The sequence below is a fragment of the Rhizobium sp. CB3090 genome (genome assembly GCF_029714285.1).
GTDB lineage: Bacteria > Pseudomonadota > Alphaproteobacteria > Rhizobiales > Rhizobiaceae > Rhizobium.
This window is the reverse complement of the sequence record NZ_CP121663.1, coordinates 1,202,986-1,431,311: the sequence shown is the minus strand read 5'-3', so window position 1 is coordinate 1,431,311 and position 228,326 is coordinate 1,202,986. Positions and strand designations below refer to the sequence as shown.

Genomic DNA, 228,326 nt, shown 5'->3' with positions numbered 1-228,326 from the left:
AGATATGTATGCTCGTAGACGTGATTGGGGCTGTATGTGAAATGTGCCCTGAGTCCTATCAGGTCGCGACTCTCATGCGGCACTGGCCCACTCGCCGCACCGCCATCAATGACGCCCGGCCGGAAGATTTGGGCAACCTGCGGCTCGCCGACGGCATCCTTGGCATCGCGGACGATGGAATAGATGGAAAGCGCACGACGCGTTTCGATATTGAGGATCAGCGTTTCGGCTTCCTTGGGACGACCGGCAAAGATGATCTCCACGAAATAGGTCTTCGGTGCGACTTCGATCACTTCCGCCTTGTCGGTGTCGCCGTCCTTGCCCTCAGACCATTTGACTTCACCGTTGGCGAAGGCAAGCTCAAGCGTGCGGCCGTCGTCGAAGCCGATCTTGCAAGATGCGCCGGCGAGGGCCTCGGTTGCTGGCAAGCGGTTCGTGTCTATGCCATAGGCGAATTCGTCGTAGGTTTTCCAATCCTTGGGATTTTGGTTCATCGGTATCTCCTCTTCTTGATCATTGCACAAAGGCGAGAGTGGGCAGATCGACCGTGCCGGCGCCGCCATCGACGGTCAGGATTGCGCCGTTGATCATCGACGCCTCCGCCGAGGCCAGGAAGCAGACGGCGTTGGCGACATCTTCGGCAGTGGCCGGACGGCCGAGTGGCACGTCCTTGGTGACGAGCGCATAGGCCTCCTCGATGCTGTTCAGCTTGTATTTCTCGACGATGAATTCCATCTGTTCGTCGGCCATCGCGGTCGATACCCAGCCGGGGCAGACGGAATTGGTGCGCACGCTCTTGCGGCCGTAGTCGCGCGCCAGCGATTTCGCAAGCCCGATGCAGCCGTGCTTCATGGTGACGTAACCCGCCGCATCCGGCCCGGCAAAGAGCCCGGCGATCGAGGCGAGGACAACGATATTGCCCTCGCTTTTGATGAGATGCGGCAGGGATTCGCGGGCGCTGACGAAGGCAGTGTTGAGGTTGAGCCGGACGGCAAGATCCCATGTTTCGTCCGACATGCTGACCGTCGGTCCGACACCGTGGCCGCCAGCATTGGCGATCAGGATGTCGAGGCCGCCAAAAGTGTCGACGACCTTCTCGACGGCAGCCTTCATAGCCGCGCTATCCGCCGCATCCGCCACAACGACAGTGGCACCGATTTCCTCGGCAACGCCGCGAAGCGGTTCGGGACGACGCCCCACGAGTGCGACGTTGCCACCCTCCTGCCGGATGCGGCGAGCGACTGCCGCACCAATGCCCGTACCGCCGCCGGTGATCAAGGCAGTCTTATTCTTGAAACGCATGTTTCCTCCTCTTGGCTTTGCGGATCATCATGGCGGATGCGTGCGGACGCGTCGCGTCCAGTTCTGCAGTCTCTTTTGACTGAGCGTGCACAACGCAGCCCGCCGGGGCGCGCAAAATCCGCGCGATCGACAGCAACCGGTCGTGCGGTATCCAGGGAAGTCAGCTTCGGGAATTCAGTAGACTTTTGCGTCTGCAGGCGGCTTGGCGGCGTCTGCCTTCTTGAAGTCGCCGAGAAGCTTGGTCGTGGCGTTGGCAAGCAAGGTGACGTCGTTGCCGATTGCGACGAAGGTCGCGCCAAGGTCGAGATAGCGTTTCGCAAGCGAGAGATCGCCGATCAGGATGCCGGCGGCCTTGCCGTGCGACTGGATTTTGGCGAGCGCCTTTTCGACCTCTGCCTGAACCTCCGGCGCACCCGGCTTGCCGAGATAGCCCATGTCGGCGGCGAGATCGGCAGGTCCGATGAAAACCCCGTCTACGCCCTCGGTCGAGGCGATGCCGTCGAGTGCTGCAAGCCCCGGGCGGCTTTCCACCTGCAGAAGCAGGCAGATCTCGTCATTGGCCGTCGGCAGATAATCGGGAATGCGGTTGAAAGCAGAGGCGCGGGCAAGGGCCGCACCAACGCCGCGAACGCCATGCGGCGGATATCGCACGGCCTTGACCATAGTCTCGGCCATCTCCTTGCTATCGACCATCGGGATCAGCAGCGTCTGCGCGCCGATATCGAGCATCTGCTTGATGATCCAGGTCTCGCCGATCGGAGGACGGATCACCGCATGGCTGGCCGTGCCCTTCATCGCCTGCAATTGCGAGACGAGCAGAGGCACATCATTCGGTGCATGCTCGGCGTCGAGCAGCAGCCAGTCGTAACCGGCGCCCGCGCAGATTTCGACCGTGTAGGCGTTGGCGAGCGCCTGCCAGAGGCCGATCTGCGCCCGCCCTTCCTTCAGGGCCTGCTTGAAGAGATTCCTGGGCGCCGACATGGTTCACTCCCTCATGCAAAAAACAGGCTGACCGACCCGTACGGGCCGAAATCGGCATTGATCGTGTCGCCGTGCCGCGCCTCGATCGGGCGGATGAACGAGCCGGCGAGTACGATCTGGCCGGCTTCGATGCCGTCGCCATACTGCGCCAAGCGATTGGCAAGCCAGGCGATGCCGCGTGCGGGCTGGTTGAGAACGCCGGCTCCGAGACCGGTCTCCTCGACCTCGGCATTGCGGCTGACGATCGCGCCCATCCAGCGCATGTCGATCAGGTCCGGTCGCACGGCGCGGCCGCCGGTGACGATGCCGGCATTGGCGGCGTTGTCTGAGATGGTGTCGACGATGGTGCGCGCCTTCTTCGTCTCCGGATCGACCCTGAGGATACGGGTATCGAGGATTTCGAGGGCCGGGGTCACGTAGTCGGTGGCGTTTAGCACATCGAAGATCGAGACGTTCGGTCCCTTGAGCGGCGCCTTCATCACGAAGGCAATCTCGGCCTCGATACGCGGTTGGATGAAGCGGTCGGCCGGCACGGTCGCGCCGTCCTCGAACACCATGTCGTCGAAGAGCACGCCGGAATCGGGAATGTTGATATTGAGCGCATATTGCATCGCCTTCGACGTCAGCCCGATTTTCCAGCCGATCGGCTTGCGTCCCGCAGCGATCTTCTTCTGCACCCAAGCGCTCTGGACGGCATAGGAATCGTCCATGGTCATTTCCGGGTGCTTGAGAGAGAGAAGCCTGGTCTGGACACGCGTCCGCTCGGCCTGGTCGAGGCTTTCGGCCGCAGCCTGGATTTCATCGTGGGACAGCATCACAGCACCTCGTCGGCGATCGTGTTTTTCAGGACGCCGATGCCATCGGCCTCGACTTCGACAACATCGCCGGGCTTCAGCCAGATCGGCGGATCGAAGCGGGCGCCGGCCCCCGTCGGCGTACCCGTGACGATGACGTCGCCGGGAACAAGCGTGGTGAAGGTGGAAATGTAGTTGATGATCTTGCGGAAGGAGAAGATCATCCGGCTGGTGCGGTCGCTCTGGCGAACTTCGCCATTGACGCGGGTCGTGAGTTCGATGTCTTCAAGCTGCGCAGCATCCGTGAAGGGGATCAGCCAGGGGCCGATCGCGCCCGTGCGATCGAAGTTCTTGCCCTGGGTGACGTTGAACTTCGCATGGCGCACCCAATCTCGGATCGTGCCTTCGTTGCAGAGCGACAGGGCGGCGATATGGGAGAAGGCATCGGCTTCCGCGATCCGGCGGCCACCCTTGCCGATAACAATGACTATCTCGCCTTCATAGTCGAGCTGCGGGCTTTCCGGCGGCCGGATCAGCGGCTGGTCGTGTCCGGTGAAGGAGCGCGGAAAGCGGATGAACAGCGAGGGATTGGAAGGTGCCGCCTGGCCATCCTTGTATTCCTCATTGCGGTCGGGGAAATTGACCCCGACGCAAATGATCTTTTCCGGCGACGGAATGGGAATTTCGAAGCGGATGTCGTCAAGCGCGAAATCCGGCTTCAAGTCCTTGGCTTCCTCGGCGAGTTGATCGAGACGACCGGCCTCGATCACTTCGCGCAGCGTCGGCCATGTCGCGCCATGGCGGGCAGAGAGGTCGACGACACCATCGGTCTTGACGAGACCATATTTCAGGGTGCCGCGGTGGGAAAAGCTGGCGAGGCGGGGCCGTTCGGTCAAAATGGTCTCCTATGTCAAGCTGCGGGCAATCTCGGTGATCACCGTGAAGGCCGTGTCGGCGTCATCGCGGGTCATCTCGAACTGGCCTGCCTGGAAGCGGATAGCGATACGCCCGTCGACGCGGGTTTGCGTGAGATAGATGCGGCCATCGTCGTTGATGGCGTTGACCAGTGCAATGTTGTGGCGGTCGACGTCCTCACCACCTTTATGGCGGAAGGAAAAGAGCGACAGCACCGGCTCGCTGACGAGTTCGAAATCCGGTTCGGCGGCAAGCCGTTTAGCCAGCTCTTGCGACCAGGCCACATGGTTGCGGATCATGGTACGCAGCCCTTCAAGCCCGTGATAGCGCATAAGAAACCAGAGTTTCAGCGCGCGAAACCGACGGCCGAGCGGCACGGACCATTCGGAATAGTTGATGATACCGTCATGGCCGTGCGTCTTCAGATATTCCGGCTGGATGGCGAGCGTGCGTACCTGGTCTTCCGGACTGCGGATGAACTGTACCGAGCAGTCGAAATTGGCACCGAGCCATTTGTGAGGGTTGAAGACGATGGAGTCCGCGGCCTCGACGCCGTCCCAAAGCTTGCGGAACTCGGGGCAGATCATCGCGGAACCGGCCCAGGCGGCGTCGACATGCAGGTAGAGCCCGTGCGCCTTCGCGACTTCAGCAACCGCGCGGATCGGGTCGCAGGCGCCGATCGAGGTGCCGCCGGTGCAGGCGATGATGCCGGCCGGGATATGGCCGGCGGCAAGGTCGGCCTTGATCGCGGCATCCAGCGCTTCGGGGTCCATGCCATTGAGCGGGCCTTTGGTGGGAATGCGTACCAGATTTGCCTCGCCGATGCCGGCTATCCAGATCGCCCGGTCAATGGAGGTGTGCACTTGTTTTGAGGCGTAGACGCGTACGGCCTTTTGCGCTGAAAGCCCCTCGCTGTTGCCCTTCCAGCCGAGGGCCTTTTCGCGCATCACCAGTACGGCGGCGAGCGTCGCAGTCGAGGCGGAATCCTGGATGAGGCCGGCAAAACCGTCCGGAAGTCCCATAGCTTGTCGCAGCCAGCCGACCACGCAAGTTTCAAGCTCAGTCGCCGCCGGCGAGGTCTGCCATAGCATGCACTGGGCGGCGATGGAGGTGACGAGATAGTCTGCGATCACCGAGACCGGCGCAGCATTCGCCGGGAAATAGGCGAAGAAGCGAGGATGCTGCCAGTGCGTTAGACCATCCGGGATGATGCGCTCGAAATCGGCGAAGATCGCTTCCATCTCCTCGCCCGCTTCCGGTGCTGAATCGGCGATTTGCCGGGCGATATCGCCAGGTTTCGTCTGTGCCCGTACCGGCCGCTCGCGCAGGCCCGCGCGATAATCGGTGCCCCAGTCGGCGACTTTTCGAGACCAATGACGGAATTCTTCGCTATCCATATATCGTCCCTATTTGGTACTGCGTTGTTTCGGCGCTGTGTCATCCCTTGCGCAATTCCCACGGCGAATAGCTGGCTGAGCATTTCAAATGCGGCCGCCTCGCCATGAGACTGAACCAGGGATGGGTTATGCTTTATCTCGGGCCTTCCCTTGACCTCAGACGACGCCGCCGAGGCAGACATATTTGATTTCAGTGAACTCCTCGATGCCGTAGCGCGAACCCTCGCGGCCAAGGCCGGAGAGCTTGACGCCGCCGAAGGGGGCTTCGGCCGTCGAGATCAGGCCGGTATTGACACCGACCATGCCATATTCCAGCGCTTCGGCGACCCTGAAGACGCGGGCGAGATCCTTGGCGTAGAAGTAGGAGGCAAGGCCGAATTCGGTGTCGTTGGCCTGAGCGATGACATCCGCCTCATCCTTGAAGCGGAAGAGGGGAGCCACCGGCCCGAAGGTCTCTTCTCTGGCGACAGCCATCGTCGGCGTGACATCGGCCAGCACGGTCGCTTCATAGAAACGTCCGCCGAGCTGATGGCGGTGACCGCCGGTAACGACGCGACCGCCTTTGGAAAGCGCATCGGCAATATGTTCCTCGACTTTAGCAAGGGCTGCCTCGTCGATCAGCGGGCCGAGATTGATGCCGTTGTCGAAGCCATTGCCGGTCTTGAGCGTGCCGACGGCCTTGGAGAGTTTTTCGGCAAAGGCATCGTAGACTCCGTCCTGCACATAGAGCCTGTTAGCGCAGACGCAGGTCTGGCCGTTGTTGCGGAACTTGGCGATCAGCGCCCCTTCGACGGCGGCATCGAGGTCAGCATCGTCAAATACGATAAAGGGCGCATTGCCGCCGAGCTCCAGCCCGAGTTTCTTGATGGTCGGCGCGCTCTGCTTATAGAGCTCGGCGCCCACCTCGGTCGAGCCGGTGAAGGTCAGCTTGCGCACGACCGGGCTTGCCGTCATCTCGCCGCCGATGGCGCGGGCTGAGCCGGTCAGTACACTGAAGAGGCCCTTGGGGAGGCCGGCGCGTTCGGCAAGCACCGCAATCGCGATCGCCGAGAACGGCGTCTGCGAGGCAGGCTTCAAGACCATGGCGCAGCCGGCGGCAAAGGCAGGGCCGGCCTTGCGGGTGATCATGGCGTTCGGGAAGTTCCAGGGGGTAATTGCCGCGACCACGCCGATCGGCTGCTTCAACACCAGAATACGCTTGTCCTTCTGGTGGCCGGGGATGATGTCGCCATAGACACGGCGGGCCTCTTCGGCGAACCATTCGACAAAGCTTGCGCCATAGGCGATTTCGCCCTTGGCCTCAGGAAGCGGCTTGCCCTGTTCGGTCGTCAGGATGCGTCCGAGGTCGTCCTGGTTTTCCATCATCAGCTCGAACCAGCGCCGCAGGATCCCGGAGCGCTCCTTGGCGGTGCGGGTTGCCCATTCTTTCTGTGCAAGTTCGGCTGCGGCAATCGCCTTCTTGGTTTCCGCAGCCCCCAGATTGGGAACAAGGCCGATGATCTCGCCCGTCGCCGGATTGTCGACCCTGATCGCATTGGATGGATCGGCTTCGATCCACTCGTCGCCGACCAATGCGGCTTGCCGGAACAATGTTGTGTCTTTCAATTTCATGACTGTTTCCTCGCCTCGCGAACGTTGATGAGAGCGGGCGTTTTCCTGCCCGCTCTCAAGGGTAACGCTTAAGGCGCGATAATCGGCTGTGCCTTCAAATCAGGCTCGGCCACTTCCGCACCGGCAAACAGGCTACCATGTTCGAACCAGGATTTGGGAGCGGGCGCGCCCCACAATGTCTGGCGCTGCGGATCCTTGAGGTCCCACTTGATCGGCTCCAGATCGGGATCGACGGTCTGATAATCCGAGCAATAGATCTCGATACGATGGCCGTCCGGATCGAGAATGTAGAGGAAAAAGGCGTTGGAGATGCCGTGACGGCCTGGACCGCGCTCGATATTGGCAACCCAGCCGGTGGTCGCCATCAAGTCGAGCAGGTCGATGATGTTGAGCGGCGTCGGCACCCAGAATGCGGTGTGGTGCAGGCGCGGACCGCGGCCGTTGGTAAAGGCGATGTCATGGACGCCGCCCTTGCGATGCGTCCAGGCGGCCCAGAGGCGGCCGGTTTCCTCGTCCTCGGTATATTCGGTCACGCGGAAGCCGAGTTCGTTGTAGAAGGCGACGCTTTCATCGACATTGGTCGAGAAGCAGTTGAAGTGGTCGATGCGCAGCGGCTTCACGCCCTTGTAGAGCGCGTATCTCTGGTGGATCGGCGGCAGGCGGTCCATCTTCGAATAGAATTCGAGGGGAATGCCATGCGGGTCGCGCGTTCGGAAGGTCCGCGCCTGGTAGGGGCGCTCGACCCACTCCACCGGCAGGTCCTTGCCCTTGAAGAAATGCGCAGCCTTGTCAAGATCCTCGTCGCCGAACACCTTGAAGCCGAGATCGCGGGCTTCGGCCTTGTCGGACTTTTTCAGCACGATGCAGTGATGGCCACGTTCCTCCATCGCCCGCAGGTAAATCGTGTCCGCGGTCTCGTCCGTCACCTGCAGGCCGAGCGTGTCGACATAGAAGGCGCGGGACTTGGCGAGATCGGTGACGCCGAATTCGACATGGCTGAGGCGCACGATGTTGAAGGGCGGATAGAGATTGGGTTTCGGCAGGGGCATTTGTTCCTCCTCTTTATACGCGCGGTCGGCTCAGCCGCCGAGTTTCTGAATGGCGTGCGGCTTGGTGGCGAAGGCGATGTTCTTGGTTTCCATGTAAAAATCGAAAGACCAGTCGCCGCCGTCGCGGCCGATGCCGGAGCTCTTGACCCCGCCGAAGGGGGTCGGCAGATGGCGGATGTTTTCCGAGTTCACCCAGATCATCCCGGCTTCGAGATGATCGGTGAAACGGAAGGCGCGGGTCACATCCGACGTCCACAGGTAGCCGGTCAGGCCGTATTGGACATCGTTGGCAAGGGCGAGCGCATCGGCCTCGTCTTTGAAGGCGATGGCGGTCAGCACCGGCCCGAAGATTTCTTCCTGGGCGATGCGCATCTGGTTGTTGGCACCGGTGAACAGGGTGGGGGAGACATAGCAACCGCCGCCCGGGCCGTTGACCTTCTCGCCGCCGGCGGCGAGCGTTGCGCCCTCCGATCGGCCGATCTCAATATATTCCAGTACCTTCTGTTCATGCACCGGATGCACGAGCGGGCCGATGACGGTTTCCGGATCCAGCGGATGACCGACCTTGATGCGCTTGGCCTTCTCGGCGACGAGGTTGGTGAACTTGTCGTAGACACTTTCCTCGACCAGCAGGCGCGAGGACGAGGTGCAGCGTTCGCCATTCAGCGAATAAATCATGAAGACGGCGGCGTCGGCCGCGTGCTCGAGATCGGCATCGGCAAAGACGATGACCGGGTTCTTGCCGCCGAGCTCGAAATGCACGCGCTTCAGCGTGTCTGCGCCCTGCTTCATGATCATCGAGCCGGTGCGGCTTTCGCCAACGAAGCCGATCGCCTTGATCAACGGATGTTCCGTCAGCGCGCGGCCGGCATCCTCGCCAAAGCCGTTGACAAGATTCCAGACACCCTTCGGCAGGCCGGCTTCCTCGGCAATTTCCACCAGCAGACGCGCGGTCAGCGGCGAGAATTCGGCCGGCTTGTGAACGATGGTGCATCCGGCGGCAAGCGCCGGCGCGATCTTCCAGGTCGACAGCATGAAGGGCGTATTCCAGGGCGTGATGATGCCGACGGGGCCGATCGGCACGCGCGTCGTCAGGTTCATCTGGCCTTCGGCGCGCAGCGCCTTGCCATCCCGGGCCTCCGGTGCGCGGTCGGCGAAGAAGCGGAAGTTCTCGGCCCCGCGCAGGGCTGCCTTGGCCATGAACTTCAGCGACTGTCCGGTATCCATGCATTCAACGAAGGCGATCTCTTCGGCGCGAGCGACGATCGCGTCGGCGATTTTGTGCAGGAGCTTCTTGCGCGCCTCGCCGGGCATGGCGGCCCATTCGGCAAAGGCGGCCTTTGCGGCTCTTGCCGCGCGGTCGATATCGGCCACCTTGCCGCGGGCGACGGTGGCGATCGGCTTCAGATCGACGGGCGAGATCGTCTCGAAGCTGGAACCATCGTCACCAGGCACATCCTCGCCATTGATGCGGTTCAGGACGCCGCGCTCCTTGAACCGGGCAAGATAGGTTTCCGCCTTTGCGATGTTTTCCTGCAGTTTGGACATCGTCTATTCCTTTGATGTTTTGTCGTCCCGCGAAGGGATTATTACTTGCCGCGCAGCCGCGGATGGATGGCGTTCTTCTTCCAGCTCAGTTCCGCATCGATCTCGCGGATTTCCAGCGAGAGGGCGAAATGCGGCGTCTCGAAGAGGGGGCCGAGAACGTCGACGGCCGCGGCAAAGATCGCTTCGCCGGCGCGCTTTTTCTCTTCGTCCGTGCGACCTTTCCCAATGCGGAAGTTCAGATCGACGAAGGCATTCTCGGGCAGCTTGTCGGCGATTGCGTAGTGATCGGCGCGAAAGGCGCGCACGCGCACGGCACCGACCTCGAAAAGGCCGGTCTCGAGGACCGTCTTCAACAGCCGATCGCAGAGCGCGCCGATGTCGGCACGACCCTGCAGATTGGCCGAATATTCGATGGCGAGATGTGGCATGAAGTCCTCCCGAACTCCCAATTACTTAACACGTTAACAATTATATGGAGGATGTCAAGCTGCCTTATTGAGCTTTCTTGCCATCTCCAAACTTTCAGCGACGTAATGGGACAGGCGCTCTGCCGCGCCAGGAATTTCCGCGCGTTCGGCAAGCCATCCGATATAGGTGAGGTTCCTCAGCACCATGAAGAGCGGCAGGCTCGCCAGTGCCGCGTCGGAAAACACACGTCGGCTGCGATAGCCTGATATCAGCGCTTTCTCGATTGCCGGATAGGCCGGCTCGTTGCGGTTTTTCAGCAGGGTCGTCGCGAGATCGAAGAGGCGGAAGCCATGCCCTGCATCGTCGAAATCGATGAAGGCAACTTTGCTTTCGTTTTCCGTCAGGAAGATATTTTCCCGCACGAGATCGGCATGGATCAATCCGTAGTCCAGGTCGCCTGGAGATATCGCCGTAAGCGCCTGGCGCAGCTCATCGCGCAATGTTGAAAGTACGGCAATGCTTTGGGGAGGAAGCCCCGGGCAATCCCAGAAGCGTCCCCAGAGCGGCTTTTCTCCGAGCAAGCCTTCGGCGTCCCATGCTGGACGGCGAAAGTGCTCTGGTGTCTCCCAGGCATCGGCAAGCTCGTGCATGATGGCCATGCCGTGGCCGATGCGGAAGAAGATATCCGCCTGCGTATTAGCCGATTGCGACAGCGGCATACCGCTTTGCCCAAGCGGAACGCCGTCGATCCAGCTCACCACGTCGGCATGCTGTTCGGGAAAAAGCTTGTTGGCCGGCAGGAGAATGAGGCTCTGCTCATTGCTCGTCGGAACCGGGCTCGGCACGTCGAGACCGCCGAGCTTGAGGGCGGCCATGAATTGCAGCTCCGAGCGCAGGCTTGTCTCGTCATGATAGCCCGGCCGATGCAGCCGCAGGGCCGCGAACTTTCCATCTTCGAGAGTAATGCGGAAGACGGCATTCTCCCGATATTTCATCAGGAGAGGTTCGTGGGCCTGCACCGGCCAATGGTCGAGTGCCTCCAGCGCACGCTTCTGCAAAGCATCGCGGATGGTCTGCGGCAACTGATCAGCCATATCAGCCTCACAGGCCGGATAACACGTCGTCGAAGATCGACAACATGAAGTCGGCATTGTCCTTGGAGAATGGCATCGGCGGGCGAATCTTTGTGGCGCATTGGTGAATGCCAATCTTGCCCATCAGCACGCCGCGCTCGCGCATGGCGTTGACGATCCGGGTCGCCTGAGCGGTGGCAGGCTCCTTCGTTTCTTTGTCGAGCACGAATTCGGTGCCCATGAAGAGGCCGCTGCCGCGCACATCGCCGATGATCGAATGTTTCTCGGCAAGCCTCTTGAAGGCGTCACGCGTGTATTCGCCGACATTGAGGGCATTCTCGACGAGGCTTTCATCCTCGATGACATCGAGCACGGCCATCGCCGCCGCACAGGAGACCGGATTGCCGCCGAAGGTGTTGAAGTAGCGGAATGCTTTGCGGAAGGCATTTATCGTATCGACATTGGCAATGACGCCGCCGACCGGATGGCCGTTGGCCATCGGCTTGCCGAGCGTGACAATATCGGGAACGATACCGGCGCGCTGATGGCCCCACATGTGCGAGCCTGTGCGGCCGAAGCCGGGCTGCACCTCGTCGGTGATCACCAGACCGCCGGCCTTGCGCACGGCTGCAACGGTCTTGTCGAGAAAGCCCGGCGGCAGATCCGGAAAGCCTTCATTGGCAAAGAATGGATCGATGATGATGGCCGAGAAGCCGTGCGGGCTATCCTGAAGCGAGGCGATCGCCTTTTCGACTTCGGCTGCAAATATCGCAGCAAAGGCGTCGCCGCCTTCACCGCCAAACGGACGGTAGCTGTCCGGCGCCGGTACATGCCGGACATGGCCGCCGAAGCCTCCGAGCGGCGGCATGCGGGTCGATAGCTGCGACACGGCGGTCGTATTGCCATGATAGGTGTGGTTCGTGGCGATGACGCCGGTCTTACCTGTCACTGCCTGCGCCATACGTAGCGCCACGTCGTTCGCTTCGCTGCCCGTGCAGGTCAGGATCGCGGCATTAAGGCTCTTGTCGAAAGTCGCCGTCAGCCGCTCGACATAGTCGAGAATGCCTTCATGCAGGTAGCGGGTATGCGTATTCAGCGTGGAGGCCTGCTGCGTGATCGCTTCCACCACGCGGGGATGACAATGGCCGACATGCGGCACATTGTTGTAGCAATCGAGATATTTGCGGCCATCGGCATCCCAGAGCCAAACGCCTTCGCCGCGTACCAGATGCACCGGATCATCATAGAAGAGCGACATGTTTCGGCCGAGAAGTCGTTCGCGGCGCGCGATGAGGGTTGCGTTATCGGACATGATCAGCCCCTCGCCGCGGCGAGACCTGCGTCGAGCGCGGTCAAGATAGTCTGAACATTCTCGGCGGTCACGATCAGCGGCGGCGACATGATGACGTTCACGCCCGAGGTGCGGATCAGAACGCCGGCGTCATAGGTCGCATCCTGAACCTTCTGCACGACATCCTTGGCAGCACCGCTCTTCTTCGCGCGGTGGCTGACAAGTTCGAGAGCGCACATCAAGCCCTTGCCACGCACGTCGCCTACCAGCTCATGCTTGTCCTGCAGCTTCTTCAGGCCGGCCAGCAGCTCTTCACCGCGCGCCGCCGCGTTGGCCGCGACGTTGAGCCGCTTGGTTTCCTTCAATGTGGCAAGGGCTGCGGCCGCACCGACCGGGTGGCCGGAATAGGTGTAGCCGTGACCAATGCTGCCGACCGCACTCTTGTTGCTCTCGAAAACCTGCGCCACCTTGTCTCCGATCATCACGGCTCCGAAGGGGAAATAACCGTTGGTGATCGCCTTTGCGGTCGACATCAGGTCCGGCTGGACGCCCCAGAGGCGCGATCCGGTCCAGGCACCGGTGCGGCCGAAGGCCGTGATCACTTCGTCGGCGATCAGCAGGATGCCGTGCCGATCACAGATATCGCGCATCAGCGGCAGGAAGGTCTCGTGCGGAACGATGACGCCGCCGGCGCCAAGCACCGGCTCGACGATTAGCGCGGCGATGGTATCGGCACCCTGGAAGGCGATTTCATCCTCGAAGAGCCTGCCGATGGCAGCCGCAATCTCCGCGCCGTCGGTCGTGTTGAACGGGTTGCGATAGGTAAAGGGAGCGGGCAGGTGGATGACGCCCGGCAGCAGCGGCTCGTAGTTGCGGCGAAAGTTCTGGTTGCCGTTGACGGAGGCGCCGCCGAAATGCGTGCCGTGATAGCCCTTCTTCAGCGCGACGAATTTGGTGCGCTCCGGCTGGCCATTGACCTTATGGTACTGACGCGCCAGCCGTAGGCAGGTTTCGACTGAATCCGAGCCGCCGGAGGTGAAGAAGGAACGGCTGAGGCCATCCGGCTTGAACCATTCGGCAAGCTCGTAGGAGAGTTCGATCAGCGGCGAGTTCGTCGTGCCGCGGAAGGTCGAATAATAGGGCAGCTCGTCGAGCTGGTCGCGGATCGCCTTCTTCACCGGCTCGCAGGAATAGCCGAGGTTGACGTTCCAGAGGCCGCCGACCGCGTCCAGCACCTTCCTGCCATGGATATCGACGATCTCAACGCCTTCGCCGGAATTGATGATGCGCGGCGGATTGGCCTGCATTTCCGCGGGATGAGCCATCGGATGCCACAGGTGACGGGCGTTGTTTTCGATGATGAAATTGGTTTCACGCATGTCGATTCCTCTTGGTTTAGAGCCCCAGCATGGCAAGTGCGCGGGCATAGCTTTCAGCGGGGCGGGTCACATCGAAATGCACGTGAGGCAGGTTCACGGCTTCGGCGCCCTCGATGTTTTTCTTCTGGTCGTCCACGAAGACGCAGGCCTCCCGCGGCAGGTCGAGCTCGGAAAGAACGAGCTCGTAGGAACGGGGATCGGGCTTGAGGATCTTCGTATATGTGGCATCGACGATGACGTCGAAGAGGTCGATCAACGGAAAACGCTGGCGGAACTCGACGCCGTAGAAGAGATCGAGTTCGTTCGACAGGATTGCCAGTTTCAGGCCGGCCTCCTTGGTGCGCAGGATGGCGTCGCGCGCTTCCGGACGAAGAACCAGTTCCGGTTCGGCGCCGCGCGCCCGGCGCACGAAGGTCTGCATGTCGGTCCAGGTCTCGCCGACCAGCTTGCCGACTTCGCTGGCGCGTGTGAGCCAATAGTCGCGCTCGGTGATCTCGCGGTTCTGCATCGCCACCCAGAGCGGGTCCGTCGTCGTGTCGAACGGGCCGAGCCAGGTCAGCGATCCCTTGGGAAGGCGGAGCGTGCGTTCGGTGATGTCATGCGTTTCGAACAGGGTGCGGGTGACGACGCCGCCGAAGTCGAGGATAAGAGCGCGGTCTGTTGTCACAGCCGTCCCTCCGGAATGACGCCCTCGGCCACCCATTGATCGAATATGGCGAGTGCGGCGGCCGAGAAGGCGGGCGCGTTGATATGGGAATCGACTTCCTGCAGCGTGACGGTGGGCGGAATGGCCCGGCGCATTTCGTCTATGAAAGCTTCGAGGCCTTCCGGATCATGCAGCGGCTCATCCGGTTTGTCCCATTCCTGCAGTCCTTCGGTCGGCAGCAGGAAAGCGACCTTCGCACCGGCGCGTTGCAGTTTCTGCCCGATCAACCGGGCGACCTCCCGTCGTCCCTCCGGCGATGTCGTCACCGATCCGATCAGCCGGTTATGGGCGTGATACGGGCGATCGACGAAAATCTCCGGCAGGGCCTGCCACGCCTGAAGATCGACCATGTCGACCGCGCCGGGTGCAACGATCTGCGGAATGCCGGCGCGTCCGGCATTTTCGAGCCTGTCCGGCCCGGACGTGACGACGCTGCCGTAATGATGATTGCTGACCTCCTGTATGCAGAAATCGAAGACGGCGGCAAAGTCACCCTTCGAAGCGATCGCTTCATAGGCGCGTCCGCCCATACCGGTGGAATGGAATACGGCGACGTCATAGCCGCGTTTTTCCAGTTCAGGGCGTATATACTTCATATATTTCAGGCAGGAGGAACCGAGCGATGTCATGCCGACAAGCGGGCGTTTGCGATCCGGCTTGGTGCCGTGCTTTGCAGCACCGACGACCGCACCGCAGGCCTGCGAGAGGACCGAGCGGCAGATGCTGTTGAGGCCATAGAGACCGCCGGCCCACAGGATCATCATCAGGTCAGGCGCGATGCGTTCGGGCGGAATGAGATGGGAGTAAGCGATGGTCGAAACTACAAATTTAGGAACGCCGAGCGGCAGGACGGCGGCGACATCGAGCGCCAGATCCGTGCCCATGGAGCCGCCGAGCACGATGACGCCGTCGACCAATCCGTCTTCATAGAGGCGGCGGGTCAGCGTCGCCGCACCCTTTGCCATGGCCGCCATGGCGCTGTTTTCATCGCCGCTTTCGGCGATTGCCTCGATCGAGGTTGCGGCAGCGTTCGCAACGTCGTGCTTGGAGTAATCCGGTCTATAGGGTGGATCGCCGAGAATGCTGACATCGACCATGGCCGGCTGGCCGCCGGCTTCCTGGATGATGGATGCCATGAATTGCAGTTCGTCGCATTTGGTGTCACCGGTTCCGATGACGAGTATCTTTGGCGGGGAAGCCTCGGGGCTCATCAATCTGTCCTCCTGACTTTGGACTGGTTCCCATGGGTCTTTCCGACCCGTAATATTTTTCTGAGATTGCATTGGCTGCAGTAACTGCCTGCGCACCGAATTCATGGATGGTTGCCTTTGTGGTGCGCGAAAGCGGGGCGGCGACGGCAACGCAGCCGATCGGATGGCCGTTGGGCGTGCGGATCGGCGCCGCCGTGCTGATGACGCCGGCTTCGAGACCTTGGTCGCTGATAGAAAAGCCGCGCGCTGCCGTCTCATCAAGCAGATTGCGCACGCGCTGAGGGTCGACAACGGTGTGATCGGTAAATTTCTCGAGCGTCTTTCCGAGCGCTTTGTCGATCTCTATCCGCGGGCAGAATGCCAGGAAAGCAAGGCCGGAGGCCGTGGCATGAAAGGGCAGGAGGCTGCCGACATCGATCATGATGCGGTGCGCGCGCGGCGAATCCTCCACATGGATGGTCGAGAGCTGCCCACCGGAGAATTCCGAAAGATGCACCGTTTCAGTCGACGATTCGGCGAGCGACTTGATGAACGGGATCGCGACCCGCAACAGCGGAAAGCGTGCTTCGCGAATGCGTGCGAGGCGAACCGGCGCCGAGCCGATGCGATAGCGGCGCGTATCCGGGTCCTGCTCGACGAAGCCGTGTTTTTCCAGTTCCACCAGAAAGCGGCGTGCGGTTGCCTTGTCCAGCGTGCACAAGCGGGCGATGTCGGTGAGGCCCGCCTCCTTGTCCAGCCGTGACAGGGTATCCAGCAATGAAAGCGCCTTTCCGATCGTGCTCATCGTTCCTCCTCTTGGGTTGGCCAGCTTCTGATTTCCTGCGTCCGGCCGAAGCTTTCCGTCCATCAGATCGCTGACCCTGCGCCGCGGCACGAGCAGCGACCCAAGATACTTAACATGCGAAATAACTTGACAGAGGCAGGGAATGTTTGCAAGTCTATATTTGAAGCTATGGTTCAAATAATGAACCTTAAGCGCTGACGGCGGCAAAATCAACAAAAGCATCAGCCCCGTTCGTCAGTCCGGTTTTTGGTGGAGGTCGCCTGCGCGCAATCGCAGCGATGATCGGATATTCTCAACAAGGGGAACGAACGCAGATGAACACACAAAATTCACAAGGGCCGGCTGAAAACCAGTTGCGCAAAAATAGCCTCGGCGTCGGTGCCGTTACCTTTCTGGTGGTCTCGGCCGCAGCGCCGCTCACCGCGGTTGCTGGCGGCGTGCCGCTTTCGATGATGCTTGGCAACGGGCCGGGCATCCCGCTGACCTTTCTGTTGGTCACGGGTATTCTATTGCTGTTTTCCGTCGGCTATGTCGCGATGGCGCGCCATATCCGCAACGCCGGCGCCTTCTACGCCTACACGGCCCAGGGTCTCGGCGGCCTCATGGGCGGCGCCGCCGCGCTGATCGCCATCCTCGCCTATAATGCCATGCAGGTTGGCGTTCTCGGGCTTTTCGGGGCGGCAACAAAGGGCTTTTTTGCCGAACAGCTCGGCCTTGACCTTCCCTGGTGGGTTTGGAGCTTTGTCGGCATCGTCTTCGTTGCCGTTTTTGGCTACCGACGCGTCGATCTATCGGCCAAGGTGCTGACGGTGCTCGTCATTCTCGAATATCTGGTCGTGCTCATCATCGACGCCGCTATTTTCGTCCAAGGTGGCGATGCCGGCCTCTCCGCAGCACCTTTCACCCCGGCGGCCTTCTGGAGCGGAACGCCGGCCATCGGTCTCCTGTTCTGCTTCGCCGCCTTTATCGGCTTCGAGGCAACGACCATCTACAGCGAAGAAGCTAGCGAACCGGAAAAGACCGTGCCGCGCGCAACCTATATTTCCGTTCTCATCATCGGCCTCTTCTATATGCTGACCTCCTGGCTGATGGTGAATGGTGCTGGCGTCGACAAGCTCGTTCCGGCACTGCAGGGCCTTGCCGATCCGACCACGTTCCTCTTCGGCCTTGCCGAGCGCTATGTCGGCCATTGGATTACGGTCGTGATGAGCGTTCTCTTCATCACCAGCCTCTTTGCCGGCGTCCTTGCGTTCCACAATGGTGTGGCACGTTATATGTATGTTGCGGGTCGCGAGGGCCTGTTGCCGAAATCGGTCGGCGTCACGCATCCGATCTTCCAGAGCCCGCATGTCGGCTCGATCATCCAGACCGTTATCGCCGTGCTTGTGGTCGCGCTCTTTGCAGCGACCGGTCAGGATCCGGTGCTGGCGCTCTTCTCCTGGCTCACCAATGTCGCCACGCTGGCAATCATTCTGCTGATGGCGTTCACCGCCTTCTCGATCGTCGTGTTCTTCACCCGCAATCCTGGACTGGAACGCAACGCATTGGCAGTCAAGGTCTTGCCGATCGTGACGGGGCTGATCCTTCTGGCGCTCGTCTATTATATCTCGGCGAACTTCGGGGCGATCGCCGGTGCCAATGGCGTGCTCGCGGTGTTGTTGCCGGGCCTCGTGCTGATCGCTGCAGTCATCGGGCTTATCGCAGCGGCCCGCCTGAAGTCTTCGGATGCGGCAGGCTTTGCGCGCCTCGGTGCCGGCCAGGAAGCCTGAAGCGGTTCCAATCGTGGTGGCGGGGAAGACCCGCCACCCTCTTTGTGAGAAAATGAGATGCAGGACAAGATCGACCAGCTCCGGGCACTACCCGTTTCCCCGCAGGCATTGTTTATCGGCGGCGCATGGCGCCAGTCTGTCAGCGGCGCCGTCATGGATGTCATCTCGCCGATCGACGGTACAAGGCTGACCACCATCGCCGATGCCGATAGGGAAGATGTCGATCTTGCGGTCAAGGCTGCCCGGCATGCCTTTGAAAAGGGCAGTTGGTCGAAAGCAGCGCCGGCGGAGCGCAAGAAGGTGCTACTGAAGATCGCCGAGCTGATCGAGAAGAATGCGCTCGAACTCGCGGTGCTCGGCGTCCGCGACAACGGCACGGAAATCTCGATGGCCCTGAGGGCCGAGCCCGGGAGTGCCGCAGGCACGTTCCGCTACTATGCCGAGGCAATCGACAAGGTCTATGGCGAGATTGCGCCGACGGCAGAGAATATTCTGGGCCTGGTCCACCGCGAGCCCATCGGCGTCGTAGCCGCCATCGTGCCGTGGAATTTCCCGATGATGATCGGCGCTTGGAAGATTGCCCCGGCGCTTGCCGCGGGCAATTCCGTCGTGCTGAAACCCGCCGAAGGCGCGTCGTTGACGCTTCTCAAGCTTGCCGAAATTTGCGCCGAGGCCGGCTTGCCTGATGGCGTGTTCAACGTGGTCACCGGGCGCGGCGCCATCTGCGGCGAGGCGCTGGGACTGCATATGGATGTCGACGTGCTCGCCTTCACCGGTTCCGGCCCGATCGGTCGGCGACTTCTGGAATATTCAGCATGCTCAAACCTGAAGCGCGTCTATCTGGAGCTTGGGGGCAAATCCCCGAACATCGTCTTTGCCGATGCGCCGGACCTCGATCAGGCGGCCAAGGTGTCGGCCTATGGTATCTTCCGCAATTCCGGGCAGGTCTGCGTCGCCGGTTCCCGGCTGCTGGTCGAAAAGTCGATTTATGCCGCCTTCTCGGAGAAGGTCGCGCGCATTGCCGAGAGCATGAAGGTCGGCGATCCCCTGCAGTTGACGACGGAAGCAGGCGCCATTTCCAGCGAGATCCAGTTGAAGAAGGACCTCGGCTATGTCGCGCAGGCGATGTCGGAGGGCGCATCGTTGCGCACCGGCGGCTCGCGCATTCTCGAGGAAACCGGGGGCTATTACATGCGACCGACCGTCTTCGATGTCACCCCGTCAATGACTTTGGCACGCGAGGAGGTGTTCGGGCCTATCCTGTCGGTCATTCCCTTCGAGACGGAAGCCGAAGCCCTGCAGATCGCCAATGCCACCGACTATGGTCTGGCTTCCGCCGTCTGGACGTCGAACCTGTCGCGCGCCCATCGGATAGTGCGGGGAATCCGCGCCGGCGTCGTCCATGTCAACACCTATGGCGGCGCTGATAACAGCGTGCCGCTTGGCGGCGTCAAGCAATCGGGTAACGGCCACGACAAGTCGCTGCATGCGTTTGACAAATACGTGGATCTGAAGACGGCGTGGATCCAGCTCTGACGACAGGATGCTTTTTTTATACAAACAGGGTGCCGCGCGATCGTCGGCACCCTGCTTTTGTTTCTCGTGATTACCTGCCATGCAGGTGAAGTCTATCCGCCGAAACTGCCTGACTGAGTCGGCACATGCACATAGTTACGGTCGAAATAAAGAAGGGCGTGCCCATCCTTGCGACTGCGAATATCCATCACTTCGCCGATGAAGATATGGTGCGTGCCGACGAGGCGCGCCTCCGTCAGGCGGCAATCGAAGGAGACGATCGCGTCGGAAAGCGCCTGGCTGCCGGAACGGAAGTCGATCCATTCCGCAGCGGCATAACGGTCGTCCATGTCTGTGCGCTGGCCGGCGAAATAGCCGGCCAGTTCCTTGTGCTCCTGCGTCAGGACGTTGACGCAAAAGCGGCGGTTTTCGAAAAAGAGGTCCGTCTGTGCCGAGCGGCTGTTCATGCAGACCAGTAAGGTCGGCGGCTCGTCAGTGACGCTGCACATGGCGGTCGCGGTGAAGCCGCCGCGGCCGGCAGGGCCGTTGGTGGTGATCACGTTGACCGGCGCGCAGACCCGCGCCATGGCGTTGCGGAATTCGGTTTTCGAGAGTTGCTCCTCCATGGCAAAGGCCTCACTCGGCGGCATTGCGGATGGGGGAGGCCTGCCCAAGCGGCGGGAGCCAGGTGTCTCCAGTCCAGCCGTTTTCGTCATAGTCGCTCATGCAACGATCGACGAGGGCTTCCATCTCCTTCAACCGGCCGCCGCGCTCTGCACCCTTGAGCACCTGCAGGCGGACTTCTTCCGGCGCTCCGGCATAGTTGAGCTCGTAAAGCGCATGCCGTCCGCCGAATTCGGTGCCGGTCGCATCCCACAGCAGTTTCATGATCTTGATGCGTTCGATGTGGCCCATGTCGTTGGAGCCGCGCACATATTGCGCGAGATAGCGGTCGATCTCCGGATTGCCGAAGTCCTTGACCGAGGAGGGCAGGTAGATGAGGCCCGAGGCGACGACCTTGCGCACCGTTTCGATGACACGCGGATAGGCCTCCGACATGAAGGTGCGGTAGGAAAGGGCGGCTTCCATGTTCGGCAGCACCGCGCCATTGGCCCAGGGCTGCGGATTGTAGGCCATCGCGTTGGAGAAAGACCAGAACATGTGGCGAAACGCGATGACTTCGCCAAGTGCGGCCTGATTACCCCGGAAGGCATCGCCGCCGGTCGCGCGCAGTGCCTTGGCGAGCAGCCCGGCGATGAAATCGAGTTTGACGGCGAAACGCGTGCAGCCCTGGAAGCAATAGCCATGCATAAATCCAGAGGCTGGGTGGAAGGACAGGATCTTGGCCGCATCGCGCAGGACCAGCACATCCTCCCAGGGCACGAAGACGTTGTCGAGCACGAGGATCGCGTCGTTTTCGTCGAAGCGTGACGAGAGCGGATAGTCGAAGGGATGTCCCACGGTATTGGCGGTCTGCTCATAGGAGACGCGGCAGAACATCTTGATGCCCGGCGCATTCATCGGAACGATGAACATGACCGATAGCGACGGGTCTTCCGTAACCGTCGCCGAGCTCTGGGCAAGGAAATTGTAGTGGGTGAGGGCCGAGGATGTCGCCACCACTTTGGCGCCGGAGACATAGATGCCGGCATCAGTTTCCTTGGTGATATGGACGAAGACGTCCTTGACGGCATCGGCCGGCTTGTGACGGTCGATCGGCGGATTGACGATCGCGTGGTTCATGAAGAGCACGGATTCCTGCGCGCGCTTATGCCAGGAGAGCGCATTGTCCTTGAACGGCCCGTACCAATCGGCATTGGCGCCGAGCGTGTTCATGAGGGCCGCTTTGTAGTCAGCCGTGCGGCCCATCCAGCCGTAGGACATGCGCGCCCAGTCGGCGATGGCGCCTTGCTGCGCGACAAGCTCGGCGGAAGATTTCGCTACCCGGAAGTATTTATGAGTATAGCCGCCGGATCCCGTATCGGTCGGCGAGGTCAGGCGTTCCCTGGACTTTTCGTCGTGCAGCGCATCATACATGCGTGCGATAGAGCGCGCGGAATTGCGCATTGTGGGATGCGCTGTCACATCCGCGACGCGTTCGCCATTGATGTAGACTTCGCGGCCGTCGCGCAAGCTTTCCAGATATTCGGCGCCGGTGAATGGACGGGTTTTATCGCTGCGATGATCTTCAGCTCGCATCATTGCTCCTCCCTTAATGTGTTAAGGAAAGTTACGCGCTTCCCAGCAGTCAAGCCATGGACAAAGGAGGCAATTCGCTGGTACTTTTTCCAGTATGACGATGCGAAACGAAGTCCCGAATTTCTTTGTCTATGGCGAGCCGAGCCGTTCGCTTGAGGTGGGATTTTTGCATGTCGAAACGGTGATGGAGCGAAAAACGCTGCATTTCGGCCATGTTGCGCCCCACCAACATCCGCTGATGGGGCAGATCACCTTTTGGTTTCAAGGCGGCGGAACCTATCGAATAGAAGATGAGACTTGGAATTTTTCTGCTCCGGCGATCAGCTTTGTCCCGAGTAACGTGGTGCATGGGTTTGATGTCGAGGACACATCGGACGCCATTGTGGTCTCGGTTTCGGACGACATGTTGAAGGCGCTTGCGCCACAGGTAGATCTCAGCCTCGACGTTCCGATTTTCCTGGCCGGTCAGCCATCGAATCCGGTATGGTCGAAGCTCGGTGCGCTTCTCGACATGATTGCTGAAGAATATCGAGAGCGGGGCACGGAAAGCGAGAAGGTTCTGGGCGGGCTAATCGGCGTCGTATTGTCCTTGATTGGCCGCATCGGCGGCCGCATGGCATTGCCGTCCACCTCGGCAACCGCTTCGCTCGGTCTGGCGCTGCGTCGCGAGGTCGATCTTCATTATAAGAAGGATTGGCCGGTCGGGACATATGTGGAGCTGCTCGCAACTACACCGCATCTCCTCGACAAGGCAGCCCGCGAAATCTTCGGGCGGTCAGTGAAGGAATTGATATTGGAACGGCGATTGCTGGAAGCCAAGCGGCTGCTATTATTCACCATTCGCTCTGTCGAGGATATCGGCCGCGAAGTAGGCTTTGACGACCCTGCGTATTTCTCACGTTTTTTCCGCAGGATGACCGACGAGCCGCCAGCCGCATGGCGCCGTCATCGGCTAGAACCAGCATGAGGAGAAATAGGTGATAGGCTTGGCAGAACCTTGCCGCGCCCAATTGCGGCAATGGATTGCGACTTCCGTCAAATTCAGACTTCAAGGTGCGACTGTCTGTGGATCAGGAGGGCAGGGTCTGGATAAGTGCCTCTGAGCCCGAGGAGATTGGCAAGGCTCTGCGTGCGCAAATAAAAACTGTGGCTGCAGAGAGGACGCTGAACGCGGCTATTCGTCCTAAATGAGCATCGACTCCATATATAGAAGACGTTCGTTGTCATCTTCCTTCCGGCGATGAACGATATGTTCTCGCCAAATTCTTGCTTTGATGGTAGGTGGGCGCTCGCCCATTTAGGATTTATAACCGCCCTCAAATTCATTGGGCCATGCAATCGACCGATACGTTGCGTATCAATGACCGGCTGGCCCAAAGCTCGGTTCTGATCATATGTCTGGCCTGTCAGCGCCTCGCGCACAGCCAATCCGACCGCTCGTGCCATAACGGGCGGAAAGGCCCTGGATTCGCTTTAACACGCCAATCGTAAGGCACGGTAAGTCATTGACGCTCGGTGGCGTTGGCGGCGGGCGATCATATCGGCGAACGGTTCGCAGCAGCGTATCATTGCTCACCGGCAATCCTAGACGATCCGCAAAGCGCGCCGCCGGGCGACCACCCAGTGCGAGAGCAAGATGCCGAACGAGGCAGTCCAGACGGGCTGTTCGGCGAGCCATGGGACGGATCACACCGTCACCGAAGCGCTCGGCAAAAATCTTTCGGCGGCAGTGGGCGGCACTACAAACGAAACGTCGGACGGTGAGGTGCAATGCGATCCTCCGGCCCGCGCACGGCAGATCGGCAATCATCCGAGGATAGCGACATCTTCAATCTCGGGACCGACGATATGCGGCGACGACGATTACGTCCGGGCCAGAATGTACCGCCGACACGTCCAACTCGGCAGGGATAAGATCGGAAAGTCGAAAATGAGCTCACATGGCCTGATTCTCCTTCAGAAATCAAGCCAGCAGAATCCCGAACATCATCGAAAGTGAGTCAGACCCCTTATTCCATGCCTATTCACACGAAAGCACTTCATCGAAATGATGCGCGGCACCAAGTCTCTCAACGATCAGAGAGAGCGTTCCTTGACGCCACACAGACGGCAGAGTGCGATGATAGCGGTTGCGCGAGAGGATGGCGTGTTCAATTTGGTTTTCGGACTTCGTTGATACTGCGAAGCAAGATTTTTAAAGGCGAAAGCGGTTGGTTGGCCATCGCCGCGAAGCCGTCTGCCAAAGTGCTTACAGTTCGCCCCTCTTAGCCAGCGAACGAATGCGATCTGCCGTGCGGCAGGCAATTGCTTGGATCGTGAGGGAGGGATTAACGCCGCCTACTGTTGGAAACACCGAGCCATCGCAGATCCAAAGATTGTCGATGTCCCAGCAGCGGCAATCGGCATCAACGACACTGGTTCGAGGATCGTCTCCCATACGGGCAGTGCCATGCATATGGCAGGTGTCGTCCAGTTCCTCCCAAATGTCACGCGCATCTGCCGCATACAAGGCTGCGCCCATGAAATTGAGCGCATGACGGATCAATCGCTTGTCGTTATCGCAATAGGAATAGGTTACGCGCGGGATCGGCAGACCATATTGGTCTCGTGCGTCGGTTAGCGTTATCTCGTTCCTCTCTTGTGGAAGGCACTCGCCTACCATCTTCAGGCCGACCTGATGGTTGTATTTCTCCATTTCGTCGGCAAGTGCCTGACCCCAGAGTCCCCTCTTTGCTGCAAGGGTGTTCGCCCAAACGATCGGAAGCGGTCCCTGACTCATGTAGCAATAGCCCCCGAAGAAGTCCTTTCCCTCCTCGGTGTAATTCCAGTGCTCCGTTATGGCGAGCGATGGTGGTCCCTTATACGAGCGGATTTCCTGCTCTTTTGTGCCCCATACGGCCTGGTTGGATTGGACCATCAAGTTCTTTCCCACTAGGCCCGAGCTATTTGCCAGCCCATGAGGGTATTTGGCGCTCTTGGAATTCAGCAACAGGCGCGGGGTCTCTATAGCGTAACCGGCAACGACCACATTACGCGCCTTTTGAAAGCGCCAGTTTCCATCGCGTTGATAAAGCACGCCTGTTACCCGGCCTCCCTGGTCGTGTTCGATCCTCCCGACCATCGCGAGATCGCGGATCTCCGCTCCGGCCGTAAGAGCTCTTGGAAGCCAGGTGACGAGGACACTGCGCTTGGCATTGGTCGAACAACCGATCACACACATTCCCCGATAGACACAGGGAGGCGCAGGTCCGCGCGGGGCAGACAATGTGGCTATTGGCGTGGGCGTCCATTTGATGCCCATGGCGTCAGCGCCTTGGGCCAGGACGAGAGCAGCAGCATTCAATTCATGCGGCCGGTAGGGATAGCGTGGACGGCTCGGTCCCCAAGGATAGTGAATGGGGCCGGATATGCCGAGCGCCAATTCGACTTCGCGGTAGTAAGACCACATTTCCCGCCAGTCGAGAGGCCAATCTGCTCCGTAGCCGAGGAGCGTTTTCGACTTGAACCATTCGGGACGAAAGCGCAGCGAGACCATCGCGAAGTGCACGGTCGATCCGCCGACCGCTTTGCCCGAATTATTGGCGCCGAGCTGTAGCGGATTTTCGCCGTCGACCAGCCGTTCGTCAGTCCAATAAAGCTTGGATTGGTGGGTTTCGTCAGATGCAAAGTCCTCAAGCGGACGAAAATAGGGACCGGCGTCGAAAGCAACGACGGAGAAGCCATATTCCGCCAGCTTGCACGCCAACGTGCCCCCGCCGGCGCCGGTGCCTACGATGGCGAAATCCACGGGCTCATCATCGCTATATTCCCGCATCGGGACCCAGCCGCCGTGCCGAAAGACATCCGGCGCTCTGCCTCCGATCGCGCGCGGCGTCTGCATCGGGTCATCGTATCCGGGCATTTTCGCGCCTTGCCTGCACTTCCTGACCGGGCTTTGCTTCCGAAGCCTCCCACGGGTCGCGACGGTCAAAGCCTAGCCGCACATATCCTCGTGGGCTAGCCGGCCCACCGAAGCCGATCTCGTTCCAGGCCGCCGGAAACGCGTAATAGGCCGAGACGATGTCGTGTAACAGGCGTTTCGAAAAGAAGACGTCGGCAGGAAGGCCGGACCAAAGCGGCGACCGAACATATCCGCGGGATATGTGGGTCAGCAATGCATCTTTTTCGGCATCGGAAATACCCGCGAACGACCGCCTCGAACGAAGTTTTGCTTCGTCTTCGATGGCCGCCAATCCCTGCTTCCAGGCAATGGACAGCGGCGGCAATCTCGCATCACGATAGCCTTCGGAGGCGCTCTCGGTAAGCTTGCTGTCGATCATGGCGGCAATTGGCACAGGAGTTTCGTGACGGACATTCTGAGGAATGATGCGGTCGCAGATGGCGACCAAAGTTCTCCACTCGATCGCGTCGAGATGTTCATGCGCGACGGGGTCAATGGCCGTTCGCTCTTCGATGACCGTGCGTGTCTTGTCGTTCCAGGACACACCGCCTCGCTTGCGCAGTACGTCATATCCGGGGTAGCGATCCTTCACGATTTTTCTCCACTTCCAGCAAGGAAAGAGCAGCAAGCCCGGCAATGGCAAGTCCGGTGAAGCTTGGAGGCGCGGGGATCGGCGGCCCATTCAAAACATTCTGAGACCAGTTGCGCCACCCGCCCATGTTGCGGGAAACTCCGTAGATATGGAATCCGGCTCCAGCCAAACCGAGCGCCGAGGTGATCTTCAAAGCAATACGAGCCAAATGCGATGCGCTCCGGCCTGTCGCAAAAAGACAGCGGCCGAGCAAGATTGCCGCTGTCGGTGGGATGGTTACGGGCAGATACATTGCCCGATTCTGGAACGCCCCTCGAAAGTGCAACAGCGCAGCTTCGCCAACGGTGCCGAGCAGTCCAAGACAGGCGGCGACAGTCAAGATCATGCCTGCGGGCAAGCCTATGATCGTTGGCAATTTGCCCATGGATGTGTCGCGAACTTTTTCTGCAGCCCTGCCAAAGCCGCCGGATAGCAGAAGCGCTATCGGCGCTCCGATGGGAGCAGAATAGAAAAGGTTCAGCCATGAAAGACCGCCGGGACGTTTGAGAATATTATAGGCGTGAAAACCGAGGCCGGCTAACCCAGTGATACCAGCGAATGCATAGATTGTGTCGCGCACCGGATGGCGCTTCGGTTGTCGGTCGGCGATGCCGGCCAGACTGGTAATGAGCGTTAGCGAAGAGACAGCAAGGGGCGCGTACATAACCTTATTTTGAAAGCTACCGCGATAGTGTTCCACAGCACTGTCAACCAGGACCGACAATGCCAGAATCGCTGCCGCACCATTGAGCTGTCTCCCCGTAATGACTGCAAGATCCTTTCCGCGGTCCGGCTCTTTTCGCCGCAATTGCAGAGCATCCGTTCGGCTTACAATCTCGGCAAGGCTGGCGAAGGCTGGCAACAATTCCGCGGGCTGCCGCGGCTTATTCAGAGATTGAACGAGTTGTCTCATCGGTGATCTCTCGTCAGATCTTGAATTTTTCGGCATCCTGAAACTTGAATTCAAGGCCGTTTCCCCGTTGAGATGGATCCGGCTTGATCATCCCGCCAGAGATTGCGGGGGCACCCTCGAAAAGCATCTGTTCAATTCGGACATGATCGTGAAACCATTCCAGATGTCGCAACCAAGCAGCACCACAAGCGACATGGAGATGCACCGAAGGAGCGCAGTGACCGGATAAATCGATGTGGAAGGCCTCACATAGGGCGCTGATTTTCAAAAAACCGCTGATCCCGCCGCATCGGGTGACATCGGCCTGCAGGACATCGATGGCCTTCGCTTCGATCAGATGACGGGCGTCATCGAGTGTGTAGATATATTCTCCTGCAGCAATCTCCATTGATGCTGGCGTTCGATGGCGGACAAAATTCAAACCTGCTTCGTCGTCGGAACTCACAGGCTCCTCGAACCAGCGCACTCCAGCCGCCTTGATGACAGATGCGAAACGCACTGCCGATTGGGGCGTGAAGGCACCGTTTGCGTCGATGAAAAGCTCGGCTTCGCCGATTGCGTCCCTTGCGACAGCAATGCGCCCAGGATCTCGTTTAGCGTCGGCGCCGATCTTCATTTTCACGGCATGGCAGCCATCTTCGCCGATCCAAGCGGAAAGTTGATCTCGTAGCCGCTTATCCGAATATGTCGTGAAGCCGCCGCTGCCGTAGACTGGAATTGATTTCCGGGCAGCGCCTAAAAGCATAAAGAGCGGTAGATCCAGACAGCGCGCCTTGAGATCCCACAATGCGACATCGATGGCTGAGATCGCACAAGCGGCAATACCAGATCGCTCGGAATTGCGGACCTTGCTTGCCAGGCGCTTGTGAATGGAGGGAATATCGAAACATTCCGATCCTATCACGGCGTCCTTTAGTGTTGCGACCAGGCCAGCGGCGGCCGCATCCGCGTAGGTATATCCAATACCGCGATGGCTGCCGGCCCAAATCTGTACCAATACCATCGTCGTCGAATCCCATTCGAAGGTGCCGTCTCCTTCGGGGGCATCGGTCGGTATTTTATATGTAGCGCATTCGAGGCGATCGATAGATGGCGAAGACGTCATTTATCCTCTCCGCCGGGCAAAAGCGCACGAAGGAGCTGTTTCGCGGTACCTTTGATAATGCCGGCTTCGTGCGGATCGCCCTTCATCAAAGCTTCGGTGATATGCTGCATCTGTTCGAAGGTGATGTGCGGCGGTAGAGGCGGCACTTCCGGATCGGTCTTCACCTCGAGAACGACAGGACGTTCTGCCGCCAGGGCTTCATCCCATGCCGGACCGACGTTATCCGCCCGGTCGACATATATTCCTTTCAGCCCGATGAGCTCGGCGAAACGATGATAGGGAACGTTCGGAATGTTCTGCGACGCGTCGAACTTCGGATCGCCTTCCATGACGCGCTGCTCCCATGTCACCTGATTGAGGTCTTCATTGTTGAAGACACAGATGATGAAACGCGGATCCGTCCAGTCCTGCCAGTATTTTGCCGCGGTGATCAATTCGGCCATGTTGTTCATCTGCATGGCCCCATCGCCGACCAGGCCGATGACGGGGCGATCGGGATGCGCAAATTTTGCAGCGATCGCATAGGGTACGGCTGCCCCCATCGATGCCAGTCCGCCCGACAGTGAAGCCATCATCCCGCGCTTCATCTTCAGATCGCGCGCGTACCAATTGGCGCAGGAGCCGGAGTCGCTGGTAAGAATGACCCGCTCCGGAAGGCGAGGCGAGAGTTCCCATGTTATGCGTTGAGGATTGACGGGATTTGCGTCGACAAGCGCGCGCTCTTTCAGCGTGTCCCACCAGTCCGAGATATTCTTTTTGATTTCCTTGCGCCACTTATCGTCTTTCTGATTGAGGAGCGGCAAAAGTGCTTTAAGGGTTTCGGCAGCATCACCGACAAGGTTGACGTCCATCGGATAGCGCAACGACAGCATGCTGGGAGCGATATCGATCTGAATGGCTTTCGCCTGACCTTCCTCAGGTAGGAATTCGGAGTAGGGGAAGCCCGATCCGATCATCAGGAGGGTATCGCAATCCCGCATCAGGTCCCAGGATGGCTTTGTGCCTAGCAGGCCGATCGACCCGGTGACCCAGGGAAGATCGTCCGGCAATGCGGCCTTTCCCAGGAGCGCCTTAGCTGCGCCGGCCCCAAGGCGGTCCGACACCTCGATTACCTCATCGGTCGCCTTCAGTGCGCCGGCGCCGACAAGGATGGCAATCTTTTTGCCACGGTTCAGAATATTGGCCGCAGCCTTGAGATCGTCTATGTGCGCAACGACGCGCGGCGGGTTGAAACCGATGCCCGAATGTATCGTTCCATGCTTGCGAGGTGGTTCCTCGTAGGGCGTTTCCTGAAGGTCACTGGGCAGGATGATAGCTGTTACGGTTCGATTGGCCAGGGCGATCCGTATTGCACGATCAACCAGATGCCGCACCTGCGCGGGCATCGTCGCCTGATGAACGAAATCGCCCGCGACGTCCTTGAACAACGCGGCAAGGTCGACTTCCTGTTGGTAGTGACCGCCTATTGCGCGGCGGGCTTGTTGGCCGACGATCGCCAGAACCGGTTGGTGGTCCAGTCTGGCATCATAAAGACCTGTCACCAGATGAGCGGCACCAGGACCGGACGTGGCGATACAGACGCCGAGCTCACCGGAGAACTTGGCATAGGCGGAAGCCATAAATGCGGCCATTTCCTCATGCCGGGCTTGCACGAATGAGATCTTGTCTTTTGCGCGGTTCAGAGCTCCAAACATACCGTTGATGCCGTCGCCGGGATAACCAAACATCCGACGCACACCCCACTCCAGCAGGCGCCCTACAATGAAATCGCCAACCGTCATCGCCATGTTGCGCTCCATAGAGAATTCAGATGTGCCTCGAACAGTCCGACCTTGAGAATGTTCCTGCTCGAAGACAAAAAGTCGCAGACTGTCCGCGAGCTACATTGCCGCTACCCGAAGCGCTGGCAGCGCTATGAATGGGAAACTGAGTCTTTGCCCTGATGTGGGGCTTCAAGCCCGTCTGCGGGAATACTTTTTTGGAGGCGAAGGCGCGGCGGAGAGCCGCCACTGTTGATGGTAAGAGCGGTATTGATCAAGGCGACATGCGACAAAGCCTGCGGGAAATTGCCAGCGGCGGACTTCTCGTCAGGCCGATATTGTTCGCTCAAAAGCCCCAGATCATTGCTTGCAGCGAGCATGGCTTCGAAGAGGCGATGCGCATCATCATGCCGGCCCTGCATTGAATATACGTCCGCCAGCCAGCAGCCAACCGCAAGAAACTTGCTTTCTTCACCGGCCGCGCCGTCATCGGTGTTGTCGGTCGAGTACCGGTAGACATATCCGTTGTGGCACAAATTCTCTTCGATTGCGGCAACGGTCTTGCGCATGCATTCATCATTGGCATCAATAAAGCCGACGATCGGAAGACGCAAAACAGCCGCATCCAAAGCTTTGTCGTCATAGGCGCGGGTAAAGGTTCCGCGCTGGGCATCGACGCCCTTTTCCATGAGCTCCGGGCGAATGCAGTCGGCAAGGCGGCGCCAGCGATCGGCGCGTCGTGCTTCGCCTGGTGTCTCCTCCATCAGCCGCGATGCACGGTCGAAGGCGACCCAGCACATTGCCTTCGAATAGACGTGTTGCCTTGGATGGCCACGGCTCTCCCATATGCCGGCGTCCGGTTCGGTCCAGATGTTTTCCAAGGTGTCGGCAAGCAGGCGCACAATATCCGCTCCGTCGTCGATCAGCCCATACCGGCGCGCGACACAGATCGCGTCGATGACTTCGCCGTAAAGATCGAGTTGCAGTTGACTGACGGCAGCATTGCCAAAGCGCACCGGCTGCGCGCCTTTGAAACCCGGCAACCAATCGGCCTGCCATTCGAGAAGATGACGCTCACCGTCGACGCGGTAGAAGGGTTGGATATCGATCGGTTCGCCGGCGAGCGCCCGCCGCAACCAGGCAATCCATTCTCGAGCCTCATCCTCGTGGCCCGTGTGCATGAAAGCCATGAGTGTGAAGGTCGCGTCGCGCAGCCAACAATAGCGATAGTCCCAGTTGCGTCCACCGCCCGGGCATTCCGGCAGCGATGCAGTGGCGGCTGCAATTATGCCGCCCGTGGAAGCGTGGATCAGACCCTTGAGTGTCAAAAGCGAGCGCTTGACCATTCGCTCGGCTTCGCCGCGATAGGTCGATTTTTTCGACCAGCCTCGCCAGTAGCGTAGGGCGTCGTCGAGCGCTTCTTGTGGCTTGAAGTGGTCCGGAACCGGATCGAAGCTTCTGAACCACGTCATCGTCAACGTCCGGCGTTCCCCCGTTTTGACCCAGAACCGACTTTCGAAAGCTCGATCATTGATTTTGATCGGTGCGTCGAAACGCAGGATGACCGCATTCGGTCCGGCAATCGCCAACATTTCTCTCTCGGACTGCGTCCGCATTAGCGGATGAATTCGACCGTTGTCAAAACGCAGCGCCAGTTCCGAGATCATTTCGACTGTGCCGCGGCGGCCCTCGACGATGCGCACGATATCCGGCGCCTGGCCGCGTTCGACGGGCATGAAATCGATGACCGCAACCTCTCCCTCATCTGTCTCGAATACCGTCTCGAGAACCAGCGTTTCATCTACATAGCGCCGACGCCGGCCCGTTACCGAAGCGACCGGATGCAGCCACCAACCACCGTTGTCGCAGGTGCCGAGGAGCGCGGCGAAACAGGCTGCGCTATCGAACCGAGGCATGCACAGCCAATCGATCGTGCCATCCTCGTAAACGAGAGCGGCAGCCTGTCCGTCGGAAAGCATGGCGTGCCCTTCGATGCTGTCGGGACGCCACGCTCTCATTGCAGCCCTCGGCCTCGGCGTGAGACAAGCGCACCAAGTCCTGCCGCCAAAACGCCGGCAACAAGCCAATTGCGCTTCATCGTTAAAAGGAGTTGCAGGCTGAAGCTTCGAGCCTCGGCATCGAAGCGACCATGTGCACCATGGTCTCCGGGCACCGGCTGCCACAGATTGTCCTGGCGGTTATAGGCTATCCGTTCCGCATCCTGCTGACCCTTGAACCCGGTGCGGCCGAGGTAACGATCCAGAAGCGACGAGGCTAGGCGATCTCCCCAAATGGCTTCCAGGGTCGACAGGCCAACCATGATTTGCTTACGCCTGTGAAAGGCTGCGAAATGGATAGCCTCCGCGGCGACCTCCGGCTGGTAAGGTGGGCTTGCGGGCTTCGGTTTCATGGGAAGATTGGTCTTGATCCAATCGAACTGAGGCGTGTTGACGCCTGGCAGTTGCACCATCGAAACGTGGACGCGGCTGCGCGCATGAAACAGCTCGGCCCGTAAGGCATCCTGAAAACCCTGGATCGCATGTTTAGCGCCGCAATAGGCCGACTGCAGGGGAATCCCTCTATAGGCAAGTGCCGAGCCGGTGAGCACGATTGAACCACGGTTGCGGGGCAGCATGCGCTTCAACGCAGCCCGGGTGCCATTGACCTGGCCATGATAGGTGACATCCGTTACGCGCCTGTAGTCTTCCGGCGCGATATCGATGAAACGGGAAAGGATGCCGGCGAAGGCGACGTTGATCCAGATGTCGATCGGGCCAAGGGTGTCTTCAACTGCCTCTGCAGCGTGTTCAACGGCGCCCGCATCCGCGACATCGCATGGCAACACGAGAGCGGTCCCACCAGCGTCTTCCACCTCGCGGGCGGTCGCATCAAGGCCATCGCGGCCGCGAGCGATCAGCGCTATCTTCGCTCCTTCGCCCGAAAACCGCCGTACAACAGCACGTCCCACACCAGCAGAAGCGCCGGTGATCACGACCACAGGATGATTGCGGCTAGACATTTCGTTCGGGCTCCCGGCCGGTCATTGTTTCACCAATATGCCTGCGCGAGGGCTGCCGCCAAAAATGCATCGCAAGCTTCGTCTACGGCCCCCTTGCTGCGGGAGGCCCTGATCAGGATCTTCTTGGCCGCCGCATGCATGCGATCGCATTTGTCTTTGGGCCATTCGCGAAGGAGGAACTCAAGTGCCTCTTCGGTGTCGTTGATGGTTACGTAGTGATCAAGCTGCTTGGTGGCGACTGTCACCGGGCGATTCCACAAATGTTTGGACATGTCGTATTTCCTCTGCCCTAAGAACGGGCACTTCCCGTCTTGGTTCCGGAACGACTGGATGATCGGAAGCAAACTTCGTTTGCAGCGAAGTGCGATATTCAGCGGCAAAAAAAGCGACGGCGGTGGCTCCTTGGGGATCTATCATCGAGGCGAGTGAAATAGTCGCTGCAATCGCGTTCCGCCGAAATCATTCTGTTTCATCGTTTCCGCCGCCGGCATGCTCCCAGTTTGAAACAAAACGGGCAGCATACGGTTTGGCACTGCGATCATGCTCATCGACATTGTTGTGGTTTGTCATGCCCACGCGGCACCACCGCAATCAATGAGGATAGGAAAATAGGAAAATGGACCGTCAGCCTCGCGCCTATCGGCGCATGATGATTTTCGTTGCCACGATCTTCTTAATCGCTTGCGCCATTGCTGCCTATTTGACCTTTGGTGTGCATCCTGGGCAGCCTAACGGACCGGCCAGCGCAACATCGTCGAAAATGCCATAGGCAAATCGGTTTGGCTCGGCGGCGATGCCGAGCCCTGGATCGCTCTTTGGTCAGTTGATTGACCGTATTGCTGGAGCAGTGGCGTTGATCTCAGCACAGCCACCGAACCGATTACCGGCAGATGGCGCACGAAACCTCACACGGCCAATGAAGAAGAACTCCATGAGCAGCAAGTCGCCACCGGTCCGGGACCGAAAACCGGAGCGCAGAGGACCTATGCTTTACGAATTCGCCTGTTCTTTCGTCCGTGTCGTCTGAGCCTCAGGGGCGCAGCTTCGGATATAGCTCGTCTGCGTGTGATCACCGATGGAATGCCGCTTCGTAATTTACCTCTAATTGCTCCGACGACGGAGTTTCAAATGCTCCGGATCTGTCAAATCTAGATCATGCCATGGAACAATGTGCACGTGATGCTCCCGCTCCAGTCCGAACGGTCGCAACAAAGCGTGCACAATCGCCGTCGCGGCGAGCCTCTCCAACAGTCCCAAGGCTCCGAGGTGATATTCTGTCACCAAGACGTCCGAATCTCGTTCCTCCACCTTGACCTCCTCGATCCGGCCGATCGGTTGACCGTTGAGGTCATAGACCTGCTTTCCCAGAAGAAGCTCGAGATGGACCTCCCTCATGACCGCCCTCCGGGGATGTAGCGCAGAATATGTTGTCTGAGCCACTTCTGCCATAGCTCAAGGGGCGTGCCCTGGTCGTCGATATCGACCTCGATGTCGACGACCACGTCCCGGACCTTGGACCATGTTATCCGATAGGGCGCCGGGCTTCGCTGCAAACTTGCCAGCACCCAGGTATGCAATCTATGGTTTAATCGACGCAGCAGCGTCAGGGCGCCCATCTCGATGAAAGCGACCTTCGGTGGCGCGTCATCGGCAACCGACAGGACAATTCCGTCGACTTTTCCTATTCGGGCTCCGTTTCGATCGATTACCTGCTTATCGAGGACGTCGCGAATGAGATGCATATCAACCTCCGAAAATCTGAAGCGGTATGGTTATGATCGAAAGGATGAACGCCATGGCGATGATAAGAACGACGGCGACGTTCGCGATCCATCCGTTGCGGTGCTCGCCTACGTAGGCCGGGTCGTTCATCAAGACCAGGAACGGGACGGCTCCGAAGGGCAGGCTGACAGCGGTGATGGCCATTGAAAAGATGGTCATCTGAAGCGGATCGATACCGGCAAGAATCGGTATGACCGCAATCATAAGCGATCCGGTGTAGACAAGACTGAAGGCCGGATTGTCCTGAGGCTTGGCATTTTCCGACCAGTTCCATCCGAAGCCTTGCGCGACGACGTAGGCCTGCGCGAGGCTTACTTCGAGCGCGGCGCCAAAACAGGTTATCAACAGGGAGACGGCAAACAGATAGAAACCCCATTTGCCAAAGGCAGGAAGAAGGATCATTGCGATTTGCTCATATCCTTCCACATTCTCTATACCTTTGGCCGGAAAGATCATCGCCGCCAGGATCAGGATTGCCATCGAAATGACCGCGCCGAAGCTCATGCCGAGCGTGGCGATGGCGCGATTGGGGGCAAAATAGCTCTTATCCCATGCCTCCTCGATTGCTCCGGAAGAATAGAAGAAAAACAGATAGGGCGAGATCACCGCGCCCAGGATACTTGTAGCAATGAAACCGTAATGCAGCGGATCGCGGATCGAAGACGTCGGCACCATCTGCGTTGTGACTTGGTACCATGGTGTATCCATGACGAACAGCGCGACGACAAAGCAGATCGCCAGAAGCCCCAGGAGCGACACGCCGTTTTCTATAAGGCCGAACGTGCCTCGCCAGAGCAGAAGCCAGACTGCCAAGGTCGCCGGCAGCGCCCACCATTGGCAGCCAAGCCCAGTCACGAACTGCAATGCGAGCGAAACGCCGCCAATTTCGGCGGTGAGCACCATCAGGTTGACCAGTATGCTAATTGCAAGCGTGAGGAGAAAGACATTGGAACCAAAACGGTGCCGAATGCCGTCCATGATCGTATAGTGGCTGGCGATGGCAAAACGGCCGGACATTTCCACCAGGAAAATTATGCATATTGTCCCCAGGATGAACGCCCAAAGCAGGCCATATCCATAGGCTGCCCCCGCCTGACTTGCCGTTGCGATGTTTCCGGTCTCGAGAAAGCCGCCGATACTTGTCACCACCCCGAGGGCAATCTGCAGCATCCTCTTCATTGAGCGGCTCCGGATCGGGCCTTCAGATTCTCCTCCATGCGCTGCAAATCGGCGATGTGCTTTGAAGCGTCATCACGGCGGCCGCTGTCGATGTCCTCCTCGGCAGCCTCGATTATCTTGTTCAGTCCAGCCGCTTGCGCGCTCAAATCCTGCTGGGAGGTTTGGGCCAGCTGTTGTGAAAGACTGTCGATTTCGCTTCGGCATCGAGCCAGTGAAAGTTTTGTGAAGCCTTCGGGGACCAGGGACTTCTGGCTTGCATCGATGATCATGCCGGCTGTCGCGCTCCAGGACAGAATCGTGCGCATCTTCCGTCTGCTTTGCTCCTGTTCATTCGAACAGGATGCGATGGCCACGAGCAAGAATGCAAACAACACGAATTTCACGATCGCACACCTGACCGCACTTGCATGCGCTTGGTTGATCCCGGCTTGAATGGGATAACGGCAAACCTCGCAAAAAGATGCTAATGGCAAAATGCGTTCGGGCCGGGCGTAACCGGCACGTCGATCCGAAGCGCGAGCGACAATATTGTGATCGCTGTCGGCTGGAACTCCTTCGGCGGCTGCCGTTGCCAGGCCTTGGCGCTCGCTGGCCGCGGCAGATCGTCAGGCGGGCGGAAGAAGACAGCACAAGTGAGCCATCCGCCTTCGTCTACCGCGTTGCTCCGAGTTGCACCTTCTTCCGCAACTCGGCAGCAGCATGATTGCCGGCCGTACGCAGGAAGACGCCGGGATGCTGCGACCTGCGGAGGGCTCCGAGTTACGATTTCGAGGCGTGTTCTGGCTTGCCCTTCCGTTTCGTCGAGGCCATGTCGCGGAGCTCCTTTTCGCTCATCGAATTGACCATGCTTTTTGAGGCGCCCTTCAATTCGCTCTTCTTCTTCTCGCCCCTTTTTGCTGAGAGTGCCGCGCCTGCGGCCATCTGCTGCGACTTCGACTTTGCTGGCATATCTGTTCTCCTAAGACAGCGATCCTCAAAAAAGAACGGCCGTCGTCACCCAATGTTCCGCGCGGCTGCGGGAAGCCCATCAACATCTAAAGAGCATTAGCCCGCATAGGCTGAGGGGATGCGATGTGTCCTGCTGCGGAACCGGGTTCGCCGGAACATTCACTTCCTATCCATGTTTGGAGACATAGGGCTCAGCCCTGCCGGGCAGGGGTGAGCGAGGCCTGAATCGAGCGGAATATTCCGATCTCGCCGAGTGGGCTGTCCGGCTGATGCAGCGCATGCCGAGATGGGCGTCGTCAGAGCTCAACCTTCGCGTTGTCGCCCATGTTCGGCTTCGAGCTGGAGATCGCCGCCGCGGCCATCTTTATGTAACTCATCACCGTTCCCGGGCTGTCCCAGTATTCTGCAAAGGACGGCGTGACTTTGAGCACGCGGATCGATGGGTCGTTAGAGCTGTCCCACCACGCCTTTGCCGGCGTTCCCCACAGTTCTTCAACGCGTTCGCGATCATTCATGATCTCGGCGATACCTGATACTGAGACATATTTTTGCCCCTTGATATCCGCGAACGTCAGGCAGACGTTTGGCCAGCGGACGATCTCTTCGTCCTTGTGGCTTGCGGCGTCGGTCAGGAAATAAATGGCATTTTCCATGCGCTCGGCATAGGCGGCCATCGGCCGCGCGCGTAGATCGCGCCCTGATTGCGTGGTCAGCATGCAGAAGCCGATCTTTTCGATGAGATCCCAAACATGGGCGGCATCGTCATATTCTGTCATATCAAACTCCTGCGGGGAGAGACCTCCAACGGCCGTCAATCTTGTTCGCGCGTGCCCGGCGCGGCTTCACGTTGATGTTCATCCTCAAGATCGCTATCGACCACGAAGGTGTCGCGGCGCTGGCGCGCCGCCTCCTTCATGATGTTGGTGAGGACCACGTTGTCAGGCGCAATCTCCTCAGCATGTTTCGACCGCGCGTCGATCTTACCCTCAGTTTGACCGGCCGCTTCACGGCCAATTTCAAGAGATCCGCCTTTCCGGCGTTTTCCGAATTTTCGCTTTTGCGTCGTTCATCCTTTGCATTCGCAATGAGAGAACCATTGTCCTTTTTGTGGAAGGATCGGGCGACTTCTCGGCGACAAAACAGCCTTGTGCGCCGGATGTTCCCAGATGAGCGGTCTTGGCGGACAAATATTCGTGGCGCTCAACCGTATTGTTCTCTAGCTAGACCTCTGATCCGCCTCGCTCTCGCTCCATAGCTATCAGACGCCCGGGGATCATGAGACCGGGAACAAGTAGTTCGCGAGGTTGTTTGATAAGGCTATATAGACAACTCTGGAAGATTAGCCATGACAGATCAAAGCCTTCGCGCGACGGTCAGGCTCGCCAAACACCCAATCCATCCAATGCTTGTTCCCTTCCCCATCGTTTGCTTTACGGGAGCGCTGGTGACCGACTTAGCGTATTGGCGAACTGCCGACATCATGTGGGCGGATTTTTCGGCCTGGCTGCTATTGGCAGGGCTTTTAATGGGCATTCTTGCAGCAATCGCGGGCCTCATCGATTTTCTGAGTAATCGTTTGATTCGCGACAAGAGCCATGCTTGGTTGCATCTCATCGGCAATGCTATTGTCCTGATCCTGTCATTCTTCAATGCGCTCATTCATAGCCGCGACGCCTGGACATCGGTCGTGCCTACCGGCCTCATTCTCTCCGCGGTGGTTGTGCTTCTCATGCTTTTCACTGGCTGGATGGGCTGGTCGCTCGTCTATCGCTACCGTGTGGGAGTGGCCGACTGATGTCTGACAATTCCCTCGGCTCTGCGATATCGAGGCCAAGCAGCGTTTTCCTCTGCATCACCTTGGCGATCCTTGCCGGCTGTGGCCGCGATGACCCGGACCCCAACGGCCAGGTGGGTGGCAACCCCGTCCTCCCGGCTTTAACCCAATATCTGATCCCTCCCTTGCATGTTGCCAGAGTCGTCGGATGGAAGGAAGGCGAAAAGCCTACGGTCGCGGCGGGACTGCAGGTGCAGGCGCTTGCAACGGGACTCGAGCATCCCCGTTCGCTGTATGTCCTGCCGAACGGGGACATGCTGGTCGTTGAATCGATCGCCCCGCCAGCGCCCTCCGTCAGACGGCCCAAGGACTTCGTCATGGATCTAATCGAGGCGATGGCGACCTCCGGCGGCGGTGGCAATCAAAACAGCAATCGCATTACTCTGCTGCGCGATGCAGATGGCGACGGCAAGGCGGAAGTGAGGGATGTCTTCATCGACCATCTCCATTCCCCCTTTGGCGTGGCGCTGGTCGGCAACGATCTTTACGTGGCCGATACCGATGCGATCATGCGCTATCCCTACAAGCCGGGAGAAACGAAGATCACCGAAGCGGGCACAAAGCTTGTGGATCTGCCCGGCGGTCCGATCGACCATCATTGGACGAAGAGCCTCCTTGCAAGCCCTGACGGGTCGCTGCTTTACGTGGGCGTCGGCTCCAACAGCAATATCACCGAAAACGGTATGGAAGCGGAGAAGAACCGCGCAGCAATACTGGTGGTCGACCGCGCAACCGGGCGTTCGCACCTGTTTGCGGAGGGCTTGAGAAACCCGAACGGACTGACCTGGGAGCCGCAGACGCATGCACTCTGGACAGTCGTCAACGAGCGCGACGAACTGGGCCCCAATCTGGTTCCGGACTATATGACCTCCGTCAAAGAAGGTGGCTTCTATGGTTGGCCGTACAGTTATTTCGGCAAGAACGTCGATCCCCGCGTGATGCCGCAACGACCCGATCTGGTCGCCAAGGCAATCGTTCCAGACTATGCACTTGGCTCGCATGTCGCCCCGCTGGGCATGGTGTTTTATACGGGCTCCAATTTGCCGGATGCCTATCGAGGCGGCGCGTTCGTCGGGGAACATGGCAGCTGGAACCGTTATGGTTTCAACGGATACAAGGTCGTCTTCATACCGTTCAAAGACGGACGTCCAAGCGGCATGCCACAAGACGTCGTGACCGGCTTTCTCAATGCCGATAACCAGGCCCGGGGTCGTCCGGTCGGGCTCGCCATCGACAAAGCCGGCGGACTGCTGGTCGCCGACGATGTCGGAAATACCGTTTGGCGCGTTATCGCGGCTCATCAGTGATAATTTGTGAATGGCGAGTGATTTTAGACCTTTGTCGGTGGGCAATCGTCCTGGATGCAGTCACGGGAACTACGCGTTCTCTCAAGGATTTCACGCTCCACTTCCGCGTGGAGCCAATGCTCCGCGTCTGGCATGCTGTCTGACGGATATGCCGTATTACATGAAAAGGCCGGCCTTCGATCATCAAATAAAGCCCTTTCGCGTACTCCTGCAGACCACGTAGAGCGCACATTGTTCCCGCGCCGGATGCGAGTATCAACCAAACCGGTGACTATCGCGTACTGATGCAGAGGTTAATTGGCGTGGCACAGGGCGAGGAGGTGACGCCAAATCGCGCGAATGGAAAGGGTCGATCCGTCGCCCTTGTCGCGGGGGACATCGCCCTTGCCGGGTGGGGCGTACGGGAAGTCGATCTCACCCCGTAAAAGAAGCTGCCCTTCCAGACAGAGATTGCGTCGCATGCTGGCGACGCGCCGCTCGGCATCTTGCATGTTGTAAGCCCAGAAACTGACGCTGAAAGGCCTGCCGTCGAATCTATAGTCGGCAAAAAAGCGCAACATCTGCCGTCCGTCATTGTCTGCCGTGAGGAACTCCGCAGTAGGCCCGCCGTCTTTTCCCTCGGTTTTGGGGAACACGATTACGGTCATCACTGACCTCCTGTTTCCTGGAGAGTTTAATGACCGAACTTATAAATAGGACCTTTGTTGCATCGGAAAATCTATCGATACGGGAAACCGTCTTAGCTGTGGATAGAAGCTGCAGCCGCAATGGACCCGATCAATTGCGAACCGATCATAATGTCAGCGGCGGCGGCGACAACACCGTTGTCGGAGATGTCGCCAACGACGCAACGCCCCAAGGCGGCGTCAATCCCCGGCAGCGTGGGCGCACCAACAAATGACGCCATCCCATCACGAAGCTGGCGAGCGAGCCGGTGGCCTCGATCCGGCGTGGTCTGTTGCCGGAGGGACAACTCTGGAAGGAGACGCATGTTCCGGTGATGGCATAAGTCGAATGCCTCGAGGTAATGAACGGCGCCGACAATTTAAGCATGCAGTAGAGCTGACATACCGAACGGCGATGCTGCGGGAACAATGAGATGTTCGAATGGTTCGGTTTCGAACAACGCGGATCCCCAACGCGGATCCAAAGCGATCCGTGTGGGCTCGAAATATTCTCAATCTCGAACGGGTCAGACTTCAGTCAGGCCCGTTACGATAGTCCGCACCCGCCGCGAGGCGACCGGCGCATCACTATGTATTCCGCCTTGCGATCCTGGATGCGCCGAGTCTGGCAATTCCCGAGGCGGCCGGAGTGAGCGCTATGTGGGCGGAGGCAAAGAAATATGTCCTAGCCGAAACCAGTATCGTCGGTACTTATCAGACGGCATGAGCCGCTTAGTTGGGACCAACTCGAAAGGAATGACAATGGCCCATGCAGGCAAGAAACATATCGGCCAAGGTGCTCAAGGAAAAGGCGATGCATCGGGTGCACGATCCACGCTCGACGATGATCGTGTTGAGGAAAATGCCGTTCTTTCCAACAGGGATAAGGCCCAGCATTCGAAACGTCGGGGGCTGGACGCCAAAAATGTCCAGACGGAACAATATCATGATCATGCCGCCAATCGGCGTGGCGATAAGTAACGCGAGCCTGCGCTTCAAAAAGCAGGTTTGAGGTATCCGATGTTACAGCATAAGCATCGACATGGTGACGGATGGTGAAGCAAATCCGTCATTGAAGGCTTTTGGCAGAGGCCGCGCTCACCGCAGGAAATCAGGATTTGATCACTTGCCGATGGGGCAGACCATGTCGGAAGCACTGCAACACAAGATACGCCTACGTGCCCACCAAATATCGGAGAAAGAGGGCAGGCCGACGGGTCGGCATCCGACACACTGGCGCCGTGCCGAACGCGAACTCGTAGCGGATGAACGATCCGTGGCTGGCAAACTCTTTGCCCCAGAACCCTCCGATTTGGAAAAACCGAAGGTGTGACGCAGGCCTTGCAGTCGGTCGAGAAGATGCCGATTGCCCTCCATACGCCCCGAAAAAACCCGAAATCTTAGTTGCCCATCGCGATTTTCTGCCGATCTTGTCTTGTCGGCGCTGAGAAGCCGATCGAACGCTGGCCCGAGCCGTCGCCAGTACCTTTTGCTTGCCGCATTGGTTGGTGACGCCGCCATGGATGATCGAAGGCAGGCGTGACTGAATTATCGTCGGGCATATGCTTTCATGGAACAACCCTTGGCCGTCGGTGTTGAGATTTTAGGGGCAGCCGCAAGGCAGTCGCGATAGAAATGGTACGACGGATATGAATGCTGATGAGACGGACAATGTGCCGATGACCGCAAAGGCTGTCCCCCAGCTTATCGATCCGAATACCGAGCTGTTCGTTGCCGAGGTGATCGACAAGCTCGTCGAATCTCAAATTCCTTTTCTCGTCGCCGGCACCCATGCCGTCTCCGCCTATACTGGAATCTCACGCGCGACGAAGGATTTCGATATTTTTTGCAAGGCCGGCGACTACCCCCGCATTCTCTCGTATTTCCAGAGCCGGGGTTATGCAGTCGAGGTTAAGGACGAGCGCTGGCTCGGCAAGATCTTCAAAGGCCCACATTTCTTCGACGTGATCTTCGCCTCGTCGAACGGAACAATGCCCGTCGGCGACGAATGGTTTGAAGCTTCACGGCAGATAACGATGTGCGGTCACCTGATACGCATCATCGGGCCGACCGAGCTGGTCTGGTCAAAATGCTTCGTGCAGCTTCGCCATCGGTATGACGGCGCCGACATAGCGCATGTGATCTTGAAGGCGCATGACGAGATCAACTGGCGCAACCTCCTTGGATATCTCGAGACGAATTGGGAGGTGCTGCTTATTCAGCTCTTGAATTTTCGTTGGATTTATCCCTCGGAGCGCGACAAGGTTCCCGATTGGCTGATGGACGAGCTCCTCGATCGGTTGAAAGCACAGCGCGACCTGCCATTGCCGCAGGTGAAGATATGCCGCGGGCGTATGTATTCAGATGTCGATTTCGAAATCGACGTAAAGGAATGGGGCTTTGCCGACGTCGGCGGCGACGGTGAATTGAGCAGCAAGGAGGAGAAGCCGGAATGAGCGATGAAAACGCGGCAAAACTGAAGATTGCCGCCGTGGCCGATCTTCATGTCAAGGAGCATGGCGAGCAATCGCACAAGGCGCTCTTTTCCGAAATCTCCTTGGCAGCCAATGTCCTGGTGATCGCGGGCGATCTCACCGATCTCGGCAAGCCCAAGGAGGCGGAATTGCTGGCTGCGGATCTGCGCAACTGCACCGTGCCCGTCATCGCCGTGCTTGGAAACCATGATTACGAAAGTGGATGTGTTGACGAGATTTCGGCCATTCTGGCCGATGCGGGCGTCAAGCTGCTGAATGGTAACACCGTCGAAATCGATGGGGTTGGTTTCGTCGGGGTGAAAGGCTTCGCCGGCGGCTTCGGGCGCCACATGCTTGGCTCGTTCGGCGAGCCGGCTATCAAAGCTATGGTCGCCGAAAGCGTCGAAGAGTCGATGCGGCTGGAAAATGCCATGCGACAGGTGCGGGCAGCGCGGTCGATGGTCGTCCTCCACTACGCACCGATACCCGAAACGGTCGAAGGCGAACCGCCGGAGATCTTTCCGTTTCTTGGATCGTCCCGCCTTGCCGAGACGATTGATCGTTTCAAAGTCGATGCCGTCGTTCATGGTCATGCGCATCGCGGAATCTATGAAGGCCATACACCGAGGGGTGCCCCCGTCTTTAATGTCGCCGCCGACGTCGAAAAGCCGACCGGAAAGCCCTATGCGCTGCTGGAAATTTAGCGATTGCGCGATGGTCAAAACTGCGGAAAGTCCGACGCAGGCACTATTTCTTCCCTCTTACGAGAGGAGTCATTCTGATTTTTCCATTCTCCCATGCCTAACCCGCAGATGACGATGACTACATTGTCCTTGAAACGCCGCATGCATTTCCTTTCGACCAACTGGGTTGTTTCGAACGTTGGCCGGCTCGAATGTTCTTGGACACCGCTGTTTGCGTCCGCCTATTTTGTCCGTTGCGGGAACCTAGCCGTTGCTTGCTGGTTGAGAAAGAAATCCAATTTAGAAGGAGCAAGCCATGGCTACCCATCCCAGCCCGCCATTTCCGTCACAACCTCAGCCGATGCCGGGTCGCACCCCCGAAATGAAACCGGTCCCGGATCACGGCGAACACTCCTACAGGGGCTCTGGTCGGCTTGAGGGCAGGAAAGCGATCATCACCGGCGGCGATAGCGGCATCGGCCGAGCCGTCGCAATCGCCTTCGCTCGGGAGGGAGCCGATCTTCTTATCGCTTATCTTGATGAGCACAAGGATGCTCAGGAGACACAGCGCTGGGTGGAGCAGGCAGGTCGCAAGGCCGTTCTTGTTGCCGGCGATATTCAGGATCCTCAACATTGCCGCTCTATCATCGACAGAGCGGTGGCCGAACTCGGCGGGCTCGATATTTTGGTCAACAATGCCGCCCACCAGGCGAGTTTCCACGACATTCCGGATATCAGCGATCAGGAATGGGAATTGACCTTCAAGGTCAATATTCATGCCATGTTCTATCTGACTAAGGCGGCTGTCGCACATATGAAACCAGGCAGCGCTATCATAAACACGGCTTCGATCAACTCCGACAATCCGAACCCAACCCTGCTCGCCTATGCGACCACCAAGGGCGCTATCCAGAACTTTACCGCGGGCCTTGCCCAGCTACTTGCGGAAAGAGGAATTCGCGTCAACGCCGTCGCACCCGGGCCTGTCTGGACGCCGCTCATTCCCTCCACCTTGCCTGCGGAAGCGGTCGAAAACTTTGGCAAGCAGGTGCCCATGAAGCGGCCTGCACAGCCGGCCGAGCTTGCAACGACCTACGTCATGCTTGCAGATCCATTGTCGAGTTACGTTTCCGGCGCAACGATCGCCGTCACCGGCGGCAAGCCGATCCTGTAGGACAATGCTCGTCTCTGCACGGGTGTAAGATTGAGTGACGATTCAGCAACCGCGACACGATGCTTAGCTGATTTGCCGAAACAGGCGTGATGACGCATATTGTTGCGCGACTGCAACGCCTGCTTTCTCTGCCGCCTGATTAATGCCGGCAAGCAGCTTCTGCCGGCATGCCCATGGTCGCATCCAGGGATGCCGGAGCGCGCCCAGAGATAATTCAGGAATTTCTGCAGATATGACGCGATATCGCGGTGATCGACACTCTCGCGATTTCAAGGCGGGCAAGACCCCTATGGACGGGGCCCGAGATGCCGTCGATGGGGTCCACCCTGGAGGAGGATCCAGGCAGGCCGGCAGTCACAAGCGACCTGCCGCCGCGCTCAAACTTATAGCGAAACATTTGTTCCCGGCTGCAAGGCAGCCAGATGTCGGCACGGCATATTCACGGCCGGAAGCTATTTTCTGTCCGGCTTCAGCTCTTTCGTCCCAGGATCAATCTCGCCGTCGACCAGTCGGTTTTTGGGATCGGCCACTACAGCCGCGCGCTTTTTCCGTTTTGAATCTTGCATTCCGTCATCCATCCCGCCGTGCCGGATTCCATTGACTGTTTGGGCATTTTTGCCTCCACCATATGGGACTTGCCGTTGATCGTGTGACACCTTCATCTCCTCATTTTAAGGAAAATACACCTGCTGCGATCATGCTCCGAGAGATGCTTCGCGTGGATCCTCGGCTATGACCGGAAGCTCACGCTGAGCGCCCATTGCGAGTACCGATCACGGTACTGCCCGATGTGTATGGTCTTCGGTGAGTTCCGATCGCTTCCGAGCGGGTGATTTCTGCGATCCGGCCGCTATTCCAAGCCGCTGGGTTAGCGCCTGTGCGTCCACCGGTGCGCGCACCTTTGCGTCGTTGTCGAAATACACATAGACATCACGGTCGTGTGGGGATCGCTTGAGCGGTGCAAGCACGCGGTTGGCATTTGCCGGTTCCCTGCCATGAGCCCAGGCGTCTATCCTTTGTGCCCACACGGCGAGGGCTTTCTCGTCATATCCACTGACATAAAGTTGCTCGGAGCCATGGAGGCGGCAGTACACGAAGTCAGAGGTGACATCCATCAGCAAAGGCCATTCGACCGTGTCGGCGCAGACCAGTGCGACGCGACTCTCGCGCAGCATCTCGATGAATTCAGGGCTTGCAAAGCTTTCATGTCGAATTTCGACCGCATGGCGGATCGGTCTTTTTCCTTCTGGCTCGATCCAATCGCGACCATTCAGCCGGTCATCATGCTTTGCCGCCAGCCTTGCCGCTGCGATGGTGTCTAGAGGTAGGAGCTTCAAAAAGGCGGCAAAGAGCGAAGGGTCGAACTTCAAATGCGGCGGAAACTGCCAGAGGATCGGCCCGAGCTTAGGGCCGAGGCGCAACAGCCCTGAGGCGAAGAAGTTGGCAAGCGGGGTTTCGACGTCGCGAAGCTTTTTCATATGGGTAATGTAGCGCGAACCTTTTACCGCAAAGACGAAATCGTCCGGGGTTTCTTCCCGCCAGCTTCCGAAAGAGGAAGGGCGCTGCAAGCCGTAAAAGGTGCCGTTGATTTCTATCGAGGCGAATTGCCGCGATGCGTAGGCGAGTTCCTGCCTCTGGGGGAGACCCTTAGGATAAAAGACGCCGCGCCAGGGCCTGTAGGTCCATCCCGAGATGCCGATCCTGATCGCACGAGTTTCCGTCATGCGATAGGAACTGTGGGGCAGAGGACTTGTTCCGCTGCAGCTTCAGGCTTTTGAGCGCTACAAGCGGCTGCGCGTTTTTCATCCGGTCATTCGCGATGGCAACGAGCATGCTGAACTGCTTGCACATTCGGAACTTCTGATTTCCGACGACAATCTGCTGCGTATCGGCTCGTCAAACCTCAACCATCGTTCGGAAGGTCTCGACACGGAATGCGATATTCTCTTTGAAGCAAGCCAGGCCGACCATCGGCTCGCAATCGCACAGCTGCGCAATCTGCTTATTGCCGAATATCTCGGTCGCCTGTGCAAGGGCTCACTCATAGCCGCGATCGACGAACTCAATGTCCAATCCGGATCTCTGCTATCCGTTGTCCCGACTGATAAAAAAGAGGGACCGATCTTCGGAACTGCTCTCTTCGACCCGGTTCGGTCGCTCGGACAATCGCTGCGCGTCCTCGTCAATCGCCTCATGGGTCGTTTTCCTTTCGCCGGCATGCCTGCGAAACACGATTTCGCTGATGATGAAAAGCATCGTACCGAGCACGAGCGGGAGAAGAAAATAGACACAGCGAAATGCAATTAAGGCGCCGATTGAGGCGGCATCGGGGGCGACGTAGGCAACCGCTGTTTCCAATACGCCGAGACCGCCGGGCACATGGGTGGCAAGAACGGCTGAATTGCCGAGTACGAAAGCTGTAACCGATCGCGAGAACGCGATGTCGGCGAAAGCCGAAAGCAACTGATGGAGACATGCCGACACCAAAAGGAAATTCAAGGCTCCCATACCCACCTGCAGAACTGCAAAGGAAACATCGGGCAGTTCAAAGGTCCAGCGCCAGAGATGGAACCGTCGCCGCAGAAAAGCGGCAAGCATGACATAGGCGATCGGAAGGGTGATGATGGCGCCGCCCGCTGCTCGAAACCATTCGGAATTCCATCGCAAGAGGCCTGCCGCATCCTGCGGATTTAAAAGCAAGGCGAAACCGGCAAGCGTGATCAGCCCAAGGCCGACCGTCGCGCCGGAAAACAGAACCAACTTCGCGACCTCCTCGGCTGTCAAACCCCAGCGTGAATAATAGCGGTAGCGAAACGCGCCGCTGCTCAATCCTGCGAAGCCGATATTATGGCCCATCGACAGACTGATGAAGGACGCGAGCGCAACCTTCCGATATGGGAGGGACTTGCCGAGCGACAGGATTGCAAGGAAGTCGAATCCGGTGAGGCAAAAATAGGAGGCGGCTGCACAGGTGAGCGCGAGGCAGAGATGAGAGAACGGGATGTAGTGAAGCGAAGCTGAGATGTCATGGATGCTATACCGATGCAGAATGCGGTACAGCAGGAAAGCGGCAAGGCATATCGCGGCGGCAAATAAGCTATTCCAGACCAGACTTTTCGAAGACATCGTCGATCTTTCCCCGCGAGCGGTACGGCGTCTCATGGAGGCGGAACGATTAGGCGCCTCCCGTGTTCACGCTATCCTTTGATGAGGCTCGACCATATTTTTGTGAGCGCCGATTTGCGGGTCGTCAATGCAGCGGTCATTCGCAACCGTCTGACGAGCCACGGATCATCTTCCGCTCGTTGCCCGACATCGATGTCCGCGCAACGTGAGGATCAGGATGGCCCGACGGCAGCAATCATCTTGCCGCAGGCAGGGGGGCGGCCTCACTGACGACGATTCTTATCGATCGCTTCCTTGTCGGCGCGTCCCGCCGGCACGGACGTCGTCGTCGATGAAACCGGGTCGGAAGCGGGGAACGTGTCTTCAAGGCCTTTGTCCAGCGCGTCCTTGTCTTTTGAGCTCTTCGCCTCGGCCGCCTTTGCCTTCTCCAGTGATTTAACCGCCGGGGACGTCCGCCGCCGCTCTTCATCTTGCTTCTTCTGCTTTGCAGTCGACATGGAAACCTCCTCTGTGCTGAACTGATCTAATCCGCGAAACGATCGGTGGTTCCCGCAGAGTTTGAATACCGGCGCACTGATGGCGATCTATGCCGGACGCCCGCAACACACAATTCTCCGTCTGCTCGATTCTCCTTTCCGCCGGCCGGCGCGCGGCTGTAGCGCGCCTCAGGAACAATTGTCCTCGCATCCGGTTCGATGTTGGTCCTGTGGATCGTGAGAACGGAAGATCGCAGCCGCTCGCTATCGACGGGTCTGTCCTGTTTACTTCCCGATTGTGAGCACGATGTCCGATCTCGTTCGCTTCTCGCCGACCAGCAATTCATCCGCGGACGCCATGAATACTATAGACGCAACGACAAATGGCCGCCGTGAGAACGTCGGCATCCTGACGTTTCACCGCTGCATTAACTATGGATCCTATTGGCAAACCCGTTGTTTGTTGGAAGGGCTGTCATCCATGGGTGTCGATGCGGTTCTACTCGATTACAGCTCGCCGTCGACAGATCGCGCAGAATGGCGTTGTGCGCTCAATCCATTGCTTCCTATGACGGCTCCGCGCACTGATTATGCCTTCAATAAGAGAAAAACGCGCAAATTCTTCGACGCTATCGGCCGATTGCCGCTCTCACATCCTTTTCCGCTCAATGATCCGGCCCAGGCTGGGCGGTTTGGGCTGGTAATCGTCGGCAGCGACGAAGTCTGGAACCTCAAGCATCCGTGGTATGGCGGATGCACGGTCTTCTATGGAGAAGGGCTGAATGCGGACCGTCTGATTTCCTATGCTGCGACATTCGGGAATTTTGCATCGCAGGAAAGGCTACAAGGTCTTTGGAGCGAACGATTGCGGAGGTTCTCCCGCATTTCCGTACGAGATCTCAATTCGGCGCGCCTCATACGTGAGGCGCTTGCCCTCGAACCCGAGCTTGTGCTCGACCCTTGCCTGCAATTCCCGCAGCCGCTTTTGGCGACCCGAACCGATGAGAACGGGCGTTATATCGCCGTCTATGGCCATGGTTTCCCCGAATGGTTCCAGAAGGCCGTTCGCGGCTGGGCTGATGCCAGAGGCTATTGCCTGATCAGCATCGGCTATCGCAACGACTGGGCTGATCGGCAGTGGATCGATGCAGGCCCGGACGAATTCGCACAGTTCATGGGGTCGGCCAAAGCCGTGGTGACCAATTTCTTTCACGGCTGCGTCTTCTCTCTCGTTTACGAGAAGCCGTTCGCCTGCGTGTTTTCCGACTATCGCGGCAACAAATTGCGCGATCTAGCCGAAATTGCGGGCGCACAAGCACATTTCATGTCGGAAGCTGGCGTGTTCGCGCAGCTCGATGCGGCACTTGAACACCCTCTAAATCCCACAATCGGGCGACGCATCGCTATCCTACGTCTTAATTCGAGCGCCTATTTGCACCATGTCGTTTGCTAACACCTCCAGGACGATCGGTTATCCGCCACCACTGAATCCCAGCGACATTGTTCGCTCCGGGCTTTGCATAGGATGTGGGGCTTGCATGATGTGGTCGCCAACATCGGCACCACAGATGCAATTCGATCGATACGGACAGCTAAAGCCAAAAGGCGCGAACCTTCGGCAGTCAGACCAGACGGCGTTTTCCCGCATTTGCCCGTTCTCGCCTGCTGCGGAAAACGAGGACGAGTTGGCGGCCCGGCACTTTGCGGACTCGCCCAATAATGATCCCTTGCTGGGGCGGTTCGAAAAAGCCTTTGTCGGCCATGTCGAAGAGGGAGACTTTCGCCGCAACGGCAGTTCCGGCGGTCTCGTCACATGGGTTGCGGCCGAGATGCTGCGGCGGGGACTGGTCGATGCCGTAGCGCATGTCATCGAAAGCCGAGGCAGCGACCGTCTGTTTCGCTACACGCTGTCGCGCAGCCTAGCCGACCTGAAGGCGGGCGCGAAATCGCGATATTATCCAGTCGATCTGGCCGAGGTGCTCGGGACGATCAGGACGACGCCCGGGCGATACGCCATTGTAGGCATACCTTGTTTTATCAAGGCCGTGAGATTGTCATGCGCCAATGACCCGATATTGAATGAGCGCATCGTTTTCACGCTCGGCCTTTTTTGCGGCCATATGAAAAGCGCGCGCATGGCTGAAAGCTTTGCTTGGCAGATGGGCCAGAGAATCGGCGATGTCGAACGCTTCGACTATCGGGCAAAATGCCCCGACCGGCCGGCGAACTGGTATCGCGCGCAAATGAAGCTCCGCAGCGGAGACGTCGTCGGACGCGATTGGTGGCATTTGGCAGACGGCGACTGGGGAGCCGGCTTCTTTCAAAATCCGGCATGCAATTTCTGCGACGACGTGGTTGCCGAGACGGCCGACATCGCTTTTGGCGATGCTTGGGCGCAGCCCTATACGGTAGATGGGCGAGGGACCAATGTCGTGATTGTTCGCTCTCCAGCGCTGCTGGATCTCGTCGCCGGCGGTATGGCATCGCGGCGTATTGCCTTGTCGCCGGTCGATACCGCGTTTGTCGTCGCTACGCAGGCGGCTGGTTTTCGACAGCGGCGCGAGGGTCTCGCGTTCCGGCTGACATGGCTGCGGCTGGGCCTGCGGCCTCGCAAAAGGGTCGTCGCCGGGAGCGGCGGTCTAACTTGGCGCCGCAGGATGATCTACCGCATGCGCTATGCCATTAGCCTTTGGAGCCACCGCGTTTTCTGGCTCGCACGCCTGCTTGGTCATCCGCAGCTTTACCTGGCATGGGCGAGAATGGTGCTGTCCTTCTATCATGGTTTTGCCTATTCCCGCGGCCCGATCGGACGTGTCATCAATGGAATTGCACGCTCAGGCGCCGAGGGCGATTGAGGCCTGCTCCAACCGCAAGGAGGCGGCAATCCGCTCGGTGCCCATGCGGCGCTGTCGTGGCGCGTAGCGGTTTATCATTTCGCTACAAAATTCCGCGAATTCCTCGGCAATCAGCGGGGCGCTGGTATGGTGCGGAGCAATGCCGCGGTGTTCCGGGGTGAAGCAGAACGTCACCGTGACATCGAAATCCTCAAGCGCACGCATCTGCCGGTCGAACCAGTCAAGTGCGTTGGGTCGAAAGCGGTCTGCCCAGGAAAGGCCCGTCCTGACGGATCTGACGCCGAGCCTTTTCATCCAGCCGACTGCCTCGTCAAGGCGAGGATCTTCGAAATGGAACCACTGCACCAGCCCAAGCGTGGGCGTATGATCGGCAAACTCCTTCAGTGCCAGCTTCGGGCTGCCGTCCTGGCGCAGGATTCCCATATAGTAATGGCGATAATAGGAGGAACCCTCGGCCTCGCGATGGCGGGTGGTTGCCTCCCACTCCCGGGGAAGATCATAGAGGCTGTACCAGTGGCACCGTTCGACCTTGCCCTTCAGCAGCTCCGCGGTTCGCTTCAGGCCCCAAAGCTGAACTTCCTCCGCGCCGAAGGTGGAGACGCCGACCTCGCTGACCCAGATCGGCAAATGGGTGACCGCCCGTATCTCCTCAATCTTTTCGGGCCATTCTTGGATCTGCCACAGGTTCCAGTCCAAAGGAAAACCGTGAACAGCTACGGCATCCATATGGTCCAACACGCCATAATCCTTCATGAGGGTCATGAAGGCAGGATCGATCGGTGAAATTCCACCCAGAACCTTTGTCAGATTTGAGTTGGCTGTGCCGATCGCGTCGGCGGCGAGCATGCTCATATGGGCAAAGCGACGCCATTCCGGATCGATCTCCGGATCCCAATGCGATTTATTGTTCGGCTCGTTCCAGATCATTGCAGCTTCAATCATCGACTTCTTCCGTTTGTCGCCTCAGGAGATCATTTCATTGAGCGTGATGATTTTTGCGCCCCAATTCCCCATGACGAGGATCGTTATAGAGCCCGGCGCCACCTCCATCCGAGCCCAGGCATCAAGTGACGCGCAAAGCACATGGCTGACTACTGTCTTGATGACGTCGCAGTGGGAGACCAGGACGATTCTCCTGTCGTCCTCGCTTCTTCCCGCGAGGCTGTGGATCAGGCCGAACATTCTCCGCTGAACGTCCAGCATGTTTTCGCCGCCCGGTGTTTGCGCCAGACCGCGCTGCATGTTCCAACGCTGCCACTGTTCATCGCGATTGAGAACATCGAAGCTTTTTCCGGTCCAAGAGCCGAAGTCTACTTCGTCCAAGGCGTCGTGAGTTTCCGGCGGATCGAGGCGGCACGCGGAGGCGATCGCTGTGGCGGTTTCGTACGCGCGCTCCCGCGGACTGGTGTAGATTTTATCGATCCTCTCGCGCGCAAGCCGCTGCGCGAGCCTCGCGGCTTGTTCCCGTCCGGCAGGTCCGAGCATGATCCTTGTCGCCCGCCCTGCGAGGTAACTGCTGAGATTGTCGTGAGCAGCATGGCGAACGAGAAAGAATGTAACCGTCATTCCGCCGCCCCACGCAGTTCATCCTCTACATTGTCGATGAATGCCTTGGCGCGGCGGCGCGCCTCATCGTCGGTGAATTGCTGCGGCGGAGATTTCATGAAATAGCTGGACGGACCGATCAGAGCGCCGCCAATGCCTCGGTCGAGCGCCAATTTCGCACAGCGTATAGCGTCGATAACCACCCCGGCGGAATTGGGAGAGTCCCACACCTCAAGCTTGAGCTCGGCATTAAGCGGCACGCCGCCGAATGTCGTGCCCTCCAGTCTGATGTACGCCCATTTTCTGTCCAAAAGCCAAGGAACATGGTCGCTCGGTCCGACATGGACATTGTCGGCAGACAGCGGAATATCCATCTGACTCATCACCGACTGCGTCTTTGAGATTTTCTTCGATTCCAGCCGCTCCCGTTCGAGCATATTCAGAAAATCGGTATTGCCGCCGAAATTGAGCTGATAGGTGCGATCAAGGTGCACGCCACGTTCACGGAACAGGTTCACCAGTATCCTGTGCAAGATGGTTGCGCCGATCTGACTCTTGATGTCGTCACCAATAATGGGGAGGCAGCGCTCCGCGAACCGGCGCTGCCACTCCGGCCGAGAGGCGATGAAAACGGGAATGCAGTTGATGAAGGCGCAGCCAGCTGTAAGCGCCTGTTCGGCATACCATTTCGTCGCCTCTTCCGAGCCGACCGGCAGGTAGGATACGACAATATCCGTCTGCGTCTGACGCAGGATTTCGGCGACATCCGCCACCGGCTGCGGCGACGGTTCTATTTCGTCGCGCAGATATCGGCCTATACCGTCGAGTGTCTTGCCACGTTGTACCGTTACGCCCGAAGCTGGAACATCGGCAAAGCGATGGGTATTATTTGGCGCAGCGTAGATTGCCTCGGCGACATCGCGCCCGACTTTCGAGGCTGATACGTCGAAAGCCGCCGATATTTCGATGTCGTGCACATGATAACCTCCAAGCTCAACGTGCATGAGCCCCGGAACGGGTTCGTTGCCTTGAGCGTCGCGGTAATAGGTTAATCCCTGAACCAGGGACGAGGCACAATTGCCGACCCCGATCAGGCCGACGCGGATCGGTTGAGACTGCATATCAAACTCCGGCATCTACAAAGCTTGGCCCAAACAAATGAACACGGCATCTGTTCCCGAAATTTTCGGCCGGCCAAGTGGCGCAGCGGGATCAATCACCCTCCTTGCACGTTCGATAAAGCCAGCGGGATAGGAAAACCACGAGATGTTGGTCTATGGTGATATCGAACGGATCGCTCGGCCGGCCGATGTTCTGCAGGGTATCGAAAAGGCGATGCTAGCCTGCAGACAAGCGCAGCCGGGACGCCTTCGCCACGAGCTGCTGGTTCAAACGTTCATAGAGACGGGAGAACTCGTTCAGGGCTTGGCCGATCGCGAATTCGAACGCCACGGCGCCGATAGCATCTCCGCCGTCCAGGATACCGGTGCCGAACTGTTGCTTGCGCAGGCAAGGGCCATCCTGGGATCATGGCAGGAACAGTTCGCGGGAGATCTGCCCCTTTCCACCGATGTCTCGGCGCTGCTTCGGCACCTCGATCATGTCGGGACGCTGCGCATGAAGCGGGCCGAGGGATATTCCTTCTACGCCGTTTATCCGGAGAGCTATCTCGAGGCGGCCTTACGATCGCATTTGCCGCCCGACACCGTTGTCATCGGTATTCGCAGCATCGGCTCAAGCCTTGCCGCACTGGTGGCCGCCGCATTGGGAGCTCGGCCGGCATTCTCGCTGCGGCCCATCGGCCATCCCTTTCACAGGCAGTTGAAAATCAACCCCGTTCTTACCAAACGGATCGTTGCCAGGCCCGATCTGACGTTTGCAGTCGTCGATGAGGGACCGGGGCTCTCCGGCAGCTCGTTTGCCAGCGTCGCAGAATGGCTGGAAGCCAATGGGGTGAACCGATCTCGCATTCATTTTTTCCCGAGCCACAAAGGCGGTCCAGGGGCACATGCCGATAATGCGCAGCGGGAGCGATGGCAAGCGCGGTCGAAGCACGTTGTTCAGGTTGAAGACCTGGTTATCAATACCGGATCTAATGCGCGCAACCTGAAGAGCTGGGTTGGCGAGCTGGTCGGCAGCCGCATCGAGGACTGGCGCGATATTTCCGGCGGGAATTGGCGCGCACTCCGCTACGACAACGCACAAGACTGGCCGCCGAGCCACAGGCAGATGGAGAAGCTGAAGTTCCTGGCGACTGCGGTCGATCATAGCTGGCACGTGAAGTTCGCCGGGCTGAGCAGGAATGATGCGCAGAAGGTTAGACGGGGATCATTACTGCATGAAGCAGGTTTTACGCCGCCTGTTACCGGCATGTGTCATGGCTTCCTTGTGGAAGAATGGATTGACGGCCGCCCCATCGAAACGGCAGGGATGCATAAGCACGAAATCCTCGCGAGGATCGGCAGTTATCTTGCATTTCGCGCCCGCCATCTTCCGGCGCCACATGGCGGCGCCTCCTTTGAAACACTTTGTCGGATGGCAGCGACGAATGTGGAGGAAGCGGCAGGTGTTGATGCTGCAGAGCGGCTTGCATGGATTATGCAACAGAAAAATCACCTTGTCCGGCACCTGCATCCCGTCGATACGGACAATCGTCTTCATCGCTGGGAATGGCTGGCCACCGACGACGGCCGGCTTTTGAAGACGGACGCGCTTGATCACAACGGAGCACATGATCTGATCGGCTGTCAACCCATTGCCTGGGATCTGGCAGGCGCCTGCGTCGAGTTCGATCTCTCGACGAGCGAGCGAGACCGGTTGGTCGAAATCGTCATAGCCGACACTGACGCAAACCTCGACGAGGGCATTCTTGCTGTTTTTGAAGCAGCGTATCTCGGTTTTCAGATTGGACTGTGGTCGATGGCTTCGGCAAGCGAAGGCAGCTCGGAGCGTGCACGCATCGAAAGAACGCTGTCGCACTATCTCCGTCGGCTCCGGCTTCTAGTCGCTCTTTGAAATGCCGTTCTTTTCCGGGCCGTCGCGCTCCTCGGCAGCCTTCGTCGCTGCTCTTATAAGCCTGACCGATTCGTGCCCAATGCCCTTGAGCGCAAGCAATTGCTGATCCGTCATAGTGGTCATTGTGCTCAGTCGGGTAATGCCATTGGCTGCGAGAGCTCGGACGACCCACGGGGGAAGAGCGCTTGCTGTCGCGAGATCCGTATCCTCGTCCTGAGGGCCTGCGGCACCATTTTCAGACGATTGCATCAACGCCAGCCTGTCATCTACGTTTGGAATAAAGCCAAACCACAGTGATGCGTTCAAGTTCCGGGATCATCGAAAATATGATCCACAAATATATGATGAAGTCGCGGCGCGGTCATTCTGGCGACTTTCGGTTGCAGCTCGTTTTTGATCCAACGTCTGCCGAAAGCCTCGATAGCTCACAACCTAGATGGCAATCGAATGATCGGGAGAGAGCTTTCGGCTGGTCCGCAAAATTTTGACGCTAACGAGGTGCGCCGACGACAAAAGAGGGCGCGGCTGCCTCGATTTGCGCTGCGCGGGACGGCTGACATTGCAGCGAGCCAAGCTCGTTCATGCCGGGTGCCGCTTTCGCCCGCTCGGACTTGGGAACCGAAGCGCCCGTTGAGGGTTCCTTTGTAGCTGACAAGGATTTTGACAATGGCTGAAAAGCTGCTGCCCATATGCGTGATCCGTTCCGACAATGCAGTCCGCCGTTGAGGCGCCTTCATGCACGCGGCCCATATCTCCTTGGAAACGTTCGGAAAAATCCTTTTGCGTGCCTTGCTGGCCACCTTGTTCTTGCTGGCTCTCGGCCTTTCAGTCTTGATCGGCGGTATGAGGGAGGCGCGACAGTATCGTACGGACCCTCCAGTTGCTTCCGCTCTTGAGATATTGCGCATGATGCCCGGTGGCTTCAACGGCACGCCGCCCGAAGTCTATTTCGCTCTCGGCAAGCCGTTCGCGCAGAATGCCTATGATCTCAGCCAGGGCAAACGGCTTTATTCCTGGTTCGGTTGCTCATCTTGCCATGGCGATGGACGCGGTGCGGCGGGACCTTCCTTTCTCGACGGCTGGTGGTTTTACGGCCCAGGCATCGCTTCGATCGCTGCCTCAATCCGGGATGGGCGGCCTCACGGCATGCCGGCATTTCGCGATAAAATGACCATTGATCAGATCTGGCAGCTTGCGGGCTATATCCAGACGATCGGCGCCTATTCGGCCAAGATGGGTGCGCCGAGCCGCAATGACGACAAGCAGACCCGTCCGGCTGAAAATCGGGCGCCGGCCTCGATCCTCTTCCATGAAGGACCGGTCGCCCCCAATCCGCAACAAGGACCTATGCCTTGAGGAGCGTCGCTTATGTGACTGCGCTATTTCTCGCAATGCCGCTGACGGGATGCAACGGCATGCAATCGGTCCTGAATGCACAGGCCGAACCTGCACTCCATCTCAAATATCTGATTGTCGGGACGGTGGTGCTCTGCGCGATTATCTGGATCATGGTCATGATCGTCCTCGCTTGGTCTCTGCTGCGCGCCTACCGGTCGCCGGGGGAAGCAGCGCCCGAGACGGAGCGCAGAATGGGAAGAGTGGTCCTGTCAGCCGCCGCCGCTACAGTGTTCGTCATAACCGGGCTGACCATCGCGAGCTTCTATGCGACAGGCAGCTTAGGCCGGCCGGAAAGCGCGCCTGTCACGATCAAGGTCCGCGCCCAGCAATGGTGGTGGCAATTCATCTATGATGAGCCCGATCCCGCCAAGGCATTTCAAACGGCCAACGAGCTGCATATTCCCGTCGGCACCGATATTCGCCTCGAGCTTGAGGCGGCGGATGTCATCCATTCCTTCTGGGTGCCCAGCCTGACCGGCAAGCGAGATCTCATTCCGGGCAGGCGGAACGTGTTGATCCTTCGGGCGGATCGGCCCGGCATCTACCGCGGCCAATGCGCGGAATTCTGCGGGCTCCAGCACAGCCACATGGCGTTGTTCGTGATCGCCGAAGACAACGCCAGCTTCGACCGCTGGGCGGCTGACCAGCGCAGTGAGGCACGGACGCCAAGTGACGGTGAGGCTGTCGCCGGCAAGGCCGTTTTCATGGCTAAGCCTTGCGCCGCATGCCACAGCATTCGTGGTACCGAGGCGTCGGGAACCACCGGTCCGGATTTGACCCATATTGCCAGCAGACAGACCATCGCAGCCGGGCTTCTCGACAATACACGCGGCGCTCTCGCCGCATGGATTGCCGATCCCCAAACGCTGAAGCCAGGCAACAACATGCCCATGGTTCCACTTTCCAGCAACGAGTTGCGGCAAATCACCGCTTACATGGACAGCCTCAGATGACTGGCGACGCGGGTTTGGCAGAACAGCGCATCTTCGATTTGGACGAGGGCGAGCTCGAACGCCGCCTTTCCGAGACCTGGGAGACCCCGCGCGGCATATGGGGTGCGCTTACAACTGTCGATCATAAGATCATCGGACGGCGCTATATCATTACGGCCTTCGTCTTTCTGATACTGGGCGGACTTCTTGCCCTTGCCATGCGCCTGCAGCTCGCGCAGCCGGAAGCCCGCTTCATCGGGCCTGATCGCTACAATCAGATCTTCACGATGCATGGATCGACGATGATGTTCCTCTTTGCCGTTCCGGTCATGGAGGCCATGGGCGTTTATCTCGTGCCGTTGATGGTCGGAACACGCAACATCGCGTTCCCGCGCCTGAACGCCTTTTCCTATTGGATATTTCTCGCCGGCGGCTTGCTGCTATGGATCGCCTTTGCACTCGACACAGCACCCGATGTCGGATGGTTTGCCTATGTGCCTCTTTCGGGTCCGCAATTCGGCGCAGGCAAACGGGCCGACATATGGGCTCAGATGATCACGTTCACGGAGCTCTCCGCTTTGGCAGTGGCGGTCGAGATCGTCGTGACGGTGTTCAAGCAGCGAGCGCCGGGCATGTCACTCGACCGCATTCCGCTCTTCGTCTGGGCAATGCTGGTGACCTCTTTCCTGATCATCATGGCCATGCCGGCGATCATGTTTGCAAGCTCGTCGCTGATCCTCGACCGTCTCGTTGGCACGCATTTCTTCAATCCGGCCGAAGGCGGCGACGTGCTGCTATGGCAGCATCTGTTCTGGTTCTTCGGTCATCCAGAGGTCTACATCATCTTTCTTCCGGCCGTCGGAATGGTGTCGTCGATCGTCTCCACCTTCGCGCGACGGCCTCTGTTCGGGTATCTTCCCCTGGTCATGGCGCTTATTTCCACCGCGGTATTGGCCTTCGGACTGTGGGTGCATCACATGTTCGTCGTCGGCCTGCCGCAGGTCGGCGAAAGCTTCTTCACCGCCTCGAGCATGACGATCGCCATTCCTGCCGGCGTCCAGATATTCTGCTGGCTCGCCACTCTTTGGGACGGTCGGCCGCAATTCAAGACACCGTTTTTGTTCGTTATCGGCTTTATCGTCACTTTCGTCATCGGAGGACTGACCGGCGTCATGGTCGCTTCGGTGCCATTCGACACGCAGGTTCACGACACATATTTCGTGGTGGCGCACTTTCACTACGTACTCATCGGCGGTGCCGTCTTTCCCCTGCTTGGCGCCATCTACTACTGGTTTCCCAAGATGACCGGGCACATGATGAGCGAAACCCTCGGACGCTTTGCATTCGCGCTCATCTTCATCGGCTTCAACATGACGTTCTTTCCGATGCATATATTGGGTCTGGAGGGCATGCCGCGGCGCATCTATACCTATCAACCCGAAATGCCGTGGGCAGGCATGAATCTTTTTGTCAGCGCAAGCGCGCTCGTTCTTGCCTCGGGTTTTTTCATTTTCTTCGTCGACGTGCTGCGCAGTGCCCGATCAGGGGCGCCCGCCGGAGCCAATCCCTGGGGAGCCTCAACGCTTGAATGGGCGACCTCGTCGCCGCCGGCCTGTTTCAATTTCGCCCGCATTCCAGTCGTTGCCGCGCGCGATCCCTTGTGGAGCGAACCTGACGAGCTGACGGTCGCCACCGGACTTCGGACGGATCGGCGCGAACTCATCGTCAGCAGCCTTGTCGAAGCACAGGCTGAGGCGCGCGAGTCATCACCCAGAAATTCGATATGGCCGCTCCTCTCTGCCATCGCCACCACAATCATGCTCATTTGGTCGATTTTCTCTCCTTGGGCAGTCGTTTGGGGATCGATCCCGATCGCCATTGCGCTGATCGGCTGGTTCTGGCCCAAGCAGGTGCCGGAGGACGAGTCTTGAAAGAGCGCGTTACCCTCGACGTTTCAAAGCTTCCGCTCCACGGCATGGGGACGGCGAGCCCAACATGGTGGGGAACCCTCGCATTCATGCTAATCGAAGGCTCCGGCTTCGGCCTGGCGATTGCCGTTTATTTTTATCTAATGAGCCTCGCCAAGACTTGGCCGATCGATGCCCCTGCACCCGGCCTTTGGCCTGGAACATGCCTGACCGTGCTGTTGTTGGCAAGCATAGTGCCAAATCTCGTCCTATCGCGGCGTGCACGCCAGCAGGATCTCAGACGCGTCCGCATCGGGCTCATCGTCATGTCGATTTTGGGAGTGCTGCCTCTGATATTCCGCGCCTTCGAGTTCACGGTTCTCGCGGTTCGCTGGGACGACAATGCCTATGGCTCCATCGTTTGGGTCATGCTTGGCCTTCACACCACGCACATCGTTACCGATCTGATCGATACGCTGGTTTTGACTTGCCTGATGTTTTCCCGTCATGCCGATAACCCACGCCGCTATGGCGATGTGCATGACAATGCCCTCTATTGGAACTTTGTCGTGGCCGCGTGGATTCCTTTGTATCTGTGCATTTATTGGGTGCCAAGGCTGTGATGACGACGGCGGCAAGATATGGCGGTCTGATCCTTGCTCCCCTGAGCTGGGCCATCAACACGCAGCTTGGACAGATTCTGCCTTATTCCGACTGCGGCAGCAAAATGCCGTCGACGGTACTTGCACCCGCGGCAGCAATCTTGCTGGCGATCGGCAGTGCCTCGGTCTCGCGTGTCAGCCGGGCGTCGACGAAGGTCCGCACGGCGCTTTTTCTCTCCGAGCTCAGCTTTCTCACGGGACTGATCTTTGCCTTTGCGCTCATTCTTCAGGGGGTCGGCTCGTGGCTTATCGAAGCATGCCAGCGCTAGAATGCGTCAGCGCCTCCCGGAGTCGCGGAACTGCTCCAACCGATAGTTTTCTGCGAGCCCCCGACGGAAAGCGGCTATGGAGCTTTTCCGGAAGTGTCCTATGGCTATCTCTCTTATCGACGATCGCACCGAAAGCGGCGTCGGCACATGAGATAGGCGAGCATGGTCTTCAGCCCGCATGGACCTTCGACCCATGGATTGCGATCCCGATCTGCGTTACCGGCCTGCTTTTTGCCTATGGGTCCTTTATTCTGAGGCGACGGGCGCGGCGCGGTCGGCCGGTTATGCTGCGGCGGGCAGCATGTTTTTGGTTCGGCTGGCTTGCCCTCGTGGGCGCGCTGATTTCACCATTGCATTGGCTCGGCGAGCATCTTTTCTTCGCACATATGATCGAGCACGAGATCCTCATGGCGGTTGCCGCACCGATGATCGTCCTGGCGCGGCCGGCAGGCGCGCTGCTTTGGGGTCTTCCGGCCCCGCTGAGGCACAGCGCGGGCCGATTTATGAAGACCAGTACTATTCGGATCGGCTGGAGATGGTCGACGGCCGGGCTCAATGCCACGCTGCTGCATGGTGCCGTCATCTGGGCCTGGCATGCGCCTGCGCTTTTCGACGCGGCCGTGACCAATATCACGCTGCATCGATTGCAGCATGTCTGCTTCTTTATCACCGCCATTCTGTTCTGGTGGTCAATATGCTGGCGATGCAATTACGGGGTCGCCGCTTGGCACCTCATCGTGACGATGCTCCACACCTCCGCTCTGGGCGCTCTGATGGCTCTTGCCCCGAGGGTCCTCTACATCGCCCAGACAAGCGTTGCGCAAGCGTGGAATTTGACACCCTTGGAAGATCAGCAACTGGCCGGAATAGTCATGTGGGTGCCGGCGGGAACCATCTATGCCGGCGCCGCATTGACGATGGCGGCACTGTGGATTTCCACTGCCGGCAGAAGGAGCGGGCATGTCCAGCCTCTCCGCCCTTGAGACATATCGCGGCGTCTGGCTGGCGGCGATGATTGTCGCATTGTCGGCGGCGTTTGCTACCGGCGTCATGATACAGGAGACGCGGCAGCGCCGTGAGGTGGCGCGCACACTCACGGGCGGCGATCCGTCGAAAGCTCCGCCCATCTTTCGCCGATATGGCTGCACCGGCTGCCATACTATCCCGGGGATTGCCGGTGCGGACGGCAAGGTCGCCGCACCCCTGACGAATATGAGGGAGCGCGTCTACATAGCGGGTGTTGTCGACAACAGTGGCGACAATCTGGTGCGCTGGATCGTCTCGCCTCAGGCTTTCACACCCAATACTGCAATGCCGACCACGGGAATTACCGAGCAGGAAGCGCGCGATCTAGCGGCCTACCTCTACGCGCGCTGATGTTCTTTACGGATGGGGCGTCGGCCGTGGCGGTAGAGATTTGACGTAGCGTGCGATCGCATCGCGATCGCTTTGCCGCAGCGTGGCTGTGTTGGTGACGACATCCGCCATTGACGACCCCACGCGTCCGTGATCCGGCGTGTTGCCGTTTTTCAGCATTTCGGCGATGTCTGCTTCGGACCAGTTCCCGAGGCGGCTTGGCGTAATGTTGGGAACGAAACCAATGCCTTCGGGATCGGGTCCGCCGGCAAAGCGCGTCGAGGGACGGATCGCGCCAAACATGTTGCGGGAGGAATGACATTCCGCGCAATGACCGACGGTTTCCACCAGATAGCCGCCACGATCCAGAACGACATCACCCGTCACGTGCGCCTGCGAATAGCCCTGGCGGAAAAACACTAATTTCCAGAGCCCAAGCAGGCGGCGGATGCGAAACAGAACGAACAGATCATGCGGAGGGGGGCGTCCGGAAACGGCGGGCAGTGTTTTGAGATAGGCCCAGAGGTCCGCTATGTCGGCAAGCCGCATTCCGGTAAAGCTGGTATAGGGAAAAACCGGGTAATAATGCTCTCCATGCGGCGAGACGCCGCCCAACATCGCATTGGCAAAATTCGCAGGGCTCCAGGCGCCGATGCCGTCGGCAGGGTCCGGCGATATGTTGGGCGCGCGGAAGGTGCCGAAAGGCGACGCCAGTGCAAGCCCGCCGCCCAGACGCAACCGATCGCCCTGACCGGGCGTGGCGTGGCACGAGGCACAGTCTCCGGCAGCAAAAATAAGCTTGCCCCTTGCGGGATCGTCTCCGCGCAGAAGGCGCGGATCATCTTCGGCAATCGGCGCGACAGGTTCGGTCACGATCCAGATCGCCGCAAGGGCAAATACCGCTACAACGGAAAGCCAAATCGATATGCGCGCAGCAGCACGCGCCGTTCCCATCTGTACCTCCTTTTAGCCATCGCCGGCAGTAGACCATGATATTGGAGCCGGAGTTTAAGTCGCCGAATTGGGAGTGTTTGGAAGGGATGGGTGGCCGGCAAAACCCAGATGCAATGCGGCGACGTGCACGGCGATTGATTATTCCCCTGTGAAGTCATGGCGAATGATCGGATGTGTTGCCATAAATCCTGTCGAGGAGAGCGCTTACCGCAATCAACTCTTCGCATTCGCTGTCATAGGTTCCGCCAGCCGCAAGGCGCCTGGCCCAATCGACAGCAGCACGGCCTCCCCATGCGTCCGGAGGCGAGCTCAACACTTCAGTCTGCGTCCCGCGATAATGCTCGGCAACGAAGTCGTAAAAAGATCCGTTGACATTGTGCAGGGCCGCCCCGCCTTTCGTCCCATAGAAATTGGCGCTGATGACAGCCTCGCGACCCGCGTGAAGGCGCCAAGAACAGATCAGACGGACAACAACCCCGGTCGTAAGCGTGATCGTCGCCGCGGCGAAATCCTCAACTTCGCCGCTCTCCGGAGAAACAGGTCTGCCTTCCCGAAAGAGCGTGCTTTCAACTGCATCAACTTGTGGATGGTCCAGCGTCCAAAGCGCAAGATCGGCCAAATGAATACCAAGGTCCATAACGCAGCCGCCGCCCGACAGCGCCTTGTCGTAAAACCACGCCTTGTCGGGCCCATAGGCATTGTGAAAGGTCAGGTCCGCGGCAAACACTCTGCCGATCGCTTCCGAACGGACGAGTTCGCGGACCAGGCGCATGCCCGCCGTATGGCGATAAGATAGGTCGATGCATAAGAGCCTGTCGGCCGCGCGGGCTGCATCAACCACCGCTTCCACTTCGCTTCTTGTCCGACCGAGCGGCTTTTGGCAAAAGACGGCAACTCCCCGTTGCGCCGCTTCGATCGCTTGCTGCGCATGCAGTGCGCTCGGCGTGGCGATGACGAGGCCATCTAGAGAAAGATCCAGCAACGCATCGAGCGACGGTACAATCAGGGCGTCCGGCGCGAGCTTCTGCGCCTCCATCGCCATCTCCGGCGAAGGATCGCAGATCGCCGTCGCCTCGACCATACCGCTCTCCAACATCGCTTGCATCCGGTGGCGGCCGATCCAGCCGACGCCGAGGAAGCCCACTCTCGGACGAGCCGAACGTCTTTGGATGCGATCTGCGGCAGCGGCAATTTCGGTCATGGGTAAACCACCAGCGCCTTGAGAAATCCGTCCGGACGATCCCGAGCCGTATTCAGCGCTTCGTCCAGCCGCTCCAAGGGGAAGCGGTGAGTCAACAGAGGCCAAGGATCCAGCGCGCCGGATCGAATGGCCGTAACAGCATCGCGAATGCCTTGGACGTAGATGGTCAGGTCCCGCTCGTGGGCATTGACGACATCGAGACCACGCCAGTTCCACAATTGCATGTTGACGGTACGCGGTCCATCCTGGTGGTAGCCTGCTATGACGAGCCGGCCACGCTCACGCGTCAGTTCCGCTGCCAGATCGAGCGGCCATTGCTTCCCGACGGCCTCAATGACGCGATCGCACAGATGGCTATCCGTGAGCTGCTTCACCTGTTCGATGATGTGCCAATGATCTTCCATCGGGATGATTTCGGAGGCGCCCGCTTGCCTTGCCCATTCGAGAGATGATCGCCGCCGGGAGATGGCGATGACGTGTGCGCCGGCCCTCGCGCAAAGCTGCACCAAGAGGGAACCCAGAAAGCCGATGCCGACGATTGCAACGGTCTGCCCTGCGACGATCTCGCTCCGTTTGAAAATGTTCATGGCACAACCCAGCGGTTCACCTGGAAAGGCCAACCCGTCAAAGGCGCCGGGAAGAGGGAAGACAGCGTGCTCGTCAGCGACATCGTACATTGCGTAGGCATGATGGCCCAACGAAGCCACGCGATCGCCGATGCGAAGATCGCGGACATCGTCACCGACGGCGTCAATCACGCCCCAGCCCTCATGCCCCAGACCGCCGGGCTCGGTGGGAAACTGCATCCATTCGGGTCCGGCCCATGGCACTAGATTGGAGGCGCAGACGCCGCAGCCTTCGAGTCGAATGCGAACCTGGTGGCGACGCGGTTGGGGGAGGGGAACTTCGTCGATCCGCAATCGACCAGGCCCGGTAACGACGGCAGCTTTCATCGCTTGCGCCCCAGGAGATGGAAATTGGCTCATCGTCTCCTCCTGCCAGCATTGAGCTCCACAGGCTGAAGGAACAATCCGGCGTGCGTCTAACGGCGACGAGCCGGTGTTGTTCCAGAAGAAGTCGTTGATGAAGAAGCTCGGCACTTCGACATGTCCGCCACGCCTTGGAACTCCGCAATCACGGGCCCGGCAGAGAAGTCATAGATAAAGTCAAGGAAGATAAAGATGTCATAGCTCAAGGAACATTCCTTGAGGTCTATGGTTGGGAGGCGGTCGAAACCCTAGAAAATCCACAGCTTCAGGTGAACTATGGCGCTTGTTCTTATCACTGGTGGCTGCGGCTTTATCGGCCGCCATGTCGCGGAAGAGCTTCTCTCCAATGGACATGAAGTCCGCATTTTCGATGCCCTGATCGATCAAGTGCATGCCGATGCCGACCTTGATTTGTCTGGTTCGCTCGAGATCATCCACGCCGATGTGCGGGATAAGGCGGCCATCCGGCGGGCGCTGAAGGATGTGGATGCCGTAATCCATCTTGCCGCCGAGGTCGGAGTTGGCCAGTCCATGTATGAAATCGCTCGTTATGTCGGCACGAATGATTTGGGGACCGCTGTTCTTCTCGATGCCATGATCGGCATGCCGGTCCGGCGCATCGTAGTCGCTTCCTCCATGAGCGTGTATGGCGAGGGTGCGTATGTCTCGCGCGCCGGCGAACGTTTTGGCCATATCCGCAGAAACGGCGGGCTGACCAAAGAAGGTCGATGGGATCCGCTCGGCCCGAACGGCGAAGCCCTGGTGCCGGTTCCGACGGACGAGGAAAAGCCGGTCGATCTCGCCTCCATCTATGCGCTGACAAAATTCGTCCAGGAACGCCAGGTGCTCATTTTTGCCGAGGCTTATGCCACCGAAGCAGTTGCGCTGCGCCTGTTCAATGTCTTTGGCGCCGGTCAGGCCCTATCCAATCCTTATACGGGAGTCCTTGCGAATTTTGCCTCCCGCCTGATTAACGGTCAGCCGCCGACCATTTTCGAGGATGGCAGGCAGCGACGCGATTTCGTGCATGTGCTGGATGTCGCCCGCGCGTTCCGGCTTGCATTGGAGCGGCCACAGGCGGCCGGCCATGTCATCAATGTCGGAAGCGGCAACGCCTACATGATCGCCGACGTCGCTACAATGCTGGCCGACGCCATGGGATTTCCGGACATCCAGCCGAATATCACAGGCAAAGCGCGGTCCGGCGATATTCGCAACTGCTTCGCCGATATTTCCAAGGCACGCGAATTGCTGGGCTTCGAGCCGCAGCATCGTCTGGAAAACTCACTGTCTCCATTCGTCGAATGGGTTCGTTCCGTCGGTGCGATCGACCGAAGCGCCGAAATGCAGCGACAACTCGAGGAACGGGGGCTCGTGTCATGACGATTGCTGAGCGGCATTTTGGCTTTGTCGAGTGGTTTCGCCGCAATGAGCATGAGCGTGCCGAAGCGGCGCTCTGCGACATGCTGGCTGCCGGTGCGCGCCATCTGCGCACAAACCTGTCATGGGCGGAATATGTCGCGCCGGGCGGCGAAGAGTGGTTCGACTGGCTGTTGCCGACATTGGGAAAGCGCATCGACCTATTGCCCTGCATTCACTATACGCCGCCATCGCTTTCGCGCACCGGTCGTTCGTCGGGCGCACCTCTCATTCTCAAGGACTATGCGGATTTCATAGATCACGTCCTGACCCGTTACGGGCAGTATTTTTCGCATGTCGAGCTCTGGAACGAACCGAACAATCTTCTCGATTGGGATTGGCGCAATGACCGCGATTATCTGCTTTTTTGTGAAATGGTGGGCGCGGCCGCCTATTGGGCCGATCGCCGCGGCTGGAAACCGGTGCTGGGAGGACCTTGCCCCTTCGATCCGCACTGGCTGAGGCTCATGGGCGAGCGCGGCGTGTTGAGCGTCGTTTCAGCCGTCGGTTTTCACGGCTTTCCCGGAACGTGGGACAGCGAGAGGAGCACCTGGGATGGTTGGGATACCCATTTGGCGCAAATGCGACACGTACTCGAAGAGTATAACGACAAAGCACAAGTCTGGATCACCGAAACCGGATATTCCACGTGGCGCAATGACGAGCTCGAGCAAGTCCGCCGATTCCTGGCCGCGGTGAGTGCGCCGGCCGATCGCGTCTATTGGTATGGCTGGCGCGACATGGCACCGGATATTCCGGTGCAGGAAGGCCTGTGGTTCGATCCGCGCCACTACCATCTCGGCCTGAATACCGCCAACGATCGACCAAAGCTGCTGTCGCGGCTGCTGACGTCGGGGGGCTTGGAACGAGCCGAGAAGCTGTGCGTACTGACTGCGCCGTCGGTAGGCCGGGGAAACGCCCCTATCGTCGTCGTCGGAGGAAGTGGTTTCATCGGCTGCAATCTCGCCAGCAGTTACCTGGCCGAAGGCGAAGATGTCATCATTCTCGATAATCTTAGCCGAGACGGAGTCGAAGAAAATCTCGATTGGCTCATCAAATCCCACGGCGACCGGGTGCACCCTGCTATTGCCGATGTTCGCGATCTGCGCAGCATAGAACCTGTCTTTTCGGACGCGCGCGCCGTCTTCCACTTTGCGGCTCAAACGGCGGTAACTACGAGCCTAAGTCAGCCGATCGATGATTTCGACACGAATGCAGGCGGCACGATCAACGTTCTTGAAGCTGTGCGCAAAACGGGTCGGGATATTCCTGTGGTGTTTGCCAGCACCAACAAGGTCTATGGCGGGCTGGAGCAGCTCGCGCTTGCAGAGCTCGACGACCGTTATGTGCCGGTTGACGAGGCGATCCGCAGATATGGCTTCAATGAAGCCCAGAAGCTGGACTTCTGCACGCCCTACGGCTGTTCGAAGGGCGCTGCCGACCAATATGTGCTGGACTATGCGAAATCATACGGAATCCCGAGCGCCGGCTTGCGCATGAGCTGCATTTATGGACCGCGCCAGTTCGGCACGGAAGATCAGGGATGGGTAGCGCATTTTCTCCTGTGCGCCCTGCGTGGTGATACGATCTCGATCTACGGGGACGGCAAGCAAGTCCGTGATATCCTGCATGTCAATGACGCCGTTGCTGCCTACCGGGCGATGATGGAGTCCATCGGCGGCGTAAAGGGTAAAGCCTTCAACCTCGGCGGGGGCGTGCAAAACGCCGTCAGCTTGCAAGTTATCCTTCGCGATATCGAACGGCTCATTGGCCAGCCTGTCAAAACGACCCATTTGTCGTGGCGCGCCGGCGATCAACTTTACTTCGTTTCCGACACGCGCGCGCTTCAATCTGCGGTGGGCTGGAAAGCCTCGATAGGCTGGCACGAAGGGGTGCGCGATCTTTGCGATTGGCTGACGCAGTACCGATTGCCCGAAGTCCATCATGCGAGGAGGGCGACGGCATGACGATCGCAGAGCGGCCGCGCCGCATTCTTATGACTATGGATGCCGTCGGCGGCGTGTGGCGGTACGCCATGGACCTTGCGAGAGGGCTGCGGCTTCTCGGGGTCGAGACGATCTTTGCCGGTTTCGGCCCGCTGCCGTCGCAAGCACAGTCGGCAGAGGCAGATAAGATCGGAACACTCGTTTGGCTCGAGGCTCCACTCGACTGGACAATCGACAGCGAGAACCAACTTGAGCCCATATCCGGCTTGCTTGCGGAATTGGCGCTCGCGCACTCGGCCGAGCTGCTCCATCTCAATCTTCCGTCACAGGCTGCAGGTCTCGCCGTCGCATTGCCGGTCGTAGTTGTCTCGCATTCTTGTGTGGTCACCTGGTTCGATGCCGTGCGCGATAGCGATGTTCCCCCTGACTGGCTTTGGCAGAAACATCGCAATCACATGGGTTTTCAGCGCGCGGAGGCGATCGTGGCCCCAAGCCGCAGCCATGCCGCGTCGCTCCGGCGTTGCTACGGTCGCCTGAACAACATCGAGGTCGTCTATAATTCAAGTCATTTCGCCCCCGCCCGTGTGCCGAAAGAGGATTTCGTTCTGGCGGCAGGCCGTTGGTGGGACGACGGGAAGAACGCGGCCGTCCTGGACGCGGCCGCTCCTCTTGTCCTATGGCCCGTTTTTATGGCTGGGCCGGTCCGCGGGCCGAATGGGCAATATTTTGCCATCGAACGTGCGACTAACCTCGGTGAACTCGGGCATGCCGAGTTGATGACTCTCATGGTCAAGGCCGGCATTTTCGTGTCTCCCTCGCTTTATGAGCCCTTCGGTCTCGCCGCCTTGGAAGCTGCGCGTGCCGGCGCCGCGCTGGTCCTTGCCGATATCGGGACCTATCGCGAGCTTTGGGATGGCGTCGCGCTCTTTTGCGATCCACGCGATCGCCGGTCTTTTGCCGATGCCATCAACCGGTTTGCCGGCGATGCCGGCCTGCGGGCGGAATATGCTGTGAAGGCGCGGGCGAGGGCGCGCAATTTTTCTGCCGAGGCTCAGTGCAAAGCCATGATCGATATCTATTCGCGAGTGGCGGTAGAGACCTGCAACTTTGCTGCCACGGGAGCGATATCATGAAGTTCATCTTTTACACGCATTCGCTCGTCTCGGACTGGAACCACGGCAATGCCCATTTTCTGCGGGGCGTGATGCGCGAGCTGATCAGGCGCGGCCATGACGCTGTTGCGCTCGAGCCAGACCTCTCGTGGAGCCGAGAAAACCTGCTCAGGGATAAGGGGCCGGAGGCGGTCGAGGCTTTCCACCGTACTTTTCCGGAGCTGCACTCCATCTATTATTCAAGCAAATTCGACCATAAAGCGGCCATCAGCGGCGCCGACGTCGTCATTGTCCATGAATGGACCGATCCGAGCCTCGTCGCGCAGCTTGGCAGAGCCAGGCGGCAAGGCGGCAAATTCACGCTCGTCTTTCACGATACCCACCACCGGGCTGTCTCGGCAGAAGAGGACATAGCAAACCTCGATCTGCAGGATTACGACCTTATTCTGGCATTCGGAGAGACGCTGCGGCAGCGTTATCTGCGGGCAGGATGGGGACGCAACGTTTTCGCCTGGCATGAAGGGGCCGACGATCTCCTTTTCCGACCGTTGCCCCACGTCGAGAAAACCGGCGATCTGATCTGGATCGGCAACTGGGGCGATGGCGAGCGCAGCGCTGAAATTATCTCTTTTCTGATCGAGCCGAGCCGCCGGCTTGGGTTGCAAACGACGGTGCGCGGCGTTCGCTATCCACCGCATGCGCTTGAGGCGCTCGATAAAGCGAACATCCATTATGGCGGTTGGATTGCCAATGCCGAGGTGCCTCGAGCATTCGCCCAGCACGGCGTCACCGTGCACATTCCGCGCCGGCCCTATGTCCAGGCGCTGCCGGGCATACCGACCATTCGCGTTTTTGAGGCGCTTGCCTGCGGGATTCCTCTTGTGTCGGCGCCGTGGGATGATGTCGAGGGATTATTCCGGCCGGGAAAGGATTTCCTCTTTGCCAAGGACGGCAACGAAATGGCCCGGCTGCTTCGCGATGTGCTTTCCGATCGATCCCTGGCGGCCGAACTCGTGGCCTCCGGACTTGAGACGATCCGTAGCCGACACACTTGCCGGCATCGCGTAGACGAGCTGCTCGCTATTCTCGCGCAGGGCAGCAGGGTGGCGGCAAAGGAGGCGGCACAATGAGACTGGCCTTCTATGGATCGAGCCTGCTTTCGGCTTACTGGAACGGTGCCGCCACCTACTACCGTGGCATGCTGCGCGCGCTGGCGGCAAAGGGCTATGACATCACCTTCTATGAGCCCGACGTTTACGGTCGGCAGGAACACCGCGATATCGAACCGCCGCCTTGGTGCAAGGTCGTCGTCTATGATGGCACGGTTGCAGCCCTCAAGGCAGCGGCGGCGCAAGCCGCGCTGGCGCAGATCGTGGTAAAGGCGAGCGGTGTCGGCTTTGAGGATGACCTCCTGCTGCAGGAGGTCATGAAAGCGGCTCGGCCGGGTGCATTGCGGATATTCTGGGATGTCGACGCACCTGCCACGCTTGCAGAACTCAAGGCGTCGCCTCTGCATCCGCTGCGGCGCGCGCTTGCCGACCTTGATATGGTACTGACCTATGGCGGCGGCGAGCCCGTCGTTGCAGCCTATCGTGCGATCGGCGCGGCCGACTGCGTGCCAATCTACAATGCGCTCGATCCGCAGACGCATCATCCGGTCGCTGCCGACGGTCGTTTCACCGCCGATCTGGCCTTCCTCGGCAATCGGCTTCCTGACCGCGAAGCGAGGGTCGAGGAGTTCTTTCTTCGTCCGGCGGCGACGTTGCCCGGTCTCAAATTCCTGTTGGGCGGCGCCGGTTGGCAGGATAAGACGATGACGGCAAATGTCGACTATATCGGGCACGTCTCCACGCGTGACCACAATGCTTTCAACGTGACGCCGAAAGCAATCCTTAACATTTCCCGCAGCAGCATGGCCTCGAACGGCTTTTCTCCGGCGACCCGCGTTTTTGAGGCCGCCGGAGCCGGCGCCTGCCTGATCACCGACGAGTGGCAGGGCATCGATCTCTTCTTGAAGCCGGGCGAAGAAATTCTGGTCGCCCGCGACGGGGGTGACGTTCGCGACATTCTGGCTAGCCTCACATCCGAAGAGGCGGCAAGAATTGGCAGGCAAGCTCGGGCGAGGATTATCAAGGAACACACTTATCAACACCGTGCGATCGAGCTGGACCGGCTGATCCGGTCTCGTTCCATTAAAGGGGAGGCTGCGGAGTGAAAAGATCTCTCGATCTCGTCATCTTAGGCCTCTCGCTTTCGTCTTCCTGGGGAAACGGACATGCCACGACGTATCGTGCCCTTTTGCGCGGCCTGCATGCGCGGGGACATAGCGTTCTTTTTCTTGAACGTGACGTCCCCTGGTATGCGGCGCAGCGCGATCTGCCGGACCCGGATTTTTGCGAGCTGTCATTCTACGAGGGAGTCGATGATCTGCTCGTGCGATTCAGCCGCCGTCTTCATGCGGCCGATGCGGTAATTATCGGCTCCTACATCCCCGAGGGCGTTGGGATCATTGATGCGATAGCGGGCCAGCACCCTCAGCTTCTGTGCTTTTACGATATCGATACGCCTGTAACGCTCGCGAAACTCGATCGAAATGACGAGGAATATCTTGCGGTCCGTCAGATGCCGCTGTTCGACATCTATTTTTCCTTCTCGGGCGACGAGGTCATAGACCAACTCGAACGCCGTTACGGCGCAACGTATGCCGAGCCTCTATATTGCTCGGTCGATGAGCGCGCATATCGGAATACAGGCGAGGCTATTCACTGGGATCTCGGCTATCTCGGCACCTATAGCCCCGATCGCCAGCCAATCCTGGAAAAATTGTTGATCGGGCCGGCGCGCCTGTTGCCGCAGATGCGCTTTGTCGTGGCCGGCCCGAATTATCCCTCCGACATCGAATGGCCGGCCAATGTCTCGCGTATCGAACATCTCGCGCCGGCCGATCATCCCTCGTTCTATAGCAGGCAGAAGTTTACGCTCAATATTACCCGTTCCGACATGGCGGCGGCCGGCTGGTCTCCGAGCGTACGACTATTTGAAGCCGCAGCCTGCGGCACGCCGATCATCAGCGATTATTGGCGGGGCCTGGAGGAGTTTTTTCCCGCCGGAAAGGCGATCATCATCGCCCACGGCCTGAACGAGGTCGTCGCGGCGCTGACAAATCTGTCATCCGAGAAAAGAACACATATCGCCGAAGCCGCTCGTCATATCGTGCTGGATCGGCATACAGGCATGAGGCGTGCCAGGCAATTCATTGCCGCGCTCAGCACCGGCCGCCAACGCAAAGATCAAGAGGTTCAACGTGTTTCAATATAACAGAGTAATAGGAGGCAATCGAATGCGGCATCGGACGAAAAAAAGCATTCTCGTTGCCGGTGGCGCAGGTTTTGTCGGCTCACATCTTTGCGATAGCCTGCTTGCCGCAGGCAACAGGGTCATTTGCGTCGACAGCTTGCTGACTGGCTCGCCGAACAACATTCTTCCCCTGCGGAACAATCCAGATTTCATCTTCATAGAGCACGACATCTGCAAAGAGCCCGAGATCGGCGAACCCGTTGATCAAGTTTACAACCTCGCCTGTCCGGCGTCCCCGCCCTTTTATCAAGCCGATCCGATACATACGATGATGACCAGCGTTGCTGGTACGGGCAATCTGCTAAGGCTTGCCGAACGCCATGGCGCCACGTTCCTACAGGCCTCCACGAGCGAAGTCTACGGCGATCCGGAGGAGCATCCTCAGCGGGAAGACTACTGGGGCCATGTCAATTGCACGGGACCGCGCGCTTGCTACGACGAAGGGAAGCGAGCTGCAGAAGCGCTTTGCTTTGATAGTTTTCGTGCCGGACATGTCGACGCTCGCGTCGTCCGCATCTTCAATACCTACGGCCCGCGCATGCAGCCGAATGACGGTCGCATCGTTTCCAATTTCGTCGTGCAGGCGCTCCGCGGCGAACCCCTGACGATCTATGGAAACGGGGAGCAAACGCGATCATTCTGCTATATCTCCGATCTGATCGATGGGTTGATCCGCCTTATGAATGTGCAGCGGAATGCCAGCCTTCCGGTCAATCTCGGCAATCCCGGCGAATTCACGGTACTTGAGCTTGCCGAAATGATCTTGACGATGATTCCGACGCGTTCGACGGTCATCCACAAGCCGCTGCCGACGGATGATCCCCAGCGCCGGCGCCCTGATATTTCCCGTGCCAAACAATTGCTTCGCTGGGAGCCGAAGGTGCCCCTGGTTGAAGGCTTGGCACACACGATCGCGTGGTTCAGCGCGACGCTAGCTGAAAAGTCACCCGCGCATAAGAAAGGCCGCCGACGCTTGCCATTGGATCATTCGGCCTGTCTGACCGCCGGAGCAAGATGATGAGCGAGGCGGGAGAGCAAGACGATCTACGCCGTCAGATCGAGACACTCGGTCCGTGGTTTCACAATCTGCGCATCGGCGGCGTGGAGACGGCGCCAGACCATTTTCTGGGCGATTATCCGAGCTTCAAATGGCAACGCTTCAAACAGGTCGTACCGGCCGATCTTAGTGGCATGAGTGTCCTTGACATTGGCTGCAATGCGGGCTTCTACGCAATCGAGATGAAGCGGCGCAATGCCAGGCGCGTTCTCGCCATCGATACCGATTCCCATTATCTCCGGCAGGCTGAATTTGCGGCATACCACATGGGCGTCGACATCGAATTTCGTCAAATGTCGGTCTACGATATCGGCGAACTCCATGAAAAATTCGACATCGTGCTTTTTATGGGCGTGCTCTATCACCTTCGCCATCCGCTGTTGGCGCTGGACCTCCTTCATGAGCACGTCGTCCGCGATCTCATGCTTTTCCAATGTATGCAGCGGGGGACTCAGGAGGTTTTTATACCTGAGGAAGATTACGCGTTTTCGGAAGAAAAGATATTCGAACGCGCAGACTATCCGAAGCTGTTCTTCATCGAGCATCGCTATGCCGGCGATCCCACCAACTGGTTCGTTCCAAACAAGGCGGCGACCGAAGCCATGCTGCGCAGCGCGGGCTTTGCGGTTCTGGAGAATCCGGAGCCCGAGGTCTATCTACTCGTACGGGACAAACCTTATTTCGCAGCCGAAAAGCCACCTGCAATAGCGCGGCGCGGCGAAACGAGACCTTGAATCGGTCACGGAGACCCGCTGCGCGCGTTTTAGGCAGCACCATGTTCTGAATGCCTTGTTCAATTCATCACGATCAATCGGCAGCGGGAAGTTGCGGTTGCTCCAGTTGAGAGTTGCGGTCGTTGAAGGTCATTGCGCCGACGGCCAACACGCAGCCGACGAGAACAATCATCAGGATGTAGACGATCAACGCGCCTGTTTCTGTATCATCGAAGATAGCCATCTTGCATACCTTCCTTTTCGGGTGACGAAAGCCGAACGTATCGGCCTCGGCAATGTTCCGCGGCCGCGAATAAGGGCGCTCAGGGTGCTGCAGGCCTTATCACATGAACCAGCTCGCAATGAGCGCCAGCGTCGCCGCGAAAATTGCGGCTGTCGTCACACAGGCCATGATATTCATTGCGCGGGAATTGACCTGATCCCCCATGATCTTCCGATTGTTGGTCATCAGGATGATCAGCAGCAACAGCGGTGGTGTGGAGAAGCCCTGAACTATGCCGGACCAGACGAGCGCCCTCATCGGATTAAAGCCGAGGAAATTCAAAGCAACGGCAACCGCCGTCACGACGCCGATGACGACGTAGAAGCCGGGAGCCTCTCGGGCGCGCGCATGAAGATTTCCTTTCCAGCCGAAGGATTGGGCAAGGTCGTAGGCTGCTCCGGTCGTCATGACCGGCACGGCGAGAAACCCGACGGAAACCACGCCGGCGGCAAAAAGATAACCGGCCGCTTCGCCGGCGATCGGCTTCAGGGCATGTGCGGCTTCTGCTGCCGTTTCGATGTCGGTCTGGCCGTTTGCATGAAGCGTTGCGCCAGTGCACAGAATGATGAAATACATGATCAGATTGGAAAAGGACATGCCAATCAGGATATCACGCCGCGATTGACGCAGTTCCCTGCTGCTTGCGCCTTTGCGCTGACTCAGCGAAGTCTGGCCATCGGCTATCTTTTCCTCGACTTCCTCATTGGACTGCCAAGTGTAGAGATAAGCCGACAGCGTTGTGCCAATGATGGCAACGAGAATGGACAGGAAGTCCTTGTTGAATTCCACCGACACTAGGAAGGTCCCGCGTAGGGCGGCGACGAGATCGGGTTTTGCCATGAGCGCGGCGCCGGCATAGGCGATGAGCGTAAGCGCAAGCCAACGAAAGATCCTGCTGATCAGCGTGTAAGAGCCGAAAATCTGCAAGGCGAATATTGTGGCTGCGACCCCCATGACCGTAAACCAAAAAGGCAGCGTCGTGAAAAGGCCGAGCGATGCGGCAATGCCCCCGAGATCGGCTGCCGCCTCTATCGTGTTTCCAAGGACGACACCGACGAGCACCAGCCATAAGAGCCAGCGAGGATAGAAATCATGAATCGCCTGAAACAGACCTCTGCCGGAGACCTGACCGAGCTTAGAAGACAGATAAACGACGGTAAACATCATCGGCAGCGTAAGCGGTGCGGTCCATAAAATGTCGAGGCCGAAACGCGCACCTGCGCTGGCATAAGTTCCGATGGCTGACGGATCGTCGTCGGCAGCGCCGGAAATGATGCCGCGGCCCAATGCGCTACCAATGCCTGAATTCTTGATAGGGCGCGGATGATCGGATGATCGCTCTTGCATCTGCCAATCACCGGATGGATGCGACGGATGACAGCGAGCCTGGATTTGCCCGAAGCAAGGAGGAGATTTTCTGAGAGATTGCTGCTTTCAAAAGCACTGCTCCAAGTTTTAGAGCCGAACTTCCGTAGTGATGGTTGGTTCCCGCTCATGCGCTTCAAACTGCCCGTAGACGAACGTTGATTGCGCCAGCTTATGTGAAGCCCTTTGTAAAACGGCAGAAGAATGATGCCGCCGATGCCGAAGCGATCTGCGAGGCCGCACAACGGCCGACGATGCGTTTCGTGGCGGTGAAGAGTGAGGAGAAGCAGGCCTCGGCGGTGATCTTCCGAACGCGCGACGTACTCATCGGCCAGCGCACTCAGCTCATCAATGCGATTCGCGGCCACCTGTCTGAGTTCGGCTTCATTGGGCCGCAGGGGCCTTCCCACATCCAGCAACTCATCGCGCAGGTCGAGGATCGCTCCTCAAGCATACCAGAAGCCGCTCGCTGTTGCCTTGCTCTCCTCGTCGAGGCCTTACACCGCCTCGAGGAGCAGGTCAGAGAATTGGATGCGGAGATTGCGGCGCGGGCCAAAGCGGACGCTACGGCCCATCGCCTAATGAGCATTCCTGGGATCGGTCCGCTAATAGCCACGCACTGGAAGCAATGGCTCCGCCAGCGGAAATTTTCCGCTCCGGACGTGACTTCGCCGCCTGGATTGGGCTGACGCCGCTTCAGCGCTCGACCGGCGGCAAGGAACGGCTTGGGCGAACGTCGCGGATGGGGGAACGAACGTTGCGACGACTGCTGATCATCGCATCCAGCGCCGTGGTACGCTGGGCCAAGCGAAAGGGCGTGCCATCTGGGTCGTGGCTCCGCCGAATGTTGGCACGCAAGCCACCGATGCTGGTCATCGCGGCGCTGGCCAACAAGGCCGCAAGTATTGCTTGGGCGCTGACGACGAAAGGTGGAATCTACCGAGCTCCGACCGTTGCCGCCCGATGATGGCGAACGGAAGCGAGGCCGTCGGAAGGACGTGAGAAGGTCGAAGGACAGGTATGGCGCAACGTCGGCGAGGCGGGATCAGGAGAACCAGGCGCATGGGGAGCGCTTCGAGCGCGTTCCAGTGATGTGGATCTGATCCTCGAACTCCCATACGGGCCCGCGGCCAGAACCGCCGACCGGCAGCGTTCGCCACATTGGGATCGCCCGCGTAATCGAGACATCTTCGTGGAGAGACCAGTCTCATCGATAAAAATAAGCTTGGCGAGATCGAGATCGAGTTGACCGTCAAACCAGGCCTGCCGCCGTTTCAACAGGTCGGAACGTTCTTGCTCCAATGCATGTGCGGCCTTTTTTTGAAAGTCCAGCCGCACTTGCGCAGCCAGACATCGAGAGCACTGCGGCCGATGGAGACGGTCTTCTCTTCGGCCAGCCGCAAAACCATTTCGTTCAGCGTGATGTCCTTTTCCTCTTCGATCATCCCAACGATAAAATCTTCATGGATATCCAGACGAGAGCCGCCGCGGCGACCCTGTTTCGCCGGCGTCATCTGGCCATGTCGTGCGTTGGCGATCCAGGCGATGGCCGTTGAGATTCCTATACCGAACCGGGCCGCCGCTGATCGTGCCGACATGCCATTACGCGACGCCGCCAGAACGCGGCTGCGAAGATCGTTGCTGAAAGCACGGGTCATATCGCCTCCGACCAAATCACCACTCGGGCGATCGAATCAGAAATCGACTAATAAGGGAATCTCGATTCCGATTCCCCGTTCAGTGGACGTGCTCTAGACGCCGATGTAAAACGCTTATCTGCCGGTGCCGGAGCGAGATAAGGATGGCACGGCCAAAGGAAAATAACAAAAATTCGGGCAATCTTCTAAGTAACAGGCGTGTTTGCTCTTGACGGGCGGCATTCGTAGATGGGGCGCGATAACCCCAAGAATTTGGACTTCAACAAACTCGGATCACGAATAGTTTTTTCATCGGTGTCGCTGCTCTTTCGGGGAGCTATTGCTGTTCCCGCCAAATGGAGCCGGACGAATTGGCAGGACATGAAAGCAGCAAGGGGTGACCCCGCGACATATCAGAGATCGCTAACCTTCGTGGAATCCCTGCCGAGCATACCAGGCATCGATATCGCGCCTTGCACGATCTCTCTCCAAACCATAACGCTCTTGTATCTTGCCTTCGAGTTGTTCGAGACGGCCATCGATCTGATCGAGGTCATCGTCCGTGAGTCTGCCCCATTGTTCCTTGACCTTTCCCTTCATCTGCTTCCAATTGCCTTCAACTCTATTCCAATCCATGACTTCCTCCTTGGTTGCCTTCGTCGGCTATGGAAAGGTAATGCGGCTTATTTCTATTTGTTCGGGCGGTGTCACACATACCGATTTTGAAACCATAGTGGAACGTGATCGCTTCCCTCCGGTTATTATCCTGGAAGGAGCCGAACATGGCGCAATGGGATCAACCCGTGACGGTCGTAACCGGTGTCATTGGCCAATTTGTCACGATCAGCAGCACAGAAGGCGCGGCGGAATATATGCTCAATGAATGGCCAAGGGGTAAGGCTGGAAAGAAATTTGCCGCCGCCAAGTTGGCGCTGATCGATGCTCATGATGGCAAGATTTCAGTCGACGTGGCGCGAGCTGCCTTCGTGGCTGCTCTGGAAGAAGCGGGGATCTTCTTCAGGTGATTTCGCGGTAGCTTCTGGCAGCGGTCGTTTCCGCCTATGCATCGCTCCCCGCTCTGAATTCGTTTGCGTTGACGCGGCAGTCTTGGATAGGCTTGGCTATATTCCTACTGGCGAGCGCACTGATCATCGCGACTGCGCATCTTATGCACCTGCTTATGCGCGCTTTGCGGAGCCGAAGAGCAATCAGAGCTGATCGCGAGGGAGATGAAACACCGCATCAGCAATCTGCTTCAGATGACCGACGCGCGGCTCGCAAGGATATTAGTGCTCAGGTCGTCCCGAGAGTTCAGGCAGCGCTTCAGGACGAGATACTCGCTCAAGCAAGGCATGTTCCTCGTCGAATGCGATTTCAGGGGCTCCGTGGCCATTTCTGCATGGGGCAACATACGCCTTTGCTAGGCGCATCAAAGTATTCAACAATCGAGACCTTCCAGTCCGCTTTGATCGTGTCGACAAGCTTGCGCTTGCGGGCAGGCCTCAAAGCTTTTTTGACAGCACGTCCTGCAGCATCGCTTTGTCCAGCGACAGGTCGGCGACGATCTGCTTCAGCTTGGCATTCTCCTCCTCAAGCTGCCGCAGACGCTTCATCTCCGAGGGCATCAGGCCGGCGTATTTTTGCGCCAGTTGTAAAAGGTCGCATCCGAAATGCCCGCCTTGCGGCACACCTCACCGACCGGTGTGCCGTCCGCCGCCTGCTTCAGCACGAACGCGATCTGCGCCTCCGAAAACTTCGATGCCTTCATGGAATTCTCCTCTTCTTCCCCGCGGGGATCATAAGTGGAAAATTCCAGGTCCGAATGGCTTAATTTAACGGGGGCACGTCAGTCTCAGTTATATTGCGGATGTCCCTCCAACTAAATTGCGAAGAATCAGCGGCAGGATGCCACCGGCCCGAAGGATCTCGACCTCCGCATTGGTTTCGATCGCTGCTGTCGCAACAAGCTTCGTCCGTTGCCCATCCTTACGCTTCACGGCGACCCCTATCTCGCAACGCGGATCGACGCGAGCCGGGTCCGCGACAATCTCGACAACGTCGCCCGACATAAGCGCAAGCTCGTCCGGACCAAAACCATCCGGTAGCCGCAGCGGCAGGACGCCCATGCCGATCAGGTTCCATCGGTGTATCCGCGCGAAGCTCAGGGCGAGAACCGCCCTTGTCCCGAGCAAGGCGACACCTTTCGCGGCCCAGTCGCGCGACGATCCCATGCCGTATGGCGCGACGGCGACGATGGCGACGGATCGATCCTCCTGCGAATAGCGTTGCGCCGCTTCTCATAGGGACATCGTCTCGCCCGAGGGAGCCAGCGAGCCGTTTGGAGCACGGAGGATTGCTTGCTGATCGCCTGTGCCCAAACCTTCTTCAGACAAGCGATGCGCGGGCCAACCTATCCGCTTGCGCATGTGAACCGAAACGATGCCGGACGACTTTTTCAGCGCGGAGAGTAGGAGCCGGATGACCGTCCCGGCTCCTTGCAGGTCTACGCTGCCAAAATGCCATTCTTCTTTGCCGTCCAGGTGGCGATATAATCCATCAGGCCAGGGGAGAGGCAGTCGTAAGGTGCAAGGTCGAGCTCGGTGAGACGCTCGCGGATTGCGTCCATCTTTGAGGAGTCATACCCTGCCTCGATGATTGAGGATACGAATGCAGCAAATCCGGGTTGCGCCCATCCTTCTTCCTCGAAACGCTCGGGATGGATGAAGGACAAGCCCTTGAACGGGTGATCCCGCTCCACCGGCCCATACATATGGACGCCGCACTCCTTGCAGGCATGTCGTTGGATCAGGGCATTTGCATCGACAACCGCGAGCTTATCGCCGTTCTCGACGACTTCCACGGCTTCTGTGGGTGCCACCGCAACGATGGAGAAATTTGCGCCCACCGGCTTCCAGCATTTGGTGCAGCCGCAGGCATGATTGTGGGCGATATCGCCCTTAATCTTCACCTTAACCGGGTTCGTCGTGCACTCGCAAACGAGCGTGCCTCCGGTGAACGAGGCACCGCTCTTCCTCAATCCCCCATCGACATGGGGGTGTATGCCGACATTTGCCATCGCTTCTTCCTCCTATTTAGCCGGACACCACGCCCGGCCTTCAGAACGGCAGACGACCGATTAGCGATTCAGTCGCTGCGCATGCCACCTCAAATCGGCGACCGAAGGGGCATCCCCGAGCCGCTCGACGGTGATCCGGTAGGTATGGGCCAATTGGAATTCCGTTACAGTTCGACGGCGTAGTAGGTGAATCCGCCTTCGTCCTTCCCGACGCCAGAAATGGCTTCGTTGATCTTTTCCAAAGGCCATACCATCGGCGACATGACCGACATATCGATGATCCCCGCTTCGACCATCGCCGCGATCTCCATGCCTTCTGCGGCCGTGAACCAAACGGAACCGATCAATTCCATCTGCTCGTCCATCCACCATTTGACGTCGACAGGCAAAGCCCCCGACGTGCCGCCGATGTTGACGATACGGCCTCCCCGTTTGACGCCACCCATGGCGTCCAGCATGGAGTCGAGCGGCGCCTTGGCGCCGAGTGTATCGAGCATCAAGTCCGCACCGCTCCCGTTCGTCTGCTCCTTGACGAAGGCTCCTGAAGATCCCGTCACGTTCGAGAAGGTGACGATGCGATCCGGCGCGATCGCTTTCAGCCGCTCAAGAAGCGTCTCGCCCCTGGCTACTGCGTAGATTTTGGCAACGCCCATTGCCAATGCGAACAGCGTCGCGCCCAAGCCCAGCGTTCCGGTGGCGCCGTTGATGATCAAAGTCTTGCCCATCAGCGGGCCGCATTTCTTGAGGGCTGCGTAAGAGGTGCCGAGATAGCCCATGCGGGAACCTTGGACGAAGGTCATGTTGTCGGGGATTTTGATGATCTGCGCCTGCGGGGCCAGCATGAATTCGCCGAAGCCCCCGTAAGGATAGCGGGCGAACATTTCCATGCTTTTCGGATTGTATCCAAAATATCCGCCCAGCGTCCAATATTCGCAGGCCTGCGGCTTACCCGAAGAACAATGATGGCATGCACCGCAGAAACGCCCGGGGTTCACATATACCCTGTCGCCCGGCTTGATGCTGACAACCTGGGGACCGACTTCGTGAACCACTCCACTCGGATCGAGACCGTGAATCGCAGGCCGAGACGGCAGCGGCATCTGCGGATACCAAGTCTGCCAGTTAGCCAGAACATTCGCCAGGTTCGGAACCATTCCACAGGCTCTCACGCGGACGATTACGTCGCTTCCGGTGGCCTTTGGACGTTCTACCTCGTCGATGCTCATCGGCTGACCAACGGCGTGGAGCCGCGCGGCACGCATCATTTCCATCGATATTCCTCCCAAACTCAAAGATTGCGTCGTATTGACATCCTATATGGATTGTGAATACCGTTTAGTATCTGAAAAGGCAAGCGAGGAAAGACAACTATCCTCGCCGACCCGGCAGAGTCCGGCGTCAAGGAGGAGAAATGGATTTCGTTTTGGTTGACTGGCTCCGCATTCTCTGCGGCGTCTGGTTCATTCCCCACCTGATCGGCAAAGGGCTGCACTATGAGAAAGCCGGGGGAACATTCGAAGCGGCAGGCTTCAAGCCAGGGAAGCTGTTCGTGGGACTCACGATGGTTGCGGAGGTCTGTGCGGCCGTAGGTTTGATCTTTTCTCTATACCCCAGGGTTGCAGCCGTGTTCGGTGCTTTGGTATTGCTCGGAGCCGGTTATGCGGTCGTGAAGATAAATGGGCTGAACTGGCGCTGGCAGAAGATGGGGCCGGAGTATCCAATCTTTTGGGCGCTCATTTGTCTGCTAACAGCACTTGTATGATCATTGCATTTTGAGGTACGCCTCGGTGTCTGAATACGCACGAACGGGAATTGCGAATGGCACGGCTGACACGTGAGCAAAGTCAGGCTCGAACGAAAGAGAAGCTTTTAGCGTCCGCTTATGAAGTCATGGCGCGGTACGGCTATGCTGGTGCTTCGATTGAGCGGATTGCCGAGGAGGCCGGCTATTCAAAGGGGGCGTTCTACTCGAACTTTGCCAATAAGGAAGACATCTTCCTCCAGCTCCTTGCCGGCAATGCCGGTGGAGACGTGGTTCAACTGACGGAACTTCTCGGCAAATGCGATGACCCGATGGAGCTCATCGACACTCTCGCGACCTGGGCGAACAACCGCGGAGATGACCGGCGGTGGGGAATGCTGGCGATCGAGCTGCTGCGCATGGCACAGCATGATCACACACTGGGCGATCGTCACATAGGGCTCTTCCGGAATCAGTGGGAGGGCGTCGGCAAGATCCTTATCGATAAGCTGGACCTCGTTATGCAGCCGCCTGCGAGCCCGTTCTATATCGGCGGTATCGTTCTCGAACTTACCTATGGCGGTATTTCGAGCTTCCTCAAGGAGGGAGCCCCTGGGGACATGGTCCGGGTCGTCTTGCGTGACATGTATCGGTCGTCGCGGGCAGCCAAATCCGGCGTCCCGGTAAAAGCCTGACAGAGATCATCTGTCATACGGCATAATAAACGCACGACTTTACCGTTAGTCGTCCCGCGCGCTCTTAACCTCAAAATCTGTCATTTTGCAAAGCGGATCATGCAGCGGAGAGGATGCCCGCTTTTGCGTCCGTAGCGCGCTTGACATCCCAAAATTCAGAGACTAACTTTCATTCAGAAACTATATGGTATGTGAAAACCACGCGGTATCCAAACCGAGAGTGGCAGCCGCTGTTGAGGAGCATGCGGTTATTGGGGGGACTATGAGCAAAAGTAGGATGACAGCGATCTGTCGGAGCAAGCCGTCCGGAAGCTAAGGCGCCGGCTGCTTTGGTGCCGGATGTCACGCGCTGGCGGACTGGGCACCGCAGAAAACATTTCGTAATTCGGAAAACATCGCATGCTTGGATTTGGCAACTCTCCGCAGGAGGTGCTGGCCGCGTCCCTGCTCGTCATGGTGCTCGTCGGCATTTTCGCGTCGGGCCTGATGCGCTGGCGCGGCTTCATGTGCCTCACCGACCTCCTAATGCCTGCTGCTTTGTTGGTAGCCTATTGGCTCGTCTACAACAAAGTGCCGCCTTTTCCGCCTGTCGGGGCAGTCAACAAGGTGTTCTACGTGATTGTTATCGGGACTGCAGTGGGGTTCGCGGTCGAGGTCGCCGCCCAACGCGCGGTTCGCGTTGTGTCCCTTTTTCAGCCGGTGGCGGCCGCATTCTATATTGGCCTACCCCGCTTGGGAGTGGCGACGTGGGAAGTGGTGGCTGCTGCGACGGCCGGCGTGGCTATAATGTGGCTCGTCTTGCGCGGGACGTCTGTTCGCGCAAAGGATGATGTGAAGCGGGGCAGCGTCGTTGCCGTGCTCGCGCTCGGCTTCGGGCCGATAGCCCTCCTGGGTGCGTCCTCCTCCTCGTTTCAGCTCTGTCTGATGCTTGCAGCGGGTTGCTTGGGAATTCTCCTGGTACACATCATCAATCCCGTTTTCCGTTTTGGCGGCGCTTCATCGATCGGCGCATTGGGTGGACTGATTGCCGTCGCTTACACTGTGGTGTTGATCACGCGCAAAGCCGATCCCATCGCCATTGCGATCCTCGGCCTCTGCGTCGTGCTGCCAGTGCTCTCAGAGGGTATCTGCTCGACGCTTGGCGCATCTCGGCAGTTTCCGCGCCTTCTCGTCCATGTAGCCCTGGCTGTGCTTCCGGCCGCGTTGGCGGTCGCTGTCGCGTTCCTGGACTATGGATCGAGTTTTCCAGCTTAACATGAGGAGGAGAATGAAAATGAAATATAGACTTGCAGCTTTGTTGCTTTCGATGACGTCGCTCGCCGGGGCAGTGTCGCCCGCTTGGGCCACCAAGTTCGACATCGATCCCGTTCATTCTGGAATCGCGTTTTACATCGACCACCTGGGCTTCTCGAAAGTGATTGGAGTCGCGCAGGAATTCTCAGGCGCTTTCCAATTCGATGCCTCGAAGCCCGAGGGAAGCAGCCTCGATGTCAAGGTCAGGGTTGGCTCGATCTCGACGAACAACAAGCAACGCGATGGCGACATCCAGGGTGCCGATTGGTTCAATGCAACGGAATTTCCGGAAATCACCTTCGTCGGTAAGGAGTTCAAGAAAACCTCCGCCACCACGGGACAAATTGTTGGCGACTTGACGATTACGGGCGTCACGAAATCCACTGCGCTGGATGTCAAGTTCAACAAGGAAGGTCAGAACCCCTGGGACAAGAGCCACGTCGTCGGCTTCAGCGCGACAACCAAGGTCAAACGGAGCGATTTCGGCATGAAAGCAGCACTTGGGATGATCGGGGACGATGTCGATCTCGTGATCCAGGTGGAAGGCCGCGAGCACCAAGGCTGATCGAGCGCAATCTCGACCGCAAGGTCACTTCGCGAGAGAGGTCCCGTCGCAACAGCACGACGGGACCTTTTCAGTATGGGCGCATCAGAAAACGCTTTGCCCAGAACAGATAGCCACTTCACTGGCCGCTTTGCAGCTTCCATACTCGACCCGGCCCGAGACGGGCGGTCGGGGGAAATTTCTAGCTATTTCGGATACTTTTTGGTATGCAAATTCTAATCAGTATGTTAACGAAGATCCACGCGGCTGGAGGGCGGAGATAAAACCGCAGGCGCGCATTGGGAGGATCTATACATGCTTCGGCCTGCAATCTCGCTCGTTTGCCGAACGCGAAACTCCAGTCGACGCACTCGCTATTCTTCCGCGATCTGACACTCGCGATCAAGGCCGCACTGCGCAAATTTGGCAATCATCGAAAGGAAATCTAATGGACGTACGCGCCGCCGTAGCCGTTGCCGCCGGTAAACCGTTGGAAATCATGACCGTTCAGCTCGATGGCCCGAGGGCCGGTGAGGTGCTGGTCGAGGTCAAGGCGACCGGCATCTGCCATACCGACGATTTCACGCTGTCGGGCGCCGATCCGGAAGGCCTGTTTCCGGCGATCCTCGGCCATGAAGGCGCCGGCATCGTCGTCGATGTCGGCCCCGGTGTGACCTCCGTCAAGAAGGGCGATCACGTCATTCCGCTTTATACGCCCGAATGCCGCGAATGCCCCTCCTGTCTCAGCCGCAAGACCAATCTCTGTACGGCGATCCGCTCCACCCAAGGCCAAGGCCTGATGCCGGATGGAACGTCGCGCTTCTCGATCGGCAAGGACAAGATCCATCACTATATGGGCTGCTCGACGTTTGCCAATTACACGGTGCTGCCGGAGATTGCCGTTGCCAAGGTCAACCCGGACGCCCCCTTCGACAAGATCTGCTATATCGGCTGCGGGGTGACCACCGGCATCGGCGCCGTCATCAACACCGCCAAGGTGGAGATGGGTTCAACCGCGGTCGTCTTCGGCCTCGGCGGCATCGGTCTCAACGTCATCCAGGGCCTGAAGCTGGCCGGTGCCGACATGATCATCGGTGTCGATCTCAACAACGACAAGAAAGCCTGGGGCGAACGCTTCGGCATGACGCATTTCGTCAATCCGAAGGAAATCGGCGACGACATCGTGCCCTATCTCGTCAACATGACGAAGCGCGGTGCCGACCAGATCGGCGGAGCGGACTACACCTTCGACTGCACCGGCAATACCAAGGTGATGCGCCAGGCGCTGGAAGCTTCGCATCGCGGCTGGGGCAAATCGGTGGTCATCGGGGTCGCTGGCGCCGGCCAGGAGATCTCGACGCGTCCGTTCCAGCTCGTCACCGGCCGCACCTGGATGGGCACGGCCTTCGGCGGCGCGCGCGGCCGCACCGATGTTCCGAAGATCGTCGACTGGTACATGGAAGGCAAGATTCAGATCGATCCGATGATCACCCACACCATGCCGCTCGAAGACATCAACAGGGGCTTCGAACTGATGCATTCGGGCGAGAGTGTCAGGGGTGTTGTCATCTATTGACGATCAGCAACTTTCTAAGAGGGGAATTACATGATCATTGGGTCACCACGAGAACGGCTTGAAGGGGAAGCACGCGTCGCGATGACGCCGGACAGCGCCACCCAGCTTCAGAAACTCGGATATCAATGTGCCATCGAAACCGGCGCCGGCAAACTTGCCGGCTTTTCTGATGACGCCTATCGCGCGGCCGGCGTCACGATCGTCGACAGCGTTGAAACACTTTTTGCAAGCGTGGACGTCATCGCCAAGGTGCGCCCGCCGGAGCCAAGCGAAATAGCGAGGCTTTCGAGCAACAAGACGCTGATCTCCTTCTTCTATCCCGCGCAGAACAAGGAGCTTCTTGAGCAAGCGAAGGCGACCGGCGCAAACGTGATTGCCATGGACATGGTACCGCGCATTTCGCGCGCCCAGAAGATGGACGCGCTGTCCTCCATGGCCAACATCGCAGGCTATCGCGCCGTGATCGAGGCCGGAAATAATTTCGGTCGCTTCTTCACCGGTCAGGTTACCGCAGCCGGCAAGATCCCGCCGGCCAAGGTTCTGGTCATAGGCGCTGGCGTCGCCGGTCTTGCCGCCGTCGGCACCAGTGTTTCGCTCGGAGCCATCACCTACGCATTCGACGTTCGCCCGGAGGTGGCCGAGCAGATCGAATCGATGGGTGCAGAATTCGTCTTCCTGAACTTCAAGGAACAGCAACAGGACGGCGCGGCAACGGGGGGCTATGCATCCCCGTCGAGCCCGGAATTCCGCGAAGCGCAACTGAAGAAGTTCCGCGAGATCGCGCCGGAGATCGACATTGTCGTCACCACCGCATTGATCCCGGGCCGCGACGCGCCGAAGCTCTGGCTTGCCGACATGGTCGCTGCGATGAAGCCGGGTTCCGTGGTGGTCGACCTTGCGGCCGAACGCGGTGGGAATTGCGACCTGACCGTTCCGGATCAGAAGATCGTTTCTGAGAACGGCGTCACCGTCATCGGCTACACCGATTTCCCGAGCCGCATGGCCGCGCAGGCATCGACCCTCTATTCGACGAACATTCGCCACATGATGACGGACCTGACCCCGAAGAAAGACGGCGTTCTCGTCCATAACATGGAAGACGATGTCATTCGCGGGGCCACTGTAGCCTTCCAGGGCGAGATCACCTATCCGCCGCCACCGCCGAAGATCCAGGCGATTGCAGCCCAGAAACGGCAGGAAAAGGCCAAGGAGCTGACACCGGAAGAACGGCGTGCCGCCGAAGCTTCGGCCTTCAAGTCGGCAACGCGCCAGCAGGTCGGCCTGCTCGTCGTCGGCGGCCTTCTCATGGCGCTTATCGGCGCCTATGCACCGTCGGCCTTCATGGGCCACTTCATCGTCTTCGCGCTTGCCTGCTTCGTCGGCTTTCAGGTCATCTGGGGCGTCAGCCATTCGCTGCATACGCCGTTGATGGCGGTGACCAATGCGATTTCCGGGATCATCATCATCGGTGCGCTGCTGCAGATCGCAGCGGGCGGCTGGCTGGTGACAGCCCTTGCCGCCGTTTCGGTGGCGATCGCCACCATCAACATCGTCGGCGGCTTCATGGTCACCCGGCGTATGTTGAACATGTTCCAAAAATCGTGACGCCGGCCGGGGGATCAGAATCATGTCTATCGGTATCCAGACCGCGGCCTACATCGCCGCATCCGTTCTCTTCATCCTTTCGCTCGGCGGCCTTTCCGGTCAGGAAAGCGCCAAACGCGCCGTATGGTATGGCATCGTCGGCATGGCGATAGCCGTGCTCGCGACCATCCTCGGGCCAGGCGTCGGACCTTCCGTCGTCCTGATCATCATGCTGTTCATTGGTGCTGTCGTCGGCACGTTGCTGGCGCAGCGTGTCGAAATGACCGGTATGCCGCAGCTCGTGGCAGCGCTGCACTCCTTCGTGGGCCTTGCTGCCGTGCTGATCGGCCTCAACTCCGACATGACGGCGCATGAGTTCGCCACCAATGCGGAAAAGATCATCCATGAAGTGGAAATCTTCCTCGGCGTCTTCATCGGTGCGGTGACCTTCACCGGCTCGATTATCGCCTATGGCAAGCTTTCCGGCCACATCGGCGGCAAGGCGCTCATCCTGTCCGGCCGGCACATGTTCAACATCCTGATGGTGCTCGTGTCGCTTGCGCTGATGATCATGTACATGAACGGCGCGGGTTCATGGTCGCTCTACCTGATGACGATGATCGCCTTTGTTATCGGCGCTCATCTCGTCATGGCGATCGGCGGCGCCGATATGCCGGTCGTCGTTTCGATGCTCAACTCCTATTCTGGCTGGGCGGCGGCGGCGACGGGCTTCCTGCTCGGCAACGATCTTTTGATCGTAACCGGAGCGCTGGTCGGCTCGTCGGGCGCGATTCTGTCCTACATCATGTGCAAGGCAATGAACCGCCAGTTCCTCTCGGTTATTCTCGGCGGCTTCGGCAATGCCGCAGGCCCGGCGATGGAAGTCGTGGGCGAGCAGGTTGCTATCGACGCCGAAGGCGTTGCCGCGGCGCTGAATGACGCCGACTCGGTCATTATCGTTCCGGGTTACGGCATGGCGGTCGCGCAGGCTCAAAGTGCGGTTTCGGAGCTCACCCGCAAGCTGCGCGCAGCCGGCAAGAATGTGCGCTTTGCGATCCATCCGGTCGCAGGTCGCCTGCCTGGCCACATGAACGTCCTGCTCGCAGAAGCCAAGGTGCCTTACGACATCGTGTTGGAAATGGACGAGATCAACGACGATTTCCACGAGACCGATGTCGTCATCGTCATCGGCTCGAACGACATCGTCAATCCGGCCGCACAGGAAGATCCGAATTCACCGATCGCAGGCATGCCGGTGCTGGAGGTCTGGAAGGCCAAGCAGGTTTTCGTCTCCAAGCGCGGCCAGGGTACCGGCTATTCCGGGATCGAGAACCCGCTATTCTACAAGGAAAACACCCGTATGTACTACGGCGACGCCAAAGAGTCGGTCAACGGCCTGCTTCCGAAGCTGGCCTGAGAGCTTGATGATGAGCGCCGCCACCAACTGAAGAAATGTTCTCAAAGAAACGCATTCCTCGGCAGCCATAAGACCTTCACCGGCAGGCTGCCGTTGCGCGCTCTGGAATGGTTCATTCGGAGGTCGCCCGACCGCGTCAACGCGCGGTAGCTTGTGGAGACATGCGGCTAAGGCCGCTCCAACGGTTTACGCCAGGTCGCGAGATCGCCTGCGTAACGCCCATGGCTATGAGTGCCATGGGCGCGGACGGGCCTTAATTGATGCTTTCTTCAGCTCGAAATTCAGCCATGAAAGATCTGACTGGCTGGAAGGCGCTAACCGTGATTTTGGATCGTCGCTCATCGTATGACCTGGAGATCCGCCCGTGATTAGAGCGGATCGATTGTCATTCTTCGGGGGCAATGCGAACGACGATTCCACTGAGAGTCTCGTCAAAGGGGATTTGACAGGAAAGCCGCGAGTTCTCTTGGCGGTAGTCGGAGCCCTCCAGCAATTCACTCTCGTCGATCGAAGGGGTCGCCAGGCTTGCGGTCCTTGGCAATTCCTCGACGTAGAGGTGGCAGGTGGCGCAGGAAAGGCATCCACCACACATTGCAAGCAGCTCATCAAAGCCCGCGCTTCGGATATTCTCCATCAGCGAAGTACCCACTCTTCCCTCGAAACTATGCAGCTCTCCGTCCCGCGTACGCACCGATATCATAGACATTTTTTCCTCCACTTTCATTCCGGGCCTCGAATGCCTCACAGCGCTTCGGGGCTAAGTTCCTTGAGTTGTTTCGATGTGTCTGCCAGAGCGTCGCGGTCGATTCTCGCCGAGCTATCGACAAGCTTTCGTCCTTGCACGTAGTCGCGGGATGCGTTGACGCAATCGAGGGCCAGCACCGCTCCGTCTTTGAGATAGACGACGCTGAAGCTCCGGCTGGCCGGGTTACCCCGTGTCACCACGCTGTCAAAGCCGTAGTTGAGACCAACTGTCTGCATCCTCAAATCGTATTGATTGGACCAGAACCAGGGCGTCGCATCGTAAGGCTTGAGGTCGCCGCAGATCGCTTTGGCGGCGGTCGTCGCCTGATCCGTCGCGTTCTGCACGGATTCAATGCGAATGCCAGGACCATGTCGCAGCCGAGCACAGTCTCCGATGCAGTAAATGTCCGGCAGGGATGTCCGGCAAAACTCGTCGACATCCACACCGTTCGAGCCTTCTGCGCCCGCCTCGATCAGCGGGCCGGCCGACGGGATAATGCCTATACCGACCACGACGATATCGGCTGAGATCTTCTCGCCGGTCGCGAGCACGACATTCCTGACGCGGCCGTTGGAACCCTCCAGAGAGCGGACACCGCAGTTGAGGCGAATGTCGACCCCATGTGCGCGATGCTCGGCTTCGTAGAACCTCGATACCGGCTCCCCGGCCACGCGCGCAAGCACGCGGTCGAGCGCCTCGACCAAAATGACGTCTTTGCCGATCTCTCGGAACACCGCTGCCGCTTCAAGACCGACATATCCACCGCCGACGATCACGATCCTTTCGGCGCCGGGAAGGACTTCGACGAGTGCGTCGCAATCCGCCTTGCTGCGGATATAGCAGATTCCGGCCAGCTCGCTCCCCGGGCAGGAAAGCCTCCGCGGTTCGCCACCGGCCGCCCAGACGAGCTTGCCGTAGGAGAAGCGTTCGCCGAGATCCGTGACGACGACATGGGCTGCAGCATCGACGGTGGTCACACGCCTGCCCAGCATCAGCTCCACCTGTCGGGAGGTCCAGAAATCCTCCGGCCTCAGATGCATTCTTTCGAAAGATTTCTTTCCCGCGAGATATTCCTTCGACAGCGAAGGGCGGTCGTAGGGGACTTCCGGCTCGGCGCCGATCAGCGCAATGCGTCCCGTGAACCCGGACTGCCTGAGCGCTGCCGCTGTCTGCGACCCGCCGTGTCCGCCGCCGACGATGACGCAGTCGAAGAAACGATTGTGGTTCTCCCGCGTCATTGTCACGACTCTCTTTCGGCGCCGATGAGGACGAAGCACATGGTCGCAGGCTTGTCGCTCTTGTTGCGCCAGGCGTGGCGCGTGCCGCATTGGACGACGACGTCGCCCTGCCTCAGTAGCGTTTCGGCGCCGTCATCGAGTTCGAGCCAGACCTCGCCATCGAGGACAATGTCGTAATCCACCGTGTCGGTGGTGTGCATACCGGGGGCGCCGGGCTCGAACGCCTGGATCAGGCCAGGGATGTGCACCGCCTGTTCCTCGAAGGCGGCCGCCGGATCGACGGTCGCAAATACCGAGTCCGGCGGGAAGACGACGATCATCAGCTTCGTCTGGCCCGGTTCGGGGGTGACCAGGATTTGCGGCGGCGCTTGCTCCGTATGAGGCTGCGGAAGGCAGGGTTTCGCCGAAGTTGCATAAAGGACCGAGGTAAGGTGGCCTGGCACAGACTCGTATATGTGAGCATTGGGCGCCGGGCCGTCGCTGATGAACACCGACTTGCCATTACTGATACCTGTGACGACCCGCCGGGGTATGCGCAGTGCTGTTGCCCTATTCATAGATCAGGCCTTTCGCCTCAAGCTGCGGACGCATGTTGTTAATGTCGAGGCTGAGTTGACCCCTCTCGTAGAGACCGCGCTTTTCGTCTTCCATTTTCTGGCGTTTGCGCGCTTTTTCGAGGACCATCGCGGCGTCGTCGCGCTTGATCACACAGACACCATCGTCGTCGGCGACGATGACATCGCCTGGCTCAATGTAGGCTCCGGCGCAGACCACGGGGACCTGGACGTTCGCCAACGTCTCCTTGACCGTGCCCTGAGCCGATATCGCCTTGGACCAGACTGGGAAGTTCATGGACCTGAGGTCGGCGACATCGCGTACGCCGGCATCGATCACCAGTCCCAGGATTCCGCGCGCCTTGCACGACGTCGCGAGAAGATCGCCGAAATATCCGTCCGTGCATGGCGAGGTCGGTGTGACGACCAGTATATCGCCGGGGTGCGCGACCTCGAGGGCGACATGGATCATCCAGTTGTCACCCGGAGGTACCTCGCATGTGAGCGCCGTGCCGCCGATGCGCGCGCCCTCGATCACGGGGCGCAGATGCGGAGCCAGCAATCCCTTGCGGCCCTGCGCTTCATGGACAGTGGCGACACCGAGCTTGCCCAGGGCTTCGCATATCTCGCGGTCCGTCCGCGATGTGTTGGTCATTACCTTCATTGGGAGCCTCCCGAGATGCAATCAAACGTATTTCAACCAGCCGACCGCGCCCTGGAGGAAGCTGCGCTCGAACACGCCTGCGGCGCTGGATCTGGCTGCTTCGTCAAGCAGGTTGGCGCGGATCATCAAGTCGACCGTGGCATTCATCGCAGCTTGCGGAAGGGAGAGATCGCCAGGCCACATGCCCATGTCGCGCATGTACTGAAGGCCGCGCGAGGCGAGTTCGGTGTCGTCTTTCGTGGTAATTCGCTGGAAAATCGGAAGCGTGATGTCGTCGCGGCTCGGATCGTTTGTTATCGCATAGGCCTCGAACAGCGCCTTGAGGAAACGGCCGACCACATCGCGGTTGCCGTCCAGCCAGCTTTTGCGACCGATGACAGCGGCGAAGACGATCTCGGGGATGACATCGTTGATTTCGCCGATCAGGTTGTAGCCTTCGCGTTCAGCTAGGAAATTCCATGGCGCGGGCTGTGGAGCGCAGTCAATTTCCCCCGCCTGCAGGGCTTCCCAGCGCTTAGTGTGGATGCCGGCAAGTTCGAATTCGTAGTCGCCGGGATACCGCAGGCCTTCCTTGGACAGCAGCATTTGAGTGTAGATCGCCGTACCTTCGGTGAGCGACGAGGTGCCGACTTTTTTGCCCTTGAGGTCCTTGATCGTCTTGACCGAAGGCTGAGCGACGAGCGACATCGGCAGGCGATTGGAATTCGAAGCGATGACCCTGAGCTCGCCGCCGTTGACGAAGTTCGAGACGGCACCTTCAGGTGGGGTTATCGCGAGATCGGCCTCGCCTTCGACAACGGCGGTGGTCGCCTTGTCGACGGTGCCCATCTTCTTGTACTCGATCACCAGCCCATGCTTGGCGAAAATTCCATGCTCTTCGGCCACGAAGACCGGGAGCCAGTTGAACCCTTGCGCCCCGCCTGCGAGGCTTAGATGTTGGCTGGAAGCCATATGATTTCTCCCTGATATTCGCTAGAGGGGTCAACGTTTCACGGAAACGCTTTCCCGCTCTATCTCTTTGTTTTGACGCGTTCCGGACGGAAAACCGCTGCGCACTTTTCCTGGAACTGCTCTGGGCTTCAAAGTCCGCGCCCACGCAATCTTTCGTCCAAAAGCGGATAGACCCGTCGCGCATTTCCTTCGAAGACCGCCTGTCTCTGACTGTCGTCGAGTGCAAGATGATCGATGTATCTCTTGGTGTCGTCGAACGGGTGCCCGGTCTCCGGATCGGTCGCCTTCACAGCGCCGAGCAGCTCGGAGCCAAACAGGATGTTCTTGGTGTCGACGACGCGGAAGAGCGTATCGATGCCCGCCTGGTGATAGACGCAGGTGTCGAAGAACAGATTGTTCATAAGATGCGTGTCGAGGCCGGGCTTTTCGAGCATGATTGACAGGCCGCGATAGCGACCCCAGTGGTAAGGGGCGGCCCCGCCGCCATGCGGTATGATGAGCTTGAGTTCCGGGTGGCGCTCGAACAAATCTCCCTGAATCAACTGCATGAACACCGCCGTGTCCGCGTTGATGTAGTGCGCGCCCGTCATATGGAGGCAGCGCTCGCAGGAGCTCGAAACATGGATCATCGCGGGGACCCTGAGGGCGACCATCGCCTCCCACATGGGGTCCCACCATGGATCGTAGATCGGCGGGGCACTCCAACGCCCGCCTGACGGGTCGGGGTTGAGATTGCAGCCCACAAAGCCGTTTCCGACGCAGCGCTCCAACTCTTCGATGACATCAGACAGGTCGCCATCGACTGTCTGGGGAAGCTGGCAGACGGCCGCGAAATTATCCGGGAACATGTCGACGATCCGGCCAACATTGTCGTTCGACAGGCGCGACCACTCCTTGGCGACCGATAGGCCCGGCACGTGATGCCCCATACCGGACGCGCGGGGGCTGAGCAGCGTCACGTGCGAGCCGCGCTCGCGCTGAATTTTAAGCTGGTTCGCCTCAATGATGTCGTGCAACTGCTTGTCGGGTATTCCCGGATAGACCGGGAGCTCGGAAGACTTTCCTTCCGCATAGGCGACTTGCGCCGCGCGGAAGGCGTGGTGCTCCGGCGGTTCGGTCGTGAAGTGGCCGTGGCAGTCGATGATCAGCGACATCACGCATTCCACTTCGCGGGGAGGTCGGATATGCCACGGAACCGCCAGCCCTTGCCCTTGACCTCTCGCATCGGATCGAGACGAAGATGGGGCAACTGCCGGAACACCTCGGTCAGCGCAATCTCGCCCATCGCACGGGACAGGAAGTGACCGGAACAGAAGTGCGGACGGAAGCCGAAGGACAGGTGCTGCTTCTTCTTGCGGAACATGTCGAAGCGGTCGGCGTCTTCGAAACGCGTCTCATCGCGGTTGGCCGACCCCATGACGATAGCGACGGATGATCCCTCAGGGATAACCGTACCGGCGACCTCGAAATCTTCTCTGGCGATGCGCGGCGTTACGCCGATCGGAGCGATCCAGCGCAGACCCTCGTCAAAGGCGCGCATCGCGTTTTCCTGCGGCTGCTCCGCCATAAGCTTCGCCTGGTCGGGATTTGAAAGAAGACCCGTGCAGGCGTTCGCCGCTGCGTGGCCTGGTTCCTGGAGACCGCCAAGGATAATGACGCGCATGGTCGGAGAAATCTCCTCCCAGCTTCGAACCTCGCCCTTTGGCATGCCGCCATACATGACATGGCTGAGCAGCGAGTGGTTGGGCCTCGATAGGCACGCCTGATAAAGATCGCCCATCTGCTTGTCGATGTCGGCAAGCGCGTCGTCCAGTCGCTTCCATATGGCAGGATCATTGCTGACGTTCTGCAGGCCCAGCGCCATCGCGTGAAACCACTCGACGAGCGTTTCGTTTGGCGTCTCCGTCAGGCCGATGACGTCGCCAATGCAGCGCACCGAGATCGGCTCGAAGAGTTCGGTCGTCAGGTTCGCCTCACCATTCTTCTTGATTGAGTCGATATAGCGCTGCACGACCGGGCGTGTCAGGCCTTCGACAAACGAGCGCACGCGTTCCTGCGTGAGATTCTCGTCGATGCCCAGGCGGAGGCACTGATGATCTTCGCCAGACATGGTCAGGACGTTCGGCATGCCCATGACGCGGGCTTCCGGGCGGTCCGCCGAACCCGACGGCCCGAACACCTTGTCGTTGCCGCCGATCGTGCGGCAGTCATCGAACCGCGTAATGAAATATTCTTTCGTCCCTTCGAAGAAAGCTACAGGCTCCTCTGCGCGCAGCCTCGCGTAAACGGGATAGGGATCCCTATAGAGATTTTCGCCCGTCAGTTCAGTGTGCGTTCCCGTCATTGATTTCCTCCCTCACTCTGTTTGGCAGGGTTTTCGCTTATCCCGCCGCCATGTTCTCCAACCCGACGACATGCATTCTCAGGACGTTTCTTTGGAGCAATCGCCACGCGATTGATGCTTGACATACCGAAACGTCTTCGGATACGGATAGGTATCCAAAGCGGGGTTGGCTGTCAACAAGAGAAATGGACAAGCCGTGGAGAGACCGCTTCGGAAGGGAGGAAATCAGTGAGCAACAGCAGCATCGCCGAGGTGCGCCTTGTGCTTGAGGCGCGGGATGTCTCCGTGCAATTTGGCGGCGTCAAGGCCCTGACCAATGTATCGGTTTCCGTGAAGGCAGGAGAAATCTGTGGCTTGATCGGGCCGAACGGCGCAGGCAAATCGACCTTTCTCAACGCGGCGACCCGGCTTGTAAATTACACAAGCGGATCGATTACGCTTGACGGCCAGCCGCTCGAAGGCGTCGGTTCGCGCGAGATGATCGGAATGGGCATCGCGAGGACCTTCCAGAACCTTGGCATCTATGCCTCGATGACCGTTCTGGAGAATGTCATGCTCGGGGCGCATCATCGGTTTGGCGGCAAGTTCGCTCAAGCGATCTTCACTCCATCCCAAGTAAGGGCTGTGGAACGGTTCGCGCGCGAAAAGGCAATGGCGGTGCTTGAAGAGGTCGGCATGGCCGAACTCGCCCCGCGCATCGCCGGCTCACTTACCTATCCCCTGCAGAAACGCATGGAGATTGCTCGCGCGCTTGCCGCCGAGCCTAAAATTCTTCTGCTTGACGAACCTGCCGGCGGGTTGACGCACGGCGAAGTCCACGAATTCGGGTCGCTCGTCGATGGTATCAGACGCAAGCGGAACCTCTCCATTCTTCTCATCGAGCATCACATGGGGCTGGTCATGAGCCTTTGCGACCGAATCGTTGTACTGCACCTGGGCCGCAACTTGGCCGAGGGCACCCCTTCCGAAATCAAATCCAACGACGCGGTGATTGCCGCCTATCTCGGGAAGGCAGCATGACGCTGAATCTCAGAAACCTCTCCGTATTCTATGGCAAGACGCAGGCGCTGTTCGACTGTTCGTTCTCAGTGGGCGAAGGCGAGTTTGTCGCCCTGCTTGGCTCCAATGGGGCTGGGAAGACGACGCTGCTGCGTGCCATTTCCGGACTGCTCCCATTCAAAGGCTCGGTTGCCTTTGCTGGAAAAGCGCTCGACAAGATCGTGGCGCAGAAGCGCCTCGCACTCGGCATCGCTCACATACCCCAGGGGCGAGGGACTTTCTCCGAGTTTACGGTCGATGAGAACCTGTCGCTCGGAGCGACGATCGTGTCCAACCGATCGCAAGTGAGGGAGGACAAGGAACGCTGGTACGAGACATTTCCGCGTCTGCGCGAACGGCGCGGCCAGCTTGCGGGAAATCTTAGCGGCGGGGAACAGCAGATGCTGGCCGTTGCCCGCGCGCTCATGTCCCGACCGAAGCTTCTGATGTGCGACGAGCCATCGCTCGGTCTCGCCCCCTCGATCACTCAGGAAATCCTGGCGATTTTCAAGACGCTCAACCAGGGGCACGGCATGACGCTGCTGGTGGTCGAGCAGAATGTCGACATCACCCTTCAATATGCCGATCGGGCCTTCGTTATCGAGGCCGGCCAGATCGTCGCGAGCGGTGCGGCCAACGAGCTGATCGGCAACGAAGACATCAAGAAATCTTATCTGGGAGTTGCCTGATGAGCCTCTTCTTCCAGCTCGTCGTCAGTGGCCTGACCACGGGCGCAATTTATGCGGCGCTGGCGCTGGCGCTCGTCCTCATCTTCAGGGCAACCAACGTCGTCAACTTCGGCCAGGGCGAGATGGCGACCTTTTCCGCCTATGTTGCCTGGCAGTTGATGCAATGGGGTGCGCCGCTCTGGCTTGCCGTCCTTGCGAGCCTAGTCGTGGCGTTTGGTATTGGGATTGTGACTTTCCGCTTGATCATCCGGCCGATGATGAGCGCTCCGGTGGAAGCAATCGTCGTCATCACCCTTGGCATCCTCGTCCTCTTCCAGGCAGCGTGCATGTGGATCTGGGGCGCCGAACAGCTTTCGTTCCCGAGCCTTTTTCCTGACCGTGGCTTCGATATCGGCGAGGTTCGCGTGCTCTCTTCCGCCATCGGCACGCTAACGATCCTTCTTATTATTGCTTTGGCGATGGGCTTCATCTTCCGGTTCACCAGGCTTGGCCTGTCGATGCGCGCTGCGGCTTTCGACCATGCTCGAAGCGTGCTTGTCGGCGTCAACGTCGAACGCATGCTGATGTTGGGATGGGGCTTTGCCGCTGTCATCGGGGCGCTTGCCGCCACCCTCATTGCCCCCCGCCTGTTCCTCAGCCCGACAATGATGACGCCAATTCTCTTTTACGGGCTCGCTGCAGCGACGCTCGGCGGCTGGGACAGTCCGCTTGGCGCAATCGTCGGCGGCCTCGCCGTCGGCGTCGCCGAGAGCTTGGGTGCCAGCTACCTCTCGTTCATCGGCGCCGATATGCGCATCGCCGTGCCGATCGCCCTCACACTGGTCATCCTGCTCGTGAAGCCGGTTGGCCTGTTCGGTTCCTACAAGGTGACAAAGCTATGAATGATGGATTCCGCGCGGCCGCTCTCAAGTTCGGTCTCTTCGCGATCGTCGCGATCCTGATCCCAGTCTTTGCACCGGGATACGCGCTTCAGCAAGTGGCGATTGCCATCGCCTACGCCATCGCCATCCTTGGTTTGAACCTGCTGATGGGGTTCGCCGGGCAGATTTGCCTTGCACAGGGAACGCTGTTCGGCGTCGGCGCTTACGTCACCGCGATCCTCAACGCCACTTACGGCATCTCGCCGCTCCTGACGCTGCCGGCCTCAGCCGCGGTGGCGGCCGCGATTGGGCTGATCATCGGCCTTCCAGCACTCAGGCTTCAGGGCTTGCAATTGGCCATCGTTACATTCGGCATCGCGGCCGCGTTCCCACAATTGCTGCTCAAGATGGGAAGCCTGACCGGCGGCGTGTCAGGGCTTCCGATCGAAGCCCCCGAAGCTCCGACTTTCCTGTCGGATAGACCCGAACTGTGGCTCTATATCATATCGCTGACCTGCGCGGGCGTCGGTGCCCTGCTCGTCTCGCTGATGCTCTTCGGCGACAACGGGCGCTCTCTTAGGGCACAGCGGGATAATCCACAAATTGCCCAGGCGCTCGGCATCAACCTGACACGCACCCGCCTTTGGGCGTTTGCCGCAAGTTCGGCGCTCGCCGGACTCGGCGGTGGTGTGTTCGGCATCATCAGCGGCTTCATCAGCCCGGAGTCGTTCCTGGCAATCCTGTCCATCAACATCGTGATCGGCAGCATTGTCGGCGGCGTCACCAGTATCGTCGGAGCGTTTCTCGGCGGTCTGTTCATGGTCTTCGTCCCGACCTGGACATCTGACATCAACCTGAGCCTCGGCAATCTGATCTACGGCCTCGCGCTGATCCTGATCATGATGGTCGCGCGCAACGGGGTCACTGGCTTCATCGAAAAATGGCTCTCGATGACTTTTCGGAGGATGGCGAGTAGCCGACGCCAAATTGAAACAAGGGAGGAACTGATATGAGATTTATCTCTTTACTGAAAGGATGCGCAATGCCGCTGGCTGTCGCGGCACTGCTCGCAGCAAGCAATTCCAATGCTGCGGAACCGTCGCCGGGCGTCACCGACAACACCATTAAAATTGGGGTCACCGGACCGCTCACGGGACCGGTCGCGGTCGTCGGCGGTGTCGCCGAAGGAATCCGCGCGCGGGTCGAACAGGCCAACGCCGAAGGCGGCGTCAAAATGGGCGATGGCAAGACCCGTAAGATCGATCTCATCGTCGAAGACGATGGCCTTGATCCCCAGCGTACCTTGGCGAATGTCCGCAAGTTGGTGGAGAAGGACCAGGTATTTGCTCTCGTCGGCACCGCGGCAACGCCAAACAATCTGGCGATCGGCCGTTACATCACCCAGAAGAAGGTGCCGAACGTCTTCATGTATTCCGGTGTCGTTTCCCTGAACGCTCCCAAATGGGAAGTCGGCTTCGTGCCTTCCTTCTCGACTGAGGCGGATTCCTTCGCTGAATACCTCAAGGCGAATAAGCCCAACGCGAAGGTCGCATTTCTGTATCTGAACACGGAAACCGGCCAGACCTTCATGAAGGCTTTCGACCGGGCAATCGAGGGCTCCGCCGTCAAAGTGATCGAACGTCAACCCGTGACGTCACAAGATCCCACAGTCGAAACCCAACTCAACACTCTGAAAGCTTCCGGCGCCGATACCCTGGTGATCATCGCCGCTCCACGCCAGGGGGGCGAGGCGATCCGTTTCCAGTCCGAAAGCGGCTGGAAGCCGTTGACTCTCGTGACCAACCTTTCTTCAGCATACCCGGTCCTTCAATCCGTGGGACTGGACAATGCCAAGGGCATTATCACCTCCGACTTCCTCAAGCCGATTATCAGCGATCAGAAGTCCGGTGACGAAGGCATTGATCACTATCTCGATGCAATCAAGGCAGCCAAGGTGAACTTCGTCTTCGCCAATACGATTGGCCAGACTGGATACGCTATAGGCGATGCGCTCATCCAATCTCTCGAAAAGCTCAAGGAACCCACCCGCGAAGAGCTGATGAAAGTTGTCCATAACATGCAGGGGTGGAAGAACCCATTGCTCCAACAAGGCATCACAATGACGACCAAGGAAGGCTCCGACATCTACCCCGTCGAAGCGCTCCAGCTCTACCAGTTCGATGGACAAAAATATGTGGCGCTCGGTGGCGTTTTGGACTTTGAGGGCAAGACACACGAATAACTCTTCTTACCAGTGGGTGCCAGTAACCTGGCCCCCACGTGCCAGGCAGATTTTAACCAGGTGATGTACTTGCGTGTCGCCGAACCGTTCTCTCTGATGAGAAGCTAGGCTCAGGACCTATTAATTTTGTTTGAGATGTGATTCACGGTTTCTGGAAGGAGACCGTGATGGGTGATTTGTTTTTGCTGAGCGAACGTCAGTGACCTGATGTGGTGGACGGCCTCCGCTCCCGGCATCGCAATGTGCCAAAGTGTGGCTGTCGAAAGTCACATAAGGGAGAGCCGTCCATGGAGAAGATTACCATAATTGGTCTGGATATCGCCAAGCATGTATTTCAGGTTCACGGGATCAATGGTGCTGGCGCGATCGTGTGCCGCCGCAAGCTGCGCCGCGACGATGTCGTTGGATTCTTCAAAGCATTGCCGCCATGCCTGATCGGAATCGAGGCATGCGCGACTGGACACCACTGGGCTCGGGTTCTTATGGCGCTGGGTCACGAGGTTCGGCTGATGCCGGCATCTTACGTCAAGCCATACGTGAAGCGGCAGAAGAATGACGCCACGGATGCTGAGGCGATTTGCGAGGCGGTGACGCGGCCGACGATGCGCTTTGTTCCAGTGAAGAGCGAGGAGCAACAGGGCGTGCTGATGCTGCATCGGGTCCGCGAGCTTTTGATCCGGCAGCGGACAATGCTGGTGAACGCCTTTCGCGGCCACTTGGCGGAGTTCGGCATCGTAACGCGACAGGGCCTTGCCGGCGTCGGAATGCTGATGGCGTTGGTCGACGACGATGATCACGATCTGATCCCGCCGCTTGCGCGGTCCGCGCTTCTTCCACTGATCGGGCAGTTGCGGGAGGTGCACGAGAAGGTCAGCGAGTTGGATCGCCAAATTCATGCTTGGCATCGCTCGAACGAACTGAGCCGCCGCCTTGAGGCGATCCCTGGAATTGGCCCGATCACTGCCAGCGCAATTGCCGCAACGGTGACCGACGCGTCGCTCTTCAAATCCGGCCGACAACTGGCGGCATGGATAGGCCTGGTGCCGCGGCAAAACTCATCGGGTGGCAAGGACCGCCTCGGAAGGATCAGCAAACAAGGCGACCCTTATCTCCGCCGGCTTCTCGTCGTCGGGGCGCACGCGGTCCTCCGCTTCAGCCGGAACGGCAAAACGGCGCCGACGCGTTGGGCTGCCGAGCTTCTGGCGAAGAAGCCGTACAACGTCGTCGCTGTTGCTTTGGCAAACAAGATGGCGCGGATCGTCTGGGCGTTGATGACGACGGGCAGGCGCTTTGAGGCGACCGCCGCCGTTTGAATGCTCACAGAGGATGCAGAAACTGGTGAGGTGCTGATGGCGTGATGGCGAACGGTCGAGCCGGGATCGGACAAACCCGATCAGTGGGTGCCGCTTGAAAGCGCGTTGACCTGTCTGGGATCCGATCCGCGGACTACATCAGGGCCAGCGGCATGAACACGCCGCATTCAAAGGCCGAATACATGCCTGCACCCGACCAATCCGTCAGAAACACCAACTTGCCCCTTGCCACGCGTCCATACATGCCACTGAACTTTCATCCAACGGCGATTAGAGCCCCGGCGGTTTTTGAAGTGCTCCCCGAAGTTGGGCCAGCGAGAGCTGGAATTTTCCGGGGTTGAGGCTCAGGTCGGCGGGGATGCCGATGAGCCGTTCATGAGCGAAATCGGCACCTTATTGCCGATCGCGCTATGTGGCCGGAACTCGTTATAATCTCTACGCCAATCCTCCATCTTTGCCCGTGCGTCGTCAAGGCTCATGAACCAGTGGCCGTTCAGGCACTCGGCGCGGAACTTACCATTGAAACTCTCGATGTAGCTGTTGTCGGTCGGCTTGCCAGGCCGGGAGAAGTCGAGCACCACGCCCTTATGGTAGGCCCACAGGTCGAGGTCGCGCGAGATGAATTCGCTGCCATTATCGACACGGATCGATGCTGGATACCCGACCTGCCGGCATACCCGTTCAAGCGTCTGGACCACGTCTTCGCCTTTGTAGCTGAAGCGGGCATCGACCGTCGGCGAGAAGCGCGAGAAGGTATCGACAACCGTCAGAACCCTGATCTTGCGGCCCGTGGCCAACTGGTCATGAACGAAGTCCATTGCCCAAACATGATTGGAATGGGTCGGCTCCGTGCGATCGGCCCATAGCTTCGCCTTCACCCGCCGCTTGGGGACTTTGTTGCGCAATTGCAGGTCCATCTCCTTGTAAAGGCGATAGATTCGCTTCGGATTGACGGGCCATCCGTCACGCTTGAGAAGGACATGGACACGGCGGTAGCCGTAGCGCACACGTGTCTGGCAGATGTCCTGGATCTTTAGCTTCAGTTCGGCCTGCTCGCCGCGCCTGGACTTGTAGACATAGAGCGACCGGTCGATCTTCAGAACCGCGCATGCGCGCCGGACCGAGACCTTCCAGTCCGCCTTGACCGTGTCGACAAGCTTGCGCTTGCGGGCAGGCCTCAGAGCTTTTTTGACAGCACGTCCTGAAGCATGGCCTTGTCTAGCGACAGGTCCGCTACGATCCGCTTCAACTTCGCATTCTCTTCCTCGAGCTGCCGCAGACGCTTCATCTCCGAGGGCATCAGGCCGGCGTATCTTTTGCGCCAGTTGTAAAACGTCGCGTCCGAAATCCCTGCCTTGCGGCAGACTTCGCCGATTGGCGTTCCGTCCTCTGCCTGCTTCAAAACGAACGCAATCTGCGCTTCCGAAAACTTCGAGGCCTTCATCGAATTCTCCTCTTCTTCCCTTCAGGGATCATAAGTGGAAAATTCCAGTTCCAAATGGTCTAATTTATTGGGGGCACGTCAACATCCGCATGGTCTTCCGGCAGTTCCACCTGCTTCCGCACATGACTGCAGCCCAGAATGCCCCAAGGATCCGATTCTCCGCATGGCTCAGAAAAATCACACATAGAGATTGCACATCGCCATATTGCCCACGTGGGCGTCGTCGAAAAAGCAAATTCCGATCTCGATCTTTGAGACGGTCAGCAGCAATAGATATTCCGAACATCAGCGAAATAGCTGATATTGTAGCAATATTTCAAATCTCCGATGTGTCGGCTGGCCGTCTGACATTGCAGTTGCGCATTTGATTTAAGGTGAGTTTATCCTGCGTGGCCTCAGACATCCAAGATCGCTTTGATCACACCTGCTTCGGGACGAGCCCATTCTACAAGCAGCCCTGCGCCGTCTTCCAGGCGACCGCGATGCGTGTTGAGCGCGCGGGTCGGCACGCGACCCGCCTCGATCTGGCGCACCACCTCGGCAAAATCGTCCGGTTGGGCATTGCGACTAGCGAGAAGCGTCGCTTCCCGTTTGTGAAATTCCGGATCGGAGAAGGTGATGTCCTGCCGTACGACGGAGAGCAGCACATAGCGCGCACCGTGGGCAAGGAACCTGAAGCCGCGTTCGATAGGTCCAGCATTGCCGGTCGCGTCGATCACCACGTCAAAGCCGTCGCCGCCGGTCAGGCGGTTTGCCTCCGCCTCGGCGGATGCGTCAGCAAGCATCGCGGCGTCGGCGCCCAGCCGATCGGTGGCGAAGGTGAGGCGATCGGCCCGTGTGTCCATGACGGTCACGTTCGCCCCGCGTGCCTTGGCGAAGATAATGGCTGACATACCGATCGGCCCGGAGCCGGTAACGAGCACGCGGTCGGCGGCGGCGATCGCGCCGCGCTTGACGCCGTGCGCGCCGATCGCCAGGAATTCGATCATCGCCGCATCGTCGAGCGCGATACCGCCCGTCGGCACTATGTTGGCCTCGGGCACCGAGACATACTCGGCCATGCCGCCGTCACAATGCACGCCCAGCACGCGGATCGACTGGCAGGCGTTCGTCAGTCCCTTCCGGCAGGCGTGGCAGGCATGGCAGGAGAGGTAGGGCACGATATAGACGGGCTCGCCCATCTTGAGGCGGCTACCTTCCGGTGCTTCCGCTACCGTGCCGGAAAGTTCGTGGCCCATGATGCGCGGATAGTCCAGGAATGGATGCTTGCCGGCGAAGATGTGAAAATCCGTGCCGCAGATGCCGACATGGCGGATGCGGACGAGAACCTCGCCCTCGCTGCGCTGCGGGGCAGGTCGGGAGACAAGCGTGAGACGGCCGGGTTCCTCGCAGAGAAGCGCTTTCATGGGGATCTTCCTGATTTTCTGAAGGGGAGGGCAGCGTCATCAGACGGCCGCCGACTTGTCGTAAAAATCCCCTCGCTTTCCATTTCATCGAGAAACAGACCGCATGAGCGGGACGTATCGGGGCGACCGAAAGCCGGCCGCCCGCTTTATTCGCTTATGGCTTCGGCATTTCCGCCGGGAGGTCGACGTTGTTGTACTTCTTATAGATCGCGTTCAGTTTGCCGTTGGCGAGATCTGTTTTGACCCAGTCGTTGACCGCTGCCTTCAGCGCGTCGTCGCCCTTACGCAGACCGACGGCATAGGGGTTCACCTTGAGCACGAACTTGACCTCCAACGGGTCGTTTGTTCGCCGTTCATTGACGGCGTTCATGATCTGCGGTGCGGAGATCATGATGTTGTTCTGGTCGGATACGAGCGCGGTGACGAGCGTTGCGTCGTCGTCATAGCGTACGATGTTGGCTCCCTTCGCCTGGGTCGTTGCCTCCTTGTCGTTCGTGGTGCCGCGGGTCGTGGCGACATCCTTGCCCTTGAGGTCCTCCAATCCCTTGATTGCGATAGATTTTGGCGCTGCAGCGATGATCTGGATGACGCCATGCGGGTCGGCGAAGTCGATCACCTTCTTGCGCTCGTCACTGATGGAAAGCGAGGCAATGACCACGTCCGCCTTGTTGGTGAGCAGGAAGGGAATACGGTTCGGGCTCGTCACCTCGACGATTTGGAGCTTCACGCCAAGATGATCAGCGAGCAGCTTGGCGCTTTCCACCTCCGAGCCCGTCGGCTGCATGTTGGCGTCCTGCATGCCGAAGGGCGGCGAGCCGAGGTCGATGGCTGCGCGCAGTGTGCCGCGTGTTTTGATGTCGCTCAGCGTGTCGGCCATGGCTACCGCCGGGGCCGCACCAAAAAGGGCGAGCACCAAAGCGCTGGTCATCAGGGTTCTGCGTTTCATTACTTAATCTCCTCCTTGAGATCTTTCTATGGATTAGAGGTCGTTGCTGAGGAACTCGGAGAGTTCCTTCGTTTGCGGATTGCCGAGCATCGACCCCGGGCCGGTCTCCCAGACCTTGCCCTGATGCATGAAGATCACCTTGCTCGCCACCTTGCGGGCGAAGGCCATTTCGTGGGTGACGAGGATCATGCTCATGCCGCCGCGGGCGAGGTCCTCCATGACGCGCAGCACCTCGCCGGTGAGTTGCGGGTCGAGCGCCGAGGTTACCTCGTCGAACAGCATCAGCTTCGGCTGCATGGCGAGCGAGCGGGCGATGGCGACACGTTGCTGCTGGCCGCCGGAAAGCTGCTCGGGGTAATTGTCCGCCTTCTCCCCGAGACCGACCTTCGCCAGCACCTGCTCGGCGAGAGTTCGGGCCTCGGCCTTGCCCATTTTTTTCACGCAGGTCGGCGCGAGCATGATGTTCTGTGCCACCGTAAGGTGGGGGAAGAGGTTGTAGCTCTGGAAGACGATGCCGACGTCTCGCCGCAACGCTCGTCGGTCGAGCGCCGCGTCGTGAATCTTGTGGTCGCAGACGGTGATCTCGCCGCTTTCGATGGTTTCGAGCGCGTTGATGCAGCGCAGCGCCGTTGACTTGCCGGAGCCCGACGCGCCGATCACTGCGACCACCTCGCCGGCGCCGACTTCGAAGCTTACCCCCTTCAGAACCGGCAGGGCCCCAAAGCTCTTGTGCACGTTGCTGACACTAACGACGGCCGACATTGAGTTTCCTTTCCAGGCGGCGGCTCCAGGCCGAGAGGGGGTAGCAGATAACGAAGTAGAAGGCGGCGACGATAATGAACACCGTGAAGGGCTCGAAGATCGTGTTGTTGACGAGCTTGCCGGCTTGCGCGAGTTCGACGAAGCCGACGACCGAGGCGAGCGAGGTATTCTTGACGATCTGCACCAGGAACCCGACTGTCGGCGCCGTGGCAATGCGCATGGCCTGTGGCAGGATCACCCGCGTCATGCGCTGCCAGCGCGTGAGGGCCAGGCATTCGGCCGCCTCCCACTGGGTCTTCGGCACGGATTGCAGGCAGCCGCGCCAGATTTCCGCGAGGAAGGCGGAGGAGTAGACGACGAGGCCGAGACCGGCCGCGACGATAGCCGGCAGGCTATCGAAGCCGACGACGGCAAGGCCGAAATAAAACAGGAAGAGCGTGACGAGCAGCGGCGTGCCCTGCAGGAGCTGGATATAGCCGCTGGCAAGCCGCCGCACGAGCAGGCTTGGCGAGATCCGGGCAAGCGCCAGTGCGAAGCCAATGATGGAGCCCCCGATGAAGGCGATAGCCGAAAGGCCGATGGTCCAGAGCGCACCGACGGCTATGAATTGGATATGGATGGGCGTGAGCGACATGTCCTGCTTCTCCTCAAACGGCCGTGCCGAGCTTGCGCCGGCGAGGGAAGATGACGAGGCCGAACAGGACGAACGCCATTCGCACCACGAAGGACAAGACGATATAGAGAACCCCAGTGACGATATAGGTCTCGAAGGAGCGGAACGTATCCGACTGGATGCGATTTGCCACCGCTGTCAGTTCCTCGGCGGAAATCTGCGAGGTGATCGATGAGGCGAGCATCAGGAGCACGTACTGGCTGGTCAGTGCTGGATAGACCCGCTCAATTGCTGGGCGAATGATGACATGCCAATAGGTTTGCGTGCGTGTCAGGCCCAGACATTCGGCGGCTTCCAATTGTGACTTATGGATGGATTCGAGGCCAGCCCGCACGATCTCGCAGGTATAGGCGCCGACGTTGACCACAAGGGCCGCGACGGCTGCCGTATTCGCCGTCACCTTGAGGCCCACCGAGGCGAAGCCGAAATAGACGAGGAAGATCTGCACCAGCAGCGGTGTGTTGCGGATCGTCTCGACATAGATCGCCACTACAATTTTCAGCCAGGAAGGGCCGTCTGCCCGTGCGATGGCGCAGAGCGTACCGACCACGAAACCGAAGACTGTAGCGAGCGCCGAAAGTTTTAGCGTCAGCCAGACGCCCTGCAGGAAGGCCGGCCAATAGGGCAGGAGGGCCGAAAAGTCGAACGTATAGCTCATGCCGTCCCCTTCTGCCGGGAAACGATGGAGGAAAGGACCGGGGCATGTGTGTGGGTCCAATCGAGGAAGGCGGCGATACGCCGCTCGACCTTCAGCGCATGGTTGGCGGCGATGTCGGCGATGCGGTGGTCAAGATAGGGATTGCGGAATCGGTCCATGGTGGTGGCGACATAGGCGCGTGCGGCATCCTCCATACCGCGTGCAGTGAACCCGGGCAGGACTTCGTCGCGGTAGATCGCCTCGAGGCGCGGAGCGACGGTGGGATCGGCAAGGATGGCGCGCACGGTCTCATCCGCTGGTCGTCCTTCGCACTGCCAGATATCGGCAAGTACGCTGTGGCCGAGATTGAGGATGTGCAGCTTCAGCCGCTCATAAGGTTCGAGATCGTCCGTCAGCACGATGGAGGGATGCTCGCAAGGCAAGCGCAGACCCGGCGAACGCTCGATCGCCCAGAGTGCATAAGGTTCCGCCACCGCGCCGGCAGGCTCCAGCGGCTCAGAGACGATGCGGTCGACCAACGTGTTGGCGAAGAGCACGTCCCGGTTGAGGAAGCACATGAAATCCGCAGGCGCATTGGCCGTTGCCGCCAGATCGCGCACGATAGCCTTCAGCACCGGCCCGTTGCGGTTAACGAGTTCGCAGGGCAGCACCGTCAGCGGCCGTCCGCCGCGCTGCCAGCGCGCGTAGAGAAGCTGGGCGAGCTTGCCGGGAAAGGATGCAAGTGGCGCGTCAGCCTCGAGGCCTGCGGAGGCCTCGCCAGGGGTGACCGCATAGCCGGCATCACCGGTGTTGGAGAGGACGAAATCCGCCTTTTCTGCGAAAAGGTCCACGACCTCGGCCCAGTCGCGGCCGGTCGAAAGACCGCGTGACACACTTTTCACCGCCAGGCGCCGCTCGACGGTCGCGCCGTTCTCAAGGCCGCGGATGATGACAGGAAAGCCCGCCGGATCGGAAAAGGCCGCAAGGCGGCCGGCCCGTTCTGCCGACCCCGAGGTCTGCACGATGACGACTGACGGTACGTCCTGACCAGCTTCCCGCGCTTCGTGCAAGAACAAATCCACATGAGCCTGAAGGAAGCGGCTCGTGCCAAACTGGAGAATGAGCCCCGTCATCGGCGCGGCACCGGAAGGCGGCCGGTGCAGGGCTCAGGATAGGAATTTAAAAGGGTGCAAGGATGTCTCGTGCATCCACCATCTGCTTGCATGAATTCCTCCTTCCATACAGCAGGTCTGTTTTTTTTGTATAAAAGACATTATTCTGACGGGCAATCTGTTTTTTTATAAAAAAATCACAAAAAAAACAACGCAGCCGAAGGGGCGGCATGAAGACGAACACGCTTTACAAACGGACTTTCAATCAGTGCCTCGACGTTCTCGCACGGGCGTCGCCGGGTTCGGCGCTTGCTTCGGAGCCGGTGCTTGCGGCCGAACTCGGTGTCAGCCGGACGACGCTGCGCGCCGTGCTGGCGGAGCTCGCGAACAGCGGTATCGTCGCGCTCGATGGTCGCTCAAAAGTGCTCCTGCGCCTGCCGCAGACTGAGGACTATCTGGCGGGAGCCGATCTGGGATCGCTGGCGGAAATGGTGGAGCGCAAGTTCATGAGCTGGATGGTGGGACCTGATTGCAGCCCCGGCCAGAGCGTCAACGCGCTTGATCTCGCCCGTCAATTCGGTGTCTCCACCACGGCGATCCGGGACTGCCTCAACACATTCAGTCATTTCGGCCTGCTGGAGCGGCAGAGCAACGGACGCTGGAGGGCCCTCGGCTTGACCGTGGATTTTGTGGCCGAGCTCTTCGACATGCGTGAATTCATGGAATTTCGCGCAGTGGAGCGCTTCGTGGCGCTGCCGCGCGATCATGCCGCCTGGCGAGCGCTTGCGCAGCTCGAACAGGAGCACCGAGAGATGCTCTCCGACATCGACCGGCGCTATCGCGATTTTTCCGATCTCGATCACCGTTTTCACAGGCTGATCAACGGCGTCGTCCCAAACCGGTTCTTTGCAAACATCCAAGGCGTGATGTCGGTGATCTTCCACTATCATTATCAATGGAACAAGAAGGACGAGCGAGAGCGCAATCACGTTGCGGTCAAGGAACATCTTGCCTATGTCGCGGCGCTACAGAGCGGTAACCTGGAACAGGCGCGCCGGGCCTGCGGCCTGCATCTGAAGACCGCCCGCTCGACCCTTCTCGCTTCGATTGAGGTCGCCTCTGACTGACTGCACCGCGCGCTTATCGCCCCAGTTCTTCCAATCCTGCGCACCTCCTCTTGAAGGTGCCCAGATATCCCCGAGCTAATGTGGTGATTACAAGGAGCTGGCGGCCGGACGACTAGGCCGGGCTGTGATCGCTTCGCACGCTCGACGGTAGTTGGTCTTGAGACGCGAGCGATCCCCTCTACGGGTGATGTCGCGTTCTTCAGCAGACATATAAGTCTCGTGCCACGATGGATGAAGAGCTGCAATTAAACGAAAGGCCCTACCTCGTGAGGGGAGGTAGGGCCAGGGAACCGGGGGTCGGTTCATTTTGCGCGAACAATTTGACGAGGGGACGCCTTGTTCGCGTCCAAGGATGCTACCGCCGCAAGATGAAACCAGGCTGAATACCCGACGAGGAACCGGCATTTCTCTCCTCGGCATATTACAAACATGTGTCCGAAAACGCTCGTCTTTGGACAGAGCGCCTTGGGTTGCCGGAGATAGATTGCGGACCGTCATGTCCTCGATTATCCGGCGGCGCAGAGGCTAAGCTCAGCCATCTGGACCTCCTGTCTGAAGGTTAGGGTTGCAACACCACCATCCAATCAGTCAGGAGGCTCCGATCAGAGCCGGTCCCCTTCGCCGCGATAGGATCTTAAAGCTCGTCGCGATCTTTCAGATTCGCTCCCACGCTTGTGGCGTCAGCTCCGGCGATAAGCAACTGTCGAATGTCTAGCTGTCCATGTGCGATCACATAAGCTTAGAAAGCTGTGCAGTATGATTATGCGGATGCAATCCGCGCTGATCTTGCTGATCGCTCCATCAAGGCCTTCATTCCATCGGCCACCGCTGTAACGAACCCGCTCCCGCACCTGCTTGCATCCTATGTTGCAGGCAACGGCGCCCTCGAAGACGACCACTCCGATATCGCTAACTTGCGGCGACGTGCTCGTAAGCATTCACTCTTTCTTACATTTTCGCAAAAACCTCGGAAATGATGGAAAATTTTTGGGCCTGCCACCGTCTATAGTCGAGCACCAATTTGGCCGAAATCCAGCAATGTCCGCTTCTTTTGGCAGCCTCCCAACCCAACAATCCCTGATGTTCGGCGGCCGCGAGCATTCTGCCGGCGTGACTCCGGGAAATGACATACTCCGTTGCGGCAAATCGTGCCGCGAGGGCGCCGACCCACACACGCTCACCTGTCGCCGCCAGTAGTGGCACGCGCGACATCAGATCATGCAATATGTTACTCCCGGATTCAGACTTGACGAACAGCGCAACGGTTTCCGGAGGCTTGTACCAGTCGGGGTGGTTAAATAGCCGACGCGCTACTCGCGGTTGAGCGCGAAATAAGATCGTCGGATTCGCCTCAGAACGGCGATATCGATCTCCTGCATCCATGCTGTCGAGCGAACGAAGGTGCCCGTCGAACCATTGGCGGATCAACTGTTCGGCATAGGCGGTTGCCTGCAAGGCTCTAGCGCGCCGGTCCGTGGTCTCCATTGGCTCGAACAACTTGTAGTGCGCCAGCTCCTTCAGATGTGAGATTGCAGTGTTGGGACTAGCGATACGGTTCTCAAGCAAGAATTTCGCAAGATTGGAAGCGGTTAGAGGGGGATAGGAGGGGTTTAGTTTTCGCTCGAAATGCAAGGCCAACGCCGCCTGGCTAAGCAGCCACTTCTGCAGATCGGCGACATAGCGCACCACTCTGGGCGCAGTTTGGTGAATTGCCAATAACTCCAGTGCGGCTTCGCGAAGAGCAGCGGCGAAGGAGGGATCAACCATAAGATCGTCGACGCTGAAGCTGCGGCATTCATTTGAGAAGGGGGCTGAATCTGAAAATGTAGACATTCTCTGAAACGGAAGCGTCGTCAGCATTTCGTCACGGCTAGATGGCAACATGCAAAAAAACAAATGGACAAAAAAGGTGGTCCCAGGCGGCAGCGACCGCGTCAACTCTATCCATAGCTGCGCAAAAGTGGAAGTAGACTTTGCTTTGAAGCTTGGATTGCAGGACCGTTGATCCCAACCCGGAAGTCGATTGGTTCCCGGTGAAGACAGACACGCAGATCATCAGCCAGCGCGCAAGGCATAGTCGTCAACGCGTTCTCCGCCGTCGGCGCTGACGCAGCCTGATCCGGTTGCGCAACTGATCGGCGTTGATCCCATGCGCAACTGCAAGCCCGCGCCAAGTGGCATGCTGTTGGCTTCGATGTCAGAACATTTAAGACTCCGAAAGTCTGGCGAGATTCGACGCAAAGAACAGGCGAAGCTCTCCTCGGCCAGACGAGCTCGGCAATTGATGGATGCTTTCGTTTTGAAGAAGCAGGTGCTGAATCGCCGCCGAGGCCTGCCGTTCCGGATCCTGATCGATGACCATCTCAAGCCAGCTCTGTTGGAGATAGCTCCGGTGATCCGGCGAAATTTCGTGCGTGATCCAGATGATTTCGCCCGGCTTGGAAACCGAAATCGCGAGCCAAGTGCGTGCGCAGAACCTGTCCTTCCTCGAAGGCGTGCGCCGCGGTGCTTTCACCGTGCCGAGCGATCCGGACGGCTGCGTGGCCTTGTCCCCGTGCTGAAGATCGCCTCGGAGCAGGGGTATTCCGGATGGCTCATCATCGAAGCCGAACAGGACAGCGCGGTGCACCAGCCGTTCCACTATCAGAGCATGGGCTATCAGGCGCTGACTGGCATGGCTAAGGAAGCACGCCTCGACAAAAACTGACTTCCGCCACGTGGGCACAAAGAAATGCGGTGGCGCGAGATGCCTGTTTTGGGTTCTCAAGTTCTACTTCCATCCAGGCGAGAGATCGGAAAAATCCGAAACCTCGGCAACACTATTTAAGTGTTGCGCGCCTTGACCGGCGTATGCAGTGAAGCACCTGCCTTTTCGGCCGCCGCCTGCAGACGCTTGTCCCTGGTCCATAACGCCGCTCGCGGATCAAGCAGTATCGAGGCGAGCAAGTGGGCATCTGTATAGCCGATGCCCATACTGAAAATGCCGTGGCGATCAATCATTATCATCACCTCGTCGTGCGTTGCGACGAACGCTTGGCGCTGGGCTGCTAGGAACGTTATCACGCGCCCGCGATCTCGAAGGCTGCCAAGTGCCAGTTCGCCAACCACAGCCGGATGGCAGAGTAGACGATCATTCTCGATGATCGTGCGCAGCTCTGCATCAGCCTGGCGAAAATGATCGATCCATATAGAAGTGTCTGCCAGTATCACTTGGCCGCCGCGCTCCGGCGACGTGGAGCTGCTTCTGCATCGGGCATGGTTCCGCCGAGGGCGATGAGGCGTTTTCCGGACTCCACTCGGACAAGCGTCTCCAACGCTTGGCGAACTAGAGCAGCGGTCTCTTTCGTGCCGGTCAGGGATCTAGCCCTTTCCATAAGAGTGTCGTCGAGATTGATAGTCGATCGCATAATTTCATATCCTGTCCTGACGCTCTAAATAGCACCATTTGGTGATAGAATCTACGCCTAGCTCCCATGTCGATATGTCCGGCGTCATGATACGAATTAGGCGGAGACGTGTCGACCGAGATCACCCGACTGAGACAAATCTGCGGCGAAATCAATACGCGGTCGACGACTCTACTCCAATCAAGAGCTGGGATAGCCCGCACTTGGCCAACCGATCACCGATACACTGGCTTTGACGCCGCATCAAAGACGGGTCTCGCCGTTTGAGCCCATGCCACCGCTGCGGCGGTGGCGTTGCCAGCCTCATGCGGCCGGCAGCGCGCTGATCGGGATGTCGTCGCTCTCGTCGCCGTGCTCGAAGGCCATTTGGTCGGCGAGCTGGCGGAGTTGGTTGAAGTCGGCCGGGCCGTCGAAGGAGGTGCCGCCGAGGCGGACGGCGACGGAAAGCGGCGCGCCGTCGGCGCTGAAGGTGGCCGCAGAGACGCGCGTGCGGATGCGGGTGCCGATGTCGCGGGCGTTTTCGACCGTGGCGCCAGGCAGGAAGATGCCGAGTTCGTTGGTCGCAAGCCGCGCCACGAGATCGCCACGACGAACCGAGGACTGGATGATCGAGGCAAGCGACTGCATCACTGTGTCGGCCCATTGTGGCCCGTAGCGACGGCCGATGTCGTCGAGCGTATCGACGATGACGGCGATGACGATGCCGCCGGCATCGGTGGCGGCATGCTTGCGCCGGTCGATAAAGTGCTCGACGGCCGCGGCAAAGGCAGTACCGTTCAGCGTCTTCGTCACGCTGTCGTAGCGCGCCGCCCGGGTGACGTTTTCCTGCATCTTGCGGACGACGCCGTTGTTGAGCTGCAAGGCAAAAAGCAGCGGAAAGGCCACAAATGCGGAAACAAGTGCTGCACCGACAAATCCAACTAGAAATGGCCGATCCGGCATCAATAGGTTTAATAAAAGTAAAAGACCAACGGAACCCACCACGGCACACAGCGCGCCGAGCGTGGCCCTCCGCAGGGCTTTGAAAATGGTGGCGGAGGGATGTCGCTGTTGTAGAATCATATCGGAGTTATCCCCGTTCTGTAACGCTGCGTCAGCTAAACAGAGGCCTGAAAAAACCGACTTAAGAAATCCTGTAAAATTTGTTGTTTTGCACAGTTGTTTTCACGAATTAATTGTCTTTGAACGAATATTCGGAATCGCGGTTTGCGCTTGGTGCACGGTTTGCGGCAGAACCGCAGCGCATCTCGATCCATGGTCCTGAGCATATTTCATCTTCAGCGTGCCTATCGGCATGGGTCACGATGACGATAGGCACAACAAGCAATTGTTTTCGCGGCAACGTCCTGGGGTCATTACCCGATGCCCTATTTACAATAGTTGCGAACAACGACAAATTCGGCCATGTGGACGGCTTGCGAGTGAAAACTCAGTTGCAATTTCCGGTTGTGTGGCATTGTTGGATCTCCCCCGTTCAGGTAAGGCTGAAGCTTCGTGCAAAAGCTTAGGTCCAGTCGACGTACAGGACTGCCGTCAGTTCAATTCTACCACAACGGTCCCTGCAGGCCGCAAAATTAGGCTCGTGGCTCATCCTCATTAGATGTCGTCGCGGAGGCCCGCACGTGCCAGTCATGGCGGAAGCCAGCCCAGTTCCCGATCTCCGGTCATCGGCGCGTTCACCTCCGATAACTGTGTAGATCCTGCGATCGTCGATCGTCGGCACTCCAACTGAATTCTTCGTCATATGCGAGGATCAACTCGCGATCCGGCTCGTGGACCGGTACATGGGGACATGTTGACGTGCGTTCACAGTATTGCGTGATGTTACAAAAAACTTTCGATAATTTTAGGCTCCAAAAGCTCACGCGTGTGCATGGGGAGACCGCTAATCTGCAAAAGGAAATTGTTCCAGCCCTCCAAATCGACATATACGCCAGACATAGTGTGGAGTTTTCCCAGATCGGCCGTTAGCGCCGCAAAATCGATAGGAGCCGGCGCGCTATCGTGGCTGGGGTCTTCGGCATCGATAGTGACCGTGGTCTTGTCGTACTCATGTGACAAAGTCTCGGAAGAGCATGAAATAGCACGACCCTCAAGGCATCCTGAAAACCCTGGATCGCATGTTTGGCGCCACAATAGGCCGACCGCAGGGGAGTCCCTCTATGGGCAAGTGGGCAATTCGCTGAACGAATGCGAGCTGAACCATGTAACGCCCGATACCCGCAACAACAGCTCACGCGATACTCTTCCTGTCGGTATGCATAGATATCGCGGCATCTGGCATGAAAACGAACATAACCTCTGAAACTTGAAAGCTTCCAGAGTGTTTTGTCTTTTGTCGATCCAAAGACCGGAATGAGTAACTGGCTCTGATGCCGCGTTCTCTCAAAGGTTGGCGGACGAAAAACCAGCGAAATCCTGACGCCTGCAGCGGCGGGGGTGCGGCATTGGCGGTGATTTTCGATGATACAAGAGCAGGTTTTGGTCGTCGGCGCAGGACCGACCGGATTGGTCCTCGCACTTTGGCTCACGAAAATGGGCATTTCCGTCCGCATCATTTCGGATGCGCCCGGGCCCGGGACGGCGTCACGGGCGCTTGCGGTTCATGCCCGAACATTGGAACTCTATGGCCAAATGAATCTCGCTGACGCCGTTGTCGCCGCGGGTTTTGAAGTCAAGGGCGTAAAACTCTGGGTCGGCGGCAAGCCGGAGGCGAAGATCTCGCTGGAAAATGCCGGCACGGGCCACACCTGCTATCCCTTCCTGCACATATATCCGCAGGATCGGCATGAGCGCCTGCTCATCGATCGGCTCGGCCAGGAAGGCGTCACGGTTGAGTGGAACACCCGCTTCGTCAGCTATCGGGAGCACGACGCCGGCATTCTTGCGACGCTCGCGGACCCCAGCGGAAAGTTCGTCGAAACCTCCGCCGCCTTCCTCGCCGGCTGCGACGGTGCGAGTTCCGCGGTGCGCAAATCGCTCGATCTCGATTTCCCTGGCGGCACCTATGCGCAGACCTTCTACGTCGCCGATGTCGAGGCGTCAGGTCCATCGATGACTGGCGAGCTGCATCTTGACCTCGACAGCTCCGATTTTCTCGCGGTTTTCCCCCTGGATGCCGAGTCCGGAGCGCGGCTGATCGGCACCGTCAAGGAAAATCCTGAAGATGCGGGAAAGCTCAGTTTCGAAGACGTCGACAGCCGCGCTATCCGGGACATGAAGATCGACGTCAAAGCCGTCCATTGGTTTTCCTCCTATCGCGTCCACCACCGTGTCGTCGAACACTTCAGGAAGGGTCGCGCTTTCCTGCTGGGCGACGCGGCGCATATCCATAGTCCGGCCGGCGGCCAGGGGATGAATACTGGCATCGGCGATGCCATCAATCTCGCCTGGAAATTGAGGATGGTGCTCCGCGGCGAGGCCGAGCAAAAGCTTCTCGAAACCTACGAAGTCGAACGGATTGCCTTCGCCCGCAAGCTGGTGCGCACCACAGACCAGATGTTCACGCTGGCCACGGCCGAAGGCAGGCTCGCAGCCTTCATCCGCAGCCGCATCGTGCCTCTTGTGGCGCCGGCAATGTTCAGTATCGACGCCTTACGGGAATGGGCGTTTCTCACCGTCTCACAGCTCTCAATCAATTATCGCGACGATCCGCTGAGCGAGGGCAAGGTGGGCGATGTTCAAGGCGGCGATCGCCTTCCGTGGATCGAATTGGGCAATGGCAGTTCCAACTACGATGGCCTCAAGGATATGCGCTGGCATCTCCAGATCTACGGCTCCGGCGGACGGGATCTTGAGGCTTGGTGCGATGCCCATAGCGTGGTGCTCGACCGTTTCGCGTGGCATGATGCATTCAAGCAGGTCGGATTGGAAGACGGCGCGACGTTTCTGGTTCGGCCTGATTGCTACATCGGCCTCGCTGGCCAGCACCTGAGCGCAGCCGAACTCGGCCAATATTTTGACCGCAAGTGTCAATTCCAGATGCCACATTCCTAGATGCATCTCTCGAGGAGACGACCATGACTGATGTGAAGACAGTCCCGGAACCACGTGACGAACATCTGCGCAAGTTGGCAAACTGCATACGCTTCCTGTCGATGGATGCGGTGCAGCGGGCCAATAGCGGCCATCCCGGCATGCCGATGGGCATGGCCGACATCGCCACTGTCCTTTACCGCGACTTCCTCAAATTCGACGCCTCGGATCCCCATTGGTTCGATCGTGACCGCTTCCTGATCTCTAACGGCCACGGCTCGATGCTGCTCTATAGCCTGCTCTATCTCACCGGCTACAAGGACATGACGATCGACCAGATCAAGGCCTTCCGCCAGGTCGACAGCAGGACGGCGGGGCATCCGGAATATCATCACGCGACCGGTATCGAAACCACCACCGGGCCGCTGGGGCAAGGCATTGCCAATTCCGTCGGATTTGCGCTTGCCGAGCGCATCATGAATGCAAAATTCGGCGACGATCTCTCGAACCATTTCACCTATGTCTTTCTCGGCGACGGCTGCATGATGGAAGGCATCAGTCATGAAGCGATCTCGCTCGCGGGCCATCTGAAGCTCGGCAAGCTGATCGCCTTCTGGGACAACAATTCGATCTCGATCGACGGTGCCACCAACCTCGCCGAATCCGACAATCACCCTGCACGGTTCCGGGCAGCGAAATGGCATGTGCTGGAGATCGACGGCCATGACACAGACGCCATCCACAACGCCATCATCGAAGCGCAGAACGTCACCGACCAGCCGTCACTGATCGCCTGCAAGACCATTATCGGTTTTGGCTTCCCGACTCGGGCAGGCACACAGAAGGCGCATAGCGATGCGCCGGGTGAGGAGGAAATCGCTGGTGCGCGCAAGCTTCTCGATTGGTCATCCCCGCCCTTCGACATCCCCGCCGACCTTCTCGATGCCTGGCGCAGGATTGGCGCCAAGGGCCATGATGCACGCATGGCCTGGGCCGATCGCGTCAAGGCGGCGGAGAACAAGGATTTCCAGCGCCGCATGAATGGCGAACTGCCGGACGGATGGCAAAAGGCGATCGAGAGCGCAAAGCAGGTGTTGCTTGGTAGCGACAAGGATCTCGCCACCCGCCAGGCAAGCGGTATCGTCCTTGACCATTTGGCAAGCGTCATCCCCGAACTTCTCGGCGGTTCGGCCGACCTTACCCCGTCCAACAACACCAAAGCAAAGGGCCAGGTGGAGATCAAGCCGGGAAGCTATGACGGTTCCTATGTCCATTACGGTGTCCGCGAACACGGCATGGCCGCCGCCATGAGCGGCATCGCGCTGCATGGCGGCCTGATCCCCTATGGCGGCACATTCCTGACCTTCTCGGATTATGCCCGGCCGGCAATCCGGCTCGCGGCGATGATGGAGGTGCGCTCGATCTTCGTGATGACGCATGACTCGATCGGCCTCGGCGAAGATGGCCCGACGCATCAGCCAATCGAACACTTGACGGCACTGCGCGCCATCCCCCGGCTCGCAGTCTATCGGCCGGGCGACCCGATCGAGACGGCCGAATGTTGGCAGGTGATCCTGGAAACGCCGCGCCGGGCAGCCTTGATCGCCTTGTCGCGTCAGCCGATGCCACTGCTGCGCAAGATGCCCAACGGTGAAAATCTCTCCGCCAAAGGCGCCTACATCCTGCTCGAAGCCGAGGGCGGGCCTCGTCAGCTGACCATCATGGCGACGGGATCGGAACTGCAACTCGCCGTCAATGCACGCCAAATCCTGCAGGCCGAGGGCATCCGTACGGCGGTGGTATCCATGCCCTGCCGCCTGATCTTCGAAGCCCAGGACGCCGCCTACAAACGAAAGGTCCTCGGCGATGGCACGGCCCGCGTTGCCGTCGAGGCTGCCGTCCAGGACAGCTGGGATCGCTATCTCGGCTTCGACGGCCAGTTCGTCGGCATGCACACATTCGGCGCTTCCGGCAAGATCGGCGATGTCTACAAGAAATTCGACATCTCAACAGAGGCCGTTGTCGAGGCCGGTAGAAAAGCGCTGGCATAGCGCGCAGGGCTGCGAGAGTAGCAAGGGTTGTCGATAGGAGCCACTGTCAGCATCCCAGCTGCGAGTATATCCCAATGCGCGTCCGCGGCACTCTTTGAATGCGAAGGATATCGATCAGATGATCCCATGCCCTTCGGATGCTTGTGCGTCGTTGCCAACCTCAGGGATTGGGCGGCGACCTCGGCCGATACCGGCAGGAACGCGGTTAGAATTTCCTGATGTTGCGAATAATGCGGTTCGACTGAGTGCGACAATCTCGTAGCGAAGCGACTGGAACTCTGTGGCGAATTCGCGGTTAGGCATGCTCACAGCGGCCTTTTTGGACCGTCTGATCTCATGCTGAATCGCCATCGCAAAGGGTATTGGATGTCTAATCCAGAAGAAGCCCCAGCCTCGGGGCTTTCGAGGCGCTCACTCTTGACTGGAACAATTACAGCTGCAACGGCCATTTCCGTCGGCGCTGCCTCGCCGGAGCAAAAAGTGCAGCCAGCGTCGCGATCGACGGAGGCCACCGTCCTGGTAACGATGAGGATCAATGGCCAACCCTATCAGTTCAGCGTCGATCCACGCACGTCGCTTCTCGATCTGCTTCGCGATCATGCCGGCCTGACTGGAACGAAGAAGGGCTGCGACCACGGACAATGCGGAGCCTGCACGGTGCTCACCGACGGGCATCGCACGTTGTCCTGTATGAGCTTTGCAGCGATGAATGATGGCCGGCAGATCACCACGATCGAAGGCCTCTCGTCGGTGGACGGACAGCTGCACCCGATGCAACAGGCGTTTGTCGACCATGATGCCTTCCAATGCGGCTACTGCACACCCGGCCAAATCATGTCCGCGGTTGCCTGCGTGCACGAGGGGCATGCCGGCAGCGATGCCGAGATTCGCGAATACATGAGCGGCAATCTCTGTCGATGCGCCGCCTACCCCAACATACTGGCTGCCGTGAAACAGGCGCGCGACGAGATGGAGAAGCCCTAAATGCTACCCTTCAGCTATGAAAGAGCCGGTGATATCGGCAGCGCCATCGCTGCGGCAGGCGAAGCAAAAGAAATCCCTCCGACTGCCGCACCAGCGCAGTTCATCGCCGGCGGCACGAATATGTCCGATTACATGCGGCTCGGAGTCAACCGACCGTCGCATCTGGTCGACATCAATCGGATTGAGGATCGACCATTAAAGACGATCGAGATCGGCGATCCCTACATCCGCCTCGGAGCCCTGGTCCGCATGAGCGAGGTGGAGGATCATCCGGACATCAACCGGCGATGTCCGATGCTGGCCGAAAGTCTGAAACTCGCGGCCAGCCGGCAGATCCGCAACATGGCAAGCCTTGGCGGCAATGTGTTGCAGCGGACGCGCTGCGAATATTTCCGCGAGATTTCATGGCCGTGCAACAAGCGCAATCCCGGCTCCGGTTGCGCGGCCATGGACGGCTTCAATCGGCAGCATGCGGTGCTGGGTGTGAGCGACGCCTGCATCGCCACCTATCACGGAGATTTTGCCCAGGCGCTGATTGCGCTGGATGCCTCGGTCGACATATCGGGACAGTCCGGCAAACGTCGCATCCGATTTGCCGAACTGCATCGCCAGCCGGGCGACAGGCCGGATATCGAAACGACGCTGCGGCCGGGCGAGATGATTACGGCGATCGTCGTAAACGTCCCTGCCTGGGCTGCACGATCCCGTTACCTGAAGATACGCGACCGCCAGTCCTATGCGTTCGCACTGGCTTCCACAGCCGTCGCAATCGACCTCGACGGGGACATCGTGCGCGATGCGCGTATCAGCCTTGGCGGACTGGCGACTGTCCCATGGCGCGCCACGGCGGCCGAGGAGGAGCTGCGGACCAAGCCGCTCACAGAAGAGAATGCCGCGAGCGCAGCGGAGGCCGCCTTTGCCGGAGCGCGGCCGCGTCAGCACAATGCGTTCAAGATCGAACTCGGAAAGCAGACATTGGTGCGGGCCTTGCTGGAGGTCCGCGAGATGAGGATATGACGATGAACGAGGCTGCGCCTCCTGCCAAGGAAAACATGGGTGAACCCTTGCCGCGCATCGACGCCCGCCTGAAGGTGACGGGAAAGGCGCCCTATCCCGCTGACATTCCGGTCAACAACCTCGCACATGGGATGTTGGTGACGAGTGCCGTTGCGCGCGGTCGTTTGACGTCGCTCCATCTGAACGAGGCGCGGGCGGTCCCCGGCGTGATCGATGTCATCACCCATGAGACCGTTGAGGGCGAACTGGAAGCTCCCGAGTTCGGAGCATCGGGATCGACTTCTATCGGACCTTTCCACGGTACGAAGATCTGGTATGACGGTCAGATCATTGCGCTGGTGCTGGCCGAGACCATCGAGGCTGCTCGCGAAGGCGCAATGCGCATCAGCGCCGACTACGAGGCGGAAAAGCCGAGCACGACCTTCGACTCGGAAGGCACGGAAACCGTGGCCGCGGCGGAAGCCAGCAAGCAGTTCAAGGAGGCGGCAAACCCAGCGCGATTCAGAAAACGGTCGCGTCAGCATTGAATGGCGGCAGGACGTAAACTCCGTTCGCCTGGATTGGAAGAAGGAAATCGACGGACTTTTGGTCAAAGCGCCGGGGCATCGAGGTTTTGGAAGTCAATTGATTGGCCCGTTCTCGGCCCTGGAGAAGGGGAAGTAACGATCGAGTTTCACCCGAATGGGTGGCGGGCGGGCCATGTCGTTTTATGCACAGGGCTAAAGAGCGGAACGAACCGGATCGGATCGTATGTAATTCTTGATGTCTGCCGTCGCATTCGCGAGCATCTCGGTTGACATCTTCGTGCCTTGCGAGCGTCAAAGCGGAGTATTTGCCGTTGAACTCCATCCCCGCCCGGTCCTATCGCTTTCGGAAACGTAGCTTCGGTTGCTAAGACGCGCAGGCAGCCGTTACGCGACTCGCAAGGATGTCAGGGTTCAGGTGGTCCCGAGAGTTCAGGCAGCGCTTCAGGACGAGATACTCGCTCAGGCAAGGCATCTTCCCCGTCGGATGCGATTTCCCAACGAGGGGCTCCGTAGGCATTTCTGCAGGAAGCAACATCCGCCTTTGCTGGGGCATCAAAGTATGCAACGAAAAAGCCCGCCACCGCATTTGGGTGACGGGCAGCTAGACTGGAGGTACCGCTCCAAAAACTAAGCCGAAAGAGGCGCGACCGAAGACAGTGGCTCAGCGTACTTAACTATCGAACACCGTTGGAGCATTTCGGTTCCTTCTTCCTCGCAGTGCTCCAGCACAGTTTCATCGCCTAGCTCGATCGCTGAGTGTTCCCCTCCTGGTTGCGTACTGACATTTGCTCGAGCACTAATCGAAATCATATGAACATCAGAAGGAACTGTGTTGGAAAGGGGATAGTCGAGAATTGGCCATGGACACGGATCGCTATAACTGGATCAGCAGACGCGCGCATCAGATCTGGCAGCAGGAAGGTTTCCCCTCGGGGCGGGACCGCGAACATTGGTCTCAAGCTGTGGCCGAACGGAATCTGCTCGAACTTGGCGAGTGCTTCGGGTCCGACAGGAGGTCCGTTGGACGAGGTCAAGAGCGTGTTAGTCGTCAATGATGAGCCTTTAGTTCGATTCGCGGCGGTTGACGCCCTTGAACAAGCCGGGTTTGAAGTGTTGGAAGCCCGTAACGCCGACGAGGCTCTTATTTTGCTAAACCAGAGAACTGTCGACGCCGTGTTTACCGATATCAATATGCCCGGATCCATGGACGGTCTCGCGTTGGTTTCGCAGATTCGTGCCCTTTCGCCTGAGACGAGGGTCGTTGTCACCTCCGGCGACGTCAGGCTCGGCAATTTCGACCTCGCAAGCGGCGTATCATTTCTGCCGAAGCCCGTACCAATTCAAACGTTAATCAAACTATTGTCGACGCCAGTTCCAAAATCAAATTGATGACGATGGATTGGCGTCGATTGAACGGGCTATCCGTATGGAAATGCTGACGCGTGAACCATCGGCTCCTTTCACTTCCATGCGTTCGCGAATTACGTTTTTGTCTGCGATGCATTCGTTTGTAGTCGGCTCGATGATATGTCCACAGGCAAACTCCAGCACAATTAAAGCATTGGAACAAATAAGGTTTCGAGATGTTTGGTGTGCGCACAATAGGAGGAAACGCCAATGAAAACACTCGCCATCCTTTCCGCCACTCTTTTGATGGCAGCAACAGCGGCATTCGCTCAAAGCCAAACGCCATCAACGTCGCAGACCACGCCAGCTATCAATACGACGCAAAATCCAGGCGCTCCGGTCGCCGGCAAAAACAGCTTTACCGAGGATCAGGCGAAATCCCGCATTGCCGACGCCGGCTATACGAATGTCAGCGGCCTCAAGCTCGACGATCAAGGTATCTGGCGAGGGACTGCGATGAAGGACGGCAAACAAGCGAACGTCTCCTTGGATTTCCAAGGAAATGTGACGACGGGGAAATAAGCGACCATTAGAAGGAAACAGACCCAATGAGAACGATTACCGGACTGTATGACAACTATGACGATGCTCATTCCGCCGTTAAGGCCTTAGAAGAAGCCGGCATTCCCTCGGACGATATCAGCATCGTAACGAACAAGGCCAGCGGCATTGATGTCGAGGGACAGGGGAGCCGGGCGGCAGAAGGCGCCGGAACGGGCGCGGGTCTCGGCGCAGTTGCGGGCGGTGCAGGGGGACTGCTCGCCGGGCTTGGAATGCTCGCAATTCCCGGTGTGGGGCCGGTGGTCGCCGGGGGATGGTTGGTTGCCACGGCCGCCGGCGCTGCCGCCGGAGCGGTTGCGGGTGGTGCCGTCGGCGGCATCGTCGGAGCGATGATACGAGAAGGTGTTCCGGAGGAGGATGCCAATTTCTATGCCGAAGGTGTTCGCCGAGGCGGCTCGCTCGTAGCGGCGAAGGTGGAGGATGCGCGTGTTTTCGAAGCCCAAGCAATTCTCACCAATATGCGGCCCGTCGACATGGTGTCTCGGCGTGCCAGCTATGTAGAGCAGGGTTGGAACCGCTTCGATGAAACCGCCGATCCTTATACCGACGACGAAATCGCGGCCGAACGCGAGCGCCTGCGCCGGTATCGCCTGTGAGGCATTTTTAAAAAAACGAGAAGCGGGCCTAAGCGGCCCGCTTCCATCGCAAGGCGCGAAATTCCGGCGACATAAAGAATCGGCCCAATGCAGTCGCGGAAAGGAAGACCTTTACCCTCCCGCAATACCTTGACTGCAGGCCGCGAGCGCGATTAGTGGTTGACCTCAACCGTTGAATTCACCGCCAGCTGTCAAGGAGACCTCCTGACGCGCCATGGATGGGATCAGTGTCCGGCACGGATAATGACGCGATTTTCGCCAGCATATCGGGCGTGGCGGCGGCAGTCTGAATATCGGCATGCTGGCCTTCTGGATAGGCGCCGACGACCGTAAAATGCGGAGAGCAGCCAAGGTTTCGGTGACCTGTTCCGGCGGGGAGAACCAAGCAATCCCCGATTGAAACGATTGTAGGCTGTCCTTCAGGGCCACCGATCAATAGGGTGGCGCTGCCACGGCGAACGCCCAATACTTCGTGAGCACCGGAGTGATAATGCTGGTAATCAAAGACGCCATTTTCCCAGATGCCGGTCCATCCGTTCGCGGCGAAAATGCTTCCAAAATCTGAAAACGGTTCACTGGTCGATGGCGCGCCTCTATAAATCAGAACGGGAAGGCGCTGATTGTTTGGTACCCACCCACTCGGCTGGAAATAGATTTTTTCGATTTTCACAAGACTTGCCTCCATGAGTCATAGGTGCCTTCAGTGCCGTCTGCTTCTGCTTGTTATCAAGGGCGCCGGGCAGCGCAATGCCTCCCTGCTTCGCGGCTTCGCTTAATACTGTGCTGGCCTCGCTGTGATCGCTCATCATGTCCTTCGCAAACTGCGTGGCATCGTTCCCGGCATTTTGGCGAAGGAAAGATGAGAGACTGTCAAAGCTGTTCCGCGGCTAACCAACCATCGTGATCGATGTTCCAAGCGGTTCAGGCTATTTCCTATTTTCTCGCTGCTTTGACGGCCGGCATGACCCGAACGAGGCTGGTCATTCCGGGTTCGCCCCGCCCGGGTTGATTTAGTAAAAAGTAGTCGTGCTCTGATGCAGAAGCAATCGACCTGGCAACCTCCACTCTCTATGCCACGACTTGAAGATCCAGGGACTGACCGTTCGCACGGCGAAGCGGTGCGGCTTGCGTCCGCGTGCCAGACAATTGCCGATAGATGTTGAGATAATCTCGAGTCATCCGTTCGGCGCTGAAGCGTTCCTCGAACTTCTTCCGTACTTTCCGCCGATCGAAGCGCAGGACCCATTCGATATTTTCCACTGCCTCGGTCACGCTATCAACCAGTAAGCCAGAGACGCCCTCATCGATTACTTCGGGAGCGGAACCGCAACGGAATGCGATAACAGGGGTGCCACACGCCATTGCCTCTATCATGACGAGACCGAAGGGCTCAGGCCAATCGATCGGGAAGAGCAGTGCGCCCGCATTGCCAAGAAACGTAGCCTTCTGATGCTCACTTATTTCGCCAATGAATTCCACATTCGGATGGCTTTTCACCATCGGCTTGATCACGGTTTCCCAATAGGCCTTGTCGGCATTGTCAATTTTGGCCGCAATCTTCAGCGGCATCCCAACCTTTGCGGCAATGCGAATGGCGCGATCTGGGCGCTTCTCCGGGGAAATTCGGCCGAGGAAGGCGAGATACTTGCCGGTTGGCTCTCTTGTGAAGGGAAGCAGATCGACGGGCAAGCCGTGATAAACTGTTCCTGACCAGTTGACCGGCGGCATTGGGCGACGTTGGTCGTTGGAGATGGACACCAGTGGAATGTCGCGAAAAGCCTTGTAGACCGGGCGGAGATCAGGCAGGTCAAGTCGCCCGTGCAGCGTTGTCACGGTTCGGTCGGCAAACTCCCTAATGAGCGGGAAATGCATGAGATCGATATGGAAATGCAGCACGTCGAATTCATGCGCACGTTGGCGGACTTCCTCCAGCATTACAACCTGATGCGGCAGGTGATCCTTGACGGCCGGATTGAGCCTCAGAGCGACGTCCGAGCACGGGACCAGCCTCGCGCTGGTAACGGAATCACCACTAGCAAATAGTGTGACATCGTGGCCCTGGCGGACGAGTTCTTCAGTTAGATAGGAAACGATACGCTCGGTTCCCCCGTATAGTTTCGGTGGAACACTTTCGGCGAGCGGTGCGATCTGAGCGATCTTCATCGGCAAAACCTCCTCAAGAGAGCAAAGAGTCGTCGGCAAAAATCAGGTCCGCGTCCGACAAGGCACGCGGGGGTCAGTGGAGGATCTAGATCCCGAATGGCTGTTTGGCACGCCCTCCTTTCCAATAGCTGCACAGGCCGAAGCCGACGGAACGATGTGCTTGTGGTCTTCGGCGGTTTGTCTTTTTGGTATCGATTGAGGGGGATGAATTTTGCGTGACGCGGCATTGATCGTCGTCGTCCAACGCTTTCAGGGCCGCAAGGACTTCGTCATAGGAGACGATCTGGCTCATCCCGGGGTAACGCCGCAAGGCCGGTATGGATTCGATCGCGGATATGTCGGATGCCCATGAGGCGAGAATTGCTTGCTTCTCATCCTTGCTGATGTTTTCGTCCGTCAGCACCTCACGCGGGTGACCGAAGTGCATTGCTGGATGTAGCAGATGCCCGGCGCTGATCGCTGCCGTGGCTTGTTGAGATACGGTGTTCGTGTCGTTTGCCTTTCTCATCCTACTGGCCTCCTTGCAGGAGATGGTGATCGTGGTTTTATCAACCCATCCGTTTCCGCAACGGATTAAGGTCCGCCCACCGAAGCGGGCGGACCGCAGTAGTCTTAAAAATCCATTCCAGCCCCCGCCGGCAAGGCAGGTGCGGTTTCCTTCTTCGGCTTTTCGGCGATCATCGCTTCCGTCGTCACCAGCAGACCGGCGACCGAGGCTGCATCCTGAAGGGCGGTACGCACGACCTTGACAGGGTCAATGACGCCTTGAACATAAAGATCGCCATATTCGTTGGTCTGAGCGTTCCATCCGAACGAAAAATCGGCCTTTTCGCGCAATTTTCCGACGATGATCGAGCCTTCGGCACCGGCATTCTCAGCGATTTGCCGGACCGGTGCTTCAATGGCGCGGCGGACGATCTCGACACCGACGCGCTGGTCGTCGTTTTCGGCCTTGAGGCCGTCGAGCGATTTGACGGCACGCAGCAGCGCCACGCCACCTCCCGGAAGAATGCCCTCTTCAATGGCGGCACGCGTTGCATGCAATGCATCGTCGACGCGGTCCTTCTTTTCCTTCACCTCCACTTCGGTCGAGCCGCCAACGCGGATGACGGCAACGCCGCCAGCGAGCTTGGCAAGGCGTTCCTGCAGCTTCTCACGGTCGTAATCCGAGGTGGTTTCTTCGATCTGAGCCTTGATCTGGGCAACGCGGCTATCAATCTCCGACTTCGTACCGACGCCATCAATGATCGTCGTATTCTCCTTTTCGATCGATACCTTCTTGGACCGTCCGAGCATATTGAGTGTGACGTTTTCCAGCTTGATGCCGAGATCTTCGGAAATGACGGTGCCGCCCGTCAGGATGGCGATGTCTTCCAGCATGGCCTTGCGGCGATCGCCGAAGCCCGGAGCCTTGACGGCAGCGATCTTGAGGCCACCACGCAGCTTGTTGACGACGAGCGTTGCGAGAGCTTCGCCTTCGACGTCTTCGGCAATGATCAGAAGCGGCTTGCCGGACTGTACGACTGCTTCGAGAACCGGAAGCATCGACTGCAGATTCGACAGTTTCTTCTCATGAATGAGAATGTATGGATCCTCGAATTCGACCCGCATCTTTTCGGCATTGGTTACAAAATACGGGCTGAGATAGCCGCGGTCGAACTGCATGCCCTCGACGACTTCGAGTTCGGTGTCGGCGGTCTTGGCTTCTTCGACAGTGATGACGCCTTCGTTGCCGACCCTTTCCATTGCCTGGGCGAGATAGCGTCCGATTTCCGGATCACCATTGGCAGAGATGGTGCCGACCTGAACGATTTCGGAATTGTTGGATATCTTGCGGGCGTTGGTTTTCAGTTCCTTGACGACGGCGTCGACGGCAAGGTCGATGCCGCGCTTCAGATCCATCGGGTTCATGCCTGAGGCGACTGCTTTGGCGCCTTCGCGAACGATGGCCTGGGCGAGCACGGTTGCAGTCGTGGTCCCGTCGCCGGCGATATCGCTGGTTCTGGAGGCGACTTCACGCAGCATCTGTGCGCCCATGTTTTCGAACTTGTCCTCCAGCTCGACTTCCTTGGCGACGGTGACGCCGTCCTTGGTGATGCGCGGAGCGCCGAAGGACTTGTCGATCACGACGTTACGACCCTTCGGCCCGAGCGTCACCTTCACCGCATTGGCGAGAATATCCACCCCCTTCATCATGCGATCACGAGCATCGGTGTGGAATTTGACGTCTTTAGCAGCCATATCTTCACTCCTCGTTAGGCAGCTTGGTTAGACTGGTGAAATTTGCCCTACACCTTTTCAGGCAGCCTTCTTTTCGGCTGCCTTGGCATCAATGATGCCCAAGACGTCGTTTTCCTTCATGATCAAGAGGTCTTCATTGTCGATCTTGATCTCGGTACCAGACCATTTTCCGAACAGGATGCGGTCGCCGGCTTTGACATCGAGCGGCTGGACCTGGCCGGCGTCATTGCGTGCGCCGGTACCGACGGCGATGACTTCGCCCTCTTGCGGCTTCTCTTTAGCAGTGTCGGGGATAATGATGCCGCCCTTGGTCTTTTCTTCGGACTCGACGCGGCGAACGAGAATGCGATCATGAAGCGGTCGGAACGACATGCTTTCCTCCAGTGGATAAACGATGATGATGTTGTTCCGCTATCCGGACCGGATGACCAGTCCGGGCGGGTGCAAAACCTCACACGAGCGCCTTGCGCAAAATGATCTGGTTTTGCGAATTTTCGATTTCAAGAGGAGAAAACAAAAAAATTAGCACTCGGGAGGGAGGACTGCTAAGCCGATGAAAAGGAGCGACAAACTCCTCTTTTGAATGCGGAACTTCCCTCGCAGTTGGGGGGAGTTGCGCGGGACACTGGCCTGTAAGGAACCGTAAAAAGCCGAGCAATTTCCTGGCATCTGAAGTGACGGTTGAACTGGGTTTCTGCACAGCCGAAATGTCCCGGCAGACCTGTGGAGGGCATTCCGGCAGCCACTTCGTTCCGACGAAGGAGTCGTCCGGCGGCGAGTTCAAGTGGCACTCCGACTTGAATCCAAATTTTCTCCTTCCTAGCTGTTAGCTATCCCAGGCTTGATGAGCTCGGTCACTTATCGCACGTCTGTTCAGAGTGAGATCGATATGAAAGAGAAAAGCGAAATTATTAAAGACCTCAGCATCCAGGAGCGGGAAGAGGTCTTCGTCGACATAGCCCGCACCCTGGAGGGTACGGCACATGAAGCCTTTGTCGAAGGCAACAGGCACTTTGCCGCACTTTCGGCCAATATGGCAGAAGCGATCCGTGTCAATGCCGACGAACTCGCTCGCGACGATTCCGAAAATGCGGCGCGCGTTCTGCAACAGGCAACTGCGATGATCTCGCAGTTCAAGGCAGTCCATCCTTACCAGATGATCAGTCATTCCGTGCACTAAAGCGGGCTTTGGCGCTCGCCGTCCGTACGATGACGAGCGCGCAATAAGACGGCCAGATTGGTCTCTAGCTCGGCTTCGCAGGTGGTGAGGCCATCAACCAGCGTCGTACACGGTGGTTGGGAACATCTTAATGAAGCCGGCAAACATCTTTGCTCAGTTGGCGGGGCTTTTTTTGCCTTGCCATGTAAATGGAAGACCGCAGCCGCACGGGATGGGTTCCCAGGAGTTCACGCGGTTGCATCATGGATACGATGCCGAAGCACCGGCGCCGCCCCCCGACCAGCGTTATTTCCCGTTCATAAAGTCGCCCTCGAACCTTGCCCGCTTTGCGTCGTTATCCACTCATGGAATGCATCGTGTGCTGTAACGAAGTTCTGGAAGCATTGAAGGTGCTTGGTAACGAGCGATTCTTAGCGCCGCAACATTTAGGTGGCGATCTCTTCAAAGCTTGCCGTCCCGATCGGTCTGCCCCGCCCGCCGTTTAAGCGCCCGGGTGATTACCGATGACGTTGCTCTTTGGAGGTTGGTCGATGAAGATTGCTCAGATTGCGCCCCTTGCAGAAAGTGTTCCGCCTAAATTTTATGGCGGAACCGAACGTATTGTTTCCTACCTTTGCGAAGAACTTGTCGCCCAGGGGCATGACGTGACCCTTTTTGCGAGCGGCGATTCCGTCACCAGCGGCAAGCTGATACCCTGTTGCGACATGGCGCTGAGGCTCAACACTGCAGTCAAGGACCCCGTGCCTCATCATGTTCTGATGCTGGACAATGTTCGCCGCCGGGCGCAGGAGTTCGATGTTCTGCATTTCCATATCGACGTACTGCACTTTCCTCTGATCCGCGATTTCGCTGATCGCGCAGTGACCACCCTGCACGGGCGCCTTGACTTGCCGGACCTCTATCCCTTCTATCGGGCCTTTGCGGATATTCCACTGGTCTCGATTTCCAACGATCAGCGCCAGCCGATGCCCCCGGTCAATTGGTCGGGAACGGTCTATCATGGCTTACCAGTTGATCTGCTTCCCTTCACAGAGAAGCCGAATGGCAACTACCTCGCCTTTCTCGGCCGGATCTCGCTCGAAAAGCGCCCTGATCGCGCGATCGAGATCGCAAGCCGATCAGGCATGCCCCTGAAGATCGCGGCAAAAATCGACAACTTCGACGAAGAATACTGGAAGACGGCAATCGAACCGATGATAAAACGTCATCAGAATGTCGAATTCATCGGCGAGATCAATGATCAGCAGAAGGCAGATTTTCTGGGAAATGCTCGCGCGCTGCTCTTCCCGATCGACTGGCCGGAACCGTTCGGGCTTGTTATGATCGAGGCAATGGCGTGCGGCACGCCCGTTATCGCCTTCCGTTGTGGCTCGGTGCCAGAAGTCGTCGATCACGGTGTCTCCGGTATTCTGGTCGACACCGTTACCGAAGCCGTAAAGAGTGTCGAATGGGCACTTAAGCTCGATCGCCGAAGGGTACGGGCAACTTTCGAGAAGCGCTTTACCGTGGGACGGATGGCCAGGGACTATCTGGACATATACCGGCAACTGTCCGGCATTCGCACGAAGAGCGCCTCGCTGCACCCCTCCAATGGCTACGCCGTGGGTCTAGAGGTCGTCAATTGATCAGAGGAGAGGAAAATGCCGATCGTTTCCTCCGACAGTGTTCCGGCACCGGCTGCGTCCGGCACACCGATCGCTCAGTTCTTCATTCCGGCAACCGCTTCGTTGCAGGAGCGACAGCCGCTGATCCTGAAGCATGGCGATACCTTCGCCGTCTTCGATCGCAATGGCGACGTCCTTTCGGGACCGGATAGTCCGGAGGGAGTTTTCCATCGCGACACGCGCTATCTCTCTCACCTTCACCTGACGATCAGCGGCCACAGGCCGATGCTGCTGTCTTCGACATTGCGCGACGATAATGCAACGCTCACCTGCGACCTGACCAATCCCGATCTTCTCGACCGGGGCGGAAAGCTCATTATTGGCCACGACCAGATCCATCTGCGCCGCACCCGCTTTTTGTGGAGCGGTCGCTGTTACGAACGGCTGACGGTGCGCAATTACGACGACGGACCGCAGCACGTCCGCATCGAGATCGCATTTGCCTCCGACTTCGCCGATCTCTTCGAGGTGCGCGGCACGGTCAGGGCAAAGCGAGGACGTCATCTGGCACCCGTCGTCGCGGATGACGGCATCCTTCTTGCCTATGAAGGGCTCGACCATCGCAGACGGTCAACGAGGCTCTTCTTTGATCCGCCCCCAGATGAATGCGGCAGTGAGCTCGTATTGTATGACCTACAGCTTGCCGCCCATGAAACCCGCTCGTTTTTCATCGAGATAGCCTGCGATCCGGCCGGCGACGATAGATCAGGCCATTGGTCTTTCTTTTTTGCCTTGCGCGACGCCCGGCGTGCTCTGCGAGCCCTGTCGTCCAAAGCGGCCTCTATCGTAACGTCCAATGAGATCTTCAATGAAGCGGCGCGGCGCTGCACGGCGGATCTCTACATGCTGATGACCGAAAAACCGGAAGGCCCCTATCCCTATGCGGGCATTCCGTGGTTCAGCACGGTATTCGGCCGGGATGCGTTGATAACTGCTCTGCAGACACTTTGGCTCGATCCGGAGATCGCCCGCGGCGTTCTCGGTTATCTGGCAATGAACCAGGCGACGGAAATGGATCCCGCCTCCGACGCCGAGCCCGGCAAAATTCTTCACGAAGTCCGTTGCGGCGAAATGGCCGAGCTTGGGGAAGTTCCCTTTCGTCGCTACTACGGCAGCATAGATTCCACGCCGCTGTTCGTGATGCTGGCGGGCGGCTATCTCAAACGGACCGGCGACCTTGCGACCATCGAACGTCTTCTGCCTCATATCGAGGCTGCATTGTCGTGGATCGACGAATATGGTGATCGTGATGGCGACGGGTTCGTCGAATACGGGCGACTGACGGAAGAAGGCTTGATCAATCAGGCTTGGAAAGACAGCCACGACTCCGTCTTCCATGCCGATGGGACACTGGCCAAGGGTCCGATCGCAATCGCCGAAGTTCAAGCCTATGTCTACGGTGCTTGGCACGCTGCGGCAGAGATATTCCAGCGGCGCGGCCAACCGGAACGCGCCGCAAGCTTCACCGGAAGAGCCGATGAGCTCCGCCGTGCCTTCGACAAGAGCTTTTTCGACGAGGAGCTCTGCACCTATGCGCTGGCACTTGATGGAGACAAGCGACCTTGCCGGGTTCGGTCTTCGAATGCCGGCCACGCGCTGTTTACCGGCATTGCCTATCCGGAACGAGCCGAACAGGTCGCTCGCACGTTGATGACCGCATCATCCTTCTGCGGCTGGGGCATACGTACGATCGCCTCGACTGAGGCGCGTTATAATCCGATGAGCTACCACAACGGCTCGATCTGGCCACATGACAATGCGCTGATCGCCAGGGGCCTCGCGGCCTATGGGTATCGCACGGCAACGGCACGGATATTCGACGGGCTCTTCGCGGCGTCCACGTATATCGACCTCCGACGACTTCCTGAGCTTTTCTGCGGGCTGTCCCGGCAGCGGGCACAGGGGCCGACATTCTATCCAGTAGCCTGCTCACCGCAAGCCTGGGCGGCGGCGGCGCCGCTCTTCCTGCTTCAATCCTGCCTTGGCCTCGATTTCAATCCGAACAAGCTTCAGATCAGCTTCCATGAACCGCAGCTTCCCACATTTCTGGATGAAGTCATCTTGCGGCACCTGCAGATCGGCTCTGGTTCGGCAGATGTTGCCTTACGGCGCTCCGGTCGCCATGTCGTCGTCGACGTCATCGACCGGAAAGGTGATGTCCGGATTCTCACGACCGCTTAGCCGCATGACTGCCGCTCTCCGATCGATCGATCGACGAAAATGGACCATGGGCGTTGTTAAGGTGAGCGTGGACCGAGCAATCAGCGCCATTTCGGCTTGCGCGTCGTGTTGTATCGCAATTCGCACGCCGTCGCGAACTGACCAAACAGTTGAAGAAGCCGAGTTTCTTCTTCACTGCAAAGCTTGTGTTGTCTGCAAAAATCTTTAACCGACCATACGCGGGTCGCAGCTTTGTGACTTACTCTCTTGGGCTCCACGTACTGCATTCAAATCCTCCTTTTGAACCACAGCACGATAGCGGAGCTTTTATTAGAAGGATATTAAATAAGACATGCCAGGAGGAATTGTCCCGCACCCGACAAATCACCGCAGCCCATAGCTGATCTAGAACAAGCCGTTGGCAGCGCCGCCGCCATCCGCGACAGATGAACCAGATGCTGCGCAAGTTCTCGCCCCCCGCGAAGCAGCCCTCGATAGAGGCTGCGTGACTTCCGATATCGGCGATATAATGTTTTCCTTGGCCTGATAAGGAGCGTCGCAAACCTCCCAGAGAAGTAAACTCAAAGATAGTTCAGCGTGTTCCGATTGCATTTGATCGTACGGGTATATTCGCAGGACGCACGCGAGCTGATGCAGTCAAAAACATGTTCGGGAGGAACTAACCACGAATTTGATAGTTGGTCCAAAACGGAGGTTCTTATGATGCAGTATATTGCCTCGCTCTTAATCGTCACTAGTTGGCGCAAGGTTGATATCGAGCAAGCGGACGCGCTGCATCGAAATGGGAACGCTTTACTTCGTCGCAGCCAACGATCCCCAACTACATTTACCGGCGAGAATGCGTCAGCCCTCGATATCAAGGAAGTGCCATTCTAAAAGGCGGCGCTGAGCGGCTTCGCTATCCAAGGCCATTCCAGATGACCTTCGGAAGAAGCAACGACTGAAGTGGATGTTCATATGAACACAGCCCAACTGGCCATCATATTCGGCTCTCTCACACTCGTAAGCTGGTTCCTGGCTGGACTTATATCCGTTTCCGCCGATTCCCGTTTCGGAAGGCGCCATCTGGGCAGCGAAGGCTTTGCAGGCATGATCGCCTTGTCGCTCAACCTTTTCGGGTTAATAGCAGTCGCGTTGGCGGTCGCATCCGCAATCTTATAGAAAATTCGAGATAATCAGAAGGCGATTGCGTTTGGCGGCTATTGAATAAGCCGGAAGGATAGGCTGTCAGGCTCGCACGGAACCGCAAGCAGTCAACCGCATTTTCTTCTCCGAAAGGACGCGGACGGAAGCCGATGATCGAACTTCGGCTCGTGCTTGAGGAAATTCCGAAGCAGACGGCGATGGCGCGAGGTGGAGTTTCAGCCCTCCAATAGGCAAATCGCGAAAGAGCCCTTGGTTTCCCTTCGAAGTTCGCCATTTTGACCGATGATCTATTTCACAAGCGATACTCATTTTGCCGATCCACGCGTCCTGAGAATCGACCGCCGCCCTTTTCCTAGCTTGACATTGCACGATGTCGCCTTGATCCGGAATTGGAATGAGGTTGTCGAAATCAACGATGACGTGTGGCACCTTGGCGACTTCATGTCATCACGCGGCGGCGACTGCGATCAGCTTCTCTCGACGCTGAATGGCCGTAAGCATCTTGTCATCGGGAACAACGATCCGGAAGCCACGATCAACGCAAGCGGTTGGAAAAGTGTCCAGCACTACAAAGAGATGACACTGGACGACCACCTGCTGATCCTCTGCCACTATCCCTTTCGAACCTGGAACAAGATGGGGAAGAGATCGATCAATCTCCACGGCCACTCCCATGGAAAGCTCAAACCGCTTCCCAGACAGTATGACGTCGGCGTCGACGCTCAAGGTCTTCGCCCGGTATCGCTCGAGTCGCTGTTGAATTCGATCGGACGACGAAGAGCTGATCCTGCCAAGCTGTAGACATCGAGAGCAGCCCTGACAAGGGACGACCGCCCGATAATCGCGGGCGGTCGGCGACACTATCTTGATGCAGCCGCCTTCGGCTCAGAGCGTCTAAATACGCCACGCGCCCTCTCGACCATGATCTTGAGGTCGGAGGGATCATGCACGCCTTGCCGATAGAACTCAATTATGATGGCAGCAATGCGTTCGGCCTCTTCCGAGTCCTTGGCCACCTCGATCTCCTCCAGCAGTTCGTCGAAGACGGACTGGCAAGCAGCGAGGTCTCGGGCATCGAGAAAGGCCGGCTTTTGAATGACGATTCTTTCCATTATGAGGCACCAAACTGAGGATGCCGCCCGTAGAGCGGCATCCGCTGCTTTAGGCGACCTGTTTATCGGCATCGATCTGAAGCGGTGCCGCCTGTGGCTGGCTGCCGCCGATCACGATCTTACGCGGTTTCATTGCTTCAGGAATTTCGCGCTTTAGATCGATACTCAAAAGACCATTCGTCAGAGAGGCATTTCCGACCCTGACATGGTCGGCTAGCTCGAAGCGACGCTCGAAGGCGCGCCCGGCAATGCCGCGGTGCAGATACTCGCCTTCTTTCTGTTCCGCCTTTTGTCCTTTGACGACGAGAACGTTACGCTCCTGCGTGATGTCGAGATCCGCATCGGCGTAACCAGCTACCGCCATCTGGATCCGGTAGTCGTCCTCGCTGGTCTTGACGATATCATAGGGCGGCCATGTATCGATAGCCTGCAGGCGTTGGGCATTGTTGAGGAGATTGAAGACACGGTCGAAGCCGATGCTGGACCGGTACAGTGGTGCGAAGTCGAAGTCGTTTCTCATAACCAAATCCTCCGTAAAGCGAGATGGAAAGGAGACGCGTCGGAAACCTGCGTCTCCGGCTTTTCCGGCCCCCATTTGGGCTGCCGGTGACCATCGATTTGGTTTATGCTTTTTTCAGATTCAAGGCGGCAAAAAAAATTTTTCACCTGCAATCGGATCCACCAAAGCGTTCAATGTCGATAAGGCCAGTGGTCGACCGACATCACCGCCCAGTTGTTGCTCGACGATAGGCGGCGGCGGGCGCTGAAGTTTCCCGTTATTTCCGAGATTTGGCGAATGTTTAGTGCGCCCGTTCCTTCAAACAACAACCCAGTTGTTCTCACAATTGTCCGGCTGGCCTTCGCCGCTTCGCTGAAAAGCGTAATGGGCGATATGGATGAGTGACAACACGACCTCTGCCAAAGCCGTTCGGCAACGGTAAGCCCTTCACGCCGCACCTTTCCATGGCGCACAAGCTGTTTTTTCTTAGTTTGGAGCTGTGACTATGCGGTGGGTCTTGAAGGTGCGGTGCGCTTTCACGATATGAAATTCAGGCGAACATTGGTGGCATGGAAAGGAGGAAAATATGCCGCTGAACGATGTCCCTTGGACCCGGCCGGTTACCATCAGGCTCCAGTGCGGCCTGCAGCGCACTTTCACAGGCGTCTATGACGCATTGGATTTTTTAGAGAACGAGTGGCCTTTGCGCAATGGTGAGCGCCACGAGCGCGCGGTCAAGACCTGCCGAGGCGCGATCAATGGCGTTGTTCCCGCCGTCGTAGCGCGCGAAGCTTTCATAGCCGCATGCCTCGAGGCAGCAATGCCGGTCGTCATGGTGCCCTGGAAGGCAAGGCCGAACAGGCATCCGATGCGACCCCAGCGCACTGCTTCTCTGTAGGCCTCGGCTGTGCGATCCCGCTTCTATAAAATTCGGAATCCTTCGGCAGCGTCGTTCGATGCGGCGCTGCCGCCTGCGAAGCGTTGACTGCGTGAAGACGACCGGACGATGGGCTGGCGCATACATGGTCCATTAGAGGCGGCAGTTTAAAGAGAAGGATGCAACTACATTTCGCGCTTGGTCAACGACCGCGACGTCGCCCTCACAAGGCGCCAGCCCTTCAGTTGCGGTGCCCGACATCGTTGCGGAACGGCGCGGCTTGAAAATACGCGCGGCATTGACACCTCGGGAAACAGGGAGCTAGCGAAGGAAAGATTGCTGCGTGGATTGTCGTTAAAGGAAAGGACTGGAAACCGGAAGTCTGTGTTGTCTTATCGTGGTGTGCGTTTGTAACAACTCCCATCGTTGATCCTCCCCCACTGGTAAACGATGTGCGGCGGCTGCCAAACTGGCAGGCCGCCGTACATTCGTTAGATCAGCTCTTGATGGTGATGCGTTTGACCTGGGATTGCGCCTTCGCGGATTTCGGTAAAGTGACGGTCAGCACGCCGTTCTTGAAGGTGGCGTCCACCTGATCGTCCTCGACTTCGACGCCCAGCGGAATTCGGCGCTCGAACCGGCCGTAGTAGCGTTCCGAGAACTGTTTTTCCTTGTCTTCCGTCTCCGACTTCTTTTCGCCCTTCAGCGTCAGAAAGCCGTCCTCTAGTAGGACCTCAACGTCCTTCTCCTCAAGGCCAGGCATCTCGGCTGTCACCTTGATCTGGTTGTTGGCGTCGGAGATCTCGACACTCGGCCAACCGGTTCCGAAATGGGAGCCGCTGCTGAAGGATGTCAGGCCGGACCCGAAGCCGCGGAAGACGTCGTCGAACAGCCGGTTCACCTCACGATGCAACGACAGAAAAGGATCACGGTCGTCATCGCGAACAAGAGCCTGGCCGCCGTTGTTGCGGCGCATGGGAATCAGATCACGAACACTCATGGTTTTTCTCCTTTCCGTAGGTTTAATGAGCAAGGCGCTCCCGCAAAGGCGCCGGGGCGGCGCACGGCACCTTGATGTGCGCCTTGCTTTTGAGAAAGCCTTAGGCCGCCTGCTTGTCAGCCTCGATCTGTTTGGTCTGCGATATTGCCTGATCGGTTCCGATCTCAATCTGACGCGGCTTCATTTCTTCAGGGATTTCGCGCTTGAGATCGATCGTAAGCAGACCATTGACAAGACCCGCGCCCACCACCTTCACGTGGTCGGCCAGTTCGAATCGACGCTGGAACGAACGGCCGGCGATGCCGCGATGCAGATAGTGAAACTCTTCACCATTCGCCTTTTGCCCCGAGACGATGAGCATGTTCTGTTCTTGCGTTATCGCCAGCTCGTCCTGCGAGAAGCCGGCCACAGCCATGGCGATGCGGTAGTCATCCTCACCGCTCTTCATAATGTCGTAAGGGGGCCAGTTGTCCACCATCTCGGCGCGACTTGCGGCCTCGAGCGCGTTCAACATGCGGTCGAAGCCGATACTTGACCGGAACAGGGGAGCGAAATCGAGGTTTGTCCTCATAGCCATATCCTCCTTATAAGCAACATGGATACAAGGAGACGCCAAGAGCGACCGGCGTCTCCTGGACTTGTGTCAATCCCCGTTGGGCGATCGACAATATCGATGTAATTCCGCGCCTTAAGGATTCAAGAGGGAACGGAATTTCCTGGCGGAAAAATTTGTTTACTACGACGCGGCAACACCCGAACTCAGGTAGGGAGATGCGCGATAATGAGTTCTGCTGACGTCACGGTGAAGGACGTTAAGATCGTTGCCCTCTTGGGTGAGCGGCAATCACAGCGGGGACGACGCGATGTATAAGCAGGCTTTCGTAGTTGCCGGATCTATGGCAAGCGGCATTGAGACCAGAATGCTGCTGTTCGACGCGAGACTGCTGCCTTGCAAGAGGCTATCGACGGTAACGGTGGACTTGCGCGATAACACCCCAAAAGAACTGCAACCGAACGAAAAAGCCCGCTTCATAGCAGTGAGGCAGGGCCAGAGCACCGGTTATGGCTCATGCTCCGCGAACGATTTACTGGATGGGCGTTTGGTTCGCGCGAGGTTTCGTCGATCAGTAGAGTGTTCATTTTCTTGATCCCTGACCCGCCCGAAATCGCGGGAAGTTATCTGAACGTATAAATGTGAAGCGCGGCTTTCGGTTCATCGGCAAATTCTTGAAAATAAATGGGCAAAAAATTACATGGCTTCCAGTCGGCAAATGCACGGGAAGGGAGGGAAGGAATGATCAGCAGGTATCTCAGCAAGCGCGATTTGGCTCTCGATTCAGTTGATCTGGACACCTGTCAGCGCGCTTTTGATGCCATTCTGCTCAAGAGGAATATTGCGCGCGAAAGCGAGGAAGGCGAGCAGGTCGCAGCAATGATCATCGAACTCTTCAGAGAGGGGATCCATGACGAACAGCAGCTCGTCGTGCTCGTCGGAATTAATGAACGGCATCGCGCTGTAGGTGCTGATAAATCCCCGCCTTGAGGTCTTGTATGACCATCACAAGGTGATCCCTTTCGGGGAACGTTTGTCCGCTGTTCCAATATCGACTTTGTGGCGTTAGCGCGTGGGAATTTCGCTTCAGTCTTCAGACCCGAGCGTTTCTTGAGACTTCGACCGTTTCGATAACAGTGGGCCCCCGGTTCGATTCCCGTCAACTGCAATAGACGCCAAACTACCGCGCCTGAGGTTCGACTCCGATCAAGGCGGCCACATCCAAACATGCCTACCCGCGCCGCCGCCAAATGGGCATTCCTGATTAACTCACATCGCGCAATCTACGGATGAACTGATATCTCTGTTCGAAGCGGGGTGCGCTGGTACGAGCCATTTCGAGTAAAAGACCGGCGGCACGCGACGGCTCTCGCCCCTTTGCTGCCATCAAGCCGAAGCGGCGGAAAAGAGGGGGATCGATCCGAGCAACGCGAAGCCCCTTCCGCTTCTCGGGCAAGGTCGATTCCGGTACAATGCTGACGCCGACACCTTCGCGAACGAGTGCAACCGCGCTCGTCCAGTCACGCACCTCCATACAAATATCGCTTAGTGACAACCCTGCCGCTTCTGCCAACGTGCCCGCATGGGCATGGCAACCGCCGGTCGCCAACACGAATGGCTCGGCGACAAGTTCCGCAAGCGAGAAAGCTGCGCGCCGGGCGAGCCTGTGGCCGGCTGGTAGCACACCCACCCAGGCGTCTTGTCCGATCGGCACCGCACGTTCGCGGGACGGGTTCAACACGACACCAAGATCAATAGCTCCCGTATTCAGCCACGTTTCAACCTCGCGATCATCTGTTTCCAGTAGGAGCACTTCGATGCTGGGATGGAGGGAGCGAAACCGCCGAAGCAGCGGCGGCAGCACCGCGGCGAACACGCTCGGAAAGGCGGCTATACGCAGTGAGCCGGTTTCTTTGCCAGCTGTTTGGGCGGCTTCCTGTCGGATCGCTTCCAGATGGTCGAGTGCCGCGCGAGCATGGACGAGCGCCTGCTCGCCAAAGGCGGTTAATTCGACCCCGTGCCGTTGCCGCACCAGCAGCTTGACCCCGAGCGCTTCTTCCAGCGCGGCGAGTGCCTGACTCATGCCGGATTGGGTGATACCCACCGACTCTGCTGCGGCGGTGAAGCTGCCGGCTTCCGCTACGGCGATCAGGGCGCGAAGCTGAGTGAGATTCATAGTAGGAAAAGTAATATCATGATTCTACGCCAGTAATTTTACTTCTTGCAGCCGCCGGGTCAATCTCCTCCGCGAGGCAACAATCCGTGGAGATTTCCCAATGAAGCTTTATTTCGCGTCCGACACCTGCTCCCTCTCACCACACATCGTCATGCAGGAACTGGGCCTGACTTACGATCTCGTGCGGGTGAACAACCGAACAAAGCACACCTCCGAGGGCGGCGACTTTCTCGCCCTGAATACGAAAGGCTACGTGGCGGCGCTCCAGCTCGACAGCGGCGAGGTACTGACCGAGGGACCGGCGCTGGTGCAATATCTAGCCGATCTGAAGCCGGAAGCGTGTCTCGCCCCCGCCAACGGGACACTGGAGCGCACACGCCTCCAGGAGTGGCTGAACTTCATCACGAGCGAGATCCACGCTGGTTCGAGTCCTTTGTTCAACAAAGACCTGCCGGAAATGGTCCGAGAGATCTTCACTGCAAGATTGTTCAAGCGCTTCGATCTGCTGGATGCCGAGCTGGCGCGGCAGGCCTATCTGATGGGTGAGAGCTTTACCGTCGCCGACGCCTATCTGTTCACCGTGCTGAAGTGGATGCCAGGGTTAAGGATCGATCTCGGTGGATGGACTAATATCGTTGCCTATGCGCAGCGCATCGCGGCGAGACCATCGGTCGTCGCGGCGCTGGCACGCGAAGCGGAAATCCCGCCAGTCGTGTGAGTGCTGCCGTTCATCAGCGCTGATGGCTAATGGAATCGACGGCGTCGCGTCCAAAAGGCATTCGGCGTGGCGGTTCATCGATGTTTGGAAGAAGGCTGGAAGAGGTTCACAAACAGTCTGGACGCCCCGTAAAGACGCGTGATCGCCCTGGTGGCCGCCAATGCTTCGAAGCGACGATAGCCCAAGAGCTTCCGCACAACGGCGCCATTTTTCCGCTCTATCCAGGCTTGGTCGTTCTTGCGGTAAGGCCGTGTTCGGGTGAGTTCGATGCCGCGAGCAAGGCAGAATTTCAGCCTCGTCGCGGCGTCAGTGGCCGATGCATCCGTTCTTCAGAACTTGATTCAATTGTATGCGCACGATTTCTCCGAATACCGGGCAGACACGTCACGCGGAGAACTCATGCGCAACGGGTCTTCCTCACTTTTGTGTGATTATCAAATCGTTAGTGGTGGCACCGCTAAGGGCTGGCATGCGAACGAAATCGAAATGGTCGCCCGGTGCGCATGGTGCAAAGCGTCGTGTCTGACGGCGAGGGTGGTTGGATTGTGTCTGCATGCGGACCATCCTCGGGGCATATGCCCTGATTGCCGACATCAGAGCAGAAGTCGACACGGTTGGTCGTACCGCAGTCTCCAGGACCTGCCGATCCAGGGCAATGGAGTGACGGTCAAGCTTCAGTTAAGCCGCTGGCGTTGCAGATATCGGCAGTGCAAGCGGAAAACATTCACCGACGCGGTCCCGGCGATTGCCTCGCCTCACGCACGCAGGACAAGGAGGGTCGCCGAACTAGTTAGCCTGCTGGGTCACAGCACCGGTGGACGGCCGGGAGAGCGCTTGATGAGACAGCTTGGGATGCCGATCAGCGACGACACCATCCTGCGGCACTTGAAGCGAAATGCTTCACGGATCGACGACGACCCTCCGGCACGGATCATCGGGGCTCATCGGCAGTCCCGGAAGGAGGTGTTCGAGACGGTGCACGCTTTGAGCAAAGAAGGCTTGACCTGCTCGGAAATTGCGCATCGCACCGGATATGGCCGCCGCAGCATTGCGAAGTGGCTGACGTTAGTGCATTTTTTGGCACGGAGACCTAGCTGAAACTATCGACGAGATTTCGGCAGGCACGAATCGTTAATGCCATGACGGTGAGTGTAGTCCCGGCAATGCCGCTGCCGGGGAAGGCGCTGGCGTCGGTGACGATGAGATTGGGTACGTCCCAAAGCTGATTGTAGGGATTGAGCACCGAGTTCAGACGGTCACTTCCCATGCGCGCCCCGCCTGTTTCGTGGATCGCAGCACCCATGCACATAGTCTTGCGAAACCACGTGCGGAACATGAAACGGCTGAACGGATCGGCATCGGGAAAGGCGCCAGGGCCCATTTCTCTGAGGCCCGTGGGGGAGCCGATGAATTCCAGCTCGCCGCCGACGCCACGCACCATGTCGATTAGCACCTCTTCCTGCCGGCGCAGCAGGGCATGTTCCTCCTCGCCCATAACGCATCGGATATGAGGCACTGGGATCCCCCAGGCATCCTTGCGTCTTGCATCCAGCGTGATGCGATTGTCGGCATAGGGGAGCATACGACCGAAGCCGAAGAACGCCAGCCGTGCGGGCTCATTATCGGAAGTGGGCGCTCGGCCGATGCTGCCTTGAAAATCGAAATCGCCACGACCGGCGTCATCGGGTCCAAAACGCGGCACAAAGATGCCGCCGGATGGATTATAGAAAGGGTCTGTTGGAGCCGAGTCGTCGACCGCCCAGCCTTTTGCCTTCGAAAATGAGCCAAAGGCCAAGCATGGCAATTGATCCATGAAAAAACGCCCAAGCATGCCCGAGCTGTTACCCAGTCCTTCGGGATGGCTGGGAGTCGCGGAATTGAGAAGCAACCGCACGCTTTCGATCGGCGATGCCGAAAGTACGACGAGTGCTGCGCACACGGTCTCGACCTTGCCGGTGACGCGATCGATGAATTCTGCCCCCGTTGCTTGGCTGCCCCGATCGTCGGTCGTTATGCGACGCACGACTGCGTCATGGCGGATCGTCAGCCGTCCGGTTGCAAGCGCCTCGCGCAGCGGTTTCGGCGTGCGCTCGGCATCCGGCGCGATATAGCGCCAGGAAATGACATGCCGCTGCGGCCAATGTCCTTCCACTTCGGTCTTGAAGATTTCTTCGGCCGGCGTCAGCTTTGCGGGGCGGGCATAGACGCCATCCGGTAGGGTCTCGACGCCGTCATGATTGCCATAGAGGCCAAGGCTGGATTCCACCTCGGCATAATAGGGCGCGATTTCGTCATAGGAAATGGGCCAGTCGACGCCTTTGCCTGTTTTGGAGTGGATCTTGAAGTCGTCGTCCGTCCAGCGCAGCAGCACGCGGCCGAAGCTGTGCAGGCGGCCGCCGCCCTGACGGCCGCGAATCCAAAGGAAAGGCGCATCCTTCGGGGTCGTATAGGGATTTTTCCGGTCGTTGACGAAGAAATGGCTGAAGCGTTCGGTAAAAAAGGCGGCGCGCGCCTGTATCGGCTGCCCCTTTATTGTGGCGCGTGCGCGCTCCCAAATGTTGATGCTGCTGGCCGGCAGTTTCTTGCGCGCCGGATCGAAATCCTTCTGGCTCACCGCCGGACCGGCTTCGAGCAAAAGCACGGAAAGACCCTGAGCGGTCAATTCCCTGGCGGCAAAGGAGCCGGCGGCGCCGGAGCCGATGACCAGCGCGTCATAAATAGTCTGAGACATAGAATTTTCCGTATAATTCAGAGACGGACGCCATCGGCGTCGAAGAGGGAGGCCTTGGCGATATCGATACCGGACGCGATTGCCGCACCGGGCTGAAGTGCTGCGTCGCCCATGATGCGATAGGAGAGGCTTTGCCCGGCCCAATCGAACCAGACAACGGTGTCGGCACCCATCGGCTCGATCACCGAGACGATACCGGCGATGGTTGTCAGGGATCCCGTTCCCGGAGCGATATGTTCCGGTCGGATCCCGAGCGTTACGGGACCCGGCGTGACGGGCGCCAGAAAGGGGTAGTCGCTCAGTCGGACGGTCAGGCCGTTGCTTTCGAAGACCGGAGTGCCGGCCTTGATCGCGATCTCGCCTTTAATGAAGTTCATTGCCGGTGCGCCGATGAAGCCTGCAACGAAGAGATTGGCGGGCCGGTGATAGATCTCCGAGGGGCTCGCAAGCTGCTGGATCACGCCGTCCCTCATGATGGCGATGCGGTCGGCGAGTGTCAGCGCCTCGACCTGATCATGGGTCACATAGATCATCGTATTGCCGAGGCTCTGATGCAGCTTCTTGATCTCGACGCGCAACTCGTTGCGAAGCTTGGCATCGAGGTTCGAGAGCGGTTCGTCGAACAGGAAGACATCGACTTCGCGGACCAGCGCCCGGCCGATCGCGACGCGCTGGCGCTGTCCGCCCGACAATTCCGACGGACGGCGATCGAGCAGATTTTCCAGATGCAGAAGGGATGCTGTGCGGGCGATGCGAGCCTCGATCTCCGGCTTGGGCAAGCCGGCGACGTGCAGGCCAAAGGACAGGTTCCTGCGCACCGACATGCGCGGATAAAGCGCGTAGGACTGGAAGACCATGCCGATGCCGCGGTCCTTCGGCTCCTCCCAGGTCACGTTCTTTCCCGAAATCCAGATCTCGCCGTCGCGGATGTCCTGCAATCCGGCAATCGCATTGAGCAGCGTCGATTTCCCGCAGCCGGAGGGGCCGAGAAGCACGAGAAACTCGCGCGGAGCGATGTCGATGGAGAGCTTCTCGATGACGGTATGGTCGCCATAGGCAATTTTAAGGTCTTTTACCGATACGGCAGGCTGCATGGCATTACCCTTTGACGGCGCCGGCTGCGACACCGCGCAGGAACCAGCGGCCGGAGAAGAAATAGATGGCGAGCGGAACGACGGCGGTCAGGATGGTGGCGGCCATGTTCACATTGTAGGCGCGTTCGCCCATGGTGGTGTTGACGATGTTGTTGAGCTGGACCGTCATCGGGAGGTTGTCGCGCCCGGCAAAGACGAGGCCGATCAGGAAGTCGTTCCAGATGCCCGTAAACTGGAAGATCGAGGCGACCACGATCATCGGCACCGACATAGGCAGCATGATCTCGAGGAAGATCCGCCAGAAACCGGCTCCGTCGACGCGAGCCGCCTTGCAGAGCTCCTCGGGAATGGCGACGAAATAGTTGCGGAACAGCAGCGTGACCAGCGGCAGGCCGAAGATCACATGCACCAGGACGACGCCGGCGACTGAATTATAGAGGCTTAGATTGGCCAGCAGCCGCACCAGCGGATAGAGGAAGATCTGGTAGGGGATGAGGCCGCCGGCCATCAGAAGCCCAAACAGCAGGTTCGAGCCCCTTGGCCGCCAAAAGGAGAGAGCGTAGCCGTTGATGGCGCCGATAAAGACGGAGATGGCTACGGCCGGCACGGTGATCCTGACCGAATTCCAGAAGCCGATGCGCACGCCCAGGCATTGGGTGCCCATGCAGGCTCCCGACCAGGCGGTCTTCCAGGCGCTGAAGTCGATCATGTCAGGGAAGGCGAAGATGCGGCCCTGGCGGATCTCTTCCATCGTCTTCAGCGAGGTGACGAGCATCGTATAGAGCGGCAGCAGGAAGAAGAGCGCTGACAGGATGAGGAAGGCATAGAGCCCGACTTGGCCTGCCGTCAGCCGTGACGGTTTGGGACCGTGGGGATGAAGAGCCGCCATCAATGTGCTCCCCTTCTTCTGGCGCGCATGTGGAGCGCGTAGCGAAACGGTGCCACGGCCATGACGACCGAGAGCACGAGCACGGTGGCGCCGGCGCTCGCAAAGCCGAGGTTCTGGCGCTCGAACAGATTATCCATGATGAATTTTGCCGGCACTTCGGTCGAATAGCCGGGGCCGCCGCCGGTCTGCGCGACGATGAGGTCATAGGTCTTGATCACGCCCATGGAGAGCAGCATGCCCGATGCGGCAAGCGCCGGCCCGAGTTGCGGCAAGATGATCGAGGTATAGATGCGCCAGACCGGAATGCCGTCGATCTGGGCTGCTTTCCATTGCTCCTCGCCGATCCCGCGCATGCCCGACAGGGCGATAACCATAACGAGGCCCGCGCCCTGCCAAACGCCGGCGAAGACGACAGTGTAAATCGCCATGTCGCGATTGACGATCCAATCGAAGACGAAGCCCTGCCAGCCGAGCGCCCTGACGGTCGCCTGAATGCCGAAGGTCGGGTTCAGCATCCACTGCCAAATGAGGCCGGTAACCACGAAGGACATGGCATAGGGGTAGAGGAAGATAGTGCGAAACAGGCTTTCGAAGCGAACCTTGCGATCGAGGGCTGCGGCGAGCACGAAGCCGAGAGCAAGGCAGCCGGCGACATAGAGAACGCCGAAGATCAACACATTTTCCAGGGACGCGAGCCATCGCGATGTCCGGAACAGCTTGGCATATTGGGCAAAGCCGACATAGTTGGACGACGGAAAAATGGTCGAATCCGTGAAAGACAGGCGCACCGACCAGACCATGGTGCCGATATAGACGACGATCGCAGCGATCCATGTCGGCAGCAGGGCAAAGGTCGCAGCAAGGGGACGTCTGCGCTTGGCTTGCATCAGCAAACTTTCTCGAAAGATGGGCGGAGCCGATCGACAATCCTGGCGATCGGCTCGCTGGAAGGCTATTCGAAGATCGCGAAGAACTTCTCCGCACCTGACGCGCTGTCCTCGGACGGATTGGTCCAGAACTCGTCGACGAAGTCGTTGAGTGCGCCGGCCTGCTGCGGCGAAAGGATCAGAGCCTGATCCGGCACGATCTTGCCGGCGCTCATCAGCTCAAGGCCTTTTTGCGCGCAGGTGTCGAGCTTGGACTTGCCGACGTCGGTGCGCATCGGCACCGAGCCCTTCTTCAGCGAGAATTCGACCTGCACAGCCGGATCCATGGCGACCTCTGCGAGCAGGACCTGCCCCTTTTGTGCGGCCGCGTTGGCGATCTTCGGGAAGGAGAAGGAATCGGCCACATAGACCATGCCCGGCGATTGCGGCGCAAGCATGCAGCCGTAGTCTTTACCCAACTGCTTGCCCGCCGCAACGAATTCGCCCTTGGCCCAATCGCCCATGAATTGCACGCCGGCCTTTCCGGTGATGACCATGGCCGTCGCGTCGTTCCAGTTGCGGCCCGCAGCACCCTCGTCGACATAGGCGCGGAGCTTGCCGAGAATATCGAGTGTCTTCTTCACGCCCGCCGTCGAGGCGTCACCCTTATCCTTGTCGACATAGATCTTGAGGAAGCTGTCAATGCCGACCTGGGTCAGCAGGATCATGTTGAAGACCTTGGATTCCTGCCAGGATTGACCGCCCCAGGCGACGGGCTGAATGCCGGCGGCTTTCAGCTTGTCGAGTGCCGAGAAGAATTCGTCCCAGCTCTTCGGCTCATCGGCAAGGCCAGCCTTGGCGAAGGCATCCTTGGAATAGAACACCCAACTCTCGCCATGGGCGCCGGTCGGAGAGAGGTAGACTTTACCGTCATAGGAGATGAGATCGTAGATCGATTTCGGCAGGACTTCAGCCCATTTGCCGGCTTTCGCCACATCGTCGATCGGGCTCAAAAGCCCCTGCTTGACGAAATCGGTATTGGCAAGGCCGAGAACAGCCTGCTTGGCAGTTGGCGGATCGCCCGCGACCAAACGGTTCTGGAAAGCGGCATCGGCTGCTCCAAAGCCGGCGATGGAAGAGTCCTTCCAAGTGCCGCCGCGCTTTTCGAACTCCTGTTTGATGACGCCGAGGGCAGCGGCTTCGCTGCCTGATGTCCAGGAGGTCATAACCTCGGCTTGCGGCTTGTCTTCTGCATGGGCAGGAATGGAGGCCGCAAGGAGTGCGGCTCCCGTCAGTAGCATTTTCACTGCGTCTTTCATCGTTCCACCTCTTCAGGAAAGCCCTCTTGGCGGGGCTATTCGTTTTCGGATTGTTGATATCAGCGATAAATCGGCAAGAGCGCCTGTCTGACGAGCGTCAGCCCGTTGGCGATATCGCCGACTGGATCGGGAGCGGCGTCGAGCTCGAGAATGGCCCAGCCCTCATAGCCGCGGTCGCGCATCAGTCTGGCCCAGCCCGGCCAGTCGACCCGGCCAAGGCCGAAGCCGCAGAAATAAGGACGATGGCGGTCATGGATATGCTCGTCGATCACCGTGTCAGCAGGCATCGCACCCAGCGCATCCTTCCAGTGAGCGATAATAACGCGTTCGTGATGGCGATCCACAAGTTGCAGCGGATCGGAGCCGGCAACGATGATATGCGCGGTATCCGGACACATGTGCACGTAGGCGGGATCGGTCAGCAGCATCAGCAGATCGACATCGCGCGCTGCCGCGAAAATCGAATGCGCCTCTGTGTGAAGGGCAAGCCTCACGCCCTTTGCGTAGAGGATTGCGCCAAGGCGGTTGAGGAAATCGGCAATCTTGCGGGCCTGCTCGAAATCGAAGAATCGAACGGGCTCGGCACCCGGCGTCTGGCGCAGCGGCGCGCCGATGACCATGATATCACTGCCGCAGGCCTTCAGAAACGCGGCGTACTTCTCCGCTTTTTCGATAATGGCCGCCTGCGCCGATGCTTCGGTGAAATCGCCAGCCGCCTCGAGTTCGGCAAAGAAGCCGCTTGCCAGCGTCAGGCCGCGCCGGGAAAGCTCGGCCGCGAAGGCTTCGACCGAACCATAGGTTTTCGTCGCATCCTGCCAGTTGAAGGGAGAGAAGGTCAGCTCGACACCGGTGACCCCGGATGCCTGAACGGCATCGAGTATCTTATCCCAGAAGGCGCGGGGTTCGCTGCGAGAAAGGGCGATGATGCCGTCGTAATCCTCGACGCCCCAGAAGCCGGGATGGAAAAAGGTGACGAGATCTACGCCAAAGCGAAGCCGTTCGGTCGAGCTCATGATGCTGTCCGTTTCCCAAGGTAGGGATCATCGCCTGCGGTACGTGTTCCGCAGCAAATAATCCGTAATAATTTCAATACATTATTATTTGGCAATCGTTTGCCATAGCATGATAGTAGCCCAGTCGTTCCCAGATGCAAGCGATTTTTGGCAAACGTTTGCTAAACGGGAGGATTTGCCATAGCATCCGCCGCATCAGGCACCGGGGAGGAAACAAAAAAGTGAAAAATAACAAGGATGTGCCCGTCGAGGAGCAATCCGGGCCGTTGATGGCCGATGTCGCGAGGCTCGCAGGAGTCGCGATCTCCACGGTCAGCCGCGCTCTTGCCAATCCCGGACGTGTCAACGAGAAGACGCGCGCCAAGATCGATGCGGCCGCCAAGCAGCTGGGCTATACTCCGAACGCCATGGCTCGTGGTCTCAGGGTCGGTAAATCCAACACCATCATGATCATCCTTCCAGGATCGCTCTATTACGGCGTTTCCCAGGTCATTCCGCAGGTCCTGCAGAGTATCAACAAGACCTTGCTGCAGAATGGCTACAACTTGATGATCGCCAATCTCGGCCGTGATGAAGCTTCAGAAAGACATATTCTGGATCTCGCATTTGGCGGAACTGTCCGCGGCGCAATCATCCTGTCATCCAAACTCCCTGAAGTAGACGGGCGTTCGCTTGACAGTACCGGGCTGCCAATCGTTTCCATGCTACTGGACATGAGCGATGCGGGCCTGCCCAGCGTGGTGACGAACGACCGCGAGGCTATGCGGGAGGTGACCGCCAATCTTATCCGTCTTGGCCATCGCCGTTTTCTCTACCTTGCCGGTCCCGAGGGCAACTATCATGATGTCGAGCGCTATGGCGGCGTCGTTGAGGCATTGCAGGAAGCACGATTGTCCGAATCTGCCGTGGTCCGCTCCGGCGGAAATCTGGATTATCAGCAAGGTTTCGAAATCGGCGTGCAGGCCGCTAAGGATTTTGCCGATCTTCCGGACAAACCGACCGCGGTTATCGCGACCAGCGACGATATGGCAATCTCATTCATGAGCCGGGTGCAACGTATAGGCCTGAAGATCCCGGACGACCTCTCGATTGTCTCCTTCGACGGTTCGCCCGTCTGCGCTTTCTGCTCGCCGCCGCTTTCGACCATCGAGCAGCCGGTCGAAGAAATGGGTCAGGCTGCGGTCGCGCTCCTGCTGGCAGCCATCGATCGGTCGGAGCAAAAGCCGGAGATGCGCAATGTCATCCGCAGCCGATTTATTCAGCGTGAGAGCACGACTCCTCCCGCATAAGGCGCCGGATCGCCCTTTGTCGATGCAGCTTGGAGTGCTCTGAGCACCTGGATCACGGCGATGAAGGTCGATACGATACGTTTCGGATAGAACCGGGCAGCAGGCGATCCCTTTGATGCAGCCGTTTCCAATTTGGACTCGCGTAGAATAGCAAACGAAGCGATCTCGTTCGGTGCCTTAACGAGCGTGTTTTAATCGAAGCGATTGCTAAGCGGCGGCCTTTTGCTTCCAATACAAGAGTTGGATTTCGCTCAGTCGAAGAACCCGATCCCTTCAACAGCAAAGCGCTCAGAAATTGGACATTCGGTTGCCGAGGACAAACTTATAGCGTTCCGGTCGAATGAAGAATTCCGATCTCTCGGCGCAAGCGCCGTTATCGAAATACGATGTTCGTTCGAGCACGAGCAGGACCGCATTTCCCGTTGCTCCTATTAGTGACGTTATCCGATGCGAGACAGCGCGCGCGCCGATCTCAATTTCGGCGGAGACAATGTTGGCATCGGCTTTGTCTTTGAGAAGCGCATAAGTCGGTTGCTGCTCGGCGATTTCGGGCTCCAGGGCAGACATGAATGCCGGCAAGATGCTTCGGCCCAATGCAATTGGCTCGTCATTCACCACATGGAGCCGCTCAAGAAGTGTGCATTGCGCTCCGAATAGCGACCTAAAAGCTTGCGGCGTTTCAATGGCGCTCAGCTCGACGATTCGCATCATGGCGTCGAAGCCCTGGACTTTCAGCGACTCGTGAAAGCTACGCAACGTATCGATCTGATGACGCACTTGCTTGCCGGCCACGAAAGTGCCCTTGCCTTTCCGGCGCTCGATCAGCCCGTCCTTGTCGAGCTGTTCGAGCGCCAGGCGGACGGTGACGCGGCTGACATTGAAGCGGGCCATGATCTGCGATTCCGACGGCAGCCGCCCGGAGGGCTCGTAGGTCCTTTCGGTAATCTCGGTACGAAGACGATCTGCGATCTGCAGGTACATCGCCACCGGGTTGTTCCGTATCAGGTTCATCGTTTTTCCATTGGGTCGAAAAGACCACCGAGCAGGGCTGCTTTGGAATAGCGTTCCCCTTTGCCGCCACACAAGGGGAACTCTTCACGTTGATAGCCTGTATTATAATGTATTAAAAATTGGAGCAACTCCAATCCAGGGTCGTCCGAAGGCAACATGGCATCTCTACCTAATTCGCGACAGATTTCGTCCGGCGCCGCCTTTTCCGTGGACGGCATTGCTTTCGGCTACCCTGAAAGCCGGCGCAGCGTATTCGAACGGTTTTCGCTGAAGGCTCGCCCAGGGGAGTTCGTGGCGGTTCTGGGGCCCTCGGGTTGTGGCAAGTCGACGCTGCTCAATCTCCTGTGCGGCTTCCTGCGCCCGCAATCGGGACATATCACTATAGACGGCGCGCCCGTTGCACCCGAACATCCGGCGCTCGGTTATGTATTCCAATCGCCGAACCTCTTCCCTTGGCTGAGCGTCCTCGAAAACGTCCGCTTTGGTCTGCGCATGAATCGCCGTGGATCGCCGCAGGAGCAACGGGCCGTAGCGCTCAATTTTCTGCGGCTCGTCGGACTTGAAGAGCAAGCGGAGGAGCCGCCTCATCGGCTGTCGGGCGGCCAGCGTCAGCGCGTTGCCCTTGCACGCTCGCTGGCGCTCGAGCCGCGCCTTCTGCTCATGGACGAGCCATTCGCGGCGCTCGACGCCATGACGCGTGCGGCCCTGAATGACGAGCTGCTGCGCATCTGGTCGAGTTTGGGCAAGACTGTGCTGTTCATCACGCACGACATCGATGAAGCGGTCTACCTTGCCGACCGGGTTCTCGTCCTCGGCCTGCCACCGGCGGGCATCACGGCCGAAGTGGCTATCGGTCTGCCGCGTCCTCGCGACCAGCGCGGCACGAGAGCCGCCCCTTTGTTCGCGGAACTCCGCGAACGGCTCTCCGAGGAAATCGCCAAGTTCACGGCCGGCAAGCAACGCATTATCTGAAAGGATTATTCGATGAATGGCATCTTACCAGCAGTCCTTCTCGTATTTGCAGCCGCTTTGCCTGCACATGCCGAGGACGCGCGACCGCTTCGTATCGGCTGGGTGCAGGCGATGGCGAATGCGCCTGCCTTGATCGCCGAGGAGAAAGGTTATTTTCGGGACGAGGGATTGAGCGTCGAGCTCAAGGGGTTTGGCGATGGTCCGGTCATCCAGCAGGCGGTGGCGGGGGGCGAAATCGATGTGGCCTATATCGGTGCTCCGCCGGTATATCAGTGGGCCGCGCGCGGTCTGGACGCTAAAATCATCGCCAAGGTCAACTATGGTCAGGCCGCCGTGATCGCCAAGGCGGATGGCCCCGTCCACGCGCTTTCCGATCTGAAGGGCAAGAGGCTTGCCGGCGTCAACAAGGGCAGCGGCATGGATGTACTGCTGCGCGGCTATGTGCTGAAAGAGGCTGCAGGCCTCAGCCCAGACGCGGACCTTGCGCTGTCGCAAATGCCCGCGGGCAACATGAACGCCGCCCTAGATACCGGCGTCGTCGATGCGGCCTTTCTGTGGGAACCCTTCATCAGCCAATCGGTTCTCCGCGGTGCAGGCCGTGTCGTCTTCGACGTGAACGGAGCTCTGCCCGGCTATCCCTGGTACGTCGTTGCAGCACCTGCCAAGACGCTGAAGGAGCGACCGGACGATCTCGTGAAACTGCTGCGGGCGAATTCGAAAGCCGTCGCCTTTCTGCGAGAGCATCCGGAAGAGGCCGACCGGATCATCGCCAGGAGCTTCAAGCTGGAATCGGTGACGGCTGCAAACGGAAGCGTCGTTTCGCCGGAAGCGATCGTTGCGGAAGCAAGGAAGCGGCTCGGGTGGTCCGCTGAAATAGGGCCGTCCGACCGGGCCTTTATTCAGCGGCTCATCGACTACTCCGTCGATCTTGGTTTTCTCGACAAGCGGCTGAATGTCAACGACATCATTGACGATAGTTTCGCCGCGAAGGCGGCCGCTCAACGGTGAGATCCGATCGATGAAGAAATTGACAGCGCGGCAGCATTTCCTGCGACCGTCCTGGCGCTGGGCAGCGCTTCCGTTCCTGCTTGTGGTGTGGTGCCTCGCAGCTAGCCGGGTTCCCTCCTATGTGCTGCCGCAGCCCTGGGAGGTGGCGGCCGAAGGGCTCCGCTGGGTCCGATCGGGCGAGCTGGGTCGCCAGGTCGTGGCGAGCCTGTTGCGGGAATTCGGCGGATTCGGAGCGGCCGTCGTGGCTGCCGTGCTCATCGGCGTGTCCGCCGGACTTTGGCGGCCCTTCCGCGAATTCGTCCAGCCGCTGCTCGGTCTTTTCATGACTATCCCGCCGATCGCCTGGGCGCCGCTGTCGCTGATTTTCTTCGGCCTTGGATATCTCTCCATCGCCGTCGTCATATTTATCGCGTCGGCCTTTCCGATGGCCCTGGCGATTCAGGAAGGCGTGCTTTCCATCAGCGGCGGCGAGGTACGTGCGGCCCGGATTTTGGGCGCCAAACGGTTGCAATTGCTGGCTCATGTATATCTTCCCGCCTCCCTTCCTTTCCTGACTGCCGCATTGCGCATCGGCTTTGCCCAGGCGTGGCGAGCGCTGGTGGCGGCTGAGATGATCGGCGCTTCCCAAGGCATCGGCTGGATGGTCGCCATGGGCGGGCAGCTTGGCAATTCGGCGCAAGTACTTCTTGGCGTCGCGCTGATTGGGCTGACTGCGTGGCTCATGGAGAGCCTCGTGTTTCGACGGATAGAGCGCCGCTACGAAGGCTGGCGCGGACAATAACGGATATTTGCCATGACAGAGATTTTGCCGCGCGAGACGCTTCAAGCCACCGTTCATTCTCCGACGGGCCTCGCCGATCATTTCGATACTCTCCCCTTCCTCGGCCGTCTGACCTGTCAGAGGCAGACGCTGATCGCCGGCGAGTGGACCGAACTGGAGCTCGTTTACGAGGTTGGCGCTGTCGGTCTAGCCGACGGCGCATGGCTGAAGCTCGCCTTCAAGTTCTATTCCGACTGGGCGCTGTTCCAGACAACGGATCCGACCGGCGCCAACTATGTTTCCGCCGAATACCATGCCGGCCCTCTGGCGGCGGGGCAAAGCCCTGCCACGGTTCAGGCACTGAAGGTCCGTTTCGATCAGAAGGGACACGAACGTCCCTTCCAAAAGGCTGTCATCATCGACGTCGTCGACGGCTATCTCAATCCCGGCGATAAAATCGTCATCCGCCTCGGCGATCGGCGGCAAGGCGGGGCGGGCACCCGTGTGCAGACTTTCGTGGAAAAGGCGTTTCGTTTCCGGCTGTTCATCGACCCGTTGGGCAGCTCGAAATTTGCGGAAGTGCCGGGCGATTGCAAGCTAGAGATCTTGGCCGACCAACCGCACGCCCTTCAGGTCATCGCGCCGCGGTTGGTTGGCCTCGCGCAATCCTTTGATGCGGTTGTGCGTGTCGACGACATCTGGGGAAATACCTGCCGTGACCATGACCTAGAGGGTGTGCTCGCGATTACAGCCCCGGATGGGACGGAACGTTTAGAACCGATCGCTTTCGCCGCAGAGGGCTGGACGTTCGCGCGGATTTCCGGCCTTTCCTTCACCGACGCCGGCGAATGGAAATTGGAAGCCCGGCTGAACGGCGGCTCGTCTGCCGCTCCGGCGGTCGCCTATGTGCAGAGCGAAGAGGGAGCCTTGCGCCCTCTCTATGCGGATTTGCACATTCATTCCGACGATACCGTCGGAACGAATGACGCGACCTACAATCTGACCTACGGACGCGACATCGCCGGTCTGGACGTGGTGGGCTACACGGTCAACGATTTCAACATCACCGAGGCGAATTGGGACAAGGCCGTTGAGATCATCCACGAACTCAACGAACCCGGCCGCTTCGTCTGCTATCCGGGCACGGAATGGTGCGGCAACTCCGCCGCGGGCGGTGACCGCAACGTCGTTTTCCTGCGCGATGGCAAACCCCGCTTTCCCTTCGACGAGAAGGGGTGCTCCCTTCGCTCTTTCGAATGGAATGAGACGACGGCCGGAACGATCCGGCCTGGTATCTGGCCGGTGGATCGGCTCTATGCCGCCTATGAAGATGATCCGGAAGGTCATTTGCTGATCCCGCATGTGGGCGGCCGGCGCTGCATCCTGGATTGGAACCACCCTGAGCTGGAACGTCTCATTGAGATCGGCTCCGCCTGGGGGCAATTCCATTGGCTGTACACCGAAGCCCTGGCACGCGGATACAGGGTCGGCGCCTCCGCTGCCAGCGACGAACACCAGGGCCGCTGCGGTGGCGGTGCGCCGGCCACCGGAACCTTCGGCGCGCGCGGCGGGCTTACCGGCGTCATCGCCGACCGTTTCGACCGCTCCGGCGTGGGCAGCGCGCTTCGCGCAAGGCGAACCTTTGCCACGACCGGCGAACGCAGTTTTGCTGTTCTGTCCCAGGGAAGGCATTTCATGGGCGAGGTGTTCGACGCCGAGCCCAATGAGCCGCTCTCCTACCGCCTACTTGGCCATGCCGGCTGGGAAGAGGTTCAGCTCTTTGCCGGCGACCGCGTAGTCTGGCGCCGCGATCTGCACGCCGAAGCGGGCTTCAGCGAGCGGAGCGTGCGCATCCGCTTCGGCGGCGCGCGGATCAAGGATCGCTATCGGGCTGCTTATTGGAGCGGAGAGGTCGCCGTGACAGGCGCCGCGCTCTTGGATGCCCGCGGAGTCGGCTTCGACCATCCCGAACAGAGTGTGTGGCGTACGGGTCTCTGCAGGCTCGGTTTCAAAACGGCAACGCACGGCGACGTCGACGGAATCGAGCTTAGACTTTCCGATCTGCGCGACGCGCGCATCGTCATCGACGCCAAGCTCCACGGTTACAGCAAGATTGGAGATCCGCTGCAGCCACCGCCACATGTCCATGCGCCCGAAGTGTTGCTGACGGCAAGCGGAAACGAGTTGATCGAAAAGGGCTCCATCTCGGTTGATCTTCCGGGCATCGAGCTTAGGCTTCTGCTGGAGCGCGTCACCGATCATATTTTGCCGCGCGATCTCTCAGGCAAGATACCGATTGCCGAACTCGGATTGCAGGATGGACGCGAACATCCGTTGTTTCTGACAGCGAGACAGAGGGATCAATCCCGCATCTGGACGTCGCCGTTGTTCATGACTGCTTGAACAAACGGTAGGCTACAATCAACCCGGAAGGTGGTCGCGTGAGTTGGGCGTCACTTCTGCTGCCCATGAAGCCACGTCGGCCTTCATTTGAGCACATGTGTCAAGTCTCGGTCGTTATGCCCACAATTGTCATTTGTTTCGGCATAGCGTGGCAGGGTAGGGCGTTCGTGAGCGAGAGCCGCCCCATTGCAACCGGATGGCGCGGGCTCCCGGTTCCATTCTTATCAACTGCCCGACTTAGGAATAACAGGGTCGGCGGTTCGTATCGCTTCAACTGCCAAGCCAGCCGACGTGTGTCCGCCCCCTGTCCGACCCGGAGACATAGGTAACAGAGCGAAGACATGGGTGCCAACCTCGTGCGGAGCGGGCGGTCGGACTTGAGCTGCCAGGATATTTTCCAGCTTTACCGAAAGTTGACCTGTTGGATTCCGCGAAAAAAGATCATCGGATGTTTCTAAGGCGAACAAATTCGCCAATACGGTGAGTTCATCGTTTACTTGCATCAGAATAGCGCAGAATATTAGCAAGTTAGGGAGGAAGCCTTCGGCCCCACTCTCGATAAATTGCGCTCGAACGGCTCTCCTCCCTTGGTTTCATGGGAGGACCAATCATGAGGCGGATTTTGCTGTACGCGGCATCGACCGCGGTACTGTTGCTTGGCATTTTGCACGCATTTGCGCAGTCTGGCAGTGTGGAGAAGGCGGTTGGCGGCTACAATTTCGCTGAGGCCGCTAAGGAAGCCCCTGGCACGAAGAACTTCCACTCGGCTGATGGTCATTTGACTTTCGCAATCGTGACGCACACGGCGGGCAATGGCTTTTTTGATCCTGTCTATGTCGGCGCAACCGTCGCCGCCAACATGATCGGAGCCAAAATATTGCTGCTTGGTTCGGAATCGCCGGTGGACGATCCGGCCCGCGAGATCGAGATCCTGAACCAGATCGTTCAGGACCCGACCATTGACGGGATTATCATGACGACGCCGCAGGTCGGCGCCTACAATGATATCGTCAAGGCGGCCGAGGCGGCTGGCATCCCGATCGCCACGACCAATTCCTACGATCCGACCCTGCTGCACCGCAGTAGCATAAGCCACACAGGTCAAGATGCATCCGCCGCGGCGATCGGCGGCGAGGCGCTCGCAAATTGCGTGCTGAAAAGCGGCAAGACGAGCGGCTCGATTCTCCTGCCATCGTCGACAGCGATGGGTAATGTTGAAGTGAACAACCGCGTAACGGCCGCTTTCAACGCCATCGTCAAGACGCTGAAGGACGCCGGCAAGCTCGACGCCTTCAAGGTCGATGCCGGCCCGGAGAATGTCGGCATAGACACCAATGCGAACGATCCGGTCAACGCACTTGTTTCGCTTTTCGAGTCCCGCGGCGACGTGGTCGGCGCCTTTACAGCCAACAACGTCTTCACCCCACCGCTCGTCAAGGCAGTGGCCCAGATGGGGCTGACGAACAAGTTCTGCGCTTTTGGTTTCGATCTCGGCCCGGCGCAGCAGGAAGGTATTGCCGCAGGCAATCTGACCGGCTCGCTGGGGCAGCAGCCGTTCCTGCAGGGCTTTTGGCCTGTCATGCAGCTCTATCTGCAAATCGATCGAGGCATTTCCGCCGCCAATCTCGACACGCGCGCCCAGCTCGTGACGAAGGATACGGTCGCAAAGGTTGGAAAGCGCTTCGAAAACTAGGCGCTAGAGCAGCTTATCCGCTCGCAGGTGAATCTACCTGAAGGCGGGATGCTTTAGCGGCATCTGGAATGATGCAGGATTGTGCAAACCTTCCTGCATCGCAGCGGCAAGGATTGACCGGTAGGAACATGGGGCTTACCACGACGACATCGCTAGGCCGTGCGCCACCTCAGCTCGCCGGCGGCTGGGAAGCCGGGCTCTTGGTCTTCCTTGCATTGCTCTATCTTGGGGGCATCATCGTCAATCCGCCGTTTTTCGGGTCGACGGAGGCCCTGCATGCGCTTCTGCGCGATACATCCCGCGTGGGGATCATCGCCGTCGGAATGACGTTTGTGATCGCCAACAAAGATCTCGATCTTTCGGTTGGTTCAACTTACGGCCTGATCGCCGTAGTCTTCGCCAGGCTTTTTGCGCCAAGCTTTCTGGACTTCGGTGTCGTCACGTCCGTGATCCTATGCTTGTTTTTAGGCACCATGATCGGGCTGCTCAACGGCGTGCTTGTTACGATCCTGAAGGTGCCCGCGTTCATAGCGACGCTGACAATGCTTTTCATCGGTCGCGGCTTCGTGCTCGCGTTGACGCAGGGTCAGGCAATCTACTACTCCGGCAAGGTGAACTACGATCCGCTGTTCTTCCGTCTCGGTGAGACGAATGCTCTCGGCTTCAACAATCAGATTGCCATCTTCTTCCTCACTGCGGTTGTCGGGGCCTATGTGCTTGCAAAGACGCGTTGGGGTTACGAAACCCTCGCCACCGGGGGAAACGAGCAGGCGGCCGCTTATGCCGGCATTCGCACGCGCTGGGTGCGGACTCGCGCATACCTGCTTTCGTCGCTCTGCGCGACCCTTGCGGCTCTTCTGTCGGCCGCGCAGGACAAGGGTGTGACCCCTCTCTACGGCGTAAGCTGGGAGCTCACCGTTATCGCATCCGTCATTATTGGCGGAGCATCGATCCTCGGCGGGCGCGGGCGCGTGATCGGATCGTGCCTCGGCGCGGCGGTCGTCGTCCTGATCGATAAGGTATTGCGCGAAGGCTGGCCGATCACGCGCACCGTCGTGATCGACGGGGAAAGCATCGCGGTCGGTGCTCGGTTCACGCTGCCCGCAGGCGCTGTGCTGGTTTTCCTCGGGCTGCTTCTTGTTATTGCCGTGCTTATCGAACCTTTCCTTATTCGGCGCCAGGCGGCTGCGCGATTCTGGGCTTGGCTCCGCGGCCGCCCGCCGCCGCAAGCCCCTGAGATCGGTGGCGTCGCGCTGGAAGGCGTCCAGACCAAAGGGGCCATGGCGACCGACACGGCGCTGTCGGCAACGGGGCTCGGTAAGTTTCTTGCCCGGCGCGATGCGCTTGCCATCATCCTGACAGCCGTGTTGTGGCTGACGGGCCTTGCGCTCAGGCCCGACTACTGGTGGAATTTGTCTAACACCTTCGCCATCCTGCTCAACTACACGGAACTAGCCATCATCGCAGTCGGGATGACTTATGTCATCGCAGCCGGCGACATCGATCTCTCCGTAGGCTCGGTGCTTGCGCTTGCAGGCAGCACCGCGGCCTATTTCCTGAAGGTGCTGGGCGCCGATCCGCTTACCGCCATAGCGATGGGCCTGCTTGCCGGGTCGGTCGCCGGATTGGTCAACGCCGTCGTCACGGTCGGCTTCAAACTACCCGCCTTTATTGCGACACTCGGGATGTTCTACATCGCGCGGGGACTGGCTGCCTGGTTCGTCGCAGGACAGCAACTGACGGGCTGGCCGGAGAGTTACAATCTTCTCGGCCGCAAGATAAACGACATTCTCCTCCATTTCGGTCTGACCTTGCAGCCGGGGATCATCCGCACGGTGGCGGAGGTCGTCAGCGTCCAGACGATCTGGATGTTTTTTGTCGCCCTCATCGCCGGCGTCGTGCTTGCCTACACACCGTTCGGGCTGAAGGTCTGCGCCGCCGGCGGCAACGTCCGAGCCGCCGCTTATGCTGGTATCAACGCGAACCGCGTGCGCTTCATCTCGCTCATGCTTTCGGCGCTCTGCGCAACCATGGCCGGGATAATCAATGTCGCGTACTTTCGCAGCTTCAACCCCGTCGCCGGTCAATTCCGCGAGCTTGATGCCATAGCCTCGGTGATCATCGGCGGCGGATCAATCTTTGGCGGTTATGGCACGATGATAGGCTCGCTTGCTGGCGCAGCCGTCATCACGCTCGTCCGGGCACTCCTTCAACTCAACGTTCAGGGGTTCACCATGCCGCAGCACTGGATCAATGTCTTCATCGGCGTCATCCTCATCGTCGCGGTGCTGATCGATATATGGGTGCGCCAGGCCAACATTTTCGGACGCCTGCGAGAGCGCTTCGCGAGAGGCGCACGAACAGAGGAAGGCATCCATGGCTGACGCGGTACCACTACAGCCGATTGTGGAAATGCGGGGCATCGAAAAGGCCTTCGGAGCCGTGCAGGCGCTCCGCAAAGTTGACCTTGTCCTCTATCCCGGCGAAATTCTTGGCCTCGTCGGCGACAACTCGGCCGGCAAGTCGACGCTGATGAAGATCCTGACCGGCGCCTATCAACGCGACGCCGGTGAAATCCTGGTTGCCGGGCAGCCGGTACACTTCAAGAGCCCGCATGAGAGCCGCGATGTCGGTATCGAAATGATCTATCAGGACTTCGCGCTCTGCGGGAACCTGGACGTCGGCCAGAATATATTTCTTGGCCGCTGGCCGCTGATAGGCCCCTTTGTCAATCGCAGGAAGATGTATGCGGAAGCCGATAGCGTGCTGAAACGGCTCAAAGTCGACGTCAACTCCGTCTATCAAAAGGTTGAGAGCCTTTCGGGCGGCCGCCAGCAATCCGTGGCGATCGCCCGGGCGATCTCGTTCGAGCCGCGCGTCGTGATTCTCGATGAGCCGACTGCCAACCTCTCCGTGATGGCGACCGAACGGCTGCTTGAAACCATGCTGGAGTTGAAGAATCAGGGTGTTGCCCAGATCATCATCTCGCATCGCCTTGTCGACATTTTTGCTGTGGGTGATCGCGTTATGGTCCTCAAGCGCGGTGAATATGTCGGCGACCGCTACATCAAGAACACCGACGAGCACGAGGTCTTGGAGATAATTGTGTCCGGCACGCGGGAGACCGCACTGACAGCCGATGAGGCAAGAGACATCTGACCGGCCGTCGAGATCGCGAGGATTGAGCGACCATAGCACTTCCAGCACGTCCTTACAGACCTTCTGGGGCGTTTTCATCACATCGAGACCGGCTTTCCTGCTCCGCTAGTGACAACAATCTTGTGAAAAATCCAATACTAGGGCACAATTTATGAATGCACCTGAAGTACGGAGCTAACTCGAATCCGGCCATCTCGCGCCGAGTGAGAGCTCGCGTGGGAGGGTCGCGTCGATGGATCAGGGGTTCTTTCTTCTGTTCGCTACGGTGTCCGTGATTGCGGCCCTGATGGTGGTCGTGGCGCGCAATCCGGTTCACAGCGCATTGGCGCTGATGGCGTGTTTCCTGCAGATTTCCGCAATTTTCGTCTTGCTCGGGGCGCCGTTGCTCGCAGTCATCCAGATCTTCGTCTATGTCGGCGCGATCATGGTCTTGTTCCTGTTCGTGATCATGATGATCGATGTGCGCGAAGCGGTGTTGCAGCGGTTTTTGCCTGGTGGCAATCTACCGGCTCTGGTGCTGCTCGTTTTGCTCGGGATCGAGATGTTGGCGCTGGTGCTCCGCAGCCACCGCTTTTCGGTCACTGGGCCGGTTGTCATGCGTGGCGGCGATGAGATCAGGCAGCTCAGCACAACACTTTTCGCCGACTACCTCCTGCCGTTTGAAGTCGCCTCCGTCATTCTGCTGGCGGCCTTGATCGGCGCCATTGTTCTGGCGCGTAAGGAGTCGGGCTGATGGTTCCGCTCTGGTGGTATATTTTGCTCGCAGTGGTCCTGTTCGTGATCGGAGCAGCCGGTGTGCTGCTGAGGCGCAATATTCTGATCGTGCTGATGTCGCTGGAACTGCTGCTGAACTCGGTTAACATCAATTTCATCGCTTTTGGACGTCAGTACGGCGATTTCCGCGGGCAAATCTTTGCGATCTTCGTCATCGCAATTACCGCGGCGGAGGTTGCCGTAGCCCTCGGCATCTTGGTCGCCCTTGTGAGGAACAAATCCACCCTCAAGGTCGACGACGTGACCATGATGAAAGGATAGCGGCTTGGACCCGGTGATATCGATCCGGCCACTGGTTGCCGTCGCCGTCCCGGGCCTGGCGGCCTTAATAATTCTGCTTTTGAATAACCGCGAGAAACTCCGCGATGTCGTCTCGCCGTTGGCCGCAATTGCTTTGTTTGCGATTGTTGCCTCGATGGCGCCTACGGTGCTGGCGGGCGGGACAGTCGACTTGCGCCTGTTCGAGATATTGCCGGGGGTCGAGTTCGCTTTCCGGGCCGACGCGCTCGGCATGGTGTTCGCCACGATCTCGTCGCTTCTGTGGATCGTGGCCGCGATCTATTCCGTTGGCTATATGCGGCATCTGAACGAGCATGCGCAGACCCGGTTTTTCGCCTGCTTCGCCACCAGCCTCGCGGCGGCCGTCGGGGGGGCCTTCGCCGCAAATCTGTTTACATTGGTCATTTTCTACGAGGTGCTCAGCCTCGTCACCTATCCGCTCGTCTATCACCACGAGGACGAAGAGGGATGGAAGGGCGCCCACAAGTACCTCGTCTATTTGATGGGAGCGTCGAAAAGCGTGCTGCTGGCAGCGCTGGCGCTGACCTATTCCATAGCGGGGTCGCTCGATTTTAGAGAGGGAGGATTATTGGCAGGCATCAATGCCTCAGCGGCGCTGCTGACAGTCGTCTATTTCTGCTATCTTTTTGGTTTCGCCAAGGCTGCGGTGATGCCGATGCACGCCTGGCTGCCCGCCGCGATGGTGGCGCCGACGCCGGTCAGCGCGCTCCTGCATGCAGTTGCGGTGGTCAAGATGGGCGTATTTTGCTTGCTGCGAGTGGTGTTCCATGTCTTCGGCGTCAAGCTAGTCGGGGAGCTGGGCCTCGGCATCGCCACGGCCTATCTGGTCTCGTTCACGATCCTGATGGCGTCTGTCTATGCCCTGACGCGGGACGACCTCAAGGCGAGGCTTGCCTATTCGACAGTCAGCCAGCTCTCCTACATCGTGCTGGGCGCGGTTCTGCTATCGCCGGTCGCCATGGTCGGTGGCATTATCCACATGGCTGCGCACGCCTTTTCAAAGATCACCCTGTTTTTCTGCGCCGGGTCGATCTATTGCGCGTCCGGCAAGCGAAACATCAGCGACATGGCGGGTATTGGCCGCAGGCTGCCCTGGACGATGGGCGCATTTTTCATCGCGTCGCTGAGCATGATTGGGATACCGCCGACCGCAGGCTTCATCAGCAAGTGGTATCTGACCTTGGGGTCTGTAGAGGCCGGGCAGATCGCATTCGTGATCGTGCTCTTGATGAGCTCGGTCCTGAACGCAGCCTATTTCCTGCCGGTCAGCTATGCCGCTTTCTTCGGGACGGAGGCGCAGGAAAGTCCGGCGACGGTCCATGAAATTCCAATGGTCACGATCCCGCTTGTCGCGACCGCCATCCTATCGGTGCTGATGGGCATCTTCCCCGGCTATTTCCTTACTCTCGCGGATGGAGTGATCCGATGATCAGGCGTGTCATCCATTTCTTTGGTGACGAGGAATATGCCAGGCAGAGGCGCCGACTGCTCTATCTTGTGCTCATTCTGATCGTCGCGGCTGACTTTCTGGTCTCCCGAGAGGGCCCCGAATATTTGTGGGACCGCGTGCCTGGCTGGTCCGCCGTCTACGGTTTCGGCTCCTGCACGCTGCTCATCTTCGTTTCCAAGTTTCTCGGCCATCGGGTCGGGCTGATGCGGCGCGAGGATTATTATGACTGACTTCATTCATCCCGCTTTGCTCTTCATTCTCGGTGCTCTGCCGATCCCGTTTCTCCGCGGGTCGATCCGTAAAGCCTATCTGCTGCTGATCCCCACGCTGGCGATCCTCGCCGTGCTCATGATGCAGCCCGGCAGCTATGGTGAAGCGCGGTTCATCGGGCAGGAACTCCTGATCGCGAAGGTCGACAAGCTGAGCATCGTCTTCGCCACCGTTTTCACCATCATGGCGCTGATCGGCATGGTCTATGCGCTCCACCTGACGGACGCCGGCCAGCATGTGGCGGCTTTCATCTATGTCGGCGGCGCGCTCGGTGTAGTGTTCGCCGGTGATTATCTGACCCTTTACATGTTCTGGGAGGCCATGGCATTCGCGTCTGCCTACCTAGTCTTCGCGCAGTGCGGCGGACCTGCGATCCGGGCAGGGTTCCGGTATCTCATGGTCCACATCACCGGCGGCGTCGTTCTGCTCGGCGGCATCATTCTCCACAGTCTCGCCACCGGCTCGCTGCTGTTCGGGCCGATGGAGCGGGGGCTCAGCGGCGGGATGGGTGCGGGCGCCTATCTGATCCTCGCCGGATTCATCCTCAATGCAGCGGTGCCGCCGCTCAACGCGTGGCTGACCGATGCCTATCCGGAGGCGACTGTTACCGGGGCGGTGTTCATGAGCGCCTTCACCACCAAGACCGCCGTCTATGTCCTGGCGCGGGCGTTTCCAGGCACCGAGATTCTGGTCTGGCTCGGCACCGTGATGGCGCTCTATGGCGTTATCTATGCGGTGCTGGAGAACGATTGCCGGCGGCTTCTCGCCTATCACATCGTCAGCCAGGTGGGTTACATGGTGGCGGGGATCGGCATCGGGACTGAGATGGCGGTGAACGGAGCCGCCAGCCATGCCTTCGCGCATATCCTCTACAAGGCGCTGCTCTTCATGGGGGCCGGGGCGGTGATCCACGTTACCGGGCGGCGCAAGCTCACGGAGCTTGGCGGGCTCTACAAGACCATGCCGCTGACGGTGGTACTCTACATGGTCGGCGCTTTTGCGATCTCGGCATTTCCGTTCTTCTCGGGCTTTGTCACCAAATCGATGGTGATATCAGCCGCTGGACAGGATCATCGGGCGCTTGTGGTGCTGGCGCTAACGATGGCGTCGTCCGGGACCTTCCTGCACACCGGGCTCAAGCTCCCGTATTACATGTTTTTCGGCACGGATCGGAAAATCGAGGCGCGGGAGCCGCCTAGCAACATGCTGGTTGCGATGGCCATGGCGGCGGTGCTCTGCATCGCGATCGGAGTGTTCCCGCAGCCGCTCTATGCGCTTCTGCCTTATCCTGTCGATTTTCAACCCTACACCGGCCTCCATGTTACCGAGAGCCTCGGCCTCTTGATGTTCACCGCCTTGGGATTCGTGCTGTTCCTCAAAGCGCTCGACCCCGAGAACACGATCAGCATCGATACCGACTGGTTCTATCGCAAGGGCGCGCGGTGCTTCATGTGGCTCGCCGAAAAACCAGTGGCGCGCTACGAGAAGGCGGTGAGCGACGTGTCCGAGACCGCGGCGCTGCCCTTCCTGCATGGAGCGGCGCGATCGGGGCTTCAGTTTGATCTCGCGGGCGTGGACGCCGTCGTGAACGGTGTAGCTCGCTCGATTCTTCGCGGGGGCGGGGCGCTGCGGGGGCTTCAGACCGGCGTCGTCACTCATTATGCGCTGGCAATGATCGCCGGCGTGATCGCAGCTACCGTCGTTTTCGCCGTGGTCTGGCGGTAGGGGGTGCGATGGGTTTCCCGCTTCTGAGCCTTATCATCTTCACGCCTGCCGCCGGCGCAGCGGTTCTGATGTTTCTGCGCAGCGACGACGCGGCGCGCTGGACGGCGCTTGCCGTCACCATCCTCGACCTTGCTCTCTGCATCGTCATGCTTGCGAACTTTGACACCACTAGCCACACGATGCAGTTCACCGAGACGCGCCTGTGGGTGCCTGCACTCGGCATCACCTACGCGCTCGGCATCGATGGAATCAGCGCGCTCTTCGTGTTTCTGACTGCGCTGTTGAGCGGCGTCTGCGTGCTCGCGTCGTGGGTTGCGATCGACCGCAAGGTCAAGGAGTTCATGGTTACTCTGCTGGTCATGCAGGCGCTGATGCTGGGGGTATTCTGCGCGCTCGACCTCTTCTTGTTCTATGTCTTCTGGGAGGCCATGCTGATCCCGATGTATTTGATCATAGGCGTCTGGGGCGGCGAGGGCCGGGTCTATGCAGCGTTCAAATTCTTCCTCTACACGCTGGCGGGCAGCCTTCTGTTCCTGATCGGTGTCATCGTGCTCTATCTCCACGGCGGCAAGACCTTCGACATCCTTGCGCTAACCGCTCAGGATTTGCCGTTCCGGATCCAGTCCTGGCTGTTCTTCGCCTTCCTGATCGCCTTCGCGGTCAAAGTGCCGATGGTCCCGGTTCACACCTGGCTGCCGGACGCTCATGTGCAGGCGCCGACGGCGGGCAGCATCATACTCGCCGGAGTGCTCTTGAAAATGGGCGCCTATGGATTTCTGCGGTTCTCGCTGCCGATGCTGCCGCAGGCGTCGATGTATTATGGGCCGCTGATGCTGGGGCTTTCGGCACTTGCGATCGTCTATGGCGGGTTGCTTGCGCTGGCGCAGGACGATCTGAAGAAGCTGGTGGCCTATTCCAGCATCAGCCACATGGGCTTCGTGACGCTCGGAATTTTTGCGTTGAACCTCCGTGGGCTGGAGGGCGGCATTCTGCAAATGTTCAATCATGGCGTAACGACGGGCGCGTTATTCCTGTTTGTCGGCCTGATCTATGAACGGACACATACTCGCAGCATCGCGGATTATGGCGGGCTGATGAAGGTGGCGCCCGTTTACACCGCGTTTCTTGCGCTGTTCACCCTATCGTCAATGGCGCTGCCGGGAACGAATTCGTTCGTGGGCGAGTTGCTGGTGTTGTCGGGTGGGTTTGCGGTCAATCTGGCCGCCGGCGCGGCGGCCATCTTGGGCGCATTGCTGGGTGCGGCCTATCTGCTTGGCATGTATGGGAAAGTGGCGCTCGGTCCACCCAGCGTCGGCATCCGGTTCAAGATACGCGACGTGAATGCCCGCGAAATGGCTGCGATCTTGCCGCTAGCCGTCTTCGTGCTTTGGATCGGGCTCTATCCGAAGCCCTTTCTCAGCATCATCGATGTCTCGGTAAAGCATCTGCTGGCGCACGTACACAGTGAGGGGGGTGGCCAATGACTGACGCCGCGCTCTTCCAGTCGATCTTCGCGAGCATGCCCGAGATCGTGGTGGTCACCGGGGCCTGCATCCTGCTGATCCTGGGACAGTTTGTGCGGAAGGACCAGGAATATTTACTTGTCTGGGCTTCGGTCGCGATTGTGCTGATCGCCGCCCTGGCAACCCTCATGCTGGCAAGCGAGGCGCGGCCGGCTTACGCAGGCATGTTCATCGCCGACCGCTTCGCGGTCTTCTTCAAGCTCGTGTTCTACCTGGCTACCGTTCTGACATTCCTCCTTTCACGAAAATATGCCGATGTCGAAGGGATCGGGAGCAGCGAATACTACGTTCTGTTGCTCTTTGCGCTTTCGGGAATGATGATCATGGCCTCGGCGACCGACCTCCTGTCGATCTATGTGGGGCTCGAACTCATGGTGCTTTGCACCTATGTGCTGACCGGCTTTCTGCGCCAGCAGCGGCGGTCGAACGAAGCGGCGCTGAAATATGTGATCCTCGGCTCTGTCTCGACCGGGATTTTCCTTTTCGGCGTTTCCCTGGTCTATGGTCTCACCGGTACGACGCAGTTGGACGGGATGGCTGCAGCGGTGACCGGCGATCCGCTTGATCCCGGATTACTACTGGCGGTGGTTTTCATCGTCGCGGGGCTGGTGTTCAAAGTCGGCGCGGTCCCATTCCATATGTGGGTGCCCGACATTTATGAGGGCGCACCGACGACGATTACGGCCTTCATGTCAGTGGGGCCCAAGGCGGCGGGTTTTGCGGTGATCCTGCGCGTGTTTCTCAATCCGCTTGTTGCAGCCTCGAACGTCTGGATCATCGTTGCGGTGATTGCCGTTGCAACGATGGCACTCGGCAGTTTCGTGGCGCTGGTGCAGGATAATTTCAAGCGCCTCCTGGCCTATTCCAGCATTGCCCATGCCGGGTTCGCGATTTTCGGCGTGGCCGCCGGCGGTCCGGACGGCATCGCCAGTGTCATGCTCTACCTACTGATCTACTCTTTCATGAATCTCGGCATTTTCGGTACTGTCATCATGATGCGGAATGGTGATTTTTCGGGTGAGATCATCGAAGACTATGCGGGTTTGGCCAAGTCGCATCCGGGGCTTGCGCTTCTGATGCTGCTCTATCTCTTCTCCTTGGCCGGCATCCCGCCGACGGCCGGGTTCTTCGCCAAGTTCTACGTGTTAGTCGCGCTCGTCGAGCGGGGCTTCGTCATGCTGGCGGTGATCGCAGTACTGCTAAGCGCCGTTGCCGCCTACTTCTACATCCGCATTGTCATGGTGATCTATATGCGCGAGCCAGGGAGAGCTTTCGCCCCGGCGCTGACGCCATTGGTGCGCGCCACACTCGCCGTCACCGCCGCCGGCACAATCGGCATCGGCCTATTTCCGTCGTGGTTTCTGAGGCTTGCCCAACATTCGGTGTTTGGCGGCTGATCAATTGGATTTGCAATGACCCGCCCGACGGAATAAACTGAAAACACAGGAAAGGATTGCCCAAGCAGCTTTCCGGAGCGACCGCTTTACCGGTCCGAAACAAGGTTGGTCGCCGCCCGAGGAAAGCCCCCAGTTGGGTGACCGGTGCAGTGTGATATGACTGCGATGGAATTCTTGCCGGTTCTTTTCATGGTCGCCGGAGTCGTTCTGGTGGCGACGGTGACGCTTTTCGTCTCCTCGCTACTACGCCCATCCAATCCCTATCCCGCGAAGAACATGCCCTATGAATGCGGGATGGACGCGGCGGGGGAGGCGGCCAGCGGTCGCTTCCGGGTGCCGTTTTTTATTCTCGCCATCCTGCTGGTCGTCTTCGATGTCGAAGCAATGTTTCTCTTTCCCTGGGCTGTCGTCCTGAAAGAGATCGGGCTGGTCGGCTATGTCGAGATGTTCGTCTTCATGTTGCTGCTTCTTGTGGGCTTCGCCTACGCCTGGCTGAAGGGAGCGCTGGAATGGGAGGCGTAAACGATGCGATCCGCGACAGCGTGCTTTTCACGACGGCCGACAGCATTATTAGCTGGAGCCGAAGGTCGGCGCTGTGGCCTGAGACCTTCGGAATTGCCTGCTGCGCCATCGAGATGATTTCGGCGGGGTGCGCTCGCTATGATCTTGACCGCTTCGGCGTGGTGTTCCGCCCGTCGCCGCGACAGTCCGACGTAATGATCATCGCCGGCACCGTGACCCGAAAATTCGCGCCCGTGGTGCGGCGGCTTTATGACCAAATGCCGGAACCGCGCTGGGTGATTGCAATGGGCACCTGCGCTATTTCAGGCGGGGTTTACAATACCTACGCGGTGGTGCAGGGGTCGGAAACCTTCGTGCCTGTCGACGTGCATGTGCCCGGCTGTCCGCCGCGGCCGGAGGCGCTGATGCATGGCTTCCTCCTGCTTCAGGAGAAGATCAAGAGGTCCCGCGCGCTGGCCGGAACGCCTCTGGACCGGGTTGCAATGTCATGAGCGTGGAGCAGCCTCTCAATCCCGCTCTGATCATGGCGCGTTTCGGGGGAGCAATCGAGGATCTCGGCGCCGCCCACGGCATTCATGCCTTTGCTGTTCCTCCTGCCAAGATCGTCGAGTTCTGCCGATTCCTGAAAGAACATCCGGCGCTGCAGTTTAATTTTCTTTCGGACATCTGCGGAGTTGATCATTATCCCGAAACGCCGCGGTTCGAAGCGGTTTACCACCTCTATTCGCTCTCCAACAGGTGGCGAGTTCGCATCAAATGCCGGCTTGGCGACCCTCCGCAGCTTCCCTCGGTCACGGGCGTCTGGCGCACGGCAAACTGGCATGAGCGCGAGGCCTGGGACATGTATGGCATCAGGTTCGAGGGCCATCCCGATCTGCGCCGGATCTACATGTGGGAGGGCTTCGCGGGCTTTCCCCAGCGCAAGGATTTTCCCCTGCGCGGTTACAAGGACAAGCTGAACCCCTTCGGTGCCGAAGGTCCGCCGCCAACGCAGCCGGACCTTGCCACGCGGGACATTCCACAAGGAGGCCGTTCGACGCCGGAAAGGTGAGATGACCGAAGTCACCGAGCTCAGCAGGCCGGAAGGCGAAGCGCTCAATACCAGGGAAGTGCTTCTCAATCTCGGCCCACAGCACCCCAGCACTCATGGGGTTCTTCGGCTCGTCCTCGAACTGGACGGCGAGTGCGTCGAGCGCGTGGACCCGCATATCGGCTATCTTCACCGCGGCACCGAAAAACTCGCAGAAAGCTTCACCTATACCCAGATTTTCCCGCTGACGGACCGGCTCGACTATCTCTGCCCGCCCTCGAACAATCTGGCCTTTGCGCTGGCAGTGGAGAAACTCCTGGGCATAGAAGCGCCGGTGCGGGCGCAGTATATCCGCGTGATGATGGCCGAACTGGCGCGGATTTCCGGCCATCTCCTGATCACCGGGGCATTGCCGATGGATCTGGGCGCCATGACCGCGCTCCTTTATGCCATGCGCGAGCGTGAAATGATCATGGATCTGATGGAAATGATCACCGGTGCGCGCATGCACACCTCGTTCTGCAGAGTTGGCGGGGTGCGTGAAGACCTGCCTGATGGTTTCCTTCCCAAGATCAGGGAGTTCTGCGACATCTTCCCGAATCGGATTCGCGACTATGAGCGGTTGCTCGAAGATAACAGGGTGTTCCTCAAGCGCACTGAAGGCGTCGGCGTGATCTCCCCCGAGGACGCTATCGATCTCGGCCTCAGCGGCCCGAACCTGCGCGCTTCCGGAGTGGACTGGGACATTCGGCGCGATGAACCCTACGAAATTTATGATCGGCTCGATTTCAACGTCATCACCCGCAATGAGGGCGATTGCTACGCACGCTGGCGATGCCGGGTCGATGAGATGCGCGAAAGCATCCGGATCATCGAACAATGCATCGAGCAGATGCCGGAGGGTCCGTTCCAGATCGACATGCCGACAATCGCCTTCCCGATGGATAAGGATCGCGTGCACTGTTCGATGGAGGCGCTCATCCAGCATTTCGACCTGTCTGCCTACGGCTTCAAAGTGCCGAAGGGTGAGGTCTATTCGGCGATCGAAGCGCCGAAGGGCGAGCTCGGCTTCTACATCATCAGCGACGGGTCGCCAAAGCCGTTCCGCATGAAGGTGAGGGCACCCTCGTTCGTCAACCTTCAGGCACTTTTCGGGGTCACCAACGCTCGTTACCTGGCGGACATGATCGCCGTGTTGGGCAGCCTCGACCCCGTGATGGCGGAGGTGGACAAGTAGCAGGGATTTGAACGCGATGACCATGCGCGAAAAGATCGAAGAGGCTGCAGTGCGGTATCCCGACCGGCGCTCGGCGATCATGCCTGCGCTTCTGATCGCCCAGAGGGAACATGGCCATCTGCCCGGCCCCGTGCTGGAAGAGGTTGCAGACATTCTCGGCGTCGAGCGGATCTGGGTTTACGAACTGGCGACCTTCTACACCCATTTCCATACCGAGCCGGTGGGGATGTTCCACCTGCAGCTCTGCGACAATGTTTCCTGCATGCTATGCGGATCCGAGGAACTACTGAAGTATCTGGAAACGGTGCTGGGGATCAAGAAGGGCGATACCACTCCGGACGGGCTGTTCACGCTTTCGACCGTCGAATGCCTCGGCGCTTGTGAGATGGCTCCGACGATGCAGGTCGGCGACGACTATCACGGAAACCTCGACATCGCGAGGATCGATGCACTCTTGAACCGCCTTCGGGCGACAGAGGGGCGGGCAGCGAGCATTGAGCACGCCTCTGCGCGGCCGCCGGGAGCGTAGTCATGTTCGAGCCGGTTCTTCTCAAGAATATCGGAGTGCCCGACGGCCATTTGCTCTCGACCTATGAGGCCGAGGGCGGCTATCAGGCGCTGGCAAAAGTGCTCAACGAGCATACGCCTGACGAGGTTATCGAGCTCGTCAAGAGGTCCAACCTGCGTGGTCGCGGCGGTGCTGGATTCCCTACCGGCATGAAATGGAGCTTCGTGCCGAAGCGGGCCGATAAGCCCAAATATCTGTGCTGCAACGCCGATGAGGGCGAACCGGGTACATTCAAGGACCGGATCATCATGGAGCGTGACCCGCATCAGCTCATCGAGGGGCTGGCGGTTAGCGCTTACGCAATTGGTGCCGAGACCGCCTATGTCTATATTCGCGGAGAATATGTAACGGCGATACGGCGCTTGGAGCAAGCGATCGCCGAGGCTCATGAAAAGCACTACCTCGGAAGAGGCATTCTGGGCTCGGACTTCAATTTCACCATACACATCCACTGCGGCGCGGGGGCCTATATTTGCGGCGAGGAGACTGCAATGCTCGAGTCGCTCGAGGGCAAGCGGGCCCAGCCGCGATTGAAACCGCCATTTCCCGCTGTTGCCGGGCTCTATGCCAGCCCGACCGTCATCAACAATGTCGAGACACTGGTCTGCGTGCCGCATATCGTTATGCGGGGGGCTGATTGGTTCCGTGACATCGGCCCGGAGAAGAGCCCCGGCCCGAAGCTCTATTGCCTCAGCGGACAGGTGCGCAGGCCCGGCCTTTACGAGTTACCGATGGGTATACCGCTGCGCGAACTGGTCGAGGACCACGCCGGCGGCCCGCTGCCCGGGCGCAAGATCAAGGCGGTGATCCCCGGCGGGGTCTCGGCGCCGCTGATCCCGGAGCGGGGTCTGGACGTCGGAATGGACTTCGACTCGCTGTCGGCTGTCGGCTCGATGCTGGGCTCCGCCGGGGTGATCGTGATCGACGACTCAACCTGTGTGGTCAAGGTCGCCACCAGGATCATCGAGTTCTTCCACCATGAGTCCTGCGGCAAGTGCACACCATGCCGAGAAGGATTGAACTGGGTCGTGAAGGTGCTGCGCCGCATTGAGGCCGGAGAGGGCGCACCAGGCGACCTCGAACAGCTAAAGGCGCTCTGCAAGGGCATTTTCGGCAATACGTTCTGTGCTCTGGGCGACGGCGCGGCCATGGGGCTGCGGGCGGCGCTGGAGCATTTCGAATCTGAATTCGTCGCCCATATCGAGGAGCGGAGGTGCCCGTTTCACTGAGGTGCGCGCTGGGTGAGAGGCGTGAGGAAGCCATGGTCAGCATTACGATCGACACACAAACGCTGGAAGTTGAGGCTGGCTCGACAGTGCTGCAGGCTGCGCAGCGTTTGGGCATCGACATCCCGACTTTCTGCTATCTGAAGCGCCTGCCGGCGCTCGCCTCCTGCCGCATGTGTCTGGTCGAGATTGAGGGGCTGCGACGGCTGCAGCCGTCCTGCGCCACCGCGGCCACCGACGGCATGGTGGTCCGGACGAACACGCCGCTCATTGAGGAAACGCGCTCCTCGATGCTCGACATGCTGCTTGCCAACCATCCTCTCGATTGCCCGATCTGCGACAAGGGCGGCGAATGCGAGCTCCAGAACATGGTGATGGCCTACGGGCCTCGCGAAAGCCGATTCCGCGATGAAAAGCGCGTATTCCACTCTGAAGACATCCGTCTCAGCCCCGTGGTCATCATGAACGTCAACCGATGCATCCAGTGTCAGCGATGCGTCCGGATGTGTGAGGAGGTCGTCGGCGCGGTTGCGCTCGGCACCGTCGAAAAAGGCATGGATACTGCCGTCACCGGTTTCGAGGGCAGTCTCGCGAGTTGCGATCAATGCGGCAATTGCATCGAGGTTTGCCCGGTCGGCGCGCTGATGAGCTTCCCCTATCGCTATAAGGCGCGGCCCTGGGACCTGGCGGAGACCGATACTGTCTGCCCACATTGCGGCACGGGCTGCCAGCTAACGGTGGGCACGCGCAAGGGCGAGTTCATGCGGGTCCGCTCCAAGTGGGATCAGGGGCTCAACCGCGAAACGCTCTGCGTGCGGGGACGTTTTGGTCTGGACTTCGTCTCGAGCCGGGATCGGATCAAGCGGCCGATGATCCGTCGTGACGGCGCCCTGGTTCCGGTTTCCTGGGACGAAGCAGGGGACTATCTGCGCCGGCGGCTGACGGCCGTCGAGAGCAAGGCTGCCGGTGGGCTGGCCTCGCCGCGGTTGCCGAATGAGGTGCTTTATCAGTTCCAGAAGCTGATGCGGACGGTCTTCCGGACCAACAACATTGACTGTTCGACGCGCTGGTCCACGCCCTTCGATATACTTGGTCCGTTGGTGACAAGCTTTTACAGCCGCGCGCCGCTCGATGACGTGATCGGCAACGACTGCGTGCTCATCATTGGCGGCAATGTCACGGAGGAGAACCCTGTCACTGAATACATGCTGCGGGACAGCGCGCGGCGGCGCCATGCTGCATTGCTCATGCTCTCGGCGCGGCCATCCCGTCTGGACGCCGATGCCCGGGTGGTTGTTCGCGTTCCCCCCGCCGGAGAAGCAGCGAGCCTCGCGGCGGTGGTAGCCGGTCTCGTGGCGGCCGCTGACCAGACCTTGCTGGGTGATGCTTTGGCAGATATCAGCGCAAAACTCGGCAGGCCGGGAGCGAGCACCGGCAAGGACGGGCCCGATCGCCTGGCCGAAGCGCTCAATAAAGGCCGCAGCGTCACTGTGCTCGTCAGCGTTGAGCTGCTGAGATCACCCGAAGCGCGGGCGACGCTGCAACAGCTCAACAACCTGATGCGGGTTCTCCGCCTGCTCGGCAAGAACCCGGCGATGCAATTCCTCTTCGACCGTGCCAATCAGATGGGCGCCTGGGACATGGGAGTTCTGCCGGCGGCTTTGCCCGGACTGCGGGCGGTCACCGATGATGCGGCGCGCGCAACTCTCGCAAGCAAGTGGGGCGCCGAGATCCCGTCTGAACCCGGCGCGGGTCTCGACGCCATGCTGGAGCGCTGCGTCGGTGGAGAGATGGGCGCACTCTACATCGCCGGAGCCGACCCGCTGATCGCCTATCCCGACAGAGATTTCGTCACGCGAGCGCTTGGTTCCGCCGATCTCCTGATCGTGCAGGACACCTTCCTTACGGATACCGCGGGTTTGGCAGAGGTCGTGTTGCCCGCGGCAGGTTACGGCGAGGAAACAGGCACCTTCACCAACAACGAGGGCCGAACCCAAATGGTCCGCAAATTTCGCGAGCCAGCCTTCGAGGCGCGAGGCAATCTGGCGATCTTCGACTTCGTCGCAGCGCTCCGCAACCAAGTCCTGCGGCCATCGGTGCAAGGCGAAGTTTTTGCCGAAATTGCCCAATTGATTCCTGCGTACCAGGGGCTGACACAGGAGGGGCTTGGCGCTGATGGCGCATTCACCAAGGCGGTGCCGCCGCCACCGGCTGGCGAGTTCTTCGCGTCGCCTGCTGCACCGAAAGCAGCCGACCGGCTCATGCTCATCACCGGCGACTGCTTATTCCACAACGGATATGTTTCCGAGCGCTCGGAGATCCTGAATACGGTCGCAGATGACCCCTATGTCGAGATGAGCGCGCAGGACGCCGCTCAACTCGGCCTTTCGGATCGTGATCTGGTCACCGTCCGGTCCGCTCAGGGCGAATTGACGGCAAAGCTCAAGGTCAACAGGCACTTTCCCGAAGGTCTCGTATTCGTTCCGGAAAACTACAGGGCCTTGCGTCTCAACAGGCTGATGCGGCGAGGCGAATACCCATGTCCGGTCGATGTTCAAAAGGCGTACGCAACCTTCGAGATTCCCTCAATCGTGGACGTCGAGTCGAAACCCGATAGTCTGCGTTGAGGGATCCCGCTGACAGACTGGTCCCGTATCTGGACATCAGGCTGACGCCATCAGTGATAACCGTTGCCGGCAATGTATTCGTGCAACGCCTGCTCGTTGCGCATCGATTCGTCGAGCCGGTGTTTAACCACGTCGCCGATGCTGACCACGCCGATAGGGGTGCCACCTTCCATGACCAACACATGGCGCGTGCGCCGTTTGGTCATGATCGCCATCACATAGGGCAGCAGATCTTCTGTCGTACAGGTTGCCACCTTGCGGTTCATGATGTCGGCGACCCGCATCATGGGTGCTTCGGTTCCGTATTCAGCCACTGCGTTGCAGCAGTCCCGCTCCGACAGCGTGCCCAGGCATTCCCCGGGCTTACGGCCCACGACCACGAAGCCGATATTGTTGTCCCGAAACAACCGCAGAACCTCAACCATTGGCCGATCTGGTCTGATCGAAATGAGCTCGGGCGATTTGGTTTTCAAAATTTGGCAAACATGCATCTGAGCCTCCTGTCTGCACGCTCCGGCTTCACGCAAGTGCCTTCACGTTCGCCGGATATTCCGCCACCAGTTATAACCCTGCGGCTCACTGGTCTCGACCCGAACGTCCTGTTCGGTGTTCAGGCGCGCAGCGACCACGCCGCCGCCGGTTGTCGCCTTGCCCGGTTTGCCGAGCAGATCCTCGCGTCCGATCACCAGGTCACGGGAGGAAAAACTCGAGAATTCGTACTGCTGGCCAAGTGCGATCGCGTCCGCGGGGCAGGCGTCCTCGCAAAGCCCGCAAAACAGGCACCGGGCCGTGTCGATCTCGAATTTTGCCGGGTGACGATTGCCCTTCTCATCCTCGTAGGGGACGACTTCGATGCAGTCGCAGGGACAGATGCGTGCGCAGAGTTCGCAGGCGACGCACTTGATCTCGCCCTCTTCGTCGCGCGTCAGGAAGTGGTGGCCGCGGTAGCGCGAGTAGGGCAACCATTTTTCTTTGTCAGGATATTGCATGGTTACGGGTCTGGAGAACATGTAACGGAAGGTCAAAGCCAAACCGCTCACCAGATCGGCGAAGAATGCCCAGCCGATCCATGTTCCAAATCTGTCCTGCGCGCGCGACATTGTCGCCTCGCTGCGGAGCCCGCTGTGACCCCTAAAAGAAGACGATACCGCTAATAATTATGTTCGCGATCGACAGAGGAAGCAAGACTTTCCATCCGATCGCCATCAGTTGGTCGTAGCGGTAGCGGGGGAAGGTGAAGCGGAACCAAATAAACAAATAGACGAAAAACGCGACCTTGAGCAGAAACCAGAGGAGCGGCGGCAAGGGGATCAATATGCCGTTCCAGCCGCCAAAGAATAAGATCACCACCAGGACCGACACCAGCAACACGATTGCATATTCGCTGACCATAAAGAATGCAAAGCGGATACCGCTGTATTCGGTATGGAAGCCAGCCCCCAGATCGCCTTCCGCTTCCGCCAGATCGAAGGGAATGCGCTGCGCTTCGGCCAGGCCGGCGACGAAGAATACGAAGAAGCCGATCGGTTGATAGACGATGTTCCATACGTCGGCTTGCGCCCGCACGATCTCGAGCAAACTCATGGATTGCGCCAGCATCACCACGCCAATGACCGAGAACCCCATCGGAATCTCATAGCTGATCATTTGCGCACATGTCCTGAGGCTGCCCAGGACAGCATATTTGCTGTTGGCGGCCCAACCGCCGAAGATCACGCCATAGACCTCGATCCCGATCACGGCGAAGACGAAAAGGATCGCCACATTCATATTGGAGACGTAGAGCGTAATCTTGGCGCCAAGGACCGAGATATTTTCGCCGAAGGGGATCGCGACGAACACCACAAAGGGCGGGACGAGGGCCAGGATTGGTGCCAGTTTGAACAGGAAGCGGTCGGCCTCGGCCGGAATATGGTCTTCTTTGGTTAAGAGCTTGATCCCGTCCGCCATCGGCTGCAGCAGCCCGTGCCACCCCACGCGCATCGGGCCCATCCGCTGCTGTATGTGCCCGGCGATCTTGCGTTCCAGCCAGGTCAGCGGCAAGGGCAGCAGCAGAAGGATCGCAATCAGAAACGCGACCTTGAAGACAATCAGGCCAAGGGCGACGATAAGTTCCATATCCGCGGTTACTTATTCACGGGTTGAAACGCGACCGGACTTCGGCTCGGCTCTGGCTCGAGCACATTACGCACCTATCGCAGCTACAGAGTACAACGGCGAAGCACCTCATACAATGCCGAGCTGGATAGATGACCGAACGAGAGCACAGCGTCTCGTATGAAGTGGAAGCTCGTGATCATTTGACCCCGGCTATCAGGTACCCAGCTTTCTCTTTCGCTCCAAATCCATGGGACAACAAATTGGAACTTTAAGGCATCCGAGCGTAAGACGTTGCGAATCGTCGGCGCTCCAACAATTGGATGTCGGCTGACGGACCACAAGCGGCAAAGCGATGGCAGCTTCGGTAAGCGCCTCAACTGTCATCTAAACGCTCGTATTTAGCGCACCTATTCAACCGAAAGAACTTGACCCGTTTGCCGATCAACCACGACTTTTATGTCGTCACCATCGCGGTCCACACCGCGTATGATGAAGACATTTTCTCTGCGCCTGATGCTATCGACGTCCTGCAGGCCTTCGCGGCGCGCTATGTGAACGGCTTGGCGCTCGGTAATACCCATGTCGCGAGGCGGCGGCTCCATGCCGGGGTTGACGCGCACGCCGCCAGGACCGATCTCAATGCTTTGTGAGAACGAGGGTGTTGCTGACATGAGGGTCACTGCTGCGATTGCCGCTATGGCAAAAATCTTAAACATTGGGCCGTCCGAAAAACTATGTGATCAACTTCCTTCGCCGTTTCAGCGGGAATAATCAAGGGCGAGCGGCGATATACGAGTTGCTGATGGCGTGGTTGTAGCGCGCCGACGCCGGCGCCAGCGTGTTGCGGGATCTCATCATCTTCCTCCTGAGTGATTCTATGTTCACCTCGGAAGAGTGCCGCCTTCGGACCGCCTGAGACCAGTCTGTTCAGTTCGATCAGCGCCGCAAGATCGACGCGTGCCGTTCCCATGGTCATGCCGCTACACACCACAGGATCAATCATCCACCCCGAAATCGCGAGCACGACACCGGTCGGCCTCAAAACCTTTAAAAACTGACCTGTCGCTCGTTCTTCGACGCGCTGAACAGACACCTTTTGGCCGAAATACGGATGCCAGTGATAATGAACCTCGACTTCGTCGCCGACATGGACAGAATGAACGGGGGATGGCGTTAGGAAGGAAAAACTGGACCTTCTCGGGCTCCCAACGTGGGGCCGATCGCGCCGCCGTCATCCTCACCTTCATTACGACATGCCGCCTCAACGACGTCGATCCCAAAGTATGGCTCGCCGATGTGTTCGCCGCATCGCCGATCTTCCCGTCTCCCGCCTGCACGAATTACTGCCTTGGCAATGGAAGGTACACAAAGCGACGGCTATCGCGGCGACCGCGTAAACAACTCCCGGAACAACGCTTCCGAACGCTCCAAGCCCTCATCGGTCAACACCAATGTCTTCGACTTGTTGACTGGGTTGCCGATCATGCCCTTCTGGTGAAGCCGATCCGTCGTTGCCCAATCAAAACCCTTCCAGGCAAAACGTCGTTATGCCGCGTCAGCCACAACGCGCCAAAACTGCATCGTCGATCTTGTCCTCATCTATCTCCATGAACCGACATTACCACGCGCAGCGCCAAAATCCCGCGGTCCTGCTTGGATGGATACGGCAAGCCTACCGGAGGCAGATTTTATCATTCATCTCGTCTGCGCTGCACGGAGTCTTTCCCCCATGTTGGGCCGGACATCCAATTCGTCGCGCCGGGTCGTGCCTTCGGCGGTACCGACGCGCCATTATATTTTGGATTGAAACTCCAGGAGGCGATCGAGGCGCCATAGTGACTAAGCCACGCCAAGCGGCGGTCCCGTGAAGCGGAGGCGGTGCCTGCCCGCAGACTCTGCGATCCGTTCCATATCCTGCGGGATTTGGAACTGGCCTGCGGCCATATCGGCGAAGAAGCCTTCGAAGCCGCCCGGTGTCAGGATGACCAGATGCCGCGAGGGCCTGTCGCCGATAACTCTGAAGGTGTGCTCCATTCCCCGCGGCACAAACACGGTCTCGCCCGCCTTCTTGGTGAAGATCTTACCCTCCATCCAAAATTCGCAGGAGCCGGAAAGAAGGACGAAGGTTTCCTCCTCTCTTTCATGGATGTGTCGCGGCGGCCCGCTGCCAACGGGCGAGAGGCTGTCGACGATGGACATCGCCCCGCCAGTTGCTGCGCTTGCAAGAATGGTTCGGTAATGAACCCCGAGCCATTCAACCGTATCGGGGCATTCAAGTAGGTCAATCATCGTTCCCTCCTGTTGTCAGAATGAAACGAAAGCGCTTTCGTCTTGCAGTTCTTAACACTTGGACCATTATGAGAAAAATCGTTTGATGGCATAGAAACTATCGGTGAAATGAATTTCGCGACCTTTGATCTCAATCTTGTGCGCGTGCTCGACGCTTTGTTGCGCGAAGGATCGACCGTGAAAGCCGGCGAAAAGTTGGGAATGTCGCAATCGGCGGTTTCCGGCGCCCTATCGAGATTACGCTATGCACTCGATGATCAGTTGTTCGTCCGGCATGGCCAAGGCTTGCGCCCGACGGATTATGCACGAGGTCTGGCGCTGCCTCTTCGCGAGACGCTCGACAGGATGGAGGCGATTTTGAGTGGCGCCTCCTTCGATCCCAAGAGCGCCAGCATCACTCTCAAGCTGGCAGGCAGCGATTTTTTTGCAGAGATGCTGATGCCGCGGCTGGCGCGAGAGATTCACGAACGCGCACCGGGTATTCGGGTACAATTAGTCGACCTCGTACCAAACAGCTACATCGACTCACTTGAGCGATATGAAGCCGACATGGCTCTCATCCCTGATGCAGAATTCCCGGACTGGATTGACCGGCGTCCGCTATTCCGATCGTCCTTCACGACCATCGCCCGCAGAGGAAACGCTGCAATCGAAGCCGCCGGAATAACGCTTGGCGAAACCTTGCCGATCGACCTGTTCTGCGATCTCGGACATATCCTTTTCTCGCCCGAAGGAAAAACAAAAGCCATGGGCGATGCGGCGCTGGCCAAGATCGGACGCTCCCGGAAGGTGGTCATGACGGTTCCTGTTTTCTTCGGCGTCTGCCGAGCTGTTAGCGAGAGTGATCATATTGCACTCGTTCCTCGCCAACTGGCGGAGCGGTTAGCGGATCTTTTCGGCCTCTCCCTTTATACACCGCCCATGCCGCTTCCGCCGGCGCTCATCGTCGGGGTGTGGCACAAGCGCTCGACGGGGAACCCGGCTCATTGCTGGATTCGCAACCTGATTGCCGAGATATTGTTGCCGCTCAATGTCGGCGAGCAACCGCTGCCGAACGAAACGCGCTGATGGTGCCTTCAGCACCAAACATCCCATGTTTCATCACGTGCAGGACGACGTGACCGTGAAATCCGGGGGACGAACACCGGATCTTTACGCGGGCGATCATGTGATGCTGCTTTTGTTGACGTGAGACAACGGCACCCGTTTGGCAAACATCGTCGCCGTGTGTTCAATGACCTTCCGGCCTAGCTTGATGATCTGTGCCACGAATGTCGCGCAGCGTCGGCTGGCGCCGACGTCGCCAGCGAGCTGGGCCGGCGCCGCCTCCTATCTGGCGTACGGCCGGAACAGATCTGCGATCGCGACGTAATCGGCGCCATTTTTGTGACGCCACAACCAACTTTTGACTTCGGCATAGATATCGACCCGAAGTCCAGTGGGTTTTCCTCGGGACTTTGATCTCGATCGCCCGCTCGATGAGGAATTGGATGGCTTGATCCGCGGCAGTTCATCGGTTCATTTCATCCACGGCAATCATGATGCCGATCGCGAGGAGTGGCACGACTTTGTATTCGAGAGTGCGATCGCTAATCGAAACCTCAACGCGCGCGTAGTGAGTGCCGGTGGCGTGAGGATCGCTGGTGTCGGCGGCGTCTTTCACGAGGCAGTCTGGCACCCGCACACCGGCGATGGATTGCCGAAATTCTTTAGCCGCGACGAGTTCCTGGCCTCGCGGCCGCCCCGGATGTGGCGAGGCGGACTCCCGCTTCGTCATAGGTCCACTTTTTTTGCTGAAGACTTTAATGCGCTGGCGGCGCAGGAGGCCGACATCTTGATCACCCACGAGGCGCCATCCTCCCGTCGTTTGGGCTTTTGCGAAATTGACGATCTAGCTGAAATCATGGGCGTCAAGCTAATCGTCCATGGCCATCACCATGAGACTTACAGAAGCGAGCTGCCAAACGGCATCCGGGTCATCGGTGTCGGCAAGGCGGAGGTCTTGGTTTCGACGTTCGCTGATTTGTTCGCTCGCGACGCACCGTCGGTTTAACCCGTGAATGCGCTGGATACTTCTAAATGGTCAAGCGAGCTGATTTCACAGCCGACTTAATGGTCACATCCTGGCGCGGCATGGCTTATTCTTCGTGCTTGCTGCCCAGCAGTCGTGCCGTTCATTGCAAACCACAGAGTTTCCTAGGCCGAGGGTCAACTCGCGTTTCAATGGTCGGGAATGGCCGATTTCAGGCAGATTTAGGAGGGATGGAAAAAACAGATGCAGCGGATGGAATGACCGAGCAGCAAATCGGAAGATTCAAACCTGCATCTTCATCAGGTTCTCCTCAGATATATTCACATCTCTAATCGATTAAAACAAATTCAATCGTTTAAACTTTTTAATGCTCCAATTTACAAAGCATTTCTCCCGTGGCATTCAGGGAACACCAACGTCAGGGAGGCCTCGATGCAAGAGCGTGAAACCGTACGGAAAGAAATACCCGTACATGTAGTCGATCGTCTGGAGAACGAATGGCGGCTGATGCAGATCGAGCGCTCGCCGGTAAAGCCGCAGATCGACGGGACCGACAAGATTACCTCCGCGCCAGGCAATGGTCTCAATCCACGCTGAGTACTACCGAGCTTGCTCACCTATAGGCTGATGCCTATTCCATCTCGTTGAATGCCCCGCGCTTGGGATCCGAATCGATCGGGTCCCATCAGACCTCTCTTTCCCTTATGCGGAAATTGCGAGTGCGCGGGGAAGAGGCTCTTCGTCGGATTTAGCCGAATGATCGGGCTGGTCGAGCACCGCTTGGCTGACGGTGTCCACGATTGCGTATTTCTCGGCTTGATAGTTCCAGTATTCGGAGACGAAGGTTCGAGACAGCCAGAAGCTGCTCTTGCCTGGTGCGCCGGCCCAGCCGACGCTTCCGAGTTCTGTCGCCTGTTTCAAAAGCCGCTTCAGATGCGAGCCCGAAATCATGAACTGGCTCTGGATGAGTCTCAGCGAAATCGGGCCGACCAAGACCTTGTCGGAGGTGGGATCGATCTCGCTGATCCGGGAGATGAGATAGTCCATCACCACGCCGCCGGAGGTCGCCCAGTTGAACAGAGTAAAGGTTACGCCGGGGTTCTTCAGGCTTTCACTGTCAAAGATCATCTTGGCGATCTTAGGCTGCATTTGCAGCACTGAAGCCGGATTGGCCGTCGTCCTGGCCATCCTGTCGCCGCCGTCCAGCGCATCCAGAACCAGCAGATGCGTATAGATCCAGCGGGCCATATATTCGCGGGTCGTTTCGGTGGGCTCAAGCAAGATGATGCGGCGGTCGGAACTGCCGGCGATTGGCCGAACGAAGCGATAGGCTACCATTTCCTTCAGGAAGGCCGCCGCCGTGTTGCGGCTTGCGATTTTGTGCCTGATTGCGAAATCGAGAAACCTGCCGGCATAAAGCGCCGGCGTGGGATCATCCGGATAGCCGAGAAACAGAGCATAGCCGGCATGCGCCAGAAGCCACCTTTGCTGCGCGGCAAAGATCGAGGCTATGCGAGGGTTTTCATCATAGATCGCCATGAGTTCATGCGCGCTATGCAATATAGCGGACAGGAAACGTTCGTTTTGACCAAGCTCTTTTGCTGCGAAGGCCATAGGCGCCAACGTCTTTCTATGTTTTAGGTTTGACTAAGTTAGCGCCTCAATGTCCGGCCATTATAGGCTTTAAATACTAAATGTTTGTTTGTCTTGCCGAATGAATCGTTAAGCTTAAATCGTCAAGAGACATATATACCTAAATTGGAGTATCCGCCCGCCGCAAGCTCATGGCTATGATGACCTGCTTCTCGTCGGGTGATCGTGCACGCCTTGCTTCTGCCAGGGTCTGCTGTTAATGACCCCGGCACAGCTTTCGAAAGGCTCAACTATCCGGTCGCAGCCCACCCGGTCAAAACAAGGGACCCCAAATTATGAAGACTATCGTCATCTGCTCCGGCGGATTGGACTCTGTTTCGCTCGCCCATAAGGTCGCTGCGGAACATCAGCTTATCGGGCTCGTATCGTTCGATTACGGCCAACGGCATCGCAAGGAGCTGGAATTCGCCGCCGCCTGCGCCAGACGCCTCGGCGTGCCGCATCACGTCATCGATATCACCGCCATCGGCGCACACCTGACCGGATCGGCCTTGACAGACAACGTCGAGGTGCCGGACGGACACTATGCCGAAGAAACGATGAAGGCGACCGTGGTTCCGAACCGCAACGCCATCATGCTCGCGATCGCCTTTGGCCTTGCAGCCGCGCAGAAGGCGGATGCCGTCGCCGTCGCCGTTCATGGCGGCGATCATTTCATCTATCCGGATTGCCGGCCGGGCTTCATCGATGCTTTTCAGCAGATGCAGAACCACGCCCTGGATGGCTATGCCGACGTTTCGCTCTATGCGCCCTATGTGAACATCTCCAAGGCAGACATCGTGACCGACGGCGCGAAGAACGGCACGCCCTTTGCCGAGACCTGGTCTTGCTACAAAGGCGGCATTCGTCATTGCGGCCGCTGCGGCACCTGCGTCGAACGGCGCGAAGCCTTCCATCTCGCCGGTGTCGACGACCCGACGGAGTACGACGATCCGGATTTCTGGGTGGCGGCGACCGCCGGCTATTCGGCCGAGGAGGTGAAGTAATGTTCCGCATTACCAAGCAATTTCACTTCTCCGCCTCGCATCAGCTCACCCATCTTCCGGCCGATCATCAATGCGCCCGGCTGCACGGGCACAACTATATCGTCGAGGTGGAGCTTTCGGCTGCCGAGCTTAATGCCGACGGTTTCGTCCGCGACTACCATGAGCTTGCGCCGCTAAAGCGCTATATCGACGAGCATTTCGACCATCGTCATCTGAACGAAGTTCTCGGTCATGACCGTGTGACGTCGGAATATCTGGCAAAGCATTTCTACGACTGGTGCAAGCAGCGTCTGCCAGAGACGTCGGCAGTGCGCGTCAGCGAGACGCCGAAGACCTGGGCGGAATATCGGCCATGAGCGAGGCGCGCGAAACCACGATCCGCGTCAGCGAGATCTTCGGGCCGACAATCCAGGGCGAGGGAATATTGATCGGACTTCCGACAGTGTTCGTCCGGACCGGCGGCTGCGATTATCGCTGTTCCTGGTGCGATACGCTGCATGCGGTCGACAGCGATTATCGCGATCAATGGCGGCCGATGTCGGTCGATGAGATCTGGCAGGAGGTGACCCGGCTTTCCGGAGGCAAGCCGCTGATGGTTTCGCTTTCCGGCGGCAATCCGGCGATCCAGCCGCTCGGATCGCTGATCGCTCACGGCCACGACCAAGGCTACAGGTTTGCGTTGGAAACCCAGGCGAGCATCGCGAAGGCATGGTTTGCCGATCTCGACGTGCTGGTGCTGAGCCCAAAGCCGCCTTCGAGCGGAATGGCAACCGATTGGGACGCCCTCGGGGACTGTCTCCGCCTGGCGGCCGACGGACCGCAGATCGCGTTGAAGATCGTCGTTTTCGATGATCGCGATTATGCCTATGCACGTGCCGCCGCCGCCCGTTTTCCGCATCTGCCGGTCTATCTGCAGCCCGGCAACCACACGCCCCCTCCGCCTGAAGCGGATGATGCAACGATCGATATTGACGGCATCATGGATCGAATGCGCTGGCTGGTGGACAAGGTGACGGCAGATGGATGGTTCGAGGCGCGGGTTCTGCCGCAGTTGCATGTGCTTCTTTGGGGGAACAAGCGCGGCGTTTAGAGCTGACGCTTCAATCTTTCGGATCCACAATCGGCATATCGTACAATTCGGCTCGTTTTGGATATTGCTGAAGAAATCGGTCGACCTCCCCATCCGAAGGGTTATGTAGAATATCCTTTCGCGCCCGCTTTCCGGCTGCACCTAATCCGACAATAGCTCGGACTGCATCAATTATACTCAGAAAGGATGATAGGACGTTCAAGGCTATCCTATGGTAAAACAAGGATACTCTTGGAGGGTGAGATGTCGTGTCTCCGTGATGCCGCGATCGCTGTGCTGAGCGTCACGCTGCTCGCCCCCTTTTCTTCGAGAGCCGCCGAAAAGGTCGGCGAGGCGGTGTTGATTAAAACTGAAGTTACCGGCGCAGGCGGTCCGTTGGCGGTCGCTGATCCTGTCCACCGGGACGAGCAAATCCGCACCTCCATTTCGGGCTTGGGACAGTTCACATTTCGAGATGGCACGAAATTGGCCGTCGGCGCCGGCTCATCTGTCGTCATCGACAAATTCGTCTTCGATGACTCCGGCGCGGTCAAAAAACTTACGATAAATGCGGCAAAGGGGACTTTCCGCTGGATGAGCGGAAATTCGAACCACTCGGCCTATCAAATCGTGACGCCGGCCGGAACGATCGGTGTGCGCGGAACCGCGTTTGATTTTTATGTCGGCCGCAATGGGACGACGGCGGTCGTTCTGTTGAACGGCGCCGCTCAATTTTGCGGTGCGGGCGGCTGCAGGCAATTGAAGGCGCAGTGCGACTGCGTGGTCGCCAAACGCAATGGCGAGATAAGCGATCCGCGCCGGGTCAACCGCGATATTCTCAAGACGCTCGGCAACCAGAAAGCCCTGCCGTTCCTGTCCGGCGATCAAACGCTTTCGGGAAGAATGGCTTTTGCGGGCGGTGGCGATTGTGGCCTGTCGACCGCGATGAGAGACCGGCCTAACGGTATATCTCCGCGCAGCGCTCCGGCTAATAATCCTGCACCGTCACAACCCGATACACCGGAATCGCCACGCGCCCAGGCCCCCGCCGCACCGAATACGCCCGAAACTCCCAGCACGCCGGATGTCCCCAATACGCCAAGCGCGCCTGATCCCGGTAAACCGCACGAGCATGACGACGACGGTAAGCATCATAGCCATCACGGCGATCATGACGACGACGACCATGACGATGGTGATCATGACGGCCATCATGGCGATCATGATGGCGGCGGGCATCACCATCGGTAGCGCACAAAGCTCTTTGAGCCGTACTGGCTGCTGTCCGCTTTCAATGATGCCATTTGAAAGCGGCGATGGCTGCAAAATCAGCTAGATGTCAGCCGCTTTGTCTTCTGGTTCATCGACGAAGTGTCCGGCTCGGCGCGAAATCTGGCTGTAAAAATCCTGCAATAGTCCTGTCGCAGCGACCTGCGCCTTGAGTTTCACGGCGCTGACGAGTTTGCGGTTGCTCGTGGACCGCGCGCGCAGAGCATCGACAAGCCGCCTGTGCATAGCCCAAAGTTCGACGAATTCGGCAGATCTTGCCAGGCGCGCATCGCCGACCACCGCAAAGAGTTTGGTTCGCATGCTCTTCCCTTTCAGCGTCAGCGCTCCCGCTTCGAGCAGGGCACAATCGGGCAGCAGGCTAGCTGTCGATTCGGATACCAGAATGTCGAAATTGACGTCCTTGCAGGCTGTTTCGATGCGCGCGGCGATGTTTACGGCATCGCCGACTGCTGAGTAGTTGAAGCGTGTCTCGGCACCCATATTGCCGACGCAGGCAAGCCCCGTATGGATGCCGATCCCGATCCCGACCTTTCGCTTGCCTCCGAAACCGAATGCATCAGTGCCGTTGAGCCGGGCGAGGGTTTCTCGCATGCCGAGAGCTGCATGCACGGCCTTGCCGGCATGATCGGAGACATCCACGGGCGCGTTCCAGAAGGCCATGATCGAGTCCCCGATGAACTTGTCGAGCGTGCCGTCGTTGGCAATGACATGGTGGCTCAGCGCATCGAGCAGCGTGTTCAGAAATGCGACGACGGCGCTCGGCGTCATCTCCTCGCTGATCTGGGTGAAGTTTCGCACATCGACGAACATGACGGTTAGCTCGCGCTCATCTCCCCCGAGGCGCAGGGCATTGCGCGTATGCTCGATGCGATAGAGCAGCGATGGCGAGAGATAGTGGCCGAAAGCCCGCCGGACATCGCGCCGTTCCCGGTCGGTCACGAGAAAGCGGAATGCCGTTGCCGCGAAATGCGTGATCGATCCCGCGACGATGGGTGCCAGCGGGTCGAAGAGGAGCCCCCCATAGAGAAAGGCCGCCCAGGAGGCGACGAGGGCAAAAAAGGTAATCAGCAGGCCGCAGGCAAGCGCGACTGCCGGATTGACGAAGGTTGTGAGGATCACCAGAAGGCTGCCCAGCACGGCGATGGACAGGATTTCCAGCCCGTCCGCCCAATCCGGCCGGGAAAGGAAGCGGCCTGAAAGGATCTGTTCGACGATCTGCGCATGGATGGAGACACCCGGCACGTTTTCACCAAGGGCGGTCGTGCGGACGTCCTGCAAGCCGGAAGCGGAGGTTCCGATGAAAACGATGCTGCCTTCGATGGCGTTTTTGATATCGGCCGAGGCGTCTTCGGTCGTCAGCACCTTGCTTGCGGAAATATACCGCTCCGCAGTGTCGGGACTCACATAGAGCCAGAGCTCTCCCGTCGCCGTTACCGGCACCACGAAATCCCCGATCTTAACCCGGGTTAGCGTGTTCGGCGTGTCCGGCGCCGCGTCGAGTATGTAGGTGGAGGCTCCCTGTGCGACCCGGAGCGCTTCGAGCGCAAGATTGGGGTAAAGCTGCTTGCCGTCGCTGAGAAAAAGCGGAACCGCGCGCACCACCGCCGATGATGCACCCGGATTGAGGCTGATATGGCCGATGCCGGCGGCATTGGCTTCCAATTGCGGCTGCAGCGGCGTCGCGGCCTTGAGCACGGGCGGCGCACCGAAGGGACTTTCACCCGTATAGGCAAATCCTGCCTTGACCGACGGCAGATAGGTCCCTTCGTTGGAGAGGCCGAAGCCCAGCACCACGGGCCTTCCGGACAGCGATTGTGAGAAAATCTCATCATTATCCGGCAGCTTGCCAAGCAGTGAGGGATCGATGCCGGTGACGTCGCGCACGACATTGCGAGGCGACAGGCGGTCGGGCTCGGCGAAAAGGACATCGAAAGCGATGGCGGAGGCGCCCATGTCGGAAAGCCTGTCCACAAGCGCGGCAATCCGGTTTCTCGGCCAGGGCCATTGACCGAATTCGCGCAGCGACGCTTCGTCTATGTCGATCACCCGGACGGGCTGGGTCTCGAAGGTCCGGGGCACCAGGCGCTGATACTGGTCGAATGTCAAATCACGGGCGAGCCTCAGCAATTGCGGATCGCTTACCCGCAGGATCGTCAGCGCTGTGACGATCGCTAGGCCGATAACGACGCCAATTTGCTGCGCGCGCGTCACCATTACGGTGTCAGTCCCTTTGCCCCGCATCCCCGGCAATAAGTAGCAATTCGGAGAAATACAAAAATCTATTGATCTGTTGCTGCGCCAAGGAAGAGCATGCTGCCTTGTTCGCGTGAACGATGCAACGATCAAAGTGTCGACGAGATACGGAACAGGATTTTCTTGACTGCCCGCGCCATCATCGAGGTCCTTTGATGAAGATGGTAGAAAGCGGCGGCAGCCGAAGGGATAGTGAGGCGGGGCGACCGTTCAGCAAAGACAAAGCCGCCGGCACTGCCCCGTTCACTAGGCCGGAGCCACCATATTCATGGGCATCGCTATTGAGCTCCTCGATCCATATCCCTTCCGTCGGAACGCCGATGCGGTAATCATGACGCGGGACGGGCGTAAAGTTCGACACGACAAGAATGGAATAAGAACGGTCTCGCGGAAACCGCAGCATCGCGAAAACGGAATTGGCCGCATCATCGACCACGGCCCATTCGAAGCCCTGCGGATCAAGGTCGCCGAACTGCAGGGCTTCCTCCCTGCCGTAAATGCCGTTCAGATCCCTTACCAGACGCTGCAGGCACGCGTGTCGCGGCTGGTCGAGGACATCCCAGGTTACGGATTGATCGTGTTGCCACTCGCCAGGCTGCGCGATTTCCCCACCCATGAAAAGGAGCTTCTTGCCCGGATAGCCCCACATGAAAGCGAGGTACGCCCGGAGATTGGCGAATTTCTGCCAGTCGTCGCCCGGCATTTTCGTCAGAAGGGAGCCCTTTCCGTGGACGACCTCATCGTGGGAGAGCGGCAGCATGAAGTGTTCGGAATAGGCATAGATCATGCCGAAGGTCATCATGTCATGGTGATGTCTGCGGTAAACGGGATCCTTCGACATGTAAGTGAGGCTGTCATGCATCCAGCCCATATTCCATTTGATGTCAAAGCCGAGACCGCCTTGCTCCGGCGGTTTCGTCACCCCTGGCCAGGCCGTGGATTCTTCGGCGATCATGAATGCGTGCGGGCATCGTTGATGGATGATGCTGTTCAGGTGCTTGAGGAATTCGACCGCTTCCAGATTCTCCCGGCCGCCGTATCGATTGGGAATCCATTCGCCTTCGTTGCGGCTATAGTCGCGGTAGAGCATCGAAGCCACGGCATCCACCCTCAGGCCATCCACGTGATAGCGCTCCAGCCACTCCAAGGCGCTGGCGATCAGAAAGCCTTTCACCTCGTTGCGGCCGAGATTGTAGATCAGCGTATTCCAATCGGCGTGGAAACCTTCTCGGGGGTCCTCATGTTCGTATAGGGCGCTGCCGTCGAAGCGGGCCAGTCCCCAGACATCGGTCGGAAAGTGTGCTGGCACCCAGTCCAGGATCACACCCAGATTTGCTTCGTGGCATCGATCGACGAAATAGGCGAAGTCTTCCGGCGTACCATAGCGTCCGGTGGGGGCGAAAAGGCCGAGAGGCTGGTAGCCCCAGGAGCCGCCGAACGGGTGCTCCATGATAGGAAGCAACTCGATGTGGGTGAATCCCATGTCACGCGCATAGGGGACGAGCCGCTGGCTGAGTTCGATCCAGTCGAAAGACCGGTTGCCGTCCTGGAGATTTCGAAGCCACGAACCCACATGGACTTCGTAGACAGAGATCGCCCCCTCCAGGCCCTTTGCCGATTGCCGGGCATGGAGCCATTTGTCATCGCTCCAGCGGAACGGTATTGAGGACGCGACGATGGAAGCGGTGGACGGCGCAGCTTCGCTCGCCCGCGCCACCGGATCGGCCTTCTGCGGAAGGCAGTTGCCATTTGCATCGATAATCTCGAACTTATAGCGCTCTCCAGGTGTCAGCCGCGGAATAAAGATCTCCCAAACGCCCGCGCGCGCGCGCAGGCGCATGGGGTTGCGCCGGCCGTCCCAGGAATTGAAATCTCCGACCACGGAGACTCGCCGAGCGTTCGGTGCCCATACGGCAAAGCGAACGCCGGCGATACCGTCGACCTCCATTGCGATGGCGCCGAGGGTTCGGCTGAGATTGTAGTGGGTTCCCTCCGAAATCAGATGGAGATCGAGTTCGCCCAGCAGAAGCCCAAAGCTATAGGGGTCCTCAGTCAGTTGAACTGCATCCGGCCACTTGATCTGCAGGCAATAGTCCAATTTGGAAGCAATCGCGGCCGCAAACAATCCGGCCGGGTGAACAAGCTGGCAGGTCGTCAGGACATTGCCGCTCGCGGTGTCGATGATATCGACCGCATCTGCGCCGGGCATGAGGACGCGTACGATCGTGAACATGCCGTGTTTATGGATTCCGAGGATTGCAAACGGATCGCCGTGGCGTCCTTGCGTCAGCGCCGCAATCGCATCCTGTCCAATGCCGGCGAGAAGGTCGGAGCGTTCGATATCCACTAGCGAGCCTCCAGAAGATTGGACAGGATGCCCGAAAGCCCTGCCAATGGAATGGGCAGCCATTTTGGCCGGTTGCGCGCCTCGTAGGCGATTTCATAAGCAGCTTTTTCCAGAAGGAAGGCGTGGAGAATCCTGCGTCGTTGCTCGGGCGGCATGGACAACGCCGCCGACACTGAAATCGCTTCGAAATAGGCGTCGAGAAAAGCCCGTTCCGCTTTCCCCGCGAAGCGGGCGATAGCCTTTCGCCGCCGCTCGTTCTCGTGCTCGATCACCGCGTCGTTGTCGAGGTCGGCGGTCGCGGCCAGATAACTCAGCGACCGCAACAGCCCTGCCACGTCCTTGAGGGGGCTTGTTTTGGCGCGGCGCTCGGCAAGGTTTCTCGCAGGCTCACCTTCGAAGTCGATGATCACCGCATCGCCTTCGCTGACGAGGATCTGGCCGAGATGGAAGTCGCCGTGCACGCGTGTCATAAGCGTGCCGCGGACGCTTTCCGTCAGCGTATCGGCCAGGTCGATAATTGCCGTCTGGCGCTGCAGAAGCGGCTTGGCCAATGCATCGACATCCGGATCGGCGGTCTCGTCCAGTTCCGCGAGCTTCGAGAATGCATACGAAACTTCGCCCGCGACCGTTTTCTTCAGCGCTGCGATCTCGGCATCGCCTGCTGTCATCGGCTTGAAAGCCTCCTCATCGGTGCTTTTGGCGAGAACCACATGCAGTTCGCCGAGCCTCTGACCGATCATGCCGACGAAGTTCGTCAGCGACTGGAAGAAATCGTCGCGCGGTTGAGCGGCCGGATCACTCAAGGCGAACTCGTCGGCGGCGCGGCGAAGATTGCTCAGCATCCAGTTCCAGGCGTCGCCCTGGTTTCGGATCGCACCCTGGACGATGATAAGCGTGGATCGACGCCCGCTAGAATCGGTATGCGCGACCTCGCCCAGGAAGGGAGCTGTGTGATCGTAGCCGGCCCGGGTCAGGAAACGCGTCATCTCGACCTCCGGATGCATGCCGGGAAAGATGTGCCTGATCAGCTTGATGATGACCAAGTCGCCGATGATCAGCGAACTGTTCGATTGCTCCGCCGAGAGCCAGTGAATCGGCATGTCGCTGGTCATATCGAGATGATCGAGCTGATCGGTGCCTATGAATTCTATGGTTCCGGTGCGGCCCGTGGTGTGAGATCGCTCGCAAAGCCCGCGCACGATCCCGCGCGCCATCGCATCCACTGCAAATCCATCCGTCAGGAAGCCGACGCGCCTACCCTGGCGGAGCCTGCCGAGCGCGAGCTGCTGGGCGAGTACGGGTGGCTGTGTGTCATCCCACGCCACGGCAAGCGGAAGCTGATAGGCTTCCGTATGGTTCGGAAGCACCGCCTCCAATTCACCGAGCACGACGCCTTCGGCAAATGGAATCGGTGTCGCGGAAATCAGCCGGGCTGCCTGCAGTGTCTGATCTTTCGCCCCAAACCAGCGGCGCTTGGAAAGATAAGCTGGCAGGATCTCGGAATTCAGGATGTTCGAATGTCTGGGCTCATCCACCAACTCCAGCAGGTTTCGGCGGATGACCATCGTCAGCAGGTCGGAGAGCTGCTCAGGAGGCGCTGTCCGCCACGCGGGTCCATCGGCATCGGCGACCAACTGGAACCAGAAGAAGCCGTAGGGCGGTAGCGTCAACAAATAGGTCAACTGGCCGATCGGTGGAAACGGCGACATGCCCGTCAGTTCTATCGGCACACGCGCCTCGAACTGCGACAGGTCGAGTTCCACTGCCTGCGGAAGGCGGGAAAGATTGGCTACGCAGAGAATGGTTTCGTCTTCGTATTCGCGAAGGTAGGCGAGGATCTTCCGATTGCTTGGAGAGAGAAAACGCAGCGCGCCGCGTCCGAATGCAGGATGTTTGCCGCGCAGCGCCAGCATCCTGCGCATCCAGTTGAGAAGCGAATGCGCATCCGTGCTTTGCGCCTCGACGTTGACGGCTTCAAATCCATAGAGCGGATCTGCAATCGGCGGCAAAACGAGGCGCGCAGGGTCCGCACGCGAAAAGCCGGCATTGCGGTCGAAAGACCATTGCATCGGCGTCCTGACGCCGTCCCTGTCGCCCAAATAGATATTGTCGCCCATGCCGATCTCGTCGCCGTAGTAGATCACCGGCGTTCCGGGCATGGATAGGAGAAGCGCGTTCATAAGTTCGATCCGGCGGCGGTCGCGCTCCATCAGCGGCGCAAGGCGCCGGCGGATACCGAGATTGATGCGCGCGCGCTTATCGGAGGCATAGGTTTCCCAGAGATAGTCGCGCTCGGCGTCGGTCACCATTTCGAGGGTGAGTTCATCGTGATTGCGCAGGAATATCGCCCATTGGCAGATATCCGGAATTTCGGGCGTCTGGCGCAGGATGTCGGTGATTGGAAAACGGTCTTCCTTGGCAATCGCCATGTACATGCGCGGCATCAGCGGGAAGTGGAATGCCATATGGCATTCGTCGCCATCGCCGAAATATTCGCGCGTGTCTTCCGGCCACTGGTTCGCCTCGGCGAGCAGCATCACACCGGGATGGGTCGAATCCAGCGCCGCGCGTATCCGCTTCAGGATCGCGTGGGTTTCGGGCAGGTTCTCGTTGATCGTGCCGTCCCGCTCGACGAGGTAGGGGATGGCATCCAGACGAAAACCGTCGATGCCCGTTTCCAGCCAAAAGCGCATCACTTTCAGCAATTCTTCCATCACCAGCGGATTGTCGAAGTTCAGGTCCGGCTGATGCGAATAAAACCGATGCCAATAATAGGCGCCGGCGACGGGGTCCCATGTCCAGTTGGATTTTTCGGTATCGACGAAAATAATGCGTGTTTCCGAAAACCTTTGATCGGTATCCGACCAGAGATAAAAATCCCGTTCGGGGGAGCCTGCCGGTGCTTGGCGAGCACGTTGGAACCATGGGTGCTGATCCGAGGTGTGATTGATCACGAGCTCGATGATGACGTGGATATTGCGCCGATGGGCGGCGTCCACGAAACCTCGAAAATCCTCCATCGTTCCGTAATCCGGACTGATATTGCCATAGTCGGCAATGTCATAACCGTCGTCGCGACGCGGCGAGGGGAAGAAAGGCAGCAGCCAAATGGCGTTGATTCCCAGCGACGCGATATGATCCAGCTTTTGGTGCAGTCCCGCAAAATCGCCGACGCCATCGTTATTGGCATCATAGAACGATTTGATATGGAGCTGGTAGATCATCGCATCCTTGTACCAGAGCGGATCGAGTTCCCTGCCGCGGTGCATCGTGTCCATTCATGCCTCCCTTGACCGGACGCGCCAGATCGCGAAGGGGAGGCTGTGCGGATCAAGCCTGACCCTTTGCCGTTTGCCTGTCCAACTGAAGCGGCCGCCGCCGATGAGATCCTCGGCGTCCAACGTGCCGTCGTCCCCGAGTGACCAGAGCCAGAGTGGTATCTCGACCTCGCTCTCCTGCGGGTGTTGAGGATCGAGGGTGATGGCGACGAGCAGGACGTTGTCGCGGGCCGGGCTCGCTTTTTCGAAAAAGAGAATATTGTCGTTGGCTGCGTTGAGAAGCGTCAGCCCCAGGTGCGAATGCAGCGCGCTGTTTTCGCTCCTGATCCGATTGAGCATCCGGATCTCGGCAATAATATTTCCCGGGCGGTCATAATCCCAGGCGCGGATCTCATATTTCTCGCTGTCGGCATATTCCTTGCGCTTGGCGTCCGGACGTCCCTCGCAGAGTTCGAAGCCGTTATAGACGCCCCACAGACCTGAAAGGGTTGCCGCGAGTGCTGCGCGGATCAGGAAGGCCGGGCGAGGGGCATCCTGCAGAAAGTCGGGATTAATATCGGGCGTGTTGACAAAAAAATGCGGGCGGAAAAAATCTTTCACGGCCGTCTGGGTGAGCTCTCGCATATATTGTTCGAGCTCCCATTTGCTGTTGCGCCAGGTGAAGTAGGTATAGGATTGCGAAAAGCCCAATTTCGCGAGGCGGTACATGACTTTCGGCTTGGTGAACGCTTCCGCCAGGAAAACCACATCGGGATGACGCGCCCTGATATCGTCGATCAGCCATTCCCAGAAAGGAAATGGTTTGGTGTGGGGATTATCGACACGAAACAGCTTTACGCCCTGATCCGCCCATAACCGCACGATATTCCGCAGCTCAAGCCACAGCCCGGGCACCGAGTCCTTGGTGTAAAAGTCGACGTTGACGATGTCTTCATATTTTTTGGGCGGGTTTTCAGCGTAACGGAGCGTTCCATCCGGCCGCCAGTCGAACCAACCCGGGTGCTGCTTGAGCCAGGGGTGATCCGGTGATGTCTGGATGGCGAAATCGAGTGCGATCTCAAGCCCATGGTCCGCAGCCGCTTTGATCAGGCGACGAAAGTCGTCGAAAGTGCCGAGTTCCGGATGAATGGCGTCATGTCCGCCGGCGGCAGACCCGATGGCATAGGGGCTTCCTGGATCGTCAGGTCCGGCTTGCAGGCTGTTGTTGCGGCCCTTTCGATTGGTCGAACCGATCGGATGGATCGGCGGAAAATAGAGCACGTCGAAGCCCATGTCGCGAATGGCCGGCAATCGTGCGATAACGTCATCGAAGGTGCCGTGCCTGCTGGGATCGCCGCTCTGCGACCGTGGGAATATCTCGTACCAGCTTGCGTATGCCGCGGCCTTGCGCTCGGCATCGACTGCGCTTGCTTCTGAGCGAACCCGAAATGGTCGCTTATCGGCTCGCGCCATCAGTTCTGATGTATGCGAATTGAGCAGAATCGCCGTCCGCTCTGCTTGGGACGAGAATTCGAGCCTCTCAAGCAATGCCTGCAGTTCGGTTCGAAGCGCGGTATCCCGCGTCTCGCCAAGTGCTGTGCGAACGAGGTTCATTCCCTCCTGGATTTCCAGCTTGAGATCGAGCCTCGCCTCACTCTTTTTGGAGAGCTCGTAGCGAAAGACCGCAAACAGGCTCTTCCAAGCTTCGACGGCGAATTCATACCGGCCCACGCGCTCCAGCGGGAATTCGGCGCGCCAGCGATCGTTTTCGACCAGTCGCATCTCCGCCTCGTTCCATGCGGTCGCATCCGTGGAGCGCCACGTCAGAGCGGCGGCGATCGGGTCATGTCCATCAGCGAAGATATCCGCCTCGACTGTGACGATGTTGCCGACGATGCGCTTGACCGGAAATCGGCCATCATCGACCCGCGGCATGATATTTTCGATCGCGAGGCGCGGCGAGGCGGTTGCCTCCGTAATGTCAAGCGTTGGGGCAATCGTGATTGGCGATGAGGCCGCCGCTTCGAACGCGATGACTTCTCCCGCCCGCAGGCGAAGGTCCGCATGGACCCCATTCGAGAAGGGAAGAAATCCCGACGCTGCTTCGCGCAGCGCCGTCAGAGGTGCAGGCGCGCTTCGCCGAAGGTCTTTGTTGAGGAGGATGATCTCTACACGGTCTGCATTCCGAAGGTCTTCTTCATCCGAATGAAGAAGAGCAGATACGGGGCTGTTTGCGCTGCGGATGAGCGAAAGCGACGAATGAAACTTCGCGCCATTCGCTTCGATTTGCCCGTTGGCAGCGCGAATCTCGGATGAAATATCGAAAGCAAGGTCATATCGAAGGCCCCGCAATCCCGATCCGTCTCCGTGGGTCGGATCGAGCGGCAGGGGGGCGCCATATTCGAAACCCATGGGGATCATCAGCCCGCCGCCAAGCGAGGTCGCAAGGCGCAACGCCCTTATCGACCGTCGTTCGCGTATTTCCCGACTTTCCGTCCCGTGCGCCATCCGTTCGGCAAAAGGCTGCTCCGGAAAAGCGATTTGCCAGCCAAGCGGTTGCTGGACACGATACTCCTCGATGAACCACCTTTCGTCGAAGTCCCACCAGGCCATTGATGAAAAGCAGCCGTCAAAGCCGGCTCCGCTGAGTGCAGCTCTCGCCTCGAAAGCAGTGCCGGGCGTCCAGGCAAAGAACTGCACGTTCGGCGCCTTTTCCCGGACCTCGGAGATCAATGATTGCCACAGCTCCGGTGGTACACGATCGATGCCAAGACAGCGATAGCCGGATATTCCAAGCCGGCTCAGCATCTGCAGCCGTTTTGCCCACTCTCCCAATAGCAGCGATTGCTGATCGTCTGCGGCGAGGGTGATGATCGAGCTGCTTTCATCCAATGGCGAGAGCCGCGGATCGATCGGGTGCGAATCTCGCGATGCGTCGCGCGCTTTCCTATCGAGGACGAGATCCATCATAAGCGCCACGCCGCGCTTTCGAGCCTCCATTGCCAAAGCTTCCAGGCCATCGACGAGAGATGTTCCAAGCGAGAGATCAGGGTCAAGATTTTCGAAATTTCGGGGCGCGAATACGCTGCTTCCGCCGCGCTCATAAAGAGGCGCCGTCAGAACAGTATCGAAACCAGTGTCTTTTGCGTGATCGAAGACCTCGCGCCACGCATCGATCCCTCTGAGAAGCAGTGGATTGACGTAGTAAATTTGGGGTGGAGTGCTCGGCAACCCCTCGTTCGCAGTTGATGTCATCGCCGCTGCTCACGTTGGTTTGACATGAGGATTCGACATGAGAACTTTCGTCGAGGCTGCTTTGTTCCCTTTGGATGTCGTAAGGTCGGCTCGCCGACGTGTTCTGCTGCGAAGGAAGTTCCCGCATGTTGAGGAAGTTCGACTATTGGATGGCGGCTTTGCACCAGTCGCATTGGAAGACCAGGACAGGCTTCGAAAAACCCTTCAGCCGCCGGTGGGTCGCATGCGCGAAGAAATCGGCGGTGCCGTATTCTCGGAAAATGCTTTCCGATACAAGGATCTGGTCGGCGGAGGCCGAGGCGCACAATCGTGCTGCAAGTTGAACAGTCGAACCGAACAAGTCGTTGCTGTCCTCGACGGGCTCGCCGCAATCCAAGCCGATGCGTATGTGAAGCGGCTCGATGTTGCCCTGGTTGTAACGCTCGAATCCCTGTTGGATCGCGATTGCGCAATCGACGGCAGCAGTCGTCGAGACGAACGTCGCCATGATCCCATCGCCGGTGTGTTTCACCTCGCGGCCGGAACAACGGGCGAGGCATCTGCGCACAACGGCGTCGTGGGCCCTCACCAGTTCGGTCGCCATCCGGTCGCCGAGACGGGATGTCATTTCGGTCGAGCCGACGATGTCGGTGAACAAAATCGCCCTGTGAGCGGCATCCATTTCGACAGAAGACTGTTCGGATGCCGGCTCTGGATCGTGAATTCGGCCGAGAAAAGCCTCGACCGCCGATAAGGCGACTTCGACAACCTCACCGGCAACGAAGCCGTGCGCCTCACGGTGCACGCATTGAGCCGTTTGCGCGTCGGGCGCGTCCATCAGGCAAAATGCAGTTCCGCGCCGCTCGTCGAACCAGTAGGTGAGGAACTTGACCCCGTAGCGATCTTGAATGTCGAGATCCTTGCGGTGTGCTTCGGCAATATCAGCCGCAGTGATCCCCTCCAGATCATGCCGATCCATGAAGATAGCCATCACACTCTCCGCTGAAATCCCCCACACATATATAAGATTACTCTAAAGTCTCGACGGAGCCCAGCCTATCCCATAGGGCGATCCGCTTTCGCGATTTTCAGAGGGCCGCTGTCGGATGCGGCGATCCGTCGTAAGCGCCCCAGATCGACTGGTCGAAACAGATGACGGAGCCGGTCATGAGGCCGGATTCGGCGGATGACAGATAGGCGCAGGCGCGGGCCACCTCCTGCGGGTCGACCAGACGGCCGAAAGGCTGGCTTGCCGCTGCCTTTGCCAGCCAGTCGGCGGGCGCGTCATGATATTCCTTCTGGATCCGGTCTTCACCCTCTGAGGCCATCCAGCCGATATTGAGGCCATTGACGCGGATGCGGTTGCGCAGCAGTGCGTAGGCGGTATTTTTCGTCAGCGTCTCCAGCGCGCCTTTCGAGGCGCAATAGGCGGCGATGAAGGGCTGGCCGGCCTTGGCCGACATCGAACCGATATTGACGATCGTGCCTTCGATCTTCTCGCGCCGCATGACCTTGACGGTTTCCTGCATCAGGAAGAAGGGTGCGCGGACATTGACGGCGAACATGGCGTCGAAAAGCTCGGGGCTGGTATCCAGAATGGTACCGCGGTCAGTAATGGCGGCGGCATTCACCAGCGCATCGACGCGGCCGAAAGTCTGGTCGCAGACATGCACGACGTTCCGCGCCTCTTCGACATCGCCGAGATCGGCTTCGACGTAGACAACCTTCGTGCCTGTTGCAGACGAGATTTCCTCGGCCTTGGCTTTGCCCTTCGCCTCGTTGCGGCCGCAGATGACGATGCCCTTGGCGCCGCGATCGGCAAAGAGGCGGGCGATGGTGGCGCCGAGCCCTTGTGTGCCGCCGGTGACGATTGCGATCTTGCCGTCGAGACGGCTGTGGTCTGTGCTCATGTGGTTCCTCCCAGACATGGTTTGATGCGATATGCGGCGAGCCCCTCGCGATGCGAGAGGCCTGATTTTGTTGAATGATGCGCCTCAACGCTGTCAGGTCAGCTTCTTTTCCGCCTGCTCTGCAAGCGCCTTGCTGAAAGCCTCATCACTCCAGTTCCCCTCAAGCGCCTCATGCATCAGTTGCGCCTGCGTCTTTGGGGCGAGGCCGCCAATGGGCGGGTCGCGGTCGAGGTTGGTGGGGAAGGAATAGCCCTCGGCGCAGGCGGCAATGGCGTTCGACACTTCAGTTTCCGAGAGCTTGCCCAATGATTTCAACGCCTTCAGCGCTGGAAACAGGCGGGCGCTCATACGCTGGCGGTTGACCGTCTCCATGGCGCGGCCGAAGGCGGAGGAAACCTGCAAAAGGTTTGCCACGCGCTTGATATCGGCAGAGCAATTATTGCCGGCCGCGTGGAAAAGGGCAGGGTTAAAGAAAACGACGTCGCCTTTTTCGAGCGGAAGCTGAACATGGTTGCGATCGAAATAATCGCGGAACTCCTGGCGCTTCAGCGCGAGATAGCCGGGCACGTAGGTTTGGCTGTGTGGCAGGAAAAGCGTCGGCCCGCTTTCGAGCGGCATGTCGCAATGGGCGACTGCGCCCTGCAACGTCAGAACCGGCGAGAGCTTGTGCACATGGGCGGGGAACTGTTCGATCACTTTCGGCGACTGGAAACCGAGATGATAGTCGCGGTGAGCGGATTGTGCTGCACCGCCCGGATTGACGCGATTGACCTGCGCCGTCATCTGATAACTCGGCCCGAGCCAGGCTTCGCTGGCAATGGCGACAATGGCATTGCCATAATATTCCGCGAAGTTTTCTGGATCGGCGAGGCAATGTTTTTCCAGCGAATTCCAGATACGGTCGTTGGCGCCGGGCTTGGCGAAATGGTCTCCGCCGCCGGTGGCTGTGCGATGCTGCTCCTCGATGATCTCGTTGAAAATAGCGCTGGCGCGATCGATGACGGATGTGTCTTCATATGCACGCTTGAAGACGACGACGCCTGGGCCTTCACCGAAGGCTTCGCAGATTTCGGCGAGCACAGCGCGGCGACCTTGAGGGGTGGCAATGGCCGTCAGCACTTTGCGGCTGTCGTAGATCAGGACATTCTTCTCGACATGATCGGCGGTCGGATAGTCTGAAAGCGTTGTGGTTTTTTCGGCGAGCGCGCGAAAATCGTCGAGGTCACAGGCGTCCTCGGTCAGCCACACTCGGTCGGCGCGCAGTTTTTGAAGATTGTCTGATTTCATCGGATGCTCCTCCATCTCTGATGAAGGCACTATACGGCAGATGCTGGTGTGTTATAGATCACAAATCCATCAAAAAACCATCAGAATGAACCGCATGTCGCATCCATTTCTCGTCAAGGACATCGCCTTTCAAGCCGGGCTTAGCACCGCCACCGTCGACCGAGTGCTGAACGGACGGGCAGGCGTGCGGCGGCAGACGGAGATGCGGGTGAAGGCGGCAATTGCCGAGCTCGAAAAGCAGCAGGCGGGTGTCGCGGCGAGCGGACGAACGCTGGCGATCGATATCGTCATGGAGACGCCGGAGCGCTTTTCCAATGCCGTACGAGCCGCTTTCGAAGCGGAAGTGGCGACCTTTCTGCCGACGGTCTTCCGCTGCCGTTTTCATTTTGCGGAAGTCATGAAGCCGGTTGAAATGGTGCAACTGCTCGATCGCATTCGGCTCAGAGGCACCCACGGGATTGTGCTGAAGGCTCCGGATATTCCCGAGATTGCGGCTGCAGTCGAGCGTGCGACCAATGCCGGGATCACTGTCGTTACATTGGTAACTGACCTCCCAAATTCTTCGCGCGCAGTTTACGCAGGCGCCGACAATCGTGCCGCCGGCGAGACGGCGGCCTATCTTGTTGGGAATTGTTTTGATGGGGCCGTCGCCAAGGTGCTCGTGACGCTGTCAAGCGGCCGCTTTCGCGGCGAGGAGGAGCGGGAGATCGGTTTTCGCCGCGTTCTTCGCGAGCGTTATCCGCAGATCGGTGTTGCCGAAATCAGCGAGGGTCACGGCGCCGACGCTGCCACAGGCATCCTTGCCGCCCGCGCCATCGCGGCGGATGCGATGATCAATGCGGTCTATTCCATTGGCGGCGGAAACAGGGCCGTACTCGCCGCCTTCGAGGAGGCCGGCAGGCAAATCCGCATTTTTGTCGCGCACGATCTCGATGCCGACAATCGCGCTCTGCTTGCCGGTGGTAAGATCGGTTTTGTGTTGCATCACGACCTGCGAACGGATGCGCGTTCGGCATTTCGAGCCATTATGAGCGGCCTCATGAAGGAGCGTGTCGCGCCGGCCATGCTGTCCGCAGTGGAAATTATCACACCCTATAATATGCCTGCGGGGAACTGACCCGTCAGCGCCGTCCGCCCACTTCATCGATATGATAGAGCAGGTCGGCCGGATCTTCATAGACGCGGATCGCCCCGGCATCCCTGAGTTCTTCCTGGCCATAGCCGCCGCTCAAGAGGCCGACACCGAGCGCCCTGCAACGCGTCGCCGCAAGCATGTCCCAAATGGCGTCTCCAACGACAATCGAATTCTCTATCGCGACGCCCAGGGCTTCGGCTGCGGCAATGAAGAGGTCAGGGTCGGGCTTGGCATATTTGACCTTGTCCCGGGTGATGACTGGAAACGCTTCCGGGTCGACCCCCAAGGCGGCGATATTGACCGCCGCCGTCTCCATGCGGCCGCTTGTGGCGATTGCGAAGGGAATGTTGGCCTCCGAAAGCCATTGGAGAAGTTCGCTTGCGCCGGGAAGAGGACGTATTTGCGCGCCGAGCCGGCGATAGGCTTCGGCGTGAAGTTGCCGTAACCGCTCATTTTTCTTATCGGTTATTTCGATGCCGGTTTCACGGAGCAGCTGATAGGTGAACAGCCCGCCGCTCATTCCGATTTTTCGATGGATCCGCCATATCGAGAGGTCTATGCCCTCGGCATCCAAGGCTTCTTTCCAGGCAAGCACATGCTGATAGACGCTGTCTACCAACGTGCCGTCAAGATCGAATAGAAAGGCATGTTCAATGCGCATTGAGCCCTCCATACTCCAAATCTAGGGGCGGAGCGAAAGGCATCAATGGGAAAAAGTGTAGAAGAGACTTTCTGCTATCTGCCGTTAAGTTCGACGCCTCTGCTACGCCACGTGTGAAGACCTGGCGTAGCATCGGATCGCCGGCGGCGCTCTGATACCGCTAGGAGGCAATATTCGCCATGTGGTCCAGCTCCTTGACAAGGTCATCCGGCAACATGAGCCCCGGCGCGGCGAGGTTCTCTCGCAGATGACCAACGGACGAAGTGCCCGGAATTAAAAGAATGTTTGGCGCGCGACGCAGCAGCCAGGCGAGCGCCACTTGCATGGGTGTGGCTCCGAGGCGTGCGGCGACATCAGACAGAGTGGACGACTGCAGCGGCGTGAATCCGCCAAGCGGAAAGAACGGCACGTAGGCGATGCCGTCGCGGGCAAGATCGTCGATCAGGGCGTCGTCGGCCCGATGCGCCAGATTGTACTGGTTTTGCACACAGACGATCTCTGTGATTCCGCGGCCTTCGGCGATCTGCCTGGGTGTGACGTTGCTCAGCCCGATGTGACGGACCAGACCTTGCCGTTGGAGATCGGCCAAGACTGTCAAAGGCGTTTCGATCGACCCTTCGGCAGGGCCATGCACGTCGAACATGATCCGAAGGTTGACCACATCAAGCACATCCAGGCTGAGATTGCGGAGATTGTCGTGCACTGCCTTTGTCAGATCTTCGCGGGAGAAGGCCGGGTTCCATGATCCGTCCGCGCCGCGCCGCGCGCCGATCTTGGTGACGATGACCAGATCGTCGCGATAGGGATGAAGCGCTTCACGGATGATTTGGTTGGTAACATGCGGACCATAGAAGTCGCTGGTGTCGATGTGATTTACACCACTTGCGACTGCCTCGCGCAGCACTGCCAACGCCGCTTCATGATCCCGAGGCGGGCCAAACACACCAGGCCCCGCGAGCTGCATAGCGCCGTAGCCGAGCCGCTTCACGCTGCGGTCGCCGAGGGTGTATGTACCGGACTGATCGATAATGGACATGACCTAACTCCTTTCAAGAGATGACAGGAAGATAGGCGCTGTAGTCGTGCATGAAAATCCGATGCAATCAGTACGGCTTGTGCGGAAAAGCGAACAATGGAAGCCGGTCGATCTGATCTCTAGCGGTTAGGTAACCCTAAGGTTTCCAGAACCTGCAACATGGCGGCAATGTAGCCATAGGTGAAAGCGAAGGCGGTGTTTTCCGGGTCGCGTCCTGAAACGCGCGGCACATGATCCGGCATGATCATGTATTGATAGCCGACGTCGGCGTAGGTCTTCAGCGAACGCCACATGTCCATGTCGCCTTCCTCCGGAAAGGTCTCCATGAAGGAGAGCTTGCGGCCGCGGATATTGCGAAAGTGGACGTTGAAGAGCTTGCCTCTTATGCCAAACCAGCGGATGACGTCGAAAATTTCCTCGGCCGGATTATCGAGCATCTCGCCGACTGTGCCCTGGCAAAAGTTCAGCCCATGGTAGGGGCTCTCGTGCATCTGAACAAACTTCTTCAGGCCTTCGATGCTGCCGAGAACGCGTGTGACCCCGCGATAACCGGGCGGCGTGTATGGATCGTGCGGATGGCAGGCAAGCCGCACTTTGCAGGATTCGGCGACCGGAACGACACGTGAGAGGAAATAATCGATACACTCCCAGTTTTCCTCCTCGCTGAGGACGCCGGCGATCGAAAGCGGCGCATCGTGATCGGCCTTGTCCCAGCGAAAGGCCTCGTTTCTCGACCCGCCGCGACCGATTTCCAATTCGGTGCGTGGGATGCCGATAATGTTCAGATTGTACTTGACGGAGGGAATGCCGACGGCGGCGGCATTCTCGATCAAGCGGCAGATGGAGTCGATCTGGCGGTCGCGGTTCGGCCCGGCCGTCAGGATGTCCGGGCTGTGTTGCTCCTCGATCACCCGTGAGCTCATCGGGAGTTGGATCATATCGAGGATGAGACCGAAACTCTCGATATGCTCACGGTGGGCTTTCAGAATATCGAGCGTCCAGTCGTGCGGATTTCCGGCGGGATCGGCATTGACGTGCCTGACGCCCAACTGCGCCATGACGCGATAATCATCATCGTCCCGCGCCTGAAACTGCGTACCGAGATACATATGAAATCCTCTCCTCGAATCTCTTGGATGCTAGGCTGTAGTGACGAATTAAGGAATTGGGGTTCCGTTTTGGGAGCAAATCAGATTCAACGCTGACTTTTGGAGGTCGGCGATGGATGGTGAAATTCTTCGAGATGATCAATGGGAGCGTCTGAAGCCGTTCGTTCCCGGCGGGCGCAAAGGTCGACGCGGCCCCCGCAGCGACGGGCGCCGGTTCTTCGATGCGATCTTGTGGCTGGCCCGATCCGGTGCACGTTGGCGTGACTTGCCTGAAGATCGTTTCGGCCCCTATCAGACGGTCAAACGACGTTACTATCGCTGGATCGAACAGGGCGTATTCGACCGGATTTTCGAAGCGGTGACAGCCGCTCCGGACATGGAGTGGCTGTCGATCGATGCCACGGTGATCCGGGCGCAGGCACAAGCGGCTGGCGGGCGCCGTAAAAGGGGGGAACGAAAGCCCAGGCTCTCGGTCGTTCCCGTGGCGGATTTGGTAGCAAAATCCATGCAGTAGTGGATGCACTCGGGCTACCGGTTCGTTTCCACCTTGGCCCAGGCCAGCAGAACGATATGGCGCCGGCCTGTGATCTCGTGCGGGGATTGCCTGCCAACCAGGTGCTCGCTGACCGCGCCTACGATGCCGACAGCCTGCACGACATCATCCTTGACCAAGGCGGCGAGCCGGTCATCCCGCCGCGTCGTCATCGCAAGTATCAGCATGGCTATGATCGCATTGCTTATAAACAGCGATGGGGCATCGAGAGCTTCTTTGCCAAGCTCAAACAGTGGCGTCGCATCGCAACGCGATACGACAAACTCGCCGCCAACTTCCTCGGCTTCATCAAGATCGCAAGCATCATGATCTGGCTTAAATAGTTAAATCGTCACCACAGCCTAGAGCACTTCCAGGAAAAGTGCGAAGCGGTTTTCCGTCTGGAATGCGTAAAAACAAAGGGATAGGGTGCGCGAATTCATTCCCGCAAAATGCATTCACGGCAATCCGCCGCGGTTACTTTCCGGCTGGAACTTCCTTAGCGGATCGAACTGAGCAGTATCGAGGTTGCGGCAAGATTGTCGATAAGCACCGTTACCGCATAACAGGCGACAAGCAGTTGAACTGAAAAGCTCAGTATAGGTCTCCAGTCACGGGCAGCGGGATTCCGATTGCCGGTTGCTGTGGAGGAGGTCTCGATATCGAGGGGCTCGGCTTCCATGGTCTTGGCGCCGAAAACCAGAAGCATGAGAATGTTGAAAATGATGAACTGACGGGGACTCGCGCCAATCGTGCAGAAAATCAGATTGCAGCACAGGCAGAGGCTACAGAGATAGACACGTTTCTGGCTGCCGAGAAAGCGCTTAAGAACGGTCGATCCATTCAAAATTGGACCCGGATTGCTCTGTCCCGCATTGCTGGTTGGCTTCACATTCTGCCTCCTTGCTCGAATCGAGCAGGCAGAGGAAACCAGCTTTTACTGACCGCATGTGTTGCATTATATTGCGGCAAATTCTTTTAGTTTGCGGCGGCCAAGTCCTTCGCTGCGAGCTGCAGATGCTTCACGCCGCTGAAACAAAACGCAACAAGATACAACACTGCGTTACACCGAAAAGCACTATGTTCGGCCGAGTTTGAATGAGAGGTCGCTGGATGCTTTTAGATTCTCCTTCAGAGCCGGTCAGGCGGATGTGCTGATCTGCCTCGACAATCCGCAGGTCGCCACGCGTATCGGCTCGGTCCTGTCCGCCCGCGGGCTGACGGTTGCGGCCGTTCCGGCTTCCGGGATGGATGCGGAATTCGAACCGAGAGGTTGCCAGGTTGTCGTGACGCATACGGCGATGATCGGACGGGTGCGCAGCCGCCTGCACTTGCCGGTGGTCAATGTCGAAGCGTTCATATTCGAGCGGCCGGATCATTCCACTACGGGAGCGCCAAAGCAGTTCGATGGCGCTGCCTTCGTAAAACGTGTCCTGACGGTGATGAGCGATGCCGAGAGGCGCGCGCCGCGATAATGACGCGAATTCCTACAGGCGCTGCTGGGTTCCTTTGTCGAAGAAGTGGACGTTCGACGATCTGAGAGAGAGGTTCACCATCTGATCAGGCGTCAATTCCGCGCGTTCGCGCATGACCCATGTCAGTTCACGCCCTTCCAGATCGAGTGCCACATGCGTCTCCGAGCCTGTCGGCTCGACGACAGTAACCTTGGCTGGCACGCCGCCCTCGCGGGCAAAGGTTATGTCCTCCGGACGGATGCCGATGACGACCTCTCTGCCGTCCGATTGATCCGGAGCTGCTGACAGTTCGATCGCAGCGCCGCTCTGCAGCAGCAGCCTCGGATTCGATCCGCCGGCAAGCCTGCCTTCCAAGAAGTTCATCGCCGGCGACCCAAGGAAGCCCGCTACGAAAATATTTCTTGGCCGGTCGTAAAGCTCGAGCGGCGTTCCGATCTGCTCGACTTTCCCGCCCTGCAGCACGACGATCTTGTCGGCCATGGTCATCGCTTCGATCTGGTCATGCGTGACATAGACGATCGTTGTCTTCAGCCGCTGATGCAGCGCCTTGATTTCGGCGCGCATCTTGACGCGCAATTTGGCATCGAGGTTGGAAAGCGGTTCGTCGAACAGGAAGACCTTGGGATCGCGCACGATGGCGCGCCCCATGGCGACGCGCTGGCGCTGGCCGCCCGAAAGCTGCGCCGGCTTGCGGCCGAGCAGCGGCTGCAGGCCAAGGATCTTTGCCGCCTCGCCGACTTTCCGGTCGATTTCTGCACGCTTTACGCCGGCAAGTTCCAGTGCAAAGCCCATGTTCTGCGCGACCGTCATCTGCGGATAAAGCGCGTAGTTCTGGAAGACCATCGCGATGTCGCGATCCTTTGGCGGCAGGTTGTTGACCGTACGGCCGCCGATCGAGATTTCGCCGCCGGTGATTTCCTCCAGCCCAGCAATCATCCGCAGAAGGGTCGACTTGCCGCAGCCCGACGGCCCCACGAGAATGACGAATTCGCCGTCCGAAATATCGACATCGACGCCATGGATGATATCCACCGCTCCATAGGATTTCCTGACGTTCTTGATGGCCAATCCGGACATGAAATTCCTCCTGTAGACCCGATCAGTTCTTCTTGCGGATGCGAAGGGCCTGGTATGGCCTACCCGGCAGTTCGACGCCGAAGGCCGCATCCGCCTTGCCGCCGCGTACGATCGGGCCGTGCCGGGTGGGATGCGGGATCGGAGCTTCGACTTTCTTGGCGGGCGTGCTCGTCATTTCCCAGGTGTCGATGATGTCGACATCGTAATCGCTGCCGTCTTTGGGCAGGCCAGTCGACCAGACGACGGGCTGGTGTTCGCCGAGGTAGATGTAGCTGATATCACCGTCGCGTGCGCCGGAAACGCGGGTCCAAGGCCATTCGCCGAAGGACGCCATCGGCTCGAGACCATTGACGACATCCTGCTCCAGCAGATCGCGCAGGAAGCCGATGCGCTTCCATGCCTCGCCGCGGAGCTCGCCGCCCTTGGCCCACCAGATGAGATCCTGCGGATGCGAATAGGTTTCGCCATGGCCGGCATAGCCGCCGCGCGTCACCGTGATCCAGAAGCGATGCACCAGCTCCTGTGCCGTCAGGTTGCCCCAGGATTGGATGATGTTGCCTTCATATTCCGGCTCGTCGTTGACGACGGGCTTGCCATAGGCTTCACGCCATTCCTGCGTGCGCTTCACATCCCAGTTCTGGATGCAGGTATGCGTCACCCAGGGCTTGCGATGATCGAAGTTCATCGTCGGCTCGCCGTTATGGATGGACTTCAGGTGGCCGTAGGGATCGTTCTCTTCGAGAATATGGAAATAGCGGTCCCACTGCTGCAGCGGCTTGGTGTCGAGGAGGAAGTCGTATTCGTTGGCGAGCGCCCACCAGACGTTCCGGTAGGCGGCAAGCCGCGCGGCGAGATAGGCGACATAGCGGAAGTCCTGCTCTGCCGACATGTCGGCATAGCCCCAGCGATCATAGGGATGGAACATGATAATATCGGCTTCGATACCAAGCTCGCAAAGCGCGGCCACCTGCTTTTCGAAGTGCCGAAAGAGAACGGGGTTCGGCCTGTCGAAATCCTCTTTGCCGTCGGCACCCTTTTCGAAGCAGGGGTAAAGCGGCTCATTGACGTTGTAGGGATAGTCCTTTGGGAAGACGCCCATGCGGATCTTGTTGAAGCGCGACTTCTTCAGCGTCTCCAGCGTCTGTGCCTGCATCTCCAATGGCTGATGCGTCCAGGCATAGCAGGTCGTGCCGAACGAGAGGAAAGGCTTGCCGTCGGCATAGGCGAAGTGGAACTTGTTGCGCACATGCACCGGGCCGTGATTGCTCTCAGACGGCTTGGTCGCGACGAACGAGCCGGTCTTGCCATTTAGGTCTGCCGTCTTCGAGCGCGTGCGGAAGAACCATTCCCCTTCATTGTCGGGCATGAAGCGCACGCGATAGACGCCGTCGCCATCATAGAAGCCGGGCACGCGGATTTCGCGGCTGTTCTGGCTGAACACGGCATCGAATGCCACGTCGAGATAGGGATTGCCGCCCGAAGGGCCGTTGAAAGCCGCCTCGAAGACGCCCCATTTTTCGACGGTTGCACTGGACATGATATTCTCCTCGAAAGACTTGCCAATTCGGTTGATGATCAGCCCTTGACAGCGCCGGAGGTGAGGCCGGAGACGAAGTAGCGCTGAAAGATGAGGTAGACGAGCGTCGCCGGCAGCACGGTCATGACGATCGCCGCATTCAACTGCCCGTAATCATTGGAAAACTGCCCCTGGAACGACATGAGCCCGAGCGGCAGCGTCCACATGTGCTGATCCTGCAGAAGCACCAGCGCCATTGCGAATTCATTCCATGTGGAAACGAAATCCAGGATCAACAGCGCCGCAAGCACCGGCAGGCAGACCGGCAGAAATATCCGGCGGAAGATGGTGAAATGGCTTGCGCCGTCGATCAGCGCGGCTTCCGACAGCTCTTTCGGAATGCCTCTGAAGAAGCCATGCAGAATGAAGACCTGATAGGGCACGCCGAAGGCGATGTAGGGGAGGATCACGCCGGGATAGGTATCGATGAGGCCCAGCGAGTTGACCAGCGTAAACAGCGGCGCCAGCATGACCTGAAAGGGGATCATCGTGCCGAAGACGACGAGGAGCAGCAGTACTTTGCTGAACCTCAGCCGGATCTTAGCAAGCGCATAGGCCGCCATCGCCGACAGGATGAGCCCGAGCGGCACTTTGATCACGGTGATAATCGTGCTGTTCAGGAAGGCGCTGGCAAAATTGCCGCGACCCCAGGCGCTCGAATAGTTGTCGAAGGCCGGATTGAGCGGTGGCACGAAGGCGCCCGTCGTCGTCACATCGGCCTGCGTTTTCAGCGACGTGAAGACGATGAAGACGAAGGGCGCAAGCCAGATCGCGGCGACCAGGAGCAGAGCGATCCACAAGCCGATCAGGACAGGATCGCGCTTGCGCTTTGCGGGGATGACGGTCTCGAAGCCGTCCGACATGGATGTTGCCGATGCAGCCGTCATTGTTCGGCCTCCTCATGCTTCTGCGTCCATCGCAGGTAGGGAATGACGATGGCGATGGTGATGAGCAGCAGAACGACGGAGATCGCAGCGCCGCGGCCGAAATCGAAGATCTGCATGGCCTGCGTGAAGGCCCAGAGCGCCAGCATCTGCGTGGATTGCGCCGGTCCCCCACCCGTCAGGCCATAGACGATGTCGAAGGCCTTTAGCGACGAGATGACTGATAGCACCAGGACGATCGTCAGCGTGGTGCGCAGTGCGGGGAGGGTGACATAGCGGAAAATGTTCCAGCGACCGGCGCCATCGATGCGTGCGGCCTCGACCAGCGTCTGTGAAACATTCTGCAGGCCCGCGAGAAACAGGACCATGGAGAAGCCGACGGATTGCCAGAGATAGGCGACGAAGACCGAATAGAGCGCAATGTCCTTATTGCCGAGCCAGTCCTGGATCCAGTCCTGCAGCCCCATCGAGGTCAGGATCTCGGTGAAGAGGCCGAAAAAGGGATCGTACATCCACTTCCACATGGTCGCGACCGCGATCGGGGCGATGATGACCGGAAGATAGAAAATCGCCCGGAAGGTATTGCGGGCGAAAAGCTTCTGGTTGAGGCTCAGCGCCAGCAGCAGGCCGATCATTGGCGGAAAAATCACGCACATGATCGTCCAGATCACAGTGTTGCGGAAGGCGACCCAGAAGACGGGATCCTGCGTGAAGATATATTGATAGTTCGCCATGCCGACGAACGGGCGCTGGGGATCGAGGCCGTTCCATTTCTGGAAGCTCAGCACCACCACGTTCAGCATCGGATAAAGCGCGAAAATCGCGTAGATCAGCATGGCCGGGGCGAGCAGGATCGCTGCCTGAACGCGCGGGTCATGTGTTCGATTGCGGAATGACATTCTGATTGCTCCCGGCGGCAACTGACGCGTGGGCATCGTATGAGGGAAGCCGTCGCCGCGATTCGCAATCGGAGTGGTGGCTTCCCTCGAGAGATCAGGTGCGACCCGCGATGAAGGTCTGCAACTGCTTGGCAGCATCGGCCGGCTGGATATTGCCGGAAGCGACGTCGTTGATCACCCGGAAGTATTCGGTGGTGACATCGAGCGGGAAGGCTTGATCGCCGTTCATGTAGACCTTGCTGTAGGTCTTGAAGATATCCAGCCATTTCGCCTCGAGCGGCTTCTGGTTGGTGTACTGGACATTCTTGTTGACCGAAATCGAGCTGATCTGCCCGACGAGATCCTGCTGCACCTTGGTCGACAGGAAATAGTCGAGGAACTTGGCAGCGAGATCCGGATCCTTGCTCTTGGTGCTGATGTAATTGTACTCGGCAAAGCCATAGAGACGGTTGGTGTTCGTCGGGAACGGCACGACGCCATAATCGTCGAGGTTGACCTTGCTGCCGCTCAACTGGCTGACCAGCCAGTCGCCTTCGAGCATCATCGCGGCACGGCCGGCAACAAACAGGGTATAGGACTGCTGGTTGCTGATGCCCATGAAGGGCTTCAGCGTGTAGTCCTTGGTCCACTTGGCAAAATCGGTGAAGGCATCGGTCGCGCAGGGCTCTTTGGTCCAATCGGTCTTCATGGCCATCAGCGCGTCGTGCTTATCGGCGCCACATTTGGTTTCAAGCAGCACGTCCATCAGGCGCATGACGTGCCAGTTGACCGAGCCGCCGAAGGTGAAGGCAGGAATGCCAGCCGCCTTGAGCTTGTCGGCCGCCGCCAGCAGTTCCTCGTAGGTCTTCGGCTCCCCAGTGATGCCGGCCTTTTGGAAGAGCTTCTTGTTGTAGTAGATTGCTTCGCCCTTGAAGGTGAAGGGGACGCCATGCTTGCCGCCCGGATAGAGATCGGCAAAGGCAGCAGCAGACGGAAGCAGCTCGTCGTTCCACTTGTACTGCGTATAGTACTTGTCGAGCGGCAGCGACAGGCCGGCCTTCACATATTCGCCGCCGAGACCAAGCCCAGCCCAGCTAAAATAAATATCTGGGCCCTTGCTCGAGCCTGCCGCGACGCGAAGCGCAGTTTTGTGTTCATCGACGCCGCGCTGGACGATTTCGATATGGGTGCCGGGATTGGCCGCCTCGAAATCCGTCGCCACTTTCTTGAGGGCACCGTTTGCCGCGCCGTTGTCGAAATTGAGCGTCCACAGCGTCAGGTCTTCCGCAGCGACATTGGTCGCCGAAAACGCTGCCGCAGCCATCGCAGCGGCAGCGAACCAACGCGCATATTTGGAGTTGATAGCCATCTCCAGTCCTCCTCTGAGCAAAGCTGAGGTGGTTTTGACAAATCGTTATCAACATGTCAACTGGTATGATGAGGTCATCATCACTCTGACGTGAAGTGGGCCTTAAAGCAGGATATAATCACCACAGCCGAGGCCGCTCCCGGATCCATGTGCCCGAGAGCCCGCTCGCCGAGGCGCGATGACCTGCCTTTTGCCGCGATCATATCCTTCGTCGCTTCGGCCCCCGCCTCACCAGCCTTGAGGCCATCAGTGAAACATTCAGCAAGGGGCAAGCCTTGATCCCGGGCGGCTCGACAGGCTGCAGCAGCGGGCGCCCAGGCATCGACCATCGTCTTTTCGCCGAGCTCCGCCTTGCCCCGATCCTGAATGCCCTTGGCAAAGGCCGCAAATACCTCGACCATGTCGTCGTCGTTCAGGGATGGTTTCCCCTTTGCGACTGCGCCTGCGCGCATCAGGGCTGTCGCATAGAGCGGGCCGGAAGAGGCTCCGACAGCATTGAGGAAGGATTTCGCTGCCGTATTGAAGACCAGCGTCGGATCGACAGTCGTGGAATCCAGCTCCGCAACCGCTTTGGCGGCGGCCGAAAAACCGAGCTCCATGGCGATGCCATGATCGGCATCACCGATCACGCCATCGAGCTCGCAGAGGCGATCCTTCTCGCGTGCCATCGCCTCCGCGATCCGCACGAAAAGGGCCTTCAGGTCTTCCGTTGAGACCGTCGTCATTGCAGCGCCTCGCCGGAGCGGAACATCGCGCAATCGCAAGGGTGATCGATCAGCCGCTGCAATTCGTCGTCCAGATGCATCAGCGTAATCGATGCGCCGGCCATCTCCAGCGACGTGCAGTAATTGCCGACCAGCGACAGGTGAATGACAAGGCCTGCATCGTCGAGCATCGCCTTGAGCTTGCGCATCATGATGTAGAGTTCCATGAGCGGCGTCGAACCCAATGAGTTGACGAGTACGGCGACCCGATCGCCACGCGCCGGCTTCATCTCGTCGAGGATCTTGCCGACCAGCTCGCTCGTGACCTCATCCGCGGATCGCATCGGTCCGCGTGCGACGCCCGGCTCGCCGTGGATGCCCATACCGATTTCCATCTCGTCGGGCCCTATCTCGAAGTTCGGTTTCCGTGTCTGCGGCAGGGAGCAAGGCGAGAGCGCGACGCCCATGGTGTAGGTGCGTTCATTGGCGAAGCGTGCAACACGCTCGACGTCGTCAAAGCCGTACATGAGATCGCAGGCCGCACCCGCGGCCTTGAAGATGAAGACGTTGCCGGCGACGCCGCGACGGCGCTCCTTCTGCTCGATGGGTGCGGAGGCGATGTCGTCCGTCGTCAGCACGGTGCGGACCTCGATGTCATCCATGGCGAGCATTTCGGCTGCCATATCGAAATTCATGACATCGCCGGCATAATTGCCATACATGAACAGCACGCCGGCACCACCATTAACGGCTTTGGCGCACTCGATGATCGGATCGGGTGGCGGAGAGGCAAAGACATTGCCGATGGCTGCGGCATCGGCGAGCCCCTTGCCGATATAACCCAGGAAGGTCGGCTCGTGCCCTGATCCGCCGCCAATGACCAGGCTGACCTTGCCGGGCCGCGGCCCCTCATTTGCGACGATGGAGCGCGGCGATCCCTCGACGGCGCGGAGGTGCCGGGGGTGAGCCGCCAGAACGCCCGCCAGCATCTCGTCCACGGCGGCCGCGCCATCATTGATAAGCTTCTTCGTCTTCACGTGAGTCCTCCCGGTCATCTCGTTTCGGAAGACTAAGTTGCCCTTCTCGAATGTCAGGTCAATCCTTCAAAGCGATCGAATGGACGGCAAAAGGCTGCAGCGTCAGGCTGCCGCTCTCGCCTTTCTCGGCGAGGCGGAAGGATCCAAGCTCGACCTGCTGCGCCGTGGCAGTGATGTTCACCAGCAGCATTTGCGGGGCTCCATCAACCGGCGCCGCGACAAAGGAGAGAACGGCAGTCGGATCGGATGAGACGCATTCCCGCCATTGGCTACCAGCAAGCCGGGCAAGCATAGCGACCGTGTTGAAGATCGGGCGCTTGCCGCCGGCTGGAGAGGGTTCGTCCTTGCCGGCGATCAGCCCGAACTGCCCCGTCAGAGCCGAAAGCGTCAGGCATTCCAATCCGGCATCGAGCACTTCAACCGCATAGCCGAGTGCGAAGGCTTCCGCGAAACGGCCATTGTGCCGGGGGTCCCTGTTTGCCATCGGAATGCGGCGACCGCCGAGATTGTCCATGGTCCGGCTGCCATAGGGGTTCTGGCGCATCGGAATGGTGGAGGGGCCGATGCGATAGGGCTTGTCGCCATAGATGGCACGGACCGAGCGGGTGATAAACGGCAGCGCTTCCAACGTCTGCATGACGCTGAGGTCGTCGGCCGCATGGACGATCGGGTTCGTGCAATGGGTGATGAAATCGAGTGGTCCGGAGGGAACGCGCTTGCGATTGAGTTCGGTGAAATAGCTGAGCATGCCGCCGCCAAGCCGCACCTCGGGAAAGGCGGACCGTGCTGCGGCATAGACCTCCTCAAGCGGCGGGCATGCTGGCCATTGACTGCCCGGAGGAGTGGATTGTCTGTCGACGGAAGGGGATACGACGATTGCGTCCGGTTTGAAACCCGCCGCATTCATCCAGGTTGCGATCTCCTGCGCCTCGGCAAGCGGCGACTGACATGGCAATGCGATTTCAAGTGTCGACGTACCGGCGTGCAGCTTTGCAATGGCACCGATCGCTTTGAAGGCGGTAGCGTCATGGCCGGCATTTGGATCGAAATGAAAGAGCAATTCTTGCGGCCCGATCTCCGCCAGTACGTCGCGTGCCTCAAGCGTCGCCTTCGCTTCTTCCGGCGTGATCACCAACCCGATCGACGGCATCGTGCCGCGCTTGTTCCCTTCTGTGATCGTGACCGCGCGGCCTTCAGGCCGGACGGATGCAGGGGCACTCAGCGTTGGCCGCTTGTCGGCAAAGCTCAGGATAATCCGCTGGCTGACAGGTTGGCCAGCCGGTATCTGGTAAGGCCAGGGGAGGGCAAGGGGGCGGACATAGGTTTTATAGGAAGCATCCGACCAATTGCGCTGGTCTTCCATCTCGAAGGTATCGCCTTCCATGCGGCATTCCGCCGTGACATCCGGCATGACAGTATGCGTAATCGCACGCATGTCCTTGAAGGGCTGCCAGGGTTCGATGAGATCGGGAAAGCGCGTGTCCTCGCGGCGACCGTCGACATGCTCCACCGAGACCGGTGTTCCGGCAACGCCGACGATCGGATGCAGTATGCAGAATCCGCAACGGTTCGTCTCGAACCCAGTCTTCGACACCGCTTCCGCTTCGAAGATCAAGGCACCTCCGGTCTTGGCGGAGATATGCATACGGATTTCAAGCGCCGTATCGTCGGGCCCGGTGCAGTGCGCAAGGTAAGCTACCGAAAATCCGTCCTGACCCTGATCGATCTTCAAGTCCGATATTCGCGGAGCGTAAGTGCCCCAATCGCGGTCGCGCACGAGGTAAGAGACGGCGCGGAGCACCTCTTTTCGATCATAGGTGATCGTGCGGAGGTTGCCGTCTTTGAAGTCGACGGCAAGCCTACCGGCGGTAAGCCGCTGCGGCGGCACTTCGGTTTCGCGCGTACCATAAAGTTGAAACGGGTCGATTTCAGCGGTCATCGCAACATTGCCCCAATATCGACTGTCCTCCCGTGAGCGGCACTGTCATAGGCTGCTTCGACAAGGGCAAAGGTCTTCAGATTGTCCGCGCCTGATGTGGACGTTTCGCCGCCGGATGCGAGGCGGTCTGTCCAGTGCTGTTGGATGGCCAGGACACTTTCTTGGATGTTGTGCCACGGGCGGGAAGCCCAGGAGAGTAGCCTGGGCGAGGCATCCGAAACCGCCGTGCCCTCTGCGCTGTTGACCTCGAGACGATAGCCTTGCGAGAGCCGGATCGTTCCCAGCGTTCCGTCGATCTCGATCAGCGTTTCGGGAAAAGGCTCAGTCCCAAGCTTGGTCGCATAGCTGACGTCGACGATCGAGGTCGCGCCATTCTGATGGTCGAGCATGATCGTTGCGACATCTTCGCCCTTGATCTTCGGATTGACCCGTTTGGTGCGCGCGGTGAGTGTCGCGACGTCGCCCAGGATGAAGCGTGCGATATCGAGCGTGTGGATACCAAGATCTTCGATGATGAAGCGCTCGCCCTCGGCAAGATAGGGCTGGCCGGAAAAGACATCATAGCCGGAGCGGAAGGAAAAGCGGCCCCAGAACGGCTCGCCGATCGCGCCCGATTGAAGGACGGCCTTCAATGCCTGGATCGGCGTCTGCCAGCGGAAATTCTCGTGAACCATCAGGGGGATTGCCGCGTCGGCGCAAGCTTTGACCATGGCTTTGGCGTCGCTCAACGTCTTCGCAAAAGGCTTTTGGCAGATGGCCGGGACCTTATGGGCCGCTGCCATTTCCACCAAAGCACGGTGGCTTTGCACCGTTGTCGCGATATCGACAAAATCGAAGCCGCCATCGGCGAAAAGCGCCGCCGCATCGTTGTAGCGGCGCTCGATGCCGAATTGGTCGCCGACAATCTTCAACCGCGCGGGATCACGATCGCAGATCGCGACGATCTCAGCGCCATCGACGTCCTTCCACGCATGCATCTGATTGACCGCGAAGAAGCCGCAGCCGATGAGCGCACCCTTGAGTTCCGCCATATCTCAACCCGCCTTTGCCATTTGCATGAGTGTGACGCGCTGCTGGAGACGGCGTTGCGCCTGGTCGACGACCACTGCAATGATGATGACCAGCCCTTTGATGACCATTTGCCAAAAGGAGGAGACGCCCATCATCACCAATCCGTCTGAGAGGATGCCGATGACGAAAGCGCCGATGATCGTGCCGCCGATCGTCCCCCGTCCGCCGGACATGGAGGTGCCGCCGAGGACGGCCGCGGCGATGGCGTTGAGCTCGAAGCTTTCGCCGGTCGCCGGATGCGCCGCCATCAGCTCCGACGAAATGACGATGCCGACGATCGCAGCGCACAATCCGGAGAACATGTAGACAAAGATCTTCACCAGATCGACGCGAATGCCCGACATGCGCGCCGCGCGCTCGTTGCCGCCAACGGCAAAGATATGCCGGCCGATCGGTGTCGAGCGGGCGACATAAGCGGCGAGCAATGCCAGAACGATGAGGATCCAGATGGAAACCGGGAGACCGAGCAGCCTTCCCGCACCGAAGACATCGAAGCCGGTCGTGTCGAATTCCGGCCTGCCGACGAGGTTCGGAAAGGTCTGGCCGTCGGAAGACAGCAACGCCATGCCGCGCGCGATGTACAGCGTTCCAAGCGTCGCGATGAAGGGCGCAACGTTGAGCTTGGTGATGAGCAGCCCGTTGATCAGCCCGATGACGATACCGACGGCAAGGGTGATCAGCACGATCTCATAGAGGTTGAAGTAGACCGTATATCCGATCGGCAATTCGACGCCGTTGAGGATCAAAGCGCCGGTGACCATTCCGCATAGGCCGACGATCGAGCCGACCGAAAGGTCGATGCCGCCGGTGATGATGACGAAAGTCATGCCCATCGCCAGGAAGGCGTTGAGCGCAACGTGTTTCGACATCAGGATCATGTTCGCCGTCGAGGTGAAGTTCGGCGCGAAGATGGCGAAGAAGATGATCACGGCAAAGAGGGCAATGAAGGTCCGGAGCTTCATCAACGTCAGGAGAATGGAGCCGTTCGACCGCTTGGCCGCAAATGAAGAAGATGTATCCGCGGTCATGACGCGAGTTCCCTTGTATGTCCGTGTCCCTTGGCCGATGCGGCGACGATGGCCTCTTCCGTCGCTTCGTTTCTGTCGAAAACGGCGACCAACTGGCCGTTGCTCAAGACAGCGATCCGATCGGAAAGCGCCATGACCTCTTCAAGGTCCGAGGTTGAAAACAGGATTGCGAGACCCTTGCCGGCAAGCCTGCGCATGGTGCGAAAGACATCGGCCTTGGCGCCGACATCGATGCCCCGGCTCGGCTCGTCCATCAGAAGAACCTTGGGGTCCGTCATCAAAGCCTTGCCGATGACGACTTTCTGCTGATTGCCGCCGGACATCGATGTCACTTCGAAATCGGGATTGGGCGCCTTGATGGAGAGATCTCGGATCATGTCGCGAATGGCGCGCTTTTCCGCGCCGGCATCGATATGAAAGAAGCGGGCGAAGCGGCCGAGGCTTGCAAGCGTCAGATTGCTGGCGATGGAGAGCACCTGCACCAGACCCTCGCGCTGCCGATCCTCCGGGATCAGCGCCAGGCCGCGCCTGATACGGCGGGTCGTGTCACGTTCATGGACCTCGACGCCGTCGATGAAGATCTTGCCGGTGGAATGCATATGCCGGCCCATGACGCATTCGAAAAACTCGCTGCGGCCTGCGCCCATCAAACCATATATGCCGAGGATTTCACCGGCGCGAACGGAGAGCGAGACGTGGTCTACGGCAAGGCCGCCGGTCGGCCGCGGCAGACTGACGTCTTCTGCACGAAAGGCTTCCTTGCCGATCGCGTGGCCGCCGTCCCGGGCAAAATCCTTGGCATCCGATCCGATCATCGACCGGACGATCCATCTCGTATCGATATCGCGTACCATCGCCTGGCCGGTGATCTGCCCGTCGCGCAGCACGGTGATGTAATCGCCGATCCGCATCAGCTCTTCCAGCCGGTGGGAGATATAGACGATCGCGACGCCCTGCGCCTTCAGTTCGGCGATCACCTTGAAAAGAATGTCGACCTCAGCCGCTGAAAGCGCCGATGTCGGCTCGTCCATGATCAGGATGCGGGCATTGAGCGAAATGGCCTTGGCGATTTCGACAAGCTGCTGCTGTCCAATCGGCAGATCCTCGACCATGGTCTCGGCGCTGATGCCTGCATCCAGCTTCTTCAGAAATTCGTTGGCCTTGCTGATCTGCGCCTTGTGGTCGATGCCGAAAACGCCGCGAGTGATTTCGCGTGTCGTGAAAATGTTCTCGGCGACCGTCATGTTGGCGAAAAGATTGAGCTCCTGGAAAATCATGCCGATACCGCGCGCCTGCGCGTCGGCGGGACTGTCGAAATGGACGGCTTCGCCCTCCAGGAGGATGCGGCCGGCGGTCGGACGTTCTACTCCGGCGATGATCTTCATCAACGTCGATTTGCCAGCGCCATTTTCCCCGACCAGCACATTGACCGCGCCGCGCCGCAGTTCGAGGTTGGCGCGTTTGACCGCGACGATGCCCGAATAAACCTTGGACACGTCCTCTAGACGAAGGATGATGTCTTCCTGGGTCGTGTTGCTCATTGTCATTGTCCCAGCGTCAGCGCCGACGGGGTAATCAGGGGAAGCTGGCCCGATGCGGGCAGCGGAAATGCGCCGGTTACCTCGACCGTCTTTCCCGTCAGGCCGTCCCTCGGCAGAGCGGCGAGAAAGGACGTGTTCACCTTCTCATTGAAAGCCTTGCCGAATTGCGCCCATTCGATCTGGTTCTTGAATTCGTTGAAGTCGACGAAATCCAAAGCATCGCGTAATGCCGTGCCGCGGATTGCCGGACCGATTTGAACCTTCGCATCGGCCTTGCCGTCACCGTCGACATCGACGTCGAGCGTTGCGGCACGGGACGCCGTGTCGGCGGCGACAATCTTGCCTTTGAGCTTCACGGCATAGGTCCAAGGAGATGTGCTCTGCTTCCGCGGATTGCCGTATTTTGCGCCGGCCTCGTCCGGGTTCGATGCCGCAGCCTGCATCACCGCCTTGAGATCGCCGGCACGCTTTTCAAGGTCGGGTACCGCCTGCGATTGCCAGATCGCGTCGACCTTGGCCGCGGGATCGAAGGCGCTCTTTGCCGCCTGCGCCGCCTTTTCCTCGGCCGTCGGCGTCTTGATGATCTTACAGCCGGGCAGTGCTGCGGCCAATATGAGGGCCACAACGGCGCCTCTGATCCTCAACATGCAATGCACCTCATCTCACAGAAAACGTCAGGAGAGCGTGGCTTTGCCACGCCCTCCGCAATGCTTGGTCCGCCGTTAATTTTTCAGCGCGAAGGTCTCAAGCTTGTCGGCGTTTGCCGCCGTGATGAGAACGCAGTCCATGAGCTGCTTCTCTTCCTTAGGGGTCGTCTTGTTCTTGATGTACGCATCGGCCTGCTGAACCGCCATCTGGGCTTGTGCATAGGCAGGCTGCAACACGGTCGCCTTGATGCCGCCGGCCTTGATCGAGTCGCGCACATCGTTGGAGCCGTCGAAGCCGACGACGATCACATCCTTGCGGCCCGCAGCCTGAAGTGCGGCAATCGCGCCCATCGCCATGGTGTCGTTGCCCGAGATCACACCCTTGATGTCAGGGTTCGCCTGCAGGATGGTTTCCATCTTCGCATAGGCTTCAGTTTGGCTCCAGTTTGCCGATTGCTTGGCGACCAGCTTCAGGTCCGGATAGTCATCGATGACGTCATGGTAGCCCTGCGAGCGGATGCCGGCATTGGTGTCGGATTCCTTGCCCACCAGCTCGACATAATTGCCCTTTTCGCCCATCTGCTTGACGAATTCCTGCGCGCCGAGCTGCGCACCCTGATAGTTGTTGGAGACGATCTGGGCGGCGGCGACACCGGTGGCATTGATTTCGCGGTCGATGAGGAAGGAGGGGATGCCCGCATCCTTGGCCTTCTTGACGGCAGCTACGGTCGCGTCGGCACCGGCATTGTCGAGGATGATAGCCTTGGCGCCGCGGCCGATCGCCGTGTCGATCACTTGCGACTGCTTGTTGGCATCATCGTCATGCGTCATGACCAGCGTTTCGTAGCCCAATTCCTTCGCCTTGGCTTCGGCGCCGACGGCCTCCGCCTTGAAGAACGGATTGTCGTGGGCGGGCGTGATGATGGCGATCAGATCTGCCGAAAAGGCAGGCATTGCGGTGCCCAATGCAAGCGCGCCGGCAAAGGCGGCAAGAGTCAATCTGCGTGTCAGTTTCATGGTTTCCTCCCAATTATGAAACAGGCCCCATTCCCAGCAGGGCGAAGAAGAGAGGGGCGAGCCCTCCCGGGATTTGGTCAGGTGATGCGGCGGATGCTTTCTGCGATCTCCTGGGGCTCGAAAACTTTCTTCCAGTCGTCGCGCATCAGGGCCGGGATGCCGAATTCGATCGCCTTGTTGCAGGCATCCGAAAACACACCCTCGACCTGGTTGAAGATCACGGCGCCGAGGACATTCATGTGGCCAAGCAGGAAATCGCGAGCAGCCTGTTCCGGCACACCGCGCGCGACGCACTCGTCCATGGCCTGCCGCATCACGACGAGCAGCGATGCGCACACGGTTTCCGAGAGCCCCGGTTCGAGCATCGCCATCTGCTCGACAGTTACCCGATGCGAGCGCATGACCGGCGCCCAGATGATCTTGGCGATCTCCTCCCCGAGCGCATAGGCAGCTTCCGGCCCTTGCATCAGCGCGGACACGATATGCTGCTTGGCGAACAGGCCGCCGAAGTGGTCGTTCTTCGCCTGCATATCGGTTTCGTCGTTGAAGATCGGCGGATGGCAGGGGTGGGTGACGAAATAGGTGAGGTCATCGCGCTTCGGCAGGTGGCCCGCAAAAGGTGCTGCGGCATCGAGCGCGACCACCATTGTTCCGGGTTTCAGCTTGTCGACGATCCCGGCGGCGACCTTGCCGATGGCCGTGTCCGGCACGGCCAAAATGACGACTTCGGCGCCATTGAGGGCTTCATCAACAGACACGCATGACAGACCGAGATCGTTCTTCAGGCGCGCCTTACCGGCATCGCTTACCTCGACATGGCGAACATCAAAGCGCGAACCCTTGAGGTTTTTGGCGAGCCGGTACCCCATTTTCCCACCGGCACCGAAAAGAGCAATTGCAGTCATGTTTTCTTCCTCGTCGATTTCAAATTGTGGTATCGCAAGTGGTATAATGAGTCAATGATCACTCCATTATCCGAAATGTATAAACCTCATTTTTCTAAGCGCTGCTTCCATCGCGGATCTGCAGGAAATAGCCATTGGTTCCCACCTGCCCGCCTTTCAGCGCGATCTGCAGTCCATTGGTCGGGGCGTAGCTGCCGTGAGCCATGCAGAGCGGCGACCCTGGTGTCTGTGGAAGAGGGAGTAGCGTCGTCAGTGCTTCGACGCGCAATTCCCTGAGCGCATGGCTCGATGTGTCGCCGCCGGCGATGACCGCGCGGCCCAGCTTTTCGCTTTCAACCAGGCGCCGCAGGATGATGCCAAGGGCCTGTCCGAGCCGATGCCGGGCGCCGGGAACGCGGTCAATCGCGCTGCCGCGGTCGGCGGAAGGGCCAAGCGCCGTATGCAGGATGACGCTGTGGCCTGTCTTCAGGCCGGCAATGCCGGCATGGACGGCATCGTCGATCGCCCGGTCACCGCTTTCGCCGACAAGCGCCAGAGGATCGAGATCGATGCCATCGAAACCATCCGTCATTGCGTGACGTATCTGCCTTTCCGTCGTCGGCGAGACGCTGCCCGAGACGACGGCCAGGCGTTCGACCTTTCCGGGCGAGGCAAAAACAGGACGCTCGCCAATCAGACCTTCGCGACGCCAAGCATTCAGAAGCGCGTATTCGATGCCGGAAGAGCCGGCGACGAAGGGTCCGTCCTTTGCTGCGCGGCGCCAAAGCTGAGTTCCCGCAGCGGCCTGTGTTTCGGCGCTGTCGACGTCGATCAGTATGATTCCGGCTGTTTCGGCCGCACATTCGTCGACCCGATCATTCGCATCCGTGGCCATCAGGGTCACGACATCAACAAGGCTGACGGGGAGGGAGGTCTGCTTGCCGAGATGCAGCGTCAGATCGGCTTCATCCATCGGTGTGACCGGATGGCGGCTCATGACCGGATGGCGATCGATGCGGTAGACTCGGCCTTGATAGGCTGCGAAAAGATGGCCGAAGGCTGTATAGCGTTTGAGCTGCGGCGCACCAACGACGACCGGCACGGAGGATTGCGAAAAAAGCTCCCTGCCGATTTCGATCGCCTTGCCGATATTGCCGATCGCCGGACTGGAATCGAAGGTGGAGCAGACCTTATAATGGCATATCTTCGCTTCGAGCCCCTTAAGCCATCGCAATGCCGGAACAAGATGCTGTTGCATCCACTCCGGGGTCTCGCTGCGACTTGTGCCGGCAATGCCGATCGCCCGGCATTGGCTGAAGCGCTCCAGCAGCGCAGCATCCGGAATGCCAAGAAAAAGCACCGTCGGAACGCCGTTCGAAGCCAGAGCTTCCATCACGTCGGTCGAGCCGGTGAAATCGTCCCCGTAATAGCTGATCAGAAGATTGCCCGTCGCCATCATGCGCCTTTGCCGTCACTGAATTTTGCGATCGAAGCGGCGAGTTCCGGATGGTCCTTCGCATAGACCTCGAGCGGGATGTCTGCGACGGCGGCCTGCCACGCCTGTTGGATCGCACGGACGCCGGCGGCTGGTCCGAAAGGGTGGCTGACGATGCCGCCGCCGCAGAGATAGAGCAGATCGGTGGTGCGGCCGGTCCGCTGGTAGGTCTCCGGCGCTTGGCCGCCCCATTGACCCGAGCCGGCAACGGGGAGCGGGCAATCGGACGGATCGAACAGCGGCGCGCTGACGGCCTTGAAGGACTCGACGAAGCTTTCGTCCGGCTCCCAATATTTGACGCGTATGCCGTTGATCTGAAATTGATCGACGCCGAGCAAACGCCAGAACTGCTGATAGACCTTGAAATCCATGCCCGCGCCCGGATGGCGCGTCAGCACGTCCCAGCCGTTACGATGGGCATGCAGCACCAGCCCGGAGCGCTTGCGAAGGAAGCTCATGCCGCCGAAACCGATGGAGTTGATGTTGACGACCGCACAATTGCCGCCGGCCTTCAGGACGAGATCGTGGTTGCGCATCATCTCGTCAGGGTCGGCGTGGGAAATGCCGAAGGCATACATCACCTTCTTGCCGGTCTTCTGCTCGTGATCGAGGATCAGCGGCATCATCGCCTCGACACGCTCCTTCAGAGGCGAGTAAGCGGGGCTCATCAGCTTTTCATCGTCCTTGATGAAATCCACGCCTGAGCGGATGAGCTCGCCGACCAGTTCGGCCGTCTCGGCGGGGCGAAGGCCGAGCGCCGGTTTGACGATCGTACCGATGATGGGACGTCCTTCTACGCCCGTCAGGTGCTTGCTGCCGGCAACACCGAATTGCGGACCCGGATGCACGCCGTAAAAGGCCCCCGGCAGCTTCATGTCGACGATACGAATACCCGTCATGCCTTTGATCGAGTAGACGCCGCCGATCGCGATCGTCATCAGCGCGGAAAGATCGGTGCCGATGGCATCGAGCGGAAAGGCGATGTCGACATCAGCGCGATGAAGAGGACCGTGCCCGGCGGCAACTTCGGGCCATGTCGGCC

General features: G+C 58.9%; 213 protein-coding genes and 11 pseudogenes (2 of these 224 only partly in view). 99 read left to right on the top strand and 125 right to left on the bottom strand.

What is annotated here, in order from left to right; genetic code table 11:
- The 16 genes from QA646_RS25395 to QA646_RS25320 all read right to left on the bottom strand — a co-directional run.
- Positions 1 to 494 carry the 5' portion of a MoaF C-terminal domain-containing protein gene (locus QA646_RS25395; protein ID WP_283059495.1) on the bottom strand. Its footprint begins 286 nt before the window's first position, so the window shows 494 of its 780 coding nt (coding positions 1–494); it begins with the start codon at positions 492 to 494; the stop codon falls past the left edge of the window.
- A gap of 19 nt (positions 495 to 513) precedes the next feature.
- Complete coding sequence (locus QA646_RS25390; RefSeq protein ID WP_283059494.1) at positions 514 to 1,302, bottom strand: SDR family oxidoreductase; 789 nt, start codon at positions 1,300 to 1,302, stop codon at positions 514 to 516.
- Between the two features lie 174 nt (positions 1,303 to 1,476).
- Positions 1,477 to 2,283, bottom strand: a complete 807-nt coding sequence (hpaI, locus tag QA646_RS25385) for a 4-hydroxy-2-oxoheptanedioate aldolase (protein ID WP_283059493.1) — start codon at positions 2,281 to 2,283, stop codon at positions 1,477 to 1,479.
- An 11-nt stretch (positions 2,284 to 2,294) separates the two neighbouring features.
- Entirely contained in the window at positions 2,295 to 3,098 is an 804-nt protein-coding gene (gene hpaH / locus QA646_RS25380) for a 2-oxo-hept-4-ene-1,7-dioate hydratase (RefSeq protein WP_283059492.1), read from the bottom strand.
- Positions 3,098 to 3,928 (bottom strand): fumarylacetoacetate hydrolase family protein, encoded by an 831-nt coding sequence (locus tag QA646_RS25375; protein WP_283060560.1) that lies wholly within the window; start codon positions 3,926 to 3,928, stop codon positions 3,098 to 3,100. The genes hpaH and QA646_RS25375 overlap by 1 nt, the downstream gene beginning before the upstream one ends.
- Before the next feature lie 54 nt (positions 3,929 to 3,982).
- On the bottom strand, positions 3,983 to 5,389 hold the full coding sequence (locus QA646_RS25370) for a pyridoxal-dependent decarboxylase (protein WP_283059491.1): 1,407 nt from the start codon (positions 5,387 to 5,389) through the stop codon (positions 3,983 to 3,985).
- A 156-nt stretch (positions 5,390 to 5,545) separates the two neighbouring features.
- The gene (gene gabD / locus QA646_RS25365) at positions 5,546 to 7,000 is read right to left on the bottom strand and encodes an NADP-dependent succinate-semialdehyde dehydrogenase (protein ID WP_283059490.1); all 1,455 of its coding nucleotides are present in this window, start codon (positions 6,998 to 7,000) and stop codon (positions 5,546 to 5,548) included.
- A gap of 68 nt (positions 7,001 to 7,068) precedes the next feature.
- On the bottom strand, positions 7,069 to 8,049 hold the full coding sequence (gene hpaD, locus QA646_RS25360; protein ID WP_283059489.1) for a 3,4-dihydroxyphenylacetate 2,3-dioxygenase: 981 nt from the start codon (positions 8,047 to 8,049) through the stop codon (positions 7,069 to 7,071).
- A 30-nt stretch (positions 8,050 to 8,079) separates the two neighbouring features.
- The gene (gene hpaE, locus QA646_RS25355; RefSeq protein WP_283059488.1) at positions 8,080 to 9,597 is read right to left on the bottom strand and encodes a 5-carboxymethyl-2-hydroxymuconate semialdehyde dehydrogenase; all 1,518 of its coding nucleotides are present in this window, start codon (positions 9,595 to 9,597) and stop codon (positions 8,080 to 8,082) included.
- 41 nt (positions 9,598 to 9,638) lie between these two features.
- Complete coding sequence (locus QA646_RS25350) at positions 9,639 to 10,025, bottom strand: 5-carboxymethyl-2-hydroxymuconate Delta-isomerase (RefSeq protein WP_283059487.1); 387 nt, start codon at positions 10,023 to 10,025, stop codon at positions 9,639 to 9,641.
- A 54-nt stretch (positions 10,026 to 10,079) separates the two neighbouring features.
- Positions 10,080 to 11,099 carry a homoserine kinase gene (locus tag QA646_RS25345; RefSeq protein ID WP_283059486.1) on the bottom strand — a complete coding sequence of 340 codons (1,020 nt, stop codon included), beginning with the start codon at positions 11,097 to 11,099 and terminating at the stop codon, positions 10,080 to 10,082.
- A gap of 7 nt (positions 11,100 to 11,106) precedes the next feature.
- Positions 11,107 to 12,390, bottom strand: coding sequence for an aspartate aminotransferase family protein (locus QA646_RS25340; RefSeq protein WP_283059485.1), 1,284 nt, complete (start codon positions 12,388 to 12,390; stop codon positions 11,107 to 11,109).
- 2 nt (positions 12,391 to 12,392) lie between these two features.
- Complete coding sequence (locus QA646_RS25335; protein ID WP_283059484.1) at positions 12,393 to 13,748, bottom strand: aspartate aminotransferase family protein; 1,356 nt, start codon at positions 13,746 to 13,748, stop codon at positions 12,393 to 12,395.
- A 16-nt stretch (positions 13,749 to 13,764) separates the two neighbouring features.
- Positions 13,765 to 14,451, bottom strand: a complete 687-nt coding sequence (locus QA646_RS25330; protein ID WP_283059483.1) for an HAD-IA family hydrolase — start codon at positions 14,449 to 14,451, stop codon at positions 13,765 to 13,767.
- Positions 14,412 to 15,665, bottom strand: a complete 1,254-nt coding sequence (locus QA646_RS25325; protein ID WP_283059482.1) for a Tm-1-like ATP-binding domain-containing protein — start codon at positions 15,663 to 15,665, stop codon at positions 14,412 to 14,414. The genes QA646_RS25330 and QA646_RS25325 overlap by 40 nt, the downstream gene beginning before the upstream one ends.
- A complete protein-coding gene (locus QA646_RS25320) occupies positions 15,616 to 16,449 on the bottom strand; it encodes an IclR family transcriptional regulator (RefSeq protein WP_283059481.1) in 834 nt (277 codons plus the stop codon). Before QA646_RS25320 ends, QA646_RS25325 begins: the two co-directional genes overlap by 50 nt.
- 314 nt (positions 16,450 to 16,763) lie before the next feature.
- Here QA646_RS25320 and QA646_RS25315 point away from each other — a divergent pair, with 314 nt between their 5' ends.
- Both QA646_RS25315 and QA646_RS25310 read left to right on the top strand, forming a co-directional pair.
- Complete coding sequence (locus tag QA646_RS25315; protein WP_283059480.1) at positions 16,764 to 18,218, top strand: APC family permease; 1,455 nt, start codon at positions 16,764 to 16,766, stop codon at positions 18,216 to 18,218.
- A gap of 57 nt (positions 18,219 to 18,275) precedes the next feature.
- Positions 18,276 to 19,754: an aldehyde dehydrogenase gene (locus tag QA646_RS25310; RefSeq protein WP_283059479.1), complete on the top strand. Its 1,479-nt coding sequence runs from the start codon at positions 18,276 to 18,278 to the stop codon at positions 19,752 to 19,754.
- A gap of 92 nt (positions 19,755 to 19,846) precedes the next feature.
- Here the strand turns inward: QA646_RS25310 and QA646_RS25305 are convergent, their stop codons facing one another.
- Both QA646_RS25305 and QA646_RS25300 read right to left on the bottom strand, forming a co-directional pair.
- Positions 19,847 to 20,359: a flavin reductase gene (locus QA646_RS25305; RefSeq protein WP_283059478.1), complete on the bottom strand. Its 513-nt coding sequence runs from the start codon at positions 20,357 to 20,359 to the stop codon at positions 19,847 to 19,849.
- A 10-nt stretch (positions 20,360 to 20,369) separates the two neighbouring features.
- Positions 20,370 to 21,932 (bottom strand): 4-hydroxyphenylacetate 3-hydroxylase N-terminal domain-containing protein, encoded by a 1,563-nt coding sequence (locus QA646_RS25300; RefSeq protein WP_283059477.1) that lies wholly within the window; start codon positions 21,930 to 21,932, stop codon positions 20,370 to 20,372.
- 94 nt (positions 21,933 to 22,026) lie between these two features.
- Between QA646_RS25300 and QA646_RS25295 the strand changes: the two genes are divergently transcribed.
- Positions 22,027 to 22,899, top strand: coding sequence for a helix-turn-helix domain-containing protein (locus QA646_RS25295; RefSeq protein WP_283059476.1), 873 nt, complete (start codon positions 22,027 to 22,029; stop codon positions 22,897 to 22,899).
- 1,281 nt (positions 22,900 to 24,180) lie between these two features.
- Here the strand turns inward: QA646_RS25295 and QA646_RS25290 are convergent.
- The 15 genes from QA646_RS25290 to QA646_RS25220 form a co-directional block, all read right to left on the bottom strand.
- Positions 24,181 to 25,833: a GMC family oxidoreductase gene (locus QA646_RS25290; RefSeq protein ID WP_283059475.1), complete on the bottom strand. Its 1,653-nt coding sequence runs from the start codon at positions 25,831 to 25,833 to the stop codon at positions 24,181 to 24,183.
- Entirely contained in the window at positions 25,817 to 26,464 is a 648-nt protein-coding gene (locus QA646_RS25285; RefSeq protein ID WP_283059474.1) for a gluconate 2-dehydrogenase subunit 3 family protein, read from the bottom strand. The genes QA646_RS25290 and QA646_RS25285 overlap by 17 nt, the downstream gene beginning before the upstream one ends.
- On the bottom strand, positions 26,439 to 27,416 hold the full coding sequence (locus QA646_RS25280) for a hypothetical protein (protein ID WP_283059473.1): 978 nt from the start codon (positions 27,414 to 27,416) through the stop codon (positions 26,439 to 26,441). Before QA646_RS25280 ends, QA646_RS25285 begins: the two co-directional genes overlap by 26 nt.
- A gap of 13 nt (positions 27,417 to 27,429) precedes the next feature.
- Positions 27,430 to 28,521, bottom strand: coding sequence for an enolase C-terminal domain-like protein (locus QA646_RS25275; RefSeq protein ID WP_283059472.1), 1,092 nt, complete (start codon positions 28,519 to 28,521; stop codon positions 27,430 to 27,432).
- Positions 28,518 to 30,308, bottom strand: a complete 1,791-nt coding sequence (locus QA646_RS25270; RefSeq protein ID WP_283059471.1) for a thiamine pyrophosphate-requiring protein — start codon at positions 30,306 to 30,308, stop codon at positions 28,518 to 28,520. The genes QA646_RS25275 and QA646_RS25270 overlap by 4 nt, the downstream gene beginning before the upstream one ends.
- 125 nt (positions 30,309 to 30,433) lie before the next feature.
- Positions 30,434 to 32,299, bottom strand: coding sequence for a glycoside hydrolase family 15 protein (locus tag QA646_RS25265; protein WP_283059470.1), 1,866 nt, complete (start codon positions 32,297 to 32,299; stop codon positions 30,434 to 30,436).
- A complete protein-coding gene (locus QA646_RS25260) occupies positions 32,296 to 33,300 on the bottom strand; it encodes an SDR family oxidoreductase (RefSeq protein WP_283059469.1) in 1,005 nt (334 codons plus the stop codon). The genes QA646_RS25265 and QA646_RS25260 overlap by 4 nt, the downstream gene beginning before the upstream one ends.
- Before the next feature lie 29 nt (positions 33,301 to 33,329).
- Positions 33,330 to 33,572, bottom strand: a complete 243-nt coding sequence (locus QA646_RS25255) for a DUF982 domain-containing protein (RefSeq protein WP_283059468.1) — start codon at positions 33,570 to 33,572, stop codon at positions 33,330 to 33,332.
- A gap of 829 nt (positions 33,573 to 34,401) precedes the next feature.
- Positions 34,402 to 34,695: a PRC-barrel domain-containing protein gene (locus tag QA646_RS25250; protein WP_283059467.1), complete on the bottom strand. Its 294-nt coding sequence runs from the start codon at positions 34,693 to 34,695 to the stop codon at positions 34,402 to 34,404.
- Positions 34,692 to 35,042 (bottom strand): PRC-barrel domain-containing protein, encoded by a 351-nt coding sequence (locus QA646_RS25245; protein ID WP_283059466.1) that lies wholly within the window; start codon positions 35,040 to 35,042, stop codon positions 34,692 to 34,694. The genes QA646_RS25250 and QA646_RS25245 overlap by 4 nt, the downstream gene beginning before the upstream one ends.
- 1 nt (position 35,043) lies before the next feature.
- The gene (locus QA646_RS25240; RefSeq protein WP_283059465.1) at positions 35,044 to 36,261 is read right to left on the bottom strand and encodes an Nramp family divalent metal transporter; all 1,218 of its coding nucleotides are present in this window, start codon (positions 36,259 to 36,261) and stop codon (positions 35,044 to 35,046) included.
- Positions 36,258 to 36,566 (bottom strand): hypothetical protein, encoded by a 309-nt coding sequence (locus tag QA646_RS25235; RefSeq protein WP_283059464.1) that lies wholly within the window; start codon positions 36,564 to 36,566, stop codon positions 36,258 to 36,260. The genes QA646_RS25240 and QA646_RS25235 overlap by 4 nt, the downstream gene beginning before the upstream one ends.
- A 454-nt stretch (positions 36,567 to 37,020) precedes the next feature.
- A complete protein-coding gene (locus QA646_RS25230; protein ID WP_283059463.1) occupies positions 37,021 to 37,209 on the bottom strand; it encodes a DUF3008 family protein in 189 nt (62 codons plus the stop codon).
- Positions 37,210 to 37,505: 296 nt separating this feature from the next.
- The gene (locus tag QA646_RS25225) at positions 37,506 to 37,985 is read right to left on the bottom strand and encodes a pyridoxamine 5'-phosphate oxidase family protein (protein ID WP_283060559.1); all 480 of its coding nucleotides are present in this window, start codon (positions 37,983 to 37,985) and stop codon (positions 37,506 to 37,508) included.
- 35 nt (positions 37,986 to 38,020) lie between these two features.
- Positions 38,021 to 38,143 carry a hypothetical protein gene (locus tag QA646_RS25220; RefSeq protein ID WP_283059462.1) on the bottom strand — a complete coding sequence of 41 codons (123 nt, stop codon included), beginning with the start codon at positions 38,141 to 38,143 and terminating at the stop codon, positions 38,021 to 38,023.
- Positions 38,144 to 38,554: 411 nt separating this feature from the next.
- On the opposite strand from QA646_RS25220, the gene QA646_RS25215 reads away from it, so the two are divergent.
- Both QA646_RS25215 and QA646_RS25210 read left to right on the top strand, forming a co-directional pair.
- A complete protein-coding gene (locus tag QA646_RS25215; RefSeq protein ID WP_283059461.1) occupies positions 38,555 to 39,004 on the top strand; it encodes a DUF2231 domain-containing protein in 450 nt (149 codons plus the stop codon).
- On the top strand, positions 39,004 to 40,350 hold the full coding sequence (locus QA646_RS25210) for a sorbosone dehydrogenase family protein (protein WP_283059460.1): 1,347 nt from the start codon (positions 39,004 to 39,006) through the stop codon (positions 40,348 to 40,350). The genes QA646_RS25215 and QA646_RS25210 overlap by 1 nt, the downstream gene beginning before the upstream one ends.
- Before the next feature lie 293 nt (positions 40,351 to 40,643).
- Here QA646_RS25210 and QA646_RS25205 read toward each other — a convergent pair whose 3' ends face one another.
- Entirely contained in the window at positions 40,644 to 40,997 is a 354-nt protein-coding gene (locus QA646_RS25205) for a hypothetical protein (protein WP_283059459.1), read from the bottom strand.
- Positions 40,998 to 41,026: 29 nt separating this feature from the next.
- Here QA646_RS25205 and QA646_RS25200 point away from each other — a divergent pair, with 29 nt between their 5' ends.
- The 7 genes from QA646_RS25200 to QA646_RS25170 all read left to right on the top strand — a co-directional run bounded on the left by QA646_RS25200 (position 41,027) and on the right by QA646_RS25170 (position 45,346).
- Positions 41,027 to 41,251, top strand: a complete 225-nt coding sequence (locus tag QA646_RS25200) for a hypothetical protein (RefSeq protein ID WP_283059458.1) — start codon at positions 41,027 to 41,029, stop codon at positions 41,249 to 41,251.
- A gap of 371 nt (positions 41,252 to 41,622) precedes the next feature.
- Positions 41,623 to 41,742 carry a hypothetical protein gene (locus tag QA646_RS25195; RefSeq protein ID WP_349254274.1) on the top strand — a complete coding sequence of 40 codons (120 nt, stop codon included), beginning with the start codon at positions 41,623 to 41,625 and terminating at the stop codon, positions 41,740 to 41,742.
- Positions 41,743 to 41,777: 35 nt separating this feature from the next.
- Positions 41,778 to 41,996: a hypothetical protein gene (locus QA646_RS25190; RefSeq protein ID WP_283059457.1), complete on the top strand. Its 219-nt coding sequence runs from the start codon at positions 41,778 to 41,780 to the stop codon at positions 41,994 to 41,996.
- Between the two features lie 61 nt (positions 41,997 to 42,057).
- On the top strand, positions 42,058 to 42,348 hold the full coding sequence (locus QA646_RS30605; RefSeq protein WP_349254265.1) for a DUF2934 domain-containing protein: 291 nt from the start codon (positions 42,058 to 42,060) through the stop codon (positions 42,346 to 42,348).
- A gap of 316 nt (positions 42,349 to 42,664) precedes the next feature.
- Entirely contained in the window at positions 42,665 to 43,471 is an 807-nt protein-coding gene (locus tag QA646_RS25180; protein WP_283059456.1) for a hypothetical protein, read from the top strand.
- Positions 43,468 to 44,193 (top strand): metallophosphoesterase, encoded by a 726-nt coding sequence (locus QA646_RS25175; RefSeq protein ID WP_283059455.1) that lies wholly within the window; start codon positions 43,468 to 43,470, stop codon positions 44,191 to 44,193. Before QA646_RS25180 ends, QA646_RS25175 begins: the two co-directional genes overlap by 4 nt.
- 295 nt (positions 44,194 to 44,488) lie before the next feature.
- Complete coding sequence (locus QA646_RS25170; protein WP_283059454.1) at positions 44,489 to 45,346, top strand: SDR family oxidoreductase; 858 nt, start codon at positions 44,489 to 44,491, stop codon at positions 45,344 to 45,346.
- Positions 45,347 to 45,798: 452 nt separating this feature from the next.
- Here the strand turns inward: QA646_RS25170 and QA646_RS25165 are convergent, their stop codons facing one another.
- The 3 genes from QA646_RS25165 to QA646_RS25155 all read right to left on the bottom strand — a co-directional run bounded on the left by QA646_RS25165 (position 45,799) and on the right by QA646_RS25155 (position 48,472).
- On the bottom strand, positions 45,799 to 46,002 hold the full coding sequence (locus QA646_RS25165) for a hypothetical protein (protein WP_283059453.1): 204 nt from the start codon (positions 46,000 to 46,002) through the stop codon (positions 45,799 to 45,801).
- 117 nt (positions 46,003 to 46,119) lie between these two features.
- Complete coding sequence (locus QA646_RS25160; protein ID WP_283059452.1) at positions 46,120 to 47,070, bottom strand: DUF72 domain-containing protein; 951 nt, start codon at positions 47,068 to 47,070, stop codon at positions 46,120 to 46,122.
- Positions 47,071 to 47,431: 361 nt separating this feature from the next.
- Positions 47,432 to 48,472: a lysylphosphatidylglycerol synthase domain-containing protein gene (locus QA646_RS25155; RefSeq protein WP_283059451.1), complete on the bottom strand. Its 1,041-nt coding sequence runs from the start codon at positions 48,470 to 48,472 to the stop codon at positions 47,432 to 47,434.
- 66 nt (positions 48,473 to 48,538) lie between these two features.
- Between QA646_RS25155 and QA646_RS25150 the strand changes: the two are divergent.
- Positions 48,539 to 48,656: pseudogene (locus QA646_RS25150) on the top strand (EEP domain-containing protein); the annotation flags it as partial.
- 79 nt (positions 48,657 to 48,735) lie between these two features.
- Here the strand turns inward: QA646_RS25150 and QA646_RS25145 are convergent.
- Complete coding sequence (locus QA646_RS25145) at positions 48,736 to 48,969, bottom strand: hypothetical protein (RefSeq protein ID WP_283059450.1); 234 nt, start codon at positions 48,967 to 48,969, stop codon at positions 48,736 to 48,738.
- A 337-nt stretch (positions 48,970 to 49,306) separates the two neighbouring features.
- Between QA646_RS25145 and QA646_RS25140 the strand changes: the two genes are divergently transcribed.
- Positions 49,307 to 50,401 (top strand): polysaccharide pyruvyl transferase family protein, encoded by a 1,095-nt coding sequence (locus QA646_RS25140; protein WP_283059449.1) that lies wholly within the window; start codon positions 49,307 to 49,309, stop codon positions 50,399 to 50,401.
- 85 nt (positions 50,402 to 50,486) lie between these two features.
- A complete protein-coding gene (locus QA646_RS25135) occupies positions 50,487 to 51,803 on the top strand; it encodes a Coenzyme F420 hydrogenase/dehydrogenase, beta subunit C-terminal domain (RefSeq protein ID WP_283059448.1) in 1,317 nt (438 codons plus the stop codon).
- On the opposite strand, the gene QA646_RS25130 is transcribed toward QA646_RS25135, so the two are convergent.
- Genes QA646_RS25130 through QA646_RS25120 form a run of 3 tightly spaced genes read right to left on the bottom strand, consistent with a single transcriptional unit; the run spans position 51,783 to position 54,469 of the window.
- The gene (locus tag QA646_RS25130) at positions 51,783 to 52,745 is read right to left on the bottom strand and encodes a beta-xylosidase (protein WP_283059447.1); all 963 of its coding nucleotides are present in this window, start codon (positions 52,743 to 52,745) and stop codon (positions 51,783 to 51,785) included. The two genes, QA646_RS25135 and QA646_RS25130, sit on opposite strands and share 21 nt — an antisense overlap.
- A gap of 21 nt (positions 52,746 to 52,766) precedes the next feature.
- A complete protein-coding gene (locus QA646_RS25125) occupies positions 52,767 to 53,369 on the bottom strand; it encodes a histidine phosphatase family protein (RefSeq protein ID WP_283059446.1) in 603 nt (200 codons plus the stop codon).
- On the bottom strand, positions 53,366 to 54,469 hold the full coding sequence (locus tag QA646_RS25120; RefSeq protein WP_283059445.1) for an inositol-3-phosphate synthase: 1,104 nt from the start codon (positions 54,467 to 54,469) through the stop codon (positions 53,366 to 53,368). Before QA646_RS25120 ends, QA646_RS25125 begins: the two co-directional genes overlap by 4 nt.
- Positions 54,470 to 54,614: 145 nt before the next feature.
- Between QA646_RS25120 and QA646_RS25115 the strand changes: the two genes are divergently transcribed.
- Complete coding sequence (locus tag QA646_RS25115) at positions 54,615 to 56,363, top strand: hypothetical protein (protein ID WP_283059444.1); 1,749 nt, start codon at positions 54,615 to 54,617, stop codon at positions 56,361 to 56,363.
- Here QA646_RS25115 and QA646_RS25110 read toward each other — a convergent pair.
- A complete protein-coding gene (locus tag QA646_RS25110; protein WP_283059443.1) occupies positions 56,349 to 56,612 on the bottom strand; it encodes a helix-hairpin-helix domain-containing protein in 264 nt (87 codons plus the stop codon). The two genes, QA646_RS25115 and QA646_RS25110, sit on opposite strands and share 15 nt — an antisense overlap.
- 594 nt (positions 56,613 to 57,206) lie before the next feature.
- Between QA646_RS25110 and QA646_RS25105 the strand changes: the two genes are divergently transcribed.
- From QA646_RS25105 to QA646_RS25075, 7 genes are read left to right on the top strand one after another with little or no spacing between them, the layout of a single operon-like run.
- Entirely contained in the window at positions 57,207 to 57,719 is a 513-nt protein-coding gene (locus tag QA646_RS25105) for a cytochrome c (protein WP_283060556.1), read from the top strand.
- A 59-nt stretch (positions 57,720 to 57,778) separates the two neighbouring features.
- A complete protein-coding gene (coxB, locus tag QA646_RS25100) occupies positions 57,779 to 58,714 on the top strand; it encodes a cytochrome c oxidase subunit II (RefSeq protein WP_283060555.1) in 936 nt (311 codons plus the stop codon).
- Positions 58,711 to 60,624, top strand: a complete 1,914-nt coding sequence (gene ctaD / locus QA646_RS25095; RefSeq protein WP_283059442.1) for a cytochrome c oxidase subunit I — start codon at positions 58,711 to 58,713, stop codon at positions 60,622 to 60,624. Before coxB ends, ctaD begins: the two co-directional genes overlap by 4 nt.
- Positions 60,621 to 61,223 (top strand): cytochrome c oxidase subunit 3, encoded by a 603-nt coding sequence (locus QA646_RS25090; RefSeq protein WP_283059441.1) that lies wholly within the window; start codon positions 60,621 to 60,623, stop codon positions 61,221 to 61,223. The genes ctaD and QA646_RS25090 overlap by 4 nt, the downstream gene beginning before the upstream one ends.
- Entirely contained in the window at positions 61,223 to 61,531 is a 309-nt protein-coding gene (locus QA646_RS25085) for a hypothetical protein (protein WP_283059440.1), read from the top strand. Before QA646_RS25090 ends, QA646_RS25085 begins: the two co-directional genes overlap by 1 nt.
- Positions 61,519 to 62,514, top strand: coding sequence for a cytochrome c oxidase assembly protein (locus QA646_RS25080; RefSeq protein WP_283059439.1), 996 nt, complete (start codon positions 61,519 to 61,521; stop codon positions 62,512 to 62,514). The genes QA646_RS25085 and QA646_RS25080 overlap by 13 nt, the downstream gene beginning before the upstream one ends.
- Positions 62,492 to 62,908 (top strand): c-type cytochrome, encoded by a 417-nt coding sequence (locus tag QA646_RS25075; RefSeq protein WP_283059438.1) that lies wholly within the window; start codon positions 62,492 to 62,494, stop codon positions 62,906 to 62,908. The genes QA646_RS25080 and QA646_RS25075 overlap by 23 nt, the downstream gene beginning before the upstream one ends.
- Before the next feature lie 6 nt (positions 62,909 to 62,914).
- On the opposite strand, the gene QA646_RS25070 is transcribed toward QA646_RS25075, so the two are convergent.
- The 4 genes from QA646_RS25070 to QA646_RS25055 all read right to left on the bottom strand — a co-directional run bounded on the left by QA646_RS25070 (position 62,915) and on the right by QA646_RS25055 (position 66,237).
- Positions 62,915 to 63,841, bottom strand: a complete 927-nt coding sequence (locus QA646_RS25070; protein ID WP_283059437.1) for a cytochrome c — start codon at positions 63,839 to 63,841, stop codon at positions 62,915 to 62,917.
- Positions 63,842 to 63,995: 154 nt separating this feature from the next.
- Positions 63,996 to 65,042, bottom strand: coding sequence for a Gfo/Idh/MocA family oxidoreductase (locus QA646_RS25065; RefSeq protein ID WP_283059436.1), 1,047 nt, complete (start codon positions 65,040 to 65,042; stop codon positions 63,996 to 63,998).
- Entirely contained in the window at positions 65,039 to 66,028 is a 990-nt protein-coding gene (locus QA646_RS25060; protein WP_283059435.1) for a zinc-binding dehydrogenase, read from the bottom strand. The genes QA646_RS25065 and QA646_RS25060 overlap by 4 nt, the downstream gene beginning before the upstream one ends.
- 56 nt (positions 66,029 to 66,084) lie before the next feature.
- Positions 66,085 to 66,237: a hypothetical protein gene (locus QA646_RS25055; protein WP_283059434.1), complete on the bottom strand. Its 153-nt coding sequence runs from the start codon at positions 66,235 to 66,237 to the stop codon at positions 66,085 to 66,087.
- A gap of 70 nt (positions 66,238 to 66,307) precedes the next feature.
- Here QA646_RS25055 and QA646_RS25050 point away from each other — a divergent pair, with 70 nt between their 5' ends.
- The 8 genes from QA646_RS25050 to QA646_RS25015 are packed head-to-tail and all read left to right on the top strand — an operon-like array spanning position 66,308 to position 75,656.
- Positions 66,308 to 67,414 carry an SDR family NAD(P)-dependent oxidoreductase gene (locus tag QA646_RS25050; RefSeq protein WP_283059433.1) on the top strand — a complete coding sequence of 369 codons (1,107 nt, stop codon included), beginning with the start codon at positions 66,308 to 66,310 and terminating at the stop codon, positions 67,412 to 67,414.
- The gene (locus QA646_RS25045; RefSeq protein WP_283059432.1) at positions 67,411 to 69,417 is read left to right on the top strand and encodes an NAD-dependent epimerase/dehydratase family protein; all 2,007 of its coding nucleotides are present in this window, start codon (positions 67,411 to 67,413) and stop codon (positions 69,415 to 69,417) included. The genes QA646_RS25050 and QA646_RS25045 overlap by 4 nt, the downstream gene beginning before the upstream one ends.
- The gene (locus tag QA646_RS25040) at positions 69,414 to 70,529 is read left to right on the top strand and encodes a glycosyltransferase family 4 protein (protein WP_283059431.1); all 1,116 of its coding nucleotides are present in this window, start codon (positions 69,414 to 69,416) and stop codon (positions 70,527 to 70,529) included. The genes QA646_RS25045 and QA646_RS25040 overlap by 4 nt, the downstream gene beginning before the upstream one ends.
- Entirely contained in the window at positions 70,526 to 71,638 is a 1,113-nt protein-coding gene (locus QA646_RS25035) for a glycosyltransferase (RefSeq protein WP_283059430.1), read from the top strand. The genes QA646_RS25040 and QA646_RS25035 overlap by 4 nt, the downstream gene beginning before the upstream one ends.
- The gene (locus QA646_RS25030) at positions 71,635 to 72,723 is read left to right on the top strand and encodes a glycosyltransferase (protein WP_283059429.1); all 1,089 of its coding nucleotides are present in this window, start codon (positions 71,635 to 71,637) and stop codon (positions 72,721 to 72,723) included. Before QA646_RS25035 ends, QA646_RS25030 begins: the two co-directional genes overlap by 4 nt.
- A complete protein-coding gene (locus tag QA646_RS25025; protein ID WP_283059428.1) occupies positions 72,720 to 73,826 on the top strand; it encodes a glycosyltransferase in 1,107 nt (368 codons plus the stop codon). Before QA646_RS25030 ends, QA646_RS25025 begins: the two co-directional genes overlap by 4 nt.
- Positions 73,827 to 73,848: 22 nt before the next feature.
- Positions 73,849 to 74,883: a UDP-glucuronic acid decarboxylase family protein gene (locus QA646_RS25020; protein ID WP_283059427.1), complete on the top strand. Its 1,035-nt coding sequence runs from the start codon at positions 73,849 to 73,851 to the stop codon at positions 74,881 to 74,883.
- Positions 74,880 to 75,656: a TIGR04290 family methyltransferase gene (locus tag QA646_RS25015; RefSeq protein WP_283059426.1), complete on the top strand. Its 777-nt coding sequence runs from the start codon at positions 74,880 to 74,882 to the stop codon at positions 75,654 to 75,656. The genes QA646_RS25020 and QA646_RS25015 overlap by 4 nt, the downstream gene beginning before the upstream one ends.
- A gap of 73 nt (positions 75,657 to 75,729) precedes the next feature.
- On the opposite strand, the gene QA646_RS25010 is transcribed toward QA646_RS25015, so the two are convergent.
- Together QA646_RS25010 and QA646_RS25005 are read right to left on the bottom strand one after the other, a co-directional pair.
- Positions 75,730 to 75,879, bottom strand: coding sequence for a hypothetical protein (locus QA646_RS25010; protein WP_283059425.1), 150 nt, complete (start codon positions 75,877 to 75,879; stop codon positions 75,730 to 75,732).
- 99 nt (positions 75,880 to 75,978) lie between these two features.
- Entirely contained in the window at positions 75,979 to 77,265 is a 1,287-nt protein-coding gene (locus QA646_RS25005; protein WP_283059424.1) for an Nramp family divalent metal transporter, read from the bottom strand.
- A 173-nt stretch (positions 77,266 to 77,438) separates the two neighbouring features.
- Between QA646_RS25005 and QA646_RS25000 the strand changes: the two are divergent.
- Positions 77,439 to 78,250 (top strand): annotated as a pseudogene (locus QA646_RS25000) (IS110 family transposase); the annotation flags it as partial.
- A gap of 167 nt (positions 78,251 to 78,417) precedes the next feature.
- Here QA646_RS25000 and QA646_RS24995 read toward each other — a convergent pair.
- Both QA646_RS24995 and QA646_RS24990 read right to left on the bottom strand, forming a co-directional pair.
- Positions 78,418 to 78,941 (bottom strand): annotated as a pseudogene (locus QA646_RS24995) (transposase); the annotation flags it as partial.
- Positions 78,942 to 79,343: 402 nt separating this feature from the next.
- Positions 79,344 to 79,556, bottom strand: a complete 213-nt coding sequence (locus QA646_RS24990) for a CsbD family protein (protein ID WP_283059423.1) — start codon at positions 79,554 to 79,556, stop codon at positions 79,344 to 79,346.
- A 146-nt stretch (positions 79,557 to 79,702) separates the two neighbouring features.
- Here QA646_RS24990 and QA646_RS24985 point away from each other — a divergent pair, with 146 nt between their 5' ends.
- Positions 79,703 to 79,945 (top strand): DUF982 domain-containing protein, encoded by a 243-nt coding sequence (locus QA646_RS24985; protein WP_283059422.1) that lies wholly within the window; start codon positions 79,703 to 79,705, stop codon positions 79,943 to 79,945.
- A 418-nt stretch (positions 79,946 to 80,363) separates the two neighbouring features.
- Here QA646_RS24985 and QA646_RS24980 read toward each other — a convergent pair.
- The 4 genes and pseudogenes from QA646_RS24980 to QA646_RS24965 form a co-directional block, all read right to left on the bottom strand.
- A pseudogene (locus tag QA646_RS24980) lies at positions 80,364 to 80,688 on the bottom strand (transposase); the annotation flags it as partial.
- A gap of 88 nt (positions 80,689 to 80,776) precedes the next feature.
- A pseudogene (locus QA646_RS24975) lies at positions 80,777 to 81,247 on the bottom strand (aconitate hydratase AcnA); the annotation flags it as partial.
- A gap of 176 nt (positions 81,248 to 81,423) precedes the next feature.
- Entirely contained in the window at positions 81,424 to 81,996 is a 573-nt protein-coding gene (gene gfa, locus QA646_RS24970) for an S-(hydroxymethyl)glutathione synthase (RefSeq protein ID WP_283059421.1), read from the bottom strand.
- Between the two features lie 164 nt (positions 81,997 to 82,160).
- Positions 82,161 to 83,267, bottom strand: a complete 1,107-nt coding sequence (locus QA646_RS24965) for an alcohol dehydrogenase catalytic domain-containing protein (RefSeq protein WP_283059420.1) — start codon at positions 83,265 to 83,267, stop codon at positions 82,161 to 82,163.
- 140 nt (positions 83,268 to 83,407) lie between these two features.
- Between QA646_RS24965 and QA646_RS24960 the strand changes: the two genes are divergently transcribed.
- The 7 genes from QA646_RS24960 (at position 83,408) to pntB (ending at position 90,846) form a co-directional block, all read left to right on the top strand.
- Entirely contained in the window at positions 83,408 to 83,758 is a 351-nt protein-coding gene (locus QA646_RS24960; protein ID WP_283059419.1) for a DoxX family protein, read from the top strand.
- Between the two features lie 56 nt (positions 83,759 to 83,814).
- A complete protein-coding gene (locus QA646_RS24955; RefSeq protein ID WP_283059418.1) occupies positions 83,815 to 84,432 on the top strand; it encodes a TetR/AcrR family transcriptional regulator in 618 nt (205 codons plus the stop codon).
- 399 nt (positions 84,433 to 84,831) lie between these two features.
- Positions 84,832 to 85,686: a hypothetical protein gene (locus QA646_RS24950; RefSeq protein WP_283059417.1), complete on the top strand. Its 855-nt coding sequence runs from the start codon at positions 84,832 to 84,834 to the stop codon at positions 85,684 to 85,686.
- A 19-nt stretch (positions 85,687 to 85,705) separates the two neighbouring features.
- Positions 85,706 to 86,290, top strand: coding sequence for a YceI family protein (locus QA646_RS24945; protein ID WP_283059416.1), 585 nt, complete (start codon positions 85,706 to 85,708; stop codon positions 86,288 to 86,290).
- Positions 86,291 to 86,717: 427 nt separating this feature from the next.
- On the top strand, positions 86,718 to 87,845 hold the full coding sequence (locus tag QA646_RS24940; RefSeq protein WP_283059415.1) for an S-(hydroxymethyl)glutathione dehydrogenase/class III alcohol dehydrogenase: 1,128 nt from the start codon (positions 86,718 to 86,720) through the stop codon (positions 87,843 to 87,845).
- 30 nt (positions 87,846 to 87,875) lie between these two features.
- Positions 87,876 to 89,450, top strand: coding sequence for a Re/Si-specific NAD(P)(+) transhydrogenase subunit alpha (locus QA646_RS24935; RefSeq protein ID WP_283059414.1), 1,575 nt, complete (start codon positions 87,876 to 87,878; stop codon positions 89,448 to 89,450).
- Between the two features lie 22 nt (positions 89,451 to 89,472).
- On the top strand, positions 89,473 to 90,846 hold the full coding sequence (pntB, locus tag QA646_RS24930; RefSeq protein WP_283059413.1) for a Re/Si-specific NAD(P)(+) transhydrogenase subunit beta: 1,374 nt from the start codon (positions 89,473 to 89,475) through the stop codon (positions 90,844 to 90,846).
- A 385-nt stretch (positions 90,847 to 91,231) separates the two neighbouring features.
- Here the strand turns inward: pntB and QA646_RS24925 are convergent, their stop codons facing one another.
- The 7 genes from QA646_RS24925 to QA646_RS24895 all read right to left on the bottom strand — a co-directional run bounded on the left by QA646_RS24925 (position 91,232) and on the right by QA646_RS24895 (position 97,342).
- Positions 91,232 to 91,552: a 2Fe-2S iron-sulfur cluster-binding protein gene (locus QA646_RS24925; RefSeq protein ID WP_283059412.1), complete on the bottom strand. Its 321-nt coding sequence runs from the start codon at positions 91,550 to 91,552 to the stop codon at positions 91,232 to 91,234.
- A gap of 35 nt (positions 91,553 to 91,587) precedes the next feature.
- Entirely contained in the window at positions 91,588 to 92,829 is a 1,242-nt protein-coding gene (locus tag QA646_RS24920) for an FAD-dependent oxidoreductase (RefSeq protein WP_283059411.1), read from the bottom strand.
- A 2-nt stretch (positions 92,830 to 92,831) separates the two neighbouring features.
- Positions 92,832 to 93,386 carry a cupin domain-containing protein gene (locus QA646_RS24915; RefSeq protein ID WP_283059410.1) on the bottom strand — a complete coding sequence of 185 codons (555 nt, stop codon included), beginning with the start codon at positions 93,384 to 93,386 and terminating at the stop codon, positions 92,832 to 92,834.
- A complete protein-coding gene (locus QA646_RS24910) occupies positions 93,379 to 94,047 on the bottom strand; it encodes a 4-carboxy-4-hydroxy-2-oxoadipate aldolase/oxaloacetate decarboxylase (RefSeq protein ID WP_283059409.1) in 669 nt (222 codons plus the stop codon). Before QA646_RS24910 ends, QA646_RS24915 begins: the two co-directional genes overlap by 8 nt.
- A 21-nt stretch (positions 94,048 to 94,068) precedes the next feature.
- Positions 94,069 to 94,998 carry an ABC transporter substrate-binding protein gene (locus QA646_RS24905; protein WP_283059408.1) on the bottom strand — a complete coding sequence of 310 codons (930 nt, stop codon included), beginning with the start codon at positions 94,996 to 94,998 and terminating at the stop codon, positions 94,069 to 94,071.
- A gap of 128 nt (positions 94,999 to 95,126) precedes the next feature.
- Positions 95,127 to 96,146, bottom strand: coding sequence for an amidohydrolase family protein (locus tag QA646_RS24900; RefSeq protein ID WP_283060554.1), 1,020 nt, complete (start codon positions 96,144 to 96,146; stop codon positions 95,127 to 95,129).
- A 5-nt stretch (positions 96,147 to 96,151) separates the two neighbouring features.
- Positions 96,152 to 97,342: a cytochrome P450 gene (locus QA646_RS24895; RefSeq protein WP_283059407.1), complete on the bottom strand. Its 1,191-nt coding sequence runs from the start codon at positions 97,340 to 97,342 to the stop codon at positions 96,152 to 96,154.
- A gap of 228 nt (positions 97,343 to 97,570) precedes the next feature.
- Here QA646_RS24895 and QA646_RS24890 point away from each other — a divergent pair, with 228 nt between their 5' ends.
- From QA646_RS24890 to QA646_RS24865, 6 genes are all read left to right on the top strand, one after another.
- On the top strand, positions 97,571 to 98,362 hold the full coding sequence (locus QA646_RS24890; RefSeq protein ID WP_283059406.1) for an ABC transporter ATP-binding protein: 792 nt from the start codon (positions 97,571 to 97,573) through the stop codon (positions 98,360 to 98,362).
- Positions 98,359 to 99,069 carry an ABC transporter ATP-binding protein gene (locus QA646_RS24885; RefSeq protein WP_283059405.1) on the top strand — a complete coding sequence of 237 codons (711 nt, stop codon included), beginning with the start codon at positions 98,359 to 98,361 and terminating at the stop codon, positions 99,067 to 99,069. Before QA646_RS24890 ends, QA646_RS24885 begins: the two co-directional genes overlap by 4 nt.
- Entirely contained in the window at positions 99,069 to 99,950 is an 882-nt protein-coding gene (locus QA646_RS24880) for a branched-chain amino acid ABC transporter permease (RefSeq protein ID WP_283059404.1), read from the top strand. The genes QA646_RS24885 and QA646_RS24880 overlap by 1 nt, the downstream gene beginning before the upstream one ends.
- Entirely contained in the window at positions 99,947 to 100,942 is a 996-nt protein-coding gene (locus QA646_RS24875; protein WP_283059403.1) for a branched-chain amino acid ABC transporter permease, read from the top strand. Before QA646_RS24880 ends, QA646_RS24875 begins: the two co-directional genes overlap by 4 nt.
- A gap of 29 nt (positions 100,943 to 100,971) precedes the next feature.
- Positions 100,972 to 102,171, top strand: coding sequence for an ABC transporter substrate-binding protein (locus QA646_RS24870; RefSeq protein WP_283059402.1), 1,200 nt, complete (start codon positions 100,972 to 100,974; stop codon positions 102,169 to 102,171).
- A 287-nt stretch (positions 102,172 to 102,458) separates the two neighbouring features.
- Entirely contained in the window at positions 102,459 to 103,484 is a 1,026-nt protein-coding gene (locus QA646_RS24865; RefSeq protein WP_283059401.1) for an IS110 family transposase, read from the top strand.
- Between the two features lie 344 nt (positions 103,485 to 103,828).
- On the opposite strand, the gene QA646_RS24860 is transcribed toward QA646_RS24865, so the two are convergent.
- The 7 genes from QA646_RS24860 to QA646_RS24830 all read right to left on the bottom strand — a co-directional run bounded on the left by QA646_RS24860 (position 103,829) and on the right by QA646_RS24830 (position 110,485).
- Positions 103,829 to 104,928, bottom strand: a protein-coding gene (locus QA646_RS24860) for an IS3 family transposase (RefSeq protein WP_283059400.1) whose coding sequence is annotated in 2 segments (ribosomal slippage) — positions 103,829 to 104,676 and positions 104,676 to 104,928 — 1,101 coding nt in all. Because the reading frame shifts where the segments join, the coding sequence is not laid out codon by codon here.
- Positions 104,929 to 105,323: 395 nt separating this feature from the next.
- Positions 105,324 to 106,334, bottom strand: coding sequence for a zinc-binding alcohol dehydrogenase family protein (locus QA646_RS24855; protein WP_283059399.1), 1,011 nt, complete (start codon positions 106,332 to 106,334; stop codon positions 105,324 to 105,326).
- Positions 106,335 to 106,488: 154 nt separating this feature from the next.
- Complete coding sequence (locus tag QA646_RS24850) at positions 106,489 to 107,280, bottom strand: transporter substrate-binding domain-containing protein (protein WP_283059398.1); 792 nt, start codon at positions 107,278 to 107,280, stop codon at positions 106,489 to 106,491.
- Positions 107,281 to 107,313: 33 nt separating this feature from the next.
- Entirely contained in the window at positions 107,314 to 108,042 is a 729-nt protein-coding gene (locus QA646_RS24845; protein ID WP_283059397.1) for an amino acid ABC transporter ATP-binding protein, read from the bottom strand.
- Complete coding sequence (locus QA646_RS24840) at positions 108,026 to 108,676, bottom strand: amino acid ABC transporter permease (protein ID WP_283059396.1); 651 nt, start codon at positions 108,674 to 108,676, stop codon at positions 108,026 to 108,028. Before QA646_RS24840 ends, QA646_RS24845 begins: the two co-directional genes overlap by 17 nt.
- Before the next feature lie 13 nt (positions 108,677 to 108,689).
- A complete protein-coding gene (locus tag QA646_RS24835; RefSeq protein WP_283059395.1) occupies positions 108,690 to 109,373 on the bottom strand; it encodes an amino acid ABC transporter permease in 684 nt (227 codons plus the stop codon).
- Positions 109,370 to 110,485 (bottom strand): mannitol dehydrogenase family protein, encoded by a 1,116-nt coding sequence (locus tag QA646_RS24830; RefSeq protein ID WP_283059394.1) that lies wholly within the window; start codon positions 110,483 to 110,485, stop codon positions 109,370 to 109,372. The genes QA646_RS24835 and QA646_RS24830 overlap by 4 nt, the downstream gene beginning before the upstream one ends.
- A gap of 209 nt (positions 110,486 to 110,694) precedes the next feature.
- On the opposite strand from QA646_RS24830, the gene QA646_RS24825 reads away from it, so the two are divergent.
- Positions 110,695 to 111,591: a GntR family transcriptional regulator gene (locus QA646_RS24825; RefSeq protein ID WP_283059393.1), complete on the top strand. Its 897-nt coding sequence runs from the start codon at positions 110,695 to 110,697 to the stop codon at positions 111,589 to 111,591.
- Positions 111,592 to 112,539: 948 nt separating this feature from the next.
- On the opposite strand, the gene QA646_RS24820 is transcribed toward QA646_RS24825, so the two are convergent.
- Positions 112,540 to 113,451, bottom strand: a complete 912-nt coding sequence (locus QA646_RS24820; RefSeq protein ID WP_283059392.1) for a hypothetical protein — start codon at positions 113,449 to 113,451, stop codon at positions 112,540 to 112,542.
- A gap of 602 nt (positions 113,452 to 114,053) precedes the next feature.
- Here QA646_RS24820 and QA646_RS24815 point away from each other — a divergent pair.
- Positions 114,054 to 114,298, top strand: a pseudogene (locus tag QA646_RS24815) (myo-inosose-2 dehydratase); the annotation flags it as partial.
- A 116-nt stretch (positions 114,299 to 114,414) separates the two neighbouring features.
- On the opposite strand, the gene QA646_RS24810 reads toward QA646_RS24815, so the two are convergent.
- The 3 genes from QA646_RS24810 to QA646_RS24800 all read right to left on the bottom strand — a co-directional run bounded on the left by QA646_RS24810 (position 114,415) and on the right by QA646_RS24800 (position 115,940).
- Positions 114,415 to 114,801 carry a type II toxin-antitoxin system VapC family toxin gene (locus tag QA646_RS24810; protein WP_283059391.1) on the bottom strand — a complete coding sequence of 129 codons (387 nt, stop codon included), beginning with the start codon at positions 114,799 to 114,801 and terminating at the stop codon, positions 114,415 to 114,417.
- Positions 114,798 to 114,998, bottom strand: a complete 201-nt coding sequence (locus QA646_RS24805) for a type II toxin-antitoxin system VapB family antitoxin (protein WP_017958375.1) — start codon at positions 114,996 to 114,998, stop codon at positions 114,798 to 114,800. Before QA646_RS24805 ends, QA646_RS24810 begins: the two co-directional genes overlap by 4 nt.
- Positions 114,999 to 115,301: 303 nt before the next feature.
- Positions 115,302 to 115,940: a GGDEF domain-containing protein gene (locus QA646_RS24800; protein ID WP_283059390.1), complete on the bottom strand. Its 639-nt coding sequence runs from the start codon at positions 115,938 to 115,940 to the stop codon at positions 115,302 to 115,304.
- Between the two features lie 1,521 nt (positions 115,941 to 117,461).
- On the opposite strand from QA646_RS24800, the gene QA646_RS24795 reads away from it, so the two are divergent.
- From QA646_RS24795 to QA646_RS24755, 9 genes are all read left to right on the top strand, one after another.
- Positions 117,462 to 118,994: an FAD-dependent monooxygenase gene (locus QA646_RS24795; RefSeq protein ID WP_283059389.1), complete on the top strand. Its 1,533-nt coding sequence runs from the start codon at positions 117,462 to 117,464 to the stop codon at positions 118,992 to 118,994.
- A gap of 23 nt (positions 118,995 to 119,017) precedes the next feature.
- Positions 119,018 to 121,024: a transketolase gene (gene tkt, locus QA646_RS24790; protein ID WP_283059388.1), complete on the top strand. Its 2,007-nt coding sequence runs from the start codon at positions 119,018 to 119,020 to the stop codon at positions 121,022 to 121,024.
- Positions 121,025 to 121,390: 366 nt separating this feature from the next.
- Complete coding sequence (locus tag QA646_RS24785; RefSeq protein ID WP_283059387.1) at positions 121,391 to 122,008, top strand: (2Fe-2S)-binding protein; 618 nt, start codon at positions 121,391 to 121,393, stop codon at positions 122,006 to 122,008.
- A complete protein-coding gene (locus tag QA646_RS24780; protein WP_283059386.1) occupies positions 122,009 to 123,025 on the top strand; it encodes a xanthine dehydrogenase family protein subunit M in 1,017 nt (338 codons plus the stop codon).
- A 2-nt stretch (positions 123,026 to 123,027) separates the two neighbouring features.
- On the top strand, positions 123,028 to 123,552 hold the full coding sequence (locus tag QA646_RS24775; RefSeq protein WP_283059385.1) for a hypothetical protein: 525 nt from the start codon (positions 123,028 to 123,030) through the stop codon (positions 123,550 to 123,552).
- Between the two features lie 860 nt (positions 123,553 to 124,412).
- Positions 124,413 to 124,607 (top strand): DUF2934 domain-containing protein, encoded by a 195-nt coding sequence (locus QA646_RS24770; protein WP_283059384.1) that lies wholly within the window; start codon positions 124,413 to 124,415, stop codon positions 124,605 to 124,607.
- A complete protein-coding gene (locus QA646_RS24765) occupies positions 124,573 to 124,941 on the top strand; it encodes a response regulator (RefSeq protein WP_283059383.1) in 369 nt (122 codons plus the stop codon). The genes QA646_RS24770 and QA646_RS24765 overlap by 35 nt, the downstream gene beginning before the upstream one ends.
- 228 nt (positions 124,942 to 125,169) lie before the next feature.
- The gene (locus QA646_RS24760; protein ID WP_283059382.1) at positions 125,170 to 125,481 is read left to right on the top strand and encodes a PepSY domain-containing protein; all 312 of its coding nucleotides are present in this window, start codon (positions 125,170 to 125,172) and stop codon (positions 125,479 to 125,481) included.
- A gap of 26 nt (positions 125,482 to 125,507) precedes the next feature.
- Positions 125,508 to 126,116: a general stress protein gene (locus tag QA646_RS24755; RefSeq protein ID WP_283059381.1), complete on the top strand. Its 609-nt coding sequence runs from the start codon at positions 125,508 to 125,510 to the stop codon at positions 126,114 to 126,116.
- Between the two features lie 178 nt (positions 126,117 to 126,294).
- Here the strand turns inward: QA646_RS24755 and QA646_RS24750 are convergent, their stop codons facing one another.
- The 5 genes from QA646_RS24750 to groES all read right to left on the bottom strand — a co-directional run bounded on the left by QA646_RS24750 (position 126,295) and on the right by groES (position 130,892).
- Positions 126,295 to 126,786 (bottom strand): cupin, encoded by a 492-nt coding sequence (locus tag QA646_RS24750; protein ID WP_283059380.1) that lies wholly within the window; start codon positions 126,784 to 126,786, stop codon positions 126,295 to 126,297.
- Positions 126,787 to 127,184: 398 nt separating this feature from the next.
- A complete protein-coding gene (locus tag QA646_RS24745; protein ID WP_283059379.1) occupies positions 127,185 to 128,279 on the bottom strand; it encodes a glycosyltransferase family 4 protein in 1,095 nt (364 codons plus the stop codon).
- Between the two features lie 85 nt (positions 128,280 to 128,364).
- The gene (locus QA646_RS24740) at positions 128,365 to 128,787 is read right to left on the bottom strand and encodes a hypothetical protein (RefSeq protein ID WP_283059378.1); all 423 of its coding nucleotides are present in this window, start codon (positions 128,785 to 128,787) and stop codon (positions 128,365 to 128,367) included.
- Positions 128,788 to 128,891: 104 nt separating this feature from the next.
- Positions 128,892 to 130,520, bottom strand: a complete 1,629-nt coding sequence (gene groL / locus QA646_RS24735) for a chaperonin GroEL (RefSeq protein ID WP_283059377.1) — start codon at positions 130,518 to 130,520, stop codon at positions 128,892 to 128,894.
- Between the two features lie 57 nt (positions 130,521 to 130,577).
- Positions 130,578 to 130,892 (bottom strand): co-chaperone GroES, encoded by a 315-nt coding sequence (gene groES, locus QA646_RS24730; RefSeq protein ID WP_283059376.1) that lies wholly within the window; start codon positions 130,890 to 130,892, stop codon positions 130,578 to 130,580.
- 517 nt (positions 130,893 to 131,409) lie between these two features.
- Here groES and QA646_RS24725 point away from each other — a divergent pair.
- From QA646_RS24725 to QA646_RS24705, 5 genes are all read left to right on the top strand, one after another.
- Entirely contained in the window at positions 131,410 to 131,700 is a 291-nt protein-coding gene (locus QA646_RS24725; RefSeq protein WP_283059375.1) for a hypothetical protein, read from the top strand.
- Positions 131,701 to 132,230: 530 nt separating this feature from the next.
- On the top strand, positions 132,231 to 133,325 hold the full coding sequence (locus tag QA646_RS24720) for a glycosyltransferase family 4 protein (RefSeq protein WP_283059374.1): 1,095 nt from the start codon (positions 132,231 to 132,233) through the stop codon (positions 133,323 to 133,325).
- A gap of 15 nt (positions 133,326 to 133,340) precedes the next feature.
- On the top strand, positions 133,341 to 135,545 hold the full coding sequence (locus tag QA646_RS24715) for an amylo-alpha-1,6-glucosidase (RefSeq protein ID WP_283059373.1): 2,205 nt from the start codon (positions 133,341 to 133,343) through the stop codon (positions 135,543 to 135,545).
- A 699-nt stretch (positions 135,546 to 136,244) separates the two neighbouring features.
- Positions 136,245 to 136,421, top strand: a complete 177-nt coding sequence (locus QA646_RS24710; RefSeq protein ID WP_283059372.1) for a hypothetical protein — start codon at positions 136,245 to 136,247, stop codon at positions 136,419 to 136,421.
- A gap of 552 nt (positions 136,422 to 136,973) precedes the next feature.
- Entirely contained in the window at positions 136,974 to 137,492 is a 519-nt protein-coding gene (locus QA646_RS24705; RefSeq protein WP_283059371.1) for a metallophosphoesterase family protein, read from the top strand.
- A 59-nt stretch (positions 137,493 to 137,551) separates the two neighbouring features.
- Here the strand turns inward: QA646_RS24705 and QA646_RS24700 are convergent, their stop codons facing one another.
- Entirely contained in the window at positions 137,552 to 137,803 is a 252-nt protein-coding gene (locus QA646_RS24700) for a hypothetical protein (protein WP_283059370.1), read from the bottom strand.
- A gap of 49 nt (positions 137,804 to 137,852) precedes the next feature.
- Positions 137,853 to 138,323: an Hsp20 family protein gene (locus QA646_RS24695; protein WP_283059369.1), complete on the bottom strand. Its 471-nt coding sequence runs from the start codon at positions 138,321 to 138,323 to the stop codon at positions 137,853 to 137,855.
- Positions 138,324 to 138,888: 565 nt separating this feature from the next.
- Here QA646_RS24695 and QA646_RS24690 point away from each other — a divergent pair.
- Entirely contained in the window at positions 138,889 to 139,200 is a 312-nt protein-coding gene (locus tag QA646_RS24690; protein WP_283059368.1) for a DUF982 domain-containing protein, read from the top strand.
- Positions 139,201 to 139,675: 475 nt separating this feature from the next.
- Here the strand turns inward: QA646_RS24690 and QA646_RS24685 are convergent, their stop codons facing one another.
- Both QA646_RS24685 and QA646_RS24680 read right to left on the bottom strand, forming a co-directional pair.
- On the bottom strand, positions 139,676 to 140,179 hold the full coding sequence (locus QA646_RS24685) for an Hsp20/alpha crystallin family protein (protein WP_283059367.1): 504 nt from the start codon (positions 140,177 to 140,179) through the stop codon (positions 139,676 to 139,678).
- Positions 140,180 to 140,279: 100 nt separating this feature from the next.
- Entirely contained in the window at positions 140,280 to 140,750 is a 471-nt protein-coding gene (locus QA646_RS24680) for an Hsp20 family protein (protein ID WP_283059366.1), read from the bottom strand.
- Positions 140,751 to 141,473: 723 nt separating this feature from the next.
- Between QA646_RS24680 and QA646_RS24675 the strand changes: the two genes are divergently transcribed.
- On the top strand, positions 141,474 to 141,722 hold the full coding sequence (locus tag QA646_RS24675; RefSeq protein ID WP_283059365.1) for a hypothetical protein: 249 nt from the start codon (positions 141,474 to 141,476) through the stop codon (positions 141,720 to 141,722).
- A 274-nt stretch (positions 141,723 to 141,996) separates the two neighbouring features.
- Here the strand turns inward: QA646_RS24675 and QA646_RS24670 are convergent, their stop codons facing one another.
- Entirely contained in the window at positions 141,997 to 142,908 is a 912-nt protein-coding gene (locus QA646_RS24670; RefSeq protein ID WP_283059364.1) for a LysR family transcriptional regulator, read from the bottom strand.
- Positions 142,909 to 143,008: 100 nt separating this feature from the next.
- Between QA646_RS24670 and gstA the strand changes: the two genes are divergently transcribed.
- Positions 143,009 to 143,626 (top strand): glutathione transferase GstA, encoded by a 618-nt coding sequence (gene gstA, locus QA646_RS24665; RefSeq protein ID WP_283059363.1) that lies wholly within the window; start codon positions 143,009 to 143,011, stop codon positions 143,624 to 143,626.
- A gap of 89 nt (positions 143,627 to 143,715) precedes the next feature.
- Here gstA and QA646_RS24660 read toward each other — a convergent pair.
- Positions 143,716 to 143,886, bottom strand: a pseudogene (locus tag QA646_RS24660) (transposase); the annotation flags it as partial.
- 283 nt (positions 143,887 to 144,169) lie between these two features.
- Between QA646_RS24660 and QA646_RS24655 the strand changes: the two are divergent.
- Positions 144,170 to 144,688, top strand: a pseudogene (locus QA646_RS24655) (transposase family protein); the annotation flags it as partial.
- Between the two features lie 28 nt (positions 144,689 to 144,716).
- On the opposite strand, the gene QA646_RS24650 reads toward QA646_RS24655, so the two are convergent.
- The 6 genes from QA646_RS24650 to QA646_RS24625 form a co-directional block, all read right to left on the bottom strand.
- A complete protein-coding gene (locus tag QA646_RS24650; protein WP_283059362.1) occupies positions 144,717 to 146,357 on the bottom strand; it encodes a GMC family oxidoreductase in 1,641 nt (546 codons plus the stop codon).
- A gap of 17 nt (positions 146,358 to 146,374) precedes the next feature.
- Entirely contained in the window at positions 146,375 to 147,451 is a 1,077-nt protein-coding gene (locus tag QA646_RS24645) for an ABC transporter ATP-binding protein (RefSeq protein WP_283059361.1), read from the bottom strand.
- 4 nt (positions 147,452 to 147,455) lie between these two features.
- Complete coding sequence (locus QA646_RS24640) at positions 147,456 to 148,340, bottom strand: carbohydrate ABC transporter permease (RefSeq protein WP_283059360.1); 885 nt, start codon at positions 148,338 to 148,340, stop codon at positions 147,456 to 147,458.
- A complete protein-coding gene (locus QA646_RS24635; RefSeq protein ID WP_283059359.1) occupies positions 148,340 to 149,227 on the bottom strand; it encodes a sugar ABC transporter permease in 888 nt (295 codons plus the stop codon). The genes QA646_RS24640 and QA646_RS24635 overlap by 1 nt, the downstream gene beginning before the upstream one ends.
- Before the next feature lie 65 nt (positions 149,228 to 149,292).
- The gene (locus QA646_RS24630) at positions 149,293 to 150,525 is read right to left on the bottom strand and encodes an ABC transporter substrate-binding protein (protein ID WP_283059358.1); all 1,233 of its coding nucleotides are present in this window, start codon (positions 150,523 to 150,525) and stop codon (positions 149,293 to 149,295) included.
- A 59-nt stretch (positions 150,526 to 150,584) separates the two neighbouring features.
- A complete protein-coding gene (locus tag QA646_RS24625) occupies positions 150,585 to 151,538 on the bottom strand; it encodes a sugar phosphate isomerase/epimerase (RefSeq protein ID WP_283059357.1) in 954 nt (317 codons plus the stop codon).
- 221 nt (positions 151,539 to 151,759) lie between these two features.
- Here QA646_RS24625 and QA646_RS24620 point away from each other — a divergent pair, with 221 nt between their 5' ends.
- On the top strand, positions 151,760 to 152,827 hold the full coding sequence (locus QA646_RS24620; protein WP_283059356.1) for a LacI family DNA-binding transcriptional regulator: 1,068 nt from the start codon (positions 151,760 to 151,762) through the stop codon (positions 152,825 to 152,827).
- Between the two features lie 288 nt (positions 152,828 to 153,115).
- On the opposite strand, the gene QA646_RS24615 is transcribed toward QA646_RS24620, so the two are convergent.
- The gene (locus tag QA646_RS24615; RefSeq protein WP_283059355.1) at positions 153,116 to 153,838 is read right to left on the bottom strand and encodes a GntR family transcriptional regulator; all 723 of its coding nucleotides are present in this window, start codon (positions 153,836 to 153,838) and stop codon (positions 153,116 to 153,118) included.
- Positions 153,839 to 153,994: 156 nt separating this feature from the next.
- Between QA646_RS24615 and QA646_RS24610 the strand changes: the two genes are divergently transcribed.
- From QA646_RS24610 to nuoG, 21 genes are all read left to right on the top strand, one after another.
- A complete protein-coding gene (locus tag QA646_RS24610) occupies positions 153,995 to 154,810 on the top strand; it encodes an ABC transporter ATP-binding protein (protein WP_283059354.1) in 816 nt (271 codons plus the stop codon).
- Between the two features lie 12 nt (positions 154,811 to 154,822).
- Positions 154,823 to 155,818 (top strand): ABC transporter substrate-binding protein, encoded by a 996-nt coding sequence (locus tag QA646_RS24605; RefSeq protein ID WP_283059353.1) that lies wholly within the window; start codon positions 154,823 to 154,825, stop codon positions 155,816 to 155,818.
- 10 nt (positions 155,819 to 155,828) lie between these two features.
- Entirely contained in the window at positions 155,829 to 156,599 is a 771-nt protein-coding gene (locus QA646_RS24600; RefSeq protein WP_283059352.1) for an ABC transporter permease, read from the top strand.
- A 12-nt stretch (positions 156,600 to 156,611) separates the two neighbouring features.
- A complete protein-coding gene (locus QA646_RS24595) occupies positions 156,612 to 158,981 on the top strand; it encodes a hypothetical protein (RefSeq protein WP_283059351.1) in 2,370 nt (789 codons plus the stop codon).
- A 610-nt stretch (positions 158,982 to 159,591) separates the two neighbouring features.
- Complete coding sequence (locus tag QA646_RS24590) at positions 159,592 to 160,674, top strand: substrate-binding domain-containing protein (protein ID WP_283059350.1); 1,083 nt, start codon at positions 159,592 to 159,594, stop codon at positions 160,672 to 160,674.
- Positions 160,675 to 160,802: 128 nt separating this feature from the next.
- A complete protein-coding gene (locus tag QA646_RS24585; protein WP_283059349.1) occupies positions 160,803 to 163,058 on the top strand; it encodes an ABC transporter permease in 2,256 nt (751 codons plus the stop codon).
- Positions 163,051 to 163,833 carry an ATP-binding cassette domain-containing protein gene (locus QA646_RS24580; RefSeq protein ID WP_283059348.1) on the top strand — a complete coding sequence of 261 codons (783 nt, stop codon included), beginning with the start codon at positions 163,051 to 163,053 and terminating at the stop codon, positions 163,831 to 163,833. The genes QA646_RS24585 and QA646_RS24580 overlap by 8 nt, the downstream gene beginning before the upstream one ends.
- 232 nt (positions 163,834 to 164,065) lie before the next feature.
- A complete protein-coding gene (locus tag QA646_RS24575) occupies positions 164,066 to 164,566 on the top strand; it encodes an NADH-quinone oxidoreductase subunit J (RefSeq protein ID WP_283059347.1) in 501 nt (166 codons plus the stop codon).
- Positions 164,566 to 164,868 carry an NADH-quinone oxidoreductase subunit NuoK gene (gene nuoK / locus QA646_RS24570; protein WP_283059346.1) on the top strand — a complete coding sequence of 101 codons (303 nt, stop codon included), beginning with the start codon at positions 164,566 to 164,568 and terminating at the stop codon, positions 164,866 to 164,868. Before QA646_RS24575 ends, nuoK begins: the two co-directional genes overlap by 1 nt.
- A gap of 4 nt (positions 164,869 to 164,872) precedes the next feature.
- Positions 164,873 to 166,336: a monovalent cation/H+ antiporter subunit D family protein gene (locus QA646_RS24565; RefSeq protein WP_283059345.1), complete on the top strand. Its 1,464-nt coding sequence runs from the start codon at positions 164,873 to 164,875 to the stop codon at positions 166,334 to 166,336.
- A complete protein-coding gene (locus QA646_RS24560) occupies positions 166,333 to 166,587 on the top strand; it encodes a hypothetical protein (RefSeq protein WP_283059344.1) in 255 nt (84 codons plus the stop codon). The genes QA646_RS24565 and QA646_RS24560 overlap by 4 nt, the downstream gene beginning before the upstream one ends.
- Positions 166,580 to 168,352 (top strand): Na(+)/H(+) antiporter subunit D, encoded by a 1,773-nt coding sequence (locus QA646_RS24555; protein ID WP_283059343.1) that lies wholly within the window; start codon positions 166,580 to 166,582, stop codon positions 168,350 to 168,352. The genes QA646_RS24560 and QA646_RS24555 overlap by 8 nt, the downstream gene beginning before the upstream one ends.
- A gap of 8 nt (positions 168,353 to 168,360) precedes the next feature.
- Complete coding sequence (locus QA646_RS24550) at positions 168,361 to 169,836, top strand: NADH-quinone oxidoreductase subunit M (protein ID WP_283059342.1); 1,476 nt, start codon at positions 168,361 to 168,363, stop codon at positions 169,834 to 169,836.
- Complete coding sequence (locus QA646_RS24545) at positions 169,833 to 171,272, top strand: NADH-quinone oxidoreductase subunit N (protein ID WP_283059341.1); 1,440 nt, start codon at positions 169,833 to 169,835, stop codon at positions 171,270 to 171,272. The genes QA646_RS24550 and QA646_RS24545 overlap by 4 nt, the downstream gene beginning before the upstream one ends.
- A gap of 156 nt (positions 171,273 to 171,428) precedes the next feature.
- Positions 171,429 to 171,794: an NADH-quinone oxidoreductase subunit A gene (locus tag QA646_RS24540; protein WP_283059340.1), complete on the top strand. Its 366-nt coding sequence runs from the start codon at positions 171,429 to 171,431 to the stop codon at positions 171,792 to 171,794.
- Positions 171,782 to 172,285, top strand: coding sequence for an NADH-quinone oxidoreductase subunit NuoB (nuoB, locus tag QA646_RS24535; RefSeq protein ID WP_283059339.1), 504 nt, complete (start codon positions 171,782 to 171,784; stop codon positions 172,283 to 172,285). Before QA646_RS24540 ends, nuoB begins: the two co-directional genes overlap by 13 nt.
- Entirely contained in the window at positions 172,282 to 172,845 is a 564-nt protein-coding gene (locus QA646_RS24530) for an NADH-quinone oxidoreductase subunit C (protein ID WP_283059338.1), read from the top strand. Before nuoB ends, QA646_RS24530 begins: the two co-directional genes overlap by 4 nt.
- Position 172,846: 1 nt before the next feature.
- Entirely contained in the window at positions 172,847 to 174,061 is a 1,215-nt protein-coding gene (gene nuoD / locus QA646_RS24525) for an NADH dehydrogenase (quinone) subunit D (protein WP_283059337.1), read from the top strand.
- A 16-nt stretch (positions 174,062 to 174,077) separates the two neighbouring features.
- Positions 174,078 to 174,590 carry an NADH-quinone oxidoreductase subunit NuoE gene (nuoE, locus tag QA646_RS24520; protein ID WP_283059336.1) on the top strand — a complete coding sequence of 171 codons (513 nt, stop codon included), beginning with the start codon at positions 174,078 to 174,080 and terminating at the stop codon, positions 174,588 to 174,590.
- A gap of 2 nt (positions 174,591 to 174,592) precedes the next feature.
- On the top strand, positions 174,593 to 175,858 hold the full coding sequence (gene nuoF, locus QA646_RS24515) for an NADH-quinone oxidoreductase subunit NuoF (RefSeq protein WP_283059335.1): 1,266 nt from the start codon (positions 174,593 to 174,595) through the stop codon (positions 175,856 to 175,858).
- 32 nt (positions 175,859 to 175,890) lie between these two features.
- Positions 175,891 to 178,482: an NADH-quinone oxidoreductase subunit NuoG gene (gene nuoG, locus QA646_RS24510; protein WP_283059334.1), complete on the top strand. Its 2,592-nt coding sequence runs from the start codon at positions 175,891 to 175,893 to the stop codon at positions 178,480 to 178,482.
- Positions 178,483 to 178,532: 50 nt separating this feature from the next.
- Here nuoG and QA646_RS24505 read toward each other — a convergent pair whose 3' ends face one another.
- From QA646_RS24505 to QA646_RS24485, 5 genes are all read right to left on the bottom strand, one after another.
- Positions 178,533 to 178,973, bottom strand: a complete 441-nt coding sequence (locus QA646_RS24505; protein WP_283059333.1) for a CBS domain-containing protein — start codon at positions 178,971 to 178,973, stop codon at positions 178,533 to 178,535.
- A 42-nt stretch (positions 178,974 to 179,015) separates the two neighbouring features.
- The gene (locus tag QA646_RS24500) at positions 179,016 to 179,582 is read right to left on the bottom strand and encodes an NADH-quinone oxidoreductase subunit I (protein ID WP_283059332.1); all 567 of its coding nucleotides are present in this window, start codon (positions 179,580 to 179,582) and stop codon (positions 179,016 to 179,018) included.
- A gap of 31 nt (positions 179,583 to 179,613) precedes the next feature.
- Positions 179,614 to 180,600 carry an NADH-quinone oxidoreductase subunit NuoH gene (gene nuoH / locus QA646_RS24495; protein WP_283059331.1) on the bottom strand — a complete coding sequence of 329 codons (987 nt, stop codon included), beginning with the start codon at positions 180,598 to 180,600 and terminating at the stop codon, positions 179,614 to 179,616.
- 389 nt (positions 180,601 to 180,989) lie between these two features.
- On the bottom strand, positions 180,990 to 181,298 hold the full coding sequence (locus QA646_RS24490; protein WP_283059330.1) for a PepSY domain-containing protein: 309 nt from the start codon (positions 181,296 to 181,298) through the stop codon (positions 180,990 to 180,992).
- On the bottom strand, positions 181,277 to 181,675 hold the full coding sequence (locus QA646_RS24485; protein WP_283059329.1) for a hypothetical protein: 399 nt from the start codon (positions 181,673 to 181,675) through the stop codon (positions 181,277 to 181,279). The genes QA646_RS24490 and QA646_RS24485 overlap by 22 nt, the downstream gene beginning before the upstream one ends.
- A gap of 68 nt (positions 181,676 to 181,743) precedes the next feature.
- Between QA646_RS24485 and QA646_RS24480 the strand changes: the two are divergent.
- Positions 181,744 to 181,979: pseudogene (locus tag QA646_RS24480) on the top strand (transposase domain-containing protein); the annotation flags it as partial.
- Here QA646_RS24480 and QA646_RS24475 read toward each other — a convergent pair.
- Positions 181,960 to 182,191, bottom strand: a pseudogene (locus QA646_RS24475) (DUF6429 family protein). The pseudogenes QA646_RS24480 and QA646_RS24475 overlap by 20 nt on opposite strands.
- A gap of 230 nt (positions 182,192 to 182,421) precedes the next feature.
- Positions 182,422 to 182,871 carry a cupin domain-containing protein gene (locus QA646_RS24470; protein ID WP_283059328.1) on the bottom strand — a complete coding sequence of 150 codons (450 nt, stop codon included), beginning with the start codon at positions 182,869 to 182,871 and terminating at the stop codon, positions 182,422 to 182,424.
- A gap of 108 nt (positions 182,872 to 182,979) precedes the next feature.
- Here QA646_RS24470 and QA646_RS24465 point away from each other — a divergent pair, with 108 nt between their 5' ends.
- The 3 genes from QA646_RS24465 (at position 182,980) to QA646_RS24455 (ending at position 185,500) form a co-directional block, all read left to right on the top strand.
- A complete protein-coding gene (locus tag QA646_RS24465; protein WP_283059327.1) occupies positions 182,980 to 183,939 on the top strand; it encodes a LysR family transcriptional regulator in 960 nt (319 codons plus the stop codon).
- A gap of 370 nt (positions 183,940 to 184,309) precedes the next feature.
- Positions 184,310 to 184,924: a metallophosphoesterase gene (locus QA646_RS24460; protein WP_283059326.1), complete on the top strand. Its 615-nt coding sequence runs from the start codon at positions 184,310 to 184,312 to the stop codon at positions 184,922 to 184,924.
- A gap of 411 nt (positions 184,925 to 185,335) precedes the next feature.
- Positions 185,336 to 185,500, top strand: a complete 165-nt coding sequence (locus QA646_RS24455) for a hypothetical protein (RefSeq protein ID WP_283059325.1) — start codon at positions 185,336 to 185,338, stop codon at positions 185,498 to 185,500.
- Between the two features lie 105 nt (positions 185,501 to 185,605).
- Here the strand turns inward: QA646_RS24455 and QA646_RS24450 are convergent, their stop codons facing one another.
- The gene (locus tag QA646_RS24450) at positions 185,606 to 186,517 is read right to left on the bottom strand and encodes a hypothetical protein (protein ID WP_283059324.1); all 912 of its coding nucleotides are present in this window, start codon (positions 186,515 to 186,517) and stop codon (positions 185,606 to 185,608) included.
- 314 nt (positions 186,518 to 186,831) lie between these two features.
- Between QA646_RS24450 and queC the strand changes: the two genes are divergently transcribed.
- The 4 genes from queC to QA646_RS24430 all read left to right on the top strand — a co-directional run bounded on the left by queC (position 186,832) and on the right by QA646_RS24430 (position 189,862).
- Positions 186,832 to 187,542, top strand: coding sequence for a 7-cyano-7-deazaguanine synthase QueC (queC, locus tag QA646_RS24445; RefSeq protein ID WP_283059323.1), 711 nt, complete (start codon positions 186,832 to 186,834; stop codon positions 187,540 to 187,542).
- Positions 187,542 to 187,898 (top strand): 6-carboxytetrahydropterin synthase QueD, encoded by a 357-nt coding sequence (gene queD, locus QA646_RS24440; protein ID WP_283059322.1) that lies wholly within the window; start codon positions 187,542 to 187,544, stop codon positions 187,896 to 187,898. Before queC ends, queD begins: the two co-directional genes overlap by 1 nt.
- Positions 187,895 to 188,632 carry a 7-carboxy-7-deazaguanine synthase QueE gene (gene queE / locus QA646_RS24435; RefSeq protein ID WP_283059321.1) on the top strand — a complete coding sequence of 246 codons (738 nt, stop codon included), beginning with the start codon at positions 187,895 to 187,897 and terminating at the stop codon, positions 188,630 to 188,632. Before queD ends, queE begins: the two co-directional genes overlap by 4 nt.
- 243 nt (positions 188,633 to 188,875) lie before the next feature.
- Complete coding sequence (locus QA646_RS24430) at positions 188,876 to 189,862, top strand: FecR domain-containing protein (protein ID WP_283059320.1); 987 nt, start codon at positions 188,876 to 188,878, stop codon at positions 189,860 to 189,862.
- Positions 189,863 to 189,943: 81 nt separating this feature from the next.
- On the opposite strand, the gene QA646_RS24425 is transcribed toward QA646_RS24430, so the two are convergent.
- From QA646_RS24425 to QA646_RS24395, 7 genes are all read right to left on the bottom strand, one after another.
- On the bottom strand, positions 189,944 to 192,115 hold the full coding sequence (locus tag QA646_RS24425; protein WP_283059319.1) for an adenylate/guanylate cyclase domain-containing protein: 2,172 nt from the start codon (positions 192,113 to 192,115) through the stop codon (positions 189,944 to 189,946).
- Positions 192,116 to 192,293: 178 nt separating this feature from the next.
- A complete protein-coding gene (glgB, locus tag QA646_RS24420) occupies positions 192,294 to 194,501 on the bottom strand; it encodes a 1,4-alpha-glucan branching protein GlgB (protein WP_283059318.1) in 2,208 nt (735 codons plus the stop codon).
- Positions 194,501 to 197,779 carry a maltose alpha-D-glucosyltransferase gene (gene treS, locus QA646_RS24415; RefSeq protein ID WP_283059317.1) on the bottom strand — a complete coding sequence of 1,093 codons (3,279 nt, stop codon included), beginning with the start codon at positions 197,777 to 197,779 and terminating at the stop codon, positions 194,501 to 194,503. Before treS ends, glgB begins: the two co-directional genes overlap by 1 nt.
- On the bottom strand, positions 197,780 to 201,013 hold the full coding sequence (locus tag QA646_RS24410) for a maltotransferase domain-containing protein (protein WP_283059316.1): 3,234 nt from the start codon (positions 201,011 to 201,013) through the stop codon (positions 197,780 to 197,782).
- Between the two features lie 142 nt (positions 201,014 to 201,155).
- Complete coding sequence (locus QA646_RS24405; RefSeq protein ID WP_283059315.1) at positions 201,156 to 201,983, bottom strand: nickel-binding protein; 828 nt, start codon at positions 201,981 to 201,983, stop codon at positions 201,156 to 201,158.
- Positions 201,984 to 202,080: 97 nt separating this feature from the next.
- On the bottom strand, positions 202,081 to 202,902 hold the full coding sequence (locus tag QA646_RS24400; protein ID WP_283059314.1) for an SDR family oxidoreductase: 822 nt from the start codon (positions 202,900 to 202,902) through the stop codon (positions 202,081 to 202,083).
- 93 nt (positions 202,903 to 202,995) lie between these two features.
- A complete protein-coding gene (locus QA646_RS24395; protein WP_283059313.1) occupies positions 202,996 to 204,189 on the bottom strand; it encodes a phytanoyl-CoA dioxygenase family protein in 1,194 nt (397 codons plus the stop codon).
- A gap of 94 nt (positions 204,190 to 204,283) precedes the next feature.
- Between QA646_RS24395 and QA646_RS24390 the strand changes: the two genes are divergently transcribed.
- Positions 204,284 to 205,306 carry a LacI family DNA-binding transcriptional regulator gene (locus QA646_RS24390; RefSeq protein WP_283059312.1) on the top strand — a complete coding sequence of 341 codons (1,023 nt, stop codon included), beginning with the start codon at positions 204,284 to 204,286 and terminating at the stop codon, positions 205,304 to 205,306.
- A 4-nt stretch (positions 205,307 to 205,310) separates the two neighbouring features.
- Here QA646_RS24390 and QA646_RS24385 read toward each other — a convergent pair whose 3' ends face one another.
- The 3 genes from QA646_RS24385 to QA646_RS24375 all read right to left on the bottom strand — a co-directional run bounded on the left by QA646_RS24385 (position 205,311) and on the right by QA646_RS24375 (position 208,130).
- Positions 205,311 to 205,985 carry an HAD family hydrolase gene (locus QA646_RS24385; RefSeq protein ID WP_283059311.1) on the bottom strand — a complete coding sequence of 225 codons (675 nt, stop codon included), beginning with the start codon at positions 205,983 to 205,985 and terminating at the stop codon, positions 205,311 to 205,313.
- Between the two features lie 160 nt (positions 205,986 to 206,145).
- Complete coding sequence (locus QA646_RS24380; RefSeq protein WP_283059310.1) at positions 206,146 to 207,021, bottom strand: aldo/keto reductase family oxidoreductase; 876 nt, start codon at positions 207,019 to 207,021, stop codon at positions 206,146 to 206,148.
- A gap of 119 nt (positions 207,022 to 207,140) precedes the next feature.
- Positions 207,141 to 208,130 (bottom strand): mannonate dehydratase, encoded by a 990-nt coding sequence (locus tag QA646_RS24375; RefSeq protein ID WP_283059309.1) that lies wholly within the window; start codon positions 208,128 to 208,130, stop codon positions 207,141 to 207,143.
- Positions 208,131 to 208,242: 112 nt separating this feature from the next.
- Between QA646_RS24375 and QA646_RS24370 the strand changes: the two genes are divergently transcribed.
- Positions 208,243 to 209,006, top strand: a protein-coding gene (locus tag QA646_RS24370) for an IS5 family transposase (RefSeq protein WP_283055990.1) whose coding sequence is annotated in 2 segments (ribosomal slippage) — positions 208,243 to 208,573 and positions 208,573 to 209,006 — 765 coding nt in all. Because the reading frame shifts where the segments join, the coding sequence is not laid out codon by codon here.
- 155 nt (positions 209,007 to 209,161) lie between these two features.
- On the opposite strand, the gene QA646_RS24365 is transcribed toward QA646_RS24370, so the two are convergent.
- A complete protein-coding gene (locus tag QA646_RS24365) occupies positions 209,162 to 209,554 on the bottom strand; it encodes a hypothetical protein (protein ID WP_283059308.1) in 393 nt (130 codons plus the stop codon).
- A 202-nt stretch (positions 209,555 to 209,756) separates the two neighbouring features.
- Between QA646_RS24365 and QA646_RS24360 the strand changes: the two genes are divergently transcribed.
- The gene (locus tag QA646_RS24360; protein WP_283059307.1) at positions 209,757 to 210,137 is read left to right on the top strand and encodes a hypothetical protein; all 381 of its coding nucleotides are present in this window, start codon (positions 209,757 to 209,759) and stop codon (positions 210,135 to 210,137) included.
- A gap of 12 nt (positions 210,138 to 210,149) precedes the next feature.
- Here the strand turns inward: QA646_RS24360 and ugpC are convergent, their stop codons facing one another.
- The 16 genes and pseudogenes from ugpC to oiaX form a co-directional block, all read right to left on the bottom strand.
- Complete coding sequence (gene ugpC / locus QA646_RS24355) at positions 210,150 to 211,214, bottom strand: sn-glycerol-3-phosphate ABC transporter ATP-binding protein UgpC (RefSeq protein ID WP_283059306.1); 1,065 nt, start codon at positions 211,212 to 211,214, stop codon at positions 210,150 to 210,152.
- A 22-nt stretch (positions 211,215 to 211,236) separates the two neighbouring features.
- Positions 211,237 to 212,751: a DUF5060 domain-containing protein gene (locus QA646_RS24350; RefSeq protein ID WP_283059305.1), complete on the bottom strand. Its 1,515-nt coding sequence runs from the start codon at positions 212,749 to 212,751 to the stop codon at positions 211,237 to 211,239.
- A 38-nt stretch (positions 212,752 to 212,789) separates the two neighbouring features.
- A complete protein-coding gene (locus QA646_RS24345) occupies positions 212,790 to 213,677 on the bottom strand; it encodes a carbohydrate ABC transporter permease (protein ID WP_283059304.1) in 888 nt (295 codons plus the stop codon).
- A pseudogene (locus tag QA646_RS24340) lies at positions 213,674 to 214,573 on the bottom strand (sugar ABC transporter permease); the annotation flags it as partial. The gene QA646_RS24345 and the pseudogene QA646_RS24340, both read right to left, overlap by 4 nt.
- A 94-nt stretch (positions 214,574 to 214,667) precedes the next feature.
- The gene (locus tag QA646_RS24335; RefSeq protein WP_283059303.1) at positions 214,668 to 215,921 is read right to left on the bottom strand and encodes an extracellular solute-binding protein; all 1,254 of its coding nucleotides are present in this window, start codon (positions 215,919 to 215,921) and stop codon (positions 214,668 to 214,670) included.
- An 80-nt stretch (positions 215,922 to 216,001) separates the two neighbouring features.
- On the bottom strand, positions 216,002 to 216,646 hold the full coding sequence (dhaL, locus tag QA646_RS24330) for a dihydroxyacetone kinase subunit DhaL (RefSeq protein ID WP_283059302.1): 645 nt from the start codon (positions 216,644 to 216,646) through the stop codon (positions 216,002 to 216,004).
- Positions 216,643 to 217,662 carry a dihydroxyacetone kinase subunit DhaK gene (locus QA646_RS24325; protein WP_283059301.1) on the bottom strand — a complete coding sequence of 340 codons (1,020 nt, stop codon included), beginning with the start codon at positions 217,660 to 217,662 and terminating at the stop codon, positions 216,643 to 216,645. The genes dhaL and QA646_RS24325 overlap by 4 nt, the downstream gene beginning before the upstream one ends.
- A 58-nt stretch (positions 217,663 to 217,720) precedes the next feature.
- Positions 217,721 to 219,601 (bottom strand): hypothetical protein, encoded by a 1,881-nt coding sequence (locus tag QA646_RS24320; RefSeq protein WP_283059300.1) that lies wholly within the window; start codon positions 219,599 to 219,601, stop codon positions 217,721 to 217,723.
- Positions 219,598 to 220,632: a Gfo/Idh/MocA family oxidoreductase gene (locus QA646_RS24315; RefSeq protein WP_283059299.1), complete on the bottom strand. Its 1,035-nt coding sequence runs from the start codon at positions 220,630 to 220,632 to the stop codon at positions 219,598 to 219,600. Before QA646_RS24315 ends, QA646_RS24320 begins: the two co-directional genes overlap by 4 nt.
- Before the next feature lie 3 nt (positions 220,633 to 220,635).
- Positions 220,636 to 221,700: an ABC transporter permease gene (locus QA646_RS24310; protein ID WP_283059298.1), complete on the bottom strand. Its 1,065-nt coding sequence runs from the start codon at positions 221,698 to 221,700 to the stop codon at positions 220,636 to 220,638.
- Entirely contained in the window at positions 221,697 to 223,247 is a 1,551-nt protein-coding gene (locus tag QA646_RS24305; RefSeq protein WP_283059297.1) for a sugar ABC transporter ATP-binding protein, read from the bottom strand. The genes QA646_RS24310 and QA646_RS24305 overlap by 4 nt, the downstream gene beginning before the upstream one ends.
- Positions 223,244 to 223,888 carry a DUF2291 domain-containing protein gene (locus QA646_RS24300; protein WP_283059296.1) on the bottom strand — a complete coding sequence of 215 codons (645 nt, stop codon included), beginning with the start codon at positions 223,886 to 223,888 and terminating at the stop codon, positions 223,244 to 223,246. Before QA646_RS24300 ends, QA646_RS24305 begins: the two co-directional genes overlap by 4 nt.
- 75 nt (positions 223,889 to 223,963) lie before the next feature.
- Positions 223,964 to 224,905, bottom strand: coding sequence for a D-ribose ABC transporter substrate-binding protein (locus QA646_RS24295; protein WP_283059295.1), 942 nt, complete (start codon positions 224,903 to 224,905; stop codon positions 223,964 to 223,966).
- A gap of 77 nt (positions 224,906 to 224,982) precedes the next feature.
- Entirely contained in the window at positions 224,983 to 225,810 is an 828-nt protein-coding gene (locus tag QA646_RS24290; RefSeq protein ID WP_283059294.1) for a phosphogluconate dehydrogenase C-terminal domain-containing protein, read from the bottom strand.
- 94 nt (positions 225,811 to 225,904) lie between these two features.
- Positions 225,905 to 227,248 carry a four-carbon acid sugar kinase family protein gene (locus tag QA646_RS24285; RefSeq protein WP_283059293.1) on the bottom strand — a complete coding sequence of 448 codons (1,344 nt, stop codon included), beginning with the start codon at positions 227,246 to 227,248 and terminating at the stop codon, positions 225,905 to 225,907.
- Positions 227,245 to 228,326: the 3' portion of a 3-oxo-isoapionate-4-phosphate decarboxylase OiaX gene (gene oiaX, locus QA646_RS24280; protein WP_283059292.1), read on the bottom strand. It continues 178 nt past the right edge of the window; only the last 1,082 of its 1,260 coding nucleotides appear in the window; the start codon falls outside the window, past its right edge; its stop codon occupies positions 227,245 to 227,247. The genes QA646_RS24285 and oiaX overlap by 4 nt, the downstream gene beginning before the upstream one ends.

Excerpts from the sequence above, each read along its gene's own strand:
- QA646_RS25295 (WP_283059476.1), top strand. The coding sequence starts at position 22,027 with ATGACGATGCGAAACGAAGTCCCGAATTTCTTTGTCTATGGCGAGCCG.
- QA646_RS24320 (WP_283059300.1), bottom strand. The coding sequence starts at position 219,601 with ATGACCGCTGAAATCGACCCGTTTCAACTTTATGGTACGCGCGAAACC.
- QA646_RS25290 (WP_283059475.1), bottom strand. The coding sequence starts at position 25,833 with ATGCCCGGATACGATGACCCGATGCAGACGCCGCGCGCGATCGGAGGC.
- QA646_RS24680 (WP_283059366.1), bottom strand. The coding sequence starts at position 140,750 with ATGAGGACAAACCTCGATTTCGCTCCCCTGTTCCGGTCAAGTATCGGC.
- QA646_RS24575 (WP_283059347.1), top strand. The coding sequence starts at position 164,066 with ATGGATCAGGGGTTCTTTCTTCTGTTCGCTACGGTGTCCGTGATTGCG.
- QA646_RS24455 (WP_283059325.1), top strand. The coding sequence starts at position 185,336 with ATGCAAGAGCGTGAAACCGTACGGAAAGAAATACCCGTACATGTAGTC.
- QA646_RS24855 (WP_283059399.1), bottom strand. The coding sequence starts at position 106,334 with ATGAAAGCGCTTCTCTGCGAGGAACCCGGCCGTCTCACGCTTGTCTCC.
- queC (WP_283059323.1), top strand. The coding sequence starts at position 186,832 with ATGAAGACTATCGTCATCTGCTCCGGCGGATTGGACTCTGTTTCGCTC.
- QA646_RS25235 (WP_283059464.1), bottom strand. The coding sequence starts at position 36,566 with ATGCGCACGATTCTGTCCTGGAGCGCGACAGCCGGCATGATCATCGAT.
- QA646_RS24745 (WP_283059379.1), bottom strand. The coding sequence starts at position 128,279 with ATGAAGATCGCTCAGATCGCACCGCTCGCCGAAAGTGTTCCACCGAAA.
- QA646_RS25200 (WP_283059458.1), top strand. The coding sequence starts at position 41,027 with ATGACCGAACTTATAAATAGGACCTTTGTTGCATCGGAAAATCTATCG.
- QA646_RS24585 (WP_283059349.1), top strand. The coding sequence starts at position 160,803 with ATGGGGCTTACCACGACGACATCGCTAGGCCGTGCGCCACCTCAGCTC.
- QA646_RS25175 (WP_283059455.1), top strand. The coding sequence starts at position 43,468 with ATGAGCGATGAAAACGCGGCAAAACTGAAGATTGCCGCCGTGGCCGAT.
- QA646_RS24600 (WP_283059352.1), top strand. The coding sequence starts at position 155,829 with ATGAAGAAATTGACAGCGCGGCAGCATTTCCTGCGACCGTCCTGGCGC.
- groL (WP_283059377.1), bottom strand. The coding sequence starts at position 130,520 with ATGGCTGCTAAAGACGTCAAATTCCACACCGATGCTCGTGATCGCATG.
- QA646_RS24290 (WP_283059294.1), bottom strand. The coding sequence starts at position 225,810 with ATGACTGCAATTGCTCTTTTCGGTGCCGGTGGGAAAATGGGGTACCGG.
- QA646_RS24695 (WP_283059369.1), bottom strand. The coding sequence starts at position 138,323 with ATGAGAAACGACTTCGACTTCGCACCACTGTACCGGTCCAGCATCGGC.
- dhaL (WP_283059302.1), bottom strand. The coding sequence starts at position 216,646 with ATGACGACGGTCTCAACGGAAGACCTGAAGGCCCTTTTCGTGCGGATC.
- QA646_RS24465 (WP_283059327.1), top strand. The coding sequence starts at position 182,980 with ATGAATTTCGCGACCTTTGATCTCAATCTTGTGCGCGTGCTCGACGCT.
- QA646_RS24315 (WP_283059299.1), bottom strand. The coding sequence starts at position 220,632 with ATGGCGGAACTCAAGGGTGCGCTCATCGGCTGCGGCTTCTTCGCGGTC.
- QA646_RS24955 (WP_283059418.1), top strand. The coding sequence starts at position 83,815 with ATGGCACGGCTGACACGTGAGCAAAGTCAGGCTCGAACGAAAGAGAAG.
- QA646_RS25345 (WP_283059486.1), bottom strand. The coding sequence starts at position 11,099 with ATGGCTGATCAGTTGCCGCAGACCATCCGCGATGCTTTGCAGAAGCGT.
- QA646_RS24685 (WP_283059367.1), bottom strand. The coding sequence starts at position 140,179 with ATGAGTGTTCGTGATCTGATTCCCATGCGCCGCAACAACGGCGGCCAG.
- QA646_RS24550 (WP_283059342.1), top strand. The coding sequence starts at position 168,361 with ATGGGTTTCCCGCTTCTGAGCCTTATCATCTTCACGCCTGCCGCCGGC.
- nuoE (WP_283059336.1), top strand. The coding sequence starts at position 174,078 with ATGACCATGCGCGAAAAGATCGAAGAGGCTGCAGTGCGGTATCCCGAC.
- QA646_RS24870 (WP_283059402.1), top strand. The coding sequence starts at position 100,972 with ATGCCGCTGGCTGTCGCGGCACTGCTCGCAGCAAGCAATTCCAATGCT.
- QA646_RS24640 (WP_283059360.1), bottom strand. The coding sequence starts at position 148,340 with ATGGCGGCTCTTCATCCCCACGGTCCCAAACCGTCACGGCTGACGGCA.
- QA646_RS24795 (WP_283059389.1), top strand. The coding sequence starts at position 117,462 with ATGATACAAGAGCAGGTTTTGGTCGTCGGCGCAGGACCGACCGGATTG.
- QA646_RS25245 (WP_283059466.1), bottom strand. The coding sequence starts at position 35,042 with ATGCATCTCATTCGCGACGTCCTCGATAAGCAGGTAATCGATCGAAAC.
- QA646_RS24785 (WP_283059387.1), top strand. The coding sequence starts at position 121,391 with ATGTCTAATCCAGAAGAAGCCCCAGCCTCGGGGCTTTCGAGGCGCTCA.
- QA646_RS25255 (WP_283059468.1), bottom strand. The coding sequence starts at position 33,572 with ATGTCCAAACATTTGTGGAATCGCCCGGTGACAGTCGCCACCAAGCAG.
- QA646_RS24875 (WP_283059403.1), top strand. The coding sequence starts at position 99,947 with ATGAATGATGGATTCCGCGCGGCCGCTCTCAAGTTCGGTCTCTTCGCG.
- QA646_RS25110 (WP_283059443.1), bottom strand. The coding sequence starts at position 56,612 with ATGCAATCGTCTGAAAATGGTGCCGCAGGCCCTCAGGACGAGGATACG.
- groES (WP_283059376.1), bottom strand. The coding sequence starts at position 130,892 with ATGTCGTTCCGACCGCTTCATGATCGCATTCTCGTTCGCCGCGTCGAG.
- QA646_RS24780 (WP_283059386.1), top strand. The coding sequence starts at position 122,009 with ATGCTACCCTTCAGCTATGAAAGAGCCGGTGATATCGGCAGCGCCATC.
- QA646_RS25215 (WP_283059461.1), top strand. The coding sequence starts at position 38,555 with ATGACAGATCAAAGCCTTCGCGCGACGGTCAGGCTCGCCAAACACCCA.
- QA646_RS25205 (WP_283059459.1), bottom strand. The coding sequence starts at position 40,997 with ATGACCGTAATCGTGTTCCCCAAAACCGAGGGAAAAGACGGCGGGCCT.
- QA646_RS24555 (WP_283059343.1), top strand. The coding sequence starts at position 166,580 with ATGACTGACTTCATTCATCCCGCTTTGCTCTTCATTCTCGGTGCTCTG.
- gabD (WP_283059490.1), bottom strand. The coding sequence starts at position 7,000 with ATGAAATTGAAAGACACAACATTGTTCCGGCAAGCCGCATTGGTCGGC.
- QA646_RS25005 (WP_283059424.1), bottom strand. The coding sequence starts at position 77,265 with ATGCAAGAGCGATCATCCGATCATCCGCGCCCTATCAAGAATTCAGGC.
- QA646_RS24675 (WP_283059365.1), top strand. The coding sequence starts at position 141,474 with ATGATCAGCAGGTATCTCAGCAAGCGCGATTTGGCTCTCGATTCAGTT.
- QA646_RS25020 (WP_283059427.1), top strand. The coding sequence starts at position 73,849 with ATGCGGCATCGGACGAAAAAAAGCATTCTCGTTGCCGGTGGCGCAGGT.
- QA646_RS24385 (WP_283059311.1), bottom strand. The coding sequence starts at position 205,985 with ATGCGCATTGAACATGCCTTTCTATTCGATCTTGACGGCACGTTGGTA.
- QA646_RS24960 (WP_283059419.1), top strand. The coding sequence starts at position 83,408 with ATGGATTTCGTTTTGGTTGACTGGCTCCGCATTCTCTGCGGCGTCTGG.
- QA646_RS25325 (WP_283059482.1), bottom strand. The coding sequence starts at position 15,665 with ATGAGCCCCGAGGCTTCCCCGCCAAAGATACTCGTCATCGGAACCGGT.
- QA646_RS25280 (WP_283059473.1), bottom strand. The coding sequence starts at position 27,416 with ATGAGACAACTCGTTCAATCTCTGAATAAGCCGCGGCAGCCCGCGGAA.
- QA646_RS25135 (WP_283059448.1), top strand. The coding sequence starts at position 50,487 with ATGATGTGGTCGCCAACATCGGCACCACAGATGCAATTCGATCGATAC.
- QA646_RS24295 (WP_283059295.1), bottom strand. The coding sequence starts at position 224,905 with ATGAAACTGACACGCAGATTGACTCTTGCCGCCTTTGCCGGCGCGCTT.
- QA646_RS25230 (WP_283059463.1), bottom strand. The coding sequence starts at position 37,209 with ATGCCAGCAAAGTCGAAGTCGCAGCAGATGGCCGCAGGCGCGGCACTC.
- QA646_RS24470 (WP_283059328.1), bottom strand. The coding sequence starts at position 182,871 with ATGATTGACCTACTTGAATGCCCCGATACGGTTGAATGGCTCGGGGTT.
- nuoH (WP_283059331.1), bottom strand. The coding sequence starts at position 180,600 with ATGGAACTTATCGTCGCCCTTGGCCTGATTGTCTTCAAGGTCGCGTTT.
- QA646_RS24850 (WP_283059398.1), bottom strand. The coding sequence starts at position 107,280 with ATGAAACGCAGAACCCTGATGACCAGCGCTTTGGTGCTCGCCCTTTTT.
- QA646_RS24720 (WP_283059374.1), top strand. The coding sequence starts at position 132,231 with ATGAAGATTGCTCAGATTGCGCCCCTTGCAGAAAGTGTTCCGCCTAAA.
- gfa (WP_283059421.1), bottom strand. The coding sequence starts at position 81,996 with ATGGCAAATGTCGGCATACACCCCCATGTCGATGGGGGATTGAGGAAG.
- hpaH (WP_283059492.1), bottom strand. The coding sequence starts at position 3,098 with ATGCTGTCCCACGATGAAATCCAGGCTGCGGCCGAAAGCCTCGACCAG.
- QA646_RS24935 (WP_283059414.1), top strand. The coding sequence starts at position 87,876 with ATGATCATTGGGTCACCACGAGAACGGCTTGAAGGGGAAGCACGCGTC.
- QA646_RS25250 (WP_283059467.1), bottom strand. The coding sequence starts at position 34,695 with ATGAGGGAGGTCCATCTCGAGCTTCTTCTGGGAAAGCAGGTCTATGAC.
- QA646_RS25015 (WP_283059426.1), top strand. The coding sequence starts at position 74,880 with ATGATGAGCGAGGCGGGAGAGCAAGACGATCTACGCCGTCAGATCGAG.
- tkt (WP_283059388.1), top strand. The coding sequence starts at position 119,018 with ATGACTGATGTGAAGACAGTCCCGGAACCACGTGACGAACATCTGCGC.
- QA646_RS24305 (WP_283059297.1), bottom strand. The coding sequence starts at position 223,247 with ATGACAATGAGCAACACGACCCAGGAAGACATCATCCTTCGTCTAGAG.
- QA646_RS24595 (WP_283059351.1), top strand. The coding sequence starts at position 156,612 with ATGACAGAGATTTTGCCGCGCGAGACGCTTCAAGCCACCGTTCATTCT.
- treS (WP_283059317.1), bottom strand. The coding sequence starts at position 197,779 with ATGGACACGATGCACCGCGGCAGGGAACTCGATCCGCTCTGGTACAAG.
- QA646_RS24940 (WP_283059415.1), top strand. The coding sequence starts at position 86,718 with ATGGACGTACGCGCCGCCGTAGCCGTTGCCGCCGGTAAACCGTTGGAA.
- QA646_RS24300 (WP_283059296.1), bottom strand. The coding sequence starts at position 223,888 with ATGTTGAGGATCAGAGGCGCCGTTGTGGCCCTCATATTGGCCGCAGCA.
- QA646_RS25105 (WP_283060556.1), top strand. The coding sequence starts at position 57,207 with ATGAGGGAGGCGCGACAGTATCGTACGGACCCTCCAGTTGCTTCCGCT.
- QA646_RS25145 (WP_283059450.1), bottom strand. The coding sequence starts at position 48,969 with ATGTCGACTGCAAAGCAGAAGAAGCAAGATGAAGAGCGGCGGCGGACG.
- QA646_RS24755 (WP_283059381.1), top strand. The coding sequence starts at position 125,508 with ATGAGAACGATTACCGGACTGTATGACAACTATGACGATGCTCATTCC.
- QA646_RS25050 (WP_283059433.1), top strand. The coding sequence starts at position 66,308 with ATGGCGCTTGTTCTTATCACTGGTGGCTGCGGCTTTATCGGCCGCCAT.
- QA646_RS25340 (WP_283059485.1), bottom strand. The coding sequence starts at position 12,390 with ATGTCCGATAACGCAACCCTCATCGCGCGCCGCGAACGACTTCTCGGC.
- QA646_RS25130 (WP_283059447.1), bottom strand. The coding sequence starts at position 52,745 with ATGATTGAAGCTGCAATGATCTGGAACGAGCCGAACAATAAATCGCAT.
- coxB (WP_283060555.1), top strand. The coding sequence starts at position 57,779 with ATGCAATCGGTCCTGAATGCACAGGCCGAACCTGCACTCCATCTCAAA.
- QA646_RS24915 (WP_283059410.1), bottom strand. The coding sequence starts at position 93,386 with ATGAATAGGGCAACAGCACTGCGCATACCCCGGCGGGTCGTCACAGGT.
- nuoD (WP_283059337.1), top strand. The coding sequence starts at position 172,847 with ATGACCGAAGTCACCGAGCTCAGCAGGCCGGAAGGCGAAGCGCTCAAT.
- QA646_RS24710 (WP_283059372.1), top strand. The coding sequence starts at position 136,245 with ATGATGCAGTATATTGCCTCGCTCTTAATCGTCACTAGTTGGCGCAAG.
- QA646_RS24700 (WP_283059370.1), bottom strand. The coding sequence starts at position 137,803 with ATGGAAAGAATCGTCATTCAAAAGCCGGCCTTTCTCGATGCCCGAGAC.
- QA646_RS24835 (WP_283059395.1), bottom strand. The coding sequence starts at position 109,373 with ATGAGCTATACGTTCGACTTTTCGGCCCTCCTGCCCTATTGGCCGGCC.
- QA646_RS24880 (WP_283059404.1), top strand. The coding sequence starts at position 99,069 with ATGAGCCTCTTCTTCCAGCTCGTCGTCAGTGGCCTGACCACGGGCGCA.
- QA646_RS25170 (WP_283059454.1), top strand. The coding sequence starts at position 44,489 with ATGGCTACCCATCCCAGCCCGCCATTTCCGTCACAACCTCAGCCGATG.
- ctaD (WP_283059442.1), top strand. The coding sequence starts at position 58,711 with ATGACTGGCGACGCGGGTTTGGCAGAACAGCGCATCTTCGATTTGGAC.
- QA646_RS24670 (WP_283059364.1), bottom strand. The coding sequence starts at position 142,908 with ATGAATCTCACTCAGCTTCGCGCCCTGATCGCCGTAGCGGAAGCCGGC.
- QA646_RS25305 (WP_283059478.1), bottom strand. The coding sequence starts at position 20,359 with ATGGAGGAGCAACTCTCGAAAACCGAATTCCGCAACGCCATGGCGCGG.
- QA646_RS24410 (WP_283059316.1), bottom strand. The coding sequence starts at position 201,013 with ATGACATCAACTGCGAACGAGGGGTTGCCGAGCACTCCACCCCAAATT.
- QA646_RS24285 (WP_283059293.1), bottom strand. The coding sequence starts at position 227,248 with ATGATGGCGACGGGCAATCTTCTGATCAGCTATTACGGGGACGATTTC.
- QA646_RS24580 (WP_283059348.1), top strand. The coding sequence starts at position 163,051 with ATGGCTGACGCGGTACCACTACAGCCGATTGTGGAAATGCGGGGCATC.
- QA646_RS24540 (WP_283059340.1), top strand. The coding sequence starts at position 171,429 with ATGACTGCGATGGAATTCTTGCCGGTTCTTTTCATGGTCGCCGGAGTC.
- QA646_RS25210 (WP_283059460.1), top strand. The coding sequence starts at position 39,004 with ATGTCTGACAATTCCCTCGGCTCTGCGATATCGAGGCCAAGCAGCGTT.
- QA646_RS24345 (WP_283059304.1), bottom strand. The coding sequence starts at position 213,677 with ATGACGGCTGCATCGGCAACATCCATGTCGGACGGCTTCGAGACCGTC.
- QA646_RS24450 (WP_283059324.1), bottom strand. The coding sequence starts at position 186,517 with ATGGCCTTCGCAGCAAAAGAGCTTGGTCAAAACGAACGTTTCCTGTCC.
- QA646_RS25160 (WP_283059452.1), bottom strand. The coding sequence starts at position 47,070 with ATGACGGAAACTCGTGCGATCAGGATCGGCATCTCGGGATGGACCTAC.
- QA646_RS24635 (WP_283059359.1), bottom strand. The coding sequence starts at position 149,227 with ATGCAAGCCAAGCGCAGACGTCCCCTTGCTGCGACCTTTGCCCTGCTG.
- QA646_RS25320 (WP_283059481.1), bottom strand. The coding sequence starts at position 16,449 with ATGAGCACGATCGGAAAGGCGCTTTCATTGCTGGATACCCTGTCACGG.
- QA646_RS24560 (WP_283059344.1), top strand. The coding sequence starts at position 166,333 with ATGATCAGGCGTGTCATCCATTTCTTTGGTGACGAGGAATATGCCAGG.
- QA646_RS24405 (WP_283059315.1), bottom strand. The coding sequence starts at position 201,983 with ATGGCTATCTTCATGGATCGGCATGATCTGGAGGGGATCACTGCGGCT.
- QA646_RS24910 (WP_283059409.1), bottom strand. The coding sequence starts at position 94,047 with ATGAAGGTAATGACCAACACATCGCGGACGGACCGCGAGATATGCGAA.
- QA646_RS24335 (WP_283059303.1), bottom strand. The coding sequence starts at position 215,921 with ATGGCTATCAACTCCAAATATGCGCGTTGGTTCGCTGCCGCTGCGATG.
- QA646_RS24610 (WP_283059354.1), top strand. The coding sequence starts at position 153,995 with ATGGCATCTCTACCTAATTCGCGACAGATTTCGTCCGGCGCCGCCTTT.
- QA646_RS24905 (WP_283059408.1), bottom strand. The coding sequence starts at position 94,998 with ATGGCTTCCAGCCAACATCTAAGCCTCGCAGGCGGGGCGCAAGGGTTC.
- nuoB (WP_283059339.1), top strand. The coding sequence starts at position 171,782 with ATGGGAGGCGTAAACGATGCGATCCGCGACAGCGTGCTTTTCACGACG.
- QA646_RS25315 (WP_283059480.1), top strand. The coding sequence starts at position 16,764 with ATGAACACACAAAATTCACAAGGGCCGGCTGAAAACCAGTTGCGCAAA.
- QA646_RS25035 (WP_283059430.1), top strand. The coding sequence starts at position 70,526 with ATGAAGTTCATCTTTTACACGCATTCGCTCGTCTCGGACTGGAACCAC.
- QA646_RS25040 (WP_283059431.1), top strand. The coding sequence starts at position 69,414 with ATGACGATCGCAGAGCGGCCGCGCCGCATTCTTATGACTATGGATGCC.
- QA646_RS24705 (WP_283059371.1), top strand. The coding sequence starts at position 136,974 with ATGATCTATTTCACAAGCGATACTCATTTTGCCGATCCACGCGTCCTG.
- QA646_RS25060 (WP_283059435.1), bottom strand. The coding sequence starts at position 66,028 with ATGAGCCAATTTCCATCTCCTGGGGCGCAAGCGATGAAAGCTGCCGTC.
- QA646_RS24820 (WP_283059392.1), bottom strand. The coding sequence starts at position 113,451 with ATGCTGACGACGCTTCCGTTTCAGAGAATGTCTACATTTTCAGATTCA.
- nuoG (WP_283059334.1), top strand. The coding sequence starts at position 175,891 with ATGGTCAGCATTACGATCGACACACAAACGCTGGAAGTTGAGGCTGGC.
- QA646_RS24400 (WP_283059314.1), bottom strand. The coding sequence starts at position 202,902 with ATGAGCACAGACCACAGCCGTCTCGACGGCAAGATCGCAATCGTCACC.
- QA646_RS24770 (WP_283059384.1), top strand. The coding sequence starts at position 124,413 with ATGGACACGGATCGCTATAACTGGATCAGCAGACGCGCGCATCAGATC.
- QA646_RS24310 (WP_283059298.1), bottom strand. The coding sequence starts at position 221,700 with ATGACCGCGGATACATCTTCTTCATTTGCGGCCAAGCGGTCGAACGGC.
- QA646_RS24840 (WP_283059396.1), bottom strand. The coding sequence starts at position 108,676 with ATGTCGCTCACGCCCATCCATATCCAATTCATAGCCGTCGGTGCGCTC.
- QA646_RS24390 (WP_283059312.1), top strand. The coding sequence starts at position 204,284 with ATGTCGCATCCATTTCTCGTCAAGGACATCGCCTTTCAAGCCGGGCTT.
- QA646_RS25270 (WP_283059471.1), bottom strand. The coding sequence starts at position 30,308 with ATGGCGATGACGGTTGGCGATTTCATTGTAGGGCGCCTGCTGGAGTGG.
- QA646_RS25310 (WP_283059479.1), top strand. The coding sequence starts at position 18,276 with ATGCAGGACAAGATCGACCAGCTCCGGGCACTACCCGTTTCCCCGCAG.
- QA646_RS24760 (WP_283059382.1), top strand. The coding sequence starts at position 125,170 with ATGAAAACACTCGCCATCCTTTCCGCCACTCTTTTGATGGCAGCAACA.
- QA646_RS25330 (WP_283059483.1), bottom strand. The coding sequence starts at position 14,451 with ATGGGTGGCCGAGGGCGTCATTCCGGAGGGACGGCTGTGACAACAGAC.
- QA646_RS25300 (WP_283059477.1), bottom strand. The coding sequence starts at position 21,932 with ATGCGAGCTGAAGATCATCGCAGCGATAAAACCCGTCCATTCACCGGC.
- QA646_RS24945 (WP_283059416.1), top strand. The coding sequence starts at position 85,706 with ATGAAATATAGACTTGCAGCTTTGTTGCTTTCGATGACGTCGCTCGCC.
- QA646_RS24615 (WP_283059355.1), bottom strand. The coding sequence starts at position 153,838 with ATGAACCTGATACGGAACAACCCGGTGGCGATGTACCTGCAGATCGCA.
- gstA (WP_283059363.1), top strand. The coding sequence starts at position 143,009 with ATGAAGCTTTATTTCGCGTCCGACACCTGCTCCCTCTCACCACACATC.
- QA646_RS24380 (WP_283059310.1), bottom strand. The coding sequence starts at position 207,021 with ATGTCCATTATCGATCAGTCCGGTACATACACCCTCGGCGACCGCAGC.
- QA646_RS24375 (WP_283059309.1), bottom strand. The coding sequence starts at position 208,130 with ATGTATCTCGGTACGCAGTTTCAGGCGCGGGACGATGATGATTATCGC.
- QA646_RS24505 (WP_283059333.1), bottom strand. The coding sequence starts at position 178,973 with ATGCATGTTTGCCAAATTTTGAAAACCAAATCGCCCGAGCTCATTTCG.
- nuoF (WP_283059335.1), top strand. The coding sequence starts at position 174,593 with ATGTTCGAGCCGGTTCTTCTCAAGAATATCGGAGTGCCCGACGGCCAT.
- QA646_RS24845 (WP_283059397.1), bottom strand. The coding sequence starts at position 108,042 with ATGTCGGCCGTCGTTAGTGTCAGCAACGTGCACAAGAGCTTTGGGGCC.
- QA646_RS24825 (WP_283059393.1), top strand. The coding sequence starts at position 110,695 with ATGAAGACGAACACGCTTTACAAACGGACTTTCAATCAGTGCCTCGAC.
- QA646_RS24990 (WP_283059423.1), bottom strand. The coding sequence starts at position 79,556 with ATGGATTGGAATAGAGTTGAAGGCAATTGGAAGCAGATGAAGGGAAAG.
- QA646_RS24800 (WP_283059390.1), bottom strand. The coding sequence starts at position 115,940 with ATGCCGGATCGGCCATTTCTAGTTGGATTTGTCGGTGCAGCACTTGTT.
- QA646_RS25065 (WP_283059436.1), bottom strand. The coding sequence starts at position 65,042 with ATGACCGAAATTGCCGCTGCCGCAGATCGCATCCAAAGACGTTCGGCT.
- QA646_RS25265 (WP_283059470.1), bottom strand. The coding sequence starts at position 32,299 with ATGAGAGCGTGGCGTCCCGACAGCATCGAAGGGCACGCCATGCTTTCC.
- QA646_RS24530 (WP_283059338.1), top strand. The coding sequence starts at position 172,282 with ATGAGCGTGGAGCAGCCTCTCAATCCCGCTCTGATCATGGCGCGTTTC.
- QA646_RS24500 (WP_283059332.1), bottom strand. The coding sequence starts at position 179,582 with ATGTCGCGCGCGCAGGACAGATTTGGAACATGGATCGGCTGGGCATTC.
- QA646_RS25240 (WP_283059465.1), bottom strand. The coding sequence starts at position 36,261 with ATGAAGAGGATGCTGCAGATTGCCCTCGGGGTGGTGACAAGTATCGGC.
- pntB (WP_283059413.1), top strand. The coding sequence starts at position 89,473 with ATGTCTATCGGTATCCAGACCGCGGCCTACATCGCCGCATCCGTTCTC.
- hpaI (WP_283059493.1), bottom strand. The coding sequence starts at position 2,283 with ATGTCGGCGCCCAGGAATCTCTTCAAGCAGGCCCTGAAGGAAGGGCGG.
- QA646_RS24605 (WP_283059353.1), top strand. The coding sequence starts at position 154,823 with ATGAATGGCATCTTACCAGCAGTCCTTCTCGTATTTGCAGCCGCTTTG.
- QA646_RS25140 (WP_283059449.1), top strand. The coding sequence starts at position 49,307 with ATGAATACTATAGACGCAACGACAAATGGCCGCCGTGAGAACGTCGGC.
- QA646_RS24590 (WP_283059350.1), top strand. The coding sequence starts at position 159,592 with ATGAGGCGGATTTTGCTGTACGCGGCATCGACCGCGGTACTGTTGCTT.
- QA646_RS25190 (WP_283059457.1), top strand. The coding sequence starts at position 41,778 with ATGGCCCATGCAGGCAAGAAACATATCGGCCAAGGTGCTCAAGGAAAA.
- QA646_RS24545 (WP_283059341.1), top strand. The coding sequence starts at position 169,833 with ATGACTGACGCCGCGCTCTTCCAGTCGATCTTCGCGAGCATGCCCGAG.
- QA646_RS24350 (WP_283059305.1), bottom strand. The coding sequence starts at position 212,751 with ATGTCCAGTGCAACCGTCGAAAAATGGGGCGTCTTCGAGGCGGCTTTC.
- QA646_RS24775 (WP_283059385.1), top strand. The coding sequence starts at position 123,028 with ATGAACGAGGCTGCGCCTCCTGCCAAGGAAAACATGGGTGAACCCTTG.
- hpaE (WP_283059488.1), bottom strand. The coding sequence starts at position 9,597 with ATGTCCAAACTGCAGGAAAACATCGCAAAGGCGGAAACCTATCTTGCC.
- QA646_RS24920 (WP_283059411.1), bottom strand. The coding sequence starts at position 92,829 with ATGACGCGGGAGAACCACAATCGTTTCTTCGACTGCGTCATCGTCGGC.
- QA646_RS24965 (WP_283059420.1), bottom strand. The coding sequence starts at position 83,267 with ATGGAAATGATGCGTGCCGCGCGGCTCCACGCCGTTGGTCAGCCGATG.
- QA646_RS25370 (WP_283059491.1), bottom strand. The coding sequence starts at position 5,389 with ATGGATAGCGAAGAATTCCGTCATTGGTCTCGAAAAGTCGCCGACTGG.
- hpaD (WP_283059489.1), bottom strand. The coding sequence starts at position 8,049 with ATGCCCCTGCCGAAACCCAATCTCTATCCGCCCTTCAACATCGTGCGC.
- QA646_RS24985 (WP_283059422.1), top strand. The coding sequence starts at position 79,703 with ATGGCGCAATGGGATCAACCCGTGACGGTCGTAACCGGTGTCATTGGC.
- QA646_RS24625 (WP_283059357.1), bottom strand. The coding sequence starts at position 151,538 with ATGAGCTCGACCGAACGGCTTCGCTTTGGCGTAGATCTCGTCACCTTT.
- QA646_RS24950 (WP_283059417.1), top strand. The coding sequence starts at position 84,832 with ATGCTTGGATTTGGCAACTCTCCGCAGGAGGTGCTGGCCGCGTCCCTG.
- QA646_RS25070 (WP_283059437.1), bottom strand. The coding sequence starts at position 63,841 with ATGGGAACGGCGCGTGCTGCTGCGCGCATATCGATTTGGCTTTCCGTT.
- QA646_RS30605 (WP_349254265.1), top strand. The coding sequence starts at position 42,058 with ATGGTGACGGATGGTGAAGCAAATCCGTCATTGAAGGCTTTTGGCAGA.
- QA646_RS24830 (WP_283059394.1), bottom strand. The coding sequence starts at position 110,485 with ATGACGGGGCTCATTCTCCAGTTTGGCACGAGCCGCTTCCTTCAGGCT.
- QA646_RS24490 (WP_283059330.1), bottom strand. The coding sequence starts at position 181,298 with ATGTTTAAGATTTTTGCCATAGCGGCAATCGCAGCAGTGACCCTCATG.
- queD (WP_283059322.1), top strand. The coding sequence starts at position 187,542 with ATGTTCCGCATTACCAAGCAATTTCACTTCTCCGCCTCGCATCAGCTC.
- QA646_RS24395 (WP_283059313.1), bottom strand. The coding sequence starts at position 204,189 with ATGAAATCAGACAATCTTCAAAAACTGCGCGCCGACCGAGTGTGGCTG.
- QA646_RS24925 (WP_283059412.1), bottom strand. The coding sequence starts at position 91,552 with ATGTCTATGATATCGGTGCGTACGCGGGACGGAGAGCTGCATAGTTTC.
- QA646_RS24885 (WP_283059405.1), top strand. The coding sequence starts at position 98,359 with ATGACGCTGAATCTCAGAAACCTCTCCGTATTCTATGGCAAGACGCAG.
- QA646_RS24805 (WP_017958375.1), bottom strand. The coding sequence starts at position 114,998 with ATGCGATCGACTATCAATCTCGACGACACTCTTATGGAAAGGGCTAGA.
- QA646_RS25180 (WP_283059456.1), top strand. The coding sequence starts at position 42,665 with ATGAATGCTGATGAGACGGACAATGTGCCGATGACCGCAAAGGCTGTC.
- QA646_RS25045 (WP_283059432.1), top strand. The coding sequence starts at position 67,411 with ATGACGATTGCTGAGCGGCATTTTGGCTTTGTCGAGTGGTTTCGCCGC.
- QA646_RS24690 (WP_283059368.1), top strand. The coding sequence starts at position 138,889 with ATGCCGCTGAACGATGTCCCTTGGACCCGGCCGGTTACCATCAGGCTC.
- QA646_RS24865 (WP_283059401.1), top strand. The coding sequence starts at position 102,459 with ATGGAGAAGATTACCATAATTGGTCTGGATATCGCCAAGCATGTATTT.
- QA646_RS25275 (WP_283059472.1), bottom strand. The coding sequence starts at position 28,521 with ATGACGTCTTCGCCATCTATCGATCGCCTCGAATGCGCTACATATAAA.
- QA646_RS24645 (WP_283059361.1), bottom strand. The coding sequence starts at position 147,451 with ATGCAGCCTGCCGTATCGGTAAAAGACCTTAAAATTGCCTATGGCGAC.
- QA646_RS25390 (WP_283059494.1), bottom strand. The coding sequence starts at position 1,302 with ATGCGTTTCAAGAATAAGACTGCCTTGATCACCGGCGGCGGTACGGGC.
- QA646_RS25010 (WP_283059425.1), bottom strand. The coding sequence starts at position 75,879 with ATGGCTATCTTCGATGATACAGAAACAGGCGCGTTGATCGTCTACATC.
- QA646_RS24650 (WP_283059362.1), bottom strand. The coding sequence starts at position 146,357 with ATGTCTCAGACTATTTATGACGCGCTGGTCATCGGCTCCGGCGCCGCC.
- QA646_RS24630 (WP_283059358.1), bottom strand. The coding sequence starts at position 150,525 with ATGAAAGACGCAGTGAAAATGCTACTGACGGGAGCCGCACTCCTTGCG.
- QA646_RS25030 (WP_283059429.1), top strand. The coding sequence starts at position 71,635 with ATGAGACTGGCCTTCTATGGATCGAGCCTGCTTTCGGCTTACTGGAAC.
- ugpC (WP_283059306.1), bottom strand. The coding sequence starts at position 211,214 with ATGTCCGGATTGGCCATCAAGAACGTCAGGAAATCCTATGGAGCGGTG.
- QA646_RS25075 (WP_283059438.1), top strand. The coding sequence starts at position 62,492 with ATGTCCAGCCTCTCCGCCCTTGAGACATATCGCGGCGTCTGGCTGGCG.
- QA646_RS24895 (WP_283059407.1), bottom strand. The coding sequence starts at position 97,342 with ATGACGGGAACGCACACTGAACTGACGGGCGAAAATCTCTATAGGGAT.
- QA646_RS25115 (WP_283059444.1), top strand. The coding sequence starts at position 54,615 with ATGTTGGTCTATGGTGATATCGAACGGATCGCTCGGCCGGCCGATGTT.
- nuoK (WP_283059346.1), top strand. The coding sequence starts at position 164,566 with ATGGTTCCGCTCTGGTGGTATATTTTGCTCGCAGTGGTCCTGTTCGTG.
- QA646_RS24430 (WP_283059320.1), top strand. The coding sequence starts at position 188,876 with ATGTCGTGTCTCCGTGATGCCGCGATCGCTGTGCTGAGCGTCACGCTG.
- QA646_RS25350 (WP_283059487.1), bottom strand. The coding sequence starts at position 10,025 with ATGCCACATCTCGCCATCGAATATTCGGCCAATCTGCAGGGTCGTGCC.
- QA646_RS25080 (WP_283059439.1), top strand. The coding sequence starts at position 61,519 with ATGCCAGCGCTAGAATGCGTCAGCGCCTCCCGGAGTCGCGGAACTGCT.
- QA646_RS24725 (WP_283059375.1), top strand. The coding sequence starts at position 131,410 with ATGAAAGAGAAAAGCGAAATTATTAAAGACCTCAGCATCCAGGAGCGG.
- QA646_RS25120 (WP_283059445.1), bottom strand. The coding sequence starts at position 54,469 with ATGCAGTCTCAACCGATCCGCGTCGGCCTGATCGGGGTCGGCAATTGT.
- QA646_RS24740 (WP_283059378.1), bottom strand. The coding sequence starts at position 128,787 with ATGAGAAAGGCAAACGACACGAACACCGTATCTCAACAAGCCACGGCA.
- QA646_RS24425 (WP_283059319.1), bottom strand. The coding sequence starts at position 192,115 with ATGGTGACGCGCGCGCAGCAAATTGGCGTCGTTATCGGCCTAGCGATC.
- QA646_RS24715 (WP_283059373.1), top strand. The coding sequence starts at position 133,341 with ATGCCGATCGTTTCCTCCGACAGTGTTCCGGCACCGGCTGCGTCCGGC.
- QA646_RS25155 (WP_283059451.1), bottom strand. The coding sequence starts at position 48,472 with ATGTCTTCGAAAAGTCTGGTCTGGAATAGCTTATTTGCCGCCGCGATA.
- QA646_RS25085 (WP_283059440.1), top strand. The coding sequence starts at position 61,223 with ATGACGACGGCGGCAAGATATGGCGGTCTGATCCTTGCTCCCCTGAGC.
- QA646_RS25125 (WP_283059446.1), bottom strand. The coding sequence starts at position 53,369 with ATGACGGTTACATTCTTTCTCGTTCGCCATGCTGCTCACGACAATCTC.
- QA646_RS25225 (WP_283060559.1), bottom strand. The coding sequence starts at position 37,985 with ATGACAGAATATGACGATGCCGCCCATGTTTGGGATCTCATCGAAAAG.
- queE (WP_283059321.1), top strand. The coding sequence starts at position 187,895 with ATGAGCGAGGCGCGCGAAACCACGATCCGCGTCAGCGAGATCTTCGGG.
- QA646_RS25335 (WP_283059484.1), bottom strand. The coding sequence starts at position 13,748 with ATGCGTGAAACCAATTTCATCATCGAAAACAACGCCCGTCACCTGTGG.
- QA646_RS25260 (WP_283059469.1), bottom strand. The coding sequence starts at position 33,300 with ATGTCTAGCCGCAATCATCCTGTGGTCGTGATCACCGGCGCTTCTGCT.